Below are 230,686 nucleotides of genomic sequence, written 5' to 3' on the forward strand. Positions count from 1 at the left end.
ATGCTTTGGACGGACTGCTTAACTCGCTTGCGACAAGAGCTCTCTGATAATGTCTTTGCCATGTGGATTCGTCCTTTGGTTGCAGAAGAAGTCGAAGATACTTTAAAACTGTATGCACCCAATCCATATTGGACTCGCTACATTCAAGAACATCATTTAGAACTGATTTCTATTTTGGCAGAACAATTATCTGAAGGTCGTATTCGCAAAGTCGAAATTTTAGTCGACTCGCGTCCTGGTGCAATTCTTTCTGCTGCTGAACAGCCTGCTACCACAACGGCAGCGCTTGAAAGTTCTCCGATGCCTACACAGCATGTCAAAGCCAAAAAAGACAAAGAATATGAAGTTGTTTCTGCAAAAAATGTCAAGAAACGTCAACTTAACCCATTATTTAACTTTGCTTTATTTGTTGAAGGTCGTTCAAACCAAATGGCGGCTGAAACTTGCCGCAAAGTTTTAACACAACTCGGTGAATCTCAACATAATCCACTCTTTTTATACGGCCCTACAGGTTTAGGTAAAACGCATTTAATGCAAGCGGTTGGGAATGCATTATTACAGGCAAAGCCAAATGCGCGTGTGATGTATATGACTGCGGAAAGCTTTGTCCAAGACTTTGTCAGCTCTTTGCAAAAAGGCAAGGTTGAAGAATTTAAAAAGAATTGCCGTTCTTTAGATTTATTGTTGGTTGATGATATTCATTTGTTGGCAGGTAAAGAAGCCAGTCTTGTTGAATTTTTCTATACATTCAATGCTTTATTGGATGAATCTAAACAAATTATTTTGACCTCTGACCGTTATCCAAAAGAATTAACTGAATTGGATCCGCGTTTAGTCTCGCGTTTTTCATGGGGACTATCGGTTGGGGTTGAACCACCAGATATTGAAACACGTATCGAAATTTTGCTGAAAAAAGCCGAAAGCAGTGGCATCGATCTGCCTCGAAATTGCGCTTTATTTATTGCACAACAGGTTGTTGCCAATGTGCGAGAGCTTGAAGGCGCTTTAAACAAAGTTGTGGCAATCTCACGCTTTAAGGGGTCTGCAATTGATCTAGAAGTGGTTCGTGAATCATTGAAAGATGTTTTGGCGATTCGTGCCCGTACCATCAGTACTGAAAATATTCAACGCGTAGTGAGTGAATACTTCCGTATTCCATTGAAAGAATTGGTGGGGCCAAAACGCACACGTATTTACGCACGACCACGTCAGTTGGCGATGGGGCTTGCGCGTGAGCTTACTGGAGACAGTTTCCCTGAAATTGGGATGGCTTTTGGCGGTCGTGACCACAGTACGGTCATGCATGCCTGTGAAAAAGTGCAAAGTTTACGCGATGAAGATCCAATTTTTAATGAGGATTATAAAAACCTCATGCGCCTGTTACAAAGTTAAAATTTGTACAAATTATGCGCTTGCAATGCGGCATAAACTGCCGCATAGTACGTCATTAAAAAAAATTTATTACCCACATTTTTGTCATATTTAGTTAGAGGAATTCCACCGTGCGTTTGAAAATCGCGAAAGAGAGCTTACTTAATGTTTTGTCCCATGTGGTTGGAGCAGTTGAACGTCGCCATACTTTAAACATTCTTTCAAACGTGAAAATTCAAGCTACAAATCAAGCCCTTACGATTACAGGATCGGATTTGGAAGTGGAGCTTGTGGCAAGTACAACTCTAGCTGAAGGTGCATGTTTACAAGCAGGGGAAACTACAGTTCCTGCACGTAAGTTGGTCGATATTTGTAAATCTTTACCAGCAGCAGCTTTGATTGATTTGCAGATCACTGAAGATCAACGCTGTATTTTAAAATCTGGAAACAGCCGCTTTGTTTTAGGAACCTTACCTGCTGAAGATTATCCATTGTTAACCAATGAAAATAGCCAAGGCACTCAAGTTCAAGTCACTGAGCGTGAATTAAAACGTTTATTTGAAAAAACTTCATTTGCCATGGCTGTGCAAGATGTACGTTTTTACCTGACAGGTACATTATTGGAAATTGATGAAAATCAATTACGCGCAGTCACTACCGATGGGCACCGTTTAGCGCTGTGTGAAACATTGGCGTCTTCAACCGCTGCACAATTGGTTCAAGCCATTGTTCCACGTAAAGCAGTCGGTGAGTTACAACGTCTTTTAAGTATCGAAGATGAGCAACTGACCTTGTTAATTGGTCGTGAATTGTTAAATGTTACCATTCAAACCTCTAGCCGCGACAAAGAACAAGGCGATATTACGGTACGTTTCACAACAAAATTAATTGATGGGAAATTCCCTGATTATCGTCGTGTGATTCCACGTGGCGGTGACAAAGTTGTAAATATTCCACATGATGTATTTAAGCAATCCTTACAACGTGTTGCGATTTTAAGTAATGAAAAATTACGTGGTGTATTCTTAAACTTTAATGCTGATTCTTTGCAATTACGTGCCAATAACCCTGAGCAAGATGAAGCGATTGAAGATTTAGCTATTCAATATGCCAATGCGCCGATGGAAATGTCGTTTAATGCGCAATATATTTTAGATGTATTAAGCGTTTTAGATGGTGATGATGTCGCAATGACCATGTCGGAAGCGAATCAGTCGGTATTGGTACAAGATCCAACCCAATCTAATCAAACTTATGTTGTGATGCCGATGCGTGTTTAATTGATTTATTTTTAAATCATAGCCATGCATATTACGCGTTTAAATATACAACGTGTTCGAAACCTGAAGACGGTTGCTCTGCATGAGTTGCAACCGTTTAATGTTTTTTATGGACAAAATGGTTCAGGCAAAACTTCGATTTTAGAAGCCATTCATTTATTGGCAACAGGTCGATCTTTTCGAACCCATATCCCGAAAAATTACATTCAAAATAATCAATCAGACGCCATTGTTTTTGCCCAATCTTTGACTGAAAAGATTGGTATGCAAAAGCTGCAAAGTGGTGAGCAGTTAATTAAAGTCAATGGTGATACTGTTGCAACCCAAGGGCAGCTTGCCAAAATCTTACCTTTGCAACTGATTGACCCATTAAGTACCGATATTATTGATCATGGGGCAAAACCACGTCGCCAATTGTTGGATTGGCTCATGTTTCACGTGGAACCAGATTTCTATCATGCGTGGCAATATTATTCACGCGCTTTAAAGCAAAGAAATAGCTTACTTAAAACCAAACGTAATCTAACTTTGCTCGATTTAGAGCCGTGGAACAAAATGCTCAGTGATTATGGTGAAATGTTGCATTCTCAACGGGTCGAGATTGTTGAGCAATGGAAGCTATATTTGCAAGAAGATTTGGCGCAGTTGCTACCCGATTTAAAGATTGAAATGGAATATAGTGCAGGGTTCCATGTGGAACATGGTTTGGCCAATGACCTGATTCAATATCACCAAAAAGATGTTGATCGACGTTATACCGAGTATGGGCCGCATCGTGCAGATATCCGATTAAAAACCCCATTAGGCGAAGCGGATGTGGTACTGTCTAGAGGGCAGAAAAAGTTATTGATAATGGCTTTAAAACTATCACAAATTGCCATGTTACATGCCTGTAATAAAGAAACTGTGGTATTATTAGATGATGTGACAGCAGAATTAGATTTAAGCGCACAACAACGTTTAATTGAGCGATTGAGCCAACTTGGTAGTCAAGTTTTTATTACCACACTAGACCATGAATCAGTAAAAAAACATTTACATGATTTGTCTATTTCCTACCAGTTATTCAATGTTGACCAAGGTCAGGTAAGTGTTGTTGCAACATGATTTTAGATTTTAGCCAATTTTGGAAAGACCTATTTTTCACTAGGGAGAAACCATGAGTTCAGAAGATCAAATAGCTTCTCAAACAGAACCAACCATTGAAAAGGCTTATGATTCCTCTAGTATCAAAGTATTACGTGGTCTAGATGCAGTTCGTAAACGCCCAGGTATGTATATTGGTGATACTGATGATGGTTCAGGCTTACACCATATGGTATTTGAGGTCGTCGATAACGCGATTGATGAAGCTTTAGCTGGTCATTGTGATGAAATTTTAGTGACGATTCATGAAGATGAGTCAGTCAGCGTTGCAGATAATGGACGTGGTATTCCAACCGATATTCACCCGGAAGAAGGTGTCTCTGCTGCAGAAGTAATTCTTACGATTCTGCACGCAGGTGGTAAGTTTGATGATAATAGCTATAAAGTTTCAGGCGGTTTGCACGGTGTAGGTGTATCTGTAGTTAATGCACTTTCAAGCAAACTTGAACTTACGATTCATCGTGCTGGTCATATTCATCAACAAGAATATAAACATGGTGATCCGGTTTATCCGTTAAAAATTGTGGGTGATGTCGAAACCACAGGGACTATTGTTCGTTTCTGGCCGAGTACTGAAACGTTTAGCCAAACGATTTTTAATGTCGATATTTTAGCACGTCGCTTACGTGAACTTTCATTCTTGAATGCGGGTGTTCGTATTGTCCTGCGTGATGAACGTGTTGCTTTAGAACATGTCTTCGATTACGAAGGTGGTTTATCTGAGTTTGTAAAATATATCAACCAAGGTAAAACCCATCTCAATGAAATCTTCCATTTCACCACTCAAGCTGAAAATGGCATAGGTGTTGAAGTTGCTTTGCAATGGAATGATACCTATCAAGAGAATGTTCGTTGCTTTACCAACAATATTCCACAAAAAGATGGTGGAACGCATTTAGCTGGTTTCCGTGCAGCGTTGACACGTGGCTTAAATAGCTACATGGAAAATGAAAACTTACTCAAAAAAGAGAAAGTTGCGGTCACTGGTGATGATGCGCGTGAAGGCTTAACAGCAATTGTTTCAGTTAAAGTGCCTGATCCTAAATTTTCATCACAAACCAAAGAAAAATTGGTGTCGAGTGAAGTTAAACCTGCTGTCGAGCAGGCAATGAACAAAGCCTTTTCTGAGTATTTATTAGAAAATCCTCAGGCTGCAAAGTCTATTGCAGGCAAGATCATTGATGCTGCACGTGCGCGTGATGCTGCGCGTAAAGCACGTGAAATGACACGTCGTAAGAGTGCGCTTGATATTGCTGGTCTTCCAGGTAAATTGGCAGACTGTCAGGAAAAAGATCCAGCACTTTCAGAATTATACTTGGTCGAGGGTGACTCTGCGGGCGGTTCTGCAAAACAAGGCCGTAACCGTAAAATGCAAGCCATTCTTCCGCTCAAAGGTAAAATCCTGAATGTGGAACGTGCACGCTTCGATAAGATGATTTCATCTCAGGAAGTGGGTACGCTGATTACTGCATTAGGATGTGGTATTGGTCGTGAAGAATATAACCCAGACAAGTTGCGTTATCATAAAATCATTATCATGACCGATGCTGACGTGGATGGTTCACACATTCGTACCCTGCTTTTGACTTTCTTCTTCCGTCAAATGCCAGAACTTGTGGAACGTGGTTATATTTATATTGCACAACCACCACTGTATAAACTGAAAAAAGGTAAGCAAGAGCAGTACATTAAAGACAATGATGCTTTAGAAACTTATTTGATTTCAAATGCGATTGATGAACTTGAATTACGTGTCAATGCTGAAGCGCCTGCAATTCGTGGCGTAGCATTAGAGAAAGTGATTGCTGATTATCAAACCTCCCAAAAGAGTTTGCAGCGTTTAACCGTACGTTATCCTGCGACCTTGCTGGATGGTTTATTAAGTCTTGAGCATTTTAAACTTGATCAAAATCATGACCAAGATTATGTACAACAATGGGGTGAGAAACTTCGTGCTGCGATTGAAACAACGCAACCAAGTTTACGTCCAGTGTTGAGCTTGGAGTCGTTTGATAAAGAAACTGCTGATGGGCTTAAAACGACGATTTATTTCCCGCGTATAACGATTTATGTGCACAATTTACCGCATAGCTATTTATTAGATGCGGGTTTATTGGCATCGGGCGAATATAAGCGTTTATTGCAAAACTCGAAGAGCTGGTTCACCTTGTTAGAAGAAGGTGCTTATCTGCAAAAAGGCGAACGTAAAATCAACGTTTCGACTTTCCATCAGGTCTGGCAACACATTTTGACAGATTCACGTCGCGGCATGATGATCCAACGCTATAAAGGTTTGGGTGAGATGAATGCTGAACAGCTTTGGGAAACCACAATGGATCCTGAAAACCGTAATATGCTGCAAGTGACCATTGATGATGCGATTGAAGCCGATCGTATGTTTGCATGTTTAATGGGCGATGATGTAGAACCACGTCGTGCTTTCATTGAAGAAAATGCATTAAATGCAGATATTGATGCTTAATTAAACTCATTTTAATCAATAAAAGGGAATAAACCTCGGTTTATTCCCTTTTTTATATCCGCTATTTTAATTTTGATGGTGCTAAACTACTGCTATTAAAAAATTTCAAGCAAAAAAAACCAGCTTATTAAAGCTGGTTTTTTTGTAGACTTTAGCTTATTTCAGCTAAAGTATTATTCACCACCAAGCGTACATTCAAAGTTGGCTTTATCTACTGAACAACGTGCCTTTTTCAACACAGACATCATACCTGCATCATAAATACCTTGTTTAGTTAGTTCTAAACGGCCATCACGCATTAATTTTTGATATTTCAGCTTATCTTCAGCGGTTAAATTCATTTTGTATTTTGCTGGAATAGTCGCTTCTAGGCGATTAATCATAGCAAAGCTTTTTGGCAAGTTTTTCACAAAATAATCACGAGATTTTTGACCAAAACCTGCAGGGAACTTTTCAGGACGGATGACAAAGTCAGCAGTTACTTGTAATACAGGGAAGTTAAACATTGCCCCATTTGCGCCTAAACCTTTTTGAATTTCAAGGGGCTTGTAGGCATAAGCTGGTGCACCGACCATATCAACTTGACCATTGTTGAATTTTGCAACAAAGTTGGTGATATCTGAAGGAACTGCTTGCGCACCAACACGTTGTACCAGAATTTTTTGAGCGCTGTCATAGCTTAACACAGCAAACTTTTTACCAGCGGCTTTTTCAATCGAGTTGATATTTTTATCACGGACAAAAATAAATGCTGAACCAAGTGGTGCAATACCAGCAACTTCGTATTTTTTACCACCCAAGGTTGTGGTCATTTTTGCAGCATTACGTGCATCTAAGGCAAAAGTAATGGCTTTTTGTGCAATCGCATTACTTGGCACACCACCAATAGAGTCGATTGAACCCACAAATTTATTGTATTGACGCGCACGCATTGCAGTCATAAATACGCCATCGCATTTGCCTGCTTTAAAGTCGTTATCTGCAACAGCCTCATCTTGTTTGGGAATGAGATTGATATCAGCGCCCCAGCTTTTTGCTGATAATGCCCATTCTTGTGCCATTTGAAATGATTCACCTGACTTACCTAATAAGTCAAATACGCAGACATCTGTCGCAGCTTGAGATGCTGAACTAAATCCAACGATTGAAGTTGCAGCAATAGCGAATGCAATTTTTTTCATATTTTCGTCCTTATCTATTTATCCATCTTTAGGAACTTTTCCATAAGCGCAATATTAATCAGCTTTGTTTGAAAAAAATAGAGCATTTACTCCATTTATTATTTTTTTTTTGACAATTATTGTGAATTAGCGACTTAACTCTCATTTCATCGACAATCTTTTTATAAGTAAATCAGTTTTTTAAGTCTGAGTTATGCTTTTTCATTACAAATTGTTCGAAATTCATGATCTATGTAATTTTAAATAATTTTGCTGAAATCAAAAAAAATTAGATGAATGTTCATTATAAAAAGCGACGAACGGTTAAATTTTGCACTTGAATTTTGTTCTATTATTAACCAAAATAATGTTGATAAGTATGTGGGTAACTTTGCAATTAAGCCTAAATTCGATCAATACAGACTGATTTAATCACATATAAAACTTCAAAATCATTAAAAAATGCTCTCAAAGAATGAGTCAGAAGAACTGTTTTAAAATTTTAACTTATCCACAAGCAATTGATAAAAAACATTTTTAAATTCAAATGAATTGTCTTTTTTAAAGCCTTTTTTGCTATTATTTAGGTGTGCTAATATGTTCCACGGTGGAAATTGTCTATTATAAATAAAAGTTATGATTGTATTTTGTCGATTTAAAGATGCTTTTAGGCTTGGACGCGGCTGTTGGATGTGGTTTGGAGGTTGAATAAAATAAGCTTATGATTTTTATTGGATTATTGTGATAAAAAGCCTTCTTTTTGATCTGGGGAAATCTAAAGTAATGAGAAACAACACCTGAGTGTGTTTGCATAGCGTGGCTATGTATTGAATTACTGATGATTTATGAGAAGGGGTATAGAACTTTAAATTTTGTTAAGGCGATGAAATTGCGGTTAAAACTTTAAATAAATAGTTTTTATTGAATAACTTATTGATTTTTAATTATATTTTATTAAAAAGCTAGAAAAGGCATTTGCCTATTTCTAGCTAATTTGAGGGGCTTACTGTCTTTAAAAGCACTTTTTAATTAAAAGCGCCTTTTAATCGAAAGAGCTTTCTAATGTTTCTAGTTCCATCATCAGTTCAAGCATTTTTTCTTCAGCTTGTTCTAATTTTACTTTTAACTCTGTCTGTTCATTCATGAGTTTGAGTAAATCATCTTTACGGTTTGCCTCATAAAGGGCTGAGTCTGCAAGTAATGTTTCAATTTCTGCAAGTCTAGGTTGAATTTTTCCAATTTGGCTTTCAATTTTCTCGATATTTTTACGAATAGGACGGCTCAGTTCACGTTGACGAGCAGCTTCTTTACGTTGTGCTTCTTTATCGAGTTTTGAAATACTTGGCTTTTCAACCACCTGAGATTGAACAGGTGCACTAGGCTGTTGTCCATTCTTGATCATATCGATACGTGCTTGACGTAACCACGTTGCATAATCTTGTAAATCCCCGTCAAATTCCTTGCTTTGACCTGCATGAACCAAAATAAGTTCATCACAGACTGAAGCGATCAGCTGACGTTCATGGGAAACTAAAACCACAGCACCTTCAAAATCCTGTAAAGCCATCGTAAGTGCATGGCGCATATCTAAATCTAAATGGTTAGTCGGTTCGTCGAGAATTAAAACATTTGGACGTAGCCAGACGATTAAAGCCAAAGCCAAACGCGCACGTTCACCGCCAGAGAAGCTTTCGCTTGGAGTGTCCATACGTTCACCACTAAAGCCAAAACTTCCTAAAAAGGAGCGTAATGCTGCTTCACTGATCTTTGGGTCAGCAATGCGAGAAAGTTGTAACATCGGGCTGGCATTGCCATCTAAAGCATCCATTTGGTGCTGGGCAAAATAACCAATGTTGAGTAACTCAGAATCTTTACGTAAACCTTGAATCAGCGGTAAATCACCAACTAAAGATTTAATTAAGGTCGATTTACCTGCACCATTCATTCCCAGTAAACCGATACGACTGCTTGGTGTAATCTGTAAATTTACATTGGTGACAATTAATTTATCGCCATAGCCAATATCTGCATGTTCGAGTGTGAGCAGCGGTGAACTCATTTTGCTTGGTTCACGGAAACTAAAGGTAAATGGATTATCGACATGCGCAGGGGCAAGCTCTTGCATACGTTCAAGTTGTTTAATACGGCTTTGCGCTTGTCGTGCTTTAGTCGCTTTGGCTTTAAAACGGTCAATAAATTTTTGTAAGTGTGCTTTAGCTTCTTGTTGCTTTTCAAACGCTTGTTGTTGTTGTGCTAATCGCTCAGCACGTGTGGTTTCAAAAGTAGAATAGTTACCAGTATATAAAGTCAGTACTTGATTTTCGATATGTAAAATATGATCTGTGATTGCATCTAAGAAATCGCGGTCATGTGAAATTAAAATGAGCGTGCCTTCATATGCCTTGAGCCAATCTTCTAACCATAAAATTGCATCTAAATCTAAATGGTTGGTCGGTTCATCAAGTAATAGTAAGTCTGAGCGACTCATCAGGGTGCGAGCAAGATTTAAACGCATCCGCCACCCACCAGAGAAACTTGAAACCAAGAGTTCTGATTGATGCTCAAAAAAACCTAAACCGGCCATCAGTTGAGATGCTTTAGATGCAGCTGTATAGCCATGAATTTCTTCAAAACGGCTATATAAATGTGCTAACTCATCATTACTCAAATCTTCAGAATGGTTTAGTTTGTCTTGGATGAGCCAATATTCTTCATCGCCAGATAACACAAAATCAATAGCTTTCATATCTAAGGCTATGATTTCCTGAGCCATATGGGCAACGGTCCATATATTTGGACGGGTTAAGCTACCGCTGTCTGACTCCATTCCACCCAAAAGTGCTGAGAACAATGTGGATTTACCCGCACCATTTACACCTGTTAAACCAATTTTCCAACCAGGATGAAGTTGCATAGACGCTTTTTGGAATAAAATGCGTCCACCACGGCGAATTGAAAGTTGGTCTAACTGAATCATAGGAAACTGACTATTGAATATCGGATGCGGTATAGTAAAGGATAAATGGTAGAGTTCAAAAAATGTATTTGATAAAAGAAGTGACAAAATGTCTTTTCTTGAGTGAAAAGCACAATAAATTGGGTAAATAAGATCAATTCAAAAAAACAAACAATGCTTTATTGTGAATGCTTCAATAAAAAAATGTGTATATCTCCCAAACCAACAGCAATCATTAGAATATTTTAATTTTACAACCACTCAATAAAAAAACCGCTCAATCAAATCAGCTCAGCCACTTATTTTTATCAGAATTTTGTCCTGAATTTTTTATTTCATCTAAAAGTTGGTTAAAAAACTAACACAAAATATCCAATTTATGTAGAATTAATCACAGTATCACCTAAAAATGTGTAGTTAAAGTAAAAGACTCGGATTGCTTTTACATCTACAAGGATAAATCTATTTATAAAAATATGGACGTTAGATGATGAATAAAATTGGATATTTACCGATTGTTTTTTCAGTTTTTTTTTCACCTCTGCTACAGGCAAAACAAAATGTGTGTGTGTTTGATTTACTGGGTAAAGCGGGTGAATCTTATAAACTCATGGAAGAATGGGCTTTAGCAGCCAAAGCATGGGGTGCTGATATTAATTTAACCGTGTATCAGTCAGAAGAAGCCGTGGATAAAAATTTTAAAACCAATAAATGTGATGCCGCGGCAATGACCACGATGCGTTCACGTGAATACAATAAATTTGGTGGTTCTATTGATGCTTTGGGCGGAATTCCCAACAATGAAATTGCCAGAAGAGCGATCAACTATGCCTTGGATAAACGCAATGCAAAAAGATTGGTTTCTGAAAAAAATGGGGTCAAATATGAATTGGCAATGATTACCCCGATTGGTATTGCTTATATCTTTGTTAAAGATCGCGCAATGAATACTTTAGAAAAGGGCAAAGGTAAAAAGTTTGCCTATCTGCATTATGATCTTGCACAAAAGGTTGCCGTTGAACGTGTAGGCGCAATCGGGGTTCCTTCTGATATTTTTAATTTTGTGAAAAAATTTAATGATGGTGAAGTGGATGCGATTGCTTCACCAGCCTATGCCTATAAACCATTGGAAATTTATAAAGGTTTAGGTAGCAATGGTGCAATGTTTACTTATCCCGTAGTGAATGTGACTGCCGATTTAATTATTAAACCTGAGCAGTTTCCAGAAGGTTTTGGTATTAAGTCACGTGAGTGGGCTGTGAAGCAGTTACCAAGTTCATTTAAGAAAATAGAAAAAATGGAAGCTGAAATTCCAGCAAAATATAAATTAAATGTATCTAAGGATGATGCACTCCGTTATCAGAAATTATTGCGAGAAGGGCGGATTGAGTTAACAAAAAGAGGGGTGTACGATCCTGTGATGATGTCGGTACTGAAAAAAGCACGCTGTACGGTAGATCGCACCAACTTTGAATGTTCACTTGCAGGTGAATAAATTTATTCAATAAAAAAGCCATCAATGTTGATGGCTTTTCTGGTTTTATTGGCTTAGACGGGATTAATCGGTAAAGGTCACTTTTGCAATGGCTTTTTTACTTGCCTGAATAACCAAAGTAACGTTTTCTTTCACAGTGAAGTTTGCATCCACAACTTCCCAATCTACTTTTACGGCTCCACGTGAAACAGCATCTTTAGATTGTGCTGAATTCTTGGTTAAACCTGCGGCACGTAGAATAGACACAATCGAGATTTCTCCATTGTATTCACCACGAGAAATAGTCACTTCAGGCGTACCTTCAGGTAGTTCGCCTTCTGTGATTAAGTTACCCGCACCTTTATGTGCATGTTCAGCAGCTTCTGCGCCATGGAAGCGTTCAACCAACTCAAGTGCAAGAATTTTCTTAATGTCTTGAGGATTACGACCTTCAGCCATTTCTTTGAGAAGAACGTCAATTTCGTCCATAGACTTAAAGCTGAGTAATTCAAAATAGCGTTCAATCAAGCTGTCAGGCATAGACAATACTTTTTGGTACATTGCGCCAGGGGCATCAAATACACCAATATAGTTGCCTAAAGACTTCGACATTTTATTGACGCCATCCAATCCTTCTAGGATCGGTACGGTAATACATACTTGAGCTTCTTGATCATAACGACCTTGAAGAGTACGTCCCATAAGTAAGTTAAAGGTCTGGTCTGTACCACCAAGCTCAACATCGGCTTCAAGCGCGATAGAGTCGTAACCTTGAACTAAAGGATATAAAAACTCATGAATAGCAATCGGTTGATGGCTATTATAGCGTTTAGTGAAGTCATCACGTTCTAGCATACGCGCAACAGTTTGCTGCGAAGCCAATTGAATCAAATCCGCAGCGGTTTTTGTTGCAAACCACTCAGAGTTAAAACGAACTTTGGTTTTATTTGGATCAAGAATTTTAAACACTTGTTCTTGATATGTTTTGGCATTTTCTAAAACTTGTTCACGCGATAGCGGTGGACGAGTCGCACTCTTACCTGTTGGGTCACCAATCATGGCGGTATAATCACCAATCAAGAATGTGACATCATGACCAAGATCTTGAAACGCTTTTAATTTGTTAATTAAAACAGTATGACCCAAATGTAAATCTGGGGCAGTTGGATCAAATCCTGCTTTAATTTTTAAAGGACGATTTTCTTTTAGTTTCTTCAGAAGATCTTCTTCAGAAATAATTTCGTGAGTGCCTCGGCGAATGAGGGCAAGTTGTTCTTCAGCCGGCAGGAAATTTGACATTACAAAAACCCAAATACTTCAGTTAGACTATTTGTGCGATATACTAACATTTTTTCAGCATAATGCAGGCGAAGAATATCTCATGACAACAATCTATATTGGCGTAATGACTGGAACCAGCATGGATGGCGTCGATTTTGTTGCTGCTTCATTTGATCCTTTACATATCCATGCCACGCTTACAGTCGCTTTTGATCCTCATTTACGCGATGAATTGATGGCATTGACCTTACCTGATGATAATGAAATCGATCGAATGGGTAAGGCGGATGTCGCTCTTGCAACCATGATTGGCAATGGCATTAACCAACTTATACAAGAAAATAATTTAGATAAAAGCCAAATTAAAGCGATTGGTTGTCATGGACAAACTATTCGGCATCGCCCAGAACACGCGTTTACTTTACAAATTGGTGATCCAAATATTATTACGGAAATTACTCAAATTCCTGTGATTTCAGATTTTCGTCGTCGTGATATGGCGGCAGGTGGGCAGGGTGCTCCTCTAGTTCCAGCGTTTCATCAAGCTTTATTCCAACATTCAACCATTCATCGAGTGATTCTCAATTTAGGGGGGATTGCCAATGTCAGCATGCTGCCTGCTGGTGATGAGCAGAATGTTTATGGTTTTGATACAGGTCCTGCCAATATTCTTATGGATGCATGGTGTCATCGTTATACTGGGCAACCTTATGACGAAAATGGCAATTGGGCAGCTTATGGTCAACCGATACGTTCATTGTTAGATCGCCTTCAAGCAAATGAATACTTCTCTAAAGAACCTCCAAAAAGTACAGGGCGTGAAGACTTTAACTTGGAATGGTTAGATGAGCAGATTTTAGATTGGCGCAATGATTTAGAATATGATGAATTAGAAGATACCCCTGAAAATATTCAGGCAACGTTGATGAAACTCACGACACGTGCCATCAAGAAAGCCATTTATCGTTCGCCTCTAGATACGGGTGAGGTCTATGTTTGCGGTGGAGGTGCTTATAACTCACATCTACTTGAACAACTCCGTTGGCGTCTACGTAAGCACAATTGGTCTGTACAATCGACTTCTGCATTGGGCTTAGCACCGACATGGGTAGAGGCAACTGCATTTGCATGGCTCGCCATGCGTTTTGACCAACAGTTAAGTGGCAACCTACCTGCTGTTACGGGGGCAAAAGGCTATCGTATCTTAGGCACGATTACGGCAGTTTAAAAATAAAATGATTGCTAAGGTGAGTGATACACCTTAGTAATCAATATTTACACAAGAACAAGTGCGGTATAGCAGTGTGAGATATTTTGTAGAACAATGATCGACCTGTTTAGCGCTGAGATTGTCCTTTACTGCTGTTAAAAAATAGCGCATAAGCTTCCACTATCAATAAAAATTAAAACTGAGATCACAATGAACTTAGCGATACAGAAACAGCGCATAGAATCATTTCAAAGAGAGGGTTTTAGCTTTGATGTGATAGATTCGGGTCCTTTGGATGGGCAGCCTTTTGTCTTGTTACATGGTTTTCCTGAAACCAATAAAAGCTGGCAAGAAACTGCAGAGATCTTGAATCAAAACGGTTATCGTACTTTTGCTGTCAATCAACGTGGTTATAGTTTAGGTGCACAACCGCAAAACCGCCGTGATTATAGAAGTTCTGCTTTGGTTGAAGATGTAAATGCTTTAATCGATATGATTCAACAACAGGTTTATTTAGTTGGACATGATTGGGGGGCTGTAGTGGCTTGGGATGTTGCTCAACGCTATCCTGAAAAAATAAAACATTTGATTACGATTTCTGTGCCGCATAAAGCAGCATTTATGCGTTCGATGTTCAGCAGTAATCAATTGTTAAAATCTTACTATATTGGTTTATTCCAGTTACCTAAAATTCCAGAATTATTATTTGAGAAATTACCGAAGTTGGGTCTAGGTTTATTAAAAGATTCAGGAATGACCGCAAAACAACTCGAAGATTTCCAACAAGACATCGTGGTGGAAAAGCGTCTAAGTTCTGCATTAAATTGGTATCGGGGACTTCCATTTAGTTCAAATAAAAATTTAACCCAACCAGTTTGTGTGCCGACTTTATTTATTTGGGGCAAACATGACTCGGCGATCGGTTCTAAAAGCGTTGCCTTAAATCATCATTATGTAAAAGCAGCTTATAAAGAAATTGTGATGGATGCGACGCATTGGATTCCAGTGCAGAATGCAAAACAATTGAGCCAACATATTTTAGAAACGATTTAAGCTTGATGTCTCAACCATAAAAATGCCCTCATAAGAAGAGGGCATGATTTGATTCAAAATATGCTTTGAATTAAATGGAGAATGATGAACCGCAACCGCAAGTTGTTGTTGCATTCGGGTTTTCTACAATAAAACGTGAGCCTTCTAAGCCTTCAATATAGTCAACTTTAGAACCGACGAGATATTGATAACTCAACGAGTCAACCAACATTTTTACATCACCATTTATAAATTCAGCATCATCTTCATTCATACTTTCGGCAAAGTTAAAACCATAAGAAAATCCTGAACAGCCGCCACCCGTTACATAGACACGTAACATCAGATCTTGATTACCTTCGCTATCACGAAGTTGGCGAACTTTATTTGCAGCATTGTCAGTCAGCTCAAGTGCTTGGGCGGTCATGATATTGTTCCTCAGATTTCAAATGGCTTAAATGAAAAGACCATATATTCAGTATAACATACTCAATATATGGTCAGTGAGTGAACTTTAAAGTAAATTCAGACTAAATTTATCGGATTTAATCTAGAATTATTTGTAGTTCTCATCTTGTAGCGCACATTCAAAGTTTTTCGGATCGTTTTTACAACGGAATTGCCAAAGGATTTTCATCATTTGTTTGTTATAAACGCCTTGTTTGGTCAAGCTGATACGCGATTCACGCATGAGTTTTTGATAACCAGGCTTATCACCATCTGGAACTTGCATCCAGTATTTCGCCGGAATATCTGCTTTCATTTTTCCAATGATAGTGTTTGCACGAGGCAATTGCGTTTTAATCCAATCACGAGATTTTTGACCATAGCCAGCAGGGAATTTATCTGGACGAATGATGATATTACCTGTGACTTGTAGCAGTGGGTAATTCACAATAGCGCCTTTGGTTCCTAAACCCTTATGCAGCTCTAAAGGTTTAAATACCGCTGCAGGTGCACCAATAATATCAACCTGACCATTATTGAATTTACTGCCAAAATTTGTAACATCCGCGGCAACTGCTTGAGCACCAATTTGTTGAACCATAATTTTTTGTGCTTGGTCATAGTCGAGTACCGCAATTTTTTTACCTGCTGCTTTTGCAACGGTATTGATATTGCGGTCATTGACCATCAAGAAAGCATCACCTACTGGAATAACACCAACAACTTCATATTTTCCGTTGGTCATGTATTTTGCAAAGTTTGGATTTGCTAAGCCTTGCATGACTTTTACCGCGAGATTGAGATCTGGAATCGCACCAATTGCATCTAAAGAACCGGTGAAACTATTAAATTGGCGGCCACGCATACCTGTGATACTGACAGCATCACATTTACCCGCTTTAAAATCTTCTGCAATAACAGATTCATTTGAATTCACTTTTAATTCCAGATCCGCACCCCAGTTTTTCGCTGCAAGTTGATAATCTTTCATTAAGGTAAACACATCACCATTTTTGCCTACTAAATCAAATACACACATGACTTGTTTTGCTTGAGTGGCAGATGTTGCAAGCAAAAGACCCGCAGCAGCAATGAGAGCATTAGACCATTTCATTATTTTTTTCCTTTCCATGATCAATATTATTCATGTTCAATTGAATCGAAGAGCTTCGACCAATAGAACTTTGTGACATCAAAAATGTATCTAGTTTAGAAAATCGTTTATTGCTAAACCCAACATGATCTATTCTGAACAATCGATTTTCCAAATCAATTGTTCGAGTTCAATGATGAATTGATGTTATTGAAATCATTACTTGAAATGAGTCGGTTCGCAATGACCCAAATGACAAAATTTCCTCAGCAAAGAAGAAATGTCAGAAGCTATTAATTACTGAGGAAAATCATTACTTTTGCTTTTATAAATGAATAAATTGTTTGCTAAAAAGACAAAAGAATCTGGGTTAGCCCCAAATTCTTGAAGATTAATCTTGGTTTTGATCTCTGTTTTTACGCTCATCACGTCTTTTATCACGTTGCTGTTGTTGATTTTGACGATCACGCTGTTGCCACTGTTTTTGATCAGGTCTATTGTCCCAGCGATGGCCACGATTTGATTTATTGTTCCAATCTTTTCTATGTTGTTCCCATTGCTGCTTTTTCATTTGATCACGTTTGGCTTGTTCATATTGCCAACGTTGTTTATCCCAGTTCTTTTGGCGCCGTTCTTGTTCAATGCGCATTTGTTGTAAACGATAAGCTCGCTCGCGTTCCCAACGTTGGCGATCATTGTTTCGGTCATATCTTGGATCATAGCGTTGTCCATAGCCATAATCTCGATATACGGGTTGCCCATAGCCGCGAGAGTCATAACCATCTTCAGGAAATGCAACACAACCAACAGCAATAATAGATGTTATGAATGAAACAATTAATGCTTTTATAGCCATAAGTTGTCTCCATTTAACAAGCAAAATAGCAAAAAAAAATTCAGATATAGCAAAATAGTCAATGACAAGTCATTTAACTCAGATTAGCGTATTTAAAAATTATATTTGTATATCGATGATGAGACTTGTATAAGATTATAGTCAGTCGATACCTGATCATGTAGACAATATGAAGAATTTGAACATTTAAGGAAGAATCGTAATGGTTGCTTTTCAACGTAGTATTCATGATTTAGTCGAAAAAGGGCAGGGTTCGGCAGGTAGGGCTTTAGATCGTTTGCCTACATTCGCTCAAGAGTCATTAACCAAGTTATTGGGTTACCCGTACCAGTTTCCTCAATTGGATAGTTTCACCAAATGTTTGATGGCAGCTCAACTTAAACAGGGTAAAGTGGGTTTTATTGGCGCAGATGTAGAGCGCTCTAGAAAGCAATTTGAATCACAAATGCAATCTATTATAAACAAACCGACCCATATCCAATTTGTTGAAGATATTCGTCTTCCGCTACAAAGTGGCAGCGTCTATGCACGCCATTACCATCCTGCACCAAATAAAAAATTGCCAATGATTGTATTTTATCATGGCGGTGGTTTTGTGGTGGGTAGTGTAGACACCCATGATGAAGTGTGTCGCTTAATTGCTGCTCATGCAAAAGTTCAGGTTTTAAGTATTGAATATCCACTCGCACCTGAGGTTAGCCCACGTGACTTAATTCAATCTTGTGAAGATGCTTTGGCTTGGGTGTATCAAAATCGCCGTCAATTTAAAATTCTCAAAAACCGGATTGCGGTTGCAGGAGATAGCGCGGGCGGAAATATTAGCGCTGTTGTTGCACAACGCACAGTCAATACAGTGTTTGCACCTCAAGCCCAGTTCTTGATTTATCCTGCTGTTGATTTTAAGAGTCGACATCCATCTTTCTTTGCTTATAAAGATGGCTTGGTGTTGACAGGCTCAGATATTGATTATGTGACCGACTATTATGCGACACGTTTTAATATGGCATTGGATGATCCAATCATTTCACCGACCAATGGCCAGCTAAAGAAACTTGCCCCTGCATTTGTAGTAACGGCTGGACATGATCTTTTGCATGATGAAGGTAAAATCTATGCTTATAAGTTACGTCAAAATGGCGTAAAGGTTCATTATCAGGATTATGAAGATCAAACCCACGGATTTATTAACTTAACCCCTGTTTCACGTAAAGCTAAAAAATACGTTATAGAGATGAGTAAAGAGTTCCGTAAATTCTGGGATAAGCAATAACATAATATCCACTTGTACAAGTCACTTTTGTTTCACGTGGAACAAAAGTGACTGATTAAAAAATAATCAAATAAGAATAATTGTTCTATAATGGCTAAGCACACGGATTTATCCATACAGTTCTTTTGTTGATAAAGCATCATCAACATATTCAACAACCAGTAAGGCTTATGACAGCTATATAGATATAGTCGTGAATACTGTTGAGTATTGGTAAACGTGTTTAAATGTCATTTTTCAACAGAATAAAAGCAGACTACTATGAGAGGCTTATTAATTTAAAATGTTTAAGGAAAAGAGAATGATCAAAAAAATAGGCATCGGTCTTGCTTTAGTGGTTTTGGTAAATCAAGCGTTCGCCAATACTGATATGCAAATTAAAACCAATTTAGGCAACATCAATATAGAGCTTTATGATGATCAAGCACCGATATCAGTAAAAAATTTTAAGAGCTATGTAAATAGTCAATTTTACAACGGCACCATTTTCCATCGTGTTATCCCTGGTTTTATGATTCAAGGCGGTGGCTTTGATAGCAACATGAAAGAGAAGGCTACTCAACCAGCGATCCAGAATGAATCTAGCAATGGCTTAAAGAACGTTCGTGGGACTTTGGCAATGGCACGGACTAATGCGCCAAACTCTGCAACCAGTCAATTCTTTATTAATGTTGCAAATAACGACTTTTTAAATAAGTCTGCTGGAAACCCTGGGTACGCCGTATTTGGTAAGGTGACACAAGGACTGGATATCGTCGATAAAATCGTACAGACACCAACACAAACAATGGGTATGCACCAAGATGTACCTAAACAAGCTGTAAAAATCATCAGTATTCAAACAATAAAAACAAATGTGAAAAAATAGTTAAAAAATAAAGCAGAAATATTTTGTTCATATTTCTGCTTTAATATTAAAAGCTTACGCGATAAAAAGTCTAAAAATGAACCAAAACAGTGCATAAAAATACAACACTCAATAAAACAATCAGTTAAAAGCACTTGCGTGTGTAAGAAATTGCCCTATAATGAGCTCATCCCGACGCGATACAGCAAACGAACTTAGCTTAGAGGGTTAAGTTGTTAAATGTTTATTGCGTCTTATTTATCACTGACGAAGTGATAAATTAATCATTAAGAGAATATGAAGAACAACTTGTGTGGATTTTTACTGATTGATTGATCGAAATATTATCATTGATTGATTGGTTTAAATTACTCGAAGTTTATTTGAGAGAATTTGTCAGTACATTGATGAGCCAGAATTGTGACCTTAAGTCACTAATGATTTTTAACTGAAGAGTTTGATCATGGCTCAGATTGAACGCTGGCGGCAGGCTTAACACATGCAAGTCGAGCGGGGGAGATTGCTTCGGTAATTGACCTAGCGGCGGACGGGTGAGTAATACTTAGGAATCTGCCTATTAATGGGGGACAACATCTCGAAAGGGATGCTAATACCGCATACGCCCTACGGGGGAAAGCAGGGGATCACTTGTGACCTTGCGTTAATAGATGAGCCTAAGTCGGATTAGCTAGTTGGTGGGGTAAAGGCCTACCAAGGCGACGATCTGTAGCGGGTCTGAGAGGATGATCCGCCACACTGGGACTGAGACACGGCCCAGACTCCTACGGGAGGCAGCAGTGGGGAATATTGGACAATGGGGGGAACCCTGATCCAGCCATGCCGCGTGTGTGAAGAAGGCCTTATGGTTGTAAAGCACTTTAAGCGAGGAGGAGGCTCTTCTAGTTAATACCTAGGATGAGTGGACGTTACTCGCAGAATAAGCACCGGCTAACTCTGTGCCAGCAGCCGCGGTAATACAGAGGGTGCGAGCGTTAATCGGATTTACTGGGCGTAAAGCGTGCGTAGGCGGCTTTTTAAGTCGGATGTGAAATCCCCGAGCTTAACTTGGGAATTGCATTCGATACTGGGAAGCTAGAGTATGGGAGAGGATGGTAGAATTCCAGGTGTAGCGGTGAAATGCGTAGAGATCTGGAGGAATACCGATGGCGAAGGCAGCCATCTGGCCTAATACTGACGCTGAGGTACGAAAGCATGGGGAGCAAACAGGATTAGATACCCTGGTAGTCCATGCCGTAAACGATGTCTACTAGCCGTTGGGGCCTTTGAGGCTTTAGTGGCGCAGCTAACGCGATAAGTAGACCGCCTGGGGAGTACGGTCGCAAGACTAAAACTCAAATGAATTGACGGGGGCCCGCACAAGCGGTGGAGCATGTGGTTTAATTCGATGCAACGCGAAGAACCTTACCTGGTCTTGACATAGTAAGAACTTTCCAGAGATGGATTGGTGCCTTCGGGAACTTACATACAGGTGCTGCATGGCTGTCGTCAGCTCGTGTCGTGAGATGTTGGGTTAAGTCCCGCAACGAGCGCAACCCTTTTCCTTATTTGCCAGCACTTCGGGTGGGAACTTTAAGGATACTGCCAGTGACAAACTGGAGGAAGGCGGGGACGACGTCAAGTCATCATGGCCCTTACGACCAGGGCTACACACGTGCTACAATGGTCGGTACAAAGGGTTGCTACCTAGCGATAGGATGCTAATCTCAAAAAGCCGATCGTAGTCCGGATTGGAGTCTGCAACTCGACTCCATGAAGTCGGAATCGCTAGTAATCGCGGATCAGAATGCCGCGGTGAATACGTTCCCGGGCCTTGTACACACCGCCCGTCACACCATGGGAGTTTGTTGCACCAGAAGTAGGTAGTCTAACCGTAAGGAGGACGCTTACCACGGTGTGGCCGATGACTGGGGTGAAGTCGTAACAAGGTAGCCGTAGGGGAACCTGCGGCTGGATCACCTCCTTAACGAAAGATTGACGATTGGTAAGAATCCACAACAAGTTGTTCTTCATTGATGTATCTGAGGGTCTGTAGCTCAGTTGGTTAGAGCACACGCTTGATAAGCGTGGGGTCACAAGTTCAAGTCTTGTCAGACCCACCAAGTCTACTGAACACAGAAGAGCAGATATATTAAGATCTTAAGCTGGGGACTTAGCTTAGTTGGTAGAGCGCCTGCTTTGCACGCAGGAGGTCAACGGTTCGACTCCGTTAGTCTCCACCACTAATTAAAGACTAAGTGATTACAGAACTTAGTAAGCTGATAGCTTATTAAGTTCTGTGATTTATCACAGTTAACTACTCGCTGACGAGGCGGTAGTGAATCATTAACAGAATATATTTGAGTTGAAATAATTGTTTAAACTCGTTTTAGTTGATGTTAGCAAGTAATTGTTAATGTTGAGTGAAATGAGCACTAGCGATAAAACTGAATCAAGCGTTTTGGTATATGAATTAAATTGAAGCTGTATGGTGATTAAGTTCACAGGCAACAAATAGAAGTGATTAAGTTCACATTGTTGATCCTCCTTGTAGGGATTAACGACTGTTTGGGGTTGTATAGTCAAGTAATTAAGTGCATGTGGTGGATGCCTTGGCAGTCAGAGGCGATGAAAGACGTAATAGCCTGCGATAAGCTTCGGGGAGGCGGCAAATATCCTGTGATCCGGAGATTTCTGAATGGGGAAACCCACTTACCATAAGGTAGGTATCGCATGATGAATACATAGTCATGCGAGGCGAACGAGGGGAAGTGAAACATCTCAGTACCCTTAGGAAAAGAAATCAATTGAGATTCCCTCAGTAGCGGCGAGCGAACGGGGATCAGCCCATTAAGTTATATGTGTTTTAGCGGAAAGCTCTGGGAAGTGCTACCGTAGAGGGTGATAGTCCCGTACACGAAAGGGCACATATAATGATGACGAGTAGGGCGAGGCACGTGAAACCTTGTCTGAATATGGGGGGACCATCCTCCAAGGCTAAATACTCCTGACTGACCGATAGTGAACCAGTACCGTGAGGGAAAGGCGAAAAGAACCCCTGTGAGGGGAGTGAAATAGATCCTGAAACCGCATGCATACAAGCAGTGGGAGCCAACTTGTTTGGTGACTGCGTACCTTTTGTATAATGGGTCAGCGACTTATATTCAGTAGCAAGGTTAACCGCATAGGGGAGCCGTAGAGAAATCGAGTCTTAATAGGGCGTTTAGTTGCTGGGTATAGACCCGAAACCGGGTGATCTATCCATGAGCAGGTTGAAGGTTGGGTAACACTAACTGGAGGACCGAACCCACTGTCGTTGAAAAGCCAGGGGATGACTTGTGGATAGGGGTGAAAGGCTAATCAAACTCGGTGATAGCTGGTTCTCCCCGAAAGCTATTTAGGTAGCGCCTCGGACGAATACCATAGGGGGTAGAGCACTGTTTCGGCTAGGGGGTCATCCCGACTTACCAAACCGATGCAAACTCCGAATACCTATGAGTACTATCCGGGAGACAGACTGCGGGTGCTAACGTCCGTAGTCAAGAGGAAAACAATCCAGACCGCCAGCTAAGGCCCCCAAATTATAGTTAAGTGGGAAACGATGTGGGAAGGCATAGACAGCTAGGAGGTTGGCTTAGAAGCAGCCACCCTTTAAAGAAAGCGTAATAGCTCACTAGTCGAGTCGGCCTGCGCGGAAGATGTAACGGGGCTAAAACTATATGCCGAAGCTGCGGATGTATACTATGTATACGTGGTAGGGGAGCGTTCTGTAAGCCGATGAAGGTGTATTGAGAAGTATGCTGGAGGTATCAGAAGTGCGAATGCTGACGTGAGTAACGACAAAACGGGTGAAAAACCCGTTCGCTGAAAGACCAAGGGTTCCAGTCCAACGTTAATCGGGGCTGGGTGAGTCGACCCCTAAGGCGAGGCCGAGAGGCGTAGTCGATGGGAAATTGGTTAATATTCCAATACTTCTGTGTAATGCGATGAGAGGACGGAGAAAGTTAAGTCAGCCTGGCGTTGGTTGTCCAGGTGAAAGGCAGTAGGCATGCATCTTAGGCAAATCCGGGGTGCTCTATGCTGAGAGCTGATAGCAAGCTAGTTTACTAGCGAAGTGGCTGATACTATGCTTCCAGGAAAAGTCTCTAAGCTTCAGTTACACAGGAATCGTACCCTAAACCGACACAGGTGGTCAGGTCGAGTAGACCAAAGCGCTTGAGAGAACTCTGCTGAAGGAACTAGGCAAAATGGTACCGTAACTTCGGGAGAAGGTACGCTGCTGACGGTGATAGGACTTGCTCCTTGAGCTATTGGCAGCCACAGAAACCAGGCCCCTGCAACTGTTTATTAAAAACATAGCACTCTGCAAACACGAAAGTGGACGTATAGGGTGTGATGCCTGCCCGGTGCTGGAAGGTTAATTGATGGGGTTAGCGTAAGCGAAGCTCTTGATCGAAGCCCCAGTAAACGGCGGCCGTAACTATAACGGTCCTAAGGTAGCGAAATTCCTTGTCGGGTAAGTTCCGACCTGCACGAATGGCATAATGATGGGGGCGCTGTCTCCAGCAGAGGCTCAGTGAAATCGAAATCGCCGTGAAGATGCGGTGTACCCGCGGCTAGACGGAAAGACCCCGTGAACCTTTACTGCAGCTTGACATTGAACTTTGATCTTACTTGTGTAGGATAGGTGGGAGGCTTTGAAGTAGTGACGCCAGTTGCTATGGAGCCATCCTTGAAATACCACCCTGGTAATATTGAGGTTCTAACTCTGTCCCGTTATCCGGGACGAGGACCATGTCTGGTGGGTAGTTTGACTGGGGCGGTCTCCTCCTAAAGAGTAACGGAGGAGTACGAAGGTGCGCTCAGCGTGGTCGGAAATCACGCGTAGAGTATAAAGGCAAAAGCGCGCTTAACTGCGAGACCCACAAGTCGAGCAGGTACGAAAGTAGGTCTTAGTGATCCGGTGGTTCTGTATGGAAGGGCCATCGCTCAACGGATAAAAGGTACTCTGGGGATAACAGGCTGATACCGCCCAAGAGTTCATATCGACGGCGGTGTTTGGCACCTCGATGTCGGCTCATCTCATCCTGGGGCTGAAGCAGGTCCCAAGGGTATGGCTGTTCGCCATTTAAAGAGGTACGCGAGCTGGGTTTAGAACGTCGTGAGACAGTTCGGTCCCTATCTACCGTGGGCGTTGGAAATTTGAGAGGATCTGCTCCTAGTACGAGAGGACCAGAGTGGACGAACCTCTGGTGTACCGGTTGTGACGCCAGTCGCATCGCCGGGTAGCTATGTTCGGAAGGGATAACCGCTGAAAGCATCTAAGCGGGAAGCCTACCTCAAGATAAGATTTCCCTAGGACTTTATGTCCTCTAAAGAGCCGTTGAAGACTACGACGTTGATAGGTTGGATGTGGAAGTGCGGTGACGCATGAAGCTGACCAATACTAATTGCTCGTGAGGCTTGACTATACAACACCCAAGCAGTTGTATATGAAGCATCATTTGATTCATAAAAGATCAAACATACTTGATTTAGTTGTAAAGCTAGTTACAATACCCAACTCAAATGTTCTGTTAATAACTCATTTGGTACAAAGTAAGGCATTTAAATAAGACCCGAACAAGTCCATAACAGTTTGCTGGCGACAATAGCAAGAGTGAACCACCTGATCCCTTCCCGAACTCAGAAGTGAAACCTCTTAGCGCTGATGGTAGTGTGGGGTTACCCATGTGAGAGTAAGTCATCGCCAGCTTTTAAATTTAAAACACCCCGGTCTCTAGCGAGAACGGGGTGCTTTTTTATGTGCGGTGTTGATTAGCGAAATGAAACAGATCTCGTTATATTAAACTAATTGATCACTGCTTAAGCTTATGCATTGATGAAACTGAACTGATTTTCTGTATTCTTCATCATGATCATTATTGAAGTAAGGGATATAGAAAGAGTCGAGCTATTGAACCAGCTGTTTCTTTATGCTAAAAATTAAAGTATTACGATAAAAACAGTTAATAATATGTTGATTTTCCAATTTTTCTTTACAGATTATGATGGTGAAGAGGTTTTACCCACTCAAAATCAGTATGCATCTATCGATGAAATCATAGAACTAATGCAATCTGTGTTAATCAGGCCAGAAAACTTTTTAGGGATCGTTGATAAAAATGATCGTACTTTACAGTTTATCGTTAATGATGATTATTCATTAGATGCAGATATTCCTGTTCCTGATCAAAAAGGCTCTTATACAAAAACAATAAGTTTGCATGAAGCGGTTAAAATGGTTCAAAAACAAACTGAACTGATTCAAATGGATGCTATTGAAGGAATGGCTTTTATGAAGTGGTAAGTTTTTTACTTTAATTGTTTTTAGTGTATTCAAAATAAAAAAACCTCAGACATCCATGCCTGAGGTTTTTTATATTGGTTCTGAGGTATAACTCCTGTCGTACCTTTCGCTATCCTGCGTTATCGTCCTATCTTATTCTTGTTTTAATGGAAACTTCCTGTTTCCTGATGTGTTTATAGTATTAAAATTTAGCTGTTCTGCCTATACGCATAATTCGGCAGACCATGTAAGAAAAAGCTTACATGATCATAAACGGATATTCTCTATTAAAAATGGGCATTTAAACCAATATAAGGCCCTTTAAAATTAAACTTCATATCACGGTTATCTAAATCACTGAGTTCAATGTTTAAAACACGGTAACCCACTTTAGCACCAAGATCTAAAACAATAGATTTAACAAAATCATATTGAATTTCAGCCTGAGCATCCGTGATTTTTACATCATTGACATTGGTATAAGTCGCCTCAGCTTTTGCGCTTAAACCTGTAAATGGTAGTTTTGCACCAGCCTCTGCATAAAGGATTGGTGCATATTCATCAACATCAACATTTTGTGAAAATTGCTTTACAGTACCGTTGAGTTTAGTTGCCCCTACACCGACATCAGCTTTTACAATATTGTCTAAGATTTCATAGTAAAGAATAAGATCTGTATGGTCTAAATCAATTTTAGTTTTAGCAAACTCATTATTAGACTCAGTTTCAGTATCTAACTTGGTATATTTTAATTTTACATTGGGAATGATTGGAATCGGGTGCTCAAAAGCAACAGAGGCTTGAATCGTGCCTTTGGTATCTAAATCATGTTTTGCGTTTAGCCCAGCATAAGGATCTAATAATAAATTATCTGTCCCCGTTTTGTTGGATAGACTGGATGTTTTGTGGTTGATTTGAGAATCTCCACCAATACTCCAATAACTAATATCACCTTTTAAACCAATAAAATCAGCTTGAGCAAATGAACTTAGACCTAGGGCTGCGATAAATAAGGGTAATTGAATAGATTTCATATGTCCTTCTTGATGAAATGATTTTTCATCCTATATTTTTGTTACTTAAATACATTTCAATACTGTACCAACTGAAGGCATGATATAGGGGTTTATCAAATTTTGCATTATTAAAAAGATTAAATCGAGGGTGTAGGATGAGTGATTCTATTGATCAAGCAGTGATTGAATTCCCACTTTATGTCGCCAATAAAGCGATTAAATCAGGGCAATGGCTTGAAGTTCATGATAAATTTTCGGGGAAAATTTATGCAAAAGTGGCTTTAGCGGACGCAAAAATTTTAGAAAAAGCCATCAGTGCAGCTGTGAAAGCAGAGAAAGAAATGGCTGCTTTAAAACCATTTCAGAAGCAAAAAATACTGTTACATTGTGTTCAGCGTTTTAAAGAGCTCCGTGAAGAATTAACCCAAATTTTAATTATCGAAGGTGGAAAGCCTAAACTTGCTGCAGCAGCTGAGGTTGAAAGGCTGATTAATACTTTCCAACTAGCGGCAGATGCAGTCTCCACAATTAATGATGGTCATTTAATGCCTTTGGCTGTAACGGCTGCGGCTTCTGCATATCGGGGAATGGTACAACATGTGCCGATTGGTGCAGTGTCTCTGATCAGTCCGTTTAATTTTCCTTTGAATTTAACAGCACATAAAATTGCACCAGCAATTGCAGCGGGTTGTCCATTTGTATTAAAACCAGCAAGTTTGACTCCAATTTCCGCATTAAAAATCGCAGAAATTTTGGCTGAAACAGATTTACCAAAAGGCGCATTTTCAATTTTGCCTTGTCCACGAGAACATGCTGATGTGTTAGTGACGGATGATCGCTTTAAGCTGCTCAGCTTTACCGGTTCTGATCAAGTGGGTTGGGATATGAAAGCACGTGCTGGTCGTAAAAAAGTAACCCTCGAATTGGGGGGGAATGCAGCTGTTTTAATTGAACCTGATACAGAAATAAGTGATGCATTGATTGATCGAGTGATTGGTGGTGCATATGGTCATGCGGGACAGGTGTGTATTAGTGTGCAACGAATTTTAGTCCATGCTGATATTTATATAGAATTTAGAAAAAAAATCTTAGCAAAATTGAAAAAAATATCTGCGGCAGATCCACATGTAGAAACCACGATAGTGGGCCCAATGATCAAAGAAGCAGAAGCGATTCGTTTAAAAAAATGGGTAGATAAAGCGGAGAAAAAGGGTGCGAAAATCTTAATTGGTGGCACTTTAAAAGGTGTTTTATTTGAACCAACTTTGCTTGAAAATGTCGATGAATCTCTTGAAATTTATCAAAATGAAGCATTTGGCCCTGTGGCAATTTTAGAAAAATATAAAACATTTGAGAAAGGTATCGAAGTGATTAACCAAGGTCGCTTTGGTTTACAGGCTGGTGTATATACTCAAAATCTCAATAAGATGCTTTATGCATGGGATCATTTACATGTGGGCGGGGTAATTATCAATGATATACCCACCTTCAGAGTTGATAATATGCCATATGGTGGTGTGAAAGATTCGGGTTTAGGTCGTGAGGGAATCCAGTCTGCAATTGGTGATATGCAGGAAGAACGCTTACTTGTGATCAAACAATAAGTTAATATTCTAAGGGGCTACGGCTCCTTATTTCTTTGAATTTTATATAGAGTTAAAAAATGATAATAAAATTTTTCAATTCATTATTTTTAATGGTTTTGCTTTGCTTACAGAGTGTGCAAATTTGGGCATTTCAATCTGAGAAACTGGTAAATGATGCACGCTCTCAGATTTTGAAAACACTTTACTATGATCCTGCTTATACTCAGTTGTCTTATCCAATGGGTGATGTTCCATTGATCAAAGGTGTATGTACAGACGTGGTTATTCGCGCCTTACGCCATCAAGGTATAGATCTGCAACAACGTATTCATGAAGATATGAAAGCCAATTTTAAAAAATATCCACAAAAATGGGGTTTAAAAGCAACCGATCGAAATATTGATCATCGACGGGTTCCAAATATCATGACCTATTTTCAGCGTCAAGGTTATCAAGTGAATGATCAAAAGTATCAAGCAGGTGATATTGTGGCATGGGATTTAGGTAAAGGCTTAACCCACATTGGTATCATTTCAAATAAAACCACAATGTTGTCAAAAACACCTTTGGTTATTCATAACATTGGTTCTGGAACACGTGAAAATGACATTTTGCATGAATATAAAATCATTGGGCATTATCGTTTACCCAAGACGGTCAATTAGAAATATGCAATTTCAAGCAAAATAGCTAAAAATTAACCATGTGCAAAAAAAAGTAAAAAAAACCTGAGAAAATAGACACAAATTACAGAAAAAGCGCTGCAAAACGAGTATTGTTACAACATTAAACAGTAATTTTGTTGATGCACTTTAACCGAGAAGTTTGCAAAGTTACTGGTTTGGAATAATAACAAAGCACCCAAAAGGTGCTGTTTTATTCAAACAACAAAATTTAAAATTGGTACTTCTTTTGCTCGCAGATCACAATGAAAAAAAGCAGCATTTGAGGACATCTACAGAATTAGGTGTTTTATGACAGAATCTCGTGAAAACTGGACATCACGATCAGGTTTTATTATCGCAGCTGTTGGATCGGCTGTCGGTTTAGGTAATATTTGGCGCTTTCCTTACATTGCTTATGAAAACGGTGGCGGCGCTTTTTTAATTCCATATTTAATTGCACTTATTACGGCAGGTTTGCCACTGTTATTTTTAGACTATGCGACAGGGCATAAAAGTAATACTTCACCTCCTAAAGCCTATCGTGCTTTATTTAAAGGGGGCGAAACTTTAGGTTGGTGGCAAGTCTGTGTCTGTATCATTATTGGTTTGTACTATGCCAGCGTACTGACATGGGCTGGCAGTTATGTTTATTTTTCTGTAGGTCAATTGTGGGGAAGTGATCCTGAAAACTTCTTCTTCAATACCTATTTACAAACTTCAAAATCAACAAGTTTTGATTTTCATTTTGTTGGTCATTTATTTTGGCCAATTGTAGGAATCTGGGCATTAACGTTGATCATCTTATTTGGTGGTGTGAAAAAAGGGGTTGAACTATCCAATAAAATTTTCATGCCTTTACTGTTTATTCTGTTCACGATTCTTGTTATTCAAGCGTTGCGTTTACCTGGTGCAGTTCAAGGTTTAAATGCTTTCTTTACACCAAACTGGGCAGCGATGTGGGATTATAAAGTATGGCTTGCAGCATTTGGTCATACGTTCTTTTCACTCTCTGTTGGCTTTGGGATCATGGTGACTTATGCCTCGTATCTTAAACCAAAAACCAATTTAACAGGCTCGGGCCTTATCGTTGGTTTTGCCAATGCGTCTACTGAAATCCTTGCGGGGATTGGTATCTTCGCAGCACTGGGCTTTATGGCATTTTCAGCAGGCAAGCCTGTAGATCAAGTGGTCAGTGGTGGTATCGGCTTGGCATTTATTGCTTTCCCTAAAATCATTTCAAGTTTAGGGACTGGTGCGGATTTATTCGGTTTACTGTTCTTCTCTTCTTTATTTGTTGCAGGGATTTCTTCAATGGTGAGTATCCTTGAAGTGCCGATTGCAGCGATGCAAGACAAGTTAAAATGGGGACGTAAAAAAGCCGTAAGCATCATTGGCGGTGGTAGTGCACTGGTTTCAATTTTCTTATTCTCTAGCGTGAACTCGATTAAACTGGTAGATATCGTCGATCACTTTATCAATAACATTGGGATTATTGGCGGTGCATTATTGTCAATTATTTCGATAGCGTGGTTTAAACGTTCGGCATTGATGGAATTACGTGATCATGTGAATCGTATTTCAACTGTGCAGCTTGGTAAAGGTTGGGATTTCACTTTAACCGTAATCACTTCTTTAATTTTGCTGGTCACTTTATCTATGACCGTTTTTAGCTTGATTAAAAACGGATACGATACCTATAGTTCTAGTATGTTGATGTTCTTTGGTTGGGGCAGTGTGATTTTCTGTGCTGTTATTGCTTTAGTCCTTAGCAAAATGAAAGATCGATAGGAGCGTCAAAATGAATACTTCTGCAATCGTGATGATGATTATTTCAATGGTATTTTTATGGGGTGGGTTGATTTTATCGATCCTACATTTGATGAAAAATCCTGAAGAACTGGATGACGTTCTGGAAGAAGTCAAAGATCACCATACCCTTTAAATTTGAGTCAAAAAAAGCAGGCGAATTAGCCTGCTTTTTTAATGCATTTTTTAATCCATTTTCTGAATTCGGCAATAATAGAAACCATCACCATGATGCGCTTCAGGCAACAATTGACGACCGTGAATTTGTTCTATTCCCCAGTTTGCATCAATCTTGATTTCTTCAGCATCTGCATGTTCAGCAAAAAATTCGACCATCTGCTGTTCATTTTCAACTTTTAGAATTGAGCAGGTAATATAAAGTAGTGTTCCGCCAACTTTAAGCTGCTGCCACATATGCTTTAAAATTTGCTTTTGCAGATCGACCACTTGCTGAATATCTGTAGATTGACGCAATAAGCGAATATCAGGATGACGACGTAGAACACCAATAGCAGAACATGGTGCATCCAATACGATGCAATCGACCAATTCTTTAGGCACCCATGTTGTAGCATCTGCTGTGATGATTTCAACTGTTGCATCAACATTTAATTCAAGGCGTTCCAAGTTTTCTGAAACACGCAATAAGCGTTTAGCATCATGATCAAGTGCGATTAATTTTTTAGGATTGAAACGTTCTAAGATATGAGCTGTTTTACCACCCGGTGCTGCACAAGCATCGATAATGACCTTGTCATCTAAGTTGGGTAACAGTGTTGCACACAATTGAGCATGTTCATCTTGAACAGAAAACCCGCCTTCTTCAAAGCCAGGTAAATGAGTAATATTGCCCGTTTGTTCCAGAACTATACCAACATCTGAAAGTGTACAAGGACGAGCATCAATCTGTTCTTCATCTAAAATATCAAGATATTCATCACGACTAATTTGACGTTCATTGACACGCAGCGTTAGTGGGGCAACTTGTTTTAAATTTTGACAGATTTCAGGGAGTAGATCAGCCCAATCTTTTTTAAGTCGTTTGAACAGCCAGCTTGGTAAACCATGGGTATTATTCAAAGCCGTTTGAAACTCAGTTGTTTCACGTGAAACACGACGAAGGATGGCATTGACCAAACCACTCATCGGTTCAAAACCTAATTGCTTCGCTGCATTGACAGTTTCTGAAATCGCCGCATGTGCAGGAATACGGGTGCATAAAATCTGGTATAAACCCAAATATAAGCAACTTTCTAGTGCCTCATTGTCTAACGGTTTTGTGAGCAAGGGTAAGGTAATTGCTTTTAAAGAATACCACTGACGTAAACAGCCCAAAGTAAGCTCATGGTATAAACCACGATCACGTTCAGAAACAATATTGATATGTTGGTTTAAAACGGAAGCCAAAGACTGTCCATTTTGAACAGCTAAAAGTGTTTTAACCACTTGTGCGCGCAAATTCAAATTTTTTGCAGATGATTGAATTTGGCTCATGCGAATATATTTCCTACTGAAAGTTTATGGCTTTGTATAATTTGTACAGGGTTAATGGCTTTGCCACCTGGCCATTGTAGGCTAGTCAGACAAATCACACCATCTCCACACAGCACATGTACACCTTGTTTGTTCATTTCGATAATGGTTCCGGGTGCTTCGCCATTGGCTGTAAGGTCTGAAATTTGAGAATTCCACACACGTAAATTATTGCTTTCATCTATTGGTGTAAATGCGACTGGCCAAGGATTGAATGCCCGAATATTGCGATCAAGTTCAACTGCTGATTTAGTCCAATCAATTTGTGCTTCAGATTTTGTGAGTTTATGTGCATATACCGTAAATTGTTCATCTTGCACTTCACGTGCATCTAAATATTGTTGTAATTTTTGTTCTGACTCTAATACCACACAAATTGCTTCAGCGCCTTGGAGCGCAAGTTTGTCATATAAAGTCGCTGAGGTTTCTTGTGCTGTGATTGGGCAAACTGTTTTAAAGATCATATCGCCTGTATCTAGTCCAGCCGCCATTTTCATGATCGTTACTCCGGTTTCAGTGTCACCCGTTGCAATGGCACGCTGAATCGGAGCAGCACCACGCCAACGTGGTAGCAAAGAACCATGAATATTTAAACAACCATAGCGCGGTGTATCTAATACGGCCTGAGGCAAAATTAAACCATAAGCCGCAACCACCATTACATCTGCACCCAAAGCTGCTAATTCTTGTTGAGCCGTTAAGCCTTCGTCTGTTGATGCTTTGAAATGAAGTGGTTGATAGACGGGTAAGTTATTTGCGAGCGCAAGTTGTTTCACGGCTGAAGCTGTCAATTTTTGTCCACGACCTGATTTACGGTCAGGTTGAGTATACACAGCGACGATTTCGTGATCAGTTTCAATGAGTGCTGCTAAAGCAGAAGCTGCAAATTCGGGTGTACCTGCAAAAATGATCTTCAAAGGTTATGCTCAGATTAAATTTTAAATTGAATTATAGCAAACCTGATTATGCGGTGGCGTTTTCAAATGAAAATACGGGATTTTCTATGTAAAAAATAAAATACGATCAATTGTATATTTTGTTTTGATCACTTATCTGATTTGAAAACAGTCAGCAGATGTCTTTTACAGCACTCTTAAAATTCGCGTAAATCTAAATTAACCAACATTCATTTTTAAAATAAATATCACTTTTTTATATAAAATTTTTCACTTTAAATTGATAGAAATAGGTCTTATTTTTAACTTAATCTAAACAAACAGATGATTTAGAGATTTAAACTAGAATTATTGTGACCTATTACACAATAAAAAATTGTTAACTGAATAAGCATAGGCAGTTAATCGAAATTTAACAATATGTCAAATGTAAACTAAGTCTCACATTATTTTGTTAAATGTGACAAATTTTGTCACATGCTCGATTTAAGAACAATATGTATTTAATAAATCTTAATGTTTTTTTGATTGGTATATAAATTGCTGATTTATAGCTATAAAAATTAAAAAATGTATGGTTATTTTACTTTTTATTTAAAAGTTTAGACCATGTGTTTAAAAAAATAAAATAAGTGAAATATATCTCAATTTTTCTATTGCTTTAAATGTATGTAAATTGTTAAATAAAAAAATTGTACATTTTGTATGCATTATTGATGCGAAATCAGCGGCTGTAATGCACCTCCTAAAGGAAAAGTAATATGAATAAGATCTACAAAGTGATTTGGAATGCGACTTTGTCGGCATGGGTTGCAGTTTCTGAATTGGCAAAAGGGAAAACCAAGTCTTCAAAAGTAACTGGAATTATTGGGGCAGCAACAGTTAGCTTGATGGTAGCGTTTAGTCCAGAGGCTATGGCTAACACTATAGATATGCAAGCACAAGGAAATAAAAATGATGCAGATTGCGTATCTGGTGGAAATACAACAGTTTATAAAGCTCAAACCAATGGAACAACTGGGGCGATAACCGATGGTTCTGGTACGTACTCTACTGTTGCAGGTTGTAATGCTTCGGGTGGTGGAGTACTCGGTGCAACAGCATATGGGAGCTATGCGAAGGTTACAGGAAAAGGCGGTACTGCTTTAGGACATAATACTGAAGCTGCACAATGGGCACTTGCTGCAGGTGTTGATACTAAAGCAACAGGTGAGTCAAGTGTTGCTCTGGGTTCGGGAGCTGTAGCGTCTAATACTTCATCAATAGCGATAGGTACTGATTCGGGGACTTCTGGTATTGGTGCAATTGCTATTGGACGAAATGCTCAAACATCAGCTAGTGGTAGTATTGCAATAGGTGATGGAGCTACAGCTACTGGTGGCACAACTGATATCAATTCTATTGCAATTGGTAAAGGCGCACAAAGCTGGGGACAAAGCTTTGCATTGGGGACAGGTGCTTCGGCTGATTCATTTACATTTGATATCAATGATAGCGGTGTTGCTGTTGGTGCTCAATCTGTTACTGCTGCTGGAACAACAAAAGGTACAGCAATAGGTGTAAACGCTAAAGTAACTGGTTCAACTGTTGCGGGTACGGCAATAGGCTCTAATGCCGTTGCTTCTATCGATAACAGTGTGGCGTTAGGTTCAAACTCAATAACATCAGCTATTACTGGGACAGGATTTTTAACATCGCAAGCGGCTCCAACTGTTGGAGCCGTATCAGTTGGTAATGGTACAGCAGCTGGTAACCGTCGAATTCAAAACGTAGCAGATGGTTCAGCAGCATCAGATGCTGTGACAGTTGCTCAACTAGACAAAGCTTATGATGATACAAATGGTCGTTTGGCTAGTGCTTTAGGTGTAGGTAGTGGTGCTGCATATAATGCAGCAACCAATGCATATACAGCCCCAACTAATATTGGTGGAACGGGTAAAACAACAATTGATGACGCAATTAAAGCGACTCAACGAAGTGTTACAGGTGGTTCAAATATTGTTGTTACGCCTACAACAGCTGCCGATGGTTCAATATCGTATTCAGTTGCTACAAGTGCAACACCAACATTTACAACTGTTACGACTGGAAATAGTAAGTTAGATAATACTGGCTTAACAATTACAGGCGGTCCAAGTGTTACGAGTAGTGGCATCAATGCAGCTAACACTACGATTAATAATGTTGCTAATGCCACAACAGCTGATCAAGCCGTCAATAAAGGTCAACTTGATACTGTAAGCACACAAGCAAATAAAGCCATAACATTCACTGGAAATGCTAGAAAATCGGGCGATACGACAGATATTAATCGTAAGCTTGGAGATAGTATTGCAATTAGTGGAACAGCAACAACAACTGGTACTTATAGCGGTGCGAATGTTAAAACGGTAACAGATCAGAGCGGTGCAATTGCAATACAAATAGCAGATGCTCCTAACTTTGCAGGAACAGTGACTTCTACAGGTTTGCAGGTAAATGGCGCAAGTGCTGTTACAGGAAATAGTACGATAGGTGGAACTCAGACTGTTACAGGTATAAGTAATTTAAATGGTGGGGCAAATTTAAACAGTCAAAAAATTACAAATGTTGCTGCAGGGACAGCAACAGGTGATGCCGTTAACTTTGGTCAATTAACTACAACCAATCAAAACGTAAGTAATTTGACGACAACTGTTACCAATCAAGGTAATGATATCAGCACATTAAAAGGTGGTTTTAACTTACAAACTAATGGTAAGAATAGTGGTGCGATTAAAGCGGGTGACACAGTTGATATTGGTGTAGCAACACCAGCAGACACTAACCTTACCGCAACCAAGACAGGTAACAATGTCGCATTTGCTTTAAGCAAAGACTTGAACTTAACCAGCGTTACTACAGGTAATACCGTGATTAACAACGCTGGTGTAACCGCGGATAAAGTTACTGTTGGTACTGTGGTGGTTGATAAAACGACTGGGATCAATGCAGGTGGTAAAAAGATTACCAATGTAGCAGCAGGTGATATCAGTGCATCGACATCAACAGATGCTGTGAATGGTGGCCAATTATTTACGACTAATCAAAACGTTGCGAAAAACACATCAGACATTAGTACGTTAAATACCACTGTCACTAATCAAGGTAATCAAATCACGACCAATACGTCGAATATCGCAACCAATACATCTGATATCAGCACCTTAAAAGGTGGCTTTAATTTACAAACCAACGGTAAGAATAGTGGTGCGATTAAAGCGGGTGACACGGTTGATATTGGTGTAGCTACGCCAGCGGATACCAACCTTACAGCGACTAAGACAGGTAATAATGTTGCGTTTGCTTTAAGCAAAGATTTGAACTTAACCAGCGTTACTACAGGTAATACAGTGATTAACAACGCTGGTGTAACCGCGGATAAAGTGACTGTTGGTACTGTGGTGGTTGATAAAACGACTGGGATCAATGCAGGTGGTAAAAAGATTACCAATGTAGCAGCAGGTGATATCAGTGCAGCGACATCAACAGATGCTGTGAATGGTGGTCAATTATTTACGACTAATCAAAATGTTGCGAAAAACACATCAGACATTAGTACGTTAAATACCACTGTCACTAATCAAGGTAATCAAATCACGACCAATACGTCGAATATCGCAACGAATACATCAAATATTGCGACTAATACATCTGACATCACGACCTTAAAAGGTGGCTTTAATTTACAAACTAACGGTAAGAACAGTGGTGCGATTAAAGCGGGTGACACGGTTGATATTGGTGTAGCTACGCCAGCGGATACCAACCTTACCGCAACCAAGACAGGTAATAATGTTGCGTTTGCTTTAAGCAAAGACTTGAACTTAACCAGCGTTACCACAGGTAATACCGTGATTAACAATGCTGGTGTAACCGCAGATAAAGTGACTGTTGGTACTGTGGTGGTTGATAAAACGACTGGAATCAATGCAGGCGGTAAAAAGATTACCAATGTAGCGGCAGGTGATATCAGTGCAGCGACATCAACAGATGCTGTGAATGGTGGTCAATTATTTACGACTAATCAAAACGTAAGTAATTTGACGACAACTGTTACCAACCAAGGTAATGATATCAGCACCTTAAAAGGTGGTTTTAACCTACAAAGTAATGGTAAGAACAGTGGTGCGATTAAAGCGGGTGACACGGTTGATATTGGTGTAGCTACGCCAGCGGATACCAACCTTACCGCGACCAAGACAGGTAACAATGTTGCGTTTGCTTTAAGCAAAGATTTGAACTTAACCAGCGTTACTACAGGTAACACAGTGATTAACAATGCTGGTGTAACAGCGGATAAAGTGACTGTTGGTACTGTGGTGGTTGATAAAACGACTGGGATCAATGCAGGTGGTAAAAAGATTACCAATGTAGCAGCAGGTGATATCAGTACAGCAGCATCAACAGATGCTGTGAATGGTGGCCAATTATTTACGACTAATCAAAATGTTGCGAAAAACACATCAGACATCAGTACGTTAAATACCACTGTCACTAATCAAGGTAATCAAATCACGACCAATACGTCGAATATCGCAACCAATACATCTGATATCAGTACCTTAAAAGGTGGCTTTAACTTACAAAGTAATGGTAAGAACAGTGGTGCGATTAAAGCGGGTGACACGGTTGATATTGGTGTAGCTACGCCTGCGGACACTAACCTTACCGCAACCAAGACAGGTAACAATGTTGCGTTTGCTTTAAGCAAAGACTTGAACTTAACCAGCGTTACTACAGGTAATACAGTGATTAACACTGCTGGTATAACAGCGGATAAAGTGACTGTTGGCAATGTTGTTATAGATAAAACAACCAACAAGATCAGTGGTGTAGAAGCAGGAACTGATGCGAAAGATGTTGTAAACAAAGGTCAATTAGATGCTTTGGCGGGACAACAAACAGCAACAGATAATTCGGCAGTGAAATACGATAACGCCACAACTAAAGATAAAGTGACTTTAGGCGGTGGCGCTACAGGTACAACGCTGACAAATGTTAAAGCGGGTGATGTTTCTGCAAACTCAACAGATGCAATCAATGGTAGTCAGCTTTATACGACAAACCAGAATGTAGCCCAGAATAGCAAAGACATCGCAACCAATACGTCGAATATCGCAACGAATACATCAAATATTGCGACCAATACATCTGACATCACGACCTTAAAAGGTGGCTTTAACTTACAAACCAACGGTCAGAATAGTGGTGCGATTAAAGCGGGTGACACGATTGATATTGGTGTAGCAACTCCAGCGGATACCAACCTTACAGCGACCAAGACAGGTAACAATGTCGCGTTTGCTTTAAGCAAAGACTTGAACTTAACCAGCGTTACTACAGGTAATACAGTGATTAACACTGCTGGTATAACAGCGGATAAAGTGACTGTTGGCAATGTTGTTATAGATAAAACAACCAACAAGATCAGTGGTGTAGAAGCAGGAACTGATGCGAAAGATGTTGTAAACAAAGGTCAATTAGATGCTTTGGCGGGACAACAAACAGCAACAGATAATTCGGCAGTGAAATACGATAACGCCACAACTAAAGATAAAGTGACTTTAGGCGGTGGCGCTACAGGTACAACGCTGACAAATGTTAAAGCGGGTGATGTTTCTGCAAACTCAACAGATGCAATCAATGGTAGTCAGCTTTATACGACAAACCAGAATGTAGCCCAGAATAGCAAAGACATCGCAACCAATACGTCGAATATCGCAACGAATACATCAAATATTGCGACCAATACATCTGACATCACGACCTTAAAAGGTGGCTTTAACTTACAAACCAACGGTCAGAATAGTGGTGCGATTAAAGCGGGTGACACGATTGATATTGGTGTAGCAACTCCAGCGGATACCAACCTTACAGCGACCAAGACAGGTAACAATGTCGCGTTTGCTTTAAGTAAAGATTTGAACTTAACCAGCGTTACTACAGGTAACACAGTGATTAACAACGCTGGTATAACTGCGGATAAAGTGACAGTTGGCAATGTTGTTATAGATAAAACAACCAACAAGATCAGTGGTGTAGAAGCAGGAACTGATGCGAAAGATGTTGTAAATAAAGGTCAATTAGACGCTTTGGCGGGACAACAAACAGCAACAGATAATTCGGCAGTGAAATACGATAACGCCACAACTAAAGATAAAGTGACTTTAGGCGGTGGCGCGGCAGGTACAACGCTGACAAATGTTAAAGCGGGTGATGTTTCTGCAAACTCAACAGATGCAATCAATGGTAGTCAGCTTTATACGACAAACCAGAATGTAGCCCAGAATAGTAAAGACATCGCAACCAATACGTCGAATATCGCAACGAATACATCAAATATTGCGACTAATACATCTGACATCACGACCTTAAAAGGTGGCTTTAACTTACAAACCAACGGTCAGAACAGTGGTGCGATTAAAGCGGGTGACACGGTTGATATTGGTGTAGCTACGCCAGCGGATACCAACCTTACCGCAACCAAGACAGGTAATAATGTTGCGTTTGCTTTAAGCAAAGACTTGAACTTAACCAGCATTACAGTGAACGATGGCACCAATGGTACAAATGGTTCTACAGTGATCGGTAAAGATGGCATCTCGGTTAAAGATGGCTCAGGCAATACTATTGCAGGTGTAGATAACACAGCGTTGACAGTGAAAGACGGTAGTGGCAACACAGAAACCAGCATTAACAAAGCGATCAATACCCTGAATGCATCGCAAGGTGAAACTGATAAGTTTGCAGTGAAGTACGACAAGAATGCTGATGGCAGTGCAAACTATAACAACATCACATTAGCAGGTAGTGCTTCAAGTAGTACTAAAGATGCAACGACAGGCAAGATCACCACAACAGGTGGTACAAGCTTAAACAATGTTGCGAGTGCGGGTGACTACACTAAAGAGGCCAATGCGAGCAAAGGTGTTAACGCTGGTGATTTGAACAATGCAGTTGTTGACGCGACTAATGCAGCGACCAGTAAAGGCTTTGCATTACAAGCAGCAGATGGCGCTAAAGTTCAGAAGAACCTAGGCGAAGCGGTTGAAGTTGTTGGTGCAGATAGCAACATCACTACGAAGGTTGCAAATGGTCAAGTTGCGATTGAGTTAAATAAAAACCTCAATAACTTAACTGGCATTACAGTGAATGATGGAACCAACGGTACAAATGGTTCTACAGTGATCGGTAAAGATGGTATTTCGGTTAAAGATGGTTCAGGCAATACGATTGTAGGTGTAGATAACACAGCGTTGACAGTTAAAGATGGTAGTGGCAACACAGAAACCAGCATTAACAAAGCGATCAATACCCTGAATGCATCGCAAGGTGAAACTGATAAGTTTGCAGTGAAGTACGACAAGAATGCTGATGGCAGTGCAAACTATAACAACATCACATTAGCAGGTAGTGCTTCAAGTAGTACTAAAGATGCAACGACAGGCAAGATCACCACAACAGGTGGTACAAGCTTAAACAATGTTGCGAGTGCGGGTGACTACACTAAAGAGGCCAATGCGAGCAAAGGTGTTAACGCTGGTGATTTGAACAATGCAGTTGTTGACGCGACTAATGCAGCGACCAGTAAAGGCTTTGCATTACAAGCAGCAGATGGCGCTAAAGTTCAGAAGAACCTAGGCGAAGCGGTTGAAGTTGTTGGTGCAGATAGCAACATCACTACGAAGGTTGCAAATGGTCAAGTTGCGATTGAGTTAAATAAAAACCTCAATAACTTAACTGGCATTACAGTGAACGATGGCACCAATGGTACAAATGGTTCTACAGTGATCGGTAAAGATGGTATCTCGGTTAAAGATGGCTCAGGCAATACCATTGCAGGTGTAGATAACACAGCGTTGACAGTGAAAGACGGTAGTGGCAACACAGAAACCAGCATTAACAAAGCGATCAATACCCTGAATGCATCGCAAGGTGAAACTGATAAGTTTGCAGTGAAGTACGACAAGAATGCTGATGGTAGTGCAAACTATAACAACATCACATTAGCAGGTAGTGCTTCAACTAGTACTAAAGATGCAACGACAGGCAAGATCACCACAACAGGTGGTACAAGCTTAAACAATGTTGCGAGTGCGGGTGACTACACTAAAGAGGCCAATGCGAGCAAAGGTGTTAACGCTGGTGATTTGAACAATGCAGTTGTTGACGCGACTAATGCAGCGACCAGTAAAGGCTTTGCATTACAAGCAGCAGATGGCGCTAAAGTTCAGAAGAACCTAGGCGAAGCGGTTGAAGTTGTTGGTGCAGATAGCAACATCACTACGAAGGTTGCAAATGGTCAAGTTGCGATTGAGTTAAATAAAAACCTCAATAACTTAACTAGCATTACAGTGAATGATGGAACCAACGGTACAAATGGTTCTACAGTGATCGGTAAAGATGGTATCTCAGTTAAAGATGGTTCAGGCAATACGATTGTAGGTTTAGATAACACAGCGTTGACAGTGAAAGATGGTAGTGGCAACACAGAAACCAGCATTAACAAAGCGATCAATACTCTCAATGCATCGCAAGGTGAAACTGATAAGTTTGCAGTGAAGTACGACAAGAATGCTGATGGTAGTGCAAACTACGATAGCGTAACCCTTGCAGGTACAGGTGGAACAACAATCACCAATGTTAAAGCAGGCGCTATTAACGCAACATCAACTGATGCGATCAACGGTAGTCAATTGTATGATGTTGGTAATAGTCTGAAAAATGCAATTGGCGGTTTGACCACGAGAGATGCAACGACTGGTATCATTACGACAAGCAACATTGGTGGCACGGGTTCAAACACAATTGATGGTGCAATCAACAGCATTAAAGATTCAGCAACCAAAGCGAAGACCACAGTTACGGCTGGAGACAACGTTGTTGTGACTGCTGGTACCAATGCAGATGGTTCAAGTAATTATCAAGTTGCGACAGCGAAAGACGTAAACTTCGACAAAGTGACAGTAGGTAATGTTGTTGTAAATAAAGCCAGCAATACAATCGAAGGCTTAAGTAATACTGACTTAAGAGCAAGTGATTTTGCAACTAAAGGTAGAGCAGCGACTGAAGAGCAATTGAAGCAAGCTGTGACGAAAAACATCACTGAAGTTGTAGATGGTAATGGCAACAAAGTGAATATTATTGATCAAGTTGTAAATACGAAACCTGACAATAAGAACCAAGATTCATTGTTCTTAACTTACGATAAGCAAGGTCAAGAAACCACAGATCGCTTGACGATTGGTCAAACAGTACAGAAGATGAATACTGATGGTATTAAGTTCTTCCATACCAATGCCGATATGTCGAAAGGTGATTTAGGTACAACCAATGACTCAAGTGCAGGTGGTTTAAACTCTACAGCGATTGGTGTAAATGCAATTGTGGCAACGGGTGCAGATAGTGCTGTTGCATTAGGTCACAATACAAAAGCTGAGGGCAAACAATCCATTGCTATTGGTCAAGGTGCTGAGGCATTAGGTACACAATCAATCAGTATTGGTACGGGCAATAAAGTGAAAGGCAACCATTCTGGTGCGATTGGTGACCCGACCATTGTGGATGGTGCGAACAGTTATTCTGTAGGTAATAATAACCAAGTGCTTACAGATGATACGTTTGTACTTGGAAACAATGTGACCAAAACAGTTGCTGGTTCAGTTGTGTTAGGCAATGGCTCAGCGGCGACAACTGGTGCAGGTGTTGCAGGTTATGCGCTGTCAGTTGCAACAAGTGCAGACAAAACAGCGATTAGCAATACAACATCAACAACTGGTGCAGTAGCAGTTGGTGATGCGGCAAGCGGTATTTATCGTCAAATTACAGGTGTTGCAGCGGGTAGCGCAGATGCTGATGCTGTAAACGTAGCGCAGTTAAAAGCTGTTGGTAACCAAGTTGTTACCACTCAAAACGCACTTGTAAATGGTTTGGGCGGTAATGCGAAGGTCAATGCTGATGGCACCATTACTGGGCCAACCTATAATGTTGCACAAGGTAATCAGTCCAATGTTGGTGATGCTTTAACAGCATTGGATAAAGCCATTGGTTCTGCAGCAACAACATCTAAAACGACTGTTTCTAATGGTCAGAATATTGTTGTGAATAAGAGCAAAAATGCTGATGGTTCAGACAACTATGAAGTATCAACAGCAAAAGATTTAACAGTTGATTCTGTGAAAGCAGGTGATACGGTTCTCAATAATGCTGGAATCTCAATTGGTAATAATGCGGTTGTGATAAACAACACAGGATTAACCATTGCCGGTGGACCAAGTGTAACGGTGGCAGGTATTAACGCGGGTAATAAAACAATTACCAACGTGGCAAATGCTGTAAATGCTACAGATGCAGTTAATAAAGGGCAGTTAGATAGCGCAATTGGCACTGTGAATAACAATGTCAATGAGCTTGCCAATAATGCCGTTAAATATGACGATGCATCAAAAGATAAGATCACACTTGGTGGTGGTACAAATGGTACAACCATTAGCAATGTAAAAGATGGTGCAGTCACTCAAGGTTCTAAAGATGCTGTAAATGGCGGTCAATTGTGGAATGTTCAGCAACAAGTTGATCAAAACTCAACGGATATCAGCAATATCAAAAATGATATTAACAATGGTACTGTCGGCTTAGTTCAACAAGCAGGTAAAGACGCAACAGTTACAGTTGCGAAAGATACTGGTGGTACAAGTGTGAGTGTGGCGGGTACAGATGGCAACCGCGTTGTGACAGGTGTTAAAGATGGCGCAGTCAATGCAACATCAAAAGATGCAGTCAACGGCAGCCAATTGAACACGACCAACCAAGCAGTTGTGAATTATCTTGGCGGTGGTGCTGGCTATGACAACATTACGGGTAGCTTCACTGCACCAACTTACAATGTAGGTGATTCTAAGTATAACAATGTCGGTGGTGCAATCGATGCATTGAACCAAGCGGATCAAGCATTGAATAACAAAATTGACAATGTCAGCAACAAGTTAGACAACGCTTTCCGTATTACCAATAACCGGATTGATGATGTAGAGAAAAAAGCCAATGCGGGTATTGCAGCAGCAATGGCACTTGAATCAGCACCATATATTCCTGGTAAATATACCTATGCTGCAGGTGCGGCATACCATGGTGGTGAGAATGCGGTAGGTGTGACGCTACGTAAAACTGCAGATAATGGACGTTGGTCGATTACAGGTGGTGTTGCAGCAGCATCTCAAGGCGACCCAAGTGTTCGTATCGGTATCAGTGGTGTAATTGACTAAATCACGAGACAAGGAAGATCGAACGGTCTTCCTTTTTCTTCACTAATTTTTAAGAGAGAAAAAATGAAAGCATTTAACAAAAAAATTATGTTTAGTGTATTCAGTGGTCTTGTGATGTCATTGAGTCATGCTGCTGAAGTTGAAACATCAAATATCCAAGAAATTCATTTTCCTGAAGTAAAAGACAGTTATTTAAAGCAAGTGAATCGTTATGAATATGATGACGTGGCACGTTTAGATAAAGGTTTAAGCAAAGATCAGATTCGCCATGTTTTGGGGAATCCACAATTTTCTGAGGGCCTTTTTGCTGTTAAAACTTGGAACTATGTATTGGATGTTCGAGAGCCGAGTTCCAATCAATATAAACGTTGTCAGTTACGCATAGACTTTGATAAGCACTACCGTTCAGAAAATCTATATTGGAAAGGTGAACAATGCCAAGGTCTGATGGCTTGGGGCATCAATAACCAATCCGCGACAGAACAAACGGCTCTATCCGCTACAGGCCAATCAGCCAGTGTTTTATTCTATTTTGATCATTCAGGTAAAAGTGGGGTAAAAAATCCTGAAGTGATTAGCAAAATTGCTGATCAAATTAAGCAAACTGATGGGAATAGCAAGATTTTTGTTGCTGGTTATACTGACCGTTTAGGTTCATTTCCGTATAACCAACGTTTATCAGCGGCGAGAGCCAATACCGTTGTAGATTTATTGAAACAACAGGGTATTCCTGCGGATCAAATTCAATTTTCAGCAGAAAATAAAACTGACGTGTATCAGAAATGCAATGGAATGAACAAAAAAATTCAATTGGTTGAGTGTTTAGCACCTAATCGCCGAGTAAACATCACTTGGTAAAACTGAATGCATAATCAAATAAATTCAGTTTAAAAGAAGGTGTTTATTCTTCAAATAGATTGAGCTTTATTGCATGCCAACGCCCGATGAAATTCATCGGGCGTTTTAAATTATTTACTGTTCTGGTTTATTTTGAATAAATCTTACATCACCAAATAATATTGATTGCCAAGTTAACCCAGCAGAAACATCAGCAACAAAACATTTTGATTAAACAGAAATAATCTGTGCAAAATGAATGAACGGGCTTCTTTTGAGCCCTTTTATAAAATAAAATTTAGTGAATTTTGTTAAATGATAAATATTTTTTATTAAAAAATAAAAAATTATTCATAGAAGTTTTGTGTTTTATCCAACACGATAGCGTTATATTAAATTCTAATGTTTTATTTATCTATAAAGCTTGTTGGAATATCAATAGACACGTCTTGTTTAAAAAAAGATCATGCTTAAGATCATTGGTTATATGCTAAGTTATAGTATGATGTGTTCATATTTCGACTGATTTATTGCTATATCATCAGTTTTATTTAGCCAGAGTGAATTGATATTCATTTCAAGCTCAAACAATGTTGGAAATACAAATGCCTGACTATCGTTCAAAAACATCGACACATGGAAGAAATATGGCTGGTGCACGTGGCTTATGGCGTGCAACAGGAATGAAAGATGAAGATTTTGGTAAACCGATTATTGCGGTAGTCAACTCATTTACTCAGTTTGTCCCTGGTCATGTGCATTTAAAAGACTTAGGTCAGCTGGTTGCTGAACAGATTCAAGCAGCGGGTGGTGTGGCAAAAGAATTCAATACGATTGCAGTCGATGATGGTATTGCAATGGGGCATGATGGCATGCTGTATTCATTGCCTTCGCGTGATTTGATTGCAGATTCTGTTGAATACATGGTCAATGCGCATTGTGCAGATGCCATGGTGTGTATTTCTAACTGCGACAAAATCACACCAGGAATGTTAATGGCGGCAATGCGTCTGAACATTCCTGTGGTATTTGTTTCTGGCGGTCCAATGGAAGCGGGTAAAGTTAAAATCCGTGGTACAGAACATGCGATTGATCTCGTTGATGCAATGGTGGTTGCCGCTGACGATAGTTTTACCGATGAAGAAGTAAAACAATATGAGCGTTCAGCTTGCCCAACTTGTGGTTCATGTTCAGGTATGTTTACAGCCAACTCAATGAACTGTTTGACAGAAGCCCTTGGCTTATCTTTACCGGGTAATGGTTCAACTTTAGCAACCCATGCAAATCGTCAAAAATTATTTGAAAAAGCCGGTCAATTGATTGTTAAGTTGGCAAAACGCCATTATGAGCAAGATGACTACACCATATTACCGCGTTCAATTGCGACCAAAGCATCTTATGAAAATGCGATGACGCTAGATATTGCAATGGGTGGTTCAACCAATACCGTATTGCATTTATTGGCCGCGGCACATGAAGCAGGCGTTGATTTTACCATGGACGATATTGATCGTTTATCGCGTAAAGTGCCTGTGTTGTGTAAAGTTGCCCCTGCAAAACAAGATGTCCATATGGAAGATGTCCATCGTGCGGGCGGTATCATGTCAATTCTAGGTGAATTGGATCGTGCAGGCCTATTGGATACATCAGTCTATACCGTACATGAAAATACGTTGAAAGATGCCTTAGATAAATGGGATATTATTCGTACCGAAGATCCAGAGGTTTACGAGTTCTTCCGTTCAGCACCAGGTGGTGTTCCGACTCAAACAGCATTTTCACAAAACCGTTATTATCAAACTTTAGATGGTAACCGTGAAAAAGGTGTGATCCGTAATGCTGAACATGCATTCTCTAAAGACGGTGGATTGGCTGTACTGTACGGAAACATCGCTGTAGATGGTTGTATTGTAAAAACTGCGGGTGTAGATGATTCGATCCTGAAATTTAATGGTACGGCTCGTGTCTTTGAAAGCCAAGACGCTGCTGTAGATTCAATTCTTGGCCATGAAATCAAAGCTGGTGATGTGGTTGTCATCCGTTATGAAGGTCCACGTGGTGGTCCGGGTATGCAAGAAATGCTTTACCCAACCAGCTATCTAAAATCGAAAGGCTTAGGTAAAGAATGTGCTTTACTTACAGATGGTCGTTTCTCTGGTGGTTCTTCAGGTCTTTCCATTGGTCACGTATCGCCAGAAGCTGCTGAGGGTGGTGTTATTGGATTGGTTGAAGATGGCGATTTGATTGAAATCGATATTCCAAATCGTACAATTCATCTCGCTGTTGATGATGCAACCTTAGCTGCACGCCGTAAGATTCAAGACGAAAAAGGTTGGCAGCCAGCTGAAGAACGTCCACGTAAGGTTTCAAAAGCATTAAAAGCTTATGCTATGCATACCACCAGTGCGTCGAAAGGTGCGGTGCGTGAAATCTAAGTGTTAAAATAAGATTCCCAAACAAAACAAAAGCACTCATGAATTGGGTGCTTTTTATTGCATTGACCTAACGATTTAAATTTTATCGAGTTTTGGGATATTGATCATTCAGATTCAAATTGTTATAAGTTTTGTTATGACTGGTTAGAATTAATTTTCTCAGCATCACCCGTGAATGAATGGTATGCTTGAGCGAGTTTCAATCAGATTTTCTTTTATTTTTCAGTGCTTATTTCGAGGCTCTACGCATGTCACTGTTACGCCGTTGGTTTGATCCAATCCGATCGAGTTGGTTTTACCAAAAGCCGATTCGTCAAGAGGTGTTATCTACGGAACAGGGACTGAGTATTTATCTGCGTTTAGATGATGTTTATAGCTATCTTGCTGTACAGCAACTGACCCAATTGGAAGATCTTTTAAGTGATGATTTAAAGCCACTTAAAGTGATTATTTCCAATACCGCAGCAGAACCCCCCAATGGCATGACCATAGAAGAATGGCGCAATTATAGTTTAGAAGACGCCAAAATCTTAGCCAATCAACATCGCTTTAGTTATGATGATGAAAAACCAGAACAACCGACTCAAGAAGCATTACAACAAGCGGAAACAATTCTTAGAAATACACCGCTAACCGGTCAAAATTTTCTTTATTTACTCGAAGATGTATTTCATATGCTGTGGCAGCAGCAGTATGGCAAATTGCGCACTTTATTCGTGATGGCCAGTCAGCATCAAAAACCACAGAATTTTCCAGAACGTGTGTTTGGTCAAAGTCCAATTTTAGAAAGCTATTTTGAATTTGGTGGACGTAAATATCATGCAGTGGATGATTTATTACGGTTAACTCGTCGTTTAAAACAACAAAAATTATTGATTGATAACCCTATTTTTCTGATCAATCACATTGAATGGCGTGAGCATTTGATGAGTGATGCAGAAGAGCTTGCTGAAATTCAGGCCATGCATCCTGAACTTGATTTATATATTGCCTTAGAAGACCCGATCAGTTGGTTATTATTGGCATATATCAAAGAAGAACTCGCAAATTATTATAATATTCAGTTGAACCTATTTCCGCTGAGTTATCACGGTCGGGACTTTTTTGACTGGAGTTTGGCGACCCGTCTTTCCAAGCGTTCAGAAGTGAAATTTACCCCGTTCTGTCGTCCGACTGCCGAAAGCACCTTAAATATGGCAAAGCTTTATTACAGCGTAGCAGAAGAGCAACGTGTAGATGTGATGTATGACATTTTACAGGCGGTTTGGACCAAGGGGCGTGATTTATCATTCAAGCCGCATTTACAGCAAATGCAACATGATTTAGGGATTGAAAATCTAACAGATACAGATGTTGAAGCTTTATTAACAGCCAATGATCAGCAATGTGCAGAGAAACATCAGCCTGATTTTCCTGTTTTAGAATTGCGCATTGAAGGAAAGCGTTACGTTTTTAATAGCCTATATCGGGTTTGGATGATTGAAAGTATTTTTAGTAATGTGTTAGAACAGAAGTATAAAGCCGAGAATGAGTTGGAACGCGCTCAACATCATATAGAAGCACAGGATGCAGAAAAAACAGATGATTAAAAAAGAGAAATGTGAATCATTAGAACAAGTACGTGATCGAATCGATCAGTTGGATCAGGAACTGATTGAGTTGATTGCAACCCGCCAATTTTATGTTGATCAAGCTGTCCGATTTAAACGTAATGTAGATGACGTACAGTCTCCAGAGCGTGTACAACAAGTGATTAATAAAGTACGTCAGAAAGCCATAGATGTTGGCACCAACCCTGATTTGGTGGAAATGCTCTATCGGGAAATGATCCAGCATTTTATCCAAAGAGAATTAAAAGAAATCCGTCCATAACGGTGATGTGATTTTAATTTTGCCCATAAAAATATTTATTTTAGAGAACGGTATGAAAAAAATTATTCTAATCTGCATCACAACAATGTTGAGTCAGTATGCACTTGCAGAAAATTGGAAATTTATTGTCAAAGATGAGGATGGTAGTTTTTATCTAGATACCGATCGTATTGTGAAAAAAGACAAAACGGTTAATTATTGGGCTAAGTTTGTTGCTGATGCAGACAGTGAAGAACTGGATATGAAAAAAGGTGACTATACACTTTCTCATAATTTAGACCAATGTGCTGATCGTACGACAAATATCACCTTGGTTGAAGATTATAAAAAAAATGGTCAATTGATCAATAGCGATCCACAAGATTCAGATCCAAGTAATATCGATGATGATGAAATTAATTTGGCATTTTTTAAAGTCGTATGTAAATAATTTTTAAATTGTTATTTATTTCAATACTGAAAGCATAATCAGCTTTAAGGTAATTCAGTCTAAGCTGCTTAAAATCCCTTTTATATAAAAGGGATTTTTTATTGATTACTGTCAATTTATGGTCATCATACTATTTTAATTTAAGGCATTAGAATTTTTAAATCAGCCCTTTATATGCCCCATTCCAATTCTGCATTTGTGATTTTATTGATGACAGTTTGATATTCAAATTTTTTACATGCACACCATAATTGGATAAAATCTGAACCAAAATATTGTTTAAAGACTGCATGTTTTTCAAATAATTGCAGCGCTTCAAGCTGATGAGAGGGTAAGAAATGCTGTGAGTTAATCACTTTTACTTGTTGGATTGATTGAGGTAAATCCAGTGCTGCATGTAAGCCATGCAGTACCCCCGTCAGAATGGTTGCAACACACAAATAAGGGTTGACGTCTGCACCCGCAACACGATATTCCAAGCGTTGATTGTCCTGATCTGAACAGGGGATACGAATCGCAACATTGCGATTATTGAAGCCCCAATTGGCTTCGAGTGGAACATGATTGCCAAGTTGGAATCTACGAAATGCGTTAATATTGGGTGCTAAAATAGCCATGGATGCGGGCATTAAGTCAAGTAAACCTGCAATCACTTTATGCATGATGGGGTTTGGATTTTTCAACTGATCTATTTTAAAAAGATTGTCTTGCCATTGATTGCGTATGCTCATATGAAAGTGCATGCCACTGCCTGCTATTGCCATATTTGGTTTCGCCATAAAACTGGCTTTTAAACCATGTTGCATCGCAATTTGACGAATCATTCGTTTAATACTCATGATGTCATCACACAGTTTTAAAATGTTGTCACTGTGCTGAATATTTAATTCAAATTGTCCAGAAGCACTTTCAGCTACAACACCTGTTAAATTAATATCTTGTCGTTTTGCTTCTAATTCAATTTGTTGAATGACAGTTTGAAAATTATGCGGAGTATCGACATCGAAACATTGGGTAGAAAGCGGATCAGATTGGGGAGAAAACGGGGCATCTTGGATATTTTTAGACAAATAAAACTCGATTTCACCGGCCATCATTGGAAAATAGTGCATCTGATGCAGTGTCAATAAAATTCTTTTTAATATATTGCGAGGCTCAATCACACAATCTGAACCATCATCGGATTTCATGGTTAATAGCAGCTGGGCATGCTGATTGGGTTGATCTGCACAAGGCTTTAGACTGCCCAAGACGGGCATACATAAGCGATCGGGTTCGCCAATATATTTTCCCAGCCCACTTTCTTCAACCACTTGACCATCCAAGCTCATCGCATAAATAGACAACGGAAAATAACAGCCTTTCTGCAATTGGTGGAGGGCATTTACTTCAATACGCTTACCACGAAGATGACCATTGAGATCATGTAAGCAGATATCAATAAACTGGGTCTCTGGATAATCTTCTAAATATTGTTGAATTTCTTTGTTGAAATCATGCATGCCCTGATTTTCTAAGATCAGTGCTGTGGGGAATATTTTTGTAGAATTGGCAAGTGACATATTCATTGTGAATAAATCCAAATGGGGTAAAAAAATTATAGAAAGCTTGTTTGCTCTAGTAACGTAAAATGATCGTAAATTCTTTTCTTAGATACTTAGCCAAAACACTCAACATCAAGCCTCAATCATTGCTTGAGGCTCTATCCTAAAAACAGTGATATTTCAAAACAAAGCTTTGGCGTAGCATTGCCTCAGAATATTGAGGTAAAACGACATGATGGGATTTGTAATTGGTGTATTTGCAATTGCAGGCATGATTAAAGGCACAATTGGTCTCGGCTTACCTGCCGTTTCAATGGGACTTTTAAGCCTTGTGATTAGCCCATTCCAAGCCGCAACTTTATTGATCATTCCATCTATGGTGACCAACTTTTGGCAATTGTTTGCTGAAGGTCATGTATGGCGGTTAGTTCGCCGTTTTTATCCCTTACTGTTGGGGATTATTATCGGTTCAATTTGGAGTGTTTTCCCAACTTTAGGCCACTCTAGTGGTGGTTTTCATAGTGAAGCATTACTGGGTGGAATGCTGGCATTGTATGGACTCTATGGTTTATTTTCCAAACGTATGCCAAATCTTGCACCGCATGAAAAATGGCTTTCCCCAATCATTGGATATTTAGGCGGTGCTTTAACTGTTGCCACGGGAGTGGTGGTGATTCCTGTGGTCCCTTATTTACAATCTTTGCAGTTAAAGCGTGATGATTTGGTTCAATCTCTAGGTTTAGCTTTTACCGTTTCAACATTGTGTCTTGCTGTTTTCTTACATCAAAATCCTGTTGAAGATACGCCAATTGATTATCAGTTATCTCTTATTGCTTTGGTGCCTGCATTAATAGGAATGTGGGTGGGAACAAAAATTCGTTATCGTATTCCAGAGCAAAAATTTCGTAAAGTTTTCTTCTGTGGCTTGGTGATTTTTGGCTTATATTCAGTATTGCATCAATTTGGCGTGATCTAGTCTGAGGACAAATAGTCGTGTAATGGCTCTGTCCGCACATGTGAAGCTATGACCCTATTGGGTAAACTGAAAAAATCAAAGCAGATGATAGCAATTTAGTTAATTTTAAAAATGAATATCAGCGTGGTGCTTAATTAAGTATTTAACGTGAGTTTGATTTAAAGATATCTTTAATATATTGAAAAACAATGATCTTGACGGAGTCTTACTGAACTGTCATTCAATTTCAGGATCAGCCTGCGGCTCGCCCTACTTTTGTTTAGACAAAAGTAGGCAAAACCATTGTCATCCGCAAAACTCGTCAACCACCAGCGACGTATTCAATGAATCGCAGAAACAATACTTTATGCATGAGGTCCTGCCTCAGACAGTTGCGGATGACGTTTCCGAGTATCATATTTCATCAAGAATTTTATATCGAATTCAGATTATTTAAACTAAAATCAGTTTCGATTTTTGTGAAATTAAGAATTGGGCAAAGTGTTGATATGCTGTTGGAAGTTCATCAAAATTTTGAGCAGCCAATTGTAGTTGACGTTTTGCCCATTCACCGACCAGTTCAATTTGATCAAATGCATAGAGTTGATTGAGTCGCATTGCTGCCCGTTTGGGCATAATGGCAATGCCGACACCACTTGCAACCACTTGAGCGATCGCAGCAAAATTTGGCAATCTTAAACGATACTGAATTGCACAATTGAGCAATTTGGCTTGGTTTTCAATCGACTGCTGTAAAGAGTGATATTGCATTAAACCCACAAAGGCATAGTTCAGTGTATCGACCAGTCTAAGTTGTGTTCGCTGGCTTAATTCATGATTTGAAGGACAAATCAGCACTAACGGATCATCTGAAAAGGTTAAAGTCTGTAATTGATGTGCATTAAAAAAGCTCGAAATTAAGCCGAGTTTTGCATTGCCTTTTTCAAGGGTCTGAATAATTTCATTACTTTCAGCTTCCTGTAGATCAATCTGAATATGTGGGTTTTCAACTAAATACTGAGGAAGTAATAAGGGCAGATATTCACTTTGTGCAGATGAATTACACCACAAAGTCATCTGTGTGCTTAGACCTTTTGCGAAGGGTGACATCGCTTGTTCAAGCTGTTTACTTTGTTGTATTAGACGTAAAGCCTGTTCTGCAAAAGTTTGACCTGCAATTGTGAGTTTGACCCCAGAGGCATGGCGGGTAAAAAGGCTTGTGGCATATTGTTGTTCGAGTTTTTTAATACGTTCACTGGCTGCCTGTAGTGAAATCGACGAGCGTTCTGCGCCTTTGGTGAGGCTTCCTGTGTCCACGATATTGATAAACAGTTGCAAATCGAAGAAGTCTAGGCGCATGCGAATCATAAAGAGCTGAAATGAGATCAAAGTATAGCTGAATAATCATACAAATATGCGATATCGTGTAGATTGTTTCAGCGGTGAGTAGGACGAGGTTTAAATTGAAACTATGAATGAAGGCTTGATCACGACGATATCGTACGGTAGTCACAGGATATTTTAAGCGATTGTATTGGAAAATATATAGGCTTGAAACAAAAGTAACTTGATTGATATTGATCATATGCCTGACTTGCTCAATTTGAGTCTAAAACGCAAACCATTGATGAAATATCAAAACACCCTAGAAAAGATGAAAATTCTAAGCGAGCAAAAAAGTGAAAACGATTGGTTTATTAGGTGGAATGAGTTGGGAATCTACAGACTTGTACTATCAGCAGCTGAATAAAAGCATTCAACAAAAATTAGGAAAATTACACTCTGCAAAAATTGTTTTAATCAGTGTTGATTTCGCTGAGATAGAAATATTACAGCGTCAAGGCTTATGGGACGATGCAGCACTGTATTTAACAGAGAAGGCAATTCAGTTGGAGAAAGCAGGGGCAGAAGGGATCTTACTGTGTACCAATACCATGCATAAAGTTGCTTCTGCTATTGAAAGCTCGGTCTCAGTTCCATTTATTCATATCGCTGATGCAACAGCAAAAGAAGTTTTAAATCAGAATATTGGCAAAGTCGGTTTGTTAGGTACTCAATTTACCATGGAACAAGACTTCTATAAGCATCGGTTAGAACAACAAGGCATCAATGTACTGGTGCCTAACCAAGCGTATCGACAGATGGTTCACAATATTATTTATGATGAATTGTGTTTAGGTGTGATCAAGGAAGAATCTCGTCAGAAATACATCCATATTGTTGAGCAGCTAATATTAGAGGGTGCTGAAGGCATTATTCTGGGATGTACAGAAATTTGTATGCTCATTGGAGATACTCAGTTTTCTGTTCCGCTGTTTGATACAACGTCGATCCATGTGCAAGCTGCTGTGGATTTTGCTTTGTCTTGACCTTTTTGAAGTGGGTATTTGTATCAATAAAAAAGCTCCCGAAGGAGCTTTAAATATTATATAAGCAAAGGCTTACATAATTTTCACACCTTGTTGACCCGCAGGGGTAACTTTGAAGATTTCCACTTCAAACGTGATATTTTTACCTGCGAGTGGGTGGTTGAAATCCACTTCAGTGATATCTTCACCGACAGTTTTAACCACGCCAAATAGACTTTGTTTGGCTTTGTCTTCAAACTCAATCATGTGGCCTTCAACAGGACGTTGTTCGAATTTTACTGTATCGAATTTTTGCACATTTTCAGAATTCCACGGACCGAAAGCATCTTCTGGTGGAAGGCTAACAGTACGACGGTCACCTGCACGAAGACCAAATAAGGCTTTTTCAAAACCTGGCAATAAACTGCCATCCCCGATCACTAAGCTTACAGGCTCTTCACGGCTACGTGTGTTATCAATTTCAACACCACTTTCGATGGCAACAGAAAAATGCAGTTCTACTTTTGAGCCATCCGCAACACGCGTTTCGTCATTGGGGTTAATCATTTGTTCAGTCATTTTGCGCTTCCGCACGTTGAATACGATGCTTTTCTAAAAAGAAGGTATCAATTAACAATAAAATCGTACCGAGAGTGATCGCACTATCGGCAATGTTGAATGCAGGGAAACTACTGCCTTGGTAATGCAAATGAATAAAATCGACCACATAACCTAATGTCACCCGATCAATTAAATTCCCCAATGCACCGCCAAGAATCAATGCGATTGCAGCAGGTAAGATCAGCGTGGTTTTTGGCATACGCATAAGCCAAAAAATAAAGATGATCGATACAACGCCTGCAAGACCTGTGAATAAATAATGCTGCCAACCGCCCGCATCAGACAAGAAGCTAAATGCTGCGCCGTAATTATGCAGTAATGTCCAATTTAAGAAGGGCAATACAGGTACAGGCTGAGCATAAGTCAGCTCTGCACTTGCAATGTTTTTTGTCCATTGGTCAATGATAATGGCAAGGACAGAAAGTCCAAGCCACATCAAATTATGTGGATAAAACTGTAATAAGCCCTTTTTATTTTGCGGATTAGGCATATTTTCTCTCTTCGCCTTGACCTGTAGGAAGGTTAATAATACAACGAGAACAAAGCCCTGGATGTGCATGATGTGTATTCACATCTGGAAGAACATGCCAGCAACGTGCACATTTTTCGCCTTCAGCAGCAGAAACTTTAACACGTAGGCCTTCAAGTTCTGTTGCTTCACCTTGCTCAGCATAGTCATAAACAATCGCTTGAGAGGTGATCAAGACAAAACGAAGCTCATCGCCCAATTGCTTCAAGACGTTTTGTAGGTCTGTATTTGCCCAAAGTTCAACTTTAGCAGACAGGTTACTACCAACCAATTTAGCATTACGCGCTGTCTCAATCTGTTTATTAACCGCAGATTTGACTTCAATTAAGGTTTGCCAATCCGCTTCAGAGATCAAGTTGGTGCTTGATGCCACTGGAATATCATACCAATGAGCTGTAAATACATATTTTTCAGTTTGTTCTGGAATCAATGGCCACGCTTCTTGTGCTGTAAAGCTCAAGATAGGGCTCATCCAACGAACAAAGGCTTGAACCAAATGATACAACGCAGTTTGAGCAGAATGACGTGCTGTTGAGTCTGCTTTAGTCGTGTATTGGCGGTCTTTGATGATGTCTAAGTAGAAACCACCCAAATCATTGATACAGAAACTGGTCAAAGCATTGGTGACGACATGGAAGTTCATATCTTCATAAGCTTGTTGAATGGTTTTCTGTACGTCTGCTGCACGTTGTAAGATGTATTGATCCAATGCAATCAATTGGTCTACAGGTAACGCATCTGTTGATGGTTTAAAGCCGTTCAAGTTTGCCAATAAGAAACGTAAAGTATTACGAATACGACGATAGCTGTCACTTACACGGCTAAAGATTTCGTTACTTGCGGCAATTTCATAACGATAATCGCTTGATGCAACATATAAACGTAAACCATCAGCACCTAACTGCTTGATGATATCTTCAAGTGGGATAAAGTTACCCAATGATTTCGATAATTTACGACCTTTTTCATCCACGGTAAAACCATGTGTAAGCAGGGCTTTATAAGGTGCGCGTTTATGGATCGCAATCGACGTGAGCAATGAAGACTGGAACCAGCCACGATGTTGGTCAGAACCTTCAAGATATAAATCAGCTGGATCTTGCAGTTCTGCACGTTCACGCAATACTGCATAGTGCGTTGTACCTGAGTCAAACCATACATCGAGCGTGTCACGAACAGCATTGTACTGCTCAGCATCATCACCGATAAATGCTTTGGCTTCACGGTTATACCAACCATCAATGCCTTCTTTTTCGATGAGCTTCGCCACATCTTCGATGAGCTCTGCGGTACGAGGGTGCAATTCATTGGTGTCTTTATGTACAAAGAATGGAATCGGCACACCCCAAGTCCGTTGACGAGAGATACACCAGTCTGGGCGACCTTCAATCATTGACTTGATACGGTTTTTACCCCAATCAGGGACAAAGTCGATGTCGTTTTCAATTGCATTTAAAGCATCTTGGCGTAACCCATTCGCATCCATGCTGATAAACCACTGTGGGGTTGCACGGAAGATGATTGGTGTTTTATGACGCCAGCAATGTGGGTAACTGTGCTTAATTGGCAGATGCGCCCAGAGTTTGCCAGCATCTGTTAATGCTTCAATGATTTTTGGATTGGCTTTATAAATGTGCTCGCCTGCAAAAAGAGGCGCAGTCGGTAAATATACACCATTACCACTTACAGGGTTTTCAACTTTTAAGTTATAGATTAAGCCAACTTTATAATCGTCCACACCATGTCCAGGTGCAGTATGCACAGCACCTGTACCACTGGTTGCAATGACATGTTCACCTAAAATCACAGGTACTTGACGATCTACAATCAATGGATGTTGTAATTGTAAGTTTTCGAGCGTCGCACCAACAAAGTCAGCCAATACTTTTGGTTGTTCAAGTTTGTAACGTTCACATGCAGATTCAACTAAATCTTTGGCTAAGATTAAGTTTTGTGTGCCACGCTCAGACTGAACTTCCACCAATTGATAGGCAATATCCGCATGTAAGGCAACCGCTTGGTTCGCAGGTAATGTCCAAGGTGTCGTTGTCCAAATCACGATATCTGTTGGATTGTTAACGCTGACACCCACTTTTGCAGACAAATCAGCAAGATCTACAACACCGAAACCCACATCAATTGCATCAGATTTTTTATCTTCATATTCCACTTCTGCTTCAGCAAGTGATGATCCACAATCCATACACCAGTTCACCGGTTTTAGACCGGGTTCGATATGACCTGCTTTGGCAATTTCACCGAGCGCGCGAACAATATCTGCTTCTTGTTTGAAGTTCATGGTGAGATATGGATTATCCCAGTCTCCAAACACGCCCATACGAACAAAGTCTTTTTTCTGTAATTCGACTTGAGTATATGCATATTCACGGCAGGCTTTACGGAAAGTCGATGCGTCAACTTTTACGCCAACTTTACCGATTTTTTCTTCGACTTTAAGCTCGATTGGTAGACCATGACAGTCCCAACCTGGAACATAAGGTGCGTCAAAATCATCTAAAGTGCGACTTTTAACAATAATGTCTTTTAAAACTTTATTGACGACATGACCTAAATGCAATGAACCATTTGCATATGGAGGACCGTCATGCAGAATATATTTTTTCTTGCCAATACGCGAAGCACGAATCTGCTGATAAATGTTGTCGGCATACCACTCTTCTAACCATTTTGCTTCACGTACTGCGAGATTTGCTTTCATTGCAAATTCAGTACCTGGTAGGTTTAGCGTGGCTTTATAATCCACTGCATTTTCAGAAGTTTGCTTATCGCTCATGCAAGTTGTCATCCAATATTATCAGCACCATTGCTGACGCGTTTTACAATAAAAGTTTAAGTTAAAAAGGAAATTTGGGGGTGTTTTTGCGAAACTCAAGCAAACGCTCGACATCATCATCAATTCCCGCCTGAAGCGCTTCAAGTGATGGGTAATTTAATTCACCATGTAAATAGTCGAGGAAAGTGACTCGCATTAACAGACCATACAGATTAGCAGAAACATTTGGAAAATGTACTTCTAATCGCCATTCTGGATGTTCTTGTTTGATTGCAGGGCGTGTTCCCACATGGCCCGCACCAAATAACGCATCTGTTTGATAGCCAGCAACACCTATTTTATCGGGGTTCTCAGCTTTGACTTTCTGTGTCAATGAGGTACTTTCGCAAATAACATCGACAGCATAAATACCACTTAAACAGGGTTTATGACGGCCAAGTCGAACATTGATGGTTGGAAAATTCAAAGTACGACCAATTTGATCACCATATTGCACACGACCAATCATGCTGTATGGGCGACCCAATAATTTTGCTGCAAGTGATAAGTCACCTGCTTGGAGAACTTGGCGAATACGGGTTGAACTGACACGTTCGCCATTAAATTCAATGGTATTGAGATTGGTGACATCAAAACCATATTGTTTTAAAAATTCACTATTGCCTTGACGGTCTTTACCGAAGTGAAAATCATCACCTAAGATCAAACTTTGCGCATTGAGTTTGTTTTTTAACAGGCTTGCAAAGTTTTCAGCACTTAAGCTACGGAATTGATTATCAAATTTAGCGATAGCAATATAATCAACACCCAATTCAGATAAATATTCTACTTTTTCTCTGAGTGATGAAATCCGTGGTGGTGCTTCATAACCTTTGAAAAACTCTAAAGGTTGCGGTTCAAAAATCATCACCAAGGTTTTTAAATTTTGGGCTTTCGCCACTTCTTTGAGTTGAGAAACCATCGCCTGATGTCCCAAATGGACACCATCAAAATTGCCAATCGTCACAGCGGTTTGGGGCAATTGAAAATTTGGTGCTAAGGCATTTAGACGTAACAGCTGCATGGTTTCAAAATAAGCTTAAAATTTGAAAGGACTATATATTGCCATAATCTCACAGTTTCGTCTTTGTTGTTGTGTTTTTATCCAGAAAAAAATGACTGAGAATACTTTTATATCAGTAAAATTGATTCATTTTATGAAATTAAATCAATTTTATTTATTAAAAGATGCTTTTATAATCAATTTATCTGCTGAAATGAGGATGAAGCGATGAAAAAGCCATTTTACCAACTTGAACAAACAGGTGATGTGATTCGACAGTTTACGCCAAACTGGTTCACCATGACCATGGGAACAGGGGTTGTTGCACTGATCTTGCCTGAATTTCCGTTTGCATCTGATTTTTTATGGCAGCTGGCAACTATTTTGTGGCAGTTTAACACGCTACTGTTTACTGTATTTATCATACTGTATGTTCTACGCTGGCTCATCTATCCTCAAGAAGCGAAGCAGATTTTTTCCCATCCCGCAATGGCACTCTTTTTAGGTGCAATTCCAATGGGGTTGGCAACAGTACTAAATGGCTTTTTAAAATATGGCATAGCCATTTATGGTGATGTTGCGTTCCAAATTGCGCAGTTGTTGTGGTACGTCGATGTGGTTTTAGCGGTGGGTATCGGGGTGCTGGTACCGTTTTGTATGTTCCATAAACAAGATCATCAATTGCATACAATGACTGCAATGTGGTTATTGCCAATTGTGGCCTGTGAAGTTGCAGCAACATCAGGCGGCTTACTTTTAGCGCATATGCATGCGAGTCAACAAGCGGTGGCTATTTTATTCGCCAGTTATATGCTGTGGGGGATGTCTGTATTGCCTGCTTTTGGGATTCTCACCATTCTGATGTTACGTTTGGCTGTACATCAATTACCGAGCAAAGAATTGGCAATTACAAGCTGGTTAGCTTTAGGGCCAATTGGTACAGGTGCATTGGCACTCTTGGTTCTAGGTGCTCAGGCTCCTCAAGTTTTGGCATTGATTCAGTTAGAAAATTTAGGTGTGTTCTTTCAAAATGCTGGGATTGTGGCAAGTTTTATTTTGCTTGGCTTTGGTGTGTGGTGGGTTGCAATCGCAATTCTAACCACACTCAAACATGCGGCAACCGAGCTACCATTTAATCTCGGTTGGTGGGGGCTAACTTTCCCACTGGGTGTATTTATCTTGGCAATATTGAGTTTAGGTCACCAATTACATCTCAGTTTTATTGTAGATACAGGCTTAGCATTTGCTGTAATTTTAATGATGTTGTGGGTGATGGTGATGAGCAAAACTTTGCGGGGAATGTATCAAGGGAATTTGTTTTTTTCTCCTTGTTTAAAGACTTTTTTAGAACGTGAATAAACAGAAAACCTTGTTAATCCGTCTATAAAACAATCATTAAGAACCAATGATAAAATCGCCCAAGCCCAATTGTCTATTGATTACAGTTGGGCTTTTTTAATATTGAAATACAAAATAAATCTTATATAAGCAGTATGATGTTGGTTTGAGAAAATTTAAAAATGGATGAATGTTGCAATCAATGAGGATTCAAAAAGAATTTCAGCCCGTGCTAGAAGAGGTGATTAACGCTTTTAGTCGCAGCTTTGCCGAAGATTTACATAGTATCTATGTTTATGGCAGTGTCGCTCAAGGCACTGCAATTATCGGTCAGTCAGATTTAGACCTTTGTGTTATTTTTAAAAATAGCCCTAAAAATTTAAATGAAAAGATTGCTGAAATAAGCGCAAATCTTAAGGTTTTACACCCATTTCTGCCTAAAGTTGATGTCGATATTGGTTTTCTAGACGAGGTTTTAAATAAGCATTCTTTACAAAGTTGGGGAGCATGGATCAAATTCTTTTGTCAGCATATTTATGGAGAAGATTTATCTGCGCTTTTTAACGATGTTCAAATTGATCGAGATGTAATTAAGGCGATAAATAGTGGTTATGATGCAGATATACAAGGGTATTTACGCATATTAGAGGCATCTGATCAAACAGCAAAAGAATTAATCAACCTTAAAAAAACTTTAATTAAACGGATAATACGATTGCTTCCTTTGACATTGGACAATATAGAAGGATGGCCATGCAATTTAAACGATACTGTGGCACAAGCGATAGATGTATATCCTGAACAAAAAGCAGCGTTTCAATATTTGTTAAAAGAACTTGATCATCCAAATGTAGCGAGTGAGACCTCGCTCCAAGAAATAAAAAACGTTTATTTGTGGGTAGATGCTCACATTATATAAAATAAAAAAAAAGCAGCCTTTTGGCTGCTTAAAATAGGTTCAATTTATAATTATGATTTATCTTTTAAGCTAAAGAACCAGTTGAGAATCAATGCTGCAAACGTTGCAGTACCAATACCACCCAAGTTGAAATCACCAAATTGAAGGGCAAAGTCACCTGTTCCTAAAATGATTGTTACTGCGGCAACCATCAAGTTTTTATTTTGAGAAAAATCGACTTTATTTTCAATCCAAATCTTCGCACCCGCAATGGTAATTAAACCAAAGACCACGATTGAAGCACCTGTTAAAATCGCCGTTGGAATGGTATGAATAACTGCGCCAAATTTAGGTGAAAACCCTAAGAAAATTGCAAAAATACCCGCAATGACAAAAACAATCGTAGAATAAACACGGGTAACGGCCATTACACCAATATTTTCACCATAGGTGGTCATACCCGGTGCGCCGACACCACCAGAAAGCGTGGTTGCAATACCATCTGCAACAAAAGCTTTACCAATTTGTGGATCTAGGTTTTCGCCAGTCATGGCACTGACTGCTTTGATGTGGCCCAAGTTTTCTGCCACCAAAATTAAAGCAATCGGCGCAATAATTAACATTGCATTGAGATCAAAAACAGGTGAATGGAAAGTGGGTGTACCAAACCATGCGGCTTGTTGAATCGGCGTGAAATTAATCGGTGTTCCATTTCCCATTACATTTGCAACAATGAAATAGATCAAATAAGCCAATAACAACCCAACCAAGAGCAATAAGCGTTGTAATAGCCCTTTCGTGAATACAGCAATTGAACCCATACACAATACAGTGACCAAGGCCATCCACATATTAAAGTCATTGCCAGCGACACCTTTCACCGTAACAGGCGCAAGGTTTAAACCAATGATCATGACAACTGCACCAGTCACTACTGGTGGCATGAGTTTTTCAATCCATTTGGTCCCCGTTGCCATCACGAGCAAGCCGAACATTGCATACAACACACCACATGCCATGATCCCGCCAGCTGCAACAGCTAAATTTGCATTTGGTGTACCTGTACCTGATGCAGCATAGCCAGTTGCAGCAATTACGACCCCAATAAAGGCAAAGCTTGAACCTAGGTAACTTGGAACACGACCACCCGTAACAATAAAGAATAAGATGGTACAAATCCCTGACATTAAAATGGCAAGGTTTGGGTCAAAGCCCATTAAAAAGGGTGCGAGTACAGTTGCGCCAAACATGGCAAATGCGTGTTGAATCCCTAAAACGACACTTTGCGCAGGAGGTAAATACTCATTGGTACCGACAGGTCTTGCATCAATGCTGCCAGAATAAGGACGCCATTTGGGAAACCAGTTGGACATAAATTGAGCACTCAAAAAACAAATTGGACACATCATACGCTTTCTTTTCGAGAGTTTTAATCATTTTAGTCAAACTAAGCACTTGCATTTATTAGGGAAAATTGATGTTTTGTACCATTTGGTCAAATAATTAAATAATGTTAGTGCGTAAAATCAAAGTATTAAAAAAAATTGCGTGTGAAAATTAAAAAAAATTGCGATTTTGCGATTGGTCAAAAAAAGTTATTGGCGTTTTATAATATGTGAATTGTTTCGCATTTTTATAAAAAATGAGGAGAATGACAGATCGCATTCTCCTCACTTTGGAATTAAAAATAATTTTTATATGGTGTGGTTAACCGGTATTACGTAAACCTGCTGCAATACCAGCAATACTGACCATCAGTGCATGATCTACAGGGGTATGCTCCGCCTGACATTCAGCCAAGTATGCACGACGACGCTTCATCAATTCGGCTTGTAATAAATGCAAGGGTAATAAATACGGCTTACGTACTTTCATGGCTTGATCAAGCACATCATTGGAACTTAACAGCTGCGATTCACCTTTCATCGCCAACAGGGTTTGTACTGCATCATGCAAGCGTTGACGTAATTCAGCACCAAGTACTTTTAAGTCTTCATCATCGGTAAGATGAGATTCATAATACAGTGCAATATTTGAGTCGGCTTTAGAGAGAACCATTTCCAACATATCAATTAAGGTTTGGAAATAAGGCCATTCCGTTAACATTTCATCCAATACCGCTTTTTGACCTTGATCAATCACTTGGTTGATCGCTGCGCCAGTACCCAGCCAAGCAGGAAGCATTAAACGAATTTGGGTCCAGGCAAAAACCCAAGGAATGGCACGTAAAGATTCGATCCCACCACTGACTTTACGCTTCGCAGGGCGTGAACCAAGTGGCAACATTTGTAACTCAAGCTCAGGGGTGACGGTACGTAAATATTTAACAAAATGAGGATTTTCACGCACGGTCTGACGATACACCTGAACAGATAAATCCGTCATGCTGTGCATCAAATCTCGCCATGCTTGTTTTGGCACAGGCGGTGGTAATAATGTCGCTTCTAAGGTTGCAGCAGCATAAATTTCCAAATTTTGTAAGGCAATTTCTTCTAGACCAAATTTAAAGCGAATCATTTCACCTTGTTCAGTCACACGGATTGCGCCTGAGATTGAGCCAGGTGGTTGAGAAAATAATGCTTGTTGGGTTGGTGCACCACCACGACTGATTGAACCACCACGACCATGAAACAAGGTCAGTTGAACACCATGTTGTTTGGCAATTGCAGTCAGTTCTTCTTGCGCACGATACTGGGCCCAGTTTGCGGACATAAAACCAGCATCTTTGGCAGAATCCGAATAGCCAATCATGACTTCGTGCTTAGCTTGGATATGCTGTTTATACCAGTGCATATTGAACAGGGTACTCATGGTACTTGCCGCACCATCCAAGTCTTTCAAGGTCTCAAATAAAGGAACAACGCGTAATGGATGCTCAATTCCCGCTTCTTTTTGCAGTAACAATACCGCCAAAACATCACTCGGATATTCAGCCATTGAGATGATATAAGCACCTAAGCTTTCTTTGGGTTGTTCAGCCAAAGTACGCATGGTTGCAAAGACTTCTTGAACATCAGGGTTTTCAATCAGACTACCTGAAGGCTCATTTAAATGTTTAGGCAATAACGGGCGTTTGCTTTGTAATTCTTGCAATAAGAAATTTTGACGCGCTTGTTCTGTCCATGTCTCAAAATTACCCAAACCGAGATATTCAGTAATTGCTGAGATAGCTTGGCGATGGCGACCTGACTCTTGGCGAATATCCAGTTTAAGTAATTCAATACCGAAACAATTTACTCGATAGATAAAGTCGAGCAATTTACCATTGGCAATCTCAGGTAAATTACATGCCATTAGTGAACGATAGCAAAGTAATAACGGTTGTAATAATTCATCTTTATGGCGAATGATTAAACTGCGATCTACATCTGAATGCTGACCACGTAATTTATCTGCCAACCATTGACGGGTTGCTTTGAGGCGTTCACGGGTCGCACGCAAATATTCGCGGTAAGGTTCAGGATGGCTATAACCCAAAGTTTGAAGTAGCTCATTGGAATAGGCTTCAATCGAGAGTTCCCAACGAAGATCTTCAATATCACGCACATAAAGGTCAGCCGCTTTCCAGCGTGACAACCACAAAACTTCTTGAGTAATGTTATGGGTGACATTCGGATTACCATCACGGTCACCCCCCATCCAAGATGCAAAACGAATTGGAGAAATATCCAAAGGCAAAGCCTTTGCACAATTGTCCTGAACGAGGTCATCCAATTCACGGATGAATTTTGGAACCGCATTCCATAAGGTCTGTTCAATCGTGGTAAAACCCCATTTGGCTTCATCTATCGGGGTTGGGCGATGCTGACGGATTTCGTCAGTTTGCCATGCAGAACAGATCAGTTGTTTTAAATCGGTTAACACATCTGCACGTTGCTTAGGTGTCAGTTTTTGCTGATCAAAAGTAGACAGGCAATGATTAATGCCATCATATTTTTGGATTAAAGTACGACGACTGACTTCGGTTGGATGCGCCGTGAGAACCAATTCAATTTTTAATTCACAAATTTGTTTATAGAGCGTTTCTGCTGAAATTTGCTGATCTTTGAATTTGCTAAATAAATGATCCAGCACATTAGGTGATGGTGAATTTTCATCGCACTCACTTTGACGACGACTACGCACAACGTGATATTGTTCAGCAATATTGGCAAAATTTAGAAAGTGTGAAAAGGCGCGGGTGAGTGGCAGAATTTCATCATCTTTTAAATTTAAAAATAATTGTTCAAGTTGTTTTTCTGCTTCAATTTGACCATCTCGAGCGCCTTTACCTAAAGCCCGAATTTGTTCAATTTGATTAAACAAATCTTGTCCTGCATGTTCCTTTAGCGTTTCGCCTAAAAGGTTTCCGAGTAAGCGCACATCTTCACGCAGCGGAGCATCAATTTGTTGAACCATTTGTTACTCTCCAGTTCTTGTTATCTCGAATATAACGTGATTCCACCACAATCCAAGTGACTCCCTACAAAAGTATGTAAATGACTGTGCAAGAAGTCGACTTTGACTTAATTTTAATTTGGATATTTAGCTTTAGTTTTTGCCCTTTTGATATCAACAAGCCTATGCGATATGCATTGAGTATGCCTTAAACAACAATTGGGCATTATTTTGTTTTTAAATAATTTCAGTTGGCTTTATATTTCATCATAAATAAATCAATACTTTCGGTGATGATTTGTTGTTTTTCATCTTCCGTAGGAATTGGGCGGATCCCCAATAAAACCTCGTGGTGTCGAACACCCAATAATAATGACAGAATCAGGTTGATTTGTTTTTCAATGTTATCTGCTTGAATAAATTTAAGCGTGCCCGCTTGTTGGAAAAAATCTTGCCAGACTGCACACATTCTTTGATGGGAAGAATTATAAAACTGTAAAGCCAAAGGATTTTTCTCTGCGGCAAGTTCTAACAACAAATGCTCAAGTTTAATGGCTTCAGGTAGGCTAATGACAGTGAGTGCCAACTCACACGCCTGAAAAAAATGCGCATAAAAATCACTTTGAAGATTGAGTCGTAATGGTCGAGCATCGATAGACGCTTCACAGGTTGCTTCAATGGCACAGCAAAATAAAGTTTCTTTATCTTGAAAATGGTTATATACCGTCAGCTTTGTGACGCCTGCTTCTTTGGCAATTTGGTTCATGCTTGAACCATGATAACCCAATTTTAGAAATAGCTTTTTGGCGGCTTCCAAAATGTGTTTCCGTTTTTCTAAGTCCTTTGGACGTCCAGCGGTTGTTTGCACAATAATTTCCAAAAAAAAATAGGTTAATTACTCTATACACGATTCACAATTACTGTACCATGCAGTATATTAATTAAAAAATGAGCAAATAAATATACTCATTCTATTTTGCCCGAAAAAATGCATTTGATTAAGAGCCTTGCCTATGCGTAGTTTAAATTTAATGATCACGAGCCTATTGGTATTGTGTAGTGTAACAATAGTGGGGTGTAGCAAACCAGCACCTGAAGCGGAACAAATTCCCTTGGTGATGGTCACCCAGCCTGCAACATCACATGAAGATCAAAAAAGTTATGCGGGGGATGTTCAAGCCCGACAGCAAACAGCATTGGCATTCCGTGTCGGGGGACAAATTACAGAACGCTATGTCGATGTTGGGGCTCGTGTCAAAGTAGGGCAAGTCTTAGCAAAGCTTGATGTGAAAGATGCCCAGCTACAATTGAACTCAGCCAAAGCACAACTTGAAAGTGCGCAATCTGCGGCCAAGGCTGCAGCAGATGAATTTAAACGCTTTCAGCAGCTCTTACCGATCAATGCTGTGAGTCGCTCACAATATGATTCAGTCAAAAATCAATATGATGCTGCTCAGGCAAGTTTAAAACAAGCCCAATCTAATTATGATGTGAGCGCCAATCAAACCGGTTATAACCAATTGATTGCCAATAAAAATGGGGTGATTACCCAACGCAATATTGAAACTGGGCAAGTGATTTCAGCAGGGCAGGCGGCGTACCAACTGGCGATTGATGGTGATCGTGAAGTGGTGATAGGTGTACCTGAACAAGCCATTGCAGAGATTAAAGTCGGACAAAATGCATGGGTGACTTTATGGTCTAAACCTCAAGATCGATTTGCTGCCTATGTTCGAGAGATTTCTCCAGCAGCCGATCAATCACGTACATTTATGGTTAAGGTGGCTTTAAAAGAAGGGCAGTCTGCAATTCAACTTGGGCAAAGTGCGCGGGTATTCTTTAATCAAAATATTCAAAATGTATTGAGTGTGCCTTTATCTAGCGTCTCAGCAAATAATAATCAAGCCTATATTTGGGTGGTGAATCCAGACCAAACGATTGCTAAAGTTTCAGTGACTCTGGGCAGCTATGGTCGTGACAGTGTTACTGTCGTGAAAGGGTTAAATCCTGGACAATGGGTGGTTGTAGGAGGGGTACATTTACTTCGTGAAAAGCAAAAAATAAAACCGGTAGACCGTGAAAATCGTGCTGTAACTGTTCAAAAAGGAGCATGATCATGAGTCCATTTAATTCCTTTAACTTGTCAGAATGGGCACTCAAAAATAAAGGATTAGTACTTTATTTTATGATCCTATTGGGTATTGTTGGGCTATTTTCCTATTCAAAACTCTCTCAGAGTGAAGATCCACCCTTTACTTTTAAAGTCATGGTGGTACAAACCTATTGGCCTGGTGCAACAGCTCAAGAGGTTTCTTTACAAGTTACCGATAAAATTGAAAAAGAACTGATGAGCACAGGGCTCTATGACAAGATTATGGCTTACTCGCGTCCGGGTGAGTCTATGGTCATGTTTATGGCAAAAGACTCATTAAAATCTAACCAAATTCCAGATGTTTGGTATCAAGTGCGCAAAAAAGTAGGCGATATCAAAACGCAGTTACCCTCTGGTGTTCAGGGACCGTTCTTTAATGATGAGTTTGGGGATACCTTCGGCAATATCTATGTCTTAACAGGCAAAGATTTTGATTATGCAACGTTAAAAGAATATGCAGACCGTTTGCAGCTTCGCTTACAACGGGTAAAAGATGTCAGTAAAGTTAATCTGGTGGGGCTACAAGATCAAAAAATCTGGATTGAGCTTTCCAACACCAAAGCCGTGCAAATGGGCGTACCAGTTACTGCAATCCAAGAAGCCTTGGCAAAGCAAAACAGTGTGACCAGTGCAGGCTTTTTTGAAACAGGCACTGACCGTATTCAAGTGCGAGTCAGTGGTGCTTTAAAAAGTGTCGATGATTTGAAAAAAATGCCCTTGTTGGTGGGAAATAGAACCATTCAACTGGGCGATGTTGCTGACGTTTATCGTGGATTTAGTGAGCCTGCACAACCTCGCATGCGTTTTATGGGCGAGAATGGGATTGGTTTAGCGGTTTCTATGCGTAAAGGTGGTGACATCATCGCATTGGGTAAAAACCTAGAAACGGAATTTAAAACCTTACAAAAATCACTGCCTTTAGGTATGGAACTGAAAAAAGTTTCAGATCAGCCAGTGGCTGTTCAACGCAGTATTCATGAATTTGTCAAAGTTCTTGCAGAAGCAGTCATTATCGTTTTATTGGTGAGCTTTTTTTCGCTGGGTTTTCGTACCGGCTTGGTGGTGGCATTTTCGATTCCACTGGTGCTTGCGATGACTTTTGCAGGCATGAATTTATTTGATGTTGGCTTACATAAGATTTCTCTAGGAGCCTTGATTCTGGCCTTAGGGTTATTGGTTGATGATGCCATTATTGCCGTCGAAATGATGACCATTAAAATGGAACAGGGCTATAGCCGGATGAAGGCCGCTGGTTTTGCATGGACCAGTACCGCATTTCCGATGCTAACAGGAACATTAATTACCGCAGCAGGTTTTTTACCTATTGCTACAGCCGCATCAAGCACAGGGGAATATACTCGTTCAATTTTCCAAGTGGTGACCATTGCCTTAATTGTTTCATGGATTGCTGCTGTGGTTTTTGTTCCTTATCTAGGCGATAAGTTACTTCCAGATTTTAACAAAGTGCCACAAAAAGCGCCGTGGTATCAGCGTCTTCTCGCAAGATTACGAAAGCAACCAGAACCTCAGCCCGTGATTCATCATACTGGTGAGCATTTTGATCCATATCAATCTAAATTTTATCAAAGCTTTAGAAAGTTGGTGAATTGGTGCGTGACTTATAGAAAAACCGTCATTTCAATTACGGTTGGGGTTTTTGTCCTGTCTGTGGTGATGTTTAAATTTGTACCCCAACAATTTTTCCCGTCTTCAAACCGTGCTGAAATTTTGGTCGATTTAAAATTGGAAGAAGGCGCATCACTGACTGCAACTGAAGATGCGGTGAAGAAAGTCGAGGCATTTTTATCTAAGCAAAAGGGTATTGATAATTATGTTGCTTATGTAGGAACAGGTACACCACGTTTCTATCTGCCTTTAGATCAACAGATGCCACAAGCCAGTTTTGCACAATTTGTGGTTTTAGCATCGTCACTGGATGATCGTGATGAAATTCGTAAATCCTTAGATACGCAAATTCGCCAATTATTGCCACAGGTACGTATCCGTGTCTCTTTATTAGAAAATGGTCCTCCAGTCGGCTATCCATTGCAATTTCGTGTATCGGGTGAAGACATTGCAATTGTTCGTCAGGAGGCGCAAAAAGTTGCTCAACTGGTGGGCGAAAATCCAAATACCGCAAATGTTCATTTGGACTGGGGTGAGCAAAGTAAAATCATTTCGTTGGTGATTGATCAAGACCGTGCCCGTCAAATGGGTGTAACCTCAGAAGATTTGGCGAATTTTTTAAACAGTTCGATATCGGGTGCAATTATCAATCAATATCGTGAAAAACGTGAGCTGATTGATGTTCGTATCCGCGGTGATCAGGCTGAACGTGTCAATGTTGAAGCATTATCCAGTCTTGCTGTTCCAACAAGTAAAGGCACCACTGTACCTTTGGCGCAAATCGCTACACTTCAATATAAATTTGAAGATGGTTTGATTTGGCACCGCAATCGTTTACCGACCATTACTGTACGGGCAGATATTCGGACCAAGTTACAGCCTGCAACCGTGGTCAATGAGCTGGCTGAAAAAATGGATCAGCTTCGTACAACCTTACCAAGTGGTTATTTGTTAGAAGTTGGTGGCGCGGTAGAGGAGTCGGCAAAAGGGCAAACTTCTGTAAATGCAGGGATGCCATTATTCCTTGCGGTGGTATTTACTTTGCTGATGCTGCAGTTAAAGAGTATTTCGCGTTCATTCATTGTATTTTTGACAGCGCCGTTAGGTTTAATTGGGGTGGTGTTATTCCTGCTCTTATTCAATAAGCCTTTTGGTTTTGTGGCGATGCTAGGCACCATTGCATTATCTGGAATGATTATGCGTAACTCACTGATTCTGATTGATCAGATCGAACAAGATATTCGAGCTGGGCAGAATCAATGGGATGCGATTTTGGATGCTACAGTTCGCCGATTCCGCCCCATTATTCTGACCGCCTTGGCAGCGGTATTGGCCATGATTCCGCTTTCTCGGAGTATTTTCTTTGGGCCAATGGCAGTGGCCATTATGGGTGGTTTAATTATTGCGACACTTTTAACGTTATTTTTCTTACCAGCGTTGTATGCGACTTGGTTTAAGATTAAAAAAACTACAGAAAATACATAAATTGTTGAGAATATTAGGTGCGAAAAATTGAAAACTTCAATATAGTAGCACTTAATCTTTAACAGAAAATAACATAGGAAATTTTATTGCATAATAAGTAAATCGGTATGCAATAAATTTGAGGTCAAAAACACCCATGGGGCAAACAAATCCAGAACAGCATCGTAAATTTATTACGAGCTCTTATTTGTTTATGTTTCTTGCATTGTTTACGGTGATTACAGCCGTGTTGGCGTATTGGTTAGCACGTAAAGTAGCAGTGGCAGATAATGCAGAGGTATGGATACATGCGCAAGCGTTGTGGATTATGCGCAATGCTCTCATTTTTTTGATTTTGGCAGCCTTTGCTGCGCTATGGTTTATTCCGTTAATCTTTTTCTATTGGGACAGTTTCATTTGGGTAAAAGCGTGCACTGTGGCTGGTGTGGTATTTAGTGCCATTGCATGGTTATATTTACTCAACATATGGCTCAAAGGTTTTACTAAATATTTACAGAAAAAAGCTGTTTTTTAAAAAAAACCACATTTCACGCTTGTAAAAAATAACATCGCCCCCAATTTACTCTGCATAGAAGTATTATCAAATTTTGTGGAGCATCGCCAATCATGGCTAAACGTGATTATTATGAGGTTTTAGGTGTTGCTAAAACCGCTAGTGATGATGAAATTAAAAAAGCCTACCGTAAGTTGGCGATGAAGTATCATCCAGATCGTAATCCTGACAACTCAGAAGCTGAAGAAAAGTTTAAAGAATGTGCGGAAGCATATGAAATTCTTTCTGACGGTGAAAAACGTAGCATGTACGACCGTATGGGTCATAACGCCTTTGAAGGTGGTATGGGCGGCGGTGGCTTTGGTGGTGGTTTCAGTGCCGAAGACATTTTCAGTCAGTTTGGTGACATCTTCGGTGGCGCTTTTGGCGGTGGTGGCCGTGGTCAGCAACGTGCACGTCGTGGTTCCGACCTGCGTTATGTTATGGAATTGACGCTTGAAGAAGCGGTGCGAGGCGTTAAGAAAACCATTACCTTTACTGCACCAGCACCTTGTGATGTGTGTGATGGTAAAGGTTCAAAAAATCCAAATGATGTAGAAACCTGTAAGACTTGTCATGGTGCAGGTCAAGTGCGTATGCAACAGGGCTTCTTCTCTGTTCAGCAGACATGTAGTACCTGTCGTGGACAAGGTAAAATTATTAAAAATCCATGCAGCAAATGTCATGGTTCAGGTGTATCAGATCGTCAGCAGACCCTTGAAGTTACTATTCCAGCAGGTGTTGATAATGGTGATCGCGTTCGCTTAACAGGTAAAGGTGAAGCGATCCGTGATGGTCAATCTGGTGATTTATACGTTGAAGTCGTAGTGCGTGAGCACGATATCTTCCAACGTGATGGTGCAGACTTATATATGGATGTGCCAGTCAGTATCGCAGATGCTGCTTTAGGTAAAGAACTTGAAATTCCAACATTGGATGGTCGAGTCAGTTTGAAAGTGCCTGAAGGTACACAAACTGGTAAAATGTTCCGACTACGTGGTAAAGGGGTAAAACCTGTACGTAGCAGTATGCAAGGTGACTTACTTTGCCGTATTGTAGTGGAAACACCTGTACATTTGACCAGCCGCCAACGTGAGCTATTGAAAGAACTTCAAGCCACGATGGAAAGTGATGACAATAAATCGTCACCGAAGAAAAAATCTTTCTTCGATCGTTTATTTGACTAATTGAGTTTAGACCTTTTCATTTAGCAAGCTAAACATTGAAGATGTAAAAACGGAGCAACAGATCTTGTTGCTCCGTTTTTTTATTTTGATGCTTGATCTGATGGTGATAAATCAAATTCGTTGTCATCCGGGGCCGCATCTATTGAATTATCATCTTGGGGGAGTATCACCGCGGGATGTGTTGCTGGTGTCGATGATTCCGATGATGGGGCGGGAGAGGATGTAGGCGTTGTGTCTTCGGCCCAAACGAGTGAAACAGTTGTTGTCATCACCAATCCTAAAATGATTTTTTTGAGTTGCATGGTATTTCCTTTGATATTTGCTTTTTATGATTGCATCCAAGCGCTTTTAGTTTAATAGATCTGAAAAATTTAATTTTTACTTTTTAGTTATTTTTAGCTGTAATTTAATATACATTTCAATAAATTTTTAGATGATTTAAAAAATAATATAACTGTTAATGTTTAGCGATAAAGCCTGATTTTTATGATGATAATTACAATTGAATTGAGTTATTTTTAAAATGAGAGGTTGAAGGTATTGGACATGCCCTCAACCGCTGAAAAATAGGTACTTATTATTCGATGATCGGTGCATCAATATCTTCAACACGAACTTCTGTTTGAGGTTCAGATGGTGTACTGCTATTGGGTTGAGCAAGCGTTTTTTCTTCAGATGTTGCTGATGTTGTTGCAGGCACTGATTCAGCCCAAACATTTGTCATCATCATGCCGAGTACCAGAGCGAAAGCCACTTTATTCGAATGCATATTGATCTCCTTATAAGCCATATTATTTTCATTCGTGGCATGTAGTCTGCTGTGGGATTCTTGCATTTTGATGAAATGGATTTGAAAAGTTGTAAATTTTTCAAAGTTTTACCGATATATTTTATAAAATTAATCTATTTATTCGTTCAGGCTATTCTGTACCAATGAGCGCAACAGATCCCAAAGCAAGTAAAAAGATCACAGTATTTTTTTATATTGAAACGTCGTCTTGGAACCGAGTTTTGTTATAGTAGAGCCAAATTTTCAAATTCAGATTTAGGAAGATCGTATGTCAGCAGCTCCACGCATTGGTATTGTAGGTGCAGGTGGCCGTATGGGCCGTACATTGATTCAAGCTGTACAACAAGCAGGCTTTCAGCTTGCTGCTGCAGTAGAGCGTCCAGAAAGCACATTAATTGGTGCAGATGCAGGAGAGCTTGCAGGAATTGGTGCTGTGGGAATCAAAGTGGTTGGCAACTTGGAAGAGATCCTCAAAGATGTGGATGTGGTGATTGATTTTACTGCGCCTGTTGCCACTGAACATAATTTAAAACTATGCAGTGCTGCTGGTGTTGCGATGGTGATTGGTACAACTGGTTTTTCGGATCAACAAAAAGAGCTATTAAATCAATCTGCCACTCAGACACCGATTGTTTATGCTGCAAATTATTCAGTGGGTGTGAATGTTTCGATTAAATTACTTGAGTTGGCAGCTAAAGTATTTGGCGATACTGTGGATATTGAAATTATTGAAGCACATCACCGTCATAAAGTAGATGCACCATCAGGTACTGCACTGATGATGGGTGAAGCTGTTGCTGACACACTGGGTCGTGATTTAAAGAAAGTTGCTGTCTATGGTCGTGAGGGGCATACAGGTCCACGTGAACGTGAAACCATTGGCTTTGAAACGATTCGTGGTGGTGATATTGTGGGCGAACATACAGTGATGTTTATTGGCGAAGGTGAGCGTGTAGAAGTGACACACAAAGCCACGAATCGTATGAATTTTGCTGCCGGTGCTGTACGTGCAGCTGCTTGGGTTGTCGGCAAAGATGCAAAAAAATACGATATGAAAGACGTTTTAGGCTTAAATGATATTTAAGCTTAAAATCTGATGCGATAGAATTAAAACAATTAGTCAAATTTTGAACATTCAAAAATGAAAAAAACAGTGATGTTATTTGCTTGTGTAATCAGTGCTTTTGGCCTGACTACACAAGCTGCTTTACCAAGCAATGCCAAATTGAGTTTGAATAAAAATAACATTCAGGTATGGACATACAAGGATGCCAGTAATTCTGTGTTGTCTTATAAAGCTGAAACAACATTAGACGTACCGATTGATCGTGCTGTTGCTTTGGTATTGGACGTCAAAAACTCACCGAAATGGGTACCCAATGTTGCCAAAGCTGAAGTGTTATCTCGCGATGATAAAAAAGGTGAATTCAGCATTTATATGGTTTTAGATTTTCCCTTTCCCTTAAAAGATCGCGACATGGTGGTTAAAGGAACCATGTCTAAAGATGCAAATGGCAGCATTTTTATTAAAAATTCTGCGATTCAGCAAGGTAAAGCATTAAATCCTGACTATGTGCGTTTAAAAGATTATTCAGGTGATTGGACCTTTCAAAAACTCGGTGCCAATAAAGTCAAAGTCATTACCTCTGGACATGCCAATCCAGAAGGTTCCATTCCTGCCAGCTTAACCAATATTTTGGTCGAACAGCAGCCTTATCAGATGTTGCAGAAAATGAAAACAGAATTGGCAAAGAATAAACCCTTTACAGCTTTGCCTGATATTTTAAAATAGGCATTGTTTGATCAATAATCCTGAAGCAGATCACTTATTGACGAAACAACTCTATATTCGAAAAAATAATGCTTAGCAGATCTTTCCATTTAACTATTGAAAGTAACCTTTCTTAAGGTATTGATGTAGAAAGAAAGGTTACTTGCAGTCTTTGTCACGATTGTGAATGGCTAGGCTGAATGGCTATATTGTTGTACAGGTGCTTTATTCATTTTCATTTGAATAAAAACCAGCACTAGCCCTAAAGCTGTGAGTACCGCACCTGCAATAGACACCGCAGCATAACTCATGCCCATACTCAATACTGCGCCACCAGCTGTTGCACCTAAAGCATTACCTAAATTAAATGCCCCAATATTCACAGAGGATGCCAATCCAGGTGCTTCATGTGCAACAGACATGACACGCATCTGTAAAGGTGGGACCACTGCAAAGGCTGCTGCTCCCCAGACAATCAGTGCCAATGCTGCACCAATTTGAGTTTGAGCCAGGATTGGAAACAGCAACATGCTCACCATCAGTAACAGCAAGAAACTGGTCAATGTTTTGGTCAGTGACAAGTCTGCAAATTTCCCACCTAAGTGATTACCAATTGAAAAACCAATTCCAATCAGTACCAGCATCAAGGTAATAAACATCGGGCTGGCATGGGTGATGTTTTGTAGGCTAGGCGCAATATAGGTATAGAGGGTAAACATTGCACCTGCACTCATCACCGTGGTGAGCAATGCAAGAACCACAGGCAGCCGAGTCAGCACTTTTAATTCTGCTTTGACATCAGGACGTTGGCTTGCTTTATCTTCAGGCAAGGCTTTCCATAGTGACAGCATGGTAATCACGCCGAGTAAGGCGATTGCTGCAAATGACATACGCCAGCCAATATTCTGCCCAACCCATGTGGCTAAAGGAACACCACCGATGTTGGCAATGGTGAGGCCCATAAACATGGTGGCAACAGCACTGGCTTGCTTGTCTTTAGGTACGACGCTTGTTGCAACAATGGAACCAATCCCGAAAAACACCCCATGATTGAGACTGGTCAGGATTCGAGCGGCCATTAAGCCCCAGTAATTGGGGGCAATTGCAGCAAGAATATTGCCAAGGGTAAAAATAATCATGGCTAAAATAAGCGCTTTACGTCGTGGAAACCGTCCAAACCATAAGGTCATAAACGGTGCGCCAATCATAACACCGAGTGCATATGCGGTGATCAGCATACCTGCGGTTGGGATTGAAATATTCAAATTTTCTGCAATTTGGGGAAGAAAGCCCATAGGAGAAAATTCTGTTGTTCCTATTGCAAAAGCACCAATCGCTAATGCGAGTAAGGGAAAATTTAATTTCATGAGAAATCTCAAATATACAGCATATTGAAAATGATGGGATGTAACAGTGTTCGGTCAATCATGAGGATGGTCATTTACTTTTCAGCCGCTATTTTAATGAAGTGACAAAATAAAGCTTCGCAAGAAAATAATCTTGCGAAGCAATCTAAGTCATGATCAAAAGGGGGTAAAGCCTGTTTCGAAGCCTAGTAAGTAAAACTTAGTACCCCAACTTTGCTAATCAAAGCCTAAGCCAAGATTTGCGCTGCTTTAAACCACTTTTACTCCAGCAGTGAATTAAACATCCCACTGAGGTGCTAAGTTTTCAGGATCAACCTCACGCCCATTACGTTCCAATTGAGCGATTAATTGCATTTCTTCAGCAGATAGCTGAATCTCTTGTGCTTTTAAATTGGCGATTAAGTTTTCACGTTTAGTCGATGACGGAATGACAGCAAAGCCTTTCTGCAATGCCCATGCCAATGCAATTTGAGCGCTAGAAGCCTGATGCTGTTTGGCAATTTCAGTTAATGTTGGGTCATTTAAAACTTTGCCATATGCCAAGGTCATATAAGAGGTCACATCAATATTTTGTGACTGTAAAAAACTCACCAACTTATCATTTTGCAAATAAGGGCTAAGTTCAATTTGGTTGGTGGCAATATTTTCAAGTCCTACAGCAGCAATGGCTTGTTGCGATAAGTCGATATTGAAGTTTGAAATTCCAATATGTTCAGTTAGACCCAGCTTTTTCGCTTCTAACAGGTTATGCATCATTTCTGCAACAGAAATTCCGAGACTTGGTGCTGGCCAGTGAATCAAGGTTAAGTTGACTGCATCAGTACCCAGTTTCTGTAAGCTCTGTTTGAGACTTGGAATAAGTTTGTCGGCTTGATAATGATCTGTCCATATCTTTGTTGTGATAAATAAATCATCACGATGGATATGGCTTTCTGCAATGGCCTGACCGACTTCTGCTTCGTTGCCATAGATTTGAGCAGTGTCTACAGCACGATAACCAACGTCTAAGGCTGTTTTGACCGAGTCAATCACTGTTTGTCCTGTTAAACGGAAAGTACCGACACCAAATTGAGGAACGATGTTTGTCATGCTGGATTTCACTTTATTTTCTGAGATTGAGTGTATTTTGCTACTTTAATTGTTGCGGAAAAATATAGGAATATGCAAAATATTGTTGACTAGAAATCAATAATAAGCAGAGCGCTGACAGCAATGAAATCTACACTCGAAGAATTACAGGCCTTTATTAATATTGTTGATAGTGGTTCGATTGTTGCAGCAGCAACGCATCTTGAACAAACCACTTCAGGTGTAAGTCGAGCCTTACAACGACTTGAATCTAAACTGAATGTCACCTTATTAGAGCGGACAACACGTAAACTTAAGTTGACCCAAGAAGGGCAATTATTTTTAGCAAAAGCCCGAAAAATTGTGCATGACCTCAATGAAGCAGAAGATGCTTTATTAAAATCTGACAGTGATACATCTGGGCTGATTCGTGTGGATTCCGCGACACCTTTTGTATTGCATGTGATTGCACCGTTGATGCAAGAGTTTTCTCAGTTGTATCCTGAGATAGAAATAGAGTTAAACAGTAACGATCAGATCATCGATTTATTAGAACATAAGACAGATGTTGCAATACGTTTTGGGGATCTTAATGATTCGAGCTTACATGCACGTTTGTTATGTAAAAGCCGATTATATATCGTTGCCAGTCCTGAGTATTTAGCCACACATGGTTATCCAGCAACACCGCAAGATATTTTAAATCATACCCAAATTGGCTTTAGCAAAGTCAGCCGTTTAAATACTTGGCCGATTCGAGTCAATGGAGAAAGGCTTACTGTCAAACCAAAAATCAAAGCATCCAGTGGTGAAACTGTCCGCCAACTGTGTTTACGCGGGCATGGAATTGCGAGATTGTCTGAGTTTGAGATTTTAAAAGATATAAAGCAAGGACGCTTGATCGCTCTATTTGAAGATCAAATAGAGCTTTATGAGCAACACATCCATGCGGTGTATTATCAACAGGAACATTTACCAAAGCGTGTCCGTTTATTTATTGAGTTTTTAACGCAAAAGCTGTCAAAGTTTCGATAGTCTTTTGTGGTGGTAAATCCAGACTCAGTAAAGTTTGGCTACTGGGTTGTTGTGGATTGACCAATTGGATTTCAAAATGATCAGTTGCTGTCTGAAGGCATTTGAACTGCAAGTCTTTTTGTACTGGGATATTAATTTTCATGCGTTGATCACTACTGGTATGGTAGCGGTAGTTTCGCACAGCAGCAGTCTGATGTAGGGTGGGTTCTAGATGATCAAGCTGATACTCAGCTAAATTTTGTGTTTTTAAAAAGCCTTCAATCAAAGATTTACATACAAAATGTTGTTTCTGAGCAGCTTGATTGACCTGCTGAGGCTGACAAGCAGTTAATCCAAAGACAATACTGATTAAAGCGATCGTTCTCATTTTTTTCTCCTTTCAAATCAATTTGTTTGTAAAAATTGGCTGTGAATGAAGCATAAATCTGTTAACTTTATAGATACAGATACAACAAATATTAAAATTTGAGTACAGATATGGCTTTTCAATATCAAACATTAGCACAACAAATTACACAGAAAATTTATTGTGGTGAGTTGGTCGTTGGGCAACGACTCAGTTCTTTGCGAAAATTTGCAGCATTGCAAAATATTAGTCTTAATACAGCAAAGAGTTGTTATGAGTTGCTTGAAGCGCAAGGCTTGATTTATGTCAAAGAAAAGTCTGGCTATTTTGTTCAATCACAGCAAAAAGCCTCGCAGATTGCTGTACCTGACCATCCTGATTTTAAGTCGAGAGCACGTGAGGTTTCAAATCTAGACTTACAAATTCAAATTCATGAAGCTGCAATCAATAATAAACTGATCCATTTAGGTTCGATTCAGTTATCGCCTAATCTAGTTCCTGTAGAGGCCTTACGCCGTTCAATACAACGTGCTTTAAAACACAGTAAACCAGAAGACTTTTTATATAATGACCGCCAAGGGCACCTTCAGTTAAGAGAGGCTTTGTCAGCACATTGGGCTGAAGATGGTTTTTATATTGCCAAAGAAGATATTTATATCAGCAATGGTTGTATGCCAGCATTGTCTATGATGATTCAAAGCCTGAGCCAAATCGGTGACAGTGTGATTGTGCCCACACCAAACTATAATGGTCAGTTGCAATTGTTGGCGTTGCTCAAACGAAAAATTATTGAAATCCCTGCCAATACCGAAGGTTTTGATCTGGATCGTTTAGAACAAGAGATGCAAAATTCAGCTGCAAAAGTCTGTTTATTAACCGCCAATTTTCAAAACCCTTTAGGCTTCTGTTTGACTAATGCCGAGAAAGAAAAAATCGCACAGCTGGCAGCGAAGTACCAGTGTTACGTGATTGAAGATGATATTTATGCTGAATGTAGCTTTAATGCCAAACGCCCTTTACCGATTAAATATTGGGATCAACAGGGCTATGTGGTTTATTGCGGATCGGTTTCCAAGTCGTTGTCGACCTCTTATCGGGTTGGTTGGTTCTGTTTGCCACAACGTTTACAGCACTTGCATGCCAAGTTGATTTTACAAAATGTTTCGGTCAATACACCATTGCAATTGGGTCTTGCTGATTTGATTTATAGCCGAGCCTATCGTCAGCATTTGAGTGAATTACGCCCTAAGTTGATGGCTCAAGTTGCGCAATATCTACAGTTTATTCAACATGCTTTTTATGGGGTAGAGATCCGTTTAAATCAACCGCAGGGAAGTTATGCCTTGTGGTTACAGTTCCCAGAGCAGATTGATAGCTTGGCGTTGTATTATTATGCACAGCAATACAGTATCAATATTGTACCAGGGATTATTTTTGGTGAGGATCACCGTTATAACAATTGTATTCGTTTAAACGCAGGGCATGAATTGTCTCAGGAAATTCAGGATGCAATTATGTTATTGGCAGATTGGGTCAGGGGTGAATTGTTAGCCAAGAGTGTGGCTTAAACTGATTTGTGAGCAAACGCATACCACGACAGGCTTATTCCATTCACGGTTCTTGATAAACCGTGATGGATGGTCAGACTTAAATTAGAAATCCGCTTTTAATACGATACGATAACGGGCTTTTCCAGAATGAAGTCGCTCCAAAGCCTCATTAATTTTTGACATTGGATAAACTTCAATTTGTGGTGCAATATTTTTGCGTGCTGCAAATTGTAATAATTGGCGCAATGCAAAAGGGGAGCCTGTTGGTGAACCGGTCACTGATTTTGCACCGCCAATCAGTGCACCCGCAGGAATCGGCATCGGTTCGAGGACTAAACCTAGCATGTGAATTGTGCCATTTGGTGCTAGTGTATTCAGATATGCTTTCCAGTCCAAACTCACATTTACCGTACACAACAATAAATCAAATTTGCCACGTTGCGCTTTTAACGCATTGGCATCGCGACTATTGACCACATGGTCTGCACCCATCGCTTTAAGTTCATCTGTTTTATCCAAACTTGATGTAAAGGCAGTGATCTCACAACCCCACGCTTTGAGTATTTTAATGGCCATATGACCTAAGCCACCAATCCCAATGACACCAACATGGTGAACTGCTTGAATTTGATGTTTTAAGATTGGGTCAAAAACAGTAATACCACCACACAATAAAGGGCCAGCACTTTCAGGATTTAAATCTTCAGGAAAAGGAATAATCCACTGCCAACCTGCACGAACCTTATCTGCAAACCCGCCTGCATGACCAACGATAGTTGCAACTGAACCCCCAGTGCAAAGCACTTGTTGACCACTAACACATGGATCACAGTGCTGACAACTTTCCGCAGTCCAGCCGATACCAACACGTTGACCGACTTTTAATCCCTTCGCCTCTGAACCCAGTTGAGTGATGGTACCGATAATTTCATGACCGCCAACCACTGGAAAAACTGAATTTCCCCATTCATTGTTAATCACTGAAACATCGGAATGGCATAAACCGCAATATTCAACTTTGACTTCGACTTGATGAGGCTGTAATTCACCTGCATCAAATTGATAGGGCACAAGTGCTGCACCTGCCTCTAAGGCAGCATAAGCATGAAACGTATTATTTGACATGTGAATCCTTCCTGTTTGTTCAGTTAAACTTTTAGCGGGATATACAATCATTTTCATGGTCATTGACCATACCCACTGCTTGCATAAAGGCATAGCAAGTGGTTGGACCAACAAATTTAAAACCATTCTTTTTTAACGCTTTAGAAAGCTTTTGACTGGTTTCGGTTTGTGCAGGCGCTAATTTATAATCAGGGACATCATTGAGTTGTACTTGCTGGTCGACGAAATCCCATAACCAGTTCACCATATCAATCTCTTGAGCTTTCATGTTTTGCCATGCAATAGCATTGTCACGAATTGCCGTTAATTTCCCAATATGGCGAATCAGCCCAGCATCCTGACATTTTAGCGCAAGCTCTTGTTCAGTAAAATTGGCGATGGTTTGAATCGGGTGGTTAAAAAATTGGGCGCGGTAGCTTTCACGCTTTTTTAAAACAGTAATCCAAGATAAACCTGCTTGTTGCCCCTCTAGGCAAAGCATTTCAAATAAATGCTGTTCATCTCGATTGGATTTACCCCACTCTTGATCATGATATTCAATATAAAGAGGATCATCTGAACACCAACCACAGCGTTTATTTATCATAAAAGATCTACCATTGTTCTGATTGATTTAAGTTTTAATTGTCTAAAGTTTAAATTCGACCCATTGATCTTGTTTGTTGTCCCAATAGGAAAGTTGCGCATGTTGTAAATCTTTAAAACTTACCCAAATATCTTTACCCGCTTTGTCTGCAAAGCCAGTACTGATCATTAATGCTTCATCGGTGATTTCCATAATCCAGCCTTGATGATTTTGTCCATTGAGGGCAATTTTTTGTTGATTGCCTGATTCTGCAAATTCAACTAAACGCTCAAGCAATGCTTCTGACATGGAATATTCCTAAATTGATTCAATCTAAAATTAACGTAAATAAGGGTAGGGGTTGACTGCACCTTGGCCTTTACCCCTTAAGTATAGTCCATAGTGCAAATGCGGTGCAGTATGTCGTGCATTTCCCGTATTGCCCACATAGCCGATTAACTGACCTTTTTTAACGTAATCGCCTTCTTGTAGACCACGTTTGTGATCGTTTAGATGAGCATAATAGTGATAAACCCCACCTGGTCCGATGAGCCAAATCACTTTACCCCCCAGATTATTGCTCTTTAAACTGGTAATCACACCTTCAGTACTACTATAAACTTTGGTTCCACGTGAAGCCATGATGTCAATTCCTTCATGTGCTCGCCCAGCACTGCGAGATGCACCCCAAGTATCTGTGAGGTTTTGTGGTTTTACTCCATCTACAGGAATTGCCAATCGGGTTGGCATTGACATTGCTTTTAGGCGGTTAATTTGAGCTTGTGGAAGCTGAGGCTTAGATGAGCTTGGCTTTTTAGGTGCAGTGGTACATGCAGTTAAAATAATGGCAAGCAAGGCCATCAAGCAATATTGGATGCTACGTGACACGAGAAATCCTTTTTTTCAAGTTTCAAAAGGGCAAATTAAAATTGAAATATGCTTCGAATACCCGTGTCTGACTATGTCATATTTTTACTGCTGAGATCAATTTTTTCATGGCTGTAGGGATGCCCATTTGTGTAGCTTTTTGTGGTGTTAACCATTCGCCCCCAAGTTCAGCCTGGAGGTATTCTTTTTGGTCTGATTCAACTCGAACAATATGCGCATTTAAAATCCATGTGAAATGGGTAAAGCTATGCGAGATTTGGACAGGTTCAACAGTTGAAATAAGTTTTAGACTTTGACAAAGCTGTTGAAACGCGAGCTCATTTTCAAAAATCGGTAAACTCCATAAGCCTCCCCATAAACCACTGTTGGGACGCTGTTCCCATAACCATTGTTGATCTGACTCAATTAATAACACTGTGCCAGTTCTAACAGGAACAGGCTTTTTAGCTTTCTTATAAGGCAGTTCAGTTTCTAGCCCTTGTTGATGGGCTTGGCAATGTTGTTGCATAGGGCAGTATAAGCAGAGTGGCTTTTTGGGCGTACAAATGGTTGCGCCCAAATCCATAATTGCTTGGGTATAGTCGTGGTTGCGTTCAGTTGGGCATAAGCTTTCCGCCAGTTGCCACATGGCTCGTTCATGGATGGGTTTACTCAGATCATCTTCAATGGCAAAGAAACGGGCCAAAACACGTTTTACATTGCCATCCATAATGACGCCATATTGGCGTAAGCCAAGCGACATCAGTGCGCCACCAGTAGAGCGACCAATACCTGAAAGTTCCACCCATTGTTCTAAGCTTTGTGGAAAATGCCCTTGCTGGCTGACCACGCCTGCTGCTTTATGCAAATTGCGTGCACGGGCGTAGTAGCCTAATCCTGCCCAATAGGGGGCAACATCATCCCATGAGGCTTTACCCAAATCATCGACAGTCGGAAAGCGTTGGATAAATTTATCAAAATATTGCAGTACAGTTTTGACTTGTGTTTGTTGCAACATAATCTCAGACACCCAAACTTTGTATGGATCATCAGCCACTTGCCACGGTAAATCATGGCGCCCGTGTTGATCAAACCAAGTCAATAGCGCATCTGAAAATGAAAATTGCGACATAACAATCTAGCGTAAAAATTGGATGCTCAGTATAACCAAGATAAATTTATTGCGGAAAATTATCTTAAACTTGAGCAGCAATCTGCATAAAAAAAGACGCCAAAGCGTCTTTTCAAAAGCGTTTATAGCCACAACTTAGTTTTCGTTGATGATACCCCAACGCTTATCCAATTTAAGCGGTTCGTTTTTATAGCGTGGGATAATGTGAATATGGAAATGTTCACTTTGGTCTTCACCAAACACATGACCATCATTAAAAGCGATATGGAATCCTTCAGGTTGATGGCGAATCTTAAGCTCGTTACGTGCCAGTTCCAATAAAGAGGAAAGGCTTTTACGTTCTTTCTCTGAAACCTCAAAAAAAGAAGCAATATGGCGCAAAGGAATAATCACTGAATGACCTTTAGACAAAGGGTTATGTTCAGGCAAAATTGCACCAAATTCATTTTTATCAATGATATCAAATTCTTCAAAGTCACAATAAGGACATACTTTTTCAGTCATTTCTAATCCCTCGTTTTGTTGTCTTAATCGACGTAGAACGTATTTTAATTAAGCCAGAGTAGGTTAAGCCAAGGTATGATCTAATAAATCATACATTGCTGCTAATCCGGCTTTTTCTGCTTCGGCGTTATAACCTAGATCTACGCCATTGGCTTTTGCTTTTTCATCTGCTTGTGGGTTACTAAAGCCATGTTTAGCATCTTTCAGGATGATCACTTCATATTTTACCTGAGCATGCTGCATTTCTTGTTTAAACGATTCGACATCTGCCAAAGACACCATGCTGTCTTTTTCACCATGTAGCACTAAAACTTGCGCTTTAAATTTTTCTGCTTCCGCTGCTTTTTGCGCAGATAAATTTGCATGGAAAGTAATCGCAGCTTTTAAGTCAGCACCTGAGCGTGCCAAATCTAATATCACTTTACCACCATAACAGAATCCAATCGCAGCCAAACGCGTTGCATCGACTTCTGGTTGTGATGCTAAAGCAGCCAAAGCCGCAGCTGAACGCTCAACAATGGTCTGCTCATGTTGGAAGGTTTGCATCATCCACTCATGGGCTTGAGTCGCAGCAGCCGTGGTTTTTTTATCACCATACATATCAATTGCCAGCGCAGCAAAACCATGTTGTGCCAACTCTCGAGCACGTTGTTCAGAATACTCATTTCGGCCCCACCATTCTGGACCAACAATCACACCTGCAACTGGTTGTGCGGATTCAGGCGCAGCAAAATAACCGATTAAAGTTGTTCCATCTTTTGCTTGGTATTGAATTTCACGAGTTTTGATTGCAAGAGCCATCTGTTAATCCTTGTGTATCGGCGAGAATGAGATTGATTAAAGCATAAATATATAAGATTCAAATGACTAAATTTCGAATATTTACAATAGAAATGTGAAAATTTATGAATGAAAAAGGTCGTTTTCAAATGAAAAAGAGAAGAACCAAGGTTCTTCTCTTTCATGAAAATTGATCAGGAAAAGCTAAACTTTTCCTCTCGAAATAAAACCAACAATCGCGAGGATTACCGCGACAACGAGAAGAATGACTGCGAAGTCTTTAGACATTCCCGCGACACCACCAAAACCAAATAAACTTGCGATTAAGGCGATCACAGCGAAAATAATTGCCCAACGAAACATAAGATTCATCTCCATATTTTTGTTATGTATTTTCAGTATAGGCAGAAAAATCTGAGGGACTTGTGAAGTTGTGTTTAAAAAGTGTGATTAATAAAGCAATATGTAAAGGTTTGTTCTGTTTTAAATTTTCTAATTTCTGCTTATATACTGATATAATTATTTCGCCTTAAATGACTTTAATGTTATGCCATGACCTTTGAGATCCGCCCCCAGTTTTGGAAGAATTATACACTGTCTGAGTTAAATCCGACCGAGTGGGAAGCGTTGTGCGATGGTTGTGGGCTGTGCTGTTTGGTAAAATTAGAAGATGATGACACACATGAAATAGCCTATACCAAAGTGTCTTGTAAACTCCTCGATTGTACTACCGCGCAGTGTTCTGACTATCCTAATCGTTTAGATTATGTACCTGACTGTATTCAATTAAGCCCTGAAAAATTAGCCAATATTCATTGGCTGCCTTCAAGTTGTGCTTATCGTCGGGTGAATGAAGGTAAAAATTTACCGGCATGGCACTATCTGATCACAGGCTCAAGAAGCAATGTGATTAAAGCCAGAAAATCTGCTGCTGGGCGTTGTATCTCAGAAACAGAAGTCAATGAAGAAGACATTGATGAATACATAGTAAGATGGGTGCGGTAAATCATTTGAATCAATTATGAATTGATAATCATTATCAAATAGTAATATCATAACCAAGCCTTCCAGTTTGATGTGTTTTTAAAATGTTTGCTTTATCTTGGTTATTCAAAAAAAGTGCATTCTGTTTATGTGCAATCAGCCTGAGTTTCGGTATTCCCTGCAATGTTTATGCAAAACCAGATTTGCAAGCTTTAGGGCCAAATATTGCGGAGCAAGGCTCCAGTTATTATCAATTTCAAGTAAAAAATTTTCAATCCGCAGATCAACAACGGCATTATAAAGTTTGGGTCGGAATTCCTAAACATATCAATAAAAATAAGACCTTACCTGCTGTTTATATGCTAGATGGCAACTCTGCTATGGCGCGTTTAGATGAGTCACTGTTAAAAAAACTATCCGAACAAGACAGCCCCGTGTTGGTGGCTATAGGCTATCAAACCCAGTTACCGTTTGAGTCCGCTTCACGGTCTGTAGACTACACACCTGCTGATGAATCTGGAAAAGTGGCGGCTGACCCACGCAATCCTGAACGTATGGCAGGCGGAAGTGCACAATTTAGACAGGTGCTGTTTGAAAAAATTATGCCGTGGGTCAATACGCAAGTAAAACTGGATAAGCAACGTACCGCATTGTGGGGACATTCTTATGCTGGTTTATTTGTTTTAGATACCCTTTTAAATAGTCAAAGCACAGATAATAAGTTTTCACACTATTTTTCAGCCAGTCCATCTCTCACATGGGCAGATTCTCGATTACTCAAAGCCGTTGAAAAAGCCCCGCCTGAGCAATTAAAAAATAAAAAATTATGGGTGATGGAAGGTGACATCATTCAGTCTACAACGAGACCAATCAGCCCAAATGCAGATCGGGATATGATTCAAAATAACCGTCAATTGGTTTTAGATTTGGCCAGTAAAGGCGTAGATGGCAAATTAATGCTTTATCCACATCTTAGTCATGGTCAAGTATTTCAGGCCTCGTTAATGGATGTTTTGCAGAATCGATTATTTTAAAGCTGAAAATGCAATATTGATGATTTTCCATAGTAGACTAAGGACAGCATTCATCAATTAAAAAAGCAGTATGTCAGACACTCAAATTCCGCTTCCAGAACGTTTACGTCCACGTGATTTGTCTGAAATTATTGGGCAAGATCATTTACTCGGTGTTGCAGCACCACTCCGTCAAATGATTGATCAAGGGCATTTACCCTCGATTATTTTTTGGGGGCCGCCTGGTGTTGGGAAAACCACCATCGCATTGTTATTGGCTCAAGCAGTTGATCGTACATTTATTAGCTTATCTGCCTTAAATACAGGGGTAAAAGAGCTCCGTGAGGTGATTGCTGACAGTGGTGATTTATTAACACCGGTGGTGTTTATTGATGAAATTCATCGTTTTAACAAGTCGCAACAAGATGCCTTATTGAATGCGGTTGAAAAAGGCAAAATTACCCTGATCGGTGCGACCACTGAAAACCCTTCATTTGAAGTCAACAGTGCTTTGCTGTCTCGTTGTCAGGTATATACCTTAAATGGATTAAGTAATGAGGCGATTCAAGAACTCATTTTACGCGCGATTCAACAAGATAAATTTTTAAAAGACCGTCATATCCAGATTGAAGAATTTGATGCCTTGGTTCAGTTTGCTGCGGGTGATGCGCGTAAGGCACTTAATTTAATCGATTTAATTGCCAGTACCTTTGAGTCCGATATTGAAAATATTGTGACCAATGCGATCGTGGTCAAAGTTGCGCAACAGAACATTGCACGCTATGACAAATCAGGTGAGCAGCATTATGATCTTGTGTCTGCGTTTATTAAATCTATTCGAGGTAGTGATCCTGATGCAGCGTTGTATTGGATGGCACGTATGCTTAAAGGCGGTGAAGATCCGGTTTTTATCGCTCGTCGTATGTTGATCGCTGCTTCAGAAGATATTGGAAACTCAAATCCAAATGCCTTGCTTTTAGCGGGCGAATGTTTCCGCTCGGTTCAAGCGATAGGCATGCCTGAGTGTCGAATTATTTTAGGCCAATGCGCAGTTTATCTGGCAACCAGTGCAAAGAGTAACAGCACTTATTTGGCGATCAATAAAGCCTTAGAACTTGCAGAAAAAACGTCCAACCTACCTGTGCCACTCCATTTACGTAATGCACCGACCAAGCTTATGAAACAACAAGGCTATGGTGTGGATTATCTTTATCCTCATAACTACCCTGAAAATTTTGTGCTACAGGAATATTTACCACCTGAATTGAAAGGCACAAAATTATATGAGTCTGCTCGTAATAAGCGTGAAGTTGAAGGTGAGCGTTTACAGCAACGTCGTTGGCAACAAGAACAGCAGCAACAATAGTTGTGAAGTTTATTTGCTTAGGCATCTTTTAAATAGATGTTCTATTTTATATAAAGGTTTAAAATATCGGCAAAATTTAAATTAGGCTGACATCATTTTAGAAATACGCTTGAGCAAAGTGCTTCTAAATGGTTTAGAAATTTTATGAAATTATCCGTTTTATCTTTTGCTGTTTTAATTTCTTTGCCGATGTTGAGCCATGCTGAGCTTGCAAGTAAAATTTCGACCCAAAATCAGCCTAAACTTGCCGCGCAGCAGCTTAAAACACTTTATCAACAAAGTTTTGTTCAGCAAAAAACAATCCCTCAAGGCTGGCGTATTCCTGGCAACAATGCCGGCAACGTCTATGTTGAAAATGGGATACTTCATATTGATGGTCGAGCAAATTCAGTCAGTCCGACCTCAATTTTATTACCGCAAAATCTTGAAAAACAACAAAACTATCGCATTGATCTCGAATTTACTTTAGACCAAGCTGTCAATAACTCGCGTTGGGGCAGTGTGATTTATGATGTCACAGAAACTCAGGGGGTGATTCCAAGCAGTTATTATCAATTTACCCTCAGAACAGACACCACTGCAAAAAATGGTACGGAGTTTGGTCGGCATAAAAGTAACGGGCAGTGGGAGGTCTCTGAAACGAAAGCGTTTTCGGAGAACATCAAAGCAAATCAATGGTATAAAGCCAGCATTGTGGTCTCTGGGCAACGGGTACAGCATTATTTAAACCATCAGTTAATGCAGGATGTAGAACTTGACCAAGGATCTGCCAAAGGCGGCATCGGGCTTTCAGCAACAGGCCTAGTCTTAAAAGTTAAAAATATTCAAGTCTCTGAACAAACCAGTGCGTTGCCAGACTTAGCCAATAAAGTCACTCAAGTGCAAGAAATTCAAACTAATGTTGGTTTGGCACCGACGCTGATTCAAAAAGTTAAAACTACCAGCAGTCCATTAAATTCAACCAATCAGTTATATTATCAATTAGATGCCAATTTAAACTTGCTTGATCAGACAGGGCAGGTGGTTGAAACATTACAACAATATTTATCCAATCCACAGCGCAATAGCATTCCTGTTTTAGAAATCAAAGATCCCAAAAGCATTGAAGCCTTAAAATTACTCTCTAAATCTCACGATATGAGCGATATTACTGTATTGTCCAAAAGTGATGATTTACTCAAGTCTGCGCATCAAATTGTACCTACGCTTCGAACAGCATTAGATTTAAGTCGCGAAAACTTAAAGGACAGCCATGCAGGTCTTTCTGAAATTATGCGTCGTACTAATCAGGCCTATGCACGCATCGTGGTTCTTCCGCATCGCCTTGCCAACAAATCGAGTGTTAGCTTTATTCAACGTCATTTAATGACAGTGTGGGTTGATACACCAGCACATGATCCGCAGGATGTCGCCAGTATTTTGACTTCAGGTGTGAATGGGATTATTACACCGCAAAGTACGCTATTTGCCAGTGTTTTAAAGCAGTTTCCAAAAAATACCTTATTACGTAAACCCTTTATTATTGGGCATCGTGGTGTACCCAGTTTAGAAGATGAAAATACTTTAGAAAGTGCAAAACATGCAGTTGCTTTGGGTGCAGATATTGTTGAAAACGATATTTATTTAACCAAAGACCAGCATCTTGTGGTGATGCATGATGCAACAGTGGATCGCACTACGCGTTCAACAGGTAAAATTGAAGAAATGAGCCTTGCGCAGGTTCAGCAATTAAAATCTAAAAACAAAGCTTATCCAATACCGACCCTTGCAGAATATTTCACTACATTTAAGCACAATCCAAACTTTGTATTGATGATCGAAATGAAAAGTGCCAATCCTGCATTGGTTGCAAAAATGCAGGATGAAATTAAAAAGTACCAAGTTGAAAATCAAGTCGTCACAACCTCATTTAATGTAGATCAAGTTGCGCGCGCACAGTCACAATTGTCTGAGATACCACGAGGGTTGTTGGTTGGAAGTATGCCCAATAGCCGCAATACTTTAATTGCCGCCAAACAAATCAATACCGATGTTCAGAAATATAATTCAACGTATAACCCTGCTTATCGTGCTGATTTGATCAATCTTTTAGAAACGACCAAGCACCGTGGAATCAGTTTTTGGCCTTGGGCATTGAATGATGAAACATTTAAAAAATTATATATTGCAGGGACCTACGGGATAACCACCAATTCTGCGCAACTTTATGCGAAATACATCGTTGATATTCAAGCACCCAAGAATGTCAAAGTAAAAGCTGAACAGCCGGTATTACTCAATGCGCAATTGGTTCAGCAAGATGGAGCGAAACTCAATCAGCAACTCAGCAATTTTGTCGTTTTATCAGGTTCTGCAAAACATGAGATTAAAAATGGTCAGTTGAGTTTCTCTGAAAAGGGCACCGCATATGTTTTGGCAGGTTATAAATATCAGATTGATGCACAAAACTTCTATCAAATCTTTTCAGCCCCTATAAAAGTCATTATCCAATAGCTTATTTTATGGCATTTGTTGGAAATGGAAGTTTTACATCTTTGGGGAAATTTGGAAAAAGTGTAAACAGCATCTGAGGATTATTCTTTAGTCCTGCACCGTCCAGATAGGTCCATTGATGTGATTGTAGTGAACGAATGGCGACCATAAATGAGGGTGATGCTGCCTGAATTTGACCCGCGACTTTCATGGTGATGGTTTTGGGTACAAAGCAGATTTCTTCACGATCTACGATATAGCTATAAAGTGGCGGCTTTGATTGTACATTGACAATTTCTACCTGTGATTTGGTAAGTAGATTTTGAGCGTATTTAAGCAACTGCTGATAACCTTCTGTACCACCAACATAATTGATCAGAGATGGATGGGTTTTTTGTTGCATAAATGAATAATCATTTTTCTTTAAATCTTGTCCTAATTGATCTAAATCAGGCGCAATAATTTTAGAATAATCTTGCTGACAGCTTAACTCTTCCGCCTGTGCAGGATTTAAAATGATCAAGAATAAAATAACAGCATAAATTGTTTTTATCATGTTGGATTAAATCTGAATATCGTTTGTTTTGAGTATATAAGTTTCTTAAAAAAAGTTCATCTGCAATCCAAGCTTAACGATACTCGCTGATCCAACAGGAGATTTTGTCACTCGTCTCTGTTCATCTCTGAAAAGTTAGGTAGCGTCTACGCAAATTGATTTAATTAAAATTATGAATGAAGAAAAATTATATTCTAGTGTATGTGTTTCTAAACAGGTTGAGGATATACCCAATAACAATACACATAAAAAAACCGAGTCATTCAACTCGGTTTGAAGCCCTTGGTTAACTTTAACCTCTACCACTTATAATTAATTTTGCCGTAATAGAACGCACCATTAAAGCCAAACGGTGAGAACTGGCTGTATTGCAAACTTCCGCCAGTAGGTTTGTTGATGTCATAAACATCTTTATCAGGATAAACATTGGTAATGTTGTCTCCCCCAACAGTAAATTTCCAATTGTTTAATTGGTATGTCAGTGCTAAATCCAACAGCCATTTTGCAGAAAATTTCTGATCACTGGCAGCACCTGAGTTACTGTAAGTTTCAAAGCTTCCATAACGCGTGATATTGGTATTGATACCAAAATTTCCAATTTTATAATCGTTGGCTAAACTGAATTTATGTTCAGGAGTACTTCCGGCCAATAAACCATATTGTTCACGACGATCTAAACGGGTGAGGTTGACACCCAAGGCATTTAAAATCTCAGGGTTTTTATCGACATCGGTGACTTTATTGCGATTAAAATTATAAGCCAAAGATGTGGTTAACTCGCCATAAGGCAGGTTTTGCCATTGGTAATTGGCAACTAAATCTACACCACGAGTGCGAGTATTACTGGCATTATTAAAGAAACGAACCGTGCTGAAATTGGTATCGGTAATCCCTTTAGATACCAAATAAGCGCGAACAGTGGGGCTGCTGGCATTGATATTTGAAGATAAGCTAATACGGTCATCAATATCAATTTGGTAGGCATCCAAAGTTACATATAGGTTTTTAGTTGGGGTAAGTACCAAGCCAAGGCTATAATTCTTTGATTTTTCAGCTTTTAAGTCTTCTGCGCCGAGCAATTGTGCAACTTGTGAAGAACTTGGAAATGTTCCAGCCTCAACAAACTGTCCATTGACCAATTGCGAAGAGGTTTGAGTGAAATATTGTTGTGCTAGACTCGGTGCGCGAAAGCCTGTAGAAACTGAGCCACGTACCGCAACTTGAGGTATAAGCTTATAACGTAACGAAAGAGATGCATTATTGGTGTCCCCAAAGTCATCATATTTCTCATAACGATAGGCTGTAGATGCTGAAAGTTTTTGGGTAATATCTGTTTCTAAATCGAGATATCCTGCATAACTGTCACGTGTCCATTTCCCGGCATCCGCTTGGCGAAAGCCTGATAAACCTGAAGAACCACTTTTATAATAAGAGGCAGGATTGCCTGCTTTGATTTGATATTGTTGGTTTAAATATTGAGCACCAAACGCGACATTTAATGGACTTGCAAAAGCAGAGATCTCAAATTCTTTTGACAAATCAATGTTATAAACAGCTTGAGTATTCTTTAACTGTCCATTATGGAATGAATTTGGTGTTGAACCTGTATCTTTGTATAGATCGACATTGATGGTTTTTGTATTTACATCATATTGGTTTAAGCCATAATTGGCTGAAACATCATAGCGCCAATCTGCGACTTCCCCACGTAAGCCTGCAACGGCACTAAAGTCATCTAATTGACCGCGAATCAGCGGTAAATAACCATTTGGAAATAATGCAGGTACATTGTTCGAGGCATTACTCAAACGATAGAACCCAGCAGTTTCTGCATTACGATGGCTATAGGTTGAAAAACCATATAATTCAACAGTATCACTAAGGTCAAAACCAGCATTAACAGAAGCTTTTACCTCATCTGATTTTGGATCACCAAAACGAAAAGTTCTTTGTCCGTATGTAGTGGAGTTTGGATCACGAAGGTCTAAACCTGCGCGATTGGTTGCTTCATTGTCCTGCCATTCACCAGAAAAAATCGCATAACCATAATTGCCCAGTTGAGTACCGCCCGAGACATAGGATTGTTTTTGTTCACCATCACCTTTGTCATAAATACCGTAGCGAATACCTGCATCACCTGTTTTAGGATCAGACTTTAAGATAATGTTGACGACACCAGCAATTGCATCTGAACCATAGCGAGCAGATGCACCTTCTCTAAGTACTTCAATACGGCTGATGGCAGAAATCGGAATGGCATTTAAATCGGTCGGTGCCGAACCGCGTCCAATGGTACCTCCAAGGTTAATAAATGCCCCTGTATGGCGACGTTTACCATTCACTAAAACCAAAACTTGATCAGGAGAAAGCCCTTTTAGTTGTACTGGGCGAACGAGTTCTGTTCCATCGACAACGGTTGGACGAGGAAAGTTAATCGAGGGGATAATTTTAGCCAGCGCCGTACCTAACTCACTTGAACCTGTACGTTCTGTCAATTCCGCTGCACTAATCACATCAATCGGTTGTAAGGAATCTGTTTTAGAACGTTTTAGCGAACGGGTACCTGTGACAACAATGGTATCAAGTGTTTTAACTTCTTGATTGGCTGGAATCTGTTCCGCAGCGTAGGCATGTGGATACAGAAATGTAAAAACTAAGCTGGCGGTCAGGCTTAATGAATATCGTTTTGATAATGTACGCATAACTCTATTTTGTAGCTCTTTTTGTAACGGTTTGTTGTGATCATAGTGAGCTTGAGATTATTTAGAAAACAACTTTTAAAAATATAAATAGAATAAAATATGCAAAGTGTATGGTTATTTAAAGTGTTCTCAGTTTAGAAATCTAGATTTTATCATGCGATGTTTTATGGAAATTTTGATACACAATCTTTTGAAATTATTGATAAAGCGTATGATTTTGAATGACTCAGTGATGAGGCGATGATATTGAATCATGTTGATGAAATATAGTGATGATCAACAATTTACATCAGCAAAAGCTGGGTTTGATCAATGCTATATAGACATATAAATCCCATGACCAGAGCCCAGTTTGATCAGTTTATATTTGCTTTAATGCAAAAGGGCTACCTTAAATTGATAGCCCTTTTCACTTTATCCAATCAGCTTAGCGTGGAGGAAAGCCCGCTTCTGATAAAGCATCAACCACTTGTTGCTGTGTTGCTGTTGTTTCAACTTTAACACTGTGACTTGGTGGATCGGCAATCACCTTGGCATTTTCATCTACAGATTGAATTGCTTTGGTTACACCACGTGCACAACCACCACAGGTCATATTTTCAATATAAAATTCCATATCTCACCCTGCTCTAAGAAGACTTAAACTTAAGATAAACCTTACCATAATTGTAAGGTCAAGTTTTAATGTTTAAAGTTTCATCGCAACGCTTTTTCAAAAATAATTTACAGTATTTTTAAGTCGTCGATTGCTGAATTTTTTACTGATGGTAAATGCCAACATAGGCGAATGGTTTATATACAGAATTTATGCTTTGATAGTAAACTCTGCATTGAAATTGTGAATGATAAGAACATGATGATGAATAAAGACCATTTATATTCAGTGATTTACCAAGACATTCAAGATGCTTTCGCTGAGATTCAGCAGCTTACACAAGATCAGCATTTATGTGCTATTGGTTTGGGAATGGTTGAGGATTTCTGTGGTTTCTTTTATGTGGGATGCACATTAGAACAATTAAAAAGCTTTGAAGATGTCTATGAAGCATGGTGGATTTCAGAATGGAGTTGTTCAAGTACTGCCAATAATCGTGTTCACGATGCAATCACGGCTTTGTATCAGGACTTGGGAGAGGATTATACAGATGAGCAATATAGCGAATTGCAAGCGCACTATCAAAAGACCATTATTCAAGCATTACAAGATTTAAGAACACAAGGAAAATTAAAAAACCAACAGGGTGAAGAAATTATTGTCATTATTCAATATGCAGACTCATCCGATGAAGATTTTGAGGACATCAGTTTCCCACAAATTAACCCTGAGTTTTTAGTGCCTTTATTTGAAAACCGCTTTCAGAAAAAAGCTGGTGAAAATTTATATGATTACCTATTAGAAAAATCAGTATCTTAAAATAAGAAACCGAGCTAAAAAGCTCGGTTTCTGAAGAATCAGTATCTAAAATTAGATATCTGAAAGATCTACACCAATGCGTGTAGCCACTTCTTCATAAGCCTCAACAACACCACCTAAACCTTGACGGAAACGGTCTTTGTCGAGTTTTTTCTTGGTGTCTTTATCCCATAGACGGCAACCGTCTGGAGAGAATTCGTCACCCAAAACGATACGGTCATGGAACACGCCAAATTCAAGTTTAAAATCAACAAGAAGCATGTTGCCTTGAGCGAATAAGTCTTTCAACACAACATTGACTTTTTGAGTCAATTCTTTCATTTGCGCCAATTGTTCAGCATTTGCCCAACCCAATGCAATTGCTTGAGACTCGTTCACCATAGGATCGCCTAAAGCGTCATCTTTGAAGAACAATTCAAATGTTGGTGGAACAAGCTCTAAACCTTCTTCAACACCCAAACGACGGCATAATGAACCTGCAGCATAATTACGCATTACACATTCAACAGGGATCATTTGCAATTTTTTCACTAAAACTTCAGTTGGAGAAAGAAGTTTCTCGAAGTGTGTTTCAATACCAGCTGCAGCCAGTTTTTCCATGATAAAGGCATTAAAACGGTTGTTCACCTTACCTTTACGGTCTAGTTGCTCTATTTTTTCGCCATTAAATGCAGAAGCATCGTCACGGAAAACTAGAATTAGATGATCCGCGCTATCTGTTTCATACACAGATTTCGCTTTACCAGTATAGAGCAAGGTTTGTTTTAACATGGGGGAACCTTTTGCAAAAAAAAATTGCCTAGAACGACTAGGCTGGCCAGTTTTGGTAAATCTGGGTTAATAGTTCTGCAGCTTTTTCTTTGTCTGCAAAGCTATTATCGGCGTTAAACACAGCAAGTGTGTTACTTGAACCTACAGAATTAAGCTTCAATACATAAGTTGAATTATCGATTTTTACAGTTGCCTCATTGGCATTTTTGCTTTGGCCGATAACCTTATGATTTAAGCTACTGAGGGTCGCAAGTGCGTACTGCCAAATTGTAGCAGAATTTCCATCAATTTTGATCAGTGGATTGCCATTTCCATCAGTTAAAATTTGAGGACGACCAACACTTTCAGTTGATGCAGAAACTTCATCAGCAGGTGCACTGATTTGAGCAACATCTGGACGAGGAACCTCATAACGGTTGCCTCGTTTATTTTCAAATTTTGGTGCATGCTGAAGTGCAAGAGGGTCAACAATAGGAGCTGGATACATTGGCGTTGCAGGTCTAACTGTTGAACCTTCAGGGTAGCTAAGTGGCTCTACGGTGGTCGTGTTTTTATAATCTAAAGAACCATTGTTGATTCCAAGGGAACTACAACCCGCCAAGCTTAAAGCTGAAATGGCAAGAGTTAAACCTAAACGTAATTGCATAATACTAAGCTCTTATTAAATGAGACCCGCTGCTTTGAGTTCTTCACGCAGCGGTGCACGGTATTGTTCTGCTAAGGGAGTTAATGGTAAGCGAATGCCAGTACCAATTAATTCCATTTCATGAAGTGCCCATTTCACTGGAATTGGGTTCGATTCGCAAAATAGAATATTGTTTAATTTTGCAACTTGGTCATCTTTGCTTTTCGCTGTTGTAGCATCACCTGCAATTGCAGCGGCACAAAGTTCGCTCATGATTTTTGGTGCAATATTTGCTGTCACTGAAATATTGCCGTGGGCGCCTAACTGAATCAATTCACTCGCAGTCGCATCATCACCTGAATACACCACCATGTTTTTACCTTTTAAGCCATCAATTAGCTCTTTACCACGAGGAACATCGCCAGTCGCATCTTTAATTCCTACGATTTGAGGAATATCTGCTAAACGAATCGCGGTGTCGTTGTGCAGATCGACACCAGTACGACCAGGTACGTTGTAAAGAATGATAGGTAAATCAACAGCTTCTGCAACTGCCTTATAGTGTTGGAATAAACCTTCTTGCGTTGGTTTGTTATAATAAGGGGTAACTAAAAGTGCGGCATCTGCGCCGAGTTGTTTGGCTTCTTTGGTGAGTTCAATCGCTTCGTGTGTCGAGTTTGCACCAGTACCGGCAATAATTGGAATACGTTTATTGGCAACACGGATAATTTCTTTAATTACTTCTGTGTGTTCTGCCATGCTAAGAGTAGATGCTTCGCCAGTTGTACCGACAGCAACAATACTATTAGTGCCTTGTTCTATGTGCCACTCAACGAGCTTCTCGAGACCCTTCCAATCTACGCTGCCATCTTCAAACATAGGGGTGACGATTGCGACAATTGAGCCTTGAATGGTCTGTGCTTGCTGAGTCATTTTAAAAAAATATCCTATTTTTCCATCCACATGCGTTTGAGTAAACAAGGATTGGGATGGTTGCAGTATTTTGATTTGAGCGTGAAACAATCATCTTAAAGATTGCCTAATGCTTATGCAAATTATGACTGATTCAGCGTGTCAGAACAATATGCTTTAGTCAAACCTTAGAAATTCTTTAACAAAAGCAACAAATCACTCACATTTCCAAGCAATTTTTTTTAATTTTCAGTTTTTTATCAAACATGAACAGCGTGCGGTTTTAATCCCAATGCCGGATAAAATCTATTCGCACTAGAAAACAATTTTCTATCGGGTAGCGGAGTCTCGCCGTTTAGAATCTAGCGAACCGTTCTAGATGATTTCTTGGTTGATTTTGATAAGACGCTCGCAAATGTACGCTGTTATATTGTATGTTGAGTCATCGAGTGTTTAAATTTTTACGATTAAAATAATAGTCATTTGGCCAATATAAGGGTAGGGAAATGTTGCAATCTGAGCGTAGCGCCTTGATCGTTGTTGATGTACAAAATGGTTTTACTTCTGGTGGAAATTTAGAAGTTGCCCATGCTGAGCAAATCATTCCTACCATCAATCAATTGGCACGACATTTTGACAATATTGTACTGACCCAAGATTGGCATCCTGAAAACCATATTTCATTTGTTGAGAATCATCCCAACCGTAAAGCTTATGATCTGATTCAGTTAGATTACGGCCCGCAAGTATTGTGGCCATCACACTGTGTACAAGGGAGTAAAGATGCTGAATTTCATCCTGATCTAAACATACCAACTGCACAACTGATCATTCGTAAAGGCTTTCGTTCTCAAATTGACAGCTATTCAGCCTTTATGGAAGCCGATCATAAAACCACTACAGGCTTGGCGGGCTATCTTAAAGAACGCGGTATAGATACGGTGTATATCGTGGGGATTGCAACAGATTTCTGCGTCGCATGGACGGCCATGGATGCTGCCAAGTTAGGCTTTAAAGCCTTTGTGATTTCGGACGCGACCAAAGCAATTGATTTACAGGGTTCTTTACAACACGCATGGCAGGAAATGCTGGCTGTCGGTGTAAAACGCATGATCTCAAAAGAGATTCTCAACGCAGTATAAGCACCAAGACTTGCATCATTTGAGAAATATTACTGCTTTAAAACATCTTGCTTTAAGATAAGCCGAAATCCTCAATCTGATTGGGTAAGGACTATGTCAGCAATTTTACGTTTTAGTCAGTTTGTACAAAAAACTTTTGCCCTGTGGGTCGTGGTGTTTGCCTTTATTGCCTTATGTTTTCCAGCAGCATTTGTCTGGATGAAAGCATATATTCCATGGGTTTTAGGGATTATCATGCTGGGAATGGGTATGACCATGACCGTAGATGAGTTTAGGAATGTCTTGTCAAATCCCAAAGCAGTTGTGATCGGTGTCGTTGCACATTTTGTGGTGATGCCCAGTGTGGCATTCTTTCTCTGTAAAGTTTTTAATTTACCACCCGAAATTGCGGTAGGGGTAATCCTTGTCGGCTGTTGCCCCGGAGGGACAGCATCCAATGTCATCACCTATATGGCCAAAGGAAATACCGCTTTATCCGTCACATGTACATCTGTTTCAACGTTTTTAGCGCCTATTTTGACACCTGCAATATTCTATGTGTTAGCCAGCCAGTGGATTCCGATTGATGCGGGTTCAATGTTTATCGATATTCTTAAAGTGGTGATTTTTCCAATTATTTTGGGCGTGATTTTAAGAAGTCTATTTAAACAAAAGACCGAGCAATATATTCAAGTGATGCCTCTAATATCTGTAGTCGCCATTGTGGTGATCGTGGCGGCAATTATTGCAGCCAGTAAGGCTTCAATTTTGCAATCGGGCTTACTGATTTTGGGTGTGGTGATTTTACATAATGGTTTAGGCTTTTTATTAGGTTATTGGGCAAGTCGTCTATTCAACTTATCTTACCCTGACTCCAAAGCTGTTGCGATTGAAGTGGGGATGCAAAATTCTGGTTTAGGTGTGACCTTAGCAGCGATACATTTTGCTGCATCTCCAATAACCGCAGTGCCAAGTGCTATTTTTAGTTTATGGCATAATATTTCAGGGCCTGTTTTAGCCACGTATTGGGCAGCGAAAGCAGATAAAATGGCTGAAAATAAACAATAGGGTCTGTAGACATTTCATAAATGGCTTGTGTTGTAGGTTAAAATTGAGCAGGCAAGGCATGAAACGAAGAGAATAGCGAGACTATTTTCGAGTTTCATAACGAAGGCTGAGATAATTTTAACCACAACCCTTCGGGACTAGCGTGTTTTTTGCCGCTACGTTGTTACGAACCACTCATTTAGAATAACTAAATTTCGTATTTCGCGCCTAGTATCGCCTAAAAAACACACGTAGTCGCAAACATAGACGAATTGTCAACAGACCCTAATACTATTTTAAAATTTACGTTTCATTTAGAGAGCCTTGGCTCTCTTTTTATTTATAGTGCTTATTCATGCGCTAACTGTTTTAAAAATTCATCCTCAGTGAGTACGCTAAAGCCATGTTGTTCAAGTAGGGCTGCTGTCACCCCTTTGCCTGATATTTTATGTCCTGAAAATGATCCATCATAAATCATCTGTGAACCACAAGAAGGACTGTTGGCTTTTAAAATAATATGTGTCACTTGATGGTATTGGGCGAGTTTTAGGGTTTTTTCTGCACCTAGAATAAATTCAGCTGAAACATCATCACCATTGGCATCTTTTACTTTGGCTTGTCCCCTTAAAACCTGATAACCATCACCACCTACGATTTCAGCAGGCTGTCGAGGTGTACTTAAGCCGCCTGAAACTTCAGGACAAATCACCACGGCTTGTTGAGTGTCTAGTAGTTGTTTAAGCTTGTGTTGTAGGCAGTTCTTAGCATCGTAGCGAACATTTTCACCTACAAGACATGCACTAATCAGATATTTTTTCATTATCTTGAGGTTAATTCGAGTTGCATTAAATCCATACCAATATCATATAAATCTGTTTTAAAGTCGATGCTTAATTTCTCTGTAAAAGCAAAATTTTGATAGAATTTTTTTGCACGGGTGTTGGTTGTTAATACTTCCAAAAATACAGAAGCTTGTTGATGTTCACGTGCAATATCAATCGCATTTTGCATAAGCGCAGATGCAAAATTTTTCCCAACCGCTTCTTTAAGCAAGTAAATTTTCTGTAATTCTGTACCAGTAATATCTAAATGTGGTTCATATTGGTTGAGACTTAACTTGGCATATCCAATAATTTGCGCTTGTTCATTTTCAAGCAATAGCCAAACTTGATCAGGATCTCGCAGAGATTCGGACAAATTTTCTAAACTAAAATTTTGATTGAGAAAATTTTGTAGGCCTTGTTCTGACCAAAGATCAGCAAAATGTTGGCGATGTGTGGTGCAGGCCAGCTGATTGAGTTGCTTGAGATGGATTGGTGTGGCTGGATAAATTTTCATTATATGTTGTCATCAAATGACGCTTTGCTATACCTTGAATTTGTATTCAATCATGGATGAATTTCATGGGATAATCAATCTGAAATAGGGAAAATGAATCTTGTTATGAGTGTGTATGTCGATCGCGCAAAAGTTCCTTTTAAAGGCCAAGAATGGTGTCATTTGATGGCAGATACACTGGAGGAATTACATCACTTTGCGCAAATGCTGGAAATCGATGCCCGTTTATTTCATCGCTCAGCGTCTTATCCGCATTATGATATTACCCTGCAAATGCGTGTGATGGCGATTGCTTATGGCGCAATTGATGCCGATCGAAAAACCATTATTGCCTGTGGAAAAAAGCTGAAGCTACAACTCAATCAATCTTTATAAAGTGTTGGTTTTTTATTTAAGCTTGATAAAACCGGACTTCCAGAAAAATACTTTATCGCGATTAAGTCTTGTCCTTATGAGAAGCACAAGAGTAGAATCTTTTATGATGAAAAATTATGAACAACGATTGTGATTAATATATGACTTTTAAAGACGGCTCAACAGAAATATCGCAAGACGAGATTATTATTCTGGCTGAAACTTTTCGACTTTTAGGAGATGCCTCACGTCTCAGAATTCTTTTATTCTGTATGCGTGGACCTAGTCCAGTTGGCGATATCTGTGAAGCACTCGATTTGTCGCAATCTTTGGTTAGTCATCATTTACGTTTATTACGCTCAGCACGCTTGGTGAAAAGTGAGCGTCAGGCCAAACAAGTATTATATGAAATCGCTGATACGCATGTCAGCCATGTTTTGTCTGATATGGCAAAACATATTGCAGAAGAGCAGTGTGGTTAAATTTTCTATTTTTCAAATCGATTATTAAAAGCAAAGTGAATTTCAAAATGTGGATGCCACAAGGCAACAATCAATGACCTTGTGGCAATTTGTGCTTGATCCATATTGATCTTAATGACTATGTCCAGCATGAGGATCAATTTTTGTCGGTTTTTCAAGGCTACAGCTGCTATCACCTTGCCAATCAATCGCGACAGTTGGATGTTCAATATCAAATTTGGTTTTTAATTCATGTTCAATTTGTTCGGTGAGTGTCTTAATATCAACACCTGCTTCAGGTTGGACATGTAATGTTGCCATTGCTCTTCCTGAAGTAATCATCCATACATGAATATGGCTAATTTTCTGAATGCCTTGAACGGATTTTAATAAGTGAGTGGTGATATCTGTTGTATTCGCATTGGCAGGCGCACCTTCTAACAAAATATGAATGGTTTGTTTAAACAAAGACCATGCACTGCGCAATACAAGTAATGATACAAGTACAGACAAAATCGGATCAATCGGTGTCCAGCCTGAGTACCAGATGACGATTGCAGCAATAATTGCAGCAACAGAACCCAATAAGTCACCCATCACGTGCAGAATTGCACCTTTGATATTTACATGATCCGTATCATCTCGTGTGAGATACCATAAAACAAAAATATTCACCAACATACCAACAATTGCGACGATAAACATCGGTCCTGCAAGTACGGGTTGAGGTGATTGAAAGCGTACAATCGCTTCATAGACGATCCATCCAACAATTCCAAACAGGGTTAGAGAATTGATCAGGCCTGCAATTACTTCAAAGCGCATATAGCCGAAAGTACGTGATTTATCCGCAGTACGACGCCCAAAGCGAAACGCTGCATATGCTAATCCTAATGCAAGTGCATCCGTCATCATATGGCCTGCATCAGCTAACAGTGCCAGTGAACCAGATATGATTCCCCCAGCAGCTTCAACAAGCATAAAACTGAAAATAATGAAGAAAGAAATCAGAATCTTTCTTTCATTTCCTGTAGTTGCTTCAGGTACATGTGCGTGGTTGTGATCACTATGGCTATTATGGGGATGATTATGATTGTGTCCCATAAGGACCTCTGAATTGGATTATTTACATATGAATATATGTTCATATGTTTGTTTTGTCAAATAACTTCATGTTAATTTTTTATTGCATTGTGAATCAAAATTTCAAAAAACTGATGCCATAAGGCACTTAGGTTTAATAAAACAGAATAAAGTTTTTAAAACTGACTATTCACTTTAGAACTTATTTATTTTCATTTTGATGTGAAGTAAAAAAGGAGGCTATTTTTCGCTAAAGGATATTGTTGGTTCAAGTTTAAGAAGATGGTTTCTGTTTAGGTTATTTTAAATTGATGTATCTATAAAAATTAGGCATAAAAAATCCACACATTCATGCAATTTTAGCGCATGCTTTGTGTGGATTACTTAAGCTATTGATATATGTATGAAACTTAATTTATTTCATACACTACAATAAGTAACTGATTGATTATTCAACCGTAACTGATTTTGCTAAGTTTCTTGGTTGGTCTACGTCAGTACCACGTAATACCGCAACATGATAAGACAGTAACTGTACTGGGATACTGTAAGCAATCGGCGCTAACCAAGTATTGACCGTTGGAACATAGACAACATGTTGACGATCTTTAGCCACGATACCGCTATTTTCATCTGCAAAAACAAACAGTTCACCACCACGTGCTTGGACTTCTTCCATATTGGATTTAAGTTTATCCAGCATGTCATCATTCGGTGCAAGAATCACCACAGGCATATCATTGTCGACCAATGCCAGTGGGCCATGTTTCAATTCACCTGCAGCATAACCTTCAGCATGAATATATGAAATTTCTTTAAGTTTTAATGCGCCTTCAAGTGCAATTGGGAATTCTGTACCGCGACCCAAGAACAAGCAATGCTGTTTCTCTTTAAACAGAACAGACAAACGTAAAATTTCTGCATCATTTTGTAAGGTATCCAAAATGACTTTAGGGATATGCCACAGCGCAGAAGTGATTTCATCAAGACGTTCAGCTGAAATGGTTTGCTTAACCTGACCAAGTTTAAGGGTCAATAGCATCAAAGCTGCGAGCTGTGTGGTAAACGCTTTGGTTGATGCGACCCCAATTTCAGGACCAGCCAGAGTTAATAAATGATGATTTGTTTCACGAACCATAGACGAGGTCGCGACATTACAAATCGTCATGGTGTAGATATTTAAGCCTTTTGCTTTAGCACGCTTTTGTGTATCACGTAATGCAGCCAAGGTATCTGCAGTTTCACCTGATTGGGAAATACAGACATACAAGGTGTTATCTACAATCACAGGCGAGCGATAACGAAACTCGCTGGCAATTTCAACTTGGCAAGGTAAATCAATCAGTTGTTCAAACCAATATTTTGCAATCATTCCAGCATGGTAGCTGGTACCACAAGCAAGCACCTGAATTTGCTGAACATTTTTAAAATCTATGTTTGCATTTTGTAAGAAATCTTCTCGTAGAGTATTGCCATTCAAAGCTTGAGAAATCGTTTGTTGAATTGCTTCAGGTTGCTCAAAAATTTCTTTGAGCATGTAGTGTTTATACTCACCTTTAGAGGCATTACTCACGGTTGCATCCAGCTCTTTCACTGGACGATCAACCAATTGATCATTAACAAAAACTTCAATCGTTTCACGAGTTAAACGCGCAATATCACCTTCTTCAAGATAGATAAAACGGTTGGTCACAGGCAATAGTGCCAATTGGTCTGAACTAATAAAGTTCTCACCGATACCGACACCAATGACTAAAGGTGAGCCTTCACGAACAGCAATTAATTCATCTGGGTAATCGGTATGTACAATCCCCAGTGCATAAGCGCCTTTCAGTTGAGGTACGATTTCTTCAACGGCTTTTAATAGATTTGGTGATGATTTCAGTGCTTCAGTAATTAAGTGAGCAACGACTTCAGTATCGGTTTGAGATGTAAACACATAACCCAAAGCTTCAAGATCATCCTTAAGCTCTTGGTAGTTTTCAATAATACCGTTATGTACCACTGCAACATGGCCAGAAATATGCGGATGGGCATTATTTTCAGTTGGTTTACCATGGGTTGCCCAACGTGTGTGTGCAATACCCACAGAACCTAAAATATTCGACTCTGCAACCGCGCCTTCTAAATTTGCAACTTTACCAACACGACGTTCACGTAAGATTTGCCCCTGATCAACCAGTGCAACACCCGCCGAGTCATAACCACGATATTCAAGACGTTTTAGGCCTTCAATTAAAATATTTGTAATGCTTCGTTCAGCAACGCCACCAACAATACCGCACATAATAATATCCTCTTATTTCTTGACCTTTTGGGGACGTTGATAATTTTCTTTCGAAATTTGTTTTGCACGTTCAAATGCAAGACTGTTGTCTGCTACATCATGGGTAATCACTGAACCCGCACCTGTGGTTGCGCCATGACCAATTTTAATCGGTGCAACCAGTGAGTTGTTGGTTCCAATAAAGGCATTATCACCAATGATGGTTTTGTGTTTATTGGCACCATCATAATTACAGGTAATTGTACCTGCACCGATATTTGAACCCGCACCAATTTCTGCATCGCCTAAATAGGTGAAATGATTGGCTTTTGAACCTAGACCAACAGAAGAGTTTTTCACTTCAACAAAGTTACCGATATGAACTTCATCTGCCAATTTTGCACCTGGACGTAGTCGTGCAAAAGGACCAATGTGTACATCTGCACCAATTACCGCATCTTCAAAAACACTATATGGTTGAACTTTGGTTCCTGCCGCAATTTGAGTGTTTTTTATAATACATCCTGCACCAATTTCAACGCCATTTCCGAAAGTACATTGACCTTCAATAATCACATTAATATCAATACGAACATCAGTACCCGCCGTGAGTTGACCACGTAAATCAAAACGTGAAGGGTCAATCAGATGCACGCCTTGCTGCATCAGTGATTTGGCTTGATAATTTTGGAATTCTCGCTCTAATGCTGCAAGTTGAATGCGATCATTCACGCCTTCAACTTCAAAAGCCAATTCTGGTTGAATGGATGCGATTTCCATACCATCCGCTAAAGCCATTGCCACGATATCGGTCAGGTAGTACTCGCCTTGAGCATTGTCATTGCTGAGTTTCGGTAACCATTCATGTAATTTGGCATTGCTGACACAGTAAATACCTGTGTTAATTTCTTTAATTTGACGTTGTTCATCAGAAGCGTCTTTATGCTCAACAATCGCTTGGATTTTTCCAGCTTTGCGTACGATACGACCATAGCCAGTAGAATCTTCAAGCGTCAATGTGACTAAACCGATGCCTGTTTGGCTGGATTCATCAAGCAAACGTTGTAGGGTACTTTGTTGTACACAAGGCACATCACCAGAAAGGATCAAAGAAATGCCGTCTTGGGGTAAAACTGGTAAAGTCACTTTAACTGCATGACCTGTACCGAGTTGTTCTGTTTGCTCTACCCATTGAATATTTTCATGAGCAAATGCATTTTGAACCAGATCACCACCGTGACCAAAGATTGTAATGATATTTTTTGCTTGTAATTGTTTTGCTGTTTCAATCACATGACCGAGTAGTGGGCGTCCTGCTAACGGTTGGAGTACCTTGGGTAAACTAGAACGCATACGTGTTCCTTTACCTGCAGCAAGAATGATCACAGTTGTAGACATATCACACCTAACAGATCTGGCTTAAGCCATTTTAAAATATAAATAAATCACGATACATATTGCTGCCCAGAGGCCTGCAATAATATCGTCAAGCATGATCCCAAAGCCACCATCAACTTTTTGGTCAATGACACGAATAGGCCATGGTTTCCAGACATCAAATAAACGGAACAGTGCAAATCCAACCAGTGCCCAAATCCAATTCATTTGCCCTAAATAAATCAAAGGCAGGAAGGTGATTGATTGCCCAGCAAATTCATCCCAAACAATACGCCCATCATCATGTACATGGATAATCTCTGCGGTTTTCCCACAAATCCAAATACCGACCAATGACATGATTATGATGGCCAATATGGAGCCATAAAAACCAATTGCAAGCCAAATCGGAATAAACAAAAGCGCAAACGCTGAGCCAAATGTACCTGGTGCTTTAGGCGCTAAGCCTGAACCAAAGCCCACACCGCAGAACACAATAAAGCGTTCAGCCCATGTCATATTTTTAAAGACAATCGGAGGTTTATGCAAAGTGTTGGTACCCTTGAAGTTGAAGTGGATGGTCTAAGCCATCTTTCTCAAATACAATCCCAGATTTTTGTGTAACTTGGCCGATGATTGTAGTGGTTACATTTGGTTTTAATTGCAAAAGTTTAGCATAATTTTGCATAGTTATTGTAAAGCATAACTCATAATCATCTCCGCCCGCTAAAGCATATTTCCATTGCTCATTGTCGCTGAGTTGCCTTAAAGCTGGCTGAATCGGGAGTTGATTTAAATTTATTTTTGCACCGACACCAGAGGCATCTAAGATATGCCCGAGATCTTGAGCAAGCCCATCTGAAACATCAATCATACTGGACGCCAAGTCTTTTAACATGGCGCCTAATTCGCAGCGCGGTGTTGGGTAATCTAGACGTTGTTGTAGGGGATGTCCTAAATGTTTTAGCCCAAAAGCGGCATCACCAATCGAGCCACTGACTACAATTAAATCATCGACTTGTGCGCCAGAACGGGTAATGGCTTTGCCTGTTTCAATCCAGCCCAGTGCGGTGACGGTAATGGTGAGATGTGGACTTTGCGTGGTATCACCACCAATTAAACGTACGCCAAATTGATCGCAACAATCATATAAACCCTGACTAAATTGTTTTAGCCAGTCATGATCAATTTGGGATAGGCTCAATGCGAGTAAAATACTGTGGGGTTTCGCACCCATTGCAGCAATATCTGACAGATTGACAGCAACAGATTTCCAGCCAATCGCATGTGGAGAAGTTTCTAAGGGAAAATGTCGACCAGCGACAAGGGTATCTGTGCAAATCACCAATTGATGATTCAAAGGTGGGGAGAGCAGAGCTGAGTCGTCACCGACGCCTAAATCAACATCAGTTTGCTGCTGACGATTGAAATAGGTCTCAATAATTGAAAACTCAGCCATGTAAAAACAACTTATTTGCTTTGTTGCTTTTCTGCTTCACGCAGGCTTGTTGCTAAACGATCTAATACACCATTGATGTATTTATGACTGTCAGCACCACCAAAGTGTTTTGCCAGCTCAATGGCTTCATCGAGTACAACTCGATAAGGGACTTCAAGATGGTCTTTGAGTTCGTATGCACCTAAACGTAATGTAGCAAGTTCTACACCGTCTAATGCACTCAGTTCACGATCCAGAACAGGAACAAGTAAAGCATCCAATGCTTCATGGTTTGCGATCACGGCTGTGAGCAACTCATGATAATAGCCGAGATCCACTTTATGCATTGCGTTTTCAACACGGGTACGTGCTTCAATTTCATGCACTGGGTTGTGGCTCATTTGCCATTCATAAATCCCTTGTACAGCAAAGCGACGTGCTTTACGTTTTGCTGCATAAGTAGCTTGGAGTGTTTGCGACATGCTTTAAATTGCCTTTAACAGGTTAACCATTTCAATAGCAGTAAGGGCAGCTTCACCACCTTTATTACCTGCTTTTGTACCAGAGCGTTCAATCGCCTGTTCAATACTGTCCGTAGTCAATACACCATTGATTACAGGTAGGCCAGTATCTAAACCAACTACACCTAAACCTTTGGCACATTCACCTGCAACGAAGTCGAAATGTGGCGTACTACCACGAATCACTGCGCCAAGTGCGATCACTGCATCGAATTTACCAGAAGCTGCTAGTTTTTTAGCCACAACTGGAAGTTCCCATGCGCCCGGTGCATGAACGACAGTGATATTATCGTCGCTTACACCATGACGATGCAATGTATCAATTGCACCTTCTAATAAATGTTCAACAACAAAGCTGTTAAAACGACCAACTAAAATCGCGTAACGGTCTTCGCTCGCGAGATGTAATAAACCTTCAATTCGGCGAATCGCCATGGCAACCTCGATAATTTAACAGATAAGTGGTTGTACAGACTGCTTTTATTTCCCGACTAAAAACCTAACTGAGCAATAAATGCAGTCTGATTAAAAATTATTGACCAGTTTTTTGCTCAGCAGTGATGTATTCCACCACTTCTAAATTAAAGCCTGATAATGCATTGAAACGTAATGGTGAACTGAGAAGTTTCATCTTTTCAACACCAAGATCACGTAAAATTTGTGCACCAACACCAATTGTTTGGTATTGCTGTGAAAGTGCAGCATTTGATTTTGTTGGTTTCGGCTTACCAAGTTCTGCCAAAGCAGGGCCTAAGTCAGATAGATGACGTTGACCAATCCAGACCAAAACCCCTCGATCACTGTCGGCAATCGTTTTGAGTGCTTTATCAAGGTTCCAAGCAGGCTCACCATCTTTTTTATTGAGTTTCAATAAATCACGTACAGGGTTGAAACCATGTACACGGACAGTCGTCACCCCTTGTTTTGGTTCACCTTTAACCAAAGCCAAATGAATGTCTGGATTACCAATTTCACGGTAACGGTATAAATCAAAGGTACCGTATTCAGTATCTATACTTTGTTGATCCAAACGTTCTACGGTTTGTTCATTGGTCATACGATAATGAATCAGATCAGCAATTGTACCAATTTTTAAGCCATGTTTCTCAGCAAATACTTCAAGATCTGGACGACGTGCCATCGTGCCATCTTCATTGATAATTTCACAAATCACAGATGCCGGCTCTAAACCCGCTAAACGAGATAAGTCACAGCCAGCTTCTGTATGCCCAGCACGGTGTAATACACCACCTGGTTGTGCCATCAATGGGAAGATATGTCCAGGTTGTACAATATCAGCAGGTTTGGCATGTGCAGCAACTGCAGTTTGAATGGTATGGGCACGTTCTGCTGCAGAAATACCAGTGGTAATACCATTTGCAGCTTCAATAGAAAGCGTGAAGTTTGTACTGTGTTGTGCGCCATTATGGTCGACCATTAATGGTAGATCGAGTTGCTTACAGCGGTCACGACTCAGTGTTAGGCATACAAGACCACGAGCATGGGTGATCATAAAGTTGATGTCTTCAGGGCGTACGTGTGTTGCAGCAATGACTAAATCGCCTTCATTTTCACGATCTTCGTCATCCATGAGGATAACCATTTTACCTGCACGGATATCTGCTACAAGCTCTTCAACAGTATTGAGCGGCATCAACCTTCACCTTTTTGTTCTGTCGTATGACATTTTCATTGAGTACATTCGGAGCATAGTCTAACGTGTTTTTACGTATTTTGCCTATGCTTATCATCTTCCTTTGAGATAGATAGTTATACACAAGCTTGTAGGGCAATGAAAAGAGAAGAAAATTGATTTATCGTGATTTAGTATAAAGATCAGGGTCTGTTGATAATTCGTCTACGTTTGCGACTACGTGAGTTTTTTAGGCGATACTAGGCGCGAAGTGTGAAATTTAGTCAATCTAAATGAGTAGTTCGTAACGACGTAGCGGCAAAAAACACGCTAGTCCCGAAGGGTTGTAGCTAAAATTATCTCAGCCTATGTTATGAAACTCGAAAATAGCCTCGCTATTCTCATTCATGCTTTAGACGTATACGTCTCATGTTCAATTTTAACCTACAACGCAAACCATTTATGAAATGTCAGCAGACCCCAGAAACTCATTTCGAAAAAAATAAGATTAACTTATCGGAAATTGAGCGTAATAAAAGAAAAACCCTCGCACTTTAAAAAAGAGGAGGGCTTGATAGATGGTAAATACTTAATTCTCTGAGATTGCTTCAGAATTCGGTGTATTTTTCTTACCTTTTAAAATCTCAGTACGAATATTTTGTGCAAGTTCAGCACAGTCATTATTCATACCATTGATCATAAATGAGTGACGGGTCAACACATTGGTTGGATTTGGTAAGGCAACCAATTGATAACAATCACCAATATGCTTGAGTTGATCATTGCTTAAATACAATGCCATTTCTTTGGCAATTAAATGATTCACCAAGCGCTCAGCAGCTTGAGACGCATCAAGTTGCATCGCCTCTACTGAGGTGGTGACCGCACAACGCGTCTGTAACACAAAGCGCTTGTCTTCACGGTAACGTTTATACAGAACTTCCGACAGTAATTGAAATACCGAACCAACCATTAATATAGATTGTGCTGCATTGGGTTTTTCAGCATCAATACTCAGGATTGCGCCATTCTGATTAAATTCTTGATGAATGGTGAAATCTTTTGCATTCAATTTGAAATGCTGTGCGCAAAGTTCAATACTTTTATTCAGAAAAATCTGACATAAATTAAAATAAGGCAGTGAAACCGACTGGTTGACCGTATTCATCAGTTGTTTCGGATCATAGTACTGAATATTCAGCGCCAAAATCTCTTGGTCATTTTCCAGTGTTGTGGTTACAGGCGTTTTGGGTTCAGGTTTTGCTTTGGCTTGCGCTTGTTGTTGAGCTTGCGCAATCGCAATCGTGCGGTTGGCTTTCTCCGCTTCAAGTGCTTCAGTCAGTTGTTGAATTTCGTGTTTTAAGCGGGCTTCATTGTTGATGCGAGCCAAAAATTCACTGCGCGTTGGGCGAGCGATGGCACGGTAGGCCAACCATAAAAAGGTATGAATTAATAAGGACACTAAAATAGCCAGCCATTGGGTCCGTAAAATTTCACCAATACTTGGCTTGATCAAGGTAATTTCAATTGTGCCGACTTTTTTCTCGTTCTGTAATGCATCACGAACAAAAACTTCACCTTGACGAGTTTTTGCCATACCACTGGTTGCCAGCACTTGTTTTTTAGCATCCAGTATTCGAATCGAAGCCACGCTTGGATTGGTCGCATAGCGATTTGCCAACAGCGCCAATGACACCGTATTTGCGGGTTCGAGTTCAGATAGGCTGTCCGTGACCAATTGGCTGGTCATGAGTTGGCCTTGGCTGGCACGGTTTTCATTTAACTGATGTGTTGTTGCAACTACCAATAAAAAGGTATGAAATGCAAAACTTACAATAAGTAGGCTAGCAAATAGCCCTTGTCTTGGCGCATTCAACGTAAACTTCCAAAGCAAAAAATTTCGATTTCGATTATGATTCTTCCAATTGTTGTAGCTCAGACCCGAGTCAATTCATGCGAGAAATCATTCTTATTTCATTTTTAGGACCTGACCAACCCAATCAGTTTACTCGATTAATGCAAGTGTTGTCCGTACATTCTTTGCAAATATTAGATGTAGGACAGGCGGTCATCCATAATCAATTGACTTTAGGTATTGTAGTGTCGTCAAACGATCAAACTGCAACAGCTTTAGCCATGAAAGACATCCTTATTTTAGCACATGATATTGGTTTAACCGTTCGTTTTAAGCCGATTTCAGGCGCAGAATATGACCAATGGGTGAGTGAAGGTGGGCGCACACGTTATATCGTGACCGCTTTAGCACCAGAGCTCACAGCCGAACATCTACAAGCGGTAACCAATATTGTTTCAAGTCAAGGTTTTAACATTGAAACAGTGACGCGCTTGTCGGGTCGTCCCGAACGTAATGGACACCAAGATGGGCTGAAACGTTCATGTGTTCAATTCGGTTTGAGTGGGCAAATGCTGGATGCACAGGCGATGCGTGCCGCATGTTTACGGCTTTCTGCTGAATTAAATATTGATGTCGCGGTGCAGGAAGACAATGCCTATCGCCGTAATCGTCGCTTAGTCTGCTTCGACATGGACTCGACTTTGATTGAGCAAGAAGTGATTGACGAACTTGCTAAAGAAGCAGGGGTGGGCGATAAAGTCGCTGAAATCACTGAACGTGCAATGCAAGGGGAGTTGGATTTTCAACAAAGTTTCCGTGCACGCGTTGCGTTACTTAAAGGCCTTGATGCCACAGTATTGCCTCAAATTGCTGAACGACTAACCGTGACAGAAGGTGCCGAGCGGTTAATCTCGACACTGAAATCATTGGGTTATAAAACTGCGATTTTATCTGGTGGTTTTCAGTACTTTGCTGAATATCTACAAGAAAAATTGGGCATTGATGAAGTGCATGCCAATATCCTCGATGTTGAAAATGGTGTCGTGACAGGTGAGGTTAAAGGCCATATCGTTGATGGAGCGCGCAAGGCGTATCTGTTGACTGAATTGGCTGGGAAAATGGGGATTTCACCTGAGCAAGCGATTGCGGTTGGAGATGGTGCAAACGATTTGCCGATGCTTTCAATTGCCGGGCTCGGAGTCGCATTCCGTGCGAAACCTGTGGTTCGTCAAAATGCCAATCAAGCCATTTCAAGTGTAGGTCTAGATGGTGTGCTTTATCTTTTAGGCGTGCATGATAAAGATTTGTCCCGTGCTTAAATGACATGGGTTATATTGCAGAATCATGACAAATAGCGACTTTAAGTCGCTATTTTTTATTTGAAAATGAATCACTTTGCTGCCATTCGCGCTCAATAAAACAGCTTGATAAAAATATTCGTTTTAGAACTTAAAAAAAGTTTTTCAGGGATTAAAAGCTGTGTGTATTTTTTTGTAATGACACTGCATGATTGATGGTAATTAGATTGTGAGAAAAACAGGATTCTTAAAAAATGTAATGACAAATGAATGTTGCGACAAAGTGTGTCGTTTAAGCAGAAAACAGCGCTTTCCTTCTCTTAAAAACTATACATAATGCAAAGCATAAGCTTCTATAAGGTGATTTAAGAAAAATTATAAAGCTTGAAATTGTTGTGAAACACCTATTTAAACGGTTTTTTTATAAGGCATCATTTTGACGGAGGTTGTTATGGTATCAACAACATTTGCAACATTGATTGGATTCGGTCTAATTGCTGCAGCGTTGGCTACCGTGTTCTTTTCCCCTTATCGTCATTGGTTAGGGTTTATGTTTGCAGGCATGATCTTCTGGGGCACCTTGGAAGCAATGCGTTATAGTGTACAGAACATCTTTGATATTTCGGTCGCATATAGCTATTTAACCGCGATTATGTTGGCGATGTCTGCATTGATTGCACTCTTATTGCGTGAAGACAGTCGTGCACAAAAAGCATTGGCAAATCGCCAATATATTGAACATACCCCAGTCTATGAAGATGAATAAGTTTTGAGTGAAAACTTCAGTCAATATGAACGCTAAGATAACAATAGTGACTTTAATTACACGAAAAAAATCAATTTAGACATTCCAAGGTATATCATAATGGTATACCTTTTTTTCAGTTTATACTTTGCTCTGAAAGCCATGTCTACGCAATGACAAGTTATGCTAGGATGAGCAAATTCGAATCTAATTTAAAAAACAACAGGCTTAAATGTCATGAAACTTTCTGCAATTCCAGTTGTGAAGTTACCAATCGTTGATGCAAGTACAGATCCACTGGATTTGCTTGTATTGGGTTTAGCACTTCGTATGAAACAATTGGCTCGTACCAGTCCAAAATTTATTGAATTGACCCATGACCGTCAGTTCCGCATTCAGATTGGTACCGACTTGGGCGTGGCACGCCAAATCATTGTGAACAATGGTCAAATTGATACAGTTTCAGGTGCTGAACAAAAAGCTGATTTTGTTTTACAGTTTGCTGACAGTGAGCAAGGTGTAAAAACTTTGGTAAAAGGCGATCCAACGGCTTTTATGACGGGTATGCAAAACGGCAGTATCAAAATGGAAGGCGATTTCAGTTTGTTGGTCTGGTTTAACCAAGTGGCTAAACTGATTCCACCAAAAGTTCCAAAACCAGTAAAAGACAAAATTAAATTGGCACGCCAATTCTTAAAAGAGAAGATTGGACGCTAAGCGAATCGAAAATCCTAAAAAGCCCGATCAGATCGGGCTTTTTAGGATTTAAACATTGGTATTAAGATCAATGTTTTGATTATTCAGCTTTTAATTATTCAACTTCTAAGTTAAAGGTCACAGGCCCATCATTGACCAAATGCACTTTCATATCCGCTGCGAAAATACCTGTCTCAACATTTTTAAATTGTGATCGAGCATAATCAACCAATTGTTGATACAGTGCCTGAGCTTCAGCGGGCGGCATGGCTGGTCCAAAGTCTGGACGCAAGCCTTTTTGCGTTTGTGCCATTAAGGTGAATTGAGAAACCAATAAAATCCCACCATTGGCTTGGCTGACATTCCAGCCCATTTTGCCTTGTTCGTCATCAAAGAAACGATATTTCAAAATTTTATCAATTAATTTTTGACCTTTTTCAAAATTGTCTTCCTTCGCTAAGCCGAGAAAAACCAAAATTCCTTTTTGAATTTCTCCAGTAGTTTCACCATCAACAACGACTTTGGCTTCTAACACTCTTTGTAATAATGCGCGCATATAAACAATAAGACTAAAATACGATAACGCTATTCTAACAGGGAAAACCCAGTAAGTTGATGAGAGTAAGCCATTGATGAAAAGTTGAAGCTAATGATAAGTTTTTGAATAAAAATAGAATTTATAAAATTATCATATGGGCAGATAAATTGAAAAAATAATTCTGCTGAGATTTATGTTGAGCTTAACTGAAAATATAGTTCATCACTTATAAATGATTACGTTATCTCAGCGAAAAATATGCTTTAATAAAAACAGCATAGCGAAATTAAAATAGATATGGCGCCAATCATCCAATCCTTGCTCGATACAGATTTATATAAATTTACCATGTTACAAGTGGTGCTACATAAATTTCCTCAAACGCACAGTGTGTATCATTTTCGCTGTCGTAATCTAGATGCTACGGTTTATCCCCTGACGGATATTCTGGATGATTTGAACGAGCAGCTCGATCATCTCTGCTTACTCAAATTCCAAGAAGATGAATTGCAATATTTACGCAGTATGCGTTTTATCAAAAGTGATTTTGTCGACTATTTAGAATTATTCCAACTCAAACGCCGTTTTATTAAAGCGGGTATTGATGAACAAGGCCGTTTAGACATTTGGGTTGAAGGCCCAATGGTTCAGGCGATGATGTTTGAAATTTTTGTTCTGGCGATTGTCAATGAACTCTATTTTAGCCGGATTCGTAATGATGACATTTATGTTGAAGGTGAACGCCGTCTACAAGCCAAAGTTGAATTATTAAAGAAATTTGAACAGCAACAAGGCACTCAAGCTCCGCCATTTTTAGTCTCAGATTTTGGTACTCGTCGTCGTTATAGTCTAGATTGGCAAAGACATGTGATCCAGACTTTCCATGCAGCTTTACCCAATGTGTTTAGAGGTACCAGTAATGTCCTTTTGGCAAAGGAATTAAATATTCATCCAATTGGTACCATGGCGCATGAGTTTCTACAAGCATTCCAAGCGCTAGATGTCCGTTTAAGAGATTTTCAAAAAGCAGCTTTAGAAACCTGGGTACAAGAGTATCGTGGTGATCTGGGCATTGCCTTGACCGATGTGGTCGGTATGGATGCATTCTTACAAGATTTTGATTTGTATTTTGCCAAGTTATTCGATGGTTTACGTCATGACAGTGGTGACCCATTTGAATGGGGCGATAAAGCTTATCAACACTACCGAAAACTGAAAATTGATACCAAAACCAAGATGCTAACCTTTAGTGATGGATTAGACATTGAGCGTGCGTGGGCGTTATATCAATACTTTAAAGATCGTTTTCAAGTCAGTTTTGGTATTGGTACCAATTTGACCAATGATATGGGGCAAACGCCACTCAATATTGTGTTAAAACTGGTGGAGTGTAATGGTCAATCTGTGGCGAAAATTTCAGATAGTCCCGGAAAAACCATGACGGATAACGATACTTTCTTGGCTTACTTACGACAGGTCTTTGAAATACCTGAAGTTGTCGAAGCAGTGAAAATTGATATCTGAATTTTTGCTAAAAGAATGTGAAAAATCAGCATATTGGTAAAAAACACTGTGCTAAGATCATTTGTGCTCAAGGTCTTAAAATAGAAAAACGTATGACTACACCAGCCTTTAACTTCGAATTACTCATAGAAGCAGAACAACTTGTGCCATTTTTAGGGCATGACAAAATTCGTATTGTCGATCTAAGTCGTAGCTCTGTGTATGATCAATTACATATTCCACATGCATTACATGTTAAACCACAACTGTTGGTTCGACAGGAAGAACAAGCTTCAGGGTTATTGCCCGATGAGGACGGTTTAAAAGCGCTGATTGAGTATTTAAACATCTCTCCAGAACATCATGTCGTGGTCTACGATGATGAAGGCGGTGCTTGGGCTGGGCGTTTGATCTGGAACTTACATTGCCTTGGTTTTTATAATACCAGCTTACTCAATGGCGGAATTCATGCATGGTTAGCAGCAGGCTATCCGACTTCGGCTGAAGCAGAAAGTTTTAGCAAAGTTGAACCCTTAGTTACCGTCAATTTACAACATCTTGATCAACACCGAATTGAATATGCCAAACTGTTGCAAAAGGTTGAACAGCAAGCGATTCAAGTTTGGGATTGTCGAACTTCAGAAGAATATACGGGACAGCGTTTAGCAGCGCGACGCGGCGGTCACATTCCAAGTGCACAACATTTTGAATGGAGTACTGCAATTAATCGTCAAAATCATTTAAAATTGCATCCTCTAGAACGCACGCAACAACGTCTAGAACAATTAGGCTTTCAATTTGACCAGCCTGTGGTGGTGTATTGTCAGTCACATCATCGTTCTGGTCTGGCTTATATCTTGGGTCGGTTATTGGATTGGAATATTCAAGCCTATGATGGTGCGTGGAGCGAGTGGGGCAATCGCCTCGATAGTCCAATTATTACTGGAGAATCACCTGCGTGAGTCTTACATCAACGTTAAAAAAACAAATTTTTATCCAAGCACAAAAAGTCATTCCGCAACAGCAACTCAGCCGTGTTGTTGGTAAAGTTGCAGCCAGTGAAAATCCAATTGTTAAAAATTTAGCGATTCAAGCATTTAAAGCACAGTATGGGATAGACCTTTCTATTGCTGAGCAAAGTGATGCTTTAAAATATAAATCATTCAATGAATTTTTTACCCGGGCCTTAAAAGACGGTGTTCGAGAAATTGACACAGATCAGACCAGTATTGTCTCTCCAGCAGATGGTGCAATTTCTCAGTTGGGTAAAATTAAAGATGGTGATGTATTTCAGGCCAAAGGCCAAAGTTTTTCTGTAGACAAACTGATTGGCGATCCACAATTGGCTGCACCATTTATCAATGGTGAATTTGCCACGGTTTATTTGTCACCACGTGATTATCACCGTGTCCATATGCCATTTGCAGGAACGTTGACAGAAACCTTGTATATCCCTGGTGAGTTATTTTCTGTAAACCAGACTACAGCAGAGAATATTCCAGGTTTATTTGCGCGTAATGAGCGTATGGTATGTTTGTTTGATACCGAATTAGGACGTATGGCGGTTGTTCTAGTGGGTGCAATGATCGTTGCAGGAATTGAAACTGTGGCGACTGGTAAAGTAAAACCAACAGGGCGTTTAGAGTTAAACCAGCATGATTTGGCCTTAGAAAAGGGTGCTGAACTTGGACGTTTTTATTTAGGTTCAACCGCAGTTGTATTGTTTGAACAGAATAAAATCACTTGGGATGAACAGTTTAAAGCCAATTCTATTGTGGTGATGGGTGAAGCTTTAGGGCATAAAATATAATTGAGATCAATGGATCATTATATTTTTCAAATGGTTGATTGAGATTGACTCTGTATCACTTTGAGTAACAGAGTCAAGCTCACAAAGCCGAATAAGATTTGATGTAAGCCTGTTATAAGCGGTTCTTTTCAGCCTTAAAAGAAACCACTTTCCATTCAGAGACTCGTCCGTCTTGTCCAAATTTAATCTTCCATTCCTTCCACCAGACATTGGAATAACTACACATATATTGGATCACAACACCTTGATCCATGCCTTGTCCACATTGTTCGGTTGTTATTCCCATATCGGAACGTATCCAATAAAAAAATAATTGCCCTCCATCCTTATCAACGCCAGTCCTATAAGGCTTTCCCCATACTGGTCCGTATTTTCCTTCACGATTGGTATTCATCATCTCATTTGCGGTTTTACCTGTTAGATCGTTATAAGAGAGTTTTGCTATGGTCGTAGCACACCCACTCAGTAATAATCCTAAAACAGCTGCAATAGAAAATTTATATTTATTCATTGTAATGTCCATTTTTTGGTGTGTTGATATTTATGAATAGTTTTTTATAAAAATAACTGATGATAAAATAATGCTTAAAATCAGATATATTTCTCAATATATTTCACTAATGTGACTTGGTCAACATTAATATAAGTAAGCTTTATTTTTATAATCTAAAGTCATTTATTCAGCTTGATCTCGAATTTTATTATGAAGATATACAGCACACGTCTGAGTATGAATTTTCGTTATGGCATAAGTGCTTTTTGAGGAAAACGATTTTAAAAGTTGAATATCGTTTTTTAGTATTAATTTCCAAGATATTTTGATTGCATCAAAACATTTTTCACAATGGTAAATACACAAGCAGTGCGAGCTATTTGGCGGTTCTTTCTATGTAATAGCAACCCAATAAAAGTGTGTGGTTAAACCCAGAATATATTTTTAGATCAATCCCGATGCATTGAAATAAGACAGCTTTAAAGCCTGTGCATCTGCTAGGGCATTGTGTGGGTTTTCAGAGGGGACATGGGTTTCAATTGGGTCTTGCATCCATAATTGCATGGTCAGCGGAGGTGTTCGGATACATTTCCCCGCAGAAAGTACCAGACTACGGGTAAACAAGGCAAAGTCTTCTGGCCAATCTGCCACAATTTCAAGACTAGAATATTGAGATAAATAAAACTGTAAGCGACTTTGAAATTGCGCTAAGGAAATCGGTTCTTGATTTAAACGAGGCATGACATGGTCTTTAACCCAAGTAATGGGGTCAGCGCATGCTAAAACTTCATAAAAATGTTGATTATTTTCGTCAACCAATGCCAGTGAAATTAATTCACCACCAAAGCCATTAAACTCACAATCTAAAAATAGTTTCATCAGAATTAATCAAAAAATCAAATATTAACCTGCAAAATCAAGGCGCTCTTTGGGGAAAACCACTCTAAAAATAGACCCCTGATTTTCTTTAGAATCAATTTCTAAATATGCATTATGTTGCATTAAAACATGCTTCACAATGGCAAGCCCTAAACCTGTTCCACCCGTTTGACGGCTTCGTGCACTATCTACACGATAAAAGCGTTCGGTTAAACGTGGAATATGTTTTGGGTCAATTCCGATCCCGGTATCTTCAACAGTGAAATAACCATGTTCACTGTCATCATGCCAGCCGATTGTAACAGTGCCACCTTTAGGGGTGTATTTAATCGCATTGGTGATTAAATTACTAAACGCACTGGCAAGCTCTGCATCAGAACCAATTAAGTCACAATGACTGTCGATATCTAAATTTAAAGTATGTCCATAATCGACATTGTAGGCTTGTGCATCATCAAAAAGCTGATTCATCAAATTCGGCATATCGATGATTTGATTTTTTGCGATCTGTTTATTGCCTTCCAAACGTGAAAGCAAGAGTAAGTCATTGACTAAGGCATTCATACGACGTGTTTGCGATTGCATCTGTTCAAAAGCACGTTTCCAGCGCGGATTTAAATCTTCTTGGTCGGTAAAGGTTTCGATATAACCACTGAGTACTGTCAGCGGGGTACGAAGTTCATGTGAAATATTGTCGACAAAGTCTTTGCGCATCTGTTCCAGATTATGTACACGTGTGACATCGTAAGCGACGAGCAAACGGCTTTCACTACCAAAACGTGTCAGTTTAATCTGTACATAATGCTCTTCATAAACCGAAGATTTTATTTTAATGCCATCTGGAGATTGGTCGATATTATTAAAATATTCAATAAAGCTCGGTTGGCGGATAATGGTCAAGATATTACGACCACGATCTAGCGGTTGAATGCCCAACAGTCTTTCCGCAGCAGGATTCCACCATTCAATTTGATGTAATTCATCCGTTAAAACCACAGCTTCGGCTAAAGCAATCAGTGAGGATTGCGCACGATCAATCAATCCGACCATTTCAGCTTGAACAACCCGTTCTTGGCGTTGTGCACGATAAACATTAAAAAGCAGCGCACCCCAAATACCTTCTAGATTGGGCGGAGAATCATAAGGACGATTCGAAATCCACTCATTGACCAAGTATAAAGAGCGTAATTGAAATAGAAAAAAAACAGCAAAACCGATGGAAATACAAATCCAAAAATACCCTATCCCTAAACCAATAAATCCGCCAATAATGAGTAAAAAACCAAGTAGGCGTAAATCTTGTTTTGCAAATTCCCACAAGCTACTATAACGGAATTTTTTATGTTCTCGTGCAAGATCTGGGACGGGGTAGGGTTCATACATAGAAATTTATTTACCTTGAGAATGCTTAACCTAAAGCAACATCTGCACGGGTAGAGAAGCGATAACCCGTTCCACGCACAGTTTGTACGTAGCGATCAGCGCCATAAGGTTCAAGCACTTTACGTAAGCGGCGGATGTGTACGTCTATGGTACGGTCTTCAATATACACGTTACCACCCCAGACCTGATCAAGTAACTGGGCACGTGTATAAGCACGTTCAGGATGTGTCATAAAGAATGCCAATAAGCGGTATTCCGTTGGACCCATTTCTAAAATATTATCACTAAAACTGACGCGTTGGCTCACTGGATCAAGTATTAATCCATTGGCATCAATGGTTTTTTCGCCACTCAGTGCATTGGCACGACGAAGGACAGCTTTGATACGCGACACCAATTCACGAGTAGAGAATGGTTTGGTCATATAGTCGTCTGCACCAGCATCAAGACCTTGAACCTTATGGTCTTCTTCACCACGTGCTGTCAACATGATGACTGGAATTTCTGCCAAGTTTTCATCACGTTTTAAGCGACGACATAAGTCTACACCGCTCACACCGCCAGGCATCATCCAATCGAGTAAAATCAAAGATGGTCGTTGGTCAACAATCATTTGATGGGCTTGTTTTGCATCTTCAGCTTGCAGGCATTGAAAACCTGCCATATCCAATGAGGTATGAATCATTTCTCGAATCGGAAGTTCGTCATCGACGATTAATATATAGTCATCTTTCACAACGCAATATCCTATGTATGAACGGTGTACCGTCTTTTATTTATGACAGGCTTATTACAAAGATTAATTATGACAGTATCATTGCAAAAAGAAGATGTTGACGAATTTTTGCAAAAAAATGTGACAAATAATCGTCGATATGATGAATAATCCATGACATTTTTAAATAAATGGTCAGTTTTGAGGAAAGAAATTCATTTCAACTGAACATCAAAATGCGCTATTTGCCAGTTTTGTGACGATTTTATGACAGGGTTGTTCAAGCTAAAAAGCTTATTTAGATGAAAATGAATCAATCAGCGATATAAATACAATTTCACATGCTGAGACAATTTCTTCTAGCGATTGTTTAAACCCACCCATGACCCAGCGAACCGCAATTTGAGTCACATAGCCATTTAAACCTGTGGCAACCAAGGAAATTTCTTGTTCACTGCGTTTAATATGCGGCATCATCAGCGTGACAAAGGAGTGAATTAATCGGTCGAAACGGCCCATCGTTTCATGGATCGTGGCATGATTATGCAGTTCTTGAACCAGCATGGCATCGATATAAATAATACGCGCCACACGTGGATCATTTTTTAACATGGTAAAGATTGCAGTTAAGCCACCACGAATCATATTTTTAGGATCAGGTGCTGCTTGCATGACGCCTTGCATCACGGTTTGTTGTAATTGTTCAATCAGTTGTAGAAATATGACTTGGAACAGTTCTTCACTTTTTTTGAAGGACTCATAAAAATAACGTTCAGTCAGCTTGGCTTCATTACAAATATCTTTGACGGTGACAGAAAAAAAGCCATGCGTACCATAAGCTTCAATCCCTGCTTCGATTAACTTTTCTCGACGTGCAAGTTTCCGCTCAGATAAGGACATGCCTTTAAATTGACGCTCTTTGGCAGCTTTATTTATAGTTTTCTTTTCAGTGGAAAGTGGCTCATTCATTGTAAAAAATTACTCGTGTCATATTTGATTGTCACAAAGAAGCGCTTATTTTAGCAATAAAAGCCATTGAAACCTATTCTAGAATTTTTGTATAAAAAAACATCGGCTAAATCATAATATAATATTGACAATAATGATTGTCAAAATTATATTGAGCAAGTGAGCTGCACATCACTCTGAATGCTTTGTGCGGGTTTAAAAAAGGATAGACAATGAAAAATTTTAAAAACAAAGTCGCTGCAATTACTGGTGCTGGCTCTGGTATGGGACAACAACTTGCTATTTTATTGGCAAAAGCAGGTTGTCATTTATCCATTAGTGATGTGAATGAAAAAGGTTTAGCTGAAACCGTTGAACTGGTCAAACCGTATAATGTTCGTGTGACCTCAAAGAAAGTGAATGTTGCCAAAGTTGAAGAAATGCGAGCTTGGGCTGCGGACACAGTGCAAAATCATGGTTCTGTAAACATGATTTTTAACAATGCTGGTGTAGCTTTAGGTTCTACCGTAGAAGGTGCATCTTATGACGAACTAGAATGGATCATGGATATCAATTTCTGGGGCGTTGTATACGGAACAAAAGAATTTTTGCCTTATATCAAGAAAACAGGTGATGGGCATATCATCAACATTTCGAGCTTGTTTGGTTTAACCGCGCAACCGACCCAGTCTGCATATAATGCATCTAAATTTGCAGTACGTGGTTTTACTGAATCATTACGTCAAGAATTAGATATCGAAAAGTGTGGTATATCGGCACTATGTGTCCATCCAGGCGGCATTCGTACCAATATTGCAAATGATGCGCGTATGAATGACAGTTTACGTTCTTTAGGAATGAACCCTGACAAATCAGCAAAAGCATTTAATAAACTATTGCGTATGCCACCAGAAGATGCTGCTCAACAAATGTTGGATGCTGTACTAAAAGACAAACGTCGTTTACTTATTGGAAATGATGCAAAAACCTTAGATTTAATTCAGCGTATTTTACCGACTGGATATCAAAAAATTACAGGTTTTGCGACCAAGTTTAGTAAAAAGCTAGAACCAAAATAATTGATTTATAAAATGAAAAAACCGTCAAGCTGACGGTTTTTTCATTTTAGATATTGTGAAATAATCGAATCAATTGAAAATAAAAATCAGCATGCTTTAAATTCATTAATATTCTGCGGATTGGGATTGATACAATAATTTGTTAGAATAGATCAGAAAATATTAAATTTTTATTTTTATTATAAAGATAATTTGAATTGAGCATTTTATGAAGAAAGCCATTTTAAGCCTAAGTATAGGTATGATTTTATTCGCCTCACATTTAACCTATGCTGCTACTGATCAAGAGAATGCCAGTATTTTAGACAGTGTCGCTGGTGTACAAGACCATTCAAGTCATGATACGGCAGAAAATACAGAGCTTTATAGAGCAGAAATAGAACGACTCTACCCACAATATATCAAAGAGGATGAGGATGATCGGTTATATTCAGGTTTCTTAGCAGATTATAAATATAGAAAATTTTGGTCACAATATTTTGATCGTTCTGTGCAATATCTAGACTTATATCAAACAGCTATTCACCAAGAACAATTACGCAAAATAGATCCTGATCTTTCTAAATTGGATGCGATGTTATATTCAGATTTAACCATTATTTATCAATTGCTTGATCAAGTTCAGGAAGAATTAAAACCGGTTGTGCATTTTAATCGTAGCATTGTTGATAACATTCGATTTGATCAACCTTATCCTTTATTGGATGAAGATCAGGCCAGTACTTATCGATCTGCATTACATGATATGAATGACATTCAAGAAGCGCAGAAGAAACAGCTCGTTCTATTAACCCAAATGATTGACAAGTACCAAGATCAGGTGGATGAGTTTGCAACAATTGTGTCTAAACGGGTAAAAAAGCAGCATGAAAAAAATATCGACGTATTGAATCGAAAAGTGGCGTTGATTGGGCACTATTTATCAGCCCAACTGCAAGGCTATGATGCATTTAAAGCGACCTATAGTGTATTAGATAGCTATGATCTTGAAGCCCATACAACCTAATGCCAAAAAATTCCAACAAGCTGCACAGTCAGAACAGAATATAAAAAGAGTGAAAGCGATCATGGCTGCCATCCCTTCAGGACAGGGTCAAAGTTCAGCACCCTCGCCACAGCAAAATCAGATCAGTGATTTACAACAGGCCAGTCAATATTGTAACTATCTGTGGAATGGTGAAGAGCAGCTTGATATTGGAAGCTACTTGGGGAAAACCAAGCAACAGTACATCCATGATTGTCATGAACAAAAGATCAAGATTCAAAAATTCTATGAGAGTCAGGTCTTTTTGGAAGCTGTCCCACAGCAAACCGTTATTTTATCCAATATGAATGCAATGGGAGATTATCGTCGATATGGGGACAATCTTTACTATACAGAAACAGAGAAAAATGCAGTCTATCGATTTAATCTTGTTTCATTCAAAGAGGAACTGCTTTACCAATATGCTTTAGCTGATGATGAAACTGGTTGTATGCACAACATGTGCCGAGGTGTCGGTGCAACCGATGTGGTGTTAAGCCGTGATGGCCAAATCATGTATGTGGCATCTTTGGATTATGACCAAGTTTTTGCAATCGATTTAAAGACCAAACAGGTATTGCAAAAATTTAAAGTTGAACGTTATCCACGCAAACTATTATTGGATAAACAGGGTGAAAATCTATATGTTTACAATGGTGTAGGGAACAGTATTTCACGCATCCAGTTGAAATCAGGCAAAATCACCACAGCCGCATTGCCAGCAAATTATCAGGAACACTTTTGTCGTGAAATCGATATGGTCTTTGAACCAGAGCAAAAAAGTATTCGTATTTTAGGTGATTGGGCAAATCATCCTTATATTTATATGAATACTGCGGATCTGAGTTTTTTTGAACTCAATTTTGATGTACCTGAAAAAGTTCTCTATTCCGTTGATGCGTATCGTTCAGTGGTTGAGTTTTATCAAGATTCGGAAAACCAAATTGGGATTTATGATCGACGTGTTGCAGATATTGTAAGTGTAATTAACGTCCAAGATGAACCATCTACAAATCAAGATGAGCAAGAAGACAATCGCTATACTTATCGAGAGATCTACACCAGAAGCATACCTATTTTAATGAGTTATTTAGGTGATCAATATTTGTATTATGCTGAGAAAGCCAATTTTAACCGATTCAATCAGTTAAATAGTGCCCTAGATCAACAAGATTTAGATATTTATCTACTGAATCTTGTTGACCAAACGCAAGAAAATAGCCAAAAGGTTGCATTTAAACTACCTGCCAAACCTCAGAAAATTGAACTGCTGGAAAATGGAAAAATTTTAATCTTATTTGCTGAAAGCTATCTCAATGAGCAGCAAATTTTACCGCAAGCCTTAGTCTTTGATCCGAATGATCCAGCAATTCAACAAGTGTTTGAGCGTAATAAAAGCAAGTTATTAGGGCAGTCGGAGCTTAAAGTAATTGAGCTTTATCGAAAGGATTAAAATCATCTCGATAAAGCTCAACATTATTGATTTAAATGTATGGGCAAAGTGCCGATGCATTTAAATTAAGATCTCAATCGTTTTCTTTTTCCAAACAAATTGGTAATACAAACCTTGCATTAAGCATAAGCTGAAAAAGGTCAGTGCAAGCGCATACCAAATGCCTTGTAAACCAAACCACTGACTAAATAAATAAGCACATGGAACTTCAATGAGCAGGATGGATAAAATATTAAAAATCATAGGAACAGTTACGGTTCCGCTGGCCCGCATGATTGAGGCAAAAATTGCACTGGCACCAAAGAATATAATCGACCACAACACGATAAATAATAATTGTTGACCCAATTCAATCACCGATGGATCTGTAATAAACAGCGCCATCAAATATTTTGAACAAATATAGGCCAAGAGTACCAATGAGCCTGTAATCACGATATTACTCAGCAGCGCTGTACGCGTCACTTTTGCCAGCAGTTCAGATTTCCCAGCACCAATGGCTTGAGCGGCGAAGATGGAACCTGCAATGGCAATCGACAAAGCAGGGAATTGGATATAGTTGAGCACTTGGTTGACGGCGCCATAGGCCGCTGTTGCATGTGCACCATGTTGGTTAACCAGTCCAATCACCACCAGACCTGCGACCGAGTTGGTCACCATTTGAATACCTGTCGGCACGCCCAAACGCAAAATACTGCGACTAAATTGTGGGTGATAGCGGATATGCTGGATTAACGCTGAATCTGGTCTTAAAGCATGATCTTTTTTATTCAAATAGATATAGAGAAAAGCTAAGGTCGAAATAAAGCCTAAGCCACTGGCAATCGCTGGAGCAATAATGCCGAGCTTAGGTAGACCAAAATAACCGCCAATCAAGGCTGGCGTTACAATGACGCCCACAATGATCGTCAGACTTGATGCCATCAATGGTGTAGTACTGTCACCCACACCACGTAAAATAGAGGTGTAGGTGATATAGATGAATAGAAAAGGGCTACTCATTAACATCCATTGAACATAGGGCAGTGCAAGATGCATGATTTTGGGATCTATACCCAAAAGCAATAGAATTTCTTTGGCAAAAAACACCCCTAAAAAGGCAATGATTGATCCACCAATCAGGGTCATAAATAACAATGCGCCAACAATGGTACGCACTTTTTCGATATCTTTGGCGCCCCACGCTTGCCCAACCAGCACAGTTGCGCCTGTAGATAGACCAATCACAAAAGCCAGCAATAAAAATAGAATCGGAAAAAATACCGAAATTGCGGCAATCGCTTCTACACCGAGCATCTGCCCAACAAAAATGGTATTAATTGTTCCAGATAGATTTTGCAGAATATTGGTTAGAATCAGTGGGCCGAGGAAGATTAAAAAAACCTTCCAGAACTTGGGTTGGTGAAGCATATCGGGACGAGCTGGCATCTTTTATTCTACTGTCTATTTCGAGTGTCTTTATCTTATTGATAATATAACAAACGCTGAGTAAAAAGCCTGAGTATTTCAGTAACTCAGGCTTTAATTTTAAAAAGATGATCTGTATGGATCGGGATTAAATTTGATTTAAAATTTCACAGGCCTGAATTAAAGTTTGTTCCTTTTTAGCAAAACAAAAACGCACTAAACGTAAGTTTTTAGGGGCTTGCTTATAAAAAACAGAAACTGGAATCGCCACAATTTTATGTTCTTCCGCTAAGAATTTACACATCTCTACATCATTTAAATCTGGGCGAATTTGGCTGTAGTCGACATTTTGAAAGAATGTACCTTGAGAGGGAATTAAACTGAATTTTGAATTCGCAATACCTGAAATAAACAGGTCACGCTTTTGCTGATAGAAGCTTGATAGCCCATCAATATGTTCAGGATGCTGTTGCATAAAATTAGCAAGTGCCATTTGCACGGGGGTTACGCCACAGAAGTTGGCAAATTGATAAATTTGACGGAATACTTTCATAAGCGCTGGTGTTGCAATGCAATAACCTGTTTTCCATCCTGTCACATGAAAGGTCTTACCAAAAGAACCGACCACAAAACTACGATCTCTGAGCTCTGGAAATGACAATGCTGAATAATGTTTTTCACCGTCAAAAATCAAATGCTCATAGACTTCGTCTGAAAGCACAATAATATTTTTATCTTGAATCAGTTCAATTAAATTTAACCAGTCTTGTTTAGACCAAATCGCCCCAGTTGGATTGTGTGGAGTATTTACAATTACCATACGGGTTTTATCTGTAATTGCAGATTTGACTTGATTCCAATCCACGGAAAACTCAGGCGCATTGAGTGGGATATGAATGGCTTTACCACCGACCAATTGCACGCTTGGTGCATAGCTGTCATAGCTTGGATCAAAAATAATCACTTCATCGTCTTGATGAATGATGGCTTGTATTGCACTAAAAATCCCGATCGTTGCCCCCGGGGTGATGGTGATTTCTGTGACTGGATCAAGTTGTAATTGATCACGTTTTAAAAACAGTTGCGCCAGTTGTTCTCTTAGCGCGAATAAACCATCGCCAGCAGCGTATTGGTTAAAACCGTCCAACGTTGCTTGGCTCAGTGCTTGTAGCAACGCAGGTGGTGTATCAAAGTCCGGAAAACCTTGTGACAAGTTAAGGGCGTTAAGACGATGTGCCATAGCGGTCATGATGCTAAAAATGGTGACGCCTTGAGCAGGGAGTTTGGAGTGGATTTCGATCATGACCAGACTGATTTTATAAATGGGTTGGTGGCAGTTTAGCAGGTCGTTTTAGTGAGCTGAATAGGATTAAGTAATCTATTGGTTAGGGGCGATGGGTTTTCAAGATTGATGAAGTTAGGTTTTCGATGGGCGTAATTTTTAGTTACACAATATATGGGGGATGTTGAGTTGGGATTTTTGCTTTATAGCTCCTATTATATTGATAATAAGGGTAATGTTTGACTTCGCATAACGCCCATTATGTTAAATAGAGTGGTCAATTTTAGTAGAAAACCGTATTTGACTTTTATTAGCTTAATATATAGATTATAGGTGTTCTTCATTCTATGTAATGCAAAGAATGTAAATCAATTATTTTGATTTACTTTGGTCTGCGTGAACCTTGTCTGTATGAGATCAGAATCATGGCTGTTTTATAAAGTACTTAACATTAATTAAGTTCTTTCGTTTTTTATTTAAACTCATACTAAAAAACATATTATCAAGGACTTAATCATGCGTTTTGATATATTAAAATGCCAAGTAGATTTTGCATCTACTATTGTTAAAATTGGTCATACTTATAATTTATTGCCAGTAAATATCAACTATCCATCGCATCAGCAATTTTATGAGATATTTTCAGCAGCATTAGGTCAAAAATCCTATGCCTCGCTTAAAACTAATCCTGATGTACAGCTAAGATCTGATGATCAATTGGCTCGACAACGTATTGAAAAGCTTTATTTAAAGCTTAACCCAAAAGTTAAAGCACAATATTTGTCTAAATCAATCGAATTCACTGTAAAACTTATTGAATTTATTAATATTCATGCCCCTTGTGCTGATTTCCGCCGGTTAGCACCTCAAGAAATGTTGATGATGGGTGAAGTCCGAGTTCATCCTGCAAACTCAACACTATTTAAAAAACCATCTTATAAAAGTTCTATAAGTGCAATGTATGTTCAGGCTATTAACGGTAATGATTGGCTTAAGTTATTTAGCTTACCTATTCTTCATCGTTATTATGATCAAGCTATCGATAATTGGGCAAAAGTAAATATTACAGAGGCCTTTAGTAAACAAATAAATGATGACTATATTTTAATATTTAATATTTTCTGGATTGCAAATTTTAGTAGTAGTTTGGAACCACAAAATAGAATATTTTTAAATGATGATATGTCAAAATATCAAGGTTATCCTAGTGAGTTCCAAGCTCTTATCAACTTTAATTTGTATATGTAAGGGGGAATATCATGAGAAAATTAAAAAAATGTTATCGCCCTCAAATCTCATTACCAGCTACTTTAACCTTTGAAGATGAATACTATGAATTACTAACAGTTCAATCAGAAGATTTTAGTGCTGATTATCTTATAGATATCAATGGATATTATGAAGGTTTCCGTTTAAGTGGCGATATTTCAGGATTCGGTACTGTTGCTTTTGATATTAAGCAAAATGCTTTTTATACTGGAATAATTGAGAACTATGTAGAAACCGTTGATAACTATAGTGTGGTAGACACTGCAAATTTGGTTCTCTCTGAGGAGTCATTAAATCAAATAGAAATGAGATTACCAGATAAGGACTAATTAAAAGAAGCCTCTACGATAGAGGCTTCTTTTTTAATATTGTGTCCCATCCTAGATAAGGTTGACACTTTCTAAACTTAAATTTGGAGAGTGTAATGAAAACAATAGTTAAAAGAACACAAAGAGATTACAGCTTAGCTTTTAAATTATCAGTCGTAGATCAAGTTGAAAAAGGTGAAATGACTTATAAACAAGCTCAAGACAGATATGGCATTCAAGGTTGTGCTACCGTTTTAGTTTGGTTGAGGAAGCATGGTAGATTAGATTGGAGTCAAGGCACCCCATTTCGTCATGGAGAAAAACAAATGTCTGATCCTTTACCGCTAACACCAGAACAAAGAATCAAAGAGCTTGAGCAGCAATTATATGAAACAAAAAGAAAGGCTGAGTTATTTGAAACTATCATAAACATACTCGAACGAGATTACGGAGTGAGCACCACAAAAAAGCCACAAGGCAAGCAATCAAAGAAAAGCAGACGGTAGGTTTTAGTATCACTATTTACTGAACACGATAATGGGTATCAAAATTGGTAGAGATCGGTTGTTTGATTTACTCAGAGATCATCGTTTATTAGTACAACCTAAACGCGCCTATCATAAGACAACGAATAGTCATCATCGTTTTCACAAGCATCCTAACTTGATTAAGTTTGGAATTGAGCAAGTGATACCGCAGAAACCGGAGCAGCTCTGGGTTGCAGATATAACCTATCTTCCACTAGAAACAGGAGAGGCCTATCTGAGTCTAATAACCGATGCTTGGTCTAGAAAAATAGTGGGTTATCATGTAGATGACAATTTAGGTGCAGAAGCTGTTAGCCAAGCATATATCAAAGCATTAAAGGAACGTAAAGCCCCACAATCCTCATTGATTCATCATTCAGATCGAGGTATCCAATATTGTTCAAAGAAATATCAGGAATTACATCAAAAACATAATATTCGATGTTCTATGACAGATGGGTATCTTACGAAACAGTGTTTCTCATATCAAAATGCTTTAGCTGAAAGAGTGAATGGTATATTGAAGAATAAATATTTACTTCATAAACCAAAGAGTCTTGAAGACGCTAAACGAATGGTTGCAGAGTCCATAAAAATTTATAATATTCGTAGACCGCATATGTCACTAAAATACAAAACGCCCGATGAAGTTCATCGAGCGTTTGTGTGAAATAAGTGTCAACCTATTTCAGGACTAGACATTGGAAAACTATATAATTTTTAATATTTTCTAAAATTACCATAATACACCTTATACGAAATACTTAAAGTTTTCCTTTTCGCATTAATATCTTAGCCAAAGCCGTTCCATAATTCAGTGCACTGGAACGGCTTTTGTTTGATTTTTCACGTTCCACGCTTTTTTAATCAAAATCTAAAATTATAGACAATAAAAAGTCCGACACTCTGTCAGACTTTTCGTATTAATACTAATTATAAATAATCTAAAGATTTACTAGCTATTTCACTATATCGATCACTTAAAGTCATGCTATCTCATAAATTCGATCATTACATCACTTTCAAAAATACCGATTTAAAATATTTATTGATGATTCTTTAACTCTTTTAGCATCGCATCACGAAGAATCTCATTCATACGTGTTTGATAGCCTTTCCCTTGTGCTTTAAACCATGCAAGAACATCTGCATCCAGACGAATAGAGGTTTGTTGTTTCACTGGGCGATAAAACTTCCCATGACGGGCAGCATTACTCCAGTCAGTAATTTCAGGAATATCAGAAAGGTCTATTTGTTCATCAGAGATTTTGCCTCTTGCAACTAAACGTTGGATTTCTGCTTCACGTTTGTCTTTGAACTTTTCATTAAGTTCTTCTTTTGTATATCTAACCATGCTCATATTTTCTAATCTCCGCTTTAGTGGCATCTCTAGCACTGATTAAACGAATGATTTCAGTGTCATCTTCTAGCCTAATGGTATGGGCAACCAATACAAGCAATACACCATGAATCATACCTATAGTTTGCCAACGTTCTTCACCATCAACAAACCTTTCCTGCTGTTCAATTCGTAGAGGGTCATCAAAGACTAACGTTGCAACTTCAAAGGAAATATCATGTTTACGTTGATTCTTTTGATTTTTAACCTCATCCCATTCAAAAGATTGTTTCATATAAAACATTCAAATTTGTATATACACTAATGTATCATAAAATAAGACTTGAGAGTGTAATTTTTAACCAAATTTGTTAGTGATAGGCTTCAAAATAGGAGAGGAAAGAGTAGAAGTGTTTCAATATTGATTTTTGATTCTATTTTAGAGAAGCATTTTTTTAACATTTCACATAAGAGCCCTCTATTAAAGAAAGGCCCTTATAGAACCTTCCTTAATTAAAAATTGACCAAGATTGAGTTCGCCTTCACAACCAAAAATAGCAAATCCTCACTTATTCTCCTTCAACCTCCAATTCTGCTGTCACATCAATATTTGTTGGCTCTATAGAGGAACGTACAGCGGGTGCTGAATAAATCACGTTGGGTTTATGTTGAGCATTAAAGACCAACTGAAAAACATCTGGACGAGAATAATGCCCTACAGGATCTGCCGCATTTTTAGCAAAAATAATATGATTAAGATCAATGTCAGCGATTAACAGACCTTCTTCATCTTCGGCAAGTGGAGTGGCGAGATCACCGCCATCAGGGCCATAAATTCGTGATGCACCGCCACCAGTTTTTAGTAATTTTTTCTTGGTCTCATCGGTACATAAAGCGTCAACCATTTCCTGAGAAACCATCGCACAAGATGCAAGCACAAAACATTGTCCTTCAGCTGCATACAGACGTGAAGCAGCATTGTTGACTTCTGCGCCGAGTGCGGCAGTCATATCCGTATATAAGCTAAAACTAGGCCATGCTGCGATATGGATTTGTTCGTGCTGCGAATACATTGCATAACGGTTTAAAGGCTGTAAATGTTCCCAGCAGCACAGCGCCCCAATGCGACCAAGTACAGTGTCATAGACTTGCAGAGAACTACCATCACCTTCACCAAATAAAGTCCGCTCTACATGAGTGGCTTTTAATTTTCGACGAACAGCGATGGTTTCACCATGATGATCAATAATCCATTGGGAAATATACAGACTGCCATGATCACGCTCACTCAAGCCTAAAACCACATGCATATTATGTTTTTTTGCAGCATCCGCAATTTGTTTGGCTTGGTCACTGTTTAGTTCAAGTGAGTTGAGATGGTATTGATATACCCACGGCATATTTGCAGCGGGAGAATCTAGCCATAAAAACCATGGATAGCCAGGAATCCAAGTCTCTGGAAAGGCGATAAGTTCAACCCCTTTTTCTGCTGCTTCGGCAATAATTTTGATGGTTTTGTCTACGCTTCCTTGTAAGTCGAGAAATGCAGGAACCGCTTGTACACAAGCGACTTTAATTGAAGTTTTCATGAGTGATCCTTTCTCAATAACTAAGCAATATTGCACTTTTGGTTATAAAACCAAAGATTGATCAGGGGGTATGCTGAGCAGGAACAAAAAATAGATCTATACGGAACTAAAAATCCAAAAATGATTCCAAATTTAAAAGAGATAATTTGTGCTTGATCTCAAGGTTAGGGGACGTTGAGTTGAAGGTTTACAAATTATGCTAAACGGATTAGCTTTATTGCATTAGCGTCTAAGAATAAGAGAGACAATGATGTTTAACTATGACACAAGGCGTGTCAAAAATAAGCTGCAACGTGATTATTGGCAGGATGCGATTAGTCAAGTATTTGTACCATTGACCTGTAATGCTTCTGTACAGGATGGCTTTTTTGGTACTTTGTCTGCAAAACATATAGGCAATATTCAACTGGTTGAAATCAAAGGCTATGGTCAACATGTTGAACGGCATGCCTCCAATATTAGACATAGTCATCATGATGAGATTTTATTTATCTTCCTGATAGAAGGCCAAATGGGTGTTCAATATCATGGTCGTGAACAATGCCTTAGCAAAGGGCAATTTATTTTTCATGATACCCAGCAGCCGTATGATTTGTATTTGAATGGACAATTCAATCAACTAGTGCTCATGTTCCCGCGTGAACAATTTCAACAGTATTTTGGGCGACCTGATCAGTTGTGTGGTCATGCTTTTGGTGATGGGCATCCACTGAAAATTTTATTATTAAATTACGCACATGATTTATTTTGGTTCCCTGAGCAGGCTTCAACAGAACTTCAGCAGGTGGTACTGCATAAGTTTTTTGATTTACTGCATTATGTGGTTCTCGATCAGGTCAAAGACAAAACGCCTCGATCCAGTAGCCACAGCATGCTCGTACAGGTCAAGCATTTAATTCTGGAGCATTTAGACAATAGTGGGCTGAGTATTCATGATATTGCCCAAGATCTTCGTATTAGTTCGCGATATATCAGTAAACTTTTTCAACAGAATGAAACCACATTTGGCCGTTATGTGATGCAAAGTCGTTTGCAATTAGCCAAGAAGATGTTGATACAGACCAATGAACATACGCATAAAATTAATCAAATTGCCTATCAATGTGGATTTGATGATATGTCGAAATTCTCACGTGAGTTTAGAAAACATTATGGTATATCACCGAGTATGATGCGTAAGATTAACTAAATAGAACTACAAAAGAGTGAGAAGTAAAATTATCGATAAGATGATTGCTAAATTTTTCATTTTTAAGCCCACAAGATCTAAACTGAAATTTTATTCATTCGTTTCAGAGCAATTTTAGATGGCTTAAACGCACTTTAGCAGTGATTTTAAGCGCTGAATCAGATCATGTAGATTTCATATGATGATTAGATGAATTATTCTGATTTTTATAAGGCGTGGTCAGTCTTTATAGATGACGCAAACTATAACGCAATGTTGTTTATAGGATCAAAGTAGGTTGACTTGTTGTAGGATCCTTACTATAACTTATTTATAATAATTTTAGCGATACTACAATAATGGAAAATAAATCAATCACATATAAAACTTTATGGGTCTTTGCACTCATTCTAAGTTTAGGATTCATTATCTCAGCAAGTGTCATGGGCTATGCACTTAAGCAGTTTAATGGTGAAAAAAATTCAATAGTGGTCAAAGGGTTGGCTGAAAAACCCATTCAAGCAGATCTAGCGCGCTGGGAGATTCATCTGCAAACCAGTCGTGCTTCAGACAGTGTTTCAGCCGCCTATCAATTGTTAGATCAAGAAGTAAAAGCACTACAAGATTTCTTTGTTGAACACGGGTTTAAGGCAACAGAAATGAAACTGGGCAATAAAAGTTCTCAACCCTATTATGAAGAAGTGAATCAAGGCGAGGGGAAATTTACCCGCGAGTTTAGAGGCTATACTGCGATGCAATCACTAGTGATAAATAGTCGTGATATTCAAAAGATTGAGAAAGCCGCAAAAGATGCGTATTTATTAGATGAAAAAGGCATATCCATCGAGCAAAAACCGCAGTATTTGGTGTCGAATCTAGAAGAAATAAAAATGTCATTGATCGCCAATGCAACTAAAAATGCGCATAGTCGTGCCAATGAGTTTGCAAAAGTCGGTGGGGTAAAAGTCGGTGCGATGCGTTCTGCAAGTCAGGGTGCGTTTTATATTTTACCTGAAAGTGGTTCTGATGATGATAGCGATTATGGTGGTGCTTATGACAAAGCCACCGTTAATAAAATTGCGCGGGTTGTCGTGACCATCAATTATGCGATTGATTGATACAGCATTTAAATTGATAAAAGTGCAGTGCTAAAAAATGGGAGCTAGACTCCCATTTTTTATTGTTGCTCATGCTCTTTGTAATACTGATGCTTTCTTTTGGCGTTATGCTTCCAACTTTTGGCAACTTTATAGACATAGGTTGGTAAATCATCCCAAGCTTGAGCCAAGCCGTTACCACGTGCAACACGAATCTTAAGAGGATAGTCTTTATATTCAATTATATGTAGAAAATAAAAACTTCTCTCTTGGTGTGTACTAAATGCTTTATAATAAAGGCTTTTAATATTTGGATAACGCTTCGAAAAGCAATCATCAGGGTTCCTTTTTATAGAGTTTTGATATTGATATTTTAGATTTTTCACGGTTCCTCCTAGGTAACATTACCTAGAAGGGATCCTTTGCAAAATAATTCATGGTTTTAATCCTAAAAAGTTAAGAATGATTTCTTCATTCTTTTAGCATGTCATCAGGTAAAATTTGATTTATAACCATTCTTCTGTGATGTTTTACTTTTTGCCGAAGTAGTACGAATCACTTCCGTTGAATCTTCAACCTTTGTTGCATCATTTAAAGCCTTATATTCTCAAATCGCAAAATCAATCACAGCACGAATCACACCTAAACTTAGACCAATAAATGCGCCCACCACAACACCATTGACACGGATCATATGTAAATCACCGCCTACCTCATTTTCAATCTTGGCGATCATTTCGGTTGAATCCCACTCATGAATACGTTGACTAATAAACTTAATCACTTTCTCACTATATTGGTCACTTAAATTGATGGCAATTCCGCTGATTCGATCATTTAGTAATTCTCGTACAGACTGATTTTGCATCAAGTTTTCACCAAGCTGTTGAATGGCGATTCGTAAATTCATGGCAATACCCGAGTCTGATTTAAGCAAGTCAGTTTTAACCGCATCACATAAAATCACCACAGCACCAGTAATAAAGTTGAGTACTGGTTCGCTGTCTAAAAGGGCATTCTTGGTTTCATTTAAACTTATGCTGGCATGACTATTGTTATCTGCGAGTTGCAACATAAGCTCATGTGCAGCTTCCTCAATTTTTTGACGAATAGGATGTTCTTGATCAGCAAGCATGGATTCCACTTTTTCAATCACTGAATCAATGGTCCGTTGCTCAACATCAATCCCAATCCAGCTGGCACCCTTGGCAAGGCGTGAAACACCAAGCTCTTTAAACATGGTTTGAGTGATTTCACGGGTTTTTTCAGGATGGGTCATCATCCATTCATGGGCAATATCTAGTCCACGTTGTAATACATCTTGATGGAAATCATTTTCTAAAACCGCACGCAACATTTCACTTGCCAATTGGTTCATGCGAGTATTTCGAACCCATTGCACACTGTTATTTTGAATAAAGCGTCCAATTTGGTCCTGCCCGACAAATTCGAAAATTTTCGGAACCGTTTGCTGAATCACATCCACCACTTGACCGTTATTTTTAGGATTGGCCAGCCATTGACCCACAGCAAAACTAAGATCAATACTTTTTAAACTACGTTCAACAATTTGTGGGGAGAGAAAATTTTCTTGGACAAATTTACCCATCGATTCCGCAATACGTGCTTTATTACGTGGAATGATTTCGGTGTGATCTTTGAGGAATTTAGGAATGGGAATTTTCCCAAAGGGATTACGAAACAACACAGTAATCGCATACCAATCGGCTAAGCCACCGACCACGCCAGCTTCAGCACCTAGCATGAGAATATGAATAAACCAAGCATACTCAGGCATGAGTTTGGCGGAAATGATCAAAGCAAACCACGCGACAACAGCCACCACCAAGGCAATGGTCGCAAAGCGTTTGCTTCGATCTAAGTTTGGAATTTCATTGAGAACTTCACTTTGTTCAATTCCGCTCATTCATTTTCCTAAATCGATTTCTGCATTTTTATTTCGTTGATGTTACCGCATCAGGCTGTGGTTGCAGTACTTGTCCTGTCGGACTAACACCATATTTTTGTCCTAAAGATTGCAAAATCAGACGAGCGTCAAATGCATCATTTGGCGATGACTTTTTATCTTTATAACATTCTATCGTATAGGAAATTTGCACAGGGTCAATGGTCACCACTTGTGGCATATCATAAAATGGGTCATTCCAGAACACTGGATGACGACGATAGCCCCAACCATATGGATAGTAGTTTGATGATGGGTAAACTACTGCTTTACGAGGCGGTTGCTGAGTACGATTACTTGGGTCATCTAAAACCTTAAAGTACGTAAATCCATTTAAAAGCGTTGTTTGTGCGGCTTTAACAAGATTAATTTCTTCAGCTGTTCCAAAACTCATATTGCTATTGCCTTGGAAGCTGATGCGATAGCTATGATCGTTAAGTGAAACCGTAGTGTATTGCCCAAGCTGGTCAAAGGTTCGTGGTTTGCTTGGTGTTGTCGCACAACCTGTGATGGTGAGTGCCACTGCAATAGTCAGACCAATGAGTACTTTGTTCATGTGTCTCTCCTTTCCATTCTTTTGGATGGAATTTAATGAATTTATAATCCTCAGTATATTGTTCTAAATTGATGGACTGACAATGAATTTCAAGAAGAATTTTGTTAATTCAGGATGATACCCATTAAGATAAATGACTGTTCACGTAAAATTTAAACAATAAGCCCAGTATTATGCGTATTTAATCCATGATAAAAAATGAAGACTGTTGAGAGTGAACGCTGTTGAGAGAGTTAAATGAGTATTCAAATTAAAGGCTATATTGCAACAAGCGCAGACGGTTATATCGCAACACTAGATGGTTCTGTAGCTTTTTTAGCGCCATTTCAAAGTATTGACTGTGGATATGATGATTTTATCCAAGATATCGATATCGTGATTATGGGGCGTAAAACCTATGAGGTGATTTGTTCTTTTGGGGAGGCTTGGCCTTATCCAAATCAGAAAGGATTTATTGTTACTTCTAATCCTAATTTAGCTTTAACTCATGCCTCGCTTACGCGCTGGAACTTAGCTGTGGATGAACTTGTTGAGCATCTTAAACAGAATTATAACGGCAATGTCTGGATTGTCGGTGGAACACAATTGCAGAATACCTTTATTGAACAGAAGCTGCTCAATACTTTAGAGGTTTTTATCATGCCTGTTCTTCTTGGAAAGGGCATACCGCTATTTCCAAGTTCTGACTCGCATGGACAGCAGTTAAAGTCCATACATGCTGAAATGATTGAAAATACCATTATTAAACACAGCTATGTTTTCTAACGCTTGCTGTTTCTTATTGACTGATATGTTTTAGATGCGCTGGTCAAACAGCTTATGCAAAATGCTTCTGCATAAGCCAATTAGATAAAAAATGAATAGGATTAAAAATGACTATTCGGCTGTTTTAAAAACTCAATTTCTTCTGCAGTTGAGCTTCGCCCTAAAATTTGATTACGGTGAGGATAACGCCCAAAACGATCAATAATCACTTTATGCTTTTTCTCAAAATCTAAATTGAGTGGATTGCCCAACTGTTCAAAAAGCTGTAAAGCTTGGGTATGGATAATTTTTGATTCACTATGCATAAATGGCATATACAGGAATGAACGCTGTTCGGGGCTTAATTGTTGATCTAAATTCAGCTGAATTGCTTCTTGTGATAGTGCAAGTGCCAAGGCATCTTGTGCAAAAGATTCAGCATGATCTCGATACAAATTACGCGAGAATTGATCTAAAACAATAATTTCAGCCAAGCGACCTTCTGCTGTCGTACGCCAAGTCCATAGCTCACAATGTTTGGCTTGATCCAAGGTATGTGCAAATCTCTGGTGCAAAGTTTGATCGAATGCGTCACTTTTCGCGAACCAAAATGGCTGAGTTTCTTCACTAAACCAAAAATCGATAATTTCTTGATAATTCATAGTAGTTACAATTCTTTAGTGGTAATTTTTCTATAAAATCACAAATTTTAGATGTCTTGTAGAGGCAGTTTGTGTTAAAAACTTTTCCGAAATAAAGTGAATAATTCATTTAAAACAACGATGCTTATACGTGTATATCGATAAATAACGTTATACTGCGCGCATCAAAACATTTTATTTTAAAAAATTCTTTAAGATAAGCGAGTAAGTATGAGTCAACCCGAAACGATTTCCCAATCTTTAGTACCAAATTGGGTGGATTCTACCTTATTCAGAGGCATGTTACGTGGCATTGAACGTGAAAGCCTGCGTATGCAAAGTAATGGCTTTTTATCACAGGCTGATCATCCTCAGTCTTTAGGCTCTGCCCTAACACATCCGCATATCACCACAGATTATTCAGAAGCTTTGATGGAGTTTATTACACCCCCCAAAGAAAGCATTCCTGAAGCGTTAAGCTTTTTAACAGATGTCCATGCTGTTGTGCATCGTCATTTAGAAAATGGTGAAAAGCTATGGACTTTGTCCATGCCATGTATGCTGGATGACAAAGAAGAAAATATCCGTTTGGCGCAATATGGCACATCCAATATTGGTCAATTCAAAACCTTATACCGTCATGGTCTAGGCATTCGTTATGGTCGCCGTATGCAGACGATTTCGGGTGTGCATTACAATGTGTCTTTCCCAGATGCGTTATTTGAACAATTACAACAACACGAAAGCAATGAAGCGCTTAAAGCATTAAGCCTGCAAGATTATCGCAGTCATCGTTATCTTGGATTAATTCGTAACTTTATTCGTTTAACTCCTCTCGTGATGTATTTGGTGGGTGCCAGTCCTTCAGTCTGTAAATGCTTTATGACAGGGCGTGAGCATCAATTGTTGCCTTTAATCAAAGGCACATTGTTTCTACCTTATGCCACAGCATTGCGTATGGGGCGTTTTGGTTATCAAAATTCTGCACAAAAACAATTGGGTATTCATTACAACAATTTAGAAAGTTATGTGGCTGAATTACAAAAAGCGGTTAATTCACCTTATGCACAGTTTAGTCATTTAGGTTTAAACGATGCCAATGGTCAGCCGATTCAAATTAATGATCACGTCTTACAAATTGAAAATGAATACTACAGCTTAGTCCGCCCAAAACAAGTGCCACAAGCAGGGGAAACGCCATCTCAGGCCTTGTCAAATCGTGGGATTGGCTATGTCGAATTACGCGCGGTAGATGTAAATCCATACAGTGCGATTGGCATCGATGAAGATACAGCAGGCTTCTTGGAAGTGGTTGCGTTGTATTGCTTGCTTAAAGAAAGCCCAGATCTATGGGATGAAGAACAAGATATTATTGAGCAAAACCAAGCTGAAGTGGTCAATTGTGGTCGTGCACCAAATGCGAAAATCATTGAAGCGGGTGTTGAATATCCATTACTTGAATGGATTCAACAGCATGTTACCGCCATGCAACCACTTGCAGATCTACTCAACCAATCCTATGCAACAGATTTATATCGCCAAGCGTTGACGGTGATGCAAACACGTATTGATGACGTTGATGAAACACTATCAGCGCATGTGATTGCCGATACTGTAGAGCAGGGTGGCACATGGAATTTTGGTGGCTATATGGCCAATCAACATATTCAAAGTTACGAACAACATGTATTAAGTTCGGAAACTTTAGCGTATTTTGAGGGGCTTACTCGAACATCTCTCGCAGAACAACAGCAACTTGAACAAAATACAAGTATAAGTTTCGAGGATTATCTGAGTAAATTTAGATAAAACATAGATTAAATAATGAGGAAGTTCCATGCAATGGCGTAGTTATCGCTTCGTAAGTGGTCTTTTATTTTTGGCAAGTGTGATTGGTATGTCATTTGCGCTCTATTTAGAGCATGTACAAGGGCTTGAGCCATGTCCACTATGCGTATTTCAGCGTATTGGATTGATTGGTCTAGGGCTAATTTCACTGATTGCCTTTTTGCATAACCCAAAAACAAATGTATTTAAACGCATTTATAGCTTTTTGGGTTTAGCTGCGATTTCTTGGTCAGTTGGTGTTGCCGCTCGTCATGTGTGGCTACAGAACCTACCCAAAGATCAGGTTCCAAGTTGTGGTCCCGGTCTAGACTATTGGGTCAACACTTTGCCTTTAAAGGCTGTGTTTGAAAATGTGCTTAAGGGTTCTGGCGAATGTGCCATGGTCGATTGGACTTTCTTAGGACAGTCTTTACCTGTTTGGTCATTACTGTTTTTCAGTGTATTGGCATTGATCAGTCTATGGCAGTTATTTAGAAAGTACTAATTTAAAACATCAAGAGCCAGTCTAAACTGGCTCTTTTTTCATATAAACTTCATTTACTTATAAATCAAGCAAAACCATGAATCATAAAATAAATTTAGCCGGGATCGGCATACTGGTCTGTTTGGCTACAGCACAAGTCTCTGCAAAACCAGCCAACAATGTGGTCAGAAAAGATGTATCTTGTCAGTTTAAATCTGAATTTGATGACACCATTCCAGCCGATGTTTCCTATATCAAATTGGGCGCTCAGCCATTTAAAAAATTTATTGTCGATCCAGATTATTTTTCAAGTCGAATCGAAGACTGTCAATTACACGGCGGCAGATACTATGTATTGTCTGTGTCGCAGAGCCATCCAGCAAGAACGCTTGCCCAGTCGCTGATTGGGGTGACGCAATTTGATTTAACAGGCAAAAAGCTCAGCCAAAAATTTTATAATAAAGCTTGGACTTGTGAGTTAAAACAAGGCTTTATAGCAAAAAATCAACGCTTATTGATCGATACACAATGTGCAGAAAAATCAAACTTTGATGAATATGGTGACATGATTGATCCGAAGCAGAACAAGTCTTATCAAATTGAAGTGAAATAGCAGAAAAAAACGGATTGAAAATCCGCTTTTTTACGATTAGGTTTCAACAATCCCTTGCATACTTTCTAATTTAATCAAATATTTGCGAATTTGTTCTTCTGCCAATTCATCATGGTGCGGATAAAACCATTTGGCAATTTGTTCCGAAACCAAAGGATGATATTGAATCTCAAGATGGTTTAAGCCATAAAACACAGCTTTATGCGATTCAGGTAATTTTAACTGAAAGCGTGGGTTCGGGTGTTCACCCAAGGCACTTTTAACACTGACCAGATAGTCGCCAATCACTTTTAAGGTGCGATTTTTGCGGTTTTCAAATTCCAGCGTGCCTGCAATTAAAAAGGTATTGATATGCGACGGTAGCGGAGCTGGTTTACGGTTGTCATCCATCAAACCAATACGGGCATTGTTATGCTCCCAGTCATCATCTCGAACACTTCCATAACGCAAGTCTAAGATACCGTTACTGCGGATATTGACGATATGGCTGATCATTTTAACAATCGGGAAATTCCCCACTTTCTCTTGCATGGCAAATCCAAAACGCTCTAATAACGCACCATGATGCGGGGAGCCAATACAAACCAGATTCTCAACCATGTGGAACCACTGGTGCATGTTTTGTTTGCCATAGAACAGCGCACTGCGAGAAACCAAGCCGCCCATACTGTGGCCAATTAAATCAATGCTGGTAATGCGAGGGTTGCGTTTGATTAAATCTTCTAAAAGATTTGCCAATGAACGTCCATTGGCTGAAATTCTACGTCCAGTATTGTAGTGAAAATACAACATGGTGTTGTGATCACGTTGAGCCAAGAGTTTCTCACCGATACCGCCATTGTTACGATTGGTCCAGTCTTGATAATTCATACATAAACCGTGAGAGAAAATCACCACACGACCAGCCAAGTCGCCTTGCTGTAATGAACCATAATGATCATAGAGTACAGGTGACAGTGCGAGCGGATTATGAGTTGCTAATAAATAATCGCCCAATACGCCATTTAAAACGCTGACCAAAAAAGTCATGTGAGAGGTCAATGGCTTATCATGTAAATTTGGGAAACGTTCAATGGTTTTACGTAAAATCGGGGCAATCAGGTGGCTACCATAATTTTGCAATGCGTGATAACCAAATTGATAGAATTTATCGACAATCGGACGGGATTGAAATCGTTTGGCTTTTTGTTTACTTAAGCCAAAAATACTCAGCAACATTTCACGTTGGATTGATTGGATGAAGTCTTGAACCATACCACTGAGCGGCGTACTGACTAACTGTGCTAAACCCTCTAATACGTCGGCCTGACTTGGAGGCGAACGATCCCACTTACAATAGGTTTCGTGTAAAGGGGTTAAGCTTGGCATGGTTATTTCCTCATCCATATTGATCTGGAACAAAGACTTTATTTTTGCTTTAGATCAATGTATAAATCCCTAGGCAATCATCTTATCTTGTTCATCCTGAACGCTATTTAAAATACCGATAATTGCGATTAAGTTTTAGTTTTTTGTCGGACAATATCCCGACATATACAAATTAAAACAATAATGTGATTTGAATCACATTAAAAATTAAAACATTGGTGGTAAAAAAGCAAACTATTTTCAATGAATATTATTTATTTACATGGTTTTAAAAGTAGTCCTTTATCAATAAAAGGGCAACAACTAGATGATTACTGTCGATGCTATTCATCGCATAGTGTGCATTTGCCTGATTTAAACCAACATCCGCAACTGGTTTTAGATCAAATTTCAGCGCTCATTGAAAAATTGCCTGATGTTGCACTGGTGGGGAGTAGCTTTGGTGGCTTTTATGCGACACAATTGGTCGCAAAATATGGCGTGCCTGCTGTTTTAATTAATCCAGCTATGCGACCATGGCAATTGTTCCGTAACTTATTTGGAATTGAACAGATTCCCTATAAGATCAATGAACAATGGACTTTAGATCGTTTACAACTTGACTACTTGGAAGCGATTGCCGTGCCATTTGTACAAGATGCAGACAAAATACTGGTCTTATTACAACAAGGTGATGAAGTTTTAGATTATCGTGACGCTGAACGGTATTATAGTGCAGCTCCACATACATCATTGATCATGACAGAAATGCATGGTAATCATGCGATGGAAGATTTTGCCGATAAAATACCCATGATTCTGGAATTTTTATCATACTCCGTAAAATAAAAGGAAAAAACTCAACGTGTCTCAATATACGGCCCAATCACTTGAAGTATTATCTGGTCTAGATCCTGTACGTCGCCGTCCAGGTATGTATACCGATACCACTCGTCCAAACCATTTGGCGCAAGAAGTAATTGATAATGCTGTCGATGAGGCACTTGCAGGACATGCCAATAAAATTACTGTCACGGTATATAAAGATGGTTCGTTGTCGGTCGAAGACAATGGTCGTGGTATGCCAGTCGATATTCACCCTGAATACGGACAAAGCGGGATTGAAATTATCCTAACGAAACTGCATGCAGGCGGTAAATTTAGCACCGATAACTATCAGTTTTCGGGCGGTTTGCATGGTGTTGGGATTTCCGTGGTCAATGCCTTGTCTGATCGTGTTGAAGTTGAAGTTCAACGCCACGGTAATCTTTATAAAATGGCGTTTGAACATGGTGAACCTGTTGCGCCTTTAGAGGTTTTAGAAGGTAAAGCGCCAAAACGTGCTACGGGGACAACAGTACATTTTTGGCCAGAAGCGAAATATTTTGACTCACCTAAATTTGCTTTAAAAGCGTTAAAACATAATCTCAAAGCCAAAGCTGTGTTGGCTGCTGGTCTACAAATTAATTATATTGACCAGATTAATGACGAAAAAATTGAATGGCAGTTTGAAAATGGTCTCGTCGACTATTTGATGGATGAATTACAAGATCGTGAAATCATTCCAGATCCTGCCTTTGTTGCAACGGGTGAAGCTGAACGCGCCAGCGCTGAGTTTGCAATTTGCTGGAATGCTGAGGGTGGCGAACAAATTCAGGAAAGTTATGTGAATTTGATCCCAACGGCACAAGGGGGAACCCATGTAAACGGGTTACGCTCAGGTGTTACCGATGCGATGCGTGAGTTTTGTGAGTTACGGAACTTGTTGCCACGTAATCTCAAATTGTCTGCTGAAGATGTTTGGGACGGGGTCAATTATATTCTGTCGCTTAAATTCCAAGAGCCACAATTCTCAGGACAAACCAAAGAACGTCTTTCAAGCCGAGAAGCGTCTAACATTGTTTTAAATATTGCCAAAGATGCTTTTGCGCTCTGGCTAAATCAAAACTCTGAAGTGGCCATGCAATTGGCTGAGATTGTGATTGCGAAAGCGGGTCGCCGTTTAAAAGCAGCTAAAAAAGTTGAACGTAAAAAGATTGTTGCCGGTCCTACCTTGCCCGGAAAACTATCAGATTGTGTGGGTCATACCCTTGAAGAATCGGAACTGTTTATCGTCGAAGGTGACTCTGCCGGTGGTTCTGCAAAACAAGCCCGTGATAAAAACTTCCAAGCGATCATGCCGATTCGTGGGAAAATTTTAAATACTTGGGAAGTGTCTTCTGACGAGGTGTTGGCCTCTCAAGAAGTGCATAATATTGCGATTGCAATCGGTGTAGATCCGGGCAGTGATGATCTTTCCGAATTACGTTATGGCAAAATTTGTATCCTTGCCGATGCCGATTCAGATGGTTTACATATCGCGACCTTGCTTTGTGCACTCTTCGTCAAGCATTTCCCTGCAATGGTCGATGCTGGGCACCTATATGTTGCAATGCCACCATTGTTCCGTATCGATGATGCCAAAGATGTTTATTACGCGCTTGATAACGAAGAGTTAGAAGCTATCTTAAAGAGAGTTAAATCTAAAAACCCGCAAATTACTCGATTTAAAGGTTTGGGTGAAATGAACGCCAGTCAATTGCGTGAAACCACCTTAGATCCAAATACACGCCGTTTGGTGCAGTTGGATTTGGACGACACGCATCACACAACAGGCTTACTGGATAAATTACTTGCCAAAAAAAGGTCAGGTGATCGTAAAGACTGGTTAGAGCAAAAAGGTAATTTAGCTGATTTGAGTGTTTGATTGCTGAACTTATGCATATTTAAAAAATGATGCCCCAGTGCATCATTTTTTTTGGTACCTCTTAAATATCGCATTGATGCAAACAGAATTATATTGATCGTAATACAAATTATTTTTGTATTGCTTTTCTATTTTTTCTCTTATTCTTTTACCTCTACTCCATCCATCTCAAGGATTGGGTCATCCTGTCAAAAGCGTTTGGTGCTTTAAAGCAGAATTTATCCCGAAAGCCCTAAAAATTTAATTCTGGGTAAATTTTTTGCACTCTCATCGCTCATTTTAAACAAAAAAAATCGCACTTAATTTGACCAGTGTGGCTTTTAATCTCGCATTTTTACTTGCTAAGTGCTGGCTATATCCAGTGATGGAAAGGCATTTAATGCCTATCAATGTATCTTCAACTTATATAAAAATAATAGCGGCTAATATTTTGATTTTATTATTTTTTATCAGGAAAAATATTCAACGATAAAATCACAAATTCTCCACTTGGCATAAAAATTGAATTAAGCCTGTCAGGTAAAAGCAAAATCGCGCATTCAAAAATGCACCAAAAGGTTTGGAGAGAAAAAGATGATGTTCCAACAAAAAATGTTTTCAAAAACACTTCTCGCTGTGGCAATGATGGGGAGCATTGCGCTGACAGCTTGCTCAAAGCCCGCAGATAAAACGGAAGCGAAACCCGCAGCAGAAAATAAATCGGCAACTGCCACAAGCGGTGACACAATTAAAGTGGGCATCTTGCATTCACTGTCTGGAACCATGGCAATCTCTGAAACGTCGCTTAAAGATACGGCACTGATGGCAATCAATGAAATTAATGCCAAAGGTGGGGTGATGGGGAAAAAGCTTGAGCCTGTTGTCGTCGATCCTGCATCAGACTGGCCATTATTTGCTGAAAAAGCCCGCCAGTTGATTACTCAGGACAAAGTCGCTGTCATTTTTGGCTGCTGGACTTCAGTTTCTCGTAAATCAGTGTTACCAGTTGTAGAGGAGCTCAATGGTCTGTTGTTCTATCCAGTGCAATACGAAGGCCAAGAACAGTCTAAAAATATTTTCTATACAGGCGCAGCACCTAACCAACAAGCGATTCCTGCTGTTGAATACTTAATGGGTGAAGAGGGAGGTAAGGCACAACGTTTTGTCTTATTAGGTACTGACTATGTTTACCCACGAACCACCAACAAAATTTTACGTGCATTCTTAAAGTCTAAAGGTGTTGCCGATGCAGACATCATGGAAGAATACACACCATTTGGACACAGTAATTATCAAACCATTGTCGGCAACATTAAGAAATTCGCTGCGGGTAAAAAGACCGCGGTTATTTCCACCATCAATGGTGATTCTAACGTACCGTTCTATCGTGAATTGGGTAACCAAGGCATAAAAGCTTCAGATATTCCTGTGATGGCCTTTTCTGTCGGTGAAGAAGAATTACGCGGGATCGATACCAAACCACTGGTCGGGCATTTGGCATCTTGGAACTACTTCATGTCTGTGAAAAATCCAGTGAATACCGAATTCGTCAATAAGATGAAGCAATATGCAGTGGAATATAAGCTACCCAATGCCAGTAAATTGGTGACCAATGACCCAATGGAAGCCACCTATGTTGGCATCAATATGTGGAAACAAGCCGTTGAAAAAGCGGGAACAACGGATGTGGACAAAGTCCGTGAAGCGATGGCGGGTCAAAGCTTTAAAGCACCGTCAGGCTATACCTTAAGTATGGATGCCAGCAATCATCACTTACATAAGCCTGTGATGATTGGACAAATTCGTGGTGATGGGCAATTTGATGTGGTTTACAAGAGCCCTCAACCGATCAAAGCGGAACCATGGAGCCCGTACATTCCTAAATAAAGACTTTACGACCCCAAAAGCCTGCTACATGTGTAGTGGGCTTAACTGATGACTCAACTTTAAAGGTCATTGTATTTAAACAAAAATAGGGGGAGTTGCACATGTCACTTAGACTGAAACTCGCAGCACTTTTTTTTACGATCTCTCAATTATTCCTTATTCAACAGATTTTTGCTGAATCTGTGCCAGTAGCGCAATCGTCATCCGCTCAGCCAATGGCAAGCAATGATGATGCCATTCAAAAATTTGTACGTGCAGATTTTGCAAAGCGTCGAGCGATGCTGAATCAATGGCCAGCAAGTATTGAAGAACTTGATAAGCTGGTGGCTTATGTTGAAAACGACGAGCTTTATACCGACAGTTCGGGCAATACCTACATCATGAAAGCTGGAGATAAACTGTTCAGTTATCCAGATGAACAGGCAATTACTGATTGGCCAGGTGATTTAAATCAAGTGACGTTGGTCAACACCTTGCACAAAGCCTTGAGTTTTGGTCAGGCGAAGATCAAGTTACAGTCCACAGATGCATCACAGCGATTGGCTGCGATTGATATCTTGGAGAACAATTTAGATGAACTGGATATCAAGGTCATCAACCAACTTTATCTCAATGAAAAAAATAATAAGGTGAAGGCACGTTTAGCCCAGTTAAAAGCACGAATTGATTTTAATAGTCCAGATACACTCACCAAAATTCAGGCGGTTAAAACGCTAAAAGATTCTAGTCGTCCTGATGTTCTGGCGATCATTGAACAAGCGCTTACACAGCCAAATTTAAATCCAGAATTAAAGGCTGCATTGGTCAGTGCACAAAGTAGTATTAAAACCCGCATTCAAGCCAGTGAATGGACAGGGCATGTTTTTTCAGGCCTCAGTACTGCAAGTATTTTATTGCTTGCAGCATTAGGGCTGGCGATTACTTATGGCCTACTCGGTGTGATCAATATGGCACATGGCGAGTTGATCATGATCGGTGCTTATACCACTTATGTGGTGCAAAGTTTCTTTAAAACCCATTTGGGTGCTTATGTGGATTGGTACCTGATTGCAGCAATTCCAGCAGCATTTTTAGTCAGTGCTTTGATTGGCATGTTGATAGAACGAACCGTGATTCGCCCGTTGTATGGCCGTCAGTTAGAAACCTTGTTGGCGACCTTCGGTGTCAGCCTTATTTTGATGCAATTGGTCCGGATGATTTTTGGTGCGCAGAATGTGGAAGTATCAAATATTTCATGGCTTTCAGGCGGGATTTCGCTTACATCTAGTTTGATGCTGCCCTATAACCGTATCGCGATCATCGTTTTCACCATCGCTGTATTACTTTTACTGGTTTACCTGCTCAATAAAACCCGATTTGGTCTATTCGTCCGTGCGGTTACGCAAAACCGTCAGATGGCGCGTGCTGTCGGTATTCGCTCTGCACGAATCGATATGATGGCCTTTGGTCTGGGTTCAGGACTTGCAGGGCTGGCAGGCTGTGCCTTGGCACAAGTCGGCAATGTCGGACCTGACCTAGGGCAAAACTATATTATTGATGCTTTCCTTGTGGTTGTTGTGGGTGGCGTTGGTCAGGTTTGGGGCGCTGTGCTTGCCGCATTAGGTTTAGGTGTGAGTGGAACAATTCTCGAAATTGGTATGGGCGCAGTGCTCGCCAAAATTATTCTCTTGGTTCTTGTGATTCTGTTTATTCAAAAACGCCCACAAGGTTTATTCGCTATCAAAGGTCGTTTTGTGGAGTAAGCCTATGAAAATCACATCATTACTTTCAGATAAACCCTATAGTGCAATCGCCATTGCTGTATGTTTCGCTGTGATGCTGATTCTGCCGTGGTTTCATGTGTTACCACAAGATTCCGCTTTACACCTCTCAGCATACTGGGTGACTTTGATTGGCAAAATCATGTGTCTCGCCTTGGTTGCACTGGCTTTGGATCTGGTCTGGGGTTATGCCGGCATCCTGAGTTTAGGGCATGGGTTATATTTTGCTTTGGGTGGTTATGCTTTTGGTATGTACCTGATGCGAGAGTCAGCAGGCGAGCAATTGCCTGACTTTATGCGTTTTCTCAGTTGGACTGAGCTGCCTTGGTACTGGGTCGGAACCCAGCACTTCTTATGGGCTTTGGCTTTGGTGATTTTGGTACCAGGCGTGATTGCCTTTATCTTTGGATTCTTTGCATTCCGTTCCAAAATTAAAGGTGTGTACTTTTCGATTATCACCCAAGCCATGACTTTTGCTGCTGCACTGTTGTTCTTCCGCAATGAAACAGGTTTTGGCGGGAACAATGGCTTTACTGGATTTAAAACCATTCTTGGGATGGATATTACCTCTGCTTCTATGCGAGCAACATTATGTTTCCTTACTGCCTTAGTGTTGTTACTCAGCTTTATCGGCTTACGTAGTTTAATGAATAAGCCTTATGGTCGAGTGTTGGGGGCAATCCGTGATAGTGAAAACCGGTTGCAATATTTAGGCTATCGCACCCTGTGGTACAAACTCTCGGCATGGGTTCTTTCTGCGGTGATTGCCGGAATTGCTGGTGCCTTGTATGTCCCACAAGCAGGCATCATTAACCCAAGTGAAATGAATCCTGTGAATTCGATTGAAATGGCGGTTTGGGTTGCAGCAGGTGGTCGTGGCACATTGATTGGTCCAATTCTAGGTGCAGGTCTGATCAATGGAGTTAAAACCTATTTTACTGTTGCATATCCTGAAATATGGTTATTGATCCTTGGTGCATTATTTATCGTTGTAACCATCTTCCTCCCTAAAGGGGTGATTGGATTACTTTCGCGCTTTAAAAAGGAGGATCATTAATGTCAGAGCTATTGTCAGATTTGGGCTTAAATTCGCAACATGGTGGTCAAATCGGTGAGGGCTATGGTCGTCCTAAAGCTGAAGGTGCCGATTTCAGCCATGGCATTGCACTTTACTTAGAAAAAGTCAGTGTATGGTTTGATTCTTTCCGCGCTTTAAATGATTTGTCTCTTTACATTGAAGAAGGGGAGTTGCGCTGCATTATTGGGCCAAATGGTGCGGGAAAAACCACATTGATGGATGTCATCACCGGTAAAACACGTCCTACCGAAGGTTCTGCCTTTTTTGGTCAAAACTATGATCTTGCCAAAATGAGTACTGAACAAATTGCAGAAGCGGGTATTGGACGTAAGTTTCAAAAACCGACTGTATTTGAAAATTTTACTGTGATGGAAAATCTGCTCCTTGCTGCACCAAAAGACAAAACCGTGAAAAAAAGTTTTTTCAGTAAGTTAAGTCCCGATGCACAGTTGGCTTTGGATGAATCTTTGCAACAGATTCGTTTACAAGAGTTTATTCAAAAGCCTGCAGGATTGTTATCACATGGTCAAAAGCAGTGGCTAGAGATTGGCATGCTGTTGATGCAACGACCTAAACTGATTTTGTTGGATGAGCCTGTAGCGGGAATGACCGATGCTGAAACTGAACGGACAGCAGAGTTATGTTTGGAATTAAAAAAGAATCATACCTTAGTTGTGGTCGAGCATGATATGAGCTTTATCGACACCATTAGTGAGAAAGTTACTGTGCTTGCACAAGGTGCCATTCTTGCAGAAGGAACCTTGGCGGAAGTACAGGCCAATGAAGATGTGATTGAAAAGTATTTAGGACGTTAAGGGGAGCAATATGCTAGAAATAAAAGACGTCAATCAATTTTATGGGGGCAGTCACATTCTCCGTGATGTGAATTTAGCTGCGCCGATTGGTGAGTGTTCTGTGGTTCTAGGACGTAATGGTGTGGGTAAAACCACCTTATTAAAATGTTTGATGGGAATTTTACCGATTAAGTCTGGGCAAATCTTATTGGATGGCAAAGACATTGCTAAAATGAGCCCTGAACAGCGTGTACGCGCGGGTTTGGCCTATGTTCCTCAAGGGCGTGATATTTTCTCAACCCTGACTGTAGAGGAAAATATTTTGATCGGCATGGCAAAATTTTCTGGTGCAAAAACCCGTAAAGTTCCTGAGCATTTATATGAAATTTTTCCAGTCCTTGATGAAATGAAACATCGCCGTGGCGGTGATTTATCGGGTGGGCAGCAACAGCAATTAGCCATTGCACGTGCTTTAGCATCAGAACCGAAAGTTTTGATTTTAGATGAACCGACCGAAGGAATTCAGCCTTCAATTATCAAAGATATTGGTCGAGTGATTCGCAAATTGGCTGATGGTGGCGAAATGGCAATTGTACTGGTCGAGCAATTCTATGATTTTGCCGAGGAATTGGCAGATAACTATACCGTGATGGCGCGTGGTCAAGTGGTAGCACAAGGCATCGGTGAAGAAATGCCTGAAAAGGGGATCCGTGATTTAGTGGCGATTTGATGGTTAATGAAGAATGAAGCTCTCAACTTATAAAATGAATAGTGAGAACTTCATTCTTTTCAACCCTAGTATTCGATTAAGCCTAAACGAATACACATGAAAATAGTCTAGATTTCTGTATTTTCATTCCACAGAAAATAACCACCATATTGGCTTGATCTGAATTCTCCACCCACAGTTTTACCTTGTTCAGTCAAATAATGTTTACCGCCATCGTTTAAAGTTAAAAAACCTTTTGCTACAAGTTTATCTAATAATTCAGGCGTTTTAAGCTTATGTTTAGCAGCAAGTTTTGAGGAAGTTAATTTACTCGAATTTTCTAATAGCTCTTTTGAATTATCTTCCACTTCTTCTGCTTTTACTTCATCAAGAGAAATTCGAACCTCATCGCTAATACGAATGATACGTTGAGCTTCTTCATAGGCATCTTTATATACGTCAGTATCATCTTCTTTATTGATTAAGATCCCCATTTCATTATTATTTACTTGGCTAAATTCATATAAATTTAAGCTGGAAATAATGCAACTTGTTTCATTTAAATAACATTTAGCATGAAGATTTTTGCAGAAACTTACTCGAACATAATCTAATTTTTGCATCCATTTAATTTCATCAGGATGTAAATCACTTTTCCCATAAATGATCCGAATATCAATTTTTAAACGATTTTTATCCTCTAATAATTCTTTGATACGGTCATTAAGCCGAAGATAAGGGCTAATTAAAATCAGTCTTTCTTTTGCATTTTTTATCAATTCTTCTAAGAAAAAATTTGTACCGCTCGTATTTAGAAATTTTGCCATTTTTCACCCAATTATTATGTATTAAGTAAAGGATATTAAAGCATATAATGCAACAAACTAAACTATTTCGAATGCCGAATCAAAATTTTATTGAGGCTCAACTTTCTGATAATAGCCCGTTGATGAAACATTCATCCCAAAACCACAATCGGCTTGTTCATTTAATTCTTCCACTTCAATAAAATTGCCTAAAGAGGCGTTATAAGTGAAATTGATGTCAATTTGACAATTTTCAAAACGATAGCTTGCTTTCTTGGCATGAAGTGGCATTTCTGTTTCAAACTCGCCAATATTTGGACCATAAATTAGGCTTCGAGCACCCATCCATAGACCAGTGAATTGAATGAGATATTTCTGATCACGCTTTTTTATGGTGATATTATTCCATTCGCCAAAACCTGCATAACTGGCATATTCTCCTGTTAAGTCATTGTTTGGTTTTGGTGTTACTAATTTTTTTAAATTAAATTGACTGGTTTTTGTGGGTTTAATTTGAAACCACGCTCTTGCCCATAAGGGCTGATTGAGTTTGCTATACGTTAAACCCACATTATTATTGGCAATGTCGATGTCATTATCTGAAACCCGAATGCCAGTGTCTTCTTCACCCACAGACTGACAAAAAGCACTCCAAGATGCTTGTCTTTGAAACTGATCAAGCGCTTTTTTATAGTTTCTCTGGTCGTAAAATTTTTGTCCCAATTTACGATATTGACTGAGTTTGGCACAACCCTGTTTTATATTTTGTTCATCGTAGTCAGCAGCATGGCTTGATGTATTAAGTACCAGTACAAATGGTGCCAATAGACTGATTATCATTTTATTCATCGATATTCGCTCTGAAGTTCAGCAATATTGTTTATGGTTATACAATAGATTTTGAAAAAGAGACAAAAAAAATTACGACTGATAGTGTATAAATACTGCTCTATTTTAATCAAAATTTAATTGCATCAACACCAAATCACGCCACTTCCCAAATTTTTGTCCGACTTGTGGCATGTAACCTGTTTGTTTAAATCCGAGTTGTTGGTGTAGATAAATCGAACCAGTATTTTCGTGGTCAATTGCAGCAACCATAACGTGGATATTGTGCTGTTGAGCATGTTCAATCAATTTCAGCATTAAGCGTTTGCCGAGCCCTTGTCGAGTAAATTCTGGGTCGATATAAACAGAGTGCTCAACTGTATATAGATAACCGTTGATTGCTCTAAAGCTTGCATAATCGGCATAGCCTGCAATGGCATGAGTCGCTGTTTCTTCAGCAACAAAAAGTGGAAATTGCTGTTGTTGTAATTCTAGAAACCACTGTTGGTAATCTGCAAAAGTCTTTAATTGGCTGTTCCATGTTGCTAAACCTGTTGCAATTTCATGATTATAAATACGCATAATCTCAGTTAGGTCAGAAGCTTGGGCAGGGCGGATCTGAAAATTCATGAAGACAGGTCAATGGAAAATTTATACAGGTATTCTAAAAAGATTTATTTTTAAGGGCAATAAAAAAAGCAAAACCGAAGTTTTGCTTTCTGAACAATGGATTTAGCTCAGTATTAGAAATGATACTTGATTAAAGCACTGACATTATTTTCATCTTTGCCTGGAACACCATATTTGTTGTGCCATACAGAGTGTTCAACACCAAGATATAGACGCGTATCTGGAGAAATGTGTTTACCCGCATTCCATTTCCATTGTGTTGTCCAGTTGAGCTCGCTTGAGTGAGCAACTTGATCTTTTTCTGCAGTTGACCAATCAAGGAAACCATCCACAAGGAATTCTTCAGATGCAATTTTAAATGGAATTCCATAAGTAAATGTCAATTGATAGTCATCTTCTTGGATTTCATTATTGGCACGGTAGAAATTTAATTGCGCATATTGAAAATAAGGAATGGCTAAATCAACACCAACACCGTATAGGTAGTTGTTCATGTCTTTACCACCTTCCCAAGTGGTCGCGATTAATACGTCTTTAATTGGGCCTAATTCAAGTTTCTTTCCTGAAACAGCGCCTAAGCTAAGACGTGGAGAAACCTCAAAATAAGTATCCGACTGACCATCACTGTTGGTACGGTCAGCAAAAGCAAAGAAATCACCGTATTTAAGTTTTGCAGCATACTCAAAAGTGATGGTAGATTGTTTCTCATCTGGTGTTAATTCATAGTTTTCACCATAAAGACCAGTAATACTAAAATCTTGCCAAACAGGCGCAGCTTGAGCCAAAGTTGCAGTTGAAGCGATTGCGCAGATAGCCGCAATTTGTGTAAGTTTCATGAATTCTTCCTTTCCCCCAAGAAAAGCGCTTCAAGAATACAGATTCTTAGATAAAAATAAAGCGAAAATTAGATGGAATGAAAATAAATATGTAAACATCAAGAGGTGAAATGTTTTAAAACGTGAGTTGCATATTTAAAGCAAAGATTTAAAATTTATATCCATTAAAAGCTTAAGAATTAAACATAGTTGATGTTTTTAGTCGGAATTAATCATTAAAAAATTAATTAAATCATTTAATTATAAAGTAACGTAACAAGATGTCATTTTTCATATTCTTTTCATAAAAAAGTTAAAAATCTACTTGCATATTTTCCAATATGGCCTGATATTGAATGTATAAGAACACCTATCTGCAGATCGTTAAAAGTGTTCATCTTTGCAATAGAGGAGTTACGGTTCCAATTTATTGTAGGTGAAAAGCTGTCTTATACAGCAGGCGCAAAGTGTGCCGTAAATATAAGTTTTGCACTCGTTTTTTGATTAGAAAGAGGATGTTTTTTATGAATATAGAAATCCGTACAGATAAAAATATTAGAAATAGTGATCGTTTAATTACTTACGTACGCGATGAGCTAAATCAAGAATTCCAACGTCATAGCGAACGTATTACCCAGTTTTCAGTTCATATCAGTGATGAGAACGGTGACAAAGGTGGGGCGGATGATATCCAGTGTATGATTGAGGTCAAAGCAGCGGGTTTGAAGCCAGTCGTGGTAAAACATCGAGCGAAAAACATTGATCTTTCATTACACGGTGCGATAGATCGCGTAAAGCGTAGCCTAGAGCACGTATTAGAAAAAATTGAAAATCCACGTGGTGGAAAACTAGAACTTGCTGATGCAGATGAAGCATGATCTGATAAAAAGCCCTTCGGGGCTTTTTTATGGTCTTCAATTTTATTGTTCTAAAAGAGTTATGGATTGTCTTCTTTGTCATAAATGAACAATAAATGCCATTTATAAAATAAAAGCGACACGATTAAAATTTTTCAAAGCTATTTTAAAAATATTCGTCATAATGCTGTATAGGAATAGAATAGTGAGATCAACATGTTATCAGCACAACAACAAGTCTTTATACAGGCTTTAGAAGATTTAGACCTTGCTCAAGTCAAACGTTTGCTTGCAGATGGATTTGATCCTAACTTTATGGAACCTGAAAAAGGGCCAGCTGTTTCAATTTGGTCAGATGGATTGTTTAAATGGTGGGAAAAAATTTGTGATGCTTATGAAGCGGGCGATCCTTTAACAGCAGAACAAAAAGCGCAAGATTTACAACCGCATTTAGATATCTTGGATGCTCTAATAAATGCCAAAGCAAATTTTTATTTGTGGGATGCTGAAGAGTGCTATGGTCCATTGTGGGATGCTGCAAGCGCAGCCTGTGTACCTGCAATTGACAAGCTTTTAGATCATAAGGTTGATCCGAATACCAAAGATGAAGAAGGTAAAACCATTTTATCTTCGATCAGTGATTTGTTCTTTGATTGTGAATTTGATCAAATAGATTGGTCTCAGGCTTTACCTGAAGAGAAAGAATCTTTAGAGTTACTACGTAGTCGCGGTGCGAAAATGTCCAAAGAATTATCGTAAATTTTGAGTCTTGATATGGCAATTTTAAATAGAATCACATTAGCCCTTGCTTCGAGTCTAAGTATAAGCGCAATGGCAGCAGAATTTTCTTTTGATCGTCCTGGAACAGGTTTCGGAACAGGAATCACGCCAGTGGGTCAATTGGCTTGGGAGCAAGGTCTTCCAAGTGCGACCTATACAGAAACTAAAGTAGATGGCGCAAAAGCAAAAACTGTCACCCTCAATGGCGATATGCTGCTCCGTACTGGTTTAACCTCAAGTATGGAATTACAGTTAGGCTGGCAGGGTCCAGCTTGGACACAAACCAAATACAAAGGCATGAAAGAGGATGACTCTGGCTTAGGTGATGTTTCTATTGGGATTAAAAAAGCCATCGATTTAAAAGATGACAAATTATCTATGGCGATTTTGGCTCAAGCCTTGATTGCAACGGGCAATGATGGTTTTAGTGAAGAAGATGATATTTATAGCATCGGCACATCATTAGCTTACCAGTATAACGATTTGGTCAATACTGGAATCACCATGAACTATGCTGTGCAAGATGGGCATTGGTCAGTGACCGCTGTACCTACTGTCGGTTATAAAATTGCAGGTAATCTTTCAGGATTCTCTGAGTTTGTTTATTCAAAAACAGAGAGCCAAGACTATAAGTATGGTCTAGGCTCTGGTTTGATCTATGCGGTCAATGAACGTACCCAACTTGATGGAAGTGTGGGTGTCGATTTGGAAGGGCGAGACCGTAGTTATAAAGCTGGTTTAGGTGTTGCATTCTTATTCTAACCAATTCAGTCTGATATCTCGTCAAGGAGTAGTCAATCTACTCCTTGATTTGTTTTAAAAGCGAGCATTTTTCGAAACACTTTTAGAACAGTCTTATCTTGTGTATGCTGAGTTGAAAATAAGCAATAAACACAGGAGTATTAAAATGTTAGAACTGTTTATTGGTGATAAAAATTACTCGACGTGGTCGATGCGTCCTTGGTTGGTGATTCAGCATTTCAACATTCCATTTACAGAGCATCTTATTCCTTTCGATCATTTTGAAGTCGACAGCCAATTTAAACAAAGTATTTTAAAAATAAACCCAACTGGCAAAGTCCCAGCCTTAGAGGACGATGGCTTTTTAATTTGGGATTCTTTGGCGATTTGTGAATATCTGGCAGAAAAGTTTCCTGAAAAACAATTGTGGCCTCAAGACCTAAAACAACGTGCGCGTGCAAGATCGATGTCCGCTGAAATGCATAGTAGTTTTATGGCTTTGCGTAGTTGTTGTGATATGAATTTAGATGCTGATTTAAAGCATATTGGTGCACAACTTTGGCAGGAAAATTTAAAACTACAGCACGATGTAAAACGGATTGAACAATTATGGTCGGAGCGACCACACCCTGACAGTTTTTTATGTGGTGATGAGTTTACTATTGTCGATGCTTTTTATGCGCCAGTTGTGATGCGTTTCATCGGTTATGGCATTGCCGTATCAGCGAGCAGTCAACGCTATATCGACAAGATATTAGCCGTCCCTGCTGTACAACAATGGATAGCAGAAGCTCATGCAGAATTTCGATTTGTAGCGTGTGAAGAGCAATATCGTAGTCAAGTTTAATCTAGTGAATACCGCTTAAGCTATTTCATTGATTTGAGCATGATAGAGCTGCACTTGATTGCGCCCGGATTGTTTGGCCCGATATAGCGCTTTGTCTGCGAGATGAATAATTTTACTGATATTGTCATCGTCATTCGAGGTGGCAATACCAAAACTGGCGGTCAGCTGAACATAATGATGATCAAGCGATTCAAGCACTTGGTTTTGAATCGCCAATCGGCAGCGTTCAGCAAGTGCTTGAGCAATGTTTAAAGAAGTTCCAGGCAAGGCAATAATGAATTCTTCACCGCCATAACGAGCCACAATATCTGACTGACGAATGTGAGATGATAATAATTTGGCAACTTGACACAATGCTTCATCACCAAAATGATGCCCATATAAATCATTGATTTCTTTGAAATGATCAATATCAATCAAAATAATGGCGTAGTGGGTTTGCTTATTTTGGATATCATCAAGCTTTTCATTAAAAAAACGACGATTATATAAATTGGTCAGTGGATCCGTTTCACTGAGTTTTTTAATTAATGATTCTCTATAGCGCCACTGAGACAGCAAAATTTCACATAAAATCAAACATACAATTAAAATAGGGACAATAAAATACAACATCGTTCCCACCCAGAAGGTATTGTCATGCCGATTATTTTCCAACATATGTTCATTAAAAATTGGAGCGTACGGAATGATGCGCCAATAGGTACAGAACATCATTGCAATATAGAACAGCAGGGCGGTACTAATTTGCAGATAAATAATTTTTCTATTGAATAAGATTAAACCCACACCAGAAATACACACGAATGCAAACACAGTGGCTGGACTATAGATACCGACAAGAAAGCCATCAGCAAGCATTAAGATAATAAAAATACTGATGACGATATGGGGGAGGATGGTATTTGCCCATTTTTTATTCTGAAAGAAATAACAAAATGCGATCAGGAAAAAAAGCAGTAGGGTGGAGCCAGCGTTGACCACAAGTTGTAAACGAATCAAGGAAATATTGACCCATTGCCAAGTTTCTGGATTGAATAAAATAAAAACTTTCCACGCAATCCATGATAAATGAAGGGCAACAGTCAGGAACAGAATCAAGATACATTTATGTAAACTGCTCCAATTCATAATGATATTTGAATCTAATTGTTGTTTCAGCTTTTGCCAGTAATGATTAAGTCTTATATTTGATACCTTCATTCATAATTATTCCAGGGTTTTTTAAGCTGTAATTCATTAAGTACTGATTAATAAATTTTTAAATTATAGTGATTAAAATTTATTAAAACAAAGAATTGTTATCATTTATTTGTTAATAAATGGGTATTTTATTATTAATATAAAGTAAATAGTGGTGTAATTAATTTTTAATTATACTGCTATTTTAAGATAAAACACCTGTGCCCGTATAACAAGCTTTGCGATTGGTTTTCGCAATATATAGTGCTTGATCTGCTTGCTGTAATACCGCATTACTCATGCTGTCATGTTTAGAAACAGATGCACCACAACTTGTTTGAAGTGGAATGACTTTGTTATTGATCTTTAAATCATAATGATTCATTAAAAGTGATAGGCGATCTGCGATATGATGAGCTTGATCTTGAGTAACATCACTGAGAATTAAAATAAATTCAGATTCGCTATAACGACCAACAAGATCTGTTTCACGGATATTTTGTAATAACTCTTGGGCGATTGCGGCTAAAGCCTTATGTGCGATTTTTAGAGTATATTTATTCTTGATTTCACACCAGTTATCCACACTGAGTAAAACGATACCAAAATTTGATTCAGTCTGAGGATGTAACTCTTTTAAATAGGTATTAATTGCAAACTGATTATAAATACCTGTATGTGGGTCGATTTCCAGATTATTACTGAGTTGGTTTTTATGGATTAATTTGGCAATAAAAGAATGTTTCAATACTTGATTGAATAAGGAATGAATTTTACGTCGTTTTTCTGAATAAATTTTATTACGCATAATCTAATCCATCCACACTTGGATTTTTATTGTTGATACTTAGAATGTAGCAACTTATTGGCTTAAACTCAAACTAAAGTTGAAGTAAATACTTGAAGGATATATACATAATTTTAAAAAGTGTGATTAACTTTGTAGTATAGGTTAAGAGTCTATTCGGACTGGGAAAATCCCCTAAAAATAAATCTGACAAGCAATATAGTTCCAATGAATTGTATAATTATTATTCTAGTGAATGCTCATTTTGTTTAAATGGATGATTTTATTTTTAAAGGTGAACAACAGTTTGGCTTTTAAAGCGCTTGTTGTTCACCATTTGGTCAATATTGGGATTAATCTTTATCAATTTTATGAGCGAATTCAGCAATATCTGCTAAAGATTGTTTTGCTTCATCAAACCACGGGCTAAACATTTGGAAATTATGCCACATTCCCGTATACAGCTTGTAATTGACTTGCACGCCTGCAGTTTTGGCTTTCTCTTCAAAACGTTGCGCATCTGACAACAGAATTTCTTTAGAGCCAATTTGAACTAAAGTTGGTGGCAACCCTGCAAAATCTCCGAATATAGGTGAAAGTGGCGGTAAAGAACGATCCATGTTTTTTGGTACGTAAAAATCAATACCAGATTCAAGCGCTTCGATTGACAGTAAAGCATCATGCTTCTGATTATAGCGTAGAGATTCACCTGTTAAAGTCAGGTCTAAGAAAGGTGACATCAGGATTAAGGCGCTTGGGAGTTGTTGTTTATTTTCTTGTTTGATGCGTAGAGCGAGTGCTAAAGCCAGATTTGCCCCACAAGAATCACCAGAAACAATAATATCTTTCGCTTGTACGCCTTGATCTAAAAGTTGCTGATAAATATCATAAATCGCATCACCTGCTTCAGGAAATTTGCTTTCAGGTGCGAGCGGATAATCGACATGTAAAACTTGCATTTGCGTACGTGCAGCAACTTCAGATAAAAACGCACGATGGGTTTTGATTGAACCGACAAAAAACGCCCCACCATGAATATGAAAAATCATTTGAGTCGCATGCGCTTGCGGTTTAATTTCTTCTGCTCGAATCCCCGCAATGCGTAAAGAGCGAATCTGTACATCTTTACGTTGTGGGAAAACACGCGCAAGTTGTTCTATTCCAAAACGTGCAGTTGCAGGAGGAAGATTGAAACGACTTGGAAATTTGAAGCTAGATTTAAGAATAGATTCTGTAAGATATTGTTTCAGAGCTGAGTTAATCTTCATGTTCCTTCCATATTGTTAAACTTTTGACTTTATTTTTGTTGATTTATCAACATTTGTTACAAGGGTACACTATATAGTCACATTCAAGAATTGCTAATTCGACGTAAATTTTTGATACTATAAAGTGTCAATTAGACTAGGGAAAACAAAACAATGAAAAAAATTGTACTTGCATTAGGCTTATTATCAGCAACAGTTCTTGCAAATGCTGCGGATCCACTCAATGGAACAGTTTGGAAAACAATTGATGACACAACGAAACAGCCAAAAGCAATTGTGAAATTCACTGAACAAAAAAATGGAACATTGACGGCAACAATTCAAAGTATTTTAACGCCAGGTGAAGAAAACTCTTGTACCAAATGTGAAGGTGCTTACCACAATAAATCATTGAAAGGTGTGACGATTGTCAATGGTCTAAAAAATGTTGGTGGTAAAAACTATGACAATGGTACGATTCTAGATCCTAAAAATGGCAAGACCTATAAGCTCAAAGGTGAACTTGCTGGTAACCAGTTAAAGTTACGTGGTTATATGGGTATTTCTGCTTTAGGTCGCAACCAAACTTGGGTGCGTGCAAACTAAGCAGATTGATTCACCACAACAAAAAGCCTGATCTATTGATCAGGCTTTTTGTTGCTCGATGATTTTTATGCTGTAAGTTTTAAAGCTTTAATTTTATCTTCATCAAAACCAATTACATATTGGCCATTTTGATCAATCACGGGGCGTTTGATTAAACTGGTGTGTGTGGTAAGCGCTTGAATCAGTGCTTGTTCACTCGACAAAGCCAGTTGTTGTTCTTGTTCACTGAGTTTTTTCCACGTTGTACCTTTTTTATTGAGTACAAGATCTTGCCCAATATGATCGAGCCATTGTTTAACCGTCTCTGCATCTATGCCTTGTTTTTTATAATCATGAAACTCGTAACTCAAGCCAAGTTCAGTCAGTAAATCAAAAGCTTTTTTCATGGAGTTACAATTTTTGATTCCATAAATTTTCAACATGTCTTAACCTAATATTCAATTGTTTGATTTGACAGAAAGAGTAGCAAAATTGCCAATATGTACAGTATAAGAATAGATAAAATATTTTAAAAGACATGATTGCTGTCATCAGAATTTAACAATTTGCGCTTAATATTTTATTGAAGCGAGCAGTAGACTGGCTGATTAAATGATTTGAATCTAAAAATAAAAAAATTGAAACTAAAGAAAATTGAAATTAAAAAAAAGAGAAAACCCGCATCTAATCATCCTGATTATGCGGGTCTCATTACAACGTCCAATGTCACATCCTTGAAAAATAAATATTCAAAATACTTATTTCCTTTTCTTCCTACGGCGTCCTATCCTTTTGCTGTCATCCTGACAATGTCCCTGTGCCGTGCGTGTATAATGCGCTTGTTGATATGAAGAAAATATAAGATAACACGACAAAATTTGTAAGTTATTGCCTTATAATCAGTGAACACTTGTTCACAAAAATGCTCAATTTTTATTTAAAAATTGAGCATAGGGCTGTTTAAATTTGATAATCAATAATCACAGGGGCATGGTCGCTATACCATTCATCTTTATAGACCCAAGCATTGACTGTGCGATCTTTCCAGTCAGGTGAGCATGCTTGATAATCAATTCGCCAACCGACATTTTTCGCACGCGCTTGTCCACGATTGGACCACCAAGAATACAGTTCTGCTTCTTTACGGACTTCACGAAATGTATCGACATAGCCCAGTTCATCATAAATATGATCTAACCAAGCACGTTCATGCGGTAAGCAACCTGACGATTTTTGGTTACCTGACCAGTTTTTAATATCGATTCGTTTATGCACAATGTTGTAATCGCCACATACAATGATTGACTTATCTTCATCACGCCATTGTTTTAAAATTTTTCGATATTCTTCTAAGAAGTGATCTTTACGGGCTTGTGCTTCATCACCTGATGAACCTGAAGGTAAATACAGCGAGCAGATGTGCACAGGTTTGGCTAAACCGACATCAAATTCCGCGCTAATAAAACGACCTTGACTATCGGCAAGTTCAAAACCCAAACCATTCTGGATCGATTTAAACGGCAAGCGACTGTAAATCGCTGTACCTGCATAGCCTGATTTTTCCGCAGGGAACAGATGAGTAAACCAACCTTCGGGTTTAAATTTATCGGTCCACTGTTCATGCGTAATACGGCTTTCTTGGATACAGATCACATCTGCATCTGACTTTTCCATCCATTCAAGTAGGCCTTTAGTGACGGATGAACGTAAGCCATTTACGTTAATTGAGACAACTCTTAAAATTTTTTGATCACTTGGATAGCTACTCTTTGGTATCATGCGCAGTCATAACCTCAATGTATGAATTTTGGAGCACCTCATGTCAACGCCAGCTCAGTTTAACCCGCAAGCTTTTATCGAACTCGCATTATCACGTGGTGTGCTTAAATTTGGTGAGTTTACTTTAAAATCAGGCCGTGTGAGCCCTTATTTTTTTAATGCAGGTTTACTCAACGATGGTGAAGCATTATCGCTTTTAGCTCAAGGTTATGCAGATAAATTAACACAATGTAACAACGTTGAAGTGATCTTTGGACCTGCATACAAAGGAATTCCTTTTGTTGCCGCAACAGCTGTGGCTTTGTCACAAGTACATGGTGTAAGTGTGCCTTGGGGCTTTAACCGTAAAGAAGCCAAAGACCATGGTGAAGGCGGTGTATTGGTCGGTGCTTCAGTAGAAGGCAAAAAAGTCTGGATTATTGATGATGTGATTACAGCGGGTACCGCAATTCGTGAAGTTGTCACAATTCTTAAAAATGCAGGTGCGACAATTGCAGGCGTTTTAGTTGCGCTAGATCGTCAAGAAAAAGGGCAAGGTCAATTGTCTGCCATCCAAGAAGTTCAACAAGAACTTGAAATTCCAGTGCACGCTTTAATTAACATGAAAGACTTAATGGATTATCTTGATGCTAAAGGTGAGCAAGATGCTTTAGCAAAAATGGAAGCTTACCGTGTGAAATATGGTATATAAGTTAAAAAAAAGGATAAGATAAGGAGCATAAGCTCCTTATTTTTATGGACTATAAAGGATTAGGTGCCATTTTTAATGTTCATTCTATTGATAATCGTCGTGGTTGCTGTACTTGGCATTATGTTGGTCAAACATATCGACCAACGACGTTGGCAACGTTACCAATTTGAGCGGGATATGTTTTTTCGGCAATATCCATTTCAATGGAAAGGTTTAGAACAGTTTGAGCTGGTTTTAAATATCAACGTGCACGCCCAGAAAAAATTAATCAATGAATTGATGTTAAGAGCATCTGAGAACAGTTATATCAAGAAATCACGTATTCAACGTGAACCTGAATGTTCGAGACAGCAATACTCGATTAAAGTCATGATTCAAGATTTAACCATTGGCCACTTAGAAAAGAAATATGCAGACTTATTGGGAGAAAGTTTAGATCAAACCGATTTTGAAATTGGTCGTCCAATAGAGCTGGATGCTGAAATCATTGTGTTTGAAAAAGATGATATTGAGTTGGGTTGTCGTGTCAAACTGGCCTTACCGCGGGATCCACGGACTGCACATCAATACCTGATAGAAAATAGCCAACAACAATTTCAAGAAAAATAAGCTTAATCAGCAGGTGAATTGAGCAAGTAGATACTTTGCTCAATCTGTTTTTGATCTTGCAAGGTGCGGACAATTCGATGGGTTTTAGAATCTTCAACAATAAATTTGAGTGTATATTCCTTTAAATACTGCTGAGCGACCAAGGTGGCGACCAGTTAGTCATGCTGTCTGAAAATTTGAATCTGTAGTGCCTGATCTAAACAATTTTGAAACTGTAAGTCCTTATAGCCATACACCACAGTTGCATCACTGCCTAAGGGGGTAAAGCGTTCATGTTCTTGGTAAATATCAATCGAATGTGAATGTCGTTCTATGATGGTTAAACCCGCTTTTAACGCATTGATATAGAGCAAACAAGAAATTTGACAGATCCCACCACCCAGATCTTCTGAAATTTTTCCATTGACCAGATTACGTCCTGTTTTATAGCCATTGTTTAACGTCGGGGCTGTTACCAAATGCCAAAATGAAAAGATTTGATTTGGCTCAATGACCAAACCGTTTAAGGCCTCAATCGCAAGATCAATGTTATGGGTTTTATTTTCAAAATAATGATTTATCTTGATGCTTTGTTGGGTTGAAATTTGCTGGTCTGCTTGCCACAGTGCTTGATGTTTTAAGGCAAACGGTAGCTTCGAGAAAAGGTGTTCACGACAATACCTGCGTAATAACTGATAAAGCAGTTTCCATGATTTGGGTAAATATTGCCGCATATTCCACCTGCTTATTCTAATTGTTTACTGACAGTTGTTTTTCTAAAACGACAACCAAGTATGATGCATATTCTTTTAAAAATGAACGGCACATCAAGTTGTCTAAGCTTCTAAACAGTGGGCGTAAAATCGTTGGAATACGATGGATAGGGAAAAATAAAAAGCCCTGACTTTCAACCAGCTTCCATTGAGTGCCAAGCAGCTTTTCAATCTCTGCCACTGTCATTTGATGAGCAGCATGCCAGCTTTGTTGTTGATGCTTTACAGCTTGTCGACGTTTGGCGGAGGGGAAATCAAAAATAAGCTTGCCATTGGGTTTTAATTTTTGCTGCGCCTGATTTAGAAACTGTTCTGTGGTTGCGTGGTCTTGATGCATGATCACATGAAAGCTATAAATCATCTCAAGCTGATGATTTTTGATTGGAATTTCAGTCAGAGAGCCTTCAAGCAAGATTTTATGTGGATATTTTTCTCTAGCAACTTTCAGCATTTCAGGGCTGAAATCTACACCGTAATCGGCATAATCGAGTAAACGACCTGTACCACAACCGATATCCATACAATGTGTAGGTGCTGTTTTACTGAGAATACGCTTGAGAAAAGCACGCTCTTGTTGGTCTAAATATTGCCCATAACTGTTGTTAAAACGGTTGTTATCGTAGTCGTGTGCAAGTTCGTTATAGTAATTTTTAATCTCTGAGTCAGGTGGATTCGACATTGAATAACTCTTTTTATTGACGAATAGAAACTAATTCAACTTATAAACTATTTTGTTGAAGATCACACGTTTTACACGCTAAAAACATGCCTATTTTTTCCTGCCGTCCTTGTTCTGTCAACACCCACGGACGATTCTGCCAAGGCGGAAGATGACGTACATGTTGTTGATGCCCACACGCAAGTTCAGCAACATAATGTTGCTCCTCATCCAAATGAAATCCCACAATGGCTTGTTGCATTTCGATCATCATATTCACAATAATTGCTAAGAGTTTAGCGAAATTTCGAAAAAGTACACCAGATTCTCCGCTATACTGCATTCAATCCAAAATTTTATAAGAGCATCAATATGCGCGTACTTGTTGTGATGGATCCCATCGAAAGTGTAAACCTGAAAAAAGACTCAACAATGGCAATGTTATGGGCGGCTGCACGTCGAGGGCATGAGTTAGGCTATGCATTACAACAAGATTTATATATTGACCAAGGCAAAGCATTTGGTTTGATTTCACCGCTTCAGGTTTTTGAAGATTATGATCACTACTATGAGTTAGGTGAAAAAGCCAAAGAGTCACTTGCGGCCTATGATGTGGTGTTGATGCGTAAAGATCCGCCTTTTGACATGAACTTTGTTTATACCACTTATATTTTGGAACAGGCAGAGCGTGAAGGGGTGTGGATTATTAACAAACCACAAAGTTTGCGTGACTGTAATGAGAAATTATTTGCGACCCAATTTCCAGATCTACAAGTACCCACTTTAGTGACTTCACAGCAAAGTTTGATTCGTGAATTCTTAAAAGAACATGGTGACGTTATTGTTAAGCCACTGGATGGTATGGGTGGAATGGGGATCTTCCGTTTATATCAAGATGGGGTCAATATTGGTTCAACCATTGAAATTTTAACTGAAAATGGTACACAACCGATTATGGCACAACGTTATATCCCTGAAATTGTGGATGGTGATAAACGTATTTTGATGATTAATGGTGAGCCTGTACCTTATTGCTTGGCTCGTATTCCTCAAAATGGTGAGGTGCGTGGGAATTTGGCAGCAGGTGGTTTGGGTGAAGCTCGTCCACTGACTGAAAATGACAAAGCCATCGCAGCCAAAGTTGGGCCATTCTTAAAAGCCAAAGGCTTAGTTTTTGTTGGATTAGATGTGATTGGAAATTATGTCACTGAAATCAATGTCACCAGTCCAACCTGTATTCGTGAAATTGATGATCAATTTGGTACTTCAATTGCAGATGATTTGTTTAATGTACTGGAAGCCGGCCAGTCAGTTTAATTTAAGCTGGGATACTGCATTCTAAATCTCAACTAAAAAATTAGAGTCGTTCGCGGCTCTATTTTTTTGCTGTCGATTGGCTATAAAAATGATAAATCATCGAGAAATATAAAAAAATAACGTTTAATTCCACTTTTTTTAACGGATTAATGATAAAAGTAGTTTAAACTTTCAAATCAGTAGAAAAAAACAATGAAAGGCTTGGTGAAAAAAAGTAAATAAACTTTTCCCCATAGCGGATTGTGATTACAATTGGTTGTTTAAGATATTCGTTAAATATTTATTTTTGCATTGAAGAATTAGACCGTGACCGAACCCCAGCAAAGCACACCGAAACACATCATGATGATGGCGGCAGGTACAGGTGGACATGTATTCCCTGCACTGGCAGTTGCAAAAGAATTGCAACAACAAGGCAGCCAAGTGTCTTGGTTGGCGACTCCGACAGGTATGGAAAATCGACTTTTAAAACAACATGATATTCCAATCTATCACATTGACATTCAAGGTGTACGTGGCAACGGTATTGTACGTAAATTGGCTGCACCCTTTAAAATTTTAAAAGCAACCTTGAGCGCAATGCGCTATATGAAACAGCTCAATGTCGATGCAGTGGCTGGTTTTGGCGGTTATGTTGCGGGTCCGGGTGGTTTGGCTGCACGTCTGTTGGGTATTCCTGTGATTATTCACGAACAAAATGCAGTGGCAGGCTTTACCAATACCCAGCTTTCAAGAATTGCTAAAAAAGTCTGCGAAGCATTTCCTGATACTTTTCCGAAAAGTGAAAAAATTGTGACGACAGGTAATCCTGTACGGTCAGAAATTACCGCAATTTATAATCCTTCTTTTCGTTATAAAGAACGCGAAAATGCGGCTGAACCCTTACATATTTTAATTGTTGGTGGTTCTTTGGGTGCACAAGCCTTGAATGAATGTGTACCTCAAGCCTTAAAACAATTTGATGTTCCATTAAAAGTATTTCATCAGTGTGGGCAAAATAAACAAGAGACCACACAGACTTTATATGCGGATGCGCCTGCAAATATACAGGTTGAGGTTCAGCAATTTATTGAAGATATGGCACTGGCCTATAGCAACGCAGATTTAATTATTTGTCGTGCAGGTGCCTTAACGGTCACTGAAGTGGCGACGGCTGGTGTGGCGGCTGTATTTGTGCCATTACCAAGTGCGGTGGACGATCACCAAACTGCCAATGCACGATTTTTGGAGAAAACAGGTGCTGCGAAAATCTGTCCGCAGCAGAGCATGACTCCAGATTCGTTAAAGGATTTACTAACACCGTTGATGAACCGCCAATTATTGATGGAAATGGCGGTAAAAGCTCGTCAACAAGCTCAACCAGATGCAACACAACGTGTGGTTGGTTTAATTCAAGATTTGTAAGTTAGAGTTGATTATGTCTCCAACAAGCCCTGCTGATAAAGCAAAAAACCTAATTAAAATTCCAGAGATGCGCCGTATTAAACATATCCATTTTGTGGGTATCGGTGGCGCTGGGATGTGTGGTATTGCAGAAGTATTGAAAAACCAAGGCTATAAGGTTTCTGGTTCTGACATTAAAGCATCAAAAACAACGGTTCAACTTGAAGAAAACGGCATTAAAGTTTTTATTGGACATACGGCAGACAATATCAAAGGTGCAAATGTACTGGTTGTTTCTACTGCAATTGATCCTGAAAATTTAGAAGTAAAAGCAGCAATTGAAAATCGTATACCCGTAGTCCGCCGTGCAGAAATGTTGGGTGAATTGATGCGTTATCGTCATGGTATCGCGGTTGCAGGAACCCATGGTAAAACCACCACAACCAGTTTAGTGACCTGCATGTTGGCAGAAGAAAACATGGATCCAACTTATGTGATCGGTGGTCTGTTAAACCGTACCGGTGTTAATGCTGCGTTGGGTGCTAGTCGTTTTATTGTCGCAGAAGCAGACGAATCAGATGCATCATTTTTACATCTAGAGCCTATGGCGGCTATTGTTACCAATATTGATGCAGATCATATGGATACTTATGGCGGTAGTTTTGATGTACTTAAAGACACCTTTATCAAATTCTTACAGAAAATGCCGTTCTATGGCTTGGCTGTAGTGTGTGGTGATGATGCCAATATTCGTGAAATCATGCCACGTATTGGTCGTCCAGTATTGACCTATGGTTTTAATGAAGACAATGACATTCGAGCAATTGATGTTGAACAAGTCGGTATGCAGTCAAGCTTTACTGTATTACGTAAAGGTCGTGAGCCATTACGTTTAACCATTAATCTTCCAGGTTTGCATAATATTCTAAACGCACTGGCTGCGATTGGTATTGCAACGGATGAAGGTGTGTCTGATGCTGCGATCGCACGTGCCTTAGAAAGCTTTAGTGGTGTAGGTCGTCGTTTCCAAGTTCAAGGTGAGTTTGAATTGGATGAAGGCACTGTAAAACTTGTAGATGATTATGGGCATCACCCGAAAGAAGTTGAAGCAACCATTAAAGCTGCACGTGCCAGCCATCCAGATCGTCGTTTGGTGATGATGTTCCAGCCACACCGCTATAGTCGTACTCGTGACTGTTTTGATGATTTTGTAGATGTGTTGTCACAAGTCGATCAATTGTTGTTGTTAGAAGTATATCCTGCAGGTGAGAAACCGATTGTTGGTGCAGATAGTCGTTCATTAGCTCGGAGTATTCGCCTGCGTGGTGAAGTTGAGCCGATCTTGATTGACCCAGTGGAAGGCAATTTGCAGAACGCGATACAAAAAGTGTTACAAGCGAATGACTTGTTATTAACACAAGGTGCGGGTAACGTGGGAGCAATTTCTGTAGAATTGGCTCAAAACCAACTGTATTTAAAATAATTGATTTGGCTTTGTTTAAATTTGGATTTGAATAAAGCCTAGAAATTAAATTGACTAACTTATAAGTTTAAGGATTTAAACGTGTCAAATGCTTCTAAATTCGGCAAAGTAGCGGTGTTGCTTGGTGGGAAATCTGCTGAGCGTGAGGTGTCATTAGATAGTGGTAAAGCTGTTTTAGAAGCATTATTACGTTCGGGTGTGAATGCGGAAGGCTTCGATCCACAAGAACGTAGCGTGACGGAACTTGTGGGCTATGATCGCGCATTTATTGTATTGCATGGTCGTGGTGGTGAAGACGGTCAAATCCAAGGCGCGCTAGAATGGATGAATGTACCGTATACAGGTACAGGTGTTCAGGGTTCAGCAATTGGTATGGACAAAGTTAAAACCAAACAAATCTGGCAAGGTTCAGATTTACCGACAGCACCTTATCGTATTATTTCTAAAGATTCTGATTTAACTGAAGTGATTGAAAGTCTTGGCTTACCATTAATCATTAAGCCTGTACATGAAGGTTCTAGTGTTGGTATGAGCAAGGTTGAAAAAGCGGAAGACCTTGCTGCTGCAATTGAAAAAGCCACAGTACATGATGCTGTGGTGATGGCTGAAAAATGGATCACGGGGCGTGAATATACCATTTCTTTCCTCAATGGTTTGCCATTACCCGTGATTCGTTTGCAACCACCTGCTGATGTTGCATTCTATGACTATGAAGCAAAATATAACCGTAATGACGTGGAATATGGTATTCCATGTGGTTTAAGCGAGTCAGAAGAAAAGAACTTACAAGAATTGTGTTTACGTGCTTTCCAAGCAGTCGGTGCCAGTGGTTGGGGACGGATTGATGCGATGTTAGATGAACAAGGTCATTTCTGGTTATTAGAGGTGAATACAGTGCCTGGCATGACCAGTCACTCGCTTGTGCCTAAAGCCGCAAAAGCTGTAGGTTATAGCTTTGATGAATTGTGTGTTGCGATTTTAGCGCAAACGCTCATGGAACAAGCACACTAAGTTTATGGCTCAACTTCCTGCTTCGATGCGTCGCAAACGTGCGGCAATTACATCAATACACGATAAGCCGCCAACACGTCAGGAAAAGCTTCTCAACGTGGGAAGCTGGTTGCTTATGGTCATTGCTATTGCTGTGCTATTTGCAGGAATCTATGGTCTGTATAAAGTGATTACCGATGCTCGGGTGGCCACACTTCAAGTGGTAGGTACCACCTCACCGGTAGAGTCACAAGCGATTACACAACATTTGGCGCCTGTTGTTAAAAATAATTATTTCACCTCGGATTTAGAACAGATTCGAGATAAAGCACTAGAAGTATCATGGGTGGATCGTGTTGTGGTTTCACGGGCATGGCCAAATGGTATTCGTGTGCGGATTATGCCGCGTCATGCAATCGCACGTTGGGGAACCGGGCGATTACTGAGTGATGCTGGAGATGTCTATACAGAAGCGGTGGCGAAGAATTATTCAAACTTGCCATTGCTTCATGGGCCGCTCAGCCAATCCAAAGTGATGATGCGTCGCTATAATGAAATTAATCAATTATTTCACCCAGTCAACTTACGTTTAAAAGAGCTTTATCTCACTGAACGTATGACTTGGTTTATGCAGTTTGATTCGGGACTACGGGTGATCGTAGATCAAGATCAAACCATGAGTAAGCTACAACGTTTAAGTCATCTGGCTCAAACTGATTTGAAACCCGCTTGGTCGAATATTTCCGCCATTGATTTGCGCTACCGAAATGGTTTGGCAATTCAATGGAGAAATTCTATTTCACCAAAGATTGTGAATGGTCAATTTGTTGTAACCAGTAATGACATAAGCGTTGCAGGTGGGATGGTTGCACAGCCATAATACGTGGCTTGAAAAAGAGGCATATAGCCAAACATAAACAATGAAGATAATGGTAGCAAAGTGATGAATGAAGCTGTTCCCTCAGTTGTTGCAATTGACATTGGGACACATAAAGTTTCAGTACTGATTGGTAAAGTACATGCCCCTGATAATATTCAGGTTATTGGCATGGCAAGCGCACGCAATAAAGGAATGAATAAAGGCAAAATTGTGAGCCTTGATAAAGTCACAAATGCAATTAAACAAGCCGTTCAAGAAGCTGAAGATATGGCTGAGTGTCGTATTCATTCAGCTTGGGTTTCAATTCCAAGCACCGAATTACAAAGCCATTATGCGATTGGTCGTACACCGATTTCAAATTCAGAACATACCATTACGACAACTGAAGTGGTGCGTGCATTAGAGCTTGCTAAAGCCAGTCATATGACAGCCGATCATTACTTAGCAAGTGCAGTGCCTTTAGGTTTTGAGCTGGATGATTCAAGTGAGTGGGTACAGAGCCCAATCAATTTATCTGCCAATAGTATGACAGCCCATTATCAATTGATGATGATGCCAATCAGCACTATGCAAAACTTGGATCGTGCAATGAAAGGCGCCAATATTTCGGTTGAAAAAATGGTGGTGTCTTGTTTAGCAACTGCAGAAGGCAGTTTGCTGAAAGATGAAAAAGAATATGGCGTTTGTTTACTCGATATCGGTGCTGGAACGACCAATATTGCAGTCTATATTGAAGGGCATTTGGCATTAGCTCATACCATTCAATGTGGTGGTGAAAATGTCACCCGTGATATTGCCACTGTATTGCAAACCACAACCGAAGAAGCTGAACGGATTAAGTTACTGCATGGTTGTGTCGACATTCACCAAGTTAAACCGGATCATATGATTCAGTTTGAGGCAATTGATGGCCCACAAACCATTAGTCGTATTGAGTTGACTGAAATTATTATCGCACGTTATGAAGATATCTTAGGTAAAGTACGATACGAATTAGAACAACGTAGTGCACTACAAAGTTTGTATCATGGTGTAGTACTGACAGGTGATGTTTGCCAGATTGAAGGCATGGTGACATTGGCTCGTCGTATGTTGGGTATCTCTGCACACTTAGGCAATCCACCGTTACAAGTGGTGACCGATGATCAGAATTTACCATCTTTACGTCGTTCAATGTATGCTACAGCAGCAGGGTTACTTTTGTTTAGTCAAAGTGACATGCAAGAGGCGATTGAAGAACCTGAAGTTCAAGGTGGAAGACCATTCTTTGATCGGATTGTGAATGGTTGGAATGCCTTAAATAACAAATTAAAAGGTATTTTTTAGGTGTGGTTTTTTGGGGAATATTGTTAGGAAGTTGTAAGTGTTCTGTCCAATACTTGACAAGCTCTGCAATGAACAGCATCCTAAAAACAATTTTTATTATTGAAGATCAAGGCAGTATACGGGCTTAAGTGACTGCCAAATTATATTAGGAAATCTAAAGGTCATGGCCTCATTTGAATTTTTAGACGATGGACAAACCGATAACAACGGTCAAGCCCGTTTTACTGTGTTTGGTGTTGGTGGCGGCGGTGGTAATGCTGTACAACACATGGTGCAATCTGACATTAAAGGTGTAAAATTTGTTTGTGCAAATACAGACAAGCAAGCCCTTGATCGTATGAATGCGCCTTTTAAAATGCAACTTGGTGAGCAAAGCACACGTGGTTTGGGTGCTGGTGCTAATCCAGATGTAGGTCAAATTGCTGCTGAAGAAAGCCGTGAGCAAATCCGTCAACACCTTGAAGGTGCCGATATGGTATTTGTGACTGCTGGAATGGGCGGTGGTACAGGTACAGGTGCTGCACCCGTTGTTGCTGAGATTGCTCAAGAAATGGGTATTCTTACCGTGGGTGTGGTGACAACGCCATTTAACTTTGAAGGTCGTCGTCGTCAACGTTCGGCTGAAAAAGGGATTGAAGCATTAGAACAACATGTTGATTCTTTAATTATTATACCGAACCAACGTTTACTCAGCGTTTATGGTGACATCTCTATGCAAGATGCTTACCGTAAAGCAGATGACGTGTTGCTGAATGCGGTACGTAGTATTTTTGATCTGGTTGTTCGTCCGGGTCATATTAACCTTGACTTTGCTGACTTGAAAACTGCGATGAGTACACGTGGTTATGCAATGATGGGTGAAGGGAAGAGTAGTGGTCCAGACCGTGCTGAAGAAGCTGCACGTTTGGCGATCCGTAGTCCGTTATTGGATAATGTAAATATCATGAATGCCAAAGGGGTGTTGATTAACATCACTGGCGGTGCTGATGTGACTTTACGTGAAACTGAAGTGATTACAGATGTTGTGAACCAGATTGTTGACCTTGAAGAAGGTGAGGTGTTCTTTGGTACTGTATTTGATCCCGACGCACGTGATGAAATCCGTGTCACTGTAATTGCTACAGGTTTAACACGTAATGCCAGTGATGCAACTGAAGCAAAACGCAGAACCCATATCAGCAATGTTGCGCAATCATATAGCCAGCAAGCCAGCCACAACACTGTGGTTGATGAAGATGATGTTCCTGCGATCAATAAACGTCAAGAAGATGGTGCACCTGTTGCAGCACCAAGTTCAAGCGGTCGTTCTACGCCAATGAGTATTCAAGATTATTTGAAAAATCAACAGCGTAAATGATTGATAATTATTAAAAATAATTAATATCAATGGAAAAGGTAGTGAGATTCATTACCTTTTTTGTTTTTTATCAATGGCTAAATGTGCTAACGTATAGCGGATTTGAGAATGAAGACCGAATTAGCATGTTGAAACAACGTACCCTGAAGCGAGTCGTTAAAGCGAGTGGCATCGGACTACATAGCGGACAAAAAGTCATGATTAACTTTTTGCCACATGTGGCGGATGGGGGTATTGTATTTCGCCGTATCGATTTAAATCCACCTGTCGATCTGCCTGCAGATGCCATGCTGATTCAAGAAGCATTCATGTGTTCCAATTTGGTCAGTCATGAAACCAAGGTTGGCACCATTGAACATGTCACCAGTGCAATCGCTGGCTTGGGTATAGATAACCTGATTATAGAAGTGTCTGCTTCTGAAATACCAATTATGGATGGTAGTGCAGGTCCATTTATATATTTACTCATGCAGGGCGAATTAGTAGAACAAGACGCACCGAAAAAATTTATTCGGATTCTCAAACCTGTTGAAGCACTCATAGAAGATAAGCGTGCAATTTTTACCCCTCACGATGGTTTTCAAATCAACTTCACCATCGACTTTGATCATCCTGCCTTTGCAAAAGAATACCAATCGGCGACCATTGATTTTTCAACAGAAACATTTGTCTATGAAGTCAGTGGTGCACGTACTTTTGGTTTTATGAAAGATCTCGATTATTTAAAAGCCAATAATTTAGCATTGGGTGCGAGCTTAGATAATGCTGTTGGTTTAGATGATACTGGCGTGGTCAATGAAGAAGGTCTACGTTTTGCTGATGAGTTTGTTCGGCATAAAATTTTGGATGCAGTCGGTGATTTATACCTACTTGGACATCAAATTATTGCCAAATTCGATGGCTATAAATCGGGTCATGCACTGAATAATCAACTTTTACGCAATGTTAAAAGCGATCCAAGCAGCTATGAAATTGTAACATTTGATGACGAGAAGCTGTGCCCAATTCATTTTGTCAACGTGACATAAGTCTTTGTCTTTTAGGCATTGTGTTATAATGTAACAATAAAAAGTGTGATATCTGTCATATTTTGATCAGTTTTAATCTTAATTTAATCTAATCAGTTTACTTTTTATTGCTTGCCAAACGTAGTAAAGCTTGGCTAAGCTTAGGGTCGCTCACAAAACTAGCGGCATTTTGTAACATTTCAGATGTTGCAGGTTGTATGCTTCTTACAGTTTTATGGCGTTGTGGGGGTGTTTCAGTATTGCTGTTTTGAATACGTAAACGAACTTGCAGTTTTTGTAAATCACGAAGTTCGTTGATTTGTGACAATTGAGAAATATACTGTTTTTGAAGATAACCGAGTTGACTAATCATGGCTTGATTTTCACCGGTGATGGTCAAAATACCGTATTGATAACAGACAACTCGCCAATTCTCAGGTTGAGGAAGTAGCGGTTGAATTAATTTAGTAAGTTTTTGCCATTCGGCAACTTGCTTTGTAAGAAACGATAAGTTTCCTGTTTTTAAGTGTTGTCTTGTTGGTTGAAAGACGTTTTTGGGTTCAGACATACATGGTTCCTACATATTTATGTCTTATCTTAAGCGCTCATTTCGATAGATATCAAGGATGAGATCACTCAAGAAACTTGACTAAGAACAGTTAAAGAGGTTTTTATGCATACGCGACGTATTTTATTGGCTTTTACTTTAGCAGCTTCCGCTGCAACCGCTGCATTTGCAGACTTGGTTCAATCACCAGATCGTTTAGAACAATTATCCAAGACTTTATCTCAAGGCTCTTATAATCCAGATGATTTAGATCTTCCTGCTTCAGCAAAGATGAATATTACTTTACGTAGCCAGGATGCGCCAATCGAGTTAAACAATGCAAGTATCGCTAAAAAATACGGTTCTAGCGCAAACTCTGCTTCTCGTTATACAGCAAACTCTCCATATTCTTGGTTAGTCACTCATCCTCTTCCAGACATGAAGCGCGTAAGCTCTGATTTTGGTGGTCGTACAATGGGTGGTCGTGCCGAACATCATTCTGGTTTAGATCTTTCAGCACCAAGTGGTACACCAATTTATGCAACAGGTCCTGGTATCGTAACCAAGTCTGGTTGGGGCACTGGTTATGGTCAATATGTAGAAATTAACCATGGCAATGGCTATATTACACGTTATGCGCATGCTTCACGTCTAATTGCCCGTGTGGGTGATCAGGTGAAGGCTGGTGAACATATTGCCAACGTGGGTTGCACAGGTCGTTGCACAGGTCCTCATTTGCATTATGAAGTAGTGAAAGATGGTCAACGTAAAAATCCATCTTCTTACTTAGCCATGTTGCCATAATGCTAAACATTTGATTGTTGAGCTTATGACTGATGCTCTGTATGCATGGTTGAATTCGTAGTCGCGATGAATTAAATACTGTATTCAGACTATCATCAAATAAAAAATTATTTTGTATAAAAAACCGCCTTTATTGGCGGTTTTTTGTTATTTTAAGTGTTAATTAGTCAACAACTATTTAGTTGCTAAATAATCCTTACAATCTGCATTTGGCTGTAACGATAACTTAACAGGCCTAAAACATGATACATATAATATATAGAAAACTATTCAAGGAGTAAGTGGGAAATGGCGTATTATGGTGATAGCGACGCTCAGGAAACACAAGAATGGCAAGATGCCTTTGATTCAGTGCTCCAGCATATGGGTACGGATCGTGCTGCGTTTTTATTAGAAAAATTATATCAACAAGCAATTTCGAAGCATGTACCTATTCAGCGTCTAAATACCCCTTATTTAAATACCATTCCAGTTGAAGAATCTCCAGCGATGCCAGGCGACCAAGATATGGAGCGTCGTATTCGAGCATTAATTCGTTGGAATGCTTTGGCAATGGTTCTACGTGCCAATAAAACAGGTGATGACTTAGGTGGTCACTTGGCAAGTTTCGCGTCTTCAGCGACCCTATATGATGTCGGTTTTAACCATTTCTTCCGTGCCAATAGCGATAGCTTTGGTGGCGACATGATCTATTACCAAGGTCATTGTGCGCCAGGTATTTACGCACGTTCATTTTTAGAAGGTCGTTTGACTGAAGATCAATTGAGTAATTTCCGTCGTGAAGTGGGTGGTCAGGGACTTTCAAGTTATCCTCATCCTTACTTAATGCCAGATTACTGGCAGTTCCCAACCGTTTCGATGGGCCTTGGTCCAATCATGTCAATTTATCAAGCGCACATTCAAAAGTACTTGATGAATCGTGGCTTGATCAAAGAAGAAAACCGTAAAGTTTGGGCGTATCTTGGCGATGGTGAAATGGATGAGCCAGAAAGCTTAGGTGCAATCTCGCTTGCGGGTCGCGAAAAATTAGACAACTTAATCTGGGTGGTTAACTGTAACTTACAGCGTCTAGATGGTCCTGTACGTGGTAACGGTAAAATCATTCAAGAGCTAGAGTCACTGTTCCGTGGTGCAGGCTGGCGTGTGATTAAGGTGGTCTGGGGTCGTCATTGGGATCCTTTATTGGACAAAGACACCTCAGGTGCTTTAAAAGCCCGTATGGATGAAACGCTGGATGGTGAATACCAACGCTACCAAGTAAAAGGTGGCGCTTATACCCGTGAAAAATTCTTTGGTAAATACCCAGAAGCTGCGGAGTTGGTGAAAGGCTTAAGTGATGAAGATATTGATAATCTGAATCGCGGTGGTCATGACCCATACAAAGTATATGCCGCATATGCAGCAGCAATGACCAGCAATGGTCAACCGACTGTAATCTTGGCGAAAACAGTCAAAGGTTATGGTTTGTCTGACGAGATTGAAGCCGTCAACAAAACCCACCAAATCAAGAAAATGCAACACGATTCATTGAAATATGTACGTGACCGTTTCAATTTACCATTCTCTGATGAGCAACTTGAAGAGCTTCCATTTTATCGTCCAGGTGAAAACTCACCTGAATTGAAATATATGAAAGCACGTCGTGAAGCTTTAGGTGGTTATTTGCCTGCACGTCGTAAAGACAGTGAAGTATTGGCGATTCCTGATATTTCAGTATTTGATGGTGTGCTTAAAGGCAGTGGCGGTAAAGAACAATCAACCACGATGGTTATGGTACGTTTGATTGCAGCATTGTTAAAAGAAAAAGCCATTAAAGACCGTGTTGTGCCTATCGTACCTGATGAAGCGCGTACTTTCGGTTTAGAGGGTATGTTCCGTCAGTTGGGTATCTATGCTGCGCATGGACAAAACTATACCCCAGAAGACCAAGAACAGCTCATGAACTATCGTGAAGCGAAAGATGGTCACATGTTGCAAGAAGGAATCAATGAAGCAGGTGCAATGAGCGCTTGGTCAGCATTGGGTACCAGTTATTCAACCAATAACTTACCAATGATTCCAATGTATATGTATTACTCAATGTTTGGTTTCCAACGTATTGGGGATATTGCATGGGCAGCGGGTGATTCTCAGGCACAAGGCTTCTTGTGTGGTGCAACAGCTGGTCGTACAACATTAAATGGTGAAGGTTTACAACACCAAGATGGTCATTCTCATATCTTGGCAGGTACGATTCCGAACTGTGTAGCGTATGATCCTTGCTTTGGTTATGAGTTAGCTGTGATTGTGCATGATGGTTTACAACGTATGTATGTGAATCAGGAACGTGTGTTCTATTACTTGACGCTCATGAATGAAAACTATGACCAACCTGCATTGCCAGAAGGTGCTGAAGAAGGCATCAAACGTGGTATGTACTTGTTCAATAAAGATGAAAAAGCCACAGTTCAGTTATTGGGTTCAGGCGTGATTCTGCGTGAAGTGATTAAAGCTGGGCAAATTTTACGTGATGAATACCAAATCCATTCCAATGTATGGAGTGTAACAAGCTTCAATGAATTGGCACGTGATGGTATGGCTGTTGAAGAATACAATCGCTTACATCCACTTGAAGACGGTAAAGAGTCTTGGGTTTCTCAGCAATTACGTGACACGGATGGTATTGTTGTTTCAGCAACAGATCATATGCGTGCCTATAGCGAACAGATCCGTGCTTATCTTCCAGATAGCCGTCCATATGTAACATTGGGTACAGATGGTTATGGTCGTTCAGATACACGCAGTAATTTGCGCAGTTACTTTGGTGTAGATGCGGCACACATTGTGGTTGCAACATTGAAAAAACTTGCTGATGAAGGCGAAGTTGATCCACGTTTAGTGAAAGATGCAATCTCTTCATTTGAGCTTGATGTTGATCGTCCAGTTGCATGGTTACCGCAAGCGCATCCATCTGTACAAGAAGTTGCTGCTTATACTGAAGTGACAGAGGAGAAATAATGATGCAAGTTAAAACTCCTGATATTGGCGTTGATAAGGCCACTGTTGCAGAAATCTTGGTGAAAGTAGGGGATACCATCGCTGTTGATGACAGTATCGTTCTACTTGAGTCGGACAAAGCCTCTGTTGAAGTGCCAAGCACTTCAGCAGGTGTGGTTAAAAGTATTGCTGTTACGGAAGGTGATGAAGTTTCAGAAGGTGCTGTGTTGATCGAAGTTGAATCTGCGGATGCAACAGAGACAGAAACACCAGCACAGCCTACTCAAGAAGCTGCAAAAACTGAACCTGCTGTAGAAACTAAAGCTGAACCTGTGGCGTCTGCTGCACCTTCTGCATCTACGACAGCTTCATCTCAAACAGTTGAAGTTCAAGTGCCAGATATTGGTGTTGAAAAAGCTTTGGTCGGCGAAGTTCTGGTTAAAGTGGGCGACGAAATTGCGGTAGATGACAGCATCGTTGTAGTGGAATCGGATAAAGCAACGGTTGAAGTTCCAAGTACAGTTGCTGGCACGGTTGAAAGTGTTGTGGTCAAAGAAGGCGATAATGTTAAAGAAGGTGTGGTACTGATTACAGTGAAAACTGTAGGCGCTGCAACGACTTCGGCAGCAGCATCTGCTGAAGCGCCTCAACAAGCGTCAGCAACACCAACTCAAGCTGCTGCACCAGAAGCATCAGCACCAGCCCAATCGGGTAAAGTTGAAGTTGCTGTTCCTGATCTTGGTGTAGATAAAGCAACAATTTCTGAAATCTTGGTGAGCGTAGGCGATCAAGTTGAAAAAGACCAAAGCCTTTGCGTTGCTGAGTCGGATAAAGCCTCTGTAGAAGTGCCAAGTACGGTTGCAGGTACGGTAACGGCGATCCATGTGGAATTGAATCAGTCTGTAAGCCAGGGCACTGCTTTGGTGACGATTGAAGCACAGGGTCAGACTGCATCAGCACCGCAAGAAAAACCAGCCGCTCAAGCATCACAAGCTGCATCAGCACCAGCCGCGAAAACGACAGCATCAGCGCCAAAAGCTGAAGTGGCCGTTGCTCAAGCGGGTACTGAAAAGTTATCTAAAGCGCAACAAGCTGAAAATGCCAAAGTTTATGCTGGTCCTGCTGTGCGTAAGCTTGCGCGTGAACTGGGTGTGGTTTTATCACAAGTCGAGGCCTCTGGCCCTCATGCACGTGTGATGAAGGATGATGTTTTTGCTTTTGTTAAAGCCAAATTGACTGCACCGCAAGCAGCAGCTCAAACAACTGCTGCGCCAGTCGCTTCAGGTTTGCCTGCATTACCAGATTTCAGTGCATTTGGTGGTAGTGAAATTGCACCAATGACGCGTTTACAGCAAGTGTCTGTACCGCAATTGTCATTAAACAATTTCATTCCACAAGTGACACAATTTGATTTAGCAGATATTACGGAACTAGAAGCTTGGCGCGGTGAGTTAAAAGGGAAATTTAAGCAAGATGGTATTAGCTTAACGATCCTTGCTTTTATTGCAAAAGCGGTGGCGTTCTTACTCAAAGAAGAGCCTTATTTTGCGGGTCACTTGGCAGATGATCAAAAGTCTGTGCTGTTGCGTAAAGAAATCCATATGGGAATCGCTGTGGCGACACCAGATGGTTTAACTGTTCCAGTATTGCGTAATCCTGATCAAAAATCGATTAAGCAAATTGCCATTGAATTGGGTGAGTTAAGTAAAAAAGCACGTGATAAGAAACTTTCTCCGAAAGACTTACAAGGTGCAAACTTTACCATTACCAGCCTAGGTTCAATTGGTGGTACTGCATTTACGCCATTGGTGAACTGGCCGCAAGTTGCGATTTTGGGTATCTCACCTGCAACCATGCAACCGGTATGGAACGGCTCAGGTTTTGATCCAAAACTGATGTTGCCATTGTCATTGTCTTATGACCACCGTGTGATTAATGGTGCGGATGCTGCGCGATTTACCAATAAATTGACCAAGTTGTTATCAGATATTCGTAACATCTTGCTTTAAGTTTTAAATTATAGAAGACCTCGCTTTAGGCGAGGTTTTTTATATGGATCTAATTTTGTTTTATCAATAATTTTCAAATCTGCTTTAAAGTTATCATTCAATATAGTCAATCTGTCAAAAAACTCAGGCACAAGAATATAATTTCTCTTAATTAATATTTTTATTAAATCAATTATATGAAAAACAAATTATTTGATTATAAAAAAGCGTGCAATGCCACACCTTACATTCAAAGTTTAAATACCATTGCGTAGGCGATGCTTCACTTTTCGTAGGGGATGCCAAACCTTGCGCTGCAAACAAATCCGTACTTTGTTTTTGCTCATGGGCGAGGGGTACGTCCTGTACCCCCGCCCAACGGCGACATCCATGTCGCCCCACGATAGGATAACCATCTAGGGTTGAAAATTAGTGAAGAAACGAAATTGGATTCATCCTCTGCGGGCATTAAAGATGCTTCGGCACGATATTTTTTGAAGTTTATCTGAGCTTTAAATTTTTTAATTTTTAAAAATTGAAAATGACTGATAAAGCGTTGTAGAATAGCTGTACTTCATTGGGGAGTAGCCGCTGTTTGTCATCTGCGAGATGATAAATGGGTGATGATCAACATAATTACTCAACAGAGTATGGTCATCATAGCAAAGAACCAATTTAGCTGAAGGTGTTTACTCAGCTATCTTTTGTTGGCAAGACCTTTGATTTATCACTCCGCGTTGAATAGGTGACTATTCATATTGGCTAGCAGGAGGGGTAAGTCATCGGTAAATATTGCTAGCCAGAGACTTTGAAATGTTAAATGCCTTCTTCATCTCTTTAGTGGTTGTCGCTTTATCCGAAATGGGCGATAAAACACAACTGCTCGCATTACTTCTTGCTGCACGTTTTCGTAAACCTATTCCTATTTTATTTGCAATTTTATTAGCAACTATTGTCAATCATGGTGTATCGGCTGTGCTTGGTCAGTGGATTACCACAGTCCTTAGCCCGACAGTATTACTTTGGATTGTGTCACTTGGCTTTATTGGTATGGCTGGGTGGATGTTGATTCCAGATGAATTGGATGATGAATCTGAAAGTATTAATAAATGGCAAAAATATGGGGTCTTTGGTGCAACCTTTGTATTATTCTTCCTTGCAGAAATTGGGGATAAAACCCAAATCGCCACAGTGGCACTTGCTGCACGCTTTGACAGCATCGGTTGGGTAACTCTAGGTACGACATTGGGGATTATGTTGGTCAATGCACCTGCTGTATTTATTGGCAATAAATTGGCAGATAAATTACCGATTGCTCTGATTCATAAAATTGGAGCTGCAATCTTCTTTATTATTGGTGTCGCAGCTTTAGTTCAGCATTACTTTTTTTAAGTGCAATTTTCCAAGCTGATTGAACATCAATAAAGTCATCTATTTTTAAAGCTGAAAACCCAACTTAATGTTGGGTTTTTTATTATTCTGAGAATGATGACACAAATAATCTTTAAACTTAGGTTGTAGATTTATTGTAACTTTGAAGAAAACCTTATATGTTGTATGGGATAACTAAAGATTTATTTTAAAAAAGGTTTTGGGGTTTCTGGTATGGCTTTAGATCGCACCACGTCGCAAGTTTTGTTTGATAATGGCACTCATAAATGTATAAGTTTTACCAGTTTGGTGAAAGGTGAAGGTGTACAAGCCAATCAGTTTCTTATTTTAAATAATGAACGTGCAGCAGTATTAGATCCGGGCGGTGATTTGACCTATGTGCCCCTGACCATGGAGCTTAATAAATACACCCGATTACAAAATCTAGACTATGTCATGGCATCTCACCAAGACCCTGACATCATTACCTCAATGCCGCGTTGGTTGGTCTATACTGATGCCAAAGTGGTCGCATCTAAATTATGGGCACGCTTTTTACCTCATTTAAACTCAGCATTTATGAGTGACCGTATGAAAGGGGGCTGGTTAGAACGTCTGATCGAATTGCCTGACCAAGGTGGCTCTATTCCATTGGGAGAAACGCGCATTATCGTGGTTCCTGCGCATTTCTTACATTCCGTTGGAAATTTCCAGTTTTATGATCCAATTTCAAAAATTTTATTCTCAGGTGATATGGGTGCATCGATTGTTGATGATGCCTCGAAACCAATTGAAGATTTTGCAATGCACATTCCAACCATGCATGGTTTTCATCAGCGCTATATGTGTACCAATCGGGTGATCCGTTTATGGGTGAAAATGGTGCGTCAAATGGATATTGAAATGATTGTGCCGCAACATGGTAAGCCGTTTATTGGTAAAGAGATGATTCATCAGTTTTTAGACTGGATCGAAAATTTACAATGCGGTGTCGATTTGATGGATGAGTCCGTGTTTACCTGTCCACAATAAAAAATTCAAAAAAGATATTGAGTTTGAGTGCGACTTTTTTTAGGATTTTCTTGCCAAAATTTTAAATTGATAACGAGAATCTTAAAAAAATGTTGTCACAAATCTCAGCACAGGATGCGTGCTTAAGTTGTGGGGCGTGTTGCGCCTTTTTCCGAGTCTCATTTTATTGGGCAGAAGGAGAAGCCATGCCGCCAGATTATGTCGAACCTTTGACAGCGGTGTATTCTTGTATGCAGGGCACCAATCAAAAGCAACCGCGTTGTGTGGCATTAAAAGGTGAGATTGGACAGCAAGTCAGCTGTAGTATGTATGAGCAACGGAGTTCTTCATGCAAACAAGTACATGCTGGGGATTCACAATGTGCAAAAGCAAGACAAGGCTATGGTTTAATTCCCCTGATCGAAATAGAAGTCGCTACCCCCAGCAATGATGAAGACTTTGATCAGGTGTGTTAACGCTTCATTGGGAAAATTTAGGATATAAGGCAGAGACTGTAAGTCGACAGTCTACTGTGGTGTTAAATTCACGATAATTTTATATTCAAAGCCCATTTTTATTTCAATAAGATACTGAAAAATAAAGTGTGATTGAGAATAAGATAAATCCGCACAATAAAAAATGAAAATTGAACGGAAATTTGTATATAATAGCTCACGGAAATTACCAGCGAGACTGTTATGTTGACCATCGTTCAAGAAGCGCTAACCTTCGATGATGTCTTATTACTCCCTGCCTATTCTACTATCCTCCCAAAAGATGTCTCTCTAAAGACACGCCTCACACGCGGCATTCAACTGAACATCCCTATGGTTTCAGCAGCAATGGATACTGTGACAGAGTCACGTATGGCGATTGCAATGGCGCAAAACGGTGGTATTGGTATTTTACATAAAAACATGGATATTTCTGCACAAGCTGCAGAAGTTCGCCGTGTAAAAAAATTCGAAGCGGGAATGGTGAAAGATCCAATTACCGTGACACCTGAAACCACGATTCGTGATTTGATGGCAATTACACAAGCCAACAACATCAGCGGTGTACCTGTCGTTAAAGATGGCAAAGTGGTTGGGATTGTAACTGGCCGAGATACTCGTTTTGTAACCAACTTGGAACAACCAGTAAGCAATATCATGACAGGGCAAGATCGTCTTGTGACTGTTCGTGAAAATGAATCGAAAGAAAATATTCAAGCATTATTGCAAAAACACCGTATTGAAAAAGTATTGGTGGTTGATGAAAGCAATGCACTAAAAGGCTTAATTACAGTTACAGATTTCCGTAAAGCGGAATCTTATCCAAATAGCTGTAAAGATGAATTAGGTCGTTTACGTGTTGGTGCTGCAGTGGGTACTGGCGCTGAAACTCCAAGTCGTGTTGAAGCTTTGGTTGAAGCCGGCGTTGATGCGATTGTAGTGGATACGGCGCATGGTCATTCTGCGGGTGTGATCGAGCGTGTACGTTGGGTGAAAGCAAACTTCCCTCAAGTTCAAGTGATTGGCGGTAATATCGCAACGGGTGATGCTGCTTTGGCATTACTTGATGCGGGTGCAGATGCGGTGAAAGTGGGTATTGGTCCTGGTTCAATCTGTACGACACGTATCGTTGCAGGTATTGGTATGCCACAAATCTCTGCAATTGACAGTGTTGCCAATGCATTGAAAGACCAAATTCCATTGATTGCTGATGGTGGTATCCGTTTCTCTGGGGATATGGCAAAAGCGATTGGTGCTGGTGCAAGCACGATTATGGTGGGTTCACTTATGGCGGGTACTGAAGAAGCGCCTGGTGAAGTTGAATTCTTCCAAGGTCGTTATTACAAAGCATACCGTGGTATGGGTTCTTTGGGTGCAATGGCTGGTGCGACGGGTTCTGCCGATCGTTATTTCCAAGACTCGAAAGCAGGCGCTGAAAAATTGGTCCCAGAAGGGATTGAAGGCCGCGTACCGTACAAAGGTCCAATGGGCAATATCGTACATCAAATGATGGGCGGTTTACGTTCATCTATGGGCTATACCGGTTCTGCAACCATTGAAGATTTACGTCAAAATGCAAAATTTGTGAAAATTACCGCTGCAGGTATGCAAGAGTCACATGTGCATGATGTAACGATTACCAAAGAAGCACCGAACTATCGTGTAGGTTAATCTTTTGTAATATTTTGATTGGAAAAAGCCGTCAGTTTATGACGGCTTTTTTATTTTGGTGTAAAGTAGTAAACCTTAAAAATTGATTGTTATACAACACATAATAAGTGGGTAAAAGATGAGTTATTTTGGAACAGACGGGATTCGTGGAAAATTTGGTGAACTCCCAATTACCCCAGAATTTGCACTTAAACTCGGATTTGCGGCAGGGAAAGTATTAAAGCAAATTAGCCCAAAATCAAAACCGATTGTAGTTTTAGGTAAAGATACTCGTTTATCGGGTTATATTCTTGAAGCAGCTTTACAGGCGGGTCTCAATGCTGCAGGTGTTTATGTACATTTACTTGGACCGCTGCCGACCCCTGCAATTGCCCATTTAACCCGTGCATTGCATGCCAACTTAGGGATCGTGATTTCTGCTTCACATAACCCTTATTTTGATAATGGGATTAAATTCTTTTCAGATGAAGGGAAAAAGCTCCCAGATACGATTCAAGATGCGATTAACCGAGAGCTTGAGAACGATATCATCATTGAAGACACCGCAAACTTAGGTAAGAGTGTACGTGTTAAAGATGCCAATGGTCGTTATATCGAGTTTTGTAAATCGACATTCCCATATCATTTCAATTTACGCCATTTAAAAATTGTGGTGGATTGCGCCAATGGTGCAGCGTATAGCGTAGGTCCAGCAGTATTTCGTGAATTAGGCGCAAAAGTTATTGCGCTTTATAACGAACCAGATGGTTTAAATATCAATAAGGATTGTGGTTCAACACATCCTGAAAATTTACAAAAAGCCGTGATTGAGCATCAAGCAGATTTAGGTATTGCTTTTGATGGCGATGCAGATCGTGTGGTTTTGGTCGACCGTTTTGGTAAATTGATTGATGGCGACCATATTCTGTATATTTTAGCAACCCAAGCATCTCAAAAACCGGCGGGTATCGTGGGTACAGTGATGAGTAACATGGCATTAGAATTGGCACTTGAAAAAGCCAAAGTGCCTTTTGTGCGTGCTAAAGTGGGTGATCGCTATGTATTGCAAAATTTAGAAGAAAACAACTGGGTGACTGGTGGCGAACCATCTGGTCATATTTTGACTTTAGACAAGAGCACAACAGGCGATGCAATCATTGCAGCCCTGCAAGTGTTAACAGTATTGGTTGAACAGAATAAATCTTTAGATGAATTGGTTGCAGATTTTAAAACTTTACCCAATGTTTTGGTTAATGTTCGCCTTGAACAAATGTTTGACCCATTTGCGGTGCCAGCATTGGTTGCCGAGTTTGATAAAGTAGAAGCCACACTTAAAGGACGTGGGCGAATTTTAATTCGTAAGTCAGGGACGGAACCGATCATCCGTGTTATGGTAGAAGGCGATAATCTGCAAGAAGTAACTGATTTGGCAAATCATTTAGCAGATGCTGTTCGTCAAAATGCGGCTTAAAATATTGTATCGTCTGTAGAAGGTTTTGCTTCATGCGTGATGTAATTAAAGACTTAAGTGAGCTTCGTCTTACTTATCAAAAAGGTGAACTACATGAGGAGCAGGTGGATGCTGATCCTCATGCGCAGTTTCTCAATTGGTTTAATTTGGCTTTAGAAGCAAAACTGCATGAACCCTATGCAATGTCGTTGGCAACTGCAAATGCACAAGGGCGTCCACATGTGCGTACTGTGTTATTGCGTGGTGCTACTGAGGCTGGTTATGATTTTTATACCAATTATGACAGTCAAAAAGGCTTAGATTTAGCTGAAAATCCTTATGCAGAATTGCTATTCTATTGGCCTGAGTTAGAACGTCAGGTTCGTGTGGGTGGTCAAGTTCAGAAAATATCTGAACAAGAATCTACAGATTATTATCATAAACGTCCGCGTGATAGCCAAATTGCAGCGCATATCAGTACCCCACAAAGTGGCGTGATTGAGAGTCGTGAACATTTACAACAGCGTTTTCAAGCGTTGTATGATCAAGTGGCTGAAAAGAATGAATTGGCTAAACCTGAATTTTGGGGAGGCTATCGTTTAGAGCCGACGTATTATGAATTCTGGCAAGGCCGCCCAAATCGCTTACATGATCGCCTCACTTATGAAAAAGTCGGTGAATCTTGGACAATACAACGTTTGATGCCATAAATGCAAAAATTACAAATTAAACAACGACCTTTGATCACACGCCCTGAAAACTTTCAGGGCGTGTTACCCTTTATTGCTGAAATTTTGGCTCGTCGTGGTGTGCAATCTGAACAAGAATTAGATTTAAAACTTAAATATTTACTTGCACCAGAAATGAAAGGTTTGGAGCAAGCCATTCAAATAATTGATCAAGCTTTAGATCAAGATAAAAAAATTGTGATTGTTGGTGATTATGATGCAGATGGTGCCACCAGTACCGCACTGATGATGCTGGCTTTACGAGAAATGGGGGCCAATGTTGAATACCTCGTTCCAGATCGTTTTAAATATGGTTATGGCCTAACCCCTAAAATTGCCGATTTGGCTTTTGAAAAATATCAGCCGGATCTATTAATTACGGTCGACAATGGAATTTCCAGTCATGCAGGTGTAGCACAAGCACAGTCACATGGAATGCAGGTGATTATCACCGATCACCATTTAACGACCAAGGAAACGCCTCAGGCTGAGGCGGTTGTTAACCCAAATCAGTTAGGGTGCGAATTTCCAAGTAAGGCTTTGGCTGGCGTCGGTGTGGCATTTTACCTATTGGCAAAGTTAAGTAGCCATCGGGCAAAACTGGGGAAATCGGCTGCAAAAATGCCGCAATATTTGGATTTGGTTGCTTTGGGCACTTATGCCGATGTTGCCAGCCTCGACCATAACAATCGTATCTTAGTGGATGCAGGGGTTAAACGGATTCAACAGAATCAATGTCGTGCTGGGATTAGTGCCTTATTAGACATTGCAGCGCGTGATCCTGCTGAGTTAAAAGCCTCTGATTTAGGTTTTGTGTTAGGTCCTCGTCTTAATGCCGCAGGGCGTATGGAAACCATGGACATCGGTATTGAATGTCTTTTGGCAACCGATACGCAAACAGCTCACACTTTGGCACGCCAACTCAATGATTTAAATTTAGAACGCCGTCAAGTTGAGTCGGAGATCAAACAAGAGGCTTTGGCAGCGCTGGAAAATCTACAGCTTGATCAAGATCATTTACCCGCAGCGCTGGTCATGTTTGAAGAGCATTGGCATCAAGGTGTGATTGGTATTGTGGCAGGGCGTTTAAAAGAGCAATTTCATCGCCCCAGTATTGTATTTGCGGCAGATAAAGATGGGATTCATATCAAAGGTTCCGCTCGTTCGATTGATGGTATTCATATTCGAGACAGTATTGAAAAAGTTGCCGAGCAATATCCTGATTTGATTAGTCATTTTGGTGGGCATGCAGCGGCGGCGGGTTTGACTATTCGAAAGCACCATTTTGAAGAATTTAAACAACGTTTTACTGAGTTGGTTGCTCAATCAGATGATGCTCTATTCCAAGCGGTGTTGTGGACGGATGGAGAATTACCTGCTCAGGCATTTCAACTGCAAACTGTAGATACTTTGGCGCAATTGGGACCGTGGGGGCAAAAGTTTCCTGCACCAGTATTTGAAGGGCGTTTTAAAGTCATCGATTATCGTTGGTTAAAGGAAGTGCATCTGAAATTGCGCTTAGCTTTGGAAAATGGCCAACCGATTGATGCAATTGCCTTTAATGTACGCGATAAATTCAATTTTGATCCTATGCAAGATAGGGTACGTATTGTTTATGAATTGGATAAAAATCAATTTAATGGCAATGTGAGTTTACAGTTAAGAATGCTGCATTTAGAACAGTAAATTTAGAGATTAAAAAACCGCTTATACGAGAGCGGTTTTTTAAAGTTTACCAATAATTAGAAGCGGTAAGCAGCACGTAGACCATAGACATTATCGTCATCTTCAAAATCAACAGAACCTTCTAAGCTGATTTGTTGAGTAAAGAATTTTTTTGCACGAATTGTAAAGCTGTCTTCATCAGTACCATCAGTGCGGCTACCTGAATAAGCCAATCCGACACTGAAAGTTTTATCTAGGTATAAATCTGTACCTACGCTGTAAGCATCGGTATCACCAAAGCTTGCACCACCTTCAAAATTCATGTCATAGCGACCCACTTGAGTGACATATTTAGCACGGATAGTTGGATCTATATCATCATTAAAATCATTATCATAGCCTGCTAAACCCACTGCAATCAAAAGACCCGGGATTGGCAAGTAACCTACTTCTGCTGAGTAAGTTGTTGTATCTAAATCATCGACATGATCGGCCTTAGCTGTAGAGCGTCCAATAGCAGCACTTGCATAAAAATCGGTATTTGGAACGAAATATTCAATACCAACACCATAAGTTGTTACATCGTAGGCATCATAATCGATATAGCTAATCCCAGCATTTACGTTGCTTGCGCGATCTAGAAAGGCAGCTTCGTTTAATGGGTTATTTTTAACTTGAACAGGGTTAAAATAATATGTTCCATCAATAGCAAAACCAGTAGATGTATCCCCTTTATCTGGATCAACAATACCGAGTGAACCACCGATTTCAGCTTGGTATGCATGTGCAGACCCAAAAGAACTAGCAAGTAATGCAGCAAATAAAGTTTTCTTAAACATTGTGTGACCCTTTTGTTATAAAAATATTAATTTTTTGTTACAAATCGCATTGTATGTAAATTAATCTCTATGTCAAGGCTAAAGATCTGAAAATTAAAAGTTTGCTGCGCCATGACATAAAAACAATGCTTAAAAAATGGGTAACTGAGTCAAGCTTTAAGCAATCCATAACAACAATAAAAATAGCCAATAGATTCGGTTTAAAGGCTTTTAATCGGTCTTTTTTATGTCTTAATTTTTTAAGATAGATCGATTTAAAATTATTTAATTCATTATTTATCAAAATATTATAATTGATTTTGTTCTTTAGTATTGTCTTAAGACTTATTAAGATATATCTTAATATGCATAAATTAATCAATTTGAGAAAAATAAAGATGAAATCAGAGCGACATGATCATTCACAAAATGATTTTGAGCATCGTGAACAGCATACCGAACGGGGCTATGGTGGACGACGAGGTCGGTTGTTTGAATCGGGTAAAATGAAGCTTTTGGTTTTACATCTGATACAGCAACAGCCAAAGCATGGTTATGAAATTATCAAAGCCATCAGTGATCTGGTCGGTGGAGGCTATACTCCAAGTTCAGGCACAATCTATCCAACCCTGACCTATCTTGAAGAAATTGGTTTTGTGCATGCTGAAAATACAGAAGGTGATCGTAAGCAATATCAGATTACTGATGCTGGAAAATTACATTTAAAAGAGCAGCATGCGCATATCCAACACTTATTAGAGCGTTTAGAAACTCGACGCGAAATTCATGAAAACGACCAATATTTGGATATTCATCGTGCGATGGAAAACTTAAAAACATCATTACGCCTAAAGCTCAAGGGTAAAGATTTTGATGCGGAGCAAGTTAGACAAGTCGCTGAAAAAATTGATCAAGCTGCAGTAGAAATTGGACGTTTATAACAGTGCAATAATGGGGCAATAATAGGGCAATAGAAGGTTTAGGTGAGACATGAGTATTGAGGTACAACAAAAACTGCGTCATGCAAATTTAAAAGTGACCCAAGCAAGAGTGATTGTATTCAAAGCACTGTTGGACCAAAAAGCACAACTGACCGCAAAGCAGATTTATCAGCAGTTATATGTACAAAATAAGCAGATCAGCTTATCGACCATATATCGAGTGGTGAGCGATTTAGAGAAAGTCGGTTTGATTACGCAAAATCTGCATGGCAGAGATGAAGCCAAATATGCTTTGCCTTATTTATCCGAAGTGGAGTCACTCAATATCCAATGTGCCGACCTAACCCAGATCAATAAAGCGTCTTTGATCGCTTCACTGGAACAGGTTTTTCAAGCGTTTGATATTGATGTTTTGGATATTAAATTTAGTACGGCCCTACATTAAACCCAGTCGAATATTTAACAAGTTAGAGAAATCTTATGAAACAACATCAATATTATGTAACTGTTCAACATCTTGCAGATGCGCAAGGTCATCCATCAATCTACAATGAAAATATCGAATTTAACGTGGGCAATCACGATGATATTTTCCAAATCGTAGAACGCTTAAAAGCTGCTGAGTTTTTTGATGAAGAAACCACCAAAGCGTTTGCGGTAGGATTAAAACTCTTTTTAGAGGTGATGATTACCCACCGTGATCATGTGCTATTTCAAGACTTTGAACCCGCAGTTAAACAATTTATGAAAAACTTAAAGCAGAACGTCAAGAAAAATGCGTGATTTAAAACCAGAGATCAAGATCGGAAATAGACGCGATCAACATAAACCTGCCATGATTTTTGCTGGAATTCCGAAATTACCAGCAAAATATGCAGGGTGGATTATGCCGTTGATACTCTCAGCTTTGATGAGTGCGACCATTTCCATGATTAATTTATGGAAAAATGTGGGGTGGTTCGATGGATTTTTTGCAAAATGGTTTAGCGTCTGGCTATTTTCATGGATGATTGCCTTTCCCACAGTATTAATTTTTTTACCTCTGGTTCGCCGTTTCACAGGCTTATTTGTAGATCTTACGCCACCACCTTCTGCTTAATTCGATCAAGGCTTTGAACATGTCATAGGGTGATGGTGGGTCTATAAACATTTCAATGTGAATATGCAACTCGGTAAAGTATTGCTCCCAGATTTTGTAATCAGAAACTGCATAACAAAAACCAAACTATTATTGTCCTATTCATGGTATTCAGCGTATTAAGATAGCTATAGGTCGATGTATATAAAACCGATAAGCTAAATAAAATGAAATTGTAGATGTTGAAATAACGTCCTGAGCTGATGGACAAATTTAGGATAACAAAATGACCAATACCAACTATACCGAGATTTCTAACTCTGACGATTGTGAAAAATATGTGAATCAGTTTATTCAAGATTTTCCAATCCGTTCAGCAGAAATAGGCAAAGGCACCGTCATTAAACGCGCATTACCCAGTCGTCAAAAACGCATGATTGGCGCATGGTGCTTTTTAGATCACGCTGGCCCAGTCGTATTTCCTCAGGGAGATGGATTGGATGTTGGACCGCACCCGCATATTGGATTACAAACCTTCACTTGGATGATCGAAGGGACGATGATGCATACAGACAGCATCGGCTCTAAACAATTGATTCGTCCTAAACAAGTGAATCTGATGACTGCGGGTTATGGAATTTCCCATACAGAAGTTGCTCCCGATACTGAAACGAGAATGCATGCTGCACAGCTTTGGATTGCATTGCCTGATGATAAGATCAATATGGCACCGCAGTTTGATCATTATCCAGAATTACCCATTGTAGAGCAGGACCATATTGAATTTACAGTTTTAGTCGGTGAATTCATGAATACCAAATCTCCTGTCAAAGTGCATACGGAATTAGTCGGGATCGATTTTTTTGCAAAAGAATCAACCAAGACACGTATTCCACTGAATCCTCATTTTGAATATGGATTTATGGCATTAGAAGGTGAAGCAACAGTAAATGGTCATGATTTAAATAGTGACAATATGGTGGTGATAGAACCTGGAATTTCACAGATTGAGGTTGAATTACCAAAAGGCTCGCGTTTACTGTTGATAGGTGGTGAACCTTTTGAGTCGCCTATTTTACTGTGGTGGAATCTTGTGGGCAGAACACAGGAAGAACTAAAAACGGCAACAGAACAATGGGCGAATCAGGATGCGCGTTTTGGAACGATCCCTGATTATGATGGTCCACGTTTAGAAGCACCGGCATTCCCAGACAAGATGCGAGCATCGAAGTGATGTGCTGCATTGCGCATTGTCGATCTTTAGACATGGATTCAAACTAAATAATTTGCGTTAAAGGCGTGCTTGATCATCCTTTAGCGCAAGTGTTGCGTTTACAAAGTTTTATTTAAACGGGCATTCACTAAAAATTTAAAGATTCAAGGAAAATAAAATGGCAATTATTGCAAATGCAAAGGTAAAAACCTATCCAGAACCATGGTCAGGTGAGGTGGTGAGTGGAAAACATCAACTGATTACCGACAAACCAGAATCATTCGGTGGGCAAGACAAGGGCTTAGCGCCTTATGATTTTATTTGTTCAGGTTTAATTTCTTGTACCATGATTACATTGCGTATGTATGCGCAACACAAAGGTCTTGATTTGGGTGAGTTTACAGTTGAAGCTGATTTTAATGCCAATAAAGAGGGGAAAGAATGGGTCGAGCGTCGCTTGTCTTTTGCCACTCCTTTGTCTGAAGAGTTGCATCAAAAAGTGTTAGACATTTGCCAAAAAACTCCAGTGACCAAGACCTTATTGCGTAGTGTGGAAATCAATACCACGATTATATAAAAACGGTTATGTAAAACGGCTATTTAAAAGATGTTCGTTGTCGCTGATCCATAAAAGATATTTTGTATAAAAACAAAATATCTTTTTTTTCTGTCATTAAGATTATACAAAGTTGCTTTTATTGATTATTTACAGGTGTTTGCATAAATTTTGTTATAGAACTTATCTTGATTCAAGGCTTTAAACTCTAAGTCGTCAAAGGAATAAAAAGCGGCCCCCGTTTCACCATCATGGCTCAAGGTAATGTCATCAAATTTTTTCACTAATTTGCTATTTGATGTTTTTCCTGCAAAGTAGTCAGCACCCCGAATGGCAATGGTTTTCTCTTTACAATCTACAATAAGCTGTTTAATAACCGATTGATATGTTACACTTTGCTCATCTTTAATAGGGTTGGCATATTTTTCATAGATGACAGCTTGCTTAAACGAATCACGAATTTTTTGATGTGCATTTACATCAATAAAGGACTCACCCTTATTCTCAAGAGATCCCAGTAACATAAGCTTGGGTTGATATGCATATAGATTTGAACAAATAAAGAAGAAAATTAACGGGATAAGTGACTTCATTTTTATTCTCAGAATAACCAATATTGAATCTAGAGTATAAACAAAGTTGATAAAAAAATGATTTAAATACAGTAATAGAATTGTTGAAAAGTTGAGATCAATTTATAGTCGAAGGATAAAAACTGAGGCAATACAATGATTACATTACATCACCTAGATCAATCTCGTTCACTCCGTATTATTTGGGCTTTAGAAGAGCTGGGGCTTGAATATCAGATTAAGCACTATAAACGCTTGCCTACTTTTGCTGCACCCCCTGAGTTAAAAGCAGTTCATCCGCTTGGAAAGTCACCTGTATTGACCGATGGTGATCTAACCATTGCAGAATCTGCTGTGATTTTGGATTATCTTCAAGCAACTTATGATACAAAAAATCAGTTTAAGCCTCAGAATCCTAAAGACTTAATGCAATATAACTACTGGATGCATTATGCCGAGGGTTCTTTAATGCCTTATTTGTTGATGACCTTGGTCATGACCAATATGCCAAAACATGTTCCTTTTTTAATTCGCCCAATTGCAAAGAAAATTTCAGAAGGTGTCCGTGGCGGCTTTAGCAATCCTCGTTTAAAAGAACATGCAGCCTTTTTGGAAGCTTATTTTAGTCAACATGATTATGCCGCAGGTGAGTTTTCTTTTGCCGACATTCAAATGAGTTTTCCCGTGATTGCCATGCAACAACGTACCAAAAATAAAACTCCTCGACTGGCTGCATATGCTGAACGAATTCAGCAGCGTCCTGCTTTTCAACGCGCTAAACTAAAGAGTGATGATTAAATTTTGTATATCAAGGTGATGGCTGAATGCATTTAATTTTTTTACCAGGTGCATCGGGAAGTACAGCGTTTTGGCAACCTGTTATGCAGCAGCTTTCAGCCGATCATCAAAAAACAGTGATGGCCTATCCAAGTTTTGCTGGGCATCCAGAGCATCCGCATATTGATAGTTTTGACGATTTACAGGGTTATATTCTTGACCAAATTCAACAGCCCTGTATTGTGATTGCTCAATCTATGGGAGGGGTTTTTGCAGTTCAAGCAGCATTACAAAAACCTGAATTGATCAAAGCTTTGGTTTTGGTTGCAAGCTCTGGTGGAATTGATTTAAGCCCCTTTCAGGTTGCCGATTGGCGAGGCGATTACCAGCAAACATTTGCGGTGCCCAATTGGTTTGTCGATCATCAATCCCATTTAGATGATTTATTATACAAAATAGCGTGCCCAGTCCTGTTGCTTTGGGGAGATGCAGATCCCATTAGCCCTGTGGGTGTGGGTAAATATTTGCATGAAAAAATCCAGCATTCCAGATTGCATATCATTGAACAAGGTCAACATGATTTGGCCAATGTACACGCCAATCAAGTGGCTAGATTAATTCACGATTTTATTTCTGATATAAAGTAAAAGATTTAAGCTGATGTCGCACATGTCTTTTTCATTTATGTTTACCATAATGACAATTGTGCTTCATCTTGCTGATCGGTCAGTTGATACAAACCCACTCCGATTAAACGGAATTGGAAATGCTCAGGAATTTGCATTTCACTTAATAATATTTGAATGACCTGAACCATTTCTTGCTGTGATTGAAGTGCGGTTTTAAAACTTTTACTGTGCTGTAAAACTTGAAAATTCTTGAGTTTTAACTTAACGGTGACACCGCGAGCCTGCATGTGTTTTTTTTCTAAACTGAGCCAAACACGTTCAATTAAATTGTCCCAATAGATTGAACACTGTTCAAGGCTGAGATCATCATCAAATGTGGTTTCTTTGGAAATTTGCTGACGTTGTCGTTCGGCTTGTACTGGGCGATCATCAATACCTTGGGCATATAAAAACAACTGTCTACCATATTTGCCAAAATGATGGATCAGTATATTTTCTTCAATTTTTTGCAAATCCCCCAAAGTCTCTAAGTTTAAGCTTTTCAGTTTTTCCTGAGTGACTTTACCGACACCGGGAATTTTTTTCAGGGGTAAATCATGGATAAAATGTTGAACTTGGGTCGGTTTAATGATGCAAATGCCATTGGGTTTATTCCAATCCGAGGCAATTTTGGCAAGAAATTTATTCGGTGCCACACCTGCCGAAGCCGTAAGCCCTGTTTGTTGAAAAATATCGGCTCGAATTCGTTCCGCCACTTCAGTTGCACTGGGAATATTTTGTAAATTTTCAGTGACATCTAAATAAGCTTCATCTAAAGATAAAGGTTCGATAAGCGCAGTGTATTTCTGAAAGATTTCATGAATTTTGACAGAAACATCGCGATATTTTTCAAAATTCGGTTCAATCACATAGACTTGAGGGCAGAGTTTTTTTGCCTGTGACATCGACATGGCGGAGCGTAATCCAAACTGACGCGCTGGATAGGATGCAGCAGCAATCACAGCCCGAGGATGATGTGAGGAAATCACCACAGGTAAGTGTTTTAGTTCAGGACGGTCGAGTAGCTCTACAGATGCATAGAATGCATCCATGTCAATATGGATGATTTTTCTCATGAATTACACAGTGTTGAAACGCTGTGTGATTATTCTAACCGATCTTGATTTGTTTCTATTGATGAATTTAAATTTTGTAAAGAATCTGCGACAGCTTATGTCATGAAAGATCTTGATTACGCTTAATTCAACTTATTTTTCTGTAAAAACTGCTGCCATTGTTCTGCATCACCATAAAATACATTTAAATCGACATTTTTTTCGATGCCTTGAATTTTTCCTTGGTTGCTCTGTTGCCAAAATGTCCATGCACGTTGGTCTTTTAAATCAGGCTTATCTTTATATTCACGAATCCAAATCGGTGTATCTTTAAACTCACCTGTGAGTACCATGTTGTAAAAGATTTTAGAGGTATAAAAAATCGGTTGTTTACCATAATGCTTTTGCAATTGATCATGCATATTTTTGATGTGTTTGATTAATTGTTCTTTGGTATAGGTGTTTATGCAACTGCTGTCATATTCCAAGTCCATCACAGGGGGCAAGGCATTGCTTTTATTTGGCACTGTTTTGATAAAATTTTGTGCTTGAATGTCACCATCACGACATAAACGAAAGAAGTGATAAGCCCCCACGCGCAGACCACGTTCACGTGCTTCTAACCAATACTGCTGAAACTTATCATCTTGATAATCGCCACCTTCAGTGGCTTTGAGATAGACAAACTGATAGTGCTGTGGAGAGATTTTTTTCCAATCAATATCACCTTGATGATGTGATACATCGAAACCTTTAATCGGATAGGCTTCAGCCAAGGCAGCATTATTATGAACAAAAAACAAAGTCCCGAGTATGACGCAGCAGAAAAGTGCGATCGCTAAAACTGAGCTATTGCGAGTGATTTTTTGCTGTTTGTGTTTTTTCGCAGCGTATTTTGACATGGTTTTTCTAAATATCCAGATGGATCAGTTTAACGTGCTTTGGTTCTAAAAAACGATGGCTGGATAAAAATTGCAACACTTAAATTTGCGCATCTTTGGGTATTTGAAAGAATATCAACGCCGTAATGATGTTAATCGCACCTAAGCAAATCAGGGTATAGTGAAATGCTTGTGTAATATGCGCTTCACTAAAATAGCCTGTAAATGCATTGAGTAAAGTACCTGCCAAAGCAATCCCAATACTCATTGATAACATCATAATCATCGATAAAAAGCTATTCCCACTACTGGCATCCTGTTGCGGGAGATCTTTAAGCGTAAGGGTATTCATGGTCACAAACTGTAATGAGTTGAGTACACCAAAAATAAAGAAATGCACCACACCTAACCATGTCGGGGTATCCGCTGTATGTAAGGCAAAACTGGCAATACATGCACCGATCAATAAGGTATTGACCAGTAGAAATGGGCGATAACCAGTACGTTGTAAAATCGGGCGAATGATGGGTTTAGAAAATAATGAACCGAGTACAATCGGGGTCATCATTACCCCAGTCATAAAAGGTTCCATTTTAAACGCAACTTGGAGCATCAGCGGCAAAATAAAGGGAACCGCATTTCCACCAAAGCGTGCAAAGAAATTACCGAGTACACCGATGGTATAGATTTTATTTTTAAACAGTCGACTACGAAACAATGCATTTTTATGGGTATGGGCATGATAGGCATAGACCAAGGCTGAGATTATCCCAGCGAAAAGTAAGCCTAAGCTCAGGCTTCTGGAGATTTCATTGCTGGCAATATTTTCAATGCCTAAAGCCATGCCCACCATTGCGATTGCCAATAGGATAAAGCCACTGAAATCAAAGGATTTTACCGATGCTTCAACCACATTGGGCATGGCTTTAAAGGTGACAAAAGTGCCTAAAATACCGATGGGTAAATTAATCAAAAAAATCCAGTGCCAAGAGGCATATTCAACCAACCAACCGCCTAAGATCGGGCCCATTAATGGACCGAGTAAGCCTGCTAAGCTCATCAAACTCATTGCAGAAAGAAATTGCTCACGAGGGATGATTTTTAACATGGCGAGTCGCCCGACTGGAACCAGTAATGCGCCACCGATACCTTGAATAACTCGAAATACAATAAGCAGATTGAAGTCATTGGACAGTGCACAGCCCAATGAGGCAGCGGTAAAAATCAAGATTGCTGCAAAGAAAATATTTCGTACCCCAAAGCGATCTGCCAACCAACCACTTAAAGGAATACATGCAGCAACTGCCAAGACATAGCTAATCACGATGCCATGCATTTTTAATGGATTTTCTTGCAGGCTTTCTGCCATAGCAGGCAAAGCGGTATTGATAATCGTGGTATCTAAGCCTTGCATGAAAAAGCCGATCGAAACTAAAAAAACCAATAAATAAAATTTAGGTTGGAGTTTACTGTGCGATGGCGTAGTCGTCATAGAACTTAAATAATCCCATTTTGTGAATATTTTAAAACAATCATCTGACTAAATCTGTATGAAATCGTTGCTTTATATTGAATCATGCGTGATACCCAATTGAATGTTCAAGAAATTGCCATGAAACTGTAATCTGCTTGTCATGGAACTTACACTCGTGATGAATACATTAAGCCAAATTAAACAAAAAATGGGCTGTTTATGAACATAAAAGTTTCTGCATTGTGTTTAGCAATGCTTTCTGTTGGCTTAGTGGCATGTAATGATGATAATAAAACAACAGCGCCAACGGTTGAAGAAGCCACCCCTGAAAGCATTAATTTAAGCTTATTGGGGCGTTATGAAACGGGTATTTTTGCTGAAAGTGCAGCAGAGATTCCGGCATATGATGCAACAACAAAACGGGTATTTGTGGTCAATGCTAAAAAGGGTTTAGTTGATGTGTTAGATGTGTCTAAACCCGAAACGCCTGTGCATATTGGTGAGCTTTCGGCCCGTGAAGCTTTAGCTGATTCAGAAGTAAATTCAGTTGCGATTAAAAATGGCATTGTGGCACTTGCTGTTCAAGCCAAACAAAAAACAGATAAGGGGATTGTGGCTTTTTTTAATGCCAAAGATTTGAAATTGATCAGTACAGTCGAAGTTGGTGCTTTACCTGATATGCTGACATTTAGCCCCGATGGTAAAACTGTTTTGGTGGCAAATGAGGCTGAACCCAATGATGACTATAGTATTGATCCTGAAGGTTCAATCAGCATTATTGATATCAGCAATATTCAACGACCAACAGCCAGCCTTGCTGATTTTAAAGCGTTTAATGATAAAAAAGCCGATTTGATTAAATCGGGTGTACGCATTTTTGGTCCTAAAGCGACAGTGGCTCAGGATCTAGAACCTGAGTACATCACCATCAGCAATGATGGGAAAACTGCTTGGGCGACCTTACAAGAAAATAATGCCATTGCCAAAATTGATATCGTTGCTAAAAAAGTGACTGATATTTTTCCATTAGGTTATAAAGATCATGGACTTGCTAATAATGCGCTAGATGTCAGTGATAAAGATGGAAAAATTAATATTCAGGCTTGGCCGGGTTTGGTGGGGATGTATCAACCTGATTCAATTGCCCATTATCAAGCCAATGGGGCAAGTTATTTAGTCACAGCCAATGAAGGTGATTCACGTGAATGGTTGAAGGACTCAACTGCATATTATGCTGGAGATCAAAGTAAAGGTTTTGCAGAAGCAATTCGAATGAAGCATTTATTCAACGTCAAAGGTTTCAATAATAAAGGCGATTATCCTGCTCATTTGACCAATCTTGTTGCGGGTGTAAAAGGGGCCAAACTAGACGCCACAGTTTTTGCCTATTGTGGTGCAACAGCGACTGATCCGGGCATGTGCCGTGATGATACACAATTAGGACGTTTAAACATTGCTTGGAATATGGGTTATCAAACCAACACGGATGGCTCACCAAAATTGGATGCCAATGGATTATTGACCTATAGTAAACTTTATAGCTACGGCGCACGTTCTTTCAGTATATGGGATGCACAAGGCAAGTTAGTTTGGGATTCAGGCAGTGAATTTGAGCGTAAAGTTGCTGAGCTATTTCCAAATTACTTTAATAGTGATCATGAAGCGGCGGCTTTTGATGACCGAAGTGACAATAAAGGGCCTGAGCCTGAAGGTTTAGCGCTAGGTACGATTGGTAAAAAAACCTTTGCCTTTATCGGCTTAGAGCGCCAAAGTGGGATTATGGTATACGACATTAGTAATCCACAAAAGCCTGTGTTTATACAGTATTTTAATAATCGTACCTTTAAACAGGATCAGGTTTATAAAGATGCTAAAGGTCAGCCGATCTTAAACAAGGATGGCAAGCAGATTCTGATTGAGAAAAGTGATTTAGGTCCTGAAGGACTGACGTTTGTCTCTGCCAAAGATTCACCAAATGCAAAGCCTATGTTGATTGTGGGTAATGAAGTCAGTGGCAGTACAGCAATTTATCAGATTAATTTAAAATAGCGTTTTGATGTATTCTGTTACGAGTAAAGAGTGCTTTGGCACTCTTTTTTATTGAGACTATCCCTCAGTTTTATGAGGGATAGTTGTAGATGTAATACATGAAGTAGCTTAATTATTCATCTTTATATACATTGGTAATTTTCAATAAAATTGTATTACTGATCTAAGCCCAACCACTGTCTTTGATGATAAGCGCTATCCCAGAACAACCACTCTAACTCAGCACCTTTGGTATAGGCTTTATGCATTTTTTCAAGGGTATCTGCATCGCAATGTTCTGCAATACGGTCAATCGTTGTTAAAACATTTTTAACTGCTTCGTTAAACTCTTCACCCGAATAGGTATCGATCCATGCTTGATATGGATTATTGGCAATAGATTTACTCACAATATCTTTTCCAACTTCTGCATAAATCCAGAAGCAAGGCAGTAACGAAGCCAAAACCACAGGATAGCTTTCAGACCAAGCCGTCGCAGTTAAAAAAGCAGTGTAGTGATGGCAGGCAAGGGTAAGCGGGGTATTCTCAAAGTCAGCTTTGCTAATCCCAAAATCTTTCATAAATCCATCGTGTAGGCTACGTTCAACCACAATTGCTTCTTTCGCACCTTGGGTAAATTGGATGATATCGTCAGCATCAAATGCTTTTGCGCCACAGACAGCCAATGCACGACCATAAGCCACCAGATAATGCGCATCCTGAATCACATAATGACAAAAAGCTTCCTTGTTTAATGAGCCTGTCGCAAGTTCTTGGTTAAATGGAAGCGCTAAAGTTTTGTTATATAAAGCAAGATTACGTTGCCATACGTCTTGAGAAAAAGACATGTCATTTTCCTATGCAATGATTCAAGTTATAAAATGATTTCAGTTTGCAAGACTATAACAACTCTAAATTGCTTTAGGTATTTGAATGCAGAAAATTCGGCTGTATTTGCATAAAAATATGACAAAGAACTTTGGATAAATGTGAAAAAGTCGTCATAATGTGCGCATTAAAAACGCGATTTTTATTTCAGTTTTCTGATTCAAAAACTATTCTCCGTAGGTCGAATTCCCATGATGAAACATTTTGGTTTCTCAATATTTTTTACGATCGTGTGTTTGGCAATCTCTGCATATTGGGGCTTTACCCATGGTCCAAATGCAGGCGTGCAAGCCATGCTCTCTGCACTGACTATTACGGCAATTCTTGCTGTTATGGAAGTGTCTCTGTCTTTTGACAATGCTGTTGTAAATGCATCTGTACTGCGTAATTGGGATCATTTCTGGAAAATGATCTTTTTAACCGTTGGTATTTTGATTGCTGTGTTTGGTATGCGACTGGTATTTCCTGTTGTGATTGTTGCAGTCACAGCGGATATGGGCATGTTTGATGTTGTGAAAATGGCATTAAATGATCCAATTCAATACTCAGAAAAATTATTGGCACATCATGCTGAAATTGCCGCTTTTGGTGGTTCATTCCTGTTATTGGTATTTTTAAACTTTTTCTTGGATGAAGGCAAAGATACCCATTGGTTTAAATGGATTGAAAAGCGTTTAGCCAACTTAGCCAATGTGCCAGCAATGTCGGTATTCCTTGCTTTAGTGGCATTGTTGATTATGGCTGCAAATGTAGATGAAGCGAAACGCCTTGTGGTCACAATGGCAGGTATTTGGGGCATCGTGATTTATATCGGTGTACAAGTACTCAGTCATTTACTGGGTGGCGAGCCAGAAGTGGATGAAGACGGCAATGCTGTGGGTCATGATGCCAATGGTGCACCTACAGGTGTGATCAAAGCGGGTATTGGTGGCTTTATTTACCTAGAAGTCTTAGATGCATCGTTTAGTTTTGACGGCGTGATCGGTGCGTTTGCGATTACTTCTGATGTTGTCATTATTATGCTTGGTTTGGCCATTGGTGCGATGTTTGTTCGTTCAATGACAATCTACTTGGTCGATAAAGGTACACTTGATGCCTATATCTACCTTGAGCATGGTGCGCATTATGCCATTGGTGCTTTGGCATTTATCATGATTGCAAGTGGTACAGGTTTACATGTACCCGAGGTGGTAACAGGTTTGATTGGTGTTGCCTTTATTGTTTGGGCAGTCATTGCATCGATTCAATATAACAAACGAATTGAACAACAGAGTTAATCCTTTTTTAAGAAAAGAGATTACAATACAAGAGCACTTTAACAGTGCTCTTTTTTATGCTCAATGTTTCCACAAAGTTGCCACAATATGCGATGATGTGTCTGATAATTAGCTCGCCAGTTTTGATAAGCCAGTAGATATGATGAATCCTTTAGAACGCCGCTCGACCTTTGCATTAAGTAGTATTTTTGCTTTACGCATGTTGGGGTTGTTCATGATTATCCCTGTGTTTGCGGTGGTTGGTCAGTCTTATCAGTATGCCACACCCGCTTTGATCGGTTTAGCGGTCGGGGTCTATGGCCTCAGCCAAGCACTTCTGCAAATTCCTTTTAGCTTATGGGCAGATCGTTTTAGTCGGAAACCTTTGATTGTTTTTGGCTTACTGCTGTTTGCTTTGGGTGGTGCTGTTGCGGCAATGTCTGAAACCATTTATGGGGTCATTATTGGCCGTGCGATTGCTGGCGCTGGCGCTGTATCTGCGGTTGTTATGGCTTTGCTGGCGGATGTCACCCGTGAAGAGAATCGAACCAAAGCCATGGCTGTGATGGGCATGAGTATCGGATTGTCTTTTGTTGTGGCTTTTAGTTTAGGACCTTGGCTCACCAGTTTGGTGGGGATTTCAGGGCTATTCTGGGTGACAACAATTATGGGATTATTGGCAATTCTCATGTTGTTTATGGTGCCTAAAACTACCCGTCATCATAAAAACTTTAAACAAGGTTATTTGCATCAGCTCAAACAAGTCTTAAAAATGGGCGATTTGAATCGTCTACATGTTTCAGTTTTTGCACTGCACTTATTGCTTACCGCAATGTTTGTTTATGTACCTTCTCAATTGATCAATTTTGCTGGGATTCCTTTGGCGCAACATGGCATTGTTTACTTGCCTTTGTTGGTCATCAGTCTGTTCTTTGCATTTCCGAGCATTATTCTGGCTGAAAAATACCGTAAAATGCGCAGCATTTTTCTAACGGCAATTGCGGGAATTATCTCGGGATTAGTCGTTCTGATTTTTGGTTATGAATCCAAATATATCTTGTTGTTAGGCCTTGGATTGTTCTTTATTGCCTTTAATGTCATGGAAGCATTACTCCCTTCATGGCTGTCTAAAGCAGCACCGATTCAATCCAAAGCAACAGCGATGGGTGTTAATGCAAGTGCTCAATTTTTAGGAGCTTTTTTTGGTGGGACACTTGGTGGGCAATTAATTTTGCTCAATAATACAACAATGGGTTGGAGTGTCTTATCAGCTATTGCTATACTTTGGTTGCTCATTAGTTTTGGGCTAGCTCAACCACGATATTTAACATCAATCGTATTACGATTGCCTGAGGATAAACAAACCGATAATTGGACTTCTCAGTTGTTGTCAATTCGTGGTATTGAGGAAGTTGTGGTTATGTCTGACCAGCAAGTTGCGTATATAAAGGTTGATAAACAGCAAATTGATGATGCTGCGCGACAACATTTAACGCAGTTGTTTGGGAAAGAGGTAGCCATTTAAACATAACTCTTATAAAGTAAAACATAGAATCGAATAGGAAGATAACATCTAATGCGTGGTGTAAATAAAGTTATTTTAGTTGGTACTTTAGGTCGTGATCCTGAGACTAAAACTTTCCCAAATGGGGGTTCTCTCACTCAATTTTCAATTGCGACAAGTGAATCTTGGACAGACAAAAATTCCGGTGAAAGAAAAGAACAAACGGAATGGCATCGTATTGTATTGCACAACCGTTTAGGTGAGATTGCACAGCAGTATTTACGTAAAGGTTCAAAAGTTTATATTGAAGGTTCTTTACGTACCCGTCAGTGGACGGATCAAAATGGTCAAGAGCGCTATACCACTGAAATTCGTGGCGAACAAATGCAGATGCTTGATAACAACCGTCAACAAGGTGAAGGCGCTGCTGCTGACAATGGTGGTTATAACCAACCACGTTTCAATAACAACCAGCAAGGTGGTTTTAACAACAACCAAGGCGGTGGTGGTTATGCGAATCAAGGTAATCAAGGCGGTGGTTACGGCAATGCCAATCCACAAGGTGGCTATGGCAATGGCGGAAACAATGTAAACCAAGGTTTTCAATCGCCTAAACCTGCAGCTGCACCATCAGCACCTACTGCTGCCCCTGCGGATTTGGATGATGACTTACCGTTTTAATTGATAAGAACGGTCAAGCTTTATCAAAACCCTTTGTGAAAACAAAGGGTTTTTTATGAGCTTCGTGATTTGGTTTTAGACAATCACTTTTTCGCAGAAACCCACATAGTAATCACAGCTTTAAACACCAGATTATTTTGTGTGTCTTTGACCTCCACATTGACCAAATAATCACTGCCTTGATTCCACTGAAAATTGCGCTCAACAGGCGTGGCAATCGCAATTAAATCAGTTTCAGCCTTCTTTAGATATTCAACTGTCATCCCTTTGGGAATCCAACGATGCGTGGAAGGTACGGTTACATCGGTCATGGTTCCACCAGCAAGTTCAGCCATATTGCACATGGCAATTGCATGGACTGTACCAATATGATTGAGTACAGCACGGTGTTTTTTAATTTTAATTTCAGCATAATTCGTTTCGAGTCGTTCAAAAACAGGTGAAATACTGCTGAAATAAGGCGCTTTTAAGCATAATAATTTTGAAAATGTCCATTTGCCAGCAGGCTTATTTTTAAATCTATTCCACAGTTTTAGGGTTTGGCTCATTGTTGTATTCCTTATTTAGCTTACAGAATATTATTCTAATACAGAATTAAATTCTGTTATTGGCTCGACAGACGATTTGAATCGCGTAAAATGTCATATAGAAAATGCTTAAATAAAATCAAAGGCTGTACATGAATAATCAAAGTTTGTTGGAACGTCGTTATAGTGGACGTCGTGCAGAATTAAAACGTGTGATTTTAACGGAAGCATTAGCCTGTTTTTTAGAATATGGGATTGAAACGACAACAATAGAAATGATCCGTGAACGTGCGCAAACCAGTGTGGGGGCGATTTATCACCATTTTAAAAATAAAGAAGGTTTAGTGGCAGCCCTGTATATTTTAGCCATAGAAGACCAAGCAGAACGCCGTGATCAAGCATTATTGTCTGCACAAAGTCTACAGCAGGGTATCCAAGTGATGACAGCAAGTTATATAGACTGGGTCATGGATTATCCTGATTTCGCCAGATTTTTATATACTGCCAATTTTAGTATTTCTAAAAGTACTCAACGGGATCAGCTAAAACAGCAGAATCATTTACGTAATCAGCACTTATTGGCTTGGATGAAACAGCAACCCGATTATGGGGTGATCAAGAATATTCCCCATGAATTATTATTGTCATTTATGGTTGGATCGACAGAAAGTTATTGTCGGGCATGGTTGTCAGGTAAAGTGAAAGCCACGCCAAAAGTTTACCAAGCAGCATTGTCACATGCGGCTTGGTGCAGTTTAGAAAGCGTATATCAGTAACAACAAGGCTGAATAACCAAGCTTGTTAAATCAAGGATGCTATGATTAAAAAATTCGTGAGCTTTGCATATAGTGCGCTGTGACTTGATCTAAGTGATTAAGAATTGTTGCGCGATCTTGAGTCTGAATTGCTGTGTCCAGTTGCTGCATATAGCCTAGCAATTGGTTTTTTGCTTTTGCTGCAAATTCAGCAGTAATGGCTTGATCTTCATAAAGTAAGACATAGTTTTTGGCAAAACCATAAATCATAAAAATCGCCGTTTTCTCAAAATCAGCCTCAGAATGAGCAATTTGAGATTCACAGTTTATTTTCAGTTGTTTAAAAGCGTCTGTACCAAAAGGAAGGTTTTGGAATTGCTCCAAAAGAATTGAGAACGTCATTTTTTAAAGTCCACTCAAAAAGAAAATCTATAGAGTAAACGGTGAAAGGTCAAGCAAAGTTTGAAATAATATTTTCGATTAAACCAAGCCAACAGATTGGAAAAATAAATCTATAAAACCGATTATTTTTATTAAAAACTCCAGTTTTACCGATTTAATAATTTTTCGTATAGTGATTTCACAGATAAGCAATCCCTGAAACCTATTGAAGGAAGACCAAATGAGTTTGATCAATACTGAAGTTAAAGCATTTAACGCAACTGCATATAAAAACGGTGAATTTATCGAAGTGTCTGAAAAAGACTTCTTGGGTAAATGGTCTGTGGTATTTTTCTATCCTGCTGACTTTACTTTTGTTTGCCCAACAGAGTTAGGCGATCTAGCAGACAACTATGCTGAATTCCAAAAAATGGGTGTAGAAATTTATTCAGTTTCTACCGATACACACTTTACCCATAAAGCATGGCATGACAACTCAGATGAAATCAAAAAGATCCAATATCCAATGGTGGGTGATCCAACATGGGCTTTGGCAAAAAACTTTGAAGTGTTGATTGAAGCTGAAGGCCTTGCAGATCGTGGCACTTTCGTAATTGATCCTGAAGGTAAAATTCAAATTATTGAAATCAATGCCGGTGGCATTGGACGTGATGCACAAGAATTACTGCGTAAAGTGAAAGCAGCACAATATGTACATGCACACCCAGGCGAAGTATGTCCAGCAAAATGGAAAGAAGGCGATGCAACACTTGCACCTTCAATTGATCTGATCGGTAAAATCTAATCATTGCTTAGGATTAGAATTGAAAAACCAGAAGTTTAGCTTCTGGTTTTTTTATTGTTCGCTTGGCTTTATAAAATATAACCATCGTGTTTAGGTGCATAGGCACGAATACCTTCAACTAAATCTTCAATTAATTTTTCCATGACTAAGCGTTGACCTTTGCGTGATGCGTAAACCAACTGTACAACACCGATATTGGAACACCACTCTGGTAACAGATGGATTAAACGCCCTGAAGCAATGTCTCGTTCTACCGTTAAATAGGGAAGATCAGCAATGCCTAAGCCATCGAGTACCGCATAATACGCGCCCATTAAGTCATTGCTTTTGACCCGAGGCTGTAACGGAATATCAATTTCTTCACGTTGCTGAATATGATGTAAATGCCAATGATAGTGCTGTTTATCTGTACCTAATACAATGGTTGGAAATTCACAAAGTTCTGTGACATGTTGAATTTCACGATCGCCTAAAAGTTCAGGACTAATCACTAAACAGTGCGTGGTTTTAATCACATCTCTAACGATAATGCTGGAGTCTTCATTGCTTGAAAAGTTAGTACGAATGGCCAAATCAATATCATCATGCAGCACATCGATACGTCGACTGGTGAGTGCCAATTCAACCCGAACTTTGGGATATTTTTTTAAAAACTGATTTAGAATTGGTCGAATTTGATGTTCCATCATCACTGGTGGGCAACTAATTTTAATCAGACCCTGTAATTCAATTTCTTGTTTTAATAAGACATTCTGAGCATTATCTGCCTGTTCAATAATCTTTGCACATTCCTCAAAGAATTCTTGTCCTAGTGGTGTGACTTTAAAATGCCGTGTCGAGCGTTGAATCAGAGTCACATTAAATTTGGCTTCTAAATCCAGAATACGTCGGCTCAGCTTAGACTTGGTGATATTACTGGCTTCACTTGCAGCACTAAATCCACCATGTTTTACCACCAGATAGAAATAATAGTAATCATCAAAAGAGTGCACAGCTTCATCTCAGGTGTGTTGATGATAAAATAGTATCATTAATAGGAAAATATTTTAAAATTTGTACACATAAAACGCAGAAACAAAAGCGAGGAATGCAAAGACTTACATTCCTCGCGACAACGATTATCTTATTTTTGAGAAGTGTTTTGTGTGTAGCTGTTGATCAGATTACGATAGTCAGGGATATGGTTACCAAATAGCGTACCTAAACCTTCAATATCATTACGCCAATCGCGATGTAGCTCACAAGAGGCACCAAACCAAGTCATTAATTGTGCACCTGCATTGCTCATACGGTCCCAAGCAGAGTCACGTGTTAGCGGGTTAAATGTTCCAGAAGCATCGGTGATCACAAAGACCTCAAAATCTTCTTCAAGGGCAGAAAGTGCAGGAAAGGCAACACAAACCTCGGTGACAACACCCGCAATAATCAGTTGTTTTTTACCTGTTGCTTTTACTGCTTTGACAAAGTCTTCATTGTCCCAAGCATTGATTTGACCAGGGCGAGCGATATAAGGCGCATCTGGAAAAAGCGCTTTTAACTCAGGGACCAGTGGACCATTGGGGCCATCTTCAAAACTGGTGGTCAAAATGGTGGGAAGGTTAAAATATTGAGCCGCCGCAGCCAGCGCCAAAACATTGTTTTTAAACTTATCTGGGTCAATGTCGCGGACTAAAGAAAGTAATCCAGTTTGATGATCGACTAACAATACCGCAGCATCATCTTTGTTTAAACGAACGTAAGGTTTTCCCATTTTTTATATCCTTGAAGTCACTAAAATTTAAATTGTGCTTAAATACAAAACAAATTATTTTGCATGGATTTCATGTTACGTGGCTTAATGATGATGATTAAGCCTATAAACTGAGATTAATAATCTCATAAATAAGATGATTGATTAAAAACTACGCTGTTCCATTGCTATTGAATATCCTATATTTGGGATTCAGCGTATTGGTAGATTGCTGTATTGATCACTTTAAAAAACCTAAAATGGATTCATATTAAAGCCTAGAGATAGGAGTATTGAGATGAAAAGAATTATTGGTGTATACCGCAATCAAAATATGCATTGGGTCGGTGATGGCTTTCCTGTAAAAAACTTGTTTTCTTATGATCGTTTAGGTCAAGCGATTAGTCCTTTTTTATTATTGGATTATGCAGCGCCTTATACATTTGCACCTAGCCATGAACAGCACGGTGTAGGTTCACATCCACATCGTGGCTTTGAAACAGTGACACTCGCCTATCAAGGTGAAGTTACCCATAAAGACTCCCATGGTGGCGGTGGAACCATTAAAACAGGTGATGTGCAATGGATGACTGCGGGCGCAGGCTTGGTTCATGAAGAATTCCATTCACATGAATTCACTGAAAAAGGTGGAATCTTTGAAATGGTTCAGCTATGGGTGAATTTACCTGCGGCCGATAAAATGACTCAACCTAAGTATCAAGCAATTTCTGCGCAAGATATTCCTGTGATTCATTTTGATGATGATGCAGGCCACTTACGTGTGGTTGCAGGGAAATATGCTGAACAACAAGGCGCTGCTTCAACCTTTAGCCCTGTCAATGTTTGGGATGGTCAGCTTAAAGCGGGTCATGAGCAAATTATTCATGTACCTGTTGACCACAATACTTTGGTGGTTGTACTCGAAGGTGAAATGCTACTCAATGGTACACAAAAGGTACTTGATAGCTCGATTGTCATGTTTGAAAAAGATGGCGATGCAGCAATTCAACTTGAAGCAGTGCAAGATGCTAAGTTTTTGGTCCTTACAGGTAAACCACTGAATGAGCCAATCCAAGGCTATGGTCCATTTGTAATGAATAGCAAAGAAGAAATCGTGCAAGCGTTTAACGATTTCAACAATGGCAAATTTGGTGAAATTGTAGCGGAAGCTTAGTTGATGTTGATGAAAGGTATTTGTGTATAACGGATACCTTGCATGTCTTTAGTCTATGAGTTCAGCCATGTATGAGATATCGAGAAGTCAAAAAGCGGATTGTAAAATCCGCTTTTTTTATATTTAAAATTTTTAGAACCAAAAGGTCAGAAATTTAAAAAAAGAAAAGAGCTTTGCTCTTATCGAACAGAAGCTCTCTTACGCTGTAGTTTTTTTCTTCAGATGATTATCTCTTGTTTTGATTGGGTTGTTTTGTTATTCGCGCATCATAATTAATTAAAAATGTGAAGTAAAGCACAATATATTTCATTTGGTTAATTTATATCCGTTGTTTCAGTATTTTTTGTATGCCGTCATTTTACAAGTGGTGCAATTGATCTGCTTAAAAAGCAAATTCAAAGTAAAAAAAAGGATCTCTATTCCACACTATAGAGATCCTTTTTATGCTGTAGTTTCTTTTATTGTGTGTGTTGTCATAATTATTTGTTTTTATTGTAAATGTGAATTATTTATCGTTTTTATGCTGTAAATAATAATTAATAAATTGGCATTTGTAAATGTTTTTTTAATAAATAGTTAAATTATCTGTATGTTTTTAACAGTATTTTTTTATATATATAAATATCAATCAAGTATAAGCAGGGTGTCGCACAAGAGCTTGGCCTAAAACCACTAAAATTAAATAAACACCGAGGAATGGAGATTTTTCCTAAAAAATTTCCAACAAAAAAAGTTAAAACTGGAACTTTTTAATACCGCGATTTAATCGGCTATAGCTCATAATAAAAAAAATGGTTACGCACGGATAATAACTTTGGATATTGCAGTGATTGGTAGTGGTATGGCTGGCCTGGCCACCGCAAGAATTCTTAAAGATGCAGGTCATAACATTACCATCTTCGAAGCATTACCTGGTCGTGGTATGGATAGTCACAGCATTGAGTTTGAAGGTGGTTTAATTGATGCACCTTTGCGCGTGATGAATCAGCATTTATGGAAAAATACACTGAGCCTTGCAACACACCTTGGCATAAAAACCTTTCCAGTGCGTACCTTTATGGCATGCAGTTGGTTATTTGAAGATAAAACAGAAACTTGGTTGACCACATCACGCACCCGTATTGGTAATTTCCCTATTATCAATAACCGTAAAGGGATTAAGCAGTATGGTTGGCGTTTAGTCAAAGGGATGTTGCAGCTTAAAACTGCCATTTCTCAATTTTTTAAATCTAAAAATCAAGATATTACCCTTGCTGATTTTATCAATCACAATGACATTGAAGAAGTATTTTGGCATGGTGCAGTAATGCCTGTGCTTTATACCATTTGCACCTGTGACCCTAAAACTATTGGTGAATGGCCTGCAAAACCGCTCTTAATCTTTTTAAAGCAATTAACCGATGGTGATGCTTTATTGCGTTTACATGGTGGAACACCTGCTTTTGTCGATAAATTGATTGAAGGTATTGATATTCATAGCGGTTCTGAAATCACCAAAGTTGAGGAACAGGGTAATGCTGTTCTGGTTGAAAATGCACAAGGTGAGCAATTTCAATTTGACCGTGTGGTGGTTGCAACACCGACCAATAAATTAGAAAACTTTTTAAATAAACAACAATTTGCTGATGATATCGCTTTATTGCAAAAATTTAAGTTTGAGCAAGGCGAATTGGTCATGCATACCGATGCATCTGTGATGCCGCCAAATCGTAAAGATTGGGCTGTGTTGAGCTATATGATGGATCGTAAATTTACCAAACAACAATTCACAGTTTGGCTGAACTCGATTGAACCAAGTCTGGTGGGTAAATCTCCAGTGTTCCAAACATGGCGTCCTGTGACCAGCATCGATCCGAAGAAAGTCATTTCTACAGTGACCTTAACCCGTGCTGTGGTGGATTCTGAAACAGTAGCATTGAACATTGAGTTGCAAGCGCGTCATAAAGTCGCTAATCGTAAAGTATTCTATTGTGGCTCATGGTCATGTGATGGTTTGCCAATTCTTGAATCTGCGGTAACTTCTGCAATGCATATCGCAGAAATTTTTGGTGCACCATTGCCATTTGTAGGATTAAAACCTAAAGTTGAGGTGGCTCCGCAACTTGGCTATTAAAGCCCAGTGAATTCAGAACTGAATAAGTGAATGATTTAAAATGAAATGGCTTCAAGCGATTCAGCGAAAACTTCCAAAACACAAATATGCAATCGATGCAAAAATGTTAGGAGATAATGCTGAGTGTGCTTGGAGCAATCTAGGCTATTGGGATGAGACTGCATCCTCTTACCCTCAAGCCTGTCAGCAACTTGCTGAACGACTTGCACAAGCGGTACAGCTTACGCCATATGATCGACTACTAGATTTAGGCTGTGGTCAAGGTGCCAGTTTAAAATACTGGTTAGAACACTACCAAATTCAAGATTTAGAAGCGGTTGAGTTACAACAACAGTGTGTCGATAAAATTCAAAAACAACTCCCTCAAATTAAGGCGATTCACTGCCAATCTTTTTTAAATTTAAATGCGCTTTTATTGACGCAACCTTTTGATGTGGTGTTGTGTATTGATGCGGCTTACCACAGCGATTTAAATTTATTTTTAAATTCAGTCGTTCCAATTTTAAATTCAAAAGGTCGTTTGGGTTTTCATACGTTGATGCTTTCAGACACAGTTTTAAATTCAAAACAAAAAATGAAATATAAATGGCTACTTAAAGCCGCTGATGTTGATTTAAAATCACTGATGACCACGACTCAAATCAATCATGCCCTGCAACAGCATGGTCTTGAGCAAATCGCGCTTGAAGATCTCTCTACAGCAGTATTGGCTGGTTTTAGTCAATATATTGCGACACGAGCGAAAACAGAGCGTGGAGGGTTAGATCAAATCAAAATACAAATGACCGCAAAACTTTGTCAAAGGTTGTTTGAAGAGGGGATCGTTCGATATATACAGCTCAGTGTAGTCAAAACATAATTTTTATTATTTACGATGAGATCAAACAGATCAAAAAATTATAAGAAAATACTTAAGCTAAAAACAACAAAGCCTCACTAAAAAGCGAGGCTAAGTAAAAATGGTGCCGGCACACGGATTCGAACTGTGGACCTACTGATTACAAGTCAGTTGCTCTACCAACTGAGCTATGCCGGCAACGTCGCGAGAATTTTACAGAATATTTATAAGATTGCAAGCCAAAAAATAAACAATTGAATAATCGTTAATATTTATAGTCTTAGCGATCGGGTATTGGTTCGAAGTTGATAATGCTGTGTGCGATGAATGCTTAGATTTTTAGAGAGAAACGGATTTTACCGGTTTTAATTTGCAGGTAGATAAAATAGCAAAGATAGCTAGAGTAATGACAACTAGAGCAACGATTAATAATCGCTTTAATCTTCCGACTAAAAAGGCTTACGGAGGGGTAAGCCTTGAGTATTTGGGGTTAAATCAATAAATCTTTATCAGTTTTGAAATATAGACTTATTTTCTCCTTAAAATATGATCCAGATCTTGTGCGCATTCTTCTAGGGTGATTGCCATATCTATTTGCATTTGGGGTTTCAATTCGTTTGCGAGTTTTCTCCATTGCTCAATCAATTGGATAGCTTTCTGAATTTTATGCTTATTTACATCTTTGGCAATAGTTGGGGTGTATCCACCACGTTTAGCATTTTTGACTTGTCTTACATAATTGGCGCTGTTATTCATTGTCACTCCCGAATAGCAGTTTTATGCTTTTAACTTGTTTGAATCGCTAATAAGTACCGCATCATGATTATCTTAAGAGAACGTTACATCTATATGATTTTTATTTTGTATTTCACCTCCTTTGAATCGTGCTAGAAGTTCTTTTCACTTGATACTAATTCAAGAAAGTTGGAATTGAAATAGTCAATTGTCTTTTTAGTTGAGTGGATATGTATCTATTTGCTTCAAAAAATAGCTCAAATATCGTATAACTAAGTTGAGTAAAAACTAGAACAATTGAGAATGAAACGATTCAGTATTTTATTATTATTGGTTTCTGTCGCACATGCTGAAGCTCCTAAAGAATGTCAGTTACTTGAACAGACCTCCGAAATGTTAATGCAGTTACGTCAAAACGGTTTGTCGCTAGATGATGTTGATTTTAATCCTGAAGCATTGTCTGCAAAAGAACAGGTATTGTTAAAAGGTATGATTGACGATGCAAAGGGCGTACCGATTTATCAGATACCTTTAACCCGACAAAAAGCGATTGATGATTTTAAACTCAAGTGGCAAGAAGTGTGTCAGTCTGCGGATATTGTGATGCCAACTGAGACGAGGTAAAGGATTTTTTTATTTCGGCTAGAGTGTCATGGTTAAATAGAGGGTGCCATTTCTGAAAGCATTCAATAACCTATGAAAAACAAAACTTTTAGCGTTTAATCAACAGTGCTTTGTATTTACTTCTGTTTAGGAATGGCATGAAATATCAACCGCCTTATACCATCACATCAAAAATCATTCATCTGATTGCGCAGATCAGTGAGAATATAGGGCGTTTGAGTGCTTTAGAGGAAGTCCAACACAACTTAAAACTGAGAAAAGCCAATCGTATCCGAACAATTCAAGGCTCGCTTGCAATTGAAGGAAATACCCTCAGCACAGAACAAATTACTGCAATTTTGAATGGTAAAGCTGTAATTGCACCGCCTAAAGAAGTTCAAGAAGTACGTAATGCCATAAAAGCTTATGACGCATTTCAAAAATGGCAACCCAGCCAAGAAGTAGATTTATTACAAGCACACCAAACTTTAATGACAGGCTTGATTGATGACGTTGGACAATACCGTCATGCCAATGTAGGTGTTATGTCTGGTGATCAAGTGGTGCATATGGCTCCGCCAGCGAATCAGGTTCCTCGTTTAATGTCTGAGTTACTGGAATGGCTTAAAGATAGCCAAGAACACCCACTCATTCAGAGTTCGGTATTTCATTATGAGTTTGAGTTTATACATCCATTTGCTGATGGGAATGGACGTATGGGGAGACTTTGGCAAACATTGATACTTAGCCGATGGAATACTATTTTTGCAAATATTCCTGTTGAGAGTCTGATTTATCAAAATCAAAAGGCCTACTATGAGGCTTTACAAGCAAGCACAGACCGTACTGATTCTGCAGCATTTATAGAGTTTATTTTGCAGATGATTTTGGATGCGATATTGGACTCAAATAACACCGCTCAAGATAGCGATCATGTTAGCGCTCAAGTTGACGTACAAGTAAGCGACCAAGTTCAGCGTTTAATTTCAGTTATGCAGGAAAAAGAATATAGCTTGACTGAATTGATGCAGTTATTAGATTTATCCCATCGTGCAACATTCCAAAAGAATTATCTTAATCCTGCGTTAGACGCAAACCTTATTGAACGTAGCATTCCAGATAAGCCGAAAAGCCCTAAACAACGATATAGATTGAAGTGAAATGAAAAGTTTTTCTTCAAAGACAATCGATGTAATGATTTGAGGGCCTATTCCATTTCTAGCTTTTCAGATATGGACTTTTTTGATTTCGTATAACGACTATTTTGAGAATATGGTTACTTCCAAAATAAGAATTTTTGCAAAAAGCTCTTTTTATGTATCTTTGACGTATCAGTATTGTCAGTAATTATTTCATGCCCTAATCTAATTCTATTTTCAACCTCATAAAATTCATGGATAAAATCAAAGCTTAAATATTCATTTGATAAATCGCTTAACAATAGTCGAGATAAATGGTTAGTAGAGTTTTCTTTTGAATCAATATAATAAAATTTACAATAATCCTCCCATTCTTCAACCTCGTCCATGGAAAAATTAGGATCGGTTATAATCTCTTCTTTCCATTCATCACCATCCTGATAGCTGTGCTCATAGCCTATTGATGCATTAATCCATTCTTTTTCAAAGTCTTGGGGTTCGCCTTCTTGATAAAAATCTTGATCCCCTACTTCAGAAACTCTTCTGACTTCTATATTGTTTTTAAATATTAAGTAACTGGCTGCATCGGAGCTATCTACGCATTCAAAAAATATTACCCATTCATTGAATGAAGCATTTTTGAGTCTTTCTTGCCATAACTCTTTATCCTCAAAAGCGGAGTAGAAAAAACTGGAGTTATGAAGAATGACTAAACTATCTTGAATGAACTCTAATTCAATGGTTTCATTTGCCTTCAAGTTAGGTTCTAAAATCTCAAATTCTTTTTCACTCCAATTGTTAATTAAGTCTATTAGTTCTTCAGACTTACCTTTAAATGGAAATATCATTCCAGCAGATCTATAGCCCATAATTATTATTTTCTGGTTATTAAATTTTGATCTTATCAGAAATTTAGAATATCCAAAATTACTGTATTGATATCTAATGTTTGATAAATTAGCTAAACATATAGTTGGTCCCAATAGTCTTAATAAAGTATGGGGAATTTTTATAAAAAACTACAGTTTTGCAACTTGTGTTATGAAAAAGTAAAAAATTAAATGGTTTCTTTTGGCGTTCGATCAAAAGAAGGAAGTTTATTCGCTTTTTATCTGAGCGAAGGGAATAATTCTCAGTATCATTTATCATAATAATTATTTATTATTACTTAACAATATCGAAAAGTGTGCATGTTTTTAATATATCAACCATTCTTCAGGCCTGTTTTCATATGAATAAGTCTTTCTTAAGCCTAATTGTCATTGCGATGATTGCAACTGGATGTGCAACAACCAAATCCATTCAATACCCTGCAAAAGGCAGCAACACGACAATTTCAGTATCATCTGAGCAAATTTCAGCGATGACGGAATCTGGTGGCGGTGATCATTTTATTGAGGGAAGTCAAATTACTGTCGGGGATGCAAGCAATGCACTTTCCAACCCTGCGTCAAATGCATTTGGACTGATTGGTGTCGGTGTTGCTACAGCGATTGATAAACGAAATAATGGCGCAGCTATCTCTAACAGTAATTTAAAGCAAGCCATTAAATTTGATGAGATCGTGAATAAAAAAATTAGCTCTGCTTTACAGGAGAATCAAGCAGATACTTCTCTTAAACTACTGACTTCAAATCAGGCTTCTGACGTTAAAATTGTCCCATTTGCACGGCTTTCTTTTAAAGAAAAACCTGATGTCAAGGCAGTATTTGGATTGAAAGCTGAATTTAAAAATGCTGCTGACAATAATAAGTCTGCAAAGCGTTTATACAATTATATCAGCCAGAAAAAAGCACCATTAACTGAATGGGATGCAAATAATAATACGGTCTTTTTTACACAAGCAAATAAAGCTTTTGATGCATTAGCACAGGTTCTTGTCTTAGATATACAGCATCAATTAAATCTTGAGGCGCCCAGTGAAGCAAATCAGAAAAAATGTAAATCAACGAGCGATTTCTCGGGTATCACTTTTATCTCAGCACCTGAAAATTTATGTGTAGGTGTGCTAAAGACCAACAAAGGAGTAGTTTTACCAAATTTTGTATTGGTGATTGAACAGTAACTCATATCTTTTGAAATAAGAAATTAGTCAAAATCGTCCGCTAAGAAAATCACAAAAGTGCATATTCTAAAAGCGGACATTTTATTTGGGGGATTACAAATTTATTTTGTATAGGGCTGATTATGTTAAATGGGGTATGTGGACTGTTCGATAAAATGATCTAAAAATTTTTGCAGATATTTTTACTAAAAAATATGGTTGTGATATAAAAATGTTTTAAGTTAAAAATAATTCAAAATACTAGTTTGAGGAATTTATGAATAATTTAGTTGAATCAAATAACTCTGCAAATGAAATAGCAGAATTAAGTTTTATGCATATTGATCCTGACAATTTGTCTAAGAAAAAAAGAGTAGATTCTAAAAAATTACCATTATTCAATCAACTTCTTCAATTTGCTCCAGATGCAATGGTTGCAAAAGAAGTCGCTACTAATAAATATATGCAGGTTATTGCAAATGGAATGTTGACTAAAGCAAAAGATGGTAATGGTCAATTAGGTCTAGTATTAGGGGAGAATGGAATAAGCTCTCATGCACGCTTATTTGATCCTGATCAATTAAAAAAAGTATTGACTACAAGTGTGGCAATGAAAGCTATAACAATGGCTGTAGGTCAAGCACATTTAGCAGAAATAGGCACTCAATTAAAGGAAATGAATATTAAAATTGTTGAGATTAAGCAATTTTTAGATGATGAACGAATAAGTAAAATTGAAGCTATAAATGATTATTTTGATGAATATTTCCTCTCAGCTAATCACTCTTTTGAATTGTCACCAGTCCGTAGAAGTCAAGTAGAGCAAGATAGTAGAGAAGTCGACGCTGTTTTATTGCACTTAATAAAAGAAATTAAAAATGCAATTACCACTGTAGACAATTATGTTGATGATTCCATGTTTGGTAGTGATAAAAGCTTTGGTGATTTATCTAATATGCTTGATAAGCATCTTACAATCCTAAGCCAATGGTTTTTAGTTGCAGGAGTTAAAGCGAAAGCTATACAAGCATTATTGCTAAGTAATGAATATGATTTATTTAGACAAAGAAAAAATGCATTCATTAATCAAATTGATGAGCTAAATAAAAACGAAATTGCTGAATTACGAGAAACTTGGATAAACAGAATTAACTCATTAAATGCAAAACTTAGTTCAGATAAAGAATTAGCAGTTAAACGTAACAACCTTCGTTCAAAGTTAACTGTATTTTTTGAAAGAATTAATGAATTAGTCTCTTATATGAATTTAACAATTCATGATATTGAAGATATAAATGGACAAACAGAGATTGTATTAGAGGTATCGAATAATAGAGTCATTAATGCATATTTACCTGAGCCAGATAGTGAATTAATGACTAGTTTTAAAGAAAATTTTTTCAAGAACCTTGGTAAAATTGATGAAGAATTTGAACTAGTTCCTACTTCTTTTAGTGACGATATTTTAGCGAAGCAAAAACTTGCAGAGAATTTAAAGCGAGAGCAGCAAACGGAGGCATTAAAGGTATCTGCATCTGAATCTCTAGAGATGACAAAAGAAAAAATTAATGATGTTGGTAATAAAATTGGTAGTGTATTTAAAAAAATTAAATGGTAAAAATTATTTTATAGAGGTTTTGTAGAAAATGTTAATACAACTAAAATTAATCTAATCAACCTTATGTGAATGGTATATTTTTATAATCATACATGCTACTTACAGTAGAGTTCCCTCATTGATTTACACGTCTGCAATGATGGTCGGTTGGTCCTCTGTTCCAACTCAGCTTAGTGATGAATATTTGCGCTGATTCAATATGAGGCATTGAGCTGAAACAGAGAAAATGGTTTATTTACCTGTCATTATTTTAAAGAAATTATTCTTCAACAATGGCACGGTAAGTTAATTTTCCATGTGTGGTATAAAGATAAACCTCCTTGATTTCCTGGGCAGAGCAGCCTTTTAAAACAAGATTAAACACATCTCCATAATAGGTCTCTTTAGGAAATTTGACGGTAAACGGTTCTACACCAATGAGTTTACAGTTCGGATTATCTACTTCGATTTTATCAAGTACATCTTCAATTTCAGAGATGACTTTTAAACGCGTAACATCATAAACAGTTTGTCTGATGACGTTAAAGTTTGGAGAAGTGTCGATAGGGCGAAACTGAACCTCTAGTGCTTCACTTGTTAACAATTTACGCTTGAGTTGAGGCGGTGGAATAACAACATTCTCAGCTCCCTTATAAATACTGTCAGGATCATAGCGATCATGAGCAATGGCAGCAGCCTCAGCTTCTTTCTCTTGCATTTCTTGATAAGAGCCAACTTGAGATTGAGCGTGAGCTGCTTCGTTTGTAAGATCAGGCGAAGACGACTCAGATATCTGAAAACATGCTGTTAAAGTTGATACAACCGTGAGCGTGATGATTAATTTTTTCATGACTAGATTTCCTTGTAATTTGAGCATGGAACATAGACAGATTTATCAATCACAGCTGGTTAAACTGAGTACTTTGCACATACTTAAGGACAGCTAAACCTTTGATATACAACCATCGATCATTAAAATTCTCCGCACGATAATCAAAGACCTGATAAGAGAAGTTATCAATGTCAATTAACTTCTGTTCCTTTAATTCTTTACCTTCTCGAATAAGGGCGTTTAGATCACCGCTATAAATAAAATAACGTAATCGATCATTTTTAGGGATGAGTTGCCATTGCTTGCTTATCGCAACAAACGCATTGCAATTGATATTGCTTTCACAACGTCTAATGACGGGAGCAGAGGATGGGTTATTGATCAGTGCTATCACATGATTCATATCCGCATGACAAAGTGGGGTTATTGAAAAACAGGCAACAACAGCACTGTATTGTAAGAATATTTTGATTTGGCTATTCATAAAAATAGAATCCTGATTCTTGTTGTTAGATATATTTTTAATTGGATTAATTAAACATCGATGTCTGATTTCAAAGGGCGTAGAAATGATTTACTGCGGTGTTGGTTTATTCCATCCAGACAGTTCACCAATAACTAAAACAGCAATAGCATCAGCAAAAAGCCATTGACTGTAAGTCCCTGCAAAATCCATACACCAATGATTAAAATCAGACGTGCAAAAGTCCGCTTTGCCGAAGCAATGTAGAGATACAATTCAGCTTAGATTGATAAGATAAAATAGGAATAAAGTGAAATTTTGAAAATAAAGAAATAGTCATGGTTGACTCCTATATGCAAAAGGAGTTCTGCCAAGTCACTGCTAAATGATTCTGGTGGCAGAACGAAAAGGGGTTAGCAGACTGGGCATATAGAACCAGCACGCGCGAACGCGTCCCCCTCCCGTTCTACCGCAAAGGGGGACGAGAAGGTTTCACATAGAACTTATCCTCAGAGAAAATAAGTCTGATGCGCTATATACAACGGTCTGCTAAAACCGGCCGGCAATGTAGGCCAGCAGGGAAAGGATAATAGTGCAGGCACTTTTAGTCAAATGTGTGGGGTGAAAGGGGATTTCTTTGCATTCAGTTTGGGGAATTTAGATATATCAGTGTCTGTATTTAAATCGATGTGGGGGGCCTCTTTTGTGTTTTGAACAGCACGATGTGATTTTATTTTTGAGAATTGCTTGTATTTTGAGAGTAATGAAGATAAAAAAACTGATCTTTCTTTATTTTTAACAATATGAATAAAGCCTATTTGGGACTGGTAAAACCCATTGTAAATCAGGCACAATTAACGCTATAAATTTCAAGTTTTAAGCTGTAAAGCAAGCGGTATATTTCAATGACAAATAACAATTTTTCTCAAGTTGCAGCTTTTATTTGGTCAGTCGCAGATCTTCTTCGTGGTGACTTTAAACAATCACAGTACGGAAGAGTAATTTTACCTTTTACTTTATTACGCCGTTTGGAATGTGTTTTTGAACCGAGTAAAGCTAAGGTACTAGAGGCCAATGAAAAAGTTAAATTGATGGCTTTACCCGAAGAAGCCAAAGAAAAAATGTTATTAAAGGCAACTGAGGGCCTGTCTTTTTTTAATACCTCAGAACTTGATTTGGGTAGTTTAGGGCAAAAGAATATAAGAGCCAACATTAGCAATTACATCCAACACTTTTCAAAAGATGCACGTGAAATCTTTGAGCACTTTAAATTTGATGAGTTTATAGGCTTATTGGATGATGCCAATTTACTCTATAAAGTCGTTCAGAAATTTGCGAGCACTGATCTAAGTCCACAAAGTATTTCTAATCATGAAATGGGCTTGGTGTTTGAAGAGCTGATTCGTCGTTTTGCAGAAAGTTCAAATGAAACCGCAGGGGAACACTTCACACCACGCGATATTGTACGACTCACCACAGGTCTAATTTTTAGCCAAGATGATAATACACTGAATAAAGAAGGCGTAATTCGAACGATTTACGACCCGACTGCTGGGACAGGTGGTTTCTTATCTTCAGGTACGGAATACGTGTATGAGCATAATCCTGAAGCGGTGATGCGTGTCTTTGGTCAGGAGCTTAATCCTGAATCTTACGCTATTTGTAAAGCTGATATGTTGATTAAAGGGCAAGATGTCAGCCGTATTAAGTTGGGCAATACCTTGTCGAATGATCAGCTTGCCTATGAAAAGTTTGACTATATGCTATCCAATCCACCATTTGGTGTGGACTGGAAAAAGATCGAACAAGAGGTTAAAGACGAACATGAACAAAAGGGTTTTAATGGTCGTTTTGGTGCTGGCTTGCCGCGTGTCTCTGATGGTTCGCTATTATTCTTGATGCATTTGATTAGCAAGATGCGTGATGTTGATAGCACAGGTCAAGGCAGCCGTATTGGTATTATTTTAAATGGTTCACCTTTGTTTACAGGTAGCGCAGGTAGTGGTGAAAGTGAAATTCGCCGTTATATTTTAGAAGCTGATTTGTTGGAAGCGATTATCGCTTTACCCACCGATATGTTCTACAACACAGGCATTGCGACTTATGTTTGGGTACTCAGCAATAAGAAAGAAGTGGCACGTAAAGGCAAAGTACAGCTGATTGATGGTAGCAACCTATACAGCAAAATGCGTAAATCACTTGGCTCTAAGCGTAATGAAATGAGCGAAGCTGATATTGCGATGATTACGTGCAGTTATGGTAACTTTGAAGTTATGAATGCCCGTGAATTAGATAAACCTGCGGAGGTAAAATCTAATCGTGGTCGTCAATCTGCGAGTCCTAAAACTGAAACGGCTAAAACTTTCTCAAGCAAAATCTTTAACAGTTATGAGTTTGGCTACCGTCGTGTAACGATTGAACGTCCGTTACGTTTATCGGTTCAACTGTCTGATAATCGAATTTCAACTTTACGTTTTGCACCAAAGCCGTTTAATACCGTCATGCAAAAAGTCTATGAGCTTTATGGCGCATCATGGACAGCAGACAGCTACGGTCAATTGGCTGAGTATGAGGCCGAGATTCGTGCGCTGATTAAAGCTGAATTTAGCGAACTGAAAGAAAAAGACATTAAAACCGTACTTGAGCCAAAACTGTGGTTAGAGCAACGCACGTTATTGAATAAAGCCCAAGCCCTACAAGCTAAAATTGGTATAACACAGTTTGATGATTTTAATGCCTTTGATGATGCACTGAAACAAGTCTTTAAAGATGCCAATATCAAGCTTGAAACTAAAGAGAAGAAGCAATTCATTGATGCCATTACTTGGAAGAATGCCGATGCTGAACCTGTCGTAAATAAGGTCATTAAAGGCTCAGAAAATCCGTTGTATGGTCAGTTTAGTTATAAAGGCAAAATAGTTGAGTTTGTGCAAGATGGTGATTTACGTGATGCGGAAAACATTGCGCTTGACCCAAGCCAAAGCACCACCGATTTAATTGAGTCTTACTTTAAGCGTGAAGTACAACCGCATGTGGCTGATGTGTGGATTAATGCCGATAAGCGTGATGCACAGGACGGCGAAATTGGCATAGTCGGTTATGAGATTCCATTTAATCGTCATTTTTATGTGTATGAGCCACCGCGTGATTTGGCAGAGATTGATGCCGACTTGGATACGGTGAGCCTGGAAATTATGGCGCTTCTGCAAGAGGTGCATTCTTAATGGCAAAGTATCAGAAATATGCTGAATATAAAGATTCTGGTGTTGAGTGGTTAGGGGATATTCCTGAAGAATGGTCTATTGTATCTATTGCTAGAGTTAGTAATAAAATCACAAATGGCTATGTAGGTGCTACAAGAGATATATTTTACGATTCTGGGATTAGATATTTACAGTCACTACATATCAAGAAAAATAAAATTAATTTTCATACCCCCTATTATGTTAGTGAGGATTGGAGTAATGAAAAAAGCAAGTCTATTCTCAAAGAAGGTGATGTATTAATTGTTCAGACTGGAGATATTGGGCAAGTCGCGGCTGTTACTAAAGAGTTTGAAGGTTGTAATTGTCATGCTCTGATTATTGTGTCAGGTAACGAAAAAATTTGGGGTTTTTATTTGTCATGGTTA

At 39.3% G+C, this 230,686-nt stretch carries 204 protein-coding genes, 3 tRNA genes, 3 rRNA genes, 2 pseudogenes and 1 riboswitch (1 of these 213 cut by a window edge); of the genes and pseudogenes, 119 read left to right on the forward strand and 93 right to left on the reverse strand.

Annotated features, from left to right (window positions below):
• The 4 genes from dnaA to gyrB all read left to right on the forward strand — a co-directional run.
• A partial coding sequence (dnaA, locus tag AC07U8_RS00005) for a chromosomal replication initiator protein DnaA (RefSeq protein WP_004818188.1) occupies positions 1 to 1,392 on the forward strand: 1,392 nt, incomplete at its 5' end.
• A gap of 110 nt (positions 1,393 to 1,502) precedes the next feature.
• Entirely contained in the window at positions 1,503 to 2,651 is a 1,149-nt protein-coding gene (gene dnaN / locus AC07U8_RS00010) for a DNA polymerase III subunit beta (protein ID WP_004718933.1), read from the forward strand.
• A 24-nt stretch (positions 2,652 to 2,675) separates the two neighbouring features.
• A complete protein-coding gene (gene recF / locus AC07U8_RS00015; RefSeq protein WP_004718931.1) occupies positions 2,676 to 3,758 on the forward strand; it encodes a DNA replication/repair protein RecF in 1,083 nt (360 codons plus the stop codon).
• A gap of 52 nt (positions 3,759 to 3,810) precedes the next feature.
• Positions 3,811 to 6,279 (forward strand): DNA topoisomerase (ATP-hydrolyzing) subunit B, encoded by a 2,469-nt coding sequence (gyrB, locus tag AC07U8_RS00020; RefSeq protein ID WP_034613335.1) that lies wholly within the window; start codon positions 3,811 to 3,813, stop codon positions 6,277 to 6,279.
• 173 nt (positions 6,280 to 6,452) lie between these two features.
• Here the strand turns inward: gyrB and AC07U8_RS00025 are convergent, their stop codons facing one another.
• Positions 6,453 to 7,460, reverse strand: a complete 1,008-nt coding sequence (locus AC07U8_RS00025) for a putative solute-binding protein (protein WP_004718925.1) — start codon at positions 7,458 to 7,460, stop codon at positions 6,453 to 6,455.
• Between the two features lie 1,021 nt (positions 7,461 to 8,481).
• A complete protein-coding gene (locus tag AC07U8_RS00030) occupies positions 8,482 to 10,416 on the reverse strand; it encodes an ATP-binding cassette domain-containing protein (RefSeq protein ID WP_494737080.1) in 1,935 nt (644 codons plus the stop codon).
• 469 nt (positions 10,417 to 10,885) lie between these two features.
• Between AC07U8_RS00030 and AC07U8_RS00035 the strand changes: the two genes are divergently transcribed.
• Positions 10,886 to 11,890: a putative solute-binding protein gene (locus AC07U8_RS00035; protein ID WP_004718922.1), complete on the forward strand. Its 1,005-nt coding sequence runs from the start codon at positions 10,886 to 10,888 to the stop codon at positions 11,888 to 11,890.
• Positions 11,891 to 11,953: 63 nt separating this feature from the next.
• Here AC07U8_RS00035 and tyrS read toward each other — a convergent pair whose 3' ends face one another.
• Positions 11,954 to 13,168, reverse strand: a complete 1,215-nt coding sequence (gene tyrS, locus AC07U8_RS00040) for a tyrosine--tRNA ligase (RefSeq protein ID WP_004718921.1) — start codon at positions 13,166 to 13,168, stop codon at positions 11,954 to 11,956.
• Between the two features lie 82 nt (positions 13,169 to 13,250).
• Between tyrS and AC07U8_RS00045 the strand changes: the two genes are divergently transcribed.
• Positions 13,251 to 14,378: an anhydro-N-acetylmuramic acid kinase gene (locus tag AC07U8_RS00045; protein WP_494737081.1), complete on the forward strand. Its 1,128-nt coding sequence runs from the start codon at positions 13,251 to 13,253 to the stop codon at positions 14,376 to 14,378.
• Positions 14,379 to 14,570: 192 nt separating this feature from the next.
• Positions 14,571 to 15,413: an alpha/beta fold hydrolase gene (locus tag AC07U8_RS00050; protein ID WP_004818192.1), complete on the forward strand. Its 843-nt coding sequence runs from the start codon at positions 14,571 to 14,573 to the stop codon at positions 15,411 to 15,413.
• 70 nt (positions 15,414 to 15,483) lie between these two features.
• Here AC07U8_RS00050 and erpA read toward each other — a convergent pair whose 3' ends face one another.
• The 3 genes from erpA to AC07U8_RS00065 form a co-directional block, all read right to left on the reverse strand.
• Entirely contained in the window at positions 15,484 to 15,819 is a 336-nt protein-coding gene (gene erpA / locus AC07U8_RS00055) for an iron-sulfur cluster insertion protein ErpA (RefSeq protein WP_004718915.1), read from the reverse strand.
• Between the two features lie 129 nt (positions 15,820 to 15,948).
• Entirely contained in the window at positions 15,949 to 16,953 is a 1,005-nt protein-coding gene (locus tag AC07U8_RS00060; protein WP_262084739.1) for a putative solute-binding protein, read from the reverse strand.
• Between the two features lie 370 nt (positions 16,954 to 17,323).
• Entirely contained in the window at positions 17,324 to 17,788 is a 465-nt protein-coding gene (locus AC07U8_RS00065) for a hypothetical protein (protein ID WP_494737082.1), read from the reverse strand.
• Between the two features lie 202 nt (positions 17,789 to 17,990).
• Here AC07U8_RS00065 and AC07U8_RS00070 point away from each other — a divergent pair, with 202 nt between their 5' ends.
• From AC07U8_RS00070 to AC07U8_RS00105, 8 genes are all read left to right on the forward strand, one after another.
• A complete protein-coding gene (locus AC07U8_RS00070) occupies positions 17,991 to 19,058 on the forward strand; it encodes an alpha/beta hydrolase (protein WP_419336936.1) in 1,068 nt (355 codons plus the stop codon).
• A gap of 301 nt (positions 19,059 to 19,359) precedes the next feature.
• Positions 19,360 to 19,926, forward strand: coding sequence for a peptidylprolyl isomerase (locus AC07U8_RS00075; RefSeq protein WP_209828995.1), 567 nt, complete (start codon positions 19,360 to 19,362; stop codon positions 19,924 to 19,926).
• Between the two features lie 424 nt (positions 19,927 to 20,350).
• A 16S ribosomal RNA gene (locus AC07U8_RS00080) occupies positions 20,351 to 21,889 on the forward strand.
• A gap of 59 nt (positions 21,890 to 21,948) precedes the next feature.
• A tRNA-Ile gene (locus AC07U8_RS00085) sits at positions 21,949 to 22,025 on the forward strand.
• Between the two features lie 44 nt (positions 22,026 to 22,069).
• Positions 22,070 to 22,145 (forward strand) — tRNA-Ala (locus AC07U8_RS00090).
• A gap of 337 nt (positions 22,146 to 22,482) precedes the next feature.
• A 23S ribosomal RNA gene (locus AC07U8_RS00095) occupies positions 22,483 to 25,373 on the forward strand.
• 169 nt (positions 25,374 to 25,542) lie between these two features.
• Positions 25,543 to 25,657: ribosomal RNA gene (gene rrf, locus AC07U8_RS00100) — 5S ribosomal RNA — on the forward strand.
• The 16S, 23S and 5S rRNA genes sit together here with 2 tRNA genes alongside, the layout of an rRNA operon.
• Positions 25,658 to 25,918: 261 nt before the next feature.
• Positions 25,919 to 26,251 carry a hypothetical protein gene (locus AC07U8_RS00105; protein WP_494737083.1) on the forward strand — a complete coding sequence of 111 codons (333 nt, stop codon included), beginning with the start codon at positions 25,919 to 25,921 and terminating at the stop codon, positions 26,249 to 26,251.
• Between the two features lie 266 nt (positions 26,252 to 26,517).
• Here AC07U8_RS00105 and AC07U8_RS00110 read toward each other — a convergent pair whose 3' ends face one another.
• The gene (locus tag AC07U8_RS00110) at positions 26,518 to 27,264 is read right to left on the reverse strand and encodes a TIGR04219 family outer membrane beta-barrel protein (protein ID WP_244014538.1); all 747 of its coding nucleotides are present in this window, start codon (positions 27,262 to 27,264) and stop codon (positions 26,518 to 26,520) included.
• Between the two features lie 137 nt (positions 27,265 to 27,401).
• Between AC07U8_RS00110 and AC07U8_RS00115 the strand changes: the two genes are divergently transcribed.
• From AC07U8_RS00115 to AC07U8_RS00130, 4 genes are all read left to right on the forward strand, one after another.
• Positions 27,402 to 28,850: an aldehyde dehydrogenase family protein gene (locus AC07U8_RS00115; RefSeq protein WP_419316009.1), complete on the forward strand. Its 1,449-nt coding sequence runs from the start codon at positions 27,402 to 27,404 to the stop codon at positions 28,848 to 28,850.
• 59 nt (positions 28,851 to 28,909) lie between these two features.
• A complete protein-coding gene (locus tag AC07U8_RS00120) occupies positions 28,910 to 29,497 on the forward strand; it encodes a DUF1287 domain-containing protein (RefSeq protein WP_034618071.1) in 588 nt (195 codons plus the stop codon).
• Between the two features lie 309 nt (positions 29,498 to 29,806).
• The gene (locus AC07U8_RS00125; protein ID WP_494737084.1) at positions 29,807 to 31,285 is read left to right on the forward strand and encodes a sodium-dependent transporter; all 1,479 of its coding nucleotides are present in this window, start codon (positions 29,807 to 29,809) and stop codon (positions 31,283 to 31,285) included.
• A 10-nt stretch (positions 31,286 to 31,295) separates the two neighbouring features.
• Positions 31,296 to 31,439: a methionine/alanine import family NSS transporter small subunit gene (locus tag AC07U8_RS00130; RefSeq protein ID WP_004818200.1), complete on the forward strand. Its 144-nt coding sequence runs from the start codon at positions 31,296 to 31,298 to the stop codon at positions 31,437 to 31,439.
• A gap of 50 nt (positions 31,440 to 31,489) precedes the next feature.
• Here AC07U8_RS00130 and rsmB read toward each other — a convergent pair whose 3' ends face one another.
• Complete coding sequence (gene rsmB, locus AC07U8_RS00135) at positions 31,490 to 32,797, reverse strand: 16S rRNA (cytosine(967)-C(5))-methyltransferase RsmB (RefSeq protein WP_494737085.1); 1,308 nt, start codon at positions 32,795 to 32,797, stop codon at positions 31,490 to 31,492.
• The gene (gene fmt, locus AC07U8_RS00140) at positions 32,794 to 33,753 is read right to left on the reverse strand and encodes a methionyl-tRNA formyltransferase (RefSeq protein ID WP_494737086.1); all 960 of its coding nucleotides are present in this window, start codon (positions 33,751 to 33,753) and stop codon (positions 32,794 to 32,796) included. Before fmt ends, rsmB begins: the two co-directional genes overlap by 4 nt.
• A 740-nt stretch (positions 33,754 to 34,493) precedes the next feature.
• Here fmt and AC07U8_RS00145 point away from each other — a divergent pair.
• From AC07U8_RS00145 to AC07U8_RS00170, 6 genes are all read left to right on the forward strand, one after another.
• Positions 34,494 to 45,017 (forward strand): ESPR-type extended signal peptide-containing protein, encoded by a 10,524-nt coding sequence (locus AC07U8_RS00145; RefSeq protein WP_494737087.1) that lies wholly within the window; start codon positions 34,494 to 34,496, stop codon positions 45,015 to 45,017.
• A 63-nt stretch (positions 45,018 to 45,080) separates the two neighbouring features.
• Positions 45,081 to 45,875, forward strand: coding sequence for a trimeric autotransporter adhesin/peptidogylcan-associated protein TpgA (gene tpgA / locus AC07U8_RS00150; RefSeq protein WP_494737088.1), 795 nt, complete (start codon positions 45,081 to 45,083; stop codon positions 45,873 to 45,875).
• 584 nt (positions 45,876 to 46,459) lie between these two features.
• Positions 46,460 to 48,289: a dihydroxy-acid dehydratase gene (gene ilvD / locus AC07U8_RS00155; protein ID WP_494737089.1), complete on the forward strand. Its 1,830-nt coding sequence runs from the start codon at positions 46,460 to 46,462 to the stop codon at positions 48,287 to 48,289.
• Between the two features lie 248 nt (positions 48,290 to 48,537).
• On the forward strand, positions 48,538 to 49,878 hold the full coding sequence (locus tag AC07U8_RS00160; protein ID WP_303576998.1) for a hypothetical protein: 1,341 nt from the start codon (positions 48,538 to 48,540) through the stop codon (positions 49,876 to 49,878).
• Positions 49,871 to 50,161, forward strand: a complete 291-nt coding sequence (locus AC07U8_RS00165; RefSeq protein WP_016539541.1) for a chorismate mutase — start codon at positions 49,871 to 49,873, stop codon at positions 50,159 to 50,161. Before AC07U8_RS00160 ends, AC07U8_RS00165 begins: the two co-directional genes overlap by 8 nt.
• A 52-nt stretch (positions 50,162 to 50,213) precedes the next feature.
• Complete coding sequence (locus tag AC07U8_RS00170; RefSeq protein WP_004818217.1) at positions 50,214 to 50,591, forward strand: surface-adhesin E family protein; 378 nt, start codon at positions 50,214 to 50,216, stop codon at positions 50,589 to 50,591.
• A 170-nt stretch (positions 50,592 to 50,761) separates the two neighbouring features.
• Here AC07U8_RS00170 and AC07U8_RS00175 read toward each other — a convergent pair whose 3' ends face one another.
• Complete coding sequence (locus AC07U8_RS00175; RefSeq protein ID WP_244014547.1) at positions 50,762 to 52,159, reverse strand: glutamine synthetase family protein; 1,398 nt, start codon at positions 52,157 to 52,159, stop codon at positions 50,762 to 50,764.
• 208 nt (positions 52,160 to 52,367) lie between these two features.
• On the opposite strand from AC07U8_RS00175, the gene AC07U8_RS00180 reads away from it, so the two are divergent.
• Positions 52,368 to 53,111 (forward strand): sulfite exporter TauE/SafE family protein, encoded by a 744-nt coding sequence (locus tag AC07U8_RS00180; protein ID WP_056516994.1) that lies wholly within the window; start codon positions 52,368 to 52,370, stop codon positions 53,109 to 53,111.
• A gap of 432 nt (positions 53,112 to 53,543) precedes the next feature.
• Here the strand turns inward: AC07U8_RS00180 and AC07U8_RS00185 are convergent, their stop codons facing one another.
• Positions 53,544 to 54,449 carry a LysR family transcriptional regulator gene (locus AC07U8_RS00185; protein ID WP_262084758.1) on the reverse strand — a complete coding sequence of 302 codons (906 nt, stop codon included), beginning with the start codon at positions 54,447 to 54,449 and terminating at the stop codon, positions 53,544 to 53,546.
• Between the two features lie 320 nt (positions 54,450 to 54,769).
• Here AC07U8_RS00185 and AC07U8_RS00190 point away from each other — a divergent pair, with 320 nt between their 5' ends.
• On the forward strand, positions 54,770 to 55,459 hold the full coding sequence (locus AC07U8_RS00190) for an aspartate/glutamate racemase family protein (RefSeq protein WP_303576996.1): 690 nt from the start codon (positions 54,770 to 54,772) through the stop codon (positions 55,457 to 55,459).
• Between the two features lie 72 nt (positions 55,460 to 55,531).
• On the opposite strand, the gene AC07U8_RS00195 is transcribed toward AC07U8_RS00190, so the two are convergent.
• The 4 genes from AC07U8_RS00195 to ribF all read right to left on the reverse strand — a co-directional run bounded on the left by AC07U8_RS00195 (position 55,532) and on the right by ribF (position 60,445).
• A complete protein-coding gene (locus tag AC07U8_RS00195) occupies positions 55,532 to 56,017 on the reverse strand; it encodes an FKBP-type peptidyl-prolyl cis-trans isomerase (protein ID WP_004818226.1) in 486 nt (161 codons plus the stop codon).
• Positions 56,010 to 56,549 carry a signal peptidase II gene (gene lspA / locus AC07U8_RS00200; RefSeq protein ID WP_004718873.1) on the reverse strand — a complete coding sequence of 180 codons (540 nt, stop codon included), beginning with the start codon at positions 56,547 to 56,549 and terminating at the stop codon, positions 56,010 to 56,012. Before lspA ends, AC07U8_RS00195 begins: the two co-directional genes overlap by 8 nt.
• Positions 56,542 to 59,382, reverse strand: coding sequence for an isoleucine--tRNA ligase (gene ileS, locus AC07U8_RS00205; protein WP_096732450.1), 2,841 nt, complete (start codon positions 59,380 to 59,382; stop codon positions 56,542 to 56,544). Before ileS ends, lspA begins: the two co-directional genes overlap by 8 nt.
• Before the next feature lie 61 nt (positions 59,383 to 59,443).
• Complete coding sequence (gene ribF / locus AC07U8_RS00210) at positions 59,444 to 60,445, reverse strand: riboflavin biosynthesis protein RibF (protein WP_004718869.1); 1,002 nt, start codon at positions 60,443 to 60,445, stop codon at positions 59,444 to 59,446.
• Between the two features lie 207 nt (positions 60,446 to 60,652).
• On the opposite strand from ribF, the gene AC07U8_RS00215 reads away from it, so the two are divergent.
• Together AC07U8_RS00215 and AC07U8_RS00220 are read left to right on the forward strand one after the other, a co-directional pair.
• Positions 60,653 to 61,783 (forward strand): TDT family transporter, encoded by a 1,131-nt coding sequence (locus AC07U8_RS00215; protein ID WP_494737090.1) that lies wholly within the window; start codon positions 60,653 to 60,655, stop codon positions 61,781 to 61,783.
• Between the two features lie 181 nt (positions 61,784 to 61,964).
• Positions 61,965 to 62,681: a nucleotidyltransferase domain-containing protein gene (locus AC07U8_RS00220; protein WP_494737091.1), complete on the forward strand. Its 717-nt coding sequence runs from the start codon at positions 61,965 to 61,967 to the stop codon at positions 62,679 to 62,681.
• A 50-nt stretch (positions 62,682 to 62,731) separates the two neighbouring features.
• On the opposite strand, the gene AC07U8_RS00225 is transcribed toward AC07U8_RS00220, so the two are convergent.
• The 3 genes from AC07U8_RS00225 to AC07U8_RS00235 all read right to left on the reverse strand — a co-directional run bounded on the left by AC07U8_RS00225 (position 62,732) and on the right by AC07U8_RS00235 (position 67,905).
• Positions 62,732 to 64,033, reverse strand: a complete 1,302-nt coding sequence (locus AC07U8_RS00225; protein ID WP_004718863.1) for a solute carrier family 23 protein — start codon at positions 64,031 to 64,033, stop codon at positions 62,732 to 62,734.
• Positions 64,034 to 64,367: 334 nt separating this feature from the next.
• Positions 64,368 to 67,058, reverse strand: a complete 2,691-nt coding sequence (ppc, locus tag AC07U8_RS00230) for a phosphoenolpyruvate carboxylase (protein WP_494737092.1) — start codon at positions 67,056 to 67,058, stop codon at positions 64,368 to 64,370.
• Positions 67,059 to 67,284: 226 nt separating this feature from the next.
• Positions 67,285 to 67,905, reverse strand: a complete 621-nt coding sequence (locus AC07U8_RS00235; RefSeq protein WP_096732460.1) for a TetR/AcrR family transcriptional regulator — start codon at positions 67,903 to 67,905, stop codon at positions 67,285 to 67,287.
• Positions 67,906 to 68,050: 145 nt separating this feature from the next.
• Here AC07U8_RS00235 and AC07U8_RS00240 point away from each other — a divergent pair, with 145 nt between their 5' ends.
• The 4 genes from AC07U8_RS00240 (at position 68,051) to dnaJ (ending at position 74,019) form a co-directional block, all read left to right on the forward strand.
• Positions 68,051 to 69,151 (forward strand): efflux RND transporter periplasmic adaptor subunit, encoded by a 1,101-nt coding sequence (locus AC07U8_RS00240; protein WP_004818239.1) that lies wholly within the window; start codon positions 68,051 to 68,053, stop codon positions 69,149 to 69,151.
• 2 nt (positions 69,152 to 69,153) lie between these two features.
• Positions 69,154 to 72,300, forward strand: a complete 3,147-nt coding sequence (locus AC07U8_RS00245; RefSeq protein WP_096732462.1) for an efflux RND transporter permease subunit — start codon at positions 69,154 to 69,156, stop codon at positions 72,298 to 72,300.
• 136 nt (positions 72,301 to 72,436) lie between these two features.
• Positions 72,437 to 72,814 carry a hypothetical protein gene (locus AC07U8_RS00250; protein ID WP_004818242.1) on the forward strand — a complete coding sequence of 126 codons (378 nt, stop codon included), beginning with the start codon at positions 72,437 to 72,439 and terminating at the stop codon, positions 72,812 to 72,814.
• Between the two features lie 92 nt (positions 72,815 to 72,906).
• Positions 72,907 to 74,019, forward strand: coding sequence for a molecular chaperone DnaJ (gene dnaJ, locus AC07U8_RS00255; protein ID WP_004718844.1), 1,113 nt, complete (start codon positions 72,907 to 72,909; stop codon positions 74,017 to 74,019).
• An 80-nt stretch (positions 74,020 to 74,099) separates the two neighbouring features.
• Here dnaJ and AC07U8_RS00260 read toward each other — a convergent pair whose 3' ends face one another.
• The gene (locus AC07U8_RS00260; protein WP_034614680.1) at positions 74,100 to 74,321 is read right to left on the reverse strand and encodes a hypothetical protein; all 222 of its coding nucleotides are present in this window, start codon (positions 74,319 to 74,321) and stop codon (positions 74,100 to 74,102) included.
• A gap of 275 nt (positions 74,322 to 74,596) precedes the next feature.
• Positions 74,597 to 74,788: a hypothetical protein gene (locus AC07U8_RS00265; RefSeq protein ID WP_494737093.1), complete on the reverse strand. Its 192-nt coding sequence runs from the start codon at positions 74,786 to 74,788 to the stop codon at positions 74,597 to 74,599.
• A gap of 289 nt (positions 74,789 to 75,077) precedes the next feature.
• Between AC07U8_RS00265 and dapB the strand changes: the two genes are divergently transcribed.
• Positions 75,078 to 75,893: a 4-hydroxy-tetrahydrodipicolinate reductase gene (gene dapB / locus AC07U8_RS00270; RefSeq protein ID WP_004718838.1), complete on the forward strand. Its 816-nt coding sequence runs from the start codon at positions 75,078 to 75,080 to the stop codon at positions 75,891 to 75,893.
• 57 nt (positions 75,894 to 75,950) lie between these two features.
• Complete coding sequence (locus tag AC07U8_RS00275) at positions 75,951 to 76,601, forward strand: START domain-containing protein (protein ID WP_004718837.1); 651 nt, start codon at positions 75,951 to 75,953, stop codon at positions 76,599 to 76,601.
• A 170-nt stretch (positions 76,602 to 76,771) separates the two neighbouring features.
• Here the strand turns inward: AC07U8_RS00275 and AC07U8_RS00280 are convergent, their stop codons facing one another.
• Complete coding sequence (locus AC07U8_RS00280; protein WP_494737094.1) at positions 76,772 to 77,947, reverse strand: MFS transporter; 1,176 nt, start codon at positions 77,945 to 77,947, stop codon at positions 76,772 to 76,774.
• Positions 77,948 to 78,223: 276 nt separating this feature from the next.
• The gene (gene dkgB, locus AC07U8_RS00285; RefSeq protein ID WP_034614690.1) at positions 78,224 to 79,036 is read right to left on the reverse strand and encodes a 2,5-didehydrogluconate reductase DkgB; all 813 of its coding nucleotides are present in this window, start codon (positions 79,034 to 79,036) and stop codon (positions 78,224 to 78,226) included.
• Between the two features lie 123 nt (positions 79,037 to 79,159).
• On the opposite strand from dkgB, the gene AC07U8_RS00290 reads away from it, so the two are divergent.
• Positions 79,160 to 80,050 (forward strand): LysR family transcriptional regulator, encoded by an 891-nt coding sequence (locus tag AC07U8_RS00290; protein WP_004718832.1) that lies wholly within the window; start codon positions 79,160 to 79,162, stop codon positions 80,048 to 80,050.
• Here AC07U8_RS00290 and AC07U8_RS00295 read toward each other — a convergent pair.
• A complete protein-coding gene (locus AC07U8_RS00295; protein WP_034614694.1) occupies positions 80,010 to 80,417 on the reverse strand; it encodes a hypothetical protein in 408 nt (135 codons plus the stop codon). The two genes, AC07U8_RS00290 and AC07U8_RS00295, sit on opposite strands and share 41 nt — an antisense overlap.
• 110 nt (positions 80,418 to 80,527) lie before the next feature.
• Here AC07U8_RS00295 and AC07U8_RS00300 point away from each other — a divergent pair, with 110 nt between their 5' ends.
• Positions 80,528 to 81,964 (forward strand): aminotransferase-like domain-containing protein, encoded by a 1,437-nt coding sequence (locus AC07U8_RS00300; protein WP_494737095.1) that lies wholly within the window; start codon positions 80,528 to 80,530, stop codon positions 81,962 to 81,964.
• Between the two features lie 84 nt (positions 81,965 to 82,048).
• On the opposite strand, the gene ahr is transcribed toward AC07U8_RS00300, so the two are convergent.
• The 8 genes from ahr to AC07U8_RS00340 all read right to left on the reverse strand — a co-directional run bounded on the left by ahr (position 82,049) and on the right by AC07U8_RS00340 (position 87,282).
• On the reverse strand, positions 82,049 to 83,071 hold the full coding sequence (gene ahr / locus AC07U8_RS00305; protein ID WP_034614740.1) for an NADPH-dependent aldehyde reductase Ahr: 1,023 nt from the start codon (positions 83,069 to 83,071) through the stop codon (positions 82,049 to 82,051).
• Positions 83,072 to 83,102: 31 nt separating this feature from the next.
• On the reverse strand, positions 83,103 to 83,657 hold the full coding sequence (locus AC07U8_RS00310; protein WP_494737096.1) for a DNA-3-methyladenine glycosylase I: 555 nt from the start codon (positions 83,655 to 83,657) through the stop codon (positions 83,103 to 83,105).
• A gap of 42 nt (positions 83,658 to 83,699) precedes the next feature.
• The gene (locus AC07U8_RS00315; protein ID WP_004818256.1) at positions 83,700 to 83,945 is read right to left on the reverse strand and encodes a hypothetical protein; all 246 of its coding nucleotides are present in this window, start codon (positions 83,943 to 83,945) and stop codon (positions 83,700 to 83,702) included.
• Between the two features lie 30 nt (positions 83,946 to 83,975).
• Positions 83,976 to 84,524 carry a M23 family metallopeptidase gene (locus AC07U8_RS00320; protein WP_004818257.1) on the reverse strand — a complete coding sequence of 183 codons (549 nt, stop codon included), beginning with the start codon at positions 84,522 to 84,524 and terminating at the stop codon, positions 83,976 to 83,978.
• Positions 84,525 to 84,600: 76 nt separating this feature from the next.
• Positions 84,601 to 85,635, reverse strand: a complete 1,035-nt coding sequence (gene mutY / locus AC07U8_RS00325) for an A/G-specific adenine glycosylase (RefSeq protein ID WP_004718819.1) — start codon at positions 85,633 to 85,635, stop codon at positions 84,601 to 84,603.
• 135 nt (positions 85,636 to 85,770) lie between these two features.
• A complete protein-coding gene (locus AC07U8_RS00330; RefSeq protein WP_004718818.1) occupies positions 85,771 to 86,139 on the reverse strand; it encodes an HIT family protein in 369 nt (122 codons plus the stop codon).
• Between the two features lie 63 nt (positions 86,140 to 86,202).
• Positions 86,203 to 86,940, reverse strand: coding sequence for a dienelactone hydrolase family protein (locus tag AC07U8_RS00335; protein WP_494737097.1), 738 nt, complete (start codon positions 86,938 to 86,940; stop codon positions 86,203 to 86,205).
• Positions 86,941 to 87,123: 183 nt separating this feature from the next.
• Positions 87,124 to 87,282, reverse strand: coding sequence for a DUF1328 domain-containing protein (locus AC07U8_RS00340; RefSeq protein ID WP_004718815.1), 159 nt, complete (start codon positions 87,280 to 87,282; stop codon positions 87,124 to 87,126).
• Between the two features lie 189 nt (positions 87,283 to 87,471).
• Here AC07U8_RS00340 and AC07U8_RS00345 point away from each other — a divergent pair, with 189 nt between their 5' ends.
• The 4 genes from AC07U8_RS00345 (at position 87,472) to AC07U8_RS00360 (ending at position 92,775) form a co-directional block, all read left to right on the forward strand.
• The gene (locus tag AC07U8_RS00345) at positions 87,472 to 87,924 is read left to right on the forward strand and encodes a YcgN family cysteine cluster protein (protein WP_494737098.1); all 453 of its coding nucleotides are present in this window, start codon (positions 87,472 to 87,474) and stop codon (positions 87,922 to 87,924) included.
• 83 nt (positions 87,925 to 88,007) lie between these two features.
• Positions 88,008 to 88,937, forward strand: coding sequence for an alpha/beta hydrolase (locus AC07U8_RS00350; protein ID WP_494737099.1), 930 nt, complete (start codon positions 88,008 to 88,010; stop codon positions 88,935 to 88,937).
• Between the two features lie 70 nt (positions 88,938 to 89,007).
• Positions 89,008 to 90,282, forward strand: a complete 1,275-nt coding sequence (locus AC07U8_RS00355; RefSeq protein ID WP_034614710.1) for a replication-associated recombination protein A — start codon at positions 89,008 to 89,010, stop codon at positions 90,280 to 90,282.
• A gap of 144 nt (positions 90,283 to 90,426) precedes the next feature.
• Positions 90,427 to 92,775: a glycerophosphodiester phosphodiesterase family protein gene (locus AC07U8_RS00360; RefSeq protein WP_494737100.1), complete on the forward strand. Its 2,349-nt coding sequence runs from the start codon at positions 90,427 to 90,429 to the stop codon at positions 92,773 to 92,775.
• A 1-nt stretch (position 92,776) separates the two neighbouring features.
• Here the strand turns inward: AC07U8_RS00360 and AC07U8_RS00365 are convergent, their stop codons facing one another.
• From AC07U8_RS00365 to AC07U8_RS00375, 3 genes are all read right to left on the reverse strand, one after another.
• Entirely contained in the window at positions 92,777 to 93,310 is a 534-nt protein-coding gene (locus AC07U8_RS00365) for a hypothetical protein (protein WP_494737101.1), read from the reverse strand.
• Between the two features lie 299 nt (positions 93,311 to 93,609).
• Positions 93,610 to 96,012 (reverse strand): TonB-dependent receptor plug domain-containing protein, encoded by a 2,403-nt coding sequence (locus AC07U8_RS00370; RefSeq protein ID WP_494737102.1) that lies wholly within the window; start codon positions 96,010 to 96,012, stop codon positions 93,610 to 93,612.
• Positions 96,013 to 96,439: 427 nt separating this feature from the next.
• On the reverse strand, positions 96,440 to 96,628 hold the full coding sequence (locus tag AC07U8_RS00375) for a heavy-metal-associated domain-containing protein (protein ID WP_004818287.1): 189 nt from the start codon (positions 96,626 to 96,628) through the stop codon (positions 96,440 to 96,442).
• Between the two features lie 237 nt (positions 96,629 to 96,865).
• On the opposite strand from AC07U8_RS00375, the gene AC07U8_RS00380 reads away from it, so the two are divergent.
• Positions 96,866 to 97,426, forward strand: coding sequence for a DUF4303 domain-containing protein (locus AC07U8_RS00380; protein WP_494737103.1), 561 nt, complete (start codon positions 96,866 to 96,868; stop codon positions 97,424 to 97,426).
• A 51-nt stretch (positions 97,427 to 97,477) separates the two neighbouring features.
• Here the strand turns inward: AC07U8_RS00380 and purC are convergent, their stop codons facing one another.
• The 3 genes from purC to dapA are packed head-to-tail and all read right to left on the reverse strand — an operon-like array spanning position 97,478 to position 99,755.
• Positions 97,478 to 98,197: a phosphoribosylaminoimidazolesuccinocarboxamide synthase gene (purC, locus tag AC07U8_RS00385; RefSeq protein ID WP_004818291.1), complete on the reverse strand. Its 720-nt coding sequence runs from the start codon at positions 98,195 to 98,197 to the stop codon at positions 97,478 to 97,480.
• 37 nt (positions 98,198 to 98,234) lie between these two features.
• Complete coding sequence (locus AC07U8_RS00390) at positions 98,235 to 98,843, reverse strand: lipoprotein-34 precursor (NlpB) (RefSeq protein ID WP_096732495.1); 609 nt, start codon at positions 98,841 to 98,843, stop codon at positions 98,235 to 98,237.
• A 15-nt stretch (positions 98,844 to 98,858) separates the two neighbouring features.
• A complete protein-coding gene (gene dapA, locus AC07U8_RS00395) occupies positions 98,859 to 99,755 on the reverse strand; it encodes a 4-hydroxy-tetrahydrodipicolinate synthase (protein WP_151801862.1) in 897 nt (298 codons plus the stop codon).
• Positions 99,756 to 100,240: 485 nt separating this feature from the next.
• On the opposite strand from dapA, the gene pncA reads away from it, so the two are divergent.
• Complete coding sequence (gene pncA, locus AC07U8_RS00400) at positions 100,241 to 100,876, forward strand: bifunctional nicotinamidase/pyrazinamidase (protein WP_494737104.1); 636 nt, start codon at positions 100,241 to 100,243, stop codon at positions 100,874 to 100,876.
• Between the two features lie 93 nt (positions 100,877 to 100,969).
• Positions 100,970 to 101,923 (forward strand): bile acid:sodium symporter family protein, encoded by a 954-nt coding sequence (locus AC07U8_RS00405; RefSeq protein WP_494737105.1) that lies wholly within the window; start codon positions 100,970 to 100,972, stop codon positions 101,921 to 101,923.
• Between the two features lie 328 nt (positions 101,924 to 102,251).
• Here the strand turns inward: AC07U8_RS00405 and AC07U8_RS00410 are convergent, their stop codons facing one another.
• Entirely contained in the window at positions 102,252 to 102,722 is a 471-nt protein-coding gene (locus tag AC07U8_RS00410; RefSeq protein ID WP_171478412.1) for a 2-thiouracil desulfurase family protein, read from the reverse strand.
• On the reverse strand, positions 102,722 to 103,240 hold the full coding sequence (locus AC07U8_RS00415; protein ID WP_494737106.1) for a GNAT family N-acetyltransferase: 519 nt from the start codon (positions 103,238 to 103,240) through the stop codon (positions 102,722 to 102,724). The genes AC07U8_RS00410 and AC07U8_RS00415 overlap by 1 nt, the downstream gene beginning before the upstream one ends.
• A gap of 105 nt (positions 103,241 to 103,345) precedes the next feature.
• Here AC07U8_RS00415 and AC07U8_RS00420 point away from each other — a divergent pair, with 105 nt between their 5' ends.
• The gene (locus tag AC07U8_RS00420) at positions 103,346 to 103,615 is read left to right on the forward strand and encodes a DUF4031 domain-containing protein (RefSeq protein ID WP_004718783.1); all 270 of its coding nucleotides are present in this window, start codon (positions 103,346 to 103,348) and stop codon (positions 103,613 to 103,615) included.
• Positions 103,616 to 103,755: 140 nt separating this feature from the next.
• Entirely contained in the window at positions 103,756 to 104,076 is a 321-nt protein-coding gene (locus AC07U8_RS00425; RefSeq protein WP_004718782.1) for an ArsR/SmtB family transcription factor, read from the forward strand.
• A 111-nt stretch (positions 104,077 to 104,187) separates the two neighbouring features.
• Here AC07U8_RS00425 and AC07U8_RS00430 read toward each other — a convergent pair whose 3' ends face one another.
• The 9 genes from AC07U8_RS00430 to AC07U8_RS00470 all read right to left on the reverse strand — a co-directional run bounded on the left by AC07U8_RS00430 (position 104,188) and on the right by AC07U8_RS00470 (position 114,249).
• Entirely contained in the window at positions 104,188 to 105,159 is a 972-nt protein-coding gene (locus AC07U8_RS00430; RefSeq protein WP_004718779.1) for a cation diffusion facilitator family transporter, read from the reverse strand.
• A 427-nt stretch (positions 105,160 to 105,586) separates the two neighbouring features.
• A complete protein-coding gene (gene glmS, locus AC07U8_RS00435; RefSeq protein WP_434278619.1) occupies positions 105,587 to 107,425 on the reverse strand; it encodes a glutamine--fructose-6-phosphate transaminase (isomerizing) in 1,839 nt (612 codons plus the stop codon).
• Positions 107,426 to 107,437: 12 nt separating this feature from the next.
• Positions 107,438 to 108,802 (reverse strand): bifunctional UDP-N-acetylglucosamine diphosphorylase/glucosamine-1-phosphate N-acetyltransferase GlmU, encoded by a 1,365-nt coding sequence (gene glmU / locus AC07U8_RS00440; protein ID WP_494737107.1) that lies wholly within the window; start codon positions 108,800 to 108,802, stop codon positions 107,438 to 107,440.
• Positions 108,803 to 108,823: 21 nt separating this feature from the next.
• Positions 108,824 to 109,300: a phosphatidylglycerophosphatase A family protein gene (locus tag AC07U8_RS00445; protein ID WP_016539097.1), complete on the reverse strand. Its 477-nt coding sequence runs from the start codon at positions 109,298 to 109,300 to the stop codon at positions 108,824 to 108,826.
• A 22-nt stretch (positions 109,301 to 109,322) separates the two neighbouring features.
• On the reverse strand, positions 109,323 to 110,240 hold the full coding sequence (gene thiL / locus AC07U8_RS00450) for a thiamine-phosphate kinase (protein WP_004818314.1): 918 nt from the start codon (positions 110,238 to 110,240) through the stop codon (positions 109,323 to 109,325).
• A gap of 11 nt (positions 110,241 to 110,251) precedes the next feature.
• A complete protein-coding gene (gene nusB / locus AC07U8_RS00455) occupies positions 110,252 to 110,701 on the reverse strand; it encodes a transcription antitermination factor NusB (RefSeq protein WP_004718751.1) in 450 nt (149 codons plus the stop codon).
• Between the two features lie 3 nt (positions 110,702 to 110,704).
• The gene (ribH, locus tag AC07U8_RS00460; RefSeq protein WP_004718750.1) at positions 110,705 to 111,175 is read right to left on the reverse strand and encodes a 6,7-dimethyl-8-ribityllumazine synthase; all 471 of its coding nucleotides are present in this window, start codon (positions 111,173 to 111,175) and stop codon (positions 110,705 to 110,707) included.
• A gap of 97 nt (positions 111,176 to 111,272) precedes the next feature.
• Positions 111,273 to 112,394, reverse strand: a complete 1,122-nt coding sequence (ribBA, locus tag AC07U8_RS00465) for a bifunctional 3,4-dihydroxy-2-butanone-4-phosphate synthase/GTP cyclohydrolase II (protein WP_494737108.1) — start codon at positions 112,392 to 112,394, stop codon at positions 111,273 to 111,275.
• Positions 112,395 to 112,962: 568 nt separating this feature from the next.
• Entirely contained in the window at positions 112,963 to 114,249 is a 1,287-nt protein-coding gene (locus tag AC07U8_RS00470) for a hypothetical protein (RefSeq protein WP_096732514.1), read from the reverse strand.
• A 77-nt stretch (positions 114,250 to 114,326) separates the two neighbouring features.
• Here AC07U8_RS00470 and serB point away from each other — a divergent pair, with 77 nt between their 5' ends.
• The 3 genes from serB (at position 114,327) to AC07U8_RS00485 (ending at position 116,988) form a co-directional block, all read left to right on the forward strand.
• Entirely contained in the window at positions 114,327 to 115,547 is a 1,221-nt protein-coding gene (serB, locus tag AC07U8_RS00475) for a phosphoserine phosphatase SerB (protein ID WP_004718743.1), read from the forward strand.
• 430 nt (positions 115,548 to 115,977) lie between these two features.
• Positions 115,978 to 116,292: a ciprofloxacin tolerance protein AciT gene (aciT, locus tag AC07U8_RS00480; RefSeq protein WP_004818318.1), complete on the forward strand. Its 315-nt coding sequence runs from the start codon at positions 115,978 to 115,980 to the stop codon at positions 116,290 to 116,292.
• A 216-nt stretch (positions 116,293 to 116,508) separates the two neighbouring features.
• The gene (locus tag AC07U8_RS00485) at positions 116,509 to 116,988 is read left to right on the forward strand and encodes an SCP2 sterol-binding domain-containing protein (RefSeq protein ID WP_004718739.1); all 480 of its coding nucleotides are present in this window, start codon (positions 116,509 to 116,511) and stop codon (positions 116,986 to 116,988) included.
• Between the two features lie 94 nt (positions 116,989 to 117,082).
• Here the strand turns inward: AC07U8_RS00485 and dtd are convergent, their stop codons facing one another.
• A complete protein-coding gene (dtd, locus tag AC07U8_RS00490; protein ID WP_004818319.1) occupies positions 117,083 to 117,523 on the reverse strand; it encodes a D-aminoacyl-tRNA deacylase in 441 nt (146 codons plus the stop codon).
• A gap of 279 nt (positions 117,524 to 117,802) precedes the next feature.
• Between dtd and pncB the strand changes: the two genes are divergently transcribed.
• From pncB to asd, 3 genes are all read left to right on the forward strand, one after another.
• On the forward strand, positions 117,803 to 119,029 hold the full coding sequence (gene pncB / locus AC07U8_RS00495; RefSeq protein ID WP_494737109.1) for a nicotinate phosphoribosyltransferase: 1,227 nt from the start codon (positions 117,803 to 117,805) through the stop codon (positions 119,027 to 119,029).
• A gap of 92 nt (positions 119,030 to 119,121) precedes the next feature.
• A complete protein-coding gene (locus AC07U8_RS00500; RefSeq protein WP_034611324.1) occupies positions 119,122 to 119,970 on the forward strand; it encodes a sulfurtransferase in 849 nt (282 codons plus the stop codon).
• Complete coding sequence (gene asd / locus AC07U8_RS00505) at positions 119,967 to 120,818, forward strand: archaetidylserine decarboxylase (protein ID WP_096732518.1); 852 nt, start codon at positions 119,967 to 119,969, stop codon at positions 120,816 to 120,818. The genes AC07U8_RS00500 and asd overlap by 4 nt, the downstream gene beginning before the upstream one ends.
• A gap of 112 nt (positions 120,819 to 120,930) precedes the next feature.
• Here asd and AC07U8_RS00510 read toward each other — a convergent pair whose 3' ends face one another.
• The 5 genes from AC07U8_RS00510 to AC07U8_RS00530 form a co-directional block, all read right to left on the reverse strand.
• On the reverse strand, positions 120,931 to 121,329 hold the full coding sequence (locus AC07U8_RS00510) for a hypothetical protein (protein WP_096732520.1): 399 nt from the start codon (positions 121,327 to 121,329) through the stop codon (positions 120,931 to 120,933).
• A 426-nt stretch (positions 121,330 to 121,755) separates the two neighbouring features.
• On the reverse strand, positions 121,756 to 122,190 hold the full coding sequence (locus AC07U8_RS00515) for a hypothetical protein (protein ID WP_096732522.1): 435 nt from the start codon (positions 122,188 to 122,190) through the stop codon (positions 121,756 to 121,758).
• A 24-nt stretch (positions 122,191 to 122,214) separates the two neighbouring features.
• Positions 122,215 to 123,573 (reverse strand): phosphate regulon sensor histidine kinase PhoR, encoded by a 1,359-nt coding sequence (gene phoR / locus AC07U8_RS00520; protein ID WP_096732524.1) that lies wholly within the window; start codon positions 123,571 to 123,573, stop codon positions 122,215 to 122,217.
• Positions 123,574 to 123,598: 25 nt separating this feature from the next.
• Positions 123,599 to 124,309 (reverse strand): phosphate regulon transcriptional regulator PhoB, encoded by a 711-nt coding sequence (gene phoB / locus AC07U8_RS00525; RefSeq protein ID WP_004718724.1) that lies wholly within the window; start codon positions 124,307 to 124,309, stop codon positions 123,599 to 123,601.
• Positions 124,310 to 124,582: 273 nt separating this feature from the next.
• Entirely contained in the window at positions 124,583 to 125,257 is a 675-nt protein-coding gene (locus AC07U8_RS00530) for a TetR/AcrR family transcriptional regulator (protein ID WP_446083997.1), read from the reverse strand.
• A gap of 212 nt (positions 125,258 to 125,469) precedes the next feature.
• Here AC07U8_RS00530 and AC07U8_RS00535 point away from each other — a divergent pair, with 212 nt between their 5' ends.
• The 3 genes from AC07U8_RS00535 to AC07U8_RS00545 all read left to right on the forward strand — a co-directional run bounded on the left by AC07U8_RS00535 (position 125,470) and on the right by AC07U8_RS00545 (position 128,792).
• Positions 125,470 to 126,315, forward strand: a complete 846-nt coding sequence (locus AC07U8_RS00535; protein WP_494737110.1) for an SDR family NAD(P)-dependent oxidoreductase — start codon at positions 125,470 to 125,472, stop codon at positions 126,313 to 126,315.
• 208 nt (positions 126,316 to 126,523) lie between these two features.
• Complete coding sequence (locus AC07U8_RS00540) at positions 126,524 to 127,321, forward strand: hypothetical protein (protein WP_494737111.1); 798 nt, start codon at positions 126,524 to 126,526, stop codon at positions 127,319 to 127,321.
• On the forward strand, positions 127,302 to 128,792 hold the full coding sequence (locus AC07U8_RS00545; protein ID WP_494737112.1) for a YncE family protein: 1,491 nt from the start codon (positions 127,302 to 127,304) through the stop codon (positions 128,790 to 128,792). The genes AC07U8_RS00540 and AC07U8_RS00545 overlap by 20 nt, the downstream gene beginning before the upstream one ends.
• A 60-nt stretch (positions 128,793 to 128,852) precedes the next feature.
• Here AC07U8_RS00545 and AC07U8_RS00550 read toward each other — a convergent pair whose 3' ends face one another.
• Both AC07U8_RS00550 and AC07U8_RS00555 read right to left on the reverse strand, forming a co-directional pair.
• Entirely contained in the window at positions 128,853 to 130,220 is a 1,368-nt protein-coding gene (locus AC07U8_RS00550) for an MATE family efflux transporter (protein ID WP_004718718.1), read from the reverse strand.
• 127 nt (positions 130,221 to 130,347) lie between these two features.
• Positions 130,348 to 131,502 carry a methionine aminotransferase gene (locus tag AC07U8_RS00555; RefSeq protein WP_096732530.1) on the reverse strand — a complete coding sequence of 385 codons (1,155 nt, stop codon included), beginning with the start codon at positions 131,500 to 131,502 and terminating at the stop codon, positions 130,348 to 130,350.
• A 495-nt stretch (positions 131,503 to 131,997) separates the two neighbouring features.
• Here AC07U8_RS00555 and AC07U8_RS00560 point away from each other — a divergent pair, with 495 nt between their 5' ends.
• The 3 genes and pseudogenes from AC07U8_RS00560 to AC07U8_RS00570 all read left to right on the forward strand — a co-directional run bounded on the left by AC07U8_RS00560 (position 131,998) and on the right by AC07U8_RS00570 (position 134,255).
• Entirely contained in the window at positions 131,998 to 132,729 is a 732-nt protein-coding gene (locus AC07U8_RS00560; protein WP_151801850.1) for a hypothetical protein, read from the forward strand.
• An 11-nt stretch (positions 132,730 to 132,740) separates the two neighbouring features.
• The gene (locus AC07U8_RS00565) at positions 132,741 to 133,079 is read left to right on the forward strand and encodes a hypothetical protein (protein WP_151801849.1); all 339 of its coding nucleotides are present in this window, start codon (positions 132,741 to 132,743) and stop codon (positions 133,077 to 133,079) included.
• 95 nt (positions 133,080 to 133,174) lie between these two features.
• Positions 133,175 to 134,255: pseudogene (locus tag AC07U8_RS00570) on the forward strand (IS3 family transposase).
• A 375-nt stretch (positions 134,256 to 134,630) separates the two neighbouring features.
• On the opposite strand, the gene AC07U8_RS00575 reads toward AC07U8_RS00570, so the two are convergent.
• From AC07U8_RS00575 to AC07U8_RS00585, 3 genes are all read right to left on the reverse strand, one after another.
• Complete coding sequence (locus AC07U8_RS00575; RefSeq protein WP_151802410.1) at positions 134,631 to 134,945, reverse strand: BrnA antitoxin family protein; 315 nt, start codon at positions 134,943 to 134,945, stop codon at positions 134,631 to 134,633.
• Positions 134,932 to 135,219, reverse strand: coding sequence for a BrnT family toxin (locus tag AC07U8_RS00580; protein WP_151802409.1), 288 nt, complete (start codon positions 135,217 to 135,219; stop codon positions 134,932 to 134,934). The genes AC07U8_RS00575 and AC07U8_RS00580 overlap by 14 nt, the downstream gene beginning before the upstream one ends.
• Positions 135,220 to 135,493: 274 nt before the next feature.
• On the reverse strand, positions 135,494 to 136,513 hold the full coding sequence (locus AC07U8_RS00585; RefSeq protein ID WP_494737113.1) for a carbon-nitrogen hydrolase family protein: 1,020 nt from the start codon (positions 136,511 to 136,513) through the stop codon (positions 135,494 to 135,496).
• A 247-nt stretch (positions 136,514 to 136,760) separates the two neighbouring features.
• Here AC07U8_RS00585 and AC07U8_RS00590 point away from each other — a divergent pair, with 247 nt between their 5' ends.
• Positions 136,761 to 137,702: an AraC family transcriptional regulator gene (locus AC07U8_RS00590; RefSeq protein ID WP_315076782.1), complete on the forward strand. Its 942-nt coding sequence runs from the start codon at positions 136,761 to 136,763 to the stop codon at positions 137,700 to 137,702.
• A gap of 338 nt (positions 137,703 to 138,040) precedes the next feature.
• Entirely contained in the window at positions 138,041 to 138,799 is a 759-nt protein-coding gene (locus tag AC07U8_RS00595; protein ID WP_315076779.1) for an SIMPL domain-containing protein, read from the forward strand.
• Positions 138,800 to 138,858: 59 nt separating this feature from the next.
• On the opposite strand, the gene AC07U8_RS00600 is transcribed toward AC07U8_RS00595, so the two are convergent.
• From AC07U8_RS00600 to AC07U8_RS00610, 3 genes are all read right to left on the reverse strand, one after another.
• The gene (locus AC07U8_RS00600) at positions 138,859 to 139,164 is read right to left on the reverse strand and encodes a hypothetical protein (RefSeq protein WP_004718691.1); all 306 of its coding nucleotides are present in this window, start codon (positions 139,162 to 139,164) and stop codon (positions 138,859 to 138,861) included.
• 221 nt (positions 139,165 to 139,385) lie between these two features.
• Complete coding sequence (locus AC07U8_RS00605) at positions 139,386 to 140,705, reverse strand: DUF445 domain-containing protein (protein WP_315076774.1); 1,320 nt, start codon at positions 140,703 to 140,705, stop codon at positions 139,386 to 139,388.
• A gap of 28 nt (positions 140,706 to 140,733) precedes the next feature.
• Positions 140,734 to 141,300, reverse strand: a complete 567-nt coding sequence (locus AC07U8_RS00610; RefSeq protein WP_315076771.1) for a CC0125/CC1285 family lipoprotein — start codon at positions 141,298 to 141,300, stop codon at positions 140,734 to 140,736.
• Between the two features lie 237 nt (positions 141,301 to 141,537).
• Here AC07U8_RS00610 and AC07U8_RS00615 point away from each other — a divergent pair, with 237 nt between their 5' ends.
• On the forward strand, positions 141,538 to 142,065 hold the full coding sequence (locus tag AC07U8_RS00615) for a dihydrofolate reductase family protein (RefSeq protein WP_494737114.1): 528 nt from the start codon (positions 141,538 to 141,540) through the stop codon (positions 142,063 to 142,065).
• Positions 142,066 to 142,166: 101 nt separating this feature from the next.
• Here AC07U8_RS00615 and AC07U8_RS00620 read toward each other — a convergent pair whose 3' ends face one another.
• Positions 142,167 to 142,706 carry a DUF924 family protein gene (locus tag AC07U8_RS00620; RefSeq protein ID WP_494737115.1) on the reverse strand — a complete coding sequence of 180 codons (540 nt, stop codon included), beginning with the start codon at positions 142,704 to 142,706 and terminating at the stop codon, positions 142,167 to 142,169.
• Between the two features lie 210 nt (positions 142,707 to 142,916).
• Between AC07U8_RS00620 and gshA the strand changes: the two genes are divergently transcribed.
• The 3 genes from gshA to AC07U8_RS00635 all read left to right on the forward strand — a co-directional run bounded on the left by gshA (position 142,917) and on the right by AC07U8_RS00635 (position 145,609).
• A complete protein-coding gene (gshA, locus tag AC07U8_RS00625; protein ID WP_494737116.1) occupies positions 142,917 to 144,494 on the forward strand; it encodes a glutamate--cysteine ligase in 1,578 nt (525 codons plus the stop codon).
• 28 nt (positions 144,495 to 144,522) lie between these two features.
• Complete coding sequence (locus AC07U8_RS00630) at positions 144,523 to 145,017, forward strand: disulfide bond formation protein B (protein WP_004718679.1); 495 nt, start codon at positions 144,523 to 144,525, stop codon at positions 145,015 to 145,017.
• A 76-nt stretch (positions 145,018 to 145,093) separates the two neighbouring features.
• Positions 145,094 to 145,609, forward strand: a complete 516-nt coding sequence (locus AC07U8_RS00635) for a hypothetical protein (RefSeq protein WP_151802403.1) — start codon at positions 145,094 to 145,096, stop codon at positions 145,607 to 145,609.
• Positions 145,610 to 145,645: 36 nt separating this feature from the next.
• Here AC07U8_RS00635 and AC07U8_RS00640 read toward each other — a convergent pair whose 3' ends face one another.
• The gene (locus AC07U8_RS00640; RefSeq protein WP_004818342.1) at positions 145,646 to 146,977 is read right to left on the reverse strand and encodes a PGAP1-like alpha/beta domain-containing protein; all 1,332 of its coding nucleotides are present in this window, start codon (positions 146,975 to 146,977) and stop codon (positions 145,646 to 145,648) included.
• 243 nt (positions 146,978 to 147,220) lie between these two features.
• Here AC07U8_RS00640 and AC07U8_RS00645 point away from each other — a divergent pair, with 243 nt between their 5' ends.
• The 7 genes and pseudogenes from AC07U8_RS00645 (at position 147,221) to urtE (ending at position 155,930) form a co-directional block, all read left to right on the forward strand.
• Complete coding sequence (locus AC07U8_RS00645; protein ID WP_151802402.1) at positions 147,221 to 147,805, forward strand: YqiA/YcfP family alpha/beta fold hydrolase; 585 nt, start codon at positions 147,221 to 147,223, stop codon at positions 147,803 to 147,805.
• Positions 147,806 to 147,821: 16 nt separating this feature from the next.
• Complete coding sequence (parE, locus tag AC07U8_RS00650) at positions 147,822 to 149,702, forward strand: DNA topoisomerase IV subunit B (RefSeq protein WP_004718669.1); 1,881 nt, start codon at positions 147,822 to 147,824, stop codon at positions 149,700 to 149,702.
• A 576-nt stretch (positions 149,703 to 150,278) separates the two neighbouring features.
• Positions 150,279 to 151,568: an urea ABC transporter substrate-binding protein gene (gene urtA / locus AC07U8_RS00655; RefSeq protein ID WP_096735463.1), complete on the forward strand. Its 1,290-nt coding sequence runs from the start codon at positions 150,279 to 150,281 to the stop codon at positions 151,566 to 151,568.
• 227 nt (positions 151,569 to 151,795) lie between these two features.
• Positions 151,796 to 153,310: pseudogene (gene urtB / locus AC07U8_RS00660) on the forward strand (urea ABC transporter permease subunit UrtB); the annotation flags it as partial.
• A 4-nt stretch (positions 153,311 to 153,314) separates the two neighbouring features.
• A complete protein-coding gene (urtC, locus tag AC07U8_RS00665) occupies positions 153,315 to 154,385 on the forward strand; it encodes an urea ABC transporter permease subunit UrtC (RefSeq protein WP_494737117.1) in 1,071 nt (356 codons plus the stop codon).
• Entirely contained in the window at positions 154,385 to 155,221 is an 837-nt protein-coding gene (gene urtD, locus AC07U8_RS00670; protein WP_004718659.1) for an urea ABC transporter ATP-binding protein UrtD, read from the forward strand. Before urtC ends, urtD begins: the two co-directional genes overlap by 1 nt.
• A gap of 10 nt (positions 155,222 to 155,231) precedes the next feature.
• Entirely contained in the window at positions 155,232 to 155,930 is a 699-nt protein-coding gene (gene urtE, locus AC07U8_RS00675; protein ID WP_494737118.1) for an urea ABC transporter ATP-binding subunit UrtE, read from the forward strand.
• Positions 155,931 to 156,037: 107 nt separating this feature from the next.
• On the opposite strand, the gene AC07U8_RS00680 is transcribed toward urtE, so the two are convergent.
• The 4 genes from AC07U8_RS00680 to AC07U8_RS00695 form a co-directional block, all read right to left on the reverse strand.
• Positions 156,038 to 156,736, reverse strand: coding sequence for a phospholipase D family protein (locus tag AC07U8_RS00680; RefSeq protein WP_494737119.1), 699 nt, complete (start codon positions 156,734 to 156,736; stop codon positions 156,038 to 156,040).
• Positions 156,737 to 156,823: 87 nt separating this feature from the next.
• The gene (locus tag AC07U8_RS00685) at positions 156,824 to 157,564 is read right to left on the reverse strand and encodes a hypothetical protein (RefSeq protein ID WP_494737120.1); all 741 of its coding nucleotides are present in this window, start codon (positions 157,562 to 157,564) and stop codon (positions 156,824 to 156,826) included.
• Between the two features lie 105 nt (positions 157,565 to 157,669).
• Entirely contained in the window at positions 157,670 to 158,173 is a 504-nt protein-coding gene (locus tag AC07U8_RS00690) for a GNAT family N-acetyltransferase (protein WP_096732573.1), read from the reverse strand.
• A 113-nt stretch (positions 158,174 to 158,286) separates the two neighbouring features.
• Complete coding sequence (locus AC07U8_RS00695; RefSeq protein WP_004718652.1) at positions 158,287 to 159,009, reverse strand: outer membrane protein OmpK; 723 nt, start codon at positions 159,007 to 159,009, stop codon at positions 158,287 to 158,289.
• A 503-nt stretch (positions 159,010 to 159,512) separates the two neighbouring features.
• Here AC07U8_RS00695 and AC07U8_RS00700 point away from each other — a divergent pair.
• The 4 genes from AC07U8_RS00700 (at position 159,513) to AC07U8_RS00715 (ending at position 162,213) form a co-directional block, all read left to right on the forward strand.
• Positions 159,513 to 159,866: an HPF/RaiA family ribosome-associated protein gene (locus AC07U8_RS00700; protein WP_004718651.1), complete on the forward strand. Its 354-nt coding sequence runs from the start codon at positions 159,513 to 159,515 to the stop codon at positions 159,864 to 159,866.
• A 195-nt stretch (positions 159,867 to 160,061) separates the two neighbouring features.
• Positions 160,062 to 160,604, forward strand: coding sequence for an ankyrin repeat domain-containing protein (locus tag AC07U8_RS00705; RefSeq protein ID WP_034611217.1), 543 nt, complete (start codon positions 160,062 to 160,064; stop codon positions 160,602 to 160,604).
• 15 nt (positions 160,605 to 160,619) lie between these two features.
• Positions 160,620 to 161,387: a transporter gene (locus AC07U8_RS00710; protein ID WP_004818363.1), complete on the forward strand. Its 768-nt coding sequence runs from the start codon at positions 160,620 to 160,622 to the stop codon at positions 161,385 to 161,387.
• Between the two features lie 145 nt (positions 161,388 to 161,532).
• Positions 161,533 to 162,213 (forward strand): glutathione S-transferase family protein, encoded by a 681-nt coding sequence (locus tag AC07U8_RS00715; protein WP_494737121.1) that lies wholly within the window; start codon positions 161,533 to 161,535, stop codon positions 162,211 to 162,213.
• 15 nt (positions 162,214 to 162,228) lie between these two features.
• Here AC07U8_RS00715 and AC07U8_RS00720 read toward each other — a convergent pair whose 3' ends face one another.
• The 3 genes from AC07U8_RS00720 to AC07U8_RS00730 all read right to left on the reverse strand — a co-directional run bounded on the left by AC07U8_RS00720 (position 162,229) and on the right by AC07U8_RS00730 (position 165,450).
• A complete protein-coding gene (locus AC07U8_RS00720) occupies positions 162,229 to 163,344 on the reverse strand; it encodes a GGDEF domain-containing protein (protein WP_494737122.1) in 1,116 nt (371 codons plus the stop codon).
• Positions 163,345 to 163,600: 256 nt separating this feature from the next.
• The gene (locus tag AC07U8_RS00725; RefSeq protein ID WP_096732581.1) at positions 163,601 to 164,203 is read right to left on the reverse strand and encodes a GGDEF domain-containing protein; all 603 of its coding nucleotides are present in this window, start codon (positions 164,201 to 164,203) and stop codon (positions 163,601 to 163,603) included.
• A 332-nt stretch (positions 164,204 to 164,535) separates the two neighbouring features.
• Positions 164,536 to 165,450 (reverse strand): alpha/beta hydrolase, encoded by a 915-nt coding sequence (locus AC07U8_RS00730; protein WP_494737123.1) that lies wholly within the window; start codon positions 165,448 to 165,450, stop codon positions 164,536 to 164,538.
• A gap of 153 nt (positions 165,451 to 165,603) precedes the next feature.
• On the opposite strand from AC07U8_RS00730, the gene AC07U8_RS00735 reads away from it, so the two are divergent.
• Positions 165,604 to 166,035: a DUF2147 domain-containing protein gene (locus AC07U8_RS00735; RefSeq protein WP_034611232.1), complete on the forward strand. Its 432-nt coding sequence runs from the start codon at positions 165,604 to 165,606 to the stop codon at positions 166,033 to 166,035.
• 65 nt (positions 166,036 to 166,100) lie between these two features.
• Here the strand turns inward: AC07U8_RS00735 and AC07U8_RS00740 are convergent, their stop codons facing one another.
• Both AC07U8_RS00740 and AC07U8_RS00745 read right to left on the reverse strand, forming a co-directional pair.
• Entirely contained in the window at positions 166,101 to 166,457 is a 357-nt protein-coding gene (locus AC07U8_RS00740; protein WP_034611235.1) for a Spx/MgsR family RNA polymerase-binding regulatory protein, read from the reverse strand.
• A 517-nt stretch (positions 166,458 to 166,974) separates the two neighbouring features.
• A complete protein-coding gene (locus AC07U8_RS00745) occupies positions 166,975 to 167,793 on the reverse strand; it encodes an exodeoxyribonuclease III (protein WP_004818376.1) in 819 nt (272 codons plus the stop codon).
• Positions 167,794 to 167,833: 40 nt separating this feature from the next.
• On the opposite strand from AC07U8_RS00745, the gene pyrE reads away from it, so the two are divergent.
• Both pyrE and AC07U8_RS00755 read left to right on the forward strand, forming a co-directional pair.
• Positions 167,834 to 168,484, forward strand: coding sequence for an orotate phosphoribosyltransferase (pyrE, locus tag AC07U8_RS00750; RefSeq protein ID WP_353161645.1), 651 nt, complete (start codon positions 167,834 to 167,836; stop codon positions 168,482 to 168,484).
• A 75-nt stretch (positions 168,485 to 168,559) separates the two neighbouring features.
• Positions 168,560 to 169,093 carry a hypothetical protein gene (locus AC07U8_RS00755; protein ID WP_004718640.1) on the forward strand — a complete coding sequence of 178 codons (534 nt, stop codon included), beginning with the start codon at positions 168,560 to 168,562 and terminating at the stop codon, positions 169,091 to 169,093.
• A 2-nt stretch (positions 169,094 to 169,095) separates the two neighbouring features.
• Here AC07U8_RS00755 and AC07U8_RS00760 read toward each other — a convergent pair whose 3' ends face one another.
• Genes AC07U8_RS00760 through AC07U8_RS00775 form a run of 4 tightly spaced genes read right to left on the reverse strand, consistent with a single transcriptional unit; the run spans position 169,096 to position 170,765 of the window.
• Complete coding sequence (locus AC07U8_RS00760) at positions 169,096 to 169,236, reverse strand: hypothetical protein (RefSeq protein WP_494737124.1); 141 nt, start codon at positions 169,234 to 169,236, stop codon at positions 169,096 to 169,098.
• Positions 169,237 to 169,248: 12 nt separating this feature from the next.
• Positions 169,249 to 169,806 carry a VanW family protein gene (locus tag AC07U8_RS00765; protein ID WP_494737125.1) on the reverse strand — a complete coding sequence of 186 codons (558 nt, stop codon included), beginning with the start codon at positions 169,804 to 169,806 and terminating at the stop codon, positions 169,249 to 169,251.
• 16 nt (positions 169,807 to 169,822) lie between these two features.
• Positions 169,823 to 170,524: a class I SAM-dependent DNA methyltransferase gene (locus AC07U8_RS00770; protein WP_494737126.1), complete on the reverse strand. Its 702-nt coding sequence runs from the start codon at positions 170,522 to 170,524 to the stop codon at positions 169,823 to 169,825.
• Positions 170,525 to 170,564: 40 nt separating this feature from the next.
• Complete coding sequence (locus AC07U8_RS00775; RefSeq protein WP_035371612.1) at positions 170,565 to 170,765, reverse strand: DUF3565 domain-containing protein; 201 nt, start codon at positions 170,763 to 170,765, stop codon at positions 170,565 to 170,567.
• A 110-nt stretch (positions 170,766 to 170,875) separates the two neighbouring features.
• On the opposite strand from AC07U8_RS00775, the gene gshB reads away from it, so the two are divergent.
• From gshB to lpxC, 8 genes are all read left to right on the forward strand, one after another.
• Positions 170,876 to 171,820 carry a glutathione synthase gene (gene gshB / locus AC07U8_RS00780; protein ID WP_209828440.1) on the forward strand — a complete coding sequence of 315 codons (945 nt, stop codon included), beginning with the start codon at positions 170,876 to 170,878 and terminating at the stop codon, positions 171,818 to 171,820.
• Between the two features lie 306 nt (positions 171,821 to 172,126).
• A complete protein-coding gene (gene murG, locus AC07U8_RS00785) occupies positions 172,127 to 173,224 on the forward strand; it encodes an undecaprenyldiphospho-muramoylpentapeptide beta-N-acetylglucosaminyltransferase (protein WP_096732595.1) in 1,098 nt (365 codons plus the stop codon).
• Between the two features lie 13 nt (positions 173,225 to 173,237).
• A complete protein-coding gene (murC, locus tag AC07U8_RS00790) occupies positions 173,238 to 174,686 on the forward strand; it encodes a UDP-N-acetylmuramate--L-alanine ligase (protein WP_004818388.1) in 1,449 nt (482 codons plus the stop codon).
• 81 nt (positions 174,687 to 174,767) lie between these two features.
• Entirely contained in the window at positions 174,768 to 175,697 is a 930-nt protein-coding gene (locus AC07U8_RS00795; protein WP_096732597.1) for a D-alanine--D-alanine ligase, read from the forward strand.
• 4 nt (positions 175,698 to 175,701) lie between these two features.
• Positions 175,702 to 176,556, forward strand: a complete 855-nt coding sequence (locus AC07U8_RS00800; RefSeq protein ID WP_034611259.1) for a cell division protein FtsQ/DivIB — start codon at positions 175,702 to 175,704, stop codon at positions 176,554 to 176,556.
• Positions 176,557 to 176,619: 63 nt separating this feature from the next.
• Complete coding sequence (ftsA, locus tag AC07U8_RS00805; protein WP_494737127.1) at positions 176,620 to 177,882, forward strand: cell division protein FtsA; 1,263 nt, start codon at positions 176,620 to 176,622, stop codon at positions 177,880 to 177,882.
• A 163-nt stretch (positions 177,883 to 178,045) separates the two neighbouring features.
• Positions 178,046 to 179,239: a cell division protein FtsZ gene (gene ftsZ / locus AC07U8_RS00810; protein ID WP_004718620.1), complete on the forward strand. Its 1,194-nt coding sequence runs from the start codon at positions 178,046 to 178,048 to the stop codon at positions 179,237 to 179,239.
• 125 nt (positions 179,240 to 179,364) lie between these two features.
• The gene (gene lpxC / locus AC07U8_RS00815; RefSeq protein ID WP_016539103.1) at positions 179,365 to 180,267 is read left to right on the forward strand and encodes a UDP-3-O-acyl-N-acetylglucosamine deacetylase; all 903 of its coding nucleotides are present in this window, start codon (positions 179,365 to 179,367) and stop codon (positions 180,265 to 180,267) included.
• A 97-nt stretch (positions 180,268 to 180,364) separates the two neighbouring features.
• On the opposite strand, the gene AC07U8_RS00820 is transcribed toward lpxC, so the two are convergent.
• On the reverse strand, positions 180,365 to 180,814 hold the full coding sequence (locus tag AC07U8_RS00820) for a DUF721 domain-containing protein (protein WP_419262403.1): 450 nt from the start codon (positions 180,812 to 180,814) through the stop codon (positions 180,365 to 180,367).
• Between the two features lie 105 nt (positions 180,815 to 180,919).
• On the opposite strand from AC07U8_RS00820, the gene AC07U8_RS00825 reads away from it, so the two are divergent.
• The 10 genes from AC07U8_RS00825 (at position 180,920) to recJ (ending at position 194,951) form a co-directional block, all read left to right on the forward strand.
• Positions 180,920 to 181,597, forward strand: coding sequence for a M23 family metallopeptidase (locus tag AC07U8_RS00825; protein WP_004718614.1), 678 nt, complete (start codon positions 180,920 to 180,922; stop codon positions 181,595 to 181,597).
• 288 nt (positions 181,598 to 181,885) lie between these two features.
• Positions 181,886 to 184,594, forward strand: coding sequence for a pyruvate dehydrogenase (acetyl-transferring), homodimeric type (aceE, locus tag AC07U8_RS00830; RefSeq protein ID WP_096732604.1), 2,709 nt, complete (start codon positions 181,886 to 181,888; stop codon positions 184,592 to 184,594).
• A 2-nt stretch (positions 184,595 to 184,596) separates the two neighbouring features.
• Entirely contained in the window at positions 184,597 to 186,582 is a 1,986-nt protein-coding gene (locus tag AC07U8_RS00835) for a 2-oxo acid dehydrogenase subunit E2 (RefSeq protein ID WP_171478431.1), read from the forward strand.
• Between the two features lie 546 nt (positions 186,583 to 187,128).
• A riboswitch (yybP-ykoY riboswitch) is annotated at positions 187,129 to 187,286 on the forward strand.
• An 88-nt stretch (positions 187,287 to 187,374) separates the two neighbouring features.
• Positions 187,375 to 187,953, forward strand: a complete 579-nt coding sequence (locus tag AC07U8_RS00840) for a TMEM165/GDT1 family protein (RefSeq protein ID WP_096732608.1) — start codon at positions 187,375 to 187,377, stop codon at positions 187,951 to 187,953.
• A 213-nt stretch (positions 187,954 to 188,166) separates the two neighbouring features.
• Positions 188,167 to 188,964, forward strand: coding sequence for an oxygen-binding di-iron domain-containing protein (locus tag AC07U8_RS00845; RefSeq protein WP_004718609.1), 798 nt, complete (start codon positions 188,167 to 188,169; stop codon positions 188,962 to 188,964).
• 89 nt (positions 188,965 to 189,053) lie between these two features.
• Positions 189,054 to 189,419, forward strand: a complete 366-nt coding sequence (locus tag AC07U8_RS00850; RefSeq protein WP_081407361.1) for a YkgJ family cysteine cluster protein — start codon at positions 189,054 to 189,056, stop codon at positions 189,417 to 189,419.
• A gap of 222 nt (positions 189,420 to 189,641) precedes the next feature.
• The gene (gene guaB, locus AC07U8_RS00855; protein WP_004718605.1) at positions 189,642 to 191,108 is read left to right on the forward strand and encodes an IMP dehydrogenase; all 1,467 of its coding nucleotides are present in this window, start codon (positions 189,642 to 189,644) and stop codon (positions 191,106 to 191,108) included.
• A gap of 118 nt (positions 191,109 to 191,226) precedes the next feature.
• Positions 191,227 to 192,558 (forward strand): phosphoglucosamine mutase, encoded by a 1,332-nt coding sequence (gene glmM, locus AC07U8_RS00860; RefSeq protein ID WP_004818404.1) that lies wholly within the window; start codon positions 191,227 to 191,229, stop codon positions 192,556 to 192,558.
• A gap of 32 nt (positions 192,559 to 192,590) precedes the next feature.
• A complete protein-coding gene (gene pdxH, locus AC07U8_RS00865; protein ID WP_096732612.1) occupies positions 192,591 to 193,247 on the forward strand; it encodes a pyridoxamine 5'-phosphate oxidase in 657 nt (218 codons plus the stop codon).
• Positions 193,248 to 194,951 (forward strand): single-stranded-DNA-specific exonuclease RecJ, encoded by a 1,704-nt coding sequence (gene recJ / locus AC07U8_RS00870; RefSeq protein ID WP_096732614.1) that lies wholly within the window; start codon positions 193,248 to 193,250, stop codon positions 194,949 to 194,951.
• A gap of 56 nt (positions 194,952 to 195,007) precedes the next feature.
• Here the strand turns inward: recJ and AC07U8_RS00875 are convergent, their stop codons facing one another.
• On the reverse strand, positions 195,008 to 195,769 hold the full coding sequence (locus AC07U8_RS00875; RefSeq protein ID WP_096732616.1) for a putative porin: 762 nt from the start codon (positions 195,767 to 195,769) through the stop codon (positions 195,008 to 195,010).
• Positions 195,770 to 196,146: 377 nt separating this feature from the next.
• Between AC07U8_RS00875 and AC07U8_RS00880 the strand changes: the two genes are divergently transcribed.
• From AC07U8_RS00880 to AC07U8_RS00905, 6 genes are all read left to right on the forward strand, one after another.
• On the forward strand, positions 196,147 to 196,689 hold the full coding sequence (locus AC07U8_RS00880) for a PadR family transcriptional regulator (protein ID WP_096732618.1): 543 nt from the start codon (positions 196,147 to 196,149) through the stop codon (positions 196,687 to 196,689).
• Between the two features lie 49 nt (positions 196,690 to 196,738).
• Positions 196,739 to 197,134, forward strand: coding sequence for a Fur family transcriptional regulator (locus tag AC07U8_RS00885; RefSeq protein WP_096732620.1), 396 nt, complete (start codon positions 196,739 to 196,741; stop codon positions 197,132 to 197,134).
• Positions 197,135 to 197,169: 35 nt separating this feature from the next.
• On the forward strand, positions 197,170 to 197,472 hold the full coding sequence (locus tag AC07U8_RS00890; RefSeq protein ID WP_494737128.1) for a DUF3861 domain-containing protein: 303 nt from the start codon (positions 197,170 to 197,172) through the stop codon (positions 197,470 to 197,472).
• On the forward strand, positions 197,465 to 197,788 hold the full coding sequence (locus AC07U8_RS00895; protein ID WP_406565189.1) for a DUF2798 domain-containing protein: 324 nt from the start codon (positions 197,465 to 197,467) through the stop codon (positions 197,786 to 197,788). The genes AC07U8_RS00890 and AC07U8_RS00895 overlap by 8 nt, the downstream gene beginning before the upstream one ends.
• Before the next feature lie 265 nt (positions 197,789 to 198,053).
• Positions 198,054 to 199,001 (forward strand): pirin family protein, encoded by a 948-nt coding sequence (locus AC07U8_RS00900; protein WP_034611289.1) that lies wholly within the window; start codon positions 198,054 to 198,056, stop codon positions 198,999 to 199,001.
• A 157-nt stretch (positions 199,002 to 199,158) separates the two neighbouring features.
• Positions 199,159 to 199,557, forward strand: a complete 399-nt coding sequence (locus AC07U8_RS00905) for an OsmC family protein (RefSeq protein WP_004718587.1) — start codon at positions 199,159 to 199,161, stop codon at positions 199,555 to 199,557.
• A gap of 125 nt (positions 199,558 to 199,682) precedes the next feature.
• Here the strand turns inward: AC07U8_RS00905 and AC07U8_RS00910 are convergent, their stop codons facing one another.
• A complete protein-coding gene (locus AC07U8_RS00910) occupies positions 199,683 to 200,129 on the reverse strand; it encodes a surface-adhesin E family protein (protein ID WP_096732624.1) in 447 nt (148 codons plus the stop codon).
• 135 nt (positions 200,130 to 200,264) lie between these two features.
• Between AC07U8_RS00910 and AC07U8_RS00915 the strand changes: the two genes are divergently transcribed.
• On the forward strand, positions 200,265 to 200,906 hold the full coding sequence (locus tag AC07U8_RS00915; RefSeq protein ID WP_004718584.1) for a glutathione S-transferase family protein: 642 nt from the start codon (positions 200,265 to 200,267) through the stop codon (positions 200,904 to 200,906).
• Between the two features lie 26 nt (positions 200,907 to 200,932).
• Positions 200,933 to 201,532, forward strand: coding sequence for an alpha/beta fold hydrolase (locus AC07U8_RS00920; protein ID WP_096732628.1), 600 nt, complete (start codon positions 200,933 to 200,935; stop codon positions 201,530 to 201,532).
• A 41-nt stretch (positions 201,533 to 201,573) separates the two neighbouring features.
• Here the strand turns inward: AC07U8_RS00920 and dinB are convergent, their stop codons facing one another.
• From dinB to mdtD, 3 genes are all read right to left on the reverse strand, one after another.
• On the reverse strand, positions 201,574 to 202,629 hold the full coding sequence (dinB, locus tag AC07U8_RS00925) for a DNA polymerase IV (protein ID WP_034611297.1): 1,056 nt from the start codon (positions 202,627 to 202,629) through the stop codon (positions 201,574 to 201,576).
• Positions 202,630 to 202,751: 122 nt separating this feature from the next.
• Entirely contained in the window at positions 202,752 to 203,510 is a 759-nt protein-coding gene (locus AC07U8_RS00930; protein ID WP_004718580.1) for a glycoside hydrolase family 25 protein, read from the reverse strand.
• A 79-nt stretch (positions 203,511 to 203,589) separates the two neighbouring features.
• Positions 203,590 to 204,981 (reverse strand): multidrug transporter subunit MdtD, encoded by a 1,392-nt coding sequence (mdtD, locus tag AC07U8_RS00935; protein WP_494737129.1) that lies wholly within the window; start codon positions 204,979 to 204,981, stop codon positions 203,590 to 203,592.
• A 201-nt stretch (positions 204,982 to 205,182) separates the two neighbouring features.
• On the opposite strand from mdtD, the gene AC07U8_RS00940 reads away from it, so the two are divergent.
• Positions 205,183 to 207,012, forward strand: a complete 1,830-nt coding sequence (locus tag AC07U8_RS00940; RefSeq protein WP_494737130.1) for a choice-of-anchor I family protein — start codon at positions 205,183 to 205,185, stop codon at positions 207,010 to 207,012.
• Between the two features lie 155 nt (positions 207,013 to 207,167).
• Here AC07U8_RS00940 and tenA read toward each other — a convergent pair whose 3' ends face one another.
• Positions 207,168 to 207,839: a thiaminase II gene (gene tenA / locus AC07U8_RS00945; RefSeq protein WP_494737131.1), complete on the reverse strand. Its 672-nt coding sequence runs from the start codon at positions 207,837 to 207,839 to the stop codon at positions 207,168 to 207,170.
• Positions 207,840 to 208,073: 234 nt separating this feature from the next.
• Between tenA and AC07U8_RS00950 the strand changes: the two genes are divergently transcribed.
• The 3 genes from AC07U8_RS00950 (at position 208,074) to ssb (ending at position 211,320) form a co-directional block, all read left to right on the forward strand.
• On the forward strand, positions 208,074 to 209,156 hold the full coding sequence (locus AC07U8_RS00950; RefSeq protein WP_171066888.1) for a DUF475 domain-containing protein: 1,083 nt from the start codon (positions 208,074 to 208,076) through the stop codon (positions 209,154 to 209,156).
• Between the two features lie 139 nt (positions 209,157 to 209,295).
• On the forward strand, positions 209,296 to 210,660 hold the full coding sequence (locus tag AC07U8_RS00955) for an MFS transporter (protein ID WP_494737132.1): 1,365 nt from the start codon (positions 209,296 to 209,298) through the stop codon (positions 210,658 to 210,660).
• Between the two features lie 51 nt (positions 210,661 to 210,711).
• A complete protein-coding gene (ssb, locus tag AC07U8_RS00960; RefSeq protein ID WP_004718569.1) occupies positions 210,712 to 211,320 on the forward strand; it encodes a single-stranded DNA-binding protein in 609 nt (202 codons plus the stop codon).
• Positions 211,321 to 211,403: 83 nt separating this feature from the next.
• Here the strand turns inward: ssb and AC07U8_RS00965 are convergent, their stop codons facing one another.
• The gene (locus AC07U8_RS00965) at positions 211,404 to 211,868 is read right to left on the reverse strand and encodes a hotdog fold domain-containing protein (protein ID WP_034611305.1); all 465 of its coding nucleotides are present in this window, start codon (positions 211,866 to 211,868) and stop codon (positions 211,404 to 211,406) included.
• A 131-nt stretch (positions 211,869 to 211,999) separates the two neighbouring features.
• Between AC07U8_RS00965 and AC07U8_RS00970 the strand changes: the two genes are divergently transcribed.
• Positions 212,000 to 212,623 carry a TetR/AcrR family transcriptional regulator gene (locus tag AC07U8_RS00970; protein WP_056517213.1) on the forward strand — a complete coding sequence of 208 codons (624 nt, stop codon included), beginning with the start codon at positions 212,000 to 212,002 and terminating at the stop codon, positions 212,621 to 212,623.
• A gap of 45 nt (positions 212,624 to 212,668) precedes the next feature.
• Here the strand turns inward: AC07U8_RS00970 and AC07U8_RS00975 are convergent, their stop codons facing one another.
• On the reverse strand, positions 212,669 to 213,004 hold the full coding sequence (locus AC07U8_RS00975; protein WP_034611310.1) for a hypothetical protein: 336 nt from the start codon (positions 213,002 to 213,004) through the stop codon (positions 212,669 to 212,671).
• Between the two features lie 220 nt (positions 213,005 to 213,224).
• Here AC07U8_RS00975 and ahpC point away from each other — a divergent pair, with 220 nt between their 5' ends.
• On the forward strand, positions 213,225 to 213,788 hold the full coding sequence (gene ahpC / locus AC07U8_RS00980) for an alkyl hydroperoxide reductase subunit C (protein WP_004718560.1): 564 nt from the start codon (positions 213,225 to 213,227) through the stop codon (positions 213,786 to 213,788).
• 68 nt (positions 213,789 to 213,856) lie between these two features.
• On the opposite strand, the gene AC07U8_RS00985 is transcribed toward ahpC, so the two are convergent.
• Positions 213,857 to 214,780 (reverse strand): LysR substrate-binding domain-containing protein, encoded by a 924-nt coding sequence (locus tag AC07U8_RS00985; protein WP_034611312.1) that lies wholly within the window; start codon positions 214,778 to 214,780, stop codon positions 213,857 to 213,859.
• A gap of 131 nt (positions 214,781 to 214,911) precedes the next feature.
• The gene (gene ycaC / locus AC07U8_RS00990; RefSeq protein ID WP_004818434.1) at positions 214,912 to 215,538 is read right to left on the reverse strand and encodes an isochorismate family cysteine hydrolase YcaC; all 627 of its coding nucleotides are present in this window, start codon (positions 215,536 to 215,538) and stop codon (positions 214,912 to 214,914) included.
• Positions 215,539 to 215,815: 277 nt separating this feature from the next.
• On the opposite strand from ycaC, the gene AC07U8_RS00995 reads away from it, so the two are divergent.
• From AC07U8_RS00995 to AC07U8_RS01005, 3 genes are all read left to right on the forward strand, one after another.
• Entirely contained in the window at positions 215,816 to 216,691 is an 876-nt protein-coding gene (locus AC07U8_RS00995) for a pirin family protein (RefSeq protein WP_004718553.1), read from the forward strand.
• An 814-nt stretch (positions 216,692 to 217,505) separates the two neighbouring features.
• Positions 217,506 to 218,804 (forward strand): FAD-dependent oxidoreductase, encoded by a 1,299-nt coding sequence (locus AC07U8_RS01000; protein WP_034611315.1) that lies wholly within the window; start codon positions 217,506 to 217,508, stop codon positions 218,802 to 218,804.
• A gap of 40 nt (positions 218,805 to 218,844) precedes the next feature.
• Positions 218,845 to 219,663 (forward strand): SAM-dependent methyltransferase, encoded by an 819-nt coding sequence (locus tag AC07U8_RS01005; protein ID WP_494737133.1) that lies wholly within the window; start codon positions 218,845 to 218,847, stop codon positions 219,661 to 219,663.
• 101 nt (positions 219,664 to 219,764) lie between these two features.
• On the opposite strand, the gene AC07U8_RS01010 is transcribed toward AC07U8_RS01005, so the two are convergent.
• A tRNA-Thr gene (locus tag AC07U8_RS01010) sits at positions 219,765 to 219,840 on the reverse strand.
• A gap of 330 nt (positions 219,841 to 220,170) precedes the next feature.
• The gene (locus AC07U8_RS01015) at positions 220,171 to 220,398 is read right to left on the reverse strand and encodes a hypothetical protein (RefSeq protein WP_004718547.1); all 228 of its coding nucleotides are present in this window, start codon (positions 220,396 to 220,398) and stop codon (positions 220,171 to 220,173) included.
• 282 nt (positions 220,399 to 220,680) lie between these two features.
• Here AC07U8_RS01015 and AC07U8_RS01020 point away from each other — a divergent pair, with 282 nt between their 5' ends.
• Complete coding sequence (locus tag AC07U8_RS01020; RefSeq protein ID WP_239046644.1) at positions 220,681 to 221,001, forward strand: hypothetical protein; 321 nt, start codon at positions 220,681 to 220,683, stop codon at positions 220,999 to 221,001.
• Between the two features lie 137 nt (positions 221,002 to 221,138).
• Positions 221,139 to 222,140 (forward strand): Fic family protein, encoded by a 1,002-nt coding sequence (locus tag AC07U8_RS01025; protein WP_494737134.1) that lies wholly within the window; start codon positions 221,139 to 221,141, stop codon positions 222,138 to 222,140.
• A gap of 116 nt (positions 222,141 to 222,256) precedes the next feature.
• Here the strand turns inward: AC07U8_RS01025 and AC07U8_RS01030 are convergent, their stop codons facing one another.
• A complete protein-coding gene (locus AC07U8_RS01030; protein WP_494737135.1) occupies positions 222,257 to 222,988 on the reverse strand; it encodes a hypothetical protein in 732 nt (243 codons plus the stop codon).
• A 362-nt stretch (positions 222,989 to 223,350) separates the two neighbouring features.
• Here AC07U8_RS01030 and AC07U8_RS01035 point away from each other — a divergent pair, with 362 nt between their 5' ends.
• Both AC07U8_RS01035 and AC07U8_RS01040 read left to right on the forward strand, forming a co-directional pair.
• Entirely contained in the window at positions 223,351 to 224,184 is an 834-nt protein-coding gene (locus AC07U8_RS01035) for a hypothetical protein (protein ID WP_494737136.1), read from the forward strand.
• Positions 224,185 to 224,440: 256 nt separating this feature from the next.
• The gene (locus AC07U8_RS01040; protein ID WP_419338617.1) at positions 224,441 to 225,781 is read left to right on the forward strand and encodes a hypothetical protein; all 1,341 of its coding nucleotides are present in this window, start codon (positions 224,441 to 224,443) and stop codon (positions 225,779 to 225,781) included.
• 259 nt (positions 225,782 to 226,040) lie between these two features.
• Here AC07U8_RS01040 and AC07U8_RS01045 read toward each other — a convergent pair whose 3' ends face one another.
• Both AC07U8_RS01045 and AC07U8_RS01050 read right to left on the reverse strand, forming a co-directional pair.
• Entirely contained in the window at positions 226,041 to 226,610 is a 570-nt protein-coding gene (locus AC07U8_RS01045) for a hypothetical protein (RefSeq protein WP_234623386.1), read from the reverse strand.
• 49 nt (positions 226,611 to 226,659) lie between these two features.
• Positions 226,660 to 227,076 carry a hypothetical protein gene (locus AC07U8_RS01050; RefSeq protein WP_494737137.1) on the reverse strand — a complete coding sequence of 139 codons (417 nt, stop codon included), beginning with the start codon at positions 227,074 to 227,076 and terminating at the stop codon, positions 226,660 to 226,662.
• 884 nt (positions 227,077 to 227,960) lie between these two features.
• Here AC07U8_RS01050 and AC07U8_RS01055 point away from each other — a divergent pair.
• Both AC07U8_RS01055 and AC07U8_RS01060 read left to right on the forward strand, forming a co-directional pair.
• Positions 227,961 to 230,279, forward strand: a complete 2,319-nt coding sequence (locus tag AC07U8_RS01055) for a type I restriction-modification system subunit M (protein WP_494737138.1) — start codon at positions 227,961 to 227,963, stop codon at positions 230,277 to 230,279.
• Positions 230,279 to 230,686: the beginning of a restriction endonuclease subunit S gene (locus tag AC07U8_RS01060; RefSeq protein ID WP_494737139.1), read on the forward strand. It continues 891 nt past the right edge of the window; the window shows 408 of its 1,299 coding nt (coding positions 1–408); it begins with the start codon at positions 230,279 to 230,281; the stop codon falls past the right edge of the window. The genes AC07U8_RS01055 and AC07U8_RS01060 overlap by 1 nt, the downstream gene beginning before the upstream one ends.

It is taken from the genome of Acinetobacter sp. GW821-FHT01E09, assembly GCF_059422385.1.

What these genes read in the sequence shown, in the direction of transcription:
- recF (WP_004718931.1), top strand. Translation starts at nt 2,676, where the DNA reads ATGCATATTACGCGTTTAAATATACAACGTGTTCGAAACCTGAAGACG.
- gyrB (WP_034613335.1), top strand. Translation starts at nt 3,811, where the DNA reads ATGAGTTCAGAAGATCAAATAGCTTCTCAAACAGAACCAACCATTGAA.
- AC07U8_RS00025 (WP_004718925.1), bottom strand. Translation starts at nt 7,460, where the DNA reads ATGAAAAAAATTGCATTCGCTATTGCTGCAACTTCAATCGTTGGATTT.
- AC07U8_RS00030 (WP_494737080.1), bottom strand. Translation starts at nt 10,416, where the DNA reads ATGATTCAGTTAGACCAACTTTCAATTCGCCGTGGTGGACGCATTTTA.
- AC07U8_RS00035 (WP_004718922.1), top strand. Translation starts at nt 10,886, where the DNA reads ATGAATAAAATTGGATATTTACCGATTGTTTTTTCAGTTTTTTTTTCA.
- tyrS (WP_004718921.1), bottom strand. Translation starts at nt 13,168, where the DNA reads ATGTCAAATTTCCTGCCGGCTGAAGAACAACTTGCCCTCATTCGCCGA.
- AC07U8_RS00045 (WP_494737081.1), top strand. Translation starts at nt 13,251, where the DNA reads ATGACAACAATCTATATTGGCGTAATGACTGGAACCAGCATGGATGGC.
- AC07U8_RS00050 (WP_004818192.1), top strand. Translation starts at nt 14,571, where the DNA reads ATGAACTTAGCGATACAGAAACAGCGCATAGAATCATTTCAAAGAGAG.
- erpA (WP_004718915.1), bottom strand. Translation starts at nt 15,819, where the DNA reads ATGACCGCCCAAGCACTTGAGCTGACTGACAATGCTGCAAATAAAGTT.
- AC07U8_RS00060 (WP_262084739.1), bottom strand. Translation starts at nt 16,953, where the DNA reads ATGAAATGGTCTAATGCTCTCATTGCTGCTGCGGGTCTTTTGCTTGCA.
- AC07U8_RS00065 (WP_494737082.1), bottom strand. Translation starts at nt 17,788, where the DNA reads ATGGCTATAAAAGCATTAATTGTTTCATTCATAACATCTATTATTGCT.
- AC07U8_RS00070 (WP_419336936.1), top strand. Translation starts at nt 17,991, where the DNA reads ATGGTTGCTTTTCAACGTAGTATTCATGATTTAGTCGAAAAAGGGCAG.
- AC07U8_RS00075 (WP_209828995.1), top strand. Translation starts at nt 19,360, where the DNA reads ATGATCAAAAAAATAGGCATCGGTCTTGCTTTAGTGGTTTTGGTAAAT.
- AC07U8_RS00105 (WP_494737083.1), top strand. Translation starts at nt 25,919, where the DNA reads ATGTTGATTTTCCAATTTTTCTTTACAGATTATGATGGTGAAGAGGTT.
- AC07U8_RS00110 (WP_244014538.1), bottom strand. Translation starts at nt 27,264, where the DNA reads ATGAAATCTATTCAATTACCCTTATTTATCGCAGCCCTAGGTCTAAGT.
- AC07U8_RS00115 (WP_419316009.1), top strand. Translation starts at nt 27,402, where the DNA reads ATGAGTGATTCTATTGATCAAGCAGTGATTGAATTCCCACTTTATGTC.
- AC07U8_RS00120 (WP_034618071.1), top strand. Translation starts at nt 28,910, where the DNA reads ATGATAATAAAATTTTTCAATTCATTATTTTTAATGGTTTTGCTTTGC.
- AC07U8_RS00125 (WP_494737084.1), top strand. Translation starts at nt 29,807, where the DNA reads ATGACAGAATCTCGTGAAAACTGGACATCACGATCAGGTTTTATTATC.
- AC07U8_RS00130 (WP_004818200.1), top strand. Translation starts at nt 31,296, where the DNA reads ATGAATACTTCTGCAATCGTGATGATGATTATTTCAATGGTATTTTTA.
- rsmB (WP_494737085.1), bottom strand. Translation starts at nt 32,797, where the DNA reads ATGAGCCAAATTCAATCATCTGCAAAAAATTTGAATTTGCGCGCACAA.
- AC07U8_RS00145 (WP_494737087.1), top strand. Translation starts at nt 34,494, where the DNA reads ATGAATAAGATCTACAAAGTGATTTGGAATGCGACTTTGTCGGCATGG.
- tpgA (WP_494737088.1), top strand. Translation starts at nt 45,081, where the DNA reads ATGAAAGCATTTAACAAAAAAATTATGTTTAGTGTATTCAGTGGTCTT.
- ilvD (WP_494737089.1), top strand. Translation starts at nt 46,460, where the DNA reads ATGCCTGACTATCGTTCAAAAACATCGACACATGGAAGAAATATGGCT.
- AC07U8_RS00160 (WP_303576998.1), top strand. Translation starts at nt 48,538, where the DNA reads ATGTCACTGTTACGCCGTTGGTTTGATCCAATCCGATCGAGTTGGTTT.
- AC07U8_RS00165 (WP_016539541.1), top strand. Translation starts at nt 49,871, where the DNA reads ATGATTAAAAAAGAGAAATGTGAATCATTAGAACAAGTACGTGATCGA.
- AC07U8_RS00170 (WP_004818217.1), top strand. Translation starts at nt 50,214, where the DNA reads ATGAAAAAAATTATTCTAATCTGCATCACAACAATGTTGAGTCAGTAT.
- AC07U8_RS00175 (WP_244014547.1), bottom strand. Translation starts at nt 52,159, where the DNA reads ATGAATATGTCACTTGCCAATTCTACAAAAATATTCCCCACAGCACTG.
- AC07U8_RS00180 (WP_056516994.1), top strand. Translation starts at nt 52,368, where the DNA reads ATGATGGGATTTGTAATTGGTGTATTTGCAATTGCAGGCATGATTAAA.
- AC07U8_RS00185 (WP_262084758.1), bottom strand. Translation starts at nt 54,449, where the DNA reads ATGCGCCTAGACTTCTTCGATTTGCAACTGTTTATCAATATCGTGGAC.
- AC07U8_RS00195 (WP_004818226.1), bottom strand. Translation starts at nt 56,017, where the DNA reads ATGACTGAACAAATGATTAACCCCAATGACGAAACGCGTGTTGCGGAT.
- lspA (WP_004718873.1), bottom strand. Translation starts at nt 56,549, where the DNA reads ATGCCTAATCCGCAAAATAAAAAGGGCTTATTACAGTTTTATCCACAT.
- ileS (WP_096732450.1), bottom strand. Translation starts at nt 59,382, where the DNA reads ATGAGCGATAAGCAAACTTCTGAAAATGCAGTGGATTATAAAGCCACG.
- ribF (WP_004718869.1), bottom strand. Translation starts at nt 60,445, where the DNA reads ATGCAGCTGTTACGTCTAAATGCCTTAGCACCAAATTTTCAATTGCCC.
- AC07U8_RS00215 (WP_494737090.1), top strand. Translation starts at nt 60,653, where the DNA reads ATGAAAAAGCCATTTTACCAACTTGAACAAACAGGTGATGTGATTCGA.
- AC07U8_RS00220 (WP_494737091.1), top strand. Translation starts at nt 61,965, where the DNA reads ATGAGGATTCAAAAAGAATTTCAGCCCGTGCTAGAAGAGGTGATTAAC.
- AC07U8_RS00225 (WP_004718863.1), bottom strand. Translation starts at nt 64,033, where the DNA reads ATGTCCAACTGGTTTCCCAAATGGCGTCCTTATTCTGGCAGCATTGAT.
- ppc (WP_494737092.1), bottom strand. Translation starts at nt 67,058, where the DNA reads ATGGTTCAACAAATTGATGCTCCGCTGCGTGAAGATGTGCGCTTACTC.
- AC07U8_RS00240 (WP_004818239.1), top strand. Translation starts at nt 68,051, where the DNA reads ATGCGTAGTTTAAATTTAATGATCACGAGCCTATTGGTATTGTGTAGT.
- AC07U8_RS00245 (WP_096732462.1), top strand. Translation starts at nt 69,154, where the DNA reads ATGAGTCCATTTAATTCCTTTAACTTGTCAGAATGGGCACTCAAAAAT.
- AC07U8_RS00250 (WP_004818242.1), top strand. Translation starts at nt 72,437, where the DNA reads ATGGGGCAAACAAATCCAGAACAGCATCGTAAATTTATTACGAGCTCT.
- dnaJ (WP_004718844.1), top strand. Translation starts at nt 72,907, where the DNA reads ATGGCTAAACGTGATTATTATGAGGTTTTAGGTGTTGCTAAAACCGCT.
- AC07U8_RS00260 (WP_034614680.1), bottom strand. Translation starts at nt 74,321, where the DNA reads ATGCAACTCAAAAAAATCATTTTAGGATTGGTGATGACAACAACTGTT.
- AC07U8_RS00265 (WP_494737093.1), bottom strand. Translation starts at nt 74,788, where the DNA reads ATGCATTCGAATAAAGTGGCTTTCGCTCTGGTACTCGGCATGATGATG.
- dapB (WP_004718838.1), top strand. Translation starts at nt 75,078, where the DNA reads ATGTCAGCAGCTCCACGCATTGGTATTGTAGGTGCAGGTGGCCGTATG.
- AC07U8_RS00275 (WP_004718837.1), top strand. Translation starts at nt 75,951, where the DNA reads ATGAAAAAAACAGTGATGTTATTTGCTTGTGTAATCAGTGCTTTTGGC.
- AC07U8_RS00280 (WP_494737094.1), bottom strand. Translation starts at nt 77,947, where the DNA reads ATGAAATTAAATTTTCCCTTACTCGCATTAGCGATTGGTGCTTTTGCA.
- dkgB (WP_034614690.1), bottom strand. Translation starts at nt 79,036, where the DNA reads ATGACAAACATCGTTCCTCAATTTGGTGTCGGTACTTTCCGTTTAACA.
- AC07U8_RS00290 (WP_004718832.1), top strand. Translation starts at nt 79,160, where the DNA reads ATGAAATCTACACTCGAAGAATTACAGGCCTTTATTAATATTGTTGAT.
- AC07U8_RS00295 (WP_034614694.1), bottom strand. Translation starts at nt 80,417, where the DNA reads ATGAGAACGATCGCTTTAATCAGTATTGTCTTTGGATTAACTGCTTGT.
- AC07U8_RS00300 (WP_494737095.1), top strand. Translation starts at nt 80,528, where the DNA reads ATGGCTTTTCAATATCAAACATTAGCACAACAAATTACACAGAAAATT.
- ahr (WP_034614740.1), bottom strand. Translation starts at nt 83,071, where the DNA reads ATGTCAAATAATACGTTTCATGCTTATGCTGCCTTAGAGGCAGGTGCA.
- AC07U8_RS00310 (WP_494737096.1), bottom strand. Translation starts at nt 83,657, where the DNA reads ATGATAAATAAACGCTGTGGTTGGTGTTCAGATGATCCTCTTTATATT.
- AC07U8_RS00315 (WP_004818256.1), bottom strand. Translation starts at nt 83,945, where the DNA reads ATGTCAGAAGCATTGCTTGAGCGTTTAGTTGAATTTGCAGAATCAGGC.
- mutY (WP_004718819.1), bottom strand. Translation starts at nt 85,635, where the DNA reads ATGTCGCAATTTTCATTTTCAGATGCGCTATTGACTTGGTTTGATCAA.
- AC07U8_RS00330 (WP_004718818.1), bottom strand. Translation starts at nt 86,139, where the DNA reads ATGACTGAAAAAGTATGTCCTTATTGTGACTTTGAAGAATTTGATATC.
- AC07U8_RS00335 (WP_494737097.1), bottom strand. Translation starts at nt 86,940, where the DNA reads ATGGCTCTTGCAATCAAAACTCGTGAAATTCAATACCAAGCAAAAGAT.
- AC07U8_RS00340 (WP_004718815.1), bottom strand. Translation starts at nt 87,282, where the DNA reads ATGTTTCGTTGGGCAATTATTTTCGCTGTGATCGCCTTAATCGCAAGT.
- AC07U8_RS00345 (WP_494737098.1), top strand. Translation starts at nt 87,472, where the DNA reads ATGACCTTTGAGATCCGCCCCCAGTTTTGGAAGAATTATACACTGTCT.
- AC07U8_RS00350 (WP_494737099.1), top strand. Translation starts at nt 88,008, where the DNA reads ATGTTTGCTTTATCTTGGTTATTCAAAAAAAGTGCATTCTGTTTATGT.
- AC07U8_RS00355 (WP_034614710.1), top strand. Translation starts at nt 89,008, where the DNA reads ATGTCAGACACTCAAATTCCGCTTCCAGAACGTTTACGTCCACGTGAT.
- AC07U8_RS00360 (WP_494737100.1), top strand. Translation starts at nt 90,427, where the DNA reads ATGAAATTATCCGTTTTATCTTTTGCTGTTTTAATTTCTTTGCCGATG.
- AC07U8_RS00365 (WP_494737101.1), bottom strand. Translation starts at nt 93,310, where the DNA reads ATGATAAAAACAATTTATGCTGTTATTTTATTCTTGATCATTTTAAAT.
- AC07U8_RS00370 (WP_494737102.1), bottom strand. Translation starts at nt 96,012, where the DNA reads ATGCGTACATTATCAAAACGATATTCATTAAGCCTGACCGCCAGCTTA.
- AC07U8_RS00375 (WP_004818287.1), bottom strand. Translation starts at nt 96,628, where the DNA reads ATGGAATTTTATATTGAAAATATGACCTGTGGTGGTTGTGCACGTGGT.
- AC07U8_RS00380 (WP_494737103.1), top strand. Translation starts at nt 96,866, where the DNA reads ATGATGATGAATAAAGACCATTTATATTCAGTGATTTACCAAGACATT.
- purC (WP_004818291.1), bottom strand. Translation starts at nt 98,197, where the DNA reads ATGTTAAAACAAACCTTGCTCTATACTGGTAAAGCGAAATCTGTGTAT.
- AC07U8_RS00390 (WP_096732495.1), bottom strand. Translation starts at nt 98,843, where the DNA reads ATGCAATTACGTTTAGGTTTAACTCTTGCCATTTCAGCTTTAAGCTTG.
- dapA (WP_151801862.1), bottom strand. Translation starts at nt 99,755, where the DNA reads ATGACTCAGCAAGCACAGACCATTCAAGGCTCAATTGTCGCAATCGTC.
- pncA (WP_494737104.1), top strand. Translation starts at nt 100,241, where the DNA reads ATGTTGCAATCTGAGCGTAGCGCCTTGATCGTTGTTGATGTACAAAAT.
- AC07U8_RS00405 (WP_494737105.1), top strand. Translation starts at nt 100,970, where the DNA reads ATGTCAGCAATTTTACGTTTTAGTCAGTTTGTACAAAAAACTTTTGCC.
- AC07U8_RS00410 (WP_171478412.1), bottom strand. Translation starts at nt 102,722, where the DNA reads ATGAAAAAATATCTGATTAGTGCATGTCTTGTAGGTGAAAATGTTCGC.
- AC07U8_RS00415 (WP_494737106.1), bottom strand. Translation starts at nt 103,240, where the DNA reads ATGAAAATTTATCCAGCCACACCAATCCATCTCAAGCAACTCAATCAG.
- AC07U8_RS00420 (WP_004718783.1), top strand. Translation starts at nt 103,346, where the DNA reads ATGAGTGTGTATGTCGATCGCGCAAAAGTTCCTTTTAAAGGCCAAGAA.
- AC07U8_RS00425 (WP_004718782.1), top strand. Translation starts at nt 103,756, where the DNA reads ATGACTTTTAAAGACGGCTCAACAGAAATATCGCAAGACGAGATTATT.
- AC07U8_RS00430 (WP_004718779.1), bottom strand. Translation starts at nt 105,159, where the DNA reads ATGGGACACAATCATAATCATCCCCATAATAGCCATAGTGATCACAAC.
- glmS (WP_434278619.1), bottom strand. Translation starts at nt 107,425, where the DNA reads ATGTGCGGTATTGTTGGTGGCGTTGCTGAACGAAGCATTACAAATATT.
- glmU (WP_494737107.1), bottom strand. Translation starts at nt 108,802, where the DNA reads ATGTCTACAACTGTGATCATTCTTGCTGCAGGTAAAGGAACACGTATG.
- AC07U8_RS00445 (WP_016539097.1), bottom strand. Translation starts at nt 109,300, where the DNA reads ATGACATGGGCTGAACGCTTTATTGTGTTCTGCGGTGTGGGCTTTGGT.
- thiL (WP_004818314.1), bottom strand. Translation starts at nt 110,240, where the DNA reads ATGGCTGAGTTTTCAATTATTGAGACCTATTTCAATCGTCAGCAGCAA.
- nusB (WP_004718751.1), bottom strand. Translation starts at nt 110,701, where the DNA reads ATGTCGCAAACACTCCAAGCTACTTATGCAGCAAAACGTAAAGCACGT.
- ribH (WP_004718750.1), bottom strand. Translation starts at nt 111,175, where the DNA reads ATGGCGATTCGCCGAATTGAAGGTTTATTACATCTCGCGAGCGAAGAC.
- ribBA (WP_494737108.1), bottom strand. Translation starts at nt 112,394, where the DNA reads ATGCCGCTCAATACTGTTGAAGAGCTTGTAGCAGATATCCGTGCAGGT.
- serB (WP_004718743.1), top strand. Translation starts at nt 114,327, where the DNA reads ATGCGAGAAATCATTCTTATTTCATTTTTAGGACCTGACCAACCCAAT.
- aciT (WP_004818318.1), top strand. Translation starts at nt 115,978, where the DNA reads ATGGTATCAACAACATTTGCAACATTGATTGGATTCGGTCTAATTGCT.
- AC07U8_RS00485 (WP_004718739.1), top strand. Translation starts at nt 116,509, where the DNA reads ATGAAACTTTCTGCAATTCCAGTTGTGAAGTTACCAATCGTTGATGCA.
- dtd (WP_004818319.1), bottom strand. Translation starts at nt 117,523, where the DNA reads ATGCGCGCATTATTACAAAGAGTGTTAGAAGCCAAAGTCGTTGTTGAT.
- pncB (WP_494737109.1), top strand. Translation starts at nt 117,803, where the DNA reads ATGGCGCCAATCATCCAATCCTTGCTCGATACAGATTTATATAAATTT.
- AC07U8_RS00500 (WP_034611324.1), top strand. Translation starts at nt 119,122, where the DNA reads ATGACTACACCAGCCTTTAACTTCGAATTACTCATAGAAGCAGAACAA.
- AC07U8_RS00510 (WP_096732520.1), bottom strand. Translation starts at nt 121,329, where the DNA reads ATGAATAAATATAAATTTTCTATTGCAGCTGTTTTAGGATTATTACTG.
- AC07U8_RS00515 (WP_096732522.1), bottom strand. Translation starts at nt 122,190, where the DNA reads ATGAAACTATTTTTAGATTGTGAGTTTAATGGCTTTGGTGGTGAATTA.
- phoR (WP_096732524.1), bottom strand. Translation starts at nt 123,573, where the DNA reads ATGTATGAACCCTACCCCGTCCCAGATCTTGCACGAGAACATAAAAAA.
- AC07U8_RS00530 (WP_446083997.1), bottom strand. Translation starts at nt 125,257, where the DNA reads ATGAATGAGCCACTTTCCACTGAAAAGAAAACTATAAATAAAGCTGCC.
- AC07U8_RS00535 (WP_494737110.1), top strand. Translation starts at nt 125,470, where the DNA reads ATGAAAAATTTTAAAAACAAAGTCGCTGCAATTACTGGTGCTGGCTCT.
- AC07U8_RS00540 (WP_494737111.1), top strand. Translation starts at nt 126,524, where the DNA reads ATGAAGAAAGCCATTTTAAGCCTAAGTATAGGTATGATTTTATTCGCC.
- AC07U8_RS00550 (WP_004718718.1), bottom strand. Translation starts at nt 130,220, where the DNA reads ATGCCAGCTCGTCCCGATATGCTTCACCAACCCAAGTTCTGGAAGGTT.
- AC07U8_RS00555 (WP_096732530.1), bottom strand. Translation starts at nt 131,502, where the DNA reads ATGATCGAAATCCACTCCAAACTCCCTGCTCAAGGCGTCACCATTTTT.
- AC07U8_RS00560 (WP_151801850.1), top strand. Translation starts at nt 131,998, where the DNA reads ATGCGTTTTGATATATTAAAATGCCAAGTAGATTTTGCATCTACTATT.
- AC07U8_RS00565 (WP_151801849.1), top strand. Translation starts at nt 132,741, where the DNA reads ATGAGAAAATTAAAAAAATGTTATCGCCCTCAAATCTCATTACCAGCT.
- AC07U8_RS00575 (WP_151802410.1), bottom strand. Translation starts at nt 134,945, where the DNA reads ATGAGCATGGTTAGATATACAAAAGAAGAACTTAATGAAAAGTTCAAA.
- AC07U8_RS00580 (WP_151802409.1), bottom strand. Translation starts at nt 135,219, where the DNA reads ATGAAACAATCTTTTGAATGGGATGAGGTTAAAAATCAAAAGAATCAA.
- AC07U8_RS00585 (WP_494737113.1), bottom strand. Translation starts at nt 136,513, where the DNA reads ATGAAAACTTCAATTAAAGTCGCTTGTGTACAAGCGGTTCCTGCATTT.
- AC07U8_RS00590 (WP_315076782.1), top strand. Translation starts at nt 136,761, where the DNA reads ATGATGTTTAACTATGACACAAGGCGTGTCAAAAATAAGCTGCAACGT.
- AC07U8_RS00595 (WP_315076779.1), top strand. Translation starts at nt 138,041, where the DNA reads ATGGAAAATAAATCAATCACATATAAAACTTTATGGGTCTTTGCACTC.
- AC07U8_RS00605 (WP_315076774.1), bottom strand. Translation starts at nt 140,705, where the DNA reads ATGAGCGGAATTGAACAAAGTGAAGTTCTCAATGAAATTCCAAACTTA.
- AC07U8_RS00610 (WP_315076771.1), bottom strand. Translation starts at nt 141,300, where the DNA reads ATGAACAAAGTACTCATTGGTCTGACTATTGCAGTGGCACTCACCATC.
- AC07U8_RS00615 (WP_494737114.1), top strand. Translation starts at nt 141,538, where the DNA reads ATGAGTATTCAAATTAAAGGCTATATTGCAACAAGCGCAGACGGTTAT.
- AC07U8_RS00620 (WP_494737115.1), bottom strand. Translation starts at nt 142,706, where the DNA reads ATGAATTATCAAGAAATTATCGATTTTTGGTTTAGTGAAGAAACTCAG.
- gshA (WP_494737116.1), top strand. Translation starts at nt 142,917, where the DNA reads ATGAGTCAACCCGAAACGATTTCCCAATCTTTAGTACCAAATTGGGTG.
- AC07U8_RS00630 (WP_004718679.1), top strand. Translation starts at nt 144,523, where the DNA reads ATGCAATGGCGTAGTTATCGCTTCGTAAGTGGTCTTTTATTTTTGGCA.
- AC07U8_RS00635 (WP_151802403.1), top strand. Translation starts at nt 145,094, where the DNA reads ATGAATCATAAAATAAATTTAGCCGGGATCGGCATACTGGTCTGTTTG.
- AC07U8_RS00640 (WP_004818342.1), bottom strand. Translation starts at nt 146,977, where the DNA reads ATGCCAAGCTTAACCCCTTTACACGAAACCTATTGTAAGTGGGATCGT.
- AC07U8_RS00645 (WP_151802402.1), top strand. Translation starts at nt 147,221, where the DNA reads ATGAATATTATTTATTTACATGGTTTTAAAAGTAGTCCTTTATCAATA.
- urtA (WP_096735463.1), top strand. Translation starts at nt 150,279, where the DNA reads ATGTTCCAACAAAAAATGTTTTCAAAAACACTTCTCGCTGTGGCAATG.
- urtC (WP_494737117.1), top strand. Translation starts at nt 153,315, where the DNA reads ATGAAAATCACATCATTACTTTCAGATAAACCCTATAGTGCAATCGCC.
- urtD (WP_004718659.1), top strand. Translation starts at nt 154,385, where the DNA reads ATGTCAGAGCTATTGTCAGATTTGGGCTTAAATTCGCAACATGGTGGT.
- urtE (WP_494737118.1), top strand. Translation starts at nt 155,232, where the DNA reads ATGCTAGAAATAAAAGACGTCAATCAATTTTATGGGGGCAGTCACATT.
- AC07U8_RS00680 (WP_494737119.1), bottom strand. Translation starts at nt 156,736, where the DNA reads ATGGCAAAATTTCTAAATACGAGCGGTACAAATTTTTTCTTAGAAGAA.
- AC07U8_RS00685 (WP_494737120.1), bottom strand. Translation starts at nt 157,564, where the DNA reads ATGAATAAAATGATAATCAGTCTATTGGCACCATTTGTACTGGTACTT.
- AC07U8_RS00690 (WP_096732573.1), bottom strand. Translation starts at nt 158,173, where the DNA reads ATGAATTTTCAGATCCGCCCTGCCCAAGCTTCTGACCTAACTGAGATT.
- AC07U8_RS00695 (WP_004718652.1), bottom strand. Translation starts at nt 159,009, where the DNA reads ATGAAACTTACACAAATTGCGGCTATCTGCGCAATCGCTTCAACTGCA.
- AC07U8_RS00700 (WP_004718651.1), top strand. Translation starts at nt 159,513, where the DNA reads ATGAATATAGAAATCCGTACAGATAAAAATATTAGAAATAGTGATCGT.
- AC07U8_RS00705 (WP_034611217.1), top strand. Translation starts at nt 160,062, where the DNA reads ATGTTATCAGCACAACAACAAGTCTTTATACAGGCTTTAGAAGATTTA.
- AC07U8_RS00710 (WP_004818363.1), top strand. Translation starts at nt 160,620, where the DNA reads ATGGCAATTTTAAATAGAATCACATTAGCCCTTGCTTCGAGTCTAAGT.
- AC07U8_RS00715 (WP_494737121.1), top strand. Translation starts at nt 161,533, where the DNA reads ATGTTAGAACTGTTTATTGGTGATAAAAATTACTCGACGTGGTCGATG.
- AC07U8_RS00720 (WP_494737122.1), bottom strand. Translation starts at nt 163,344, where the DNA reads ATGAATTGGAGCAGTTTACATAAATGTATCTTGATTCTGTTCCTGACT.
- AC07U8_RS00725 (WP_096732581.1), bottom strand. Translation starts at nt 164,203, where the DNA reads ATGCGTAATAAAATTTATTCAGAAAAACGACGTAAAATTCATTCCTTA.
- AC07U8_RS00730 (WP_494737123.1), bottom strand. Translation starts at nt 165,450, where the DNA reads ATGAAGATTAACTCAGCTCTGAAACAATATCTTACAGAATCTATTCTT.
- AC07U8_RS00735 (WP_034611232.1), top strand. Translation starts at nt 165,604, where the DNA reads ATGAAAAAAATTGTACTTGCATTAGGCTTATTATCAGCAACAGTTCTT.
- AC07U8_RS00740 (WP_034611235.1), bottom strand. Translation starts at nt 166,457, where the DNA reads ATGTTGAAAATTTATGGAATCAAAAATTGTAACTCCATGAAAAAAGCT.
- AC07U8_RS00745 (WP_004818376.1), bottom strand. Translation starts at nt 167,793, where the DNA reads ATGATACCAAAGAGTAGCTATCCAAGTGATCAAAAAATTTTAAGAGTT.
- pyrE (WP_353161645.1), top strand. Translation starts at nt 167,834, where the DNA reads ATGTCAACGCCAGCTCAGTTTAACCCGCAAGCTTTTATCGAACTCGCA.
- AC07U8_RS00755 (WP_004718640.1), top strand. Translation starts at nt 168,560, where the DNA reads ATGTTCATTCTATTGATAATCGTCGTGGTTGCTGTACTTGGCATTATG.
- AC07U8_RS00765 (WP_494737125.1), bottom strand. Translation starts at nt 169,806, where the DNA reads ATGCGGCAATATTTACCCAAATCATGGAAACTGCTTTATCAGTTATTA.
- AC07U8_RS00770 (WP_494737126.1), bottom strand. Translation starts at nt 170,524, where the DNA reads ATGTCGAATCCACCTGACTCAGAGATTAAAAATTACTATAACGAACTT.
- AC07U8_RS00775 (WP_035371612.1), bottom strand. Translation starts at nt 170,765, where the DNA reads ATGCAACAAGCCATTGTGGGATTTCATTTGGATGAGGAGCAACATTAT.
- gshB (WP_209828440.1), top strand. Translation starts at nt 170,876, where the DNA reads ATGCGCGTACTTGTTGTGATGGATCCCATCGAAAGTGTAAACCTGAAA.
- murC (WP_004818388.1), top strand. Translation starts at nt 173,238, where the DNA reads ATGTCTCCAACAAGCCCTGCTGATAAAGCAAAAAACCTAATTAAAATT.
- AC07U8_RS00800 (WP_034611259.1), top strand. Translation starts at nt 175,702, where the DNA reads ATGGCTCAACTTCCTGCTTCGATGCGTCGCAAACGTGCGGCAATTACA.
- ftsA (WP_494737127.1), top strand. Translation starts at nt 176,620, where the DNA reads ATGAATGAAGCTGTTCCCTCAGTTGTTGCAATTGACATTGGGACACAT.
- ftsZ (WP_004718620.1), top strand. Translation starts at nt 178,046, where the DNA reads ATGGCCTCATTTGAATTTTTAGACGATGGACAAACCGATAACAACGGT.
- lpxC (WP_016539103.1), top strand. Translation starts at nt 179,365, where the DNA reads ATGTTGAAACAACGTACCCTGAAGCGAGTCGTTAAAGCGAGTGGCATC.
- AC07U8_RS00820 (WP_419262403.1), bottom strand. Translation starts at nt 180,814, where the DNA reads ATGTCTGAACCCAAAAACGTCTTTCAACCAACAAGACAACACTTAAAA.
- AC07U8_RS00825 (WP_004718614.1), top strand. Translation starts at nt 180,920, where the DNA reads ATGCATACGCGACGTATTTTATTGGCTTTTACTTTAGCAGCTTCCGCT.
- aceE (WP_096732604.1), top strand. Translation starts at nt 181,886, where the DNA reads ATGGCGTATTATGGTGATAGCGACGCTCAGGAAACACAAGAATGGCAA.
- AC07U8_RS00835 (WP_171478431.1), top strand. Translation starts at nt 184,597, where the DNA reads ATGCAAGTTAAAACTCCTGATATTGGCGTTGATAAGGCCACTGTTGCA.
- AC07U8_RS00840 (WP_096732608.1), top strand. Translation starts at nt 187,375, where the DNA reads ATGTTAAATGCCTTCTTCATCTCTTTAGTGGTTGTCGCTTTATCCGAA.
- AC07U8_RS00845 (WP_004718609.1), top strand. Translation starts at nt 188,167, where the DNA reads ATGGCTTTAGATCGCACCACGTCGCAAGTTTTGTTTGATAATGGCACT.
- AC07U8_RS00850 (WP_081407361.1), top strand. Translation starts at nt 189,054, where the DNA reads ATGTTGTCACAAATCTCAGCACAGGATGCGTGCTTAAGTTGTGGGGCG.
- guaB (WP_004718605.1), top strand. Translation starts at nt 189,642, where the DNA reads ATGTTGACCATCGTTCAAGAAGCGCTAACCTTCGATGATGTCTTATTA.
- glmM (WP_004818404.1), top strand. Translation starts at nt 191,227, where the DNA reads ATGAGTTATTTTGGAACAGACGGGATTCGTGGAAAATTTGGTGAACTC.
- pdxH (WP_096732612.1), top strand. Translation starts at nt 192,591, where the DNA reads ATGCGTGATGTAATTAAAGACTTAAGTGAGCTTCGTCTTACTTATCAA.
- recJ (WP_096732614.1), top strand. Translation starts at nt 193,248, where the DNA reads ATGCAAAAATTACAAATTAAACAACGACCTTTGATCACACGCCCTGAA.
- AC07U8_RS00875 (WP_096732616.1), bottom strand. Translation starts at nt 195,769, where the DNA reads ATGTTTAAGAAAACTTTATTTGCTGCATTACTTGCTAGTTCTTTTGGG.
- AC07U8_RS00880 (WP_096732618.1), top strand. Translation starts at nt 196,147, where the DNA reads ATGAAATCAGAGCGACATGATCATTCACAAAATGATTTTGAGCATCGT.
- AC07U8_RS00885 (WP_096732620.1), top strand. Translation starts at nt 196,739, where the DNA reads ATGAGTATTGAGGTACAACAAAAACTGCGTCATGCAAATTTAAAAGTG.
- AC07U8_RS00890 (WP_494737128.1), top strand. Translation starts at nt 197,170, where the DNA reads ATGAAACAACATCAATATTATGTAACTGTTCAACATCTTGCAGATGCG.
- AC07U8_RS00895 (WP_406565189.1), top strand. Translation starts at nt 197,465, where the DNA reads ATGCGTGATTTAAAACCAGAGATCAAGATCGGAAATAGACGCGATCAA.
- AC07U8_RS00900 (WP_034611289.1), top strand. Translation starts at nt 198,054, where the DNA reads ATGACCAATACCAACTATACCGAGATTTCTAACTCTGACGATTGTGAA.
- AC07U8_RS00905 (WP_004718587.1), top strand. Translation starts at nt 199,159, where the DNA reads ATGGCAATTATTGCAAATGCAAAGGTAAAAACCTATCCAGAACCATGG.
- AC07U8_RS00910 (WP_096732624.1), bottom strand. Translation starts at nt 200,129, where the DNA reads ATGAAGTCACTTATCCCGTTAATTTTCTTCTTTATTTGTTCAAATCTA.
- AC07U8_RS00915 (WP_004718584.1), top strand. Translation starts at nt 200,265, where the DNA reads ATGATTACATTACATCACCTAGATCAATCTCGTTCACTCCGTATTATT.
- AC07U8_RS00920 (WP_096732628.1), top strand. Translation starts at nt 200,933, where the DNA reads ATGCATTTAATTTTTTTACCAGGTGCATCGGGAAGTACAGCGTTTTGG.
- dinB (WP_034611297.1), bottom strand. Translation starts at nt 202,629, where the DNA reads ATGAGAAAAATCATCCATATTGACATGGATGCATTCTATGCATCTGTA.
- AC07U8_RS00930 (WP_004718580.1), bottom strand. Translation starts at nt 203,510, where the DNA reads ATGTCAAAATACGCTGCGAAAAAACACAAACAGCAAAAAATCACTCGC.
- mdtD (WP_494737129.1), bottom strand. Translation starts at nt 204,981, where the DNA reads ATGACGACTACGCCATCGCACAGTAAACTCCAACCTAAATTTTATTTA.
- AC07U8_RS00940 (WP_494737130.1), top strand. Translation starts at nt 205,183, where the DNA reads ATGAACATAAAAGTTTCTGCATTGTGTTTAGCAATGCTTTCTGTTGGC.
- tenA (WP_494737131.1), bottom strand. Translation starts at nt 207,839, where the DNA reads ATGTCTTTTTCTCAAGACGTATGGCAACGTAATCTTGCTTTATATAAC.
- AC07U8_RS00950 (WP_171066888.1), top strand. Translation starts at nt 208,074, where the DNA reads ATGAAACATTTTGGTTTCTCAATATTTTTTACGATCGTGTGTTTGGCA.
- AC07U8_RS00955 (WP_494737132.1), top strand. Translation starts at nt 209,296, where the DNA reads ATGATGAATCCTTTAGAACGCCGCTCGACCTTTGCATTAAGTAGTATT.
- ssb (WP_004718569.1), top strand. Translation starts at nt 210,712, where the DNA reads ATGCGTGGTGTAAATAAAGTTATTTTAGTTGGTACTTTAGGTCGTGAT.
- AC07U8_RS00965 (WP_034611305.1), bottom strand. Translation starts at nt 211,868, where the DNA reads ATGAGCCAAACCCTAAAACTGTGGAATAGATTTAAAAATAAGCCTGCT.
- AC07U8_RS00970 (WP_056517213.1), top strand. Translation starts at nt 212,000, where the DNA reads ATGAATAATCAAAGTTTGTTGGAACGTCGTTATAGTGGACGTCGTGCA.
- AC07U8_RS00975 (WP_034611310.1), bottom strand. Translation starts at nt 213,004, where the DNA reads ATGACGTTCTCAATTCTTTTGGAGCAATTCCAAAACCTTCCTTTTGGT.
- ahpC (WP_004718560.1), top strand. Translation starts at nt 213,225, where the DNA reads ATGAGTTTGATCAATACTGAAGTTAAAGCATTTAACGCAACTGCATAT.
- ycaC (WP_004818434.1), bottom strand. Translation starts at nt 215,538, where the DNA reads ATGGGAAAACCTTACGTTCGTTTAAACAAAGATGATGCTGCGGTATTG.
- AC07U8_RS00995 (WP_004718553.1), top strand. Translation starts at nt 215,816, where the DNA reads ATGAAAAGAATTATTGGTGTATACCGCAATCAAAATATGCATTGGGTC.
- AC07U8_RS01005 (WP_494737133.1), top strand. Translation starts at nt 218,845, where the DNA reads ATGAAATGGCTTCAAGCGATTCAGCGAAAACTTCCAAAACACAAATAT.
- AC07U8_RS01015 (WP_004718547.1), bottom strand. Translation starts at nt 220,398, where the DNA reads ATGAATAACAGCGCCAATTATGTAAGACAAGTCAAAAATGCTAAACGT.
- AC07U8_RS01020 (WP_239046644.1), top strand. Translation starts at nt 220,681, where the DNA reads ATGAAACGATTCAGTATTTTATTATTATTGGTTTCTGTCGCACATGCT.
- AC07U8_RS01025 (WP_494737134.1), top strand. Translation starts at nt 221,139, where the DNA reads ATGAAATATCAACCGCCTTATACCATCACATCAAAAATCATTCATCTG.
- AC07U8_RS01030 (WP_494737135.1), bottom strand. Translation starts at nt 222,988, where the DNA reads ATGGGCTATAGATCTGCTGGAATGATATTTCCATTTAAAGGTAAGTCT.
- AC07U8_RS01035 (WP_494737136.1), top strand. Translation starts at nt 223,351, where the DNA reads ATGAATAAGTCTTTCTTAAGCCTAATTGTCATTGCGATGATTGCAACT.
- AC07U8_RS01040 (WP_419338617.1), top strand. Translation starts at nt 224,441, where the DNA reads ATGAATAATTTAGTTGAATCAAATAACTCTGCAAATGAAATAGCAGAA.
- AC07U8_RS01045 (WP_234623386.1), bottom strand. Translation starts at nt 226,610, where the DNA reads ATGAAAAAATTAATCATCACGCTCACGGTTGTATCAACTTTAACAGCA.
- AC07U8_RS01050 (WP_494737137.1), bottom strand. Translation starts at nt 227,076, where the DNA reads ATGAATAGCCAAATCAAAATATTCTTACAATACAGTGCTGTTGTTGCC.
- AC07U8_RS01055 (WP_494737138.1), top strand. Translation starts at nt 227,961, where the DNA reads ATGACAAATAACAATTTTTCTCAAGTTGCAGCTTTTATTTGGTCAGTC.